Raw genomic sequence first — 202,830 nt, forward strand, 5'->3', positions numbered from 1 at the left:
TATTTTTAATAAAAACGGTGGCTTTTGCTGCCGTTTTTTGTTTTTAGCATAAATCTTATTTTGTTGTTCGATAAAAAAAGATTAAATTTGCCCATTCAAAAAGATATCAGAATTAATGGATACTATATTTACACTATTGATGGTTCTAATTATGATTGCCAGCGTTTTATTGGTAATCGTTGTAATGGCTCAAAACCCGAAAGGCGGAGGTCTTTCCAGCACATTCGGCGGTGCATCTTCTGCACAGTTCGGCGTACAGAGAACCAATGATTTTATGGAAAAATCTACATGGACGTTAGGAACAGTAATCATCGTTTTGATTTTAATTAGCGTTGTGGTAACAGGTAAGCCTAAACAAACAGCAGCTCCTATTCCTGCACCAGCTAAAACAGAAGCTCCGGCTTCTTCAACAACTTCTGCTCCGGTAAGTGTTCCGGCTTCTAAATAAGAACTTATTATTTAAAGATAAAATGAAAGCAACTCGATGGAGTTGCTTTTTTTTATTTCAGTTTGATTTTTTCTATCTGATGTCTTAATTTTAAACCTGCTTTCAGAAGAGAATATTGTAAAGGTTTAGTTTCTTTATAATATTTATCAATAAAAATCTGCATGGCTCCGTAAAATCTTTCCAGATAGACATTATCTTTTATGGTGCTTTCTCCTTTGTGATGAAGAATAGATGCTTTACCGTAATAATAATTTTGGTAACCATGATTCAGTAAAGTGTAACAGATGTCAATATCTTCACCGTACATAAAGTATTTTTCATCCAGTCCTCCGATTTCATTGTAAACATCAGTTTTAACAAGGAAAAAAGCTCCGGTAATCACTTCCACTTCAGACACTTCAAATTCTCCGATATCATTTCTGTAATAAGACTTAGAATTATTTTTTTTAAACTTGGTAAAAAGCTTTTCGAAAGAATTAAACATATCTGGAACGGATCTTTTGCTTTCAGGAAGAAATACGCCGTTCGTATCATGCATTCTTACACCAAGACAGCCAAAATTTGTTTTTGAATCGGCAAAATCCAAAATTTCATTCATATAAAAGCCTTCGATTTCGGTGTCGGGATTTAAAATCAAAAGATATTCACCTTTTGCAGTCTGAATGGCTTTATTATTTGCTTTAGCAAAACCATCGTTTGTTTCAGAAGTGATAAAATGAAATTCAGGAAATTCAGAGACAAGATCTTTCCATGAAGTATCAGTTGAATTATTATCAATCACAATTACTTCATAACTAATATTTCCCAAATATTTTTTAATGGAAAACAAACAGTTTTTCAGAAGATGTGTAACATTATAATTAACTATAATAATAGAAAGCTTTATCATCATTTAATCCTTTTCGTTGTAAGGTAATCTGTTGATAATCGATCTTCCCAAAGAAATTTCATCCGCATACTCAAGTTCATCCCCTACAGAAATCCCTCTTGCAATACTGGAAAATTTAATATCAAAATTCTTGAACTTTTTATAGATATAATAAGCCGTTGTATCACCCTCCATGGTTGCGCTCAATGCAAAAATCAGCTCTTTTGCGTTACCTTCATTCAGTTTTCTCTCAATACTCGGAATATTCAATTGATTAGGTCCTACTCCCTCCATCGGAGAAATTTTTCCGCCCAAAATAAGATATTTCCCTGTGTATTTCCCTGTATTTTCAATGGCAATCACATCACGAACATCCTCTACAATACAAACCACCTCATCATTACGTTTATGGTTGCTGCAAATTTCACAAACATCAAAATCCGAAAAATTATGACATTCTTTGCAATACTTTATTTCGTTAACCAGATTTATGATCGATGTTCCCAGATTCGTTGCTCTCGAATTGGGCTGTTTCAGTAAATGAAGTGCTAAACGTAAAGCGGTTTTCTTCCCAATCCCCGGAAGCCCGGAAATTTCTTCTACTGCTTTTGCCAATACTTTACTTGGATAATCCATAAACACAAAAATAAGCATTCTAACCGAAAAATTAATCTAAAAACAATCTTTGAGGTATGGTTTTTGATAACTATTGATTTTTTGAAAAACTCACCTCTAAATGATTTTAAAGATTTGAAAAAGCCTAAAAAAATTAATTACATTTACTCCACAAAATATAAACTTGAAATAAAATAAACGAATGGTACTTAACAACCTAAACTATCCGCTGGATTTTAAATTTAAAATCACAACGCTTGCCAGCGATTTCAACATTACAGACAGAAACGGGAACTATGTAGCGTACGTACGTCAAAAAATGTTTAAACTGAAAGAAGACGTAGTTGTTTTTAATGACGAAAGCAAAACAAAGGAATTGTTCAGAATTCAGGCAAACCAGTGGATCGACTTTAATGCGTCTTACTCTATTAAAGATGCGATCAATACAAAGAACTTTGGAAGATTGGCAAGAAAAGGAATGCGTTCTATCTGGAAATCATCTTACAATGTTTTGGATGAAGCAGATCAGCAGAAATTTACGATTACCGAAGATAATGCATGGGTGAAGTTTTTTGACGGAATGGTAGGTGAAATTCCAATTATCGGGATGTTTACAGGATATTTTCTGAATCCTTCTTACACTGTAAAAGGAATTGACGGAAAAGACTATTTCAGACTAAAAAAAATGCCTTCATTCTTTGGAAGAAGATTTCAATTGGATCGACTGATTGATATTGATGACGAAGACGAAAGTTTGGTTGTTTTATCTTTATTGATGATGGTTCTTTTGGAAAGAGCAAGAGGGTAATTGCTTTTTGGCAATTGGCTTTAAGCTTTTGGCTTAAAATTCGAAGCAATAATTTAAATTACTGACAAATGAAATATTTAATCATTTTCTTTTCAGCATTCATGCTGATTGCATGTAAAAAAGAGAAAGAAACCGTTTCCGATTCTACAAAAACTGATTCTACAAACATTGTTCAGGACTCAGCAAAGACTGATGTTCAGAATGCAAATATCACAGTTGATACGTTTGATTTTCCGAAAGAAATTAAAGAATGTTCTTGTTATTTTGCTAAAAGCAAAGCAGACTTCGTGAACGAAAAGTATATTTACGCCGATGATGCAGGAAAAACAGCTTACATGATGTTAGACGGAAAGAGATTGGCAATGAATCTGATCTCATCAAGCGACATGGAAGTTGATGAAGAGCTCACAAAGGAAATAGAAAATGATAATTATAAAATTTCAGTAAAAGGTAAGAAAATAAAGCATGAAGAAGCGCTGCTTTTTGAAGGCACTTTAACCATTGAAAAACCAGACGGAAGCAAAACTACAATGCCAATATATGGCGAGTGCGGATGCTAAAGAAATAAGCAATAAGCAATAAGCAATAAGCAATAAGCAATAAGCAATAAGCAATAAGCAATAAGCAAAAATACTGCTCCTGAATTTCGGGAGCATTTTTTATTTCGTAATTTTGAGAAAAATAAATTTTATGGAACTATCCAACATAGAACCGCAAATTATCTGGAAAAATTTTTCCAAATTAAATGCAGTTCCAAGACCTTCTAAAAAAGAAGAAAAAGTAATCGCTTTCATCAAAGAATTCGGAGAAAATTTAGGACTGGAAACGACAGTTGATGAAGTAGGAAACGTGATCATTAAAAAACCGGCAACTCCAGGAATGGAAAACCGTAAATCGATTGTGATGCAGTCGCATCTGGATATGGTTTGTCAGAAAAATAACGATGTCAATTTTGATTTTGAAACTCAGGGAATCCAGATGGAAATCGATGGTGACTGGGTAAAGGCAAAAGGAACGACTTTAGGGGCAGACAACGGTTTGGGTGTAGCGACAATCATGTCTGTTTTAGAAAGTACAGATATTCCGCATCCTGATCTGGAAGCTTTATTCACGATTGATGAAGAGACGGGAATGACAGGAGCTTTAGGCCTAAAACCAGGACAATTAACAGGACAAATTTTATTAAATCTTGACACCGAAGAAGACGATGAAATCGACATCGGTTGTGCAGGTGGAATTGATGTGACCATCACTCAAAACTATGAAACTGTAACTGCAAACGGACAATTTGTAAGAATTGAAGTAAAAGGTTTACAGGGAGGACATTCGGGAATGGATATTCACAAAGGTTTTGGGAATTCCAACATTATTTTAGGCCGATTTTTATATAAGGGTTTAGAAAGTCAACATCTTCAATTGGTTTCTATCGATGGCGGAAGTTTGAGGAATGCAATCCCGAGAGAAGCATTTGCCATTATTTCGGTAAGAAATGCTCAGGAATATATTGAGAATGTAACCAACGGACTGAAAAAACAGATTTTAGAAGAATTTGCTTCTATTGAACCGGCTCTTCAAATCAATATCGAAAATGCTACAAGTTCTGAAAAAGCGCTTTCAGAATCAGATTCAAAGAAAGTTATTTTGGTTTTAAAATCTCTTCACAATGGCGTTTACAGAATGAGCCCGGATGTACAGGATTTGGTAGAATCATCAAACAACGTTGCGAGAGTTGAATTAAAAGAAGGAGGTTTAAAAATATTAAATCTTTCAAGGTCATCGGTAGAATCATCAAAAGATTCTGTTGCTGAACAATTGAAATCTGTAGCCGAATTAGCAGGGATGAACACTGTTTTCAGTGGTTCTTATCCGGGCTGGAAACCAAAACCGGGTTCTGAAATCGTTCAGCTGATGGAGAAAATCTATGTTGAAAAATTCAACGAAAAACCTCACGTTGTAGCTTGTCACGCCGGTTTGGAGTGCGGAATTATCGGAGCAAATTATCCAGAAATGGAAATGGTAAGTTTCGGACCAACCATCAGAGGGGCACATTCTCCGGATGAAAAGGCGAATATTTCCTCCACACAGAAATTCTGGGCGTTTACAAAAGATATTTTAGCGAACATCCCTTTGAAATAATATTTTAACATTATTGAAAATATCCAAAGTCTTTTGATTTTGGATATTATTTTGTCTAATTTAATCATGAAAAAATAATTTAAGAATAGTAACGATTGATTTAAAAATCTTAAATTTGAATAAGAAATAAGGATTATGAACTCACAGATTCTACATGAAAAACTTGAATTAATTCAATGGTTATCAACATTGGAAGATACTTCTATCATTAAAAAACTAATTCAGTTCAGAAAGGAAGAAACAAAAGACTGGTGGGATTCAATCTCTGATGAAGAAAAAAATTCAATTGAAAAAGGAATTTCTGAAGCCGATAAAAATGATATAAAACCACATTCCGAAGCAAGAAAACTTTATGAAAAGTGGTTATAATATTTTATGGTCTCCAAATGCACTAAGTGAATTGGAAGAAACCATTGAGTATCTTCAAAAAAACTTTTCAGATAAAGAATTAGCAAAACTTGCCCGTAAAATCGAAAGTTTTTCAGAAATCATTTCTAAAAATCCCTACATATTTCCAAAATCGGAGCATACAAATATTCACAAAGCTGTTATTCTAACTTTCAACACTGCCTATTATCGTGTTAAAAATAATGATGTAGAAATCTTATCATTTTTCTCCAATAGACAATCTCCTACTAAAAGTAGAATTTAAATTTCAATAATAAATAATGAAAAGTATCACCGTATTCTGTGGCTCGAGTTTCGGCACAGAAGAAATTTATAAAGAACAGGCATATTTAGTCGGAAAAACATTCGCTAAAGAAAATATTCGCTTAATTTATGGAGGAGCAAATGTAGGTTTGATGGGCGCTGTCGCAGATGGAGTCATTGAAAACGAAGGTAAGGCAATCGGAGTTCTTCCTCATTTTTTACAATCTAAAGAAATTGCGCATACCAATCTTACTGAACTTATTTTGGTGGAAACGATGCACGAAAGAAAAACAAAAATGAATGAACTTTCTGATGGAGTAATCGTTCTGCCTGGAGGTTATGGAACTTTGGAAGAATTTTTCGAAATGATTACGTGGGCACAACTCGGGCTTCACAAAAAACCAATTGCCATTCTGAATATCAATGGTTTTTATGATGATTTAATAAAATTGGTTCAGACTATGGTTGATAAAGGATTTTTAAAACAAATCAATCAGGAAATGCTTTTGGTGAGTGATGCTATTGATGAGCTTTTAGAAAAAATGAGAAATTACAAAGCTCCGACGGTAGGAAAATGGATTTCTAAGGAGGAAGTTTAATTATTGTGAAATTTAAGAGTTTTTTTAAGACCAATTAATAATTAGGTCACGATTATTAAAAAGTTTGTAAATTTAAATAATGACTAATTATTATGACAAAGGACGATTTAAATAAAATATTAACTCAATATGAGGAAAAATCTCCTTTATATACTTCTTTTAGTTTTAAAGTTGAAAAAATATTAAGGAAATTATGTAAAAATTTTTCAATACATCAGATCGTAAGCAGGATAAAAACCAAAGAAAGTCTTGCTCAGAAAGTCATCAAGAAGAATAAATATGAAAAGCTTGATGATATTACGGATATTTTGGCATTAAGAATCATTACTTATTTCGAAGACGATATTTCAAAAATAGAAGAACTCCTTAATAAAGAATTTAAAATTGACAGGGAAAACTCTACCGATAAAAGAAATATTGAAATTGATAAATTCGGGTACAGAAGCGTTCATTATATCCTTCAGCTCAATGATTATAAAAAAGAATTATCTGAATATGCAGAATATAAAGACATTAAGTTTGAAATTCAGATCAGGAGTATCCTTCAGCATTCATGGGCAGAAATAGAGCATGATTTGGGCTATAAATCTTTTACCGAAATTCCTCAAAAAGCAAAACGTACATTTTACAGAGTTGCAGCTTTGCTTGAGCAGGCAGATATTGAATTTACAAAACTGAAAAAGGAAATTCAAGATTTTGAAAACTCCATCAGCAAGAATTTAAAAAGTAAAGAGAAATTTATAGAAATCAACGAATCAACAATTATTGCATTTGTGAAAAGAAATCAGCTTCTAAGAGAGATTGAAAATGACATTAAAAAAGCATTAAAACTTACTGAAAATCCCAAGTTTGATTCTGCCTACTTGTCTGCGAATAATTTTTCATCACAATTAAAAAATTTAAAAATATTTGATTTAACACAGCTTGAAGAAAACCTTATCAATTACAAACAGGAAATTACAACCAGACAAATAGATTATTTACAATCTTTAAATGAAAATTTCAATAACAGTAAAATAAAAATTTCCCTGATACAAGGCGCTCCAATACTCTGGTTAATTAATTATCTGGAAAGTAAATGATAATGCGTTCAGAATATGTAATATTTATTTAATCTGAAAACTTTAAACAACTCAAAATTTAGCATTAAAGACATATTTGCATATTAAAACACCCCTCAAATTAGATTTGAGGGGTGTTTTAAGTCATTCATTTAAATTTCCCTAGGGATATGGAGCAATTGCTACAGCAAGACCTTCCATTGCAGGAACCATGTGCAACTGACAACCCAATCTGCTATTGCTTTCCACATGATAAGCTTCCGCCAACATCGCATCTTCCTCATCGCCCATTGGTTCAAGTCCCGGATCATTGATCACATAAACCTGACAAGAAGCACACATTGCCATTCCTCCACAAACTCCGATGGTTCCTTCTTCCGCCAATTCATAAGAACGGATAATCTCCATTAAGTTCATCGACATATCTGTCGGTGCAACTACATCATGAGTAACTCCTTCTCTATCGGTTATTTTTATATTTATATCGCTCATCTTTCGTTGATGGTTAATGGTTGATGGTTGATGGCATTTGTTTCACTAATAACCAACGACCAACAACAAGATTAATCTATTTTCTTTACAACTGCTTTTTCAGCTTCCTTACGGCTTCCGTCGAAACCATCTACTCCACTTACGGTTGTATATTTTAAAACGAATTTCTTACCGGGATTCAGTCTGTTGTAAACGCTCTGACACATTAAGGTCGCTTCGTGGAAACCACAAAGAATCAACTTTAATTTTCCAGGATATGTATTGATATCACCGATTGCATAAATACCGTCGATGTTGGTTTGATAATCCAATGCATTGTTTACTACGATTGCATTTTTTTCGATATTCAGTCCCCAGTTTCCGATTTCTCCCAATTTTGGAGTCAAACCGAATAATGGAATAAAATAATCTGTTTCAATATCATAAGGATCTTGTCCGTCAACGGCTACTGTGATCGCTTCTACTTTTCCGTCACCTTTAATGGCAGTAACTTCTGCAGGAGTAATCAATTTAATTTTACCCTGGTTTTTTAAATCCTGAACTTTTTCTACAGAATCCAAAGCTCCACGGAACTCGTTTCTTCTGTGAATCAAAGTTACTTCGCTCGCAACATTTGATAAGAAAACACTCCAATCTAAAGCAGAATCTCCTCCACCTGCGATAACCACTTTTTTATTTCTGAAATGTTCAGGTTCTTTCACAAAATATTCAAGACCTTTTTCTTCATAATCAGCGATATTATCCATGGTAGGTTTTCTAGGCTCAAAAGTACCTAAACCACCTGCAATAGCAATTGCTTTACATCTGTGAACCGTTCCTTTATTGGTAATCACTTCAAACCATTCGTCATCAACTTTCGTATATGATATTGCAGTCTCTCCCAAAGTAAATCCTGGTTGGAATTGTTTGATTTGTTCCATTAAATTATCTACCAATTCACCTGCATTTACAGAAGGATACCCCGGAATATCAAAAATCGGTTTTTTAGGATACAACTCCGCCAACTGACCTCCTGGTTGTGGAAGTGCATCGATGATATGGCATTTCATTTTTAGCAAACCTGCTTCAAATACGGCAAAAAGCCCTGTTGGTCCCGCTCCGATAATTAATATATCTGTAGTAATCATAATATGACGATAATTTAATAATTTGTAGCTGCAAATTTACTAATTTTAATGCGAAGCATATTTAATTATGCCCAAATAAAAAACTGAGATTTATCAAAGACACGCAAAAAACTGACAATGAAAAAGTTGGCAACGTTTTTGTAAAAATGTACTGTATGAAGAAGATAATTAATATCATTGCAATATTTGCTTTCTTTCTTGGATATTCGCAATTGACCAATGTTGCAGATGGCGAATCGCTTACTTTAAGAATCCACTATGGATTCTTAAATGCAGGAACTGCCAATCTTACCACAAAAAAGGTAAATTATAAAGGTGAGCCCCATTTATACGTAAAAGGAACCGGACAAACAACCGGAGCTGTACGTGCATTTTTCAAAGTGGAAGACTTGTACGAGAGCTATATCAATATGCAAACTGAGTTACCCAGCTTCTATGTGAGAAATGTAAAAGAAGGGAGTTACAGACAGCATTTGCAAACCGTTTTCAACCACGATAATCATACTTTGGTTTTAACAGATAAAAAGACTCCTGCAAATGGCTCCAAAACAATCAAGTCCGTAAAAGGAGTTCAGGATATGCTTTCCTGCTTTTATTTTTTAAGAAGTAAAAGCCCCGCCGAACTAAAAACAGGGACAATTATCAATATGAATGTCTGGATTGATGATGAGATGTTTCCTTTTCAGCTAAAAGTGGTTGGAACTGAAAATTTAAAGACCAAGTTCGGAACAATCAATGCCTTGAAAATCATTCCTTCTGTGAAAAGCGGAAGAGTTTTTAAAGAAAAAGAAGGTGTTACGATGTGGGTTTCTAATGATGCGAATCATATTCCTCTACTGTTAAAAGCTGAATTAGCCGTTGGATCATTAAAGGCCAGTATCGATGATTATAAAAATGTAAAATATCCTTTAAAATTCAGCAAATAAAAAATAAAACCTCCGAGAAAAATCTCGGAGGCTTCCTGTAAACCTAAATTAACATAAATTCTGGAATCATTCCCAGGATAATTATGAATCTTTTTTTCCTGTATCTGTTACAGAGCCGTCAAGCTCTGTAAGTATACTAAGGATTTCAATCATTTGTGTTTAAGTCAAAAATTTCTTTTTAAGCATCTATTACAGAGCTTTTTACAGCTCTGTAATGATGACACTTAGGTTAATCAATTGTGTTTTTATTATGCTTTTTCTAAACGGTCTTAAATTTTGTATCTTATACAGAGCCTAAAAAGGCTCTGCTTCAGATACGTTTATATTTCCGTCATTTGTGTTTTCATCCTCCTTCAAAATCCCATTGGTCTAGTTCACACACCACCACTGAACTTAGAGCAAATTTTACTAAATTTCTTTAGTTGAAAGAAGCAATTTTTTCGCTTAACTTTCTTGATGTAAAATTACTAAGTCCCGACTTATCATAATAATTTTTTCTGTAGATATATTTCGACCTGTTTGTAGATATTTATCTACAAAAATGAATACTTCCAAAAAAGGTTTTGTTTAATAATTAATGACCAGCTTTCATTAATTCAATGAGTTCCACAAGGTTTTCGATATTAAGTTTATCAAAAATTCTTTTCTTAATCGTGCTTACCGTATTTTGTTTGATATCGAGATAGGCTGCAATTTCCAGATTTCCCAAACCTTTCGCATACATCCCGGCAATCTGAATTTCTCTTTCGGTAAGACTTTGAAGTGGATTTATCAGGCTTTTATTGGTAACAGAATTGAGTAATGCGTTCTGTGTGATTTCTGAAATATATTTTCCCTGATGATGAATTTTCAGAATGGCATTCTTAATTTCGTCTTCTTCGCTAAGTTTACTCAGAAAACCATTGGCACCCGCCTGAATGTATTTTACAGATTGAGTATTTTCGTCTACTCCTGAGAAAACAAGAATTTTAATTTCAGGTTTCAGCTGTTTTATTTGCGATAAAATAGTAAGACTGTTTCCATCCGGAAAAATAGCATCGATGACTAGAATATCAATGGATTGAGCTTCGGTAATCTCCAAAACTTTATTCAAAGTTGATGCATGAAAAATTTCACCATCAAACTCCAATTCTTCAATCAGAAATTCTACTCCCTGTCTTATAAGGCTATGATCGTCTGCAAGCAGAAAATTGATGCTTTTAGAATCTAAACTATTCATTGGTTAAGATTAAGATTAATGGTAAAACTTACTGTTGTACCCACATTCTTTTCACTGTCTACACTGATATTTCCCGAGTAAAGTTCCACGATTTCCTTGCAAAGACTTAAACCAAGACCTGCACCAAGATTTTCGACATCTTCAGATAAAACACCCTGATAATAAGGTTCAAATATTTTCTCAAGATCAGATTTAGAAATTCCAGCACCAGTATCACTGATTTTTGTTGACAATGAAACTGTATTATCATCTATTTTATCTGCTTTTGTTGTCACCGAAATCTGACCGTTCTCTGTAAATTTATTAGCATTACCAAGAATATTCATAAAAACCTGATTAATCTTGGTGTTATCGGAATACACTTCAATGGAAGGATCGATATTTTCGTTAACTACAAATTTATTGTTTCTTGTTTCTATATAAGGTTCAATGGAATTAAATATTGAAGTGAGCTCATTTTTAAGATTAAAAACTACTGGGACAAGCTTATTTTCCACATGCTGGTTTTTGGTATATTCCAGAATTTGATTGGCCTGCATTAAGAGTGTATTGTTTGTAAAGCTGATTGATTTCAAATATTCTTTAATACTTTCATCAGACGTTTTTTTATTGATTTTTCTGATAAAAATTCCTATAATCTTCAAAGGTGATCTTAATTCATGACTCAGCATTCCAAGAATTCTGTTTTTAAAATTCAGGTTTTCCTTTATCTGTTTGTTGGCATCATTCAGTCTCCATTCATAGATAAATGCCATTCTTGTAAAATACATAATAAGCACAGAAACAATGAACATCAAAATCATCGCTCCGAAAACAAGATACGTTCTGATCTTATTACTTTCTGAATTGAGCTTGGCATATTCTTTTTCAAGATCTTTTTTAGAATCTTTTATGGCAAATTCATAAATATTCATTACCCCATTGCTATAAGCCAGAAGATTATTAAATATGGTATAAAATTTCCCGCTGTTGTTTTCCCTTTCAACTACATTTACCTGTATTTTTTTTACCTGTCCGGAATAATGATTCTGCACGAGATTCATAATACTGTCCATATCCGCTTTTATTGCCGATGCTTCAGGAACTTTGCCTTGTTTCACAGTAATAACCGTACTTTCTTTACGCACAGTTTCTTTGCCAGAAATCGCATCTCCTAAACGACCAAATAAACCTTTTTTCTTCACGGTATCTGAATACGTTTTGGTTTCTATATTAAAATCGTATTTGTCTAAATTATAATCTACATCGAGTTTTTTAATCTGAGGAAAAGCAGTCGGAGCTTTAAAACCGGAATTTGTCGAATAATTGTATGTTGAATCGATAAGCAGCTTGAGATTTTTACTGTCTAAAGAATCTTTTTTTTGTGATGATAAAATATTTTTAAGCTTAGGATATTTAGATTCATATTGATTAATACTTTCTAAATTTTCGCCAAGCTTATCCAAAGACTGAAAATAAGATTGCAAATTTCTTTCATCAGAGCCGGTAAGATATTTCTGAAGGAAATTCTGTGCATTTAAAAGCTCTTTTCTGGAATTATCAGTGAGATTTTCCAGAGAATGAATTTCTTTCAGCTGGTTTTCTATAAAAACTATATTTTTTCTATTGATAAACTCATTATAAAAAAAACCGGCTAAAATAAGCTGTATCAATAAAATGCAAAAGATAAGTGAATAATGAACAATTTTTCTTGACTTAAAATTCAATGATTTTATGCGATCATCCTTTGGTTTCGTATTCATGTATTAAAAGCTTTTCTTTATAATCTGCCGAGATCAAAAACTCCCAAAAACAGGCTACAAAATTAAACATTCTTCTAAAAACATCACTACCTTTAGATAAACAAACAGGTTTCAGCATGAAAAGAGACCGCATATCTCAATCTCTACGTAAGCATATTATTTACTCAAACATTTTGAGGCAAAACCCGCTCTAAAACTTTCAGGGTGTGTGTGATTTTATAAAGTTAATAAAAAAATCCTGTGAAATACTCACAGGATCTGAATTTATTTTAAACTTAATCTATAAAGTTTTAAACTGCTCTAAAGTTCTGATATCATTCTCGAAAAACATCCTGATGTCGCTCATTTGGTAAAGAAGCATGACGATTCTTTCTATCCCCATTCCGAATGCATAACCTGAATATTTTTCAGAATCAATATTTACATTTTTCAGAACTGCAGGATCTACCATTCCGCAACCCATAATTTCCAGCCAGCCGGTTCCTTTTGTAATTCTGTAATCTGTTTCAGAATTCAGTCCCCAATACACATCAATTTCTGCGCTTGGTTCTGTAAAAGGGAAATAAGAAGGTCTCAATCTGATTTTCGACTTTCCGAAAAGCTCTGTGGTAAAAAACTGAATGGTCTGCTTCAGATCTGCAAAACTTACGTTTTCATCAATATATAAACCTTCAATCTGATGGAAAATACAGTGCGAACGAGAAGAAACAGCTTCATTTCTGAAAACTCTTCCCGGAGACAAAATTCTGATCGGCGGCTCATTTTCTTCCATATAACGTATCTGTACTGAAGAAGTATGCGTTCTCAACAAAATATCAGGATTCTGCTCAATAAAGAAAGTATCCTGCATATCTCTTGCCGGATGATATTCAGGAAGATTTAATGCTGTAAAATTATGCCAGTCATCTTCAATTTCAGGCCCGTCTGCAACAGCAAAACCAATTGATTTGAAAATCTCAATAATTCTGTTTTTCACTAAATTGATCGGATGTCTCGAACCCAAATCCAATGGAAATGCAGGTCTTGTAAGATCTTCTTTTTCTAAGATAATAGAAGAAGCGGAAGCATTTTTTAAATCCTCCAGCTTTGTATTTACTGCCTGTTTAAGAGTATTGATCTTTTGCCCAAAATCTTTCTTCTGGTCATTCGGAACTTCTTTAAACTTTTCAAAAAAATCGTTCAGAATTCCTTTTTTACCATTATACCTGATTCGGAAGTTTTCTATTTCCTCTTTACTTGATGTACTGAAGTTATTAACCTCAACAAGCAATTCTTCTATCTTTTCTATCATTGTTTTACCCTTTCAAAAAAATGTATTTGCAAAAATACGGTTTTCAGATTAAAAATCTGTTCCAAATTATCATAAAAAAATCTGCTTCGGCTGAAACAGATTCTGTATTTAATATTTAAAATTGTTTTAATTATAATCTAAAATTGTTGCCACAACACAGATGGTAACGGTAAAAGTGTTTATACCAAGAATCAGAAGATATTCATTCTTTCTTCTGACCACATTAATCAGACTGTAAAAAAATGCAAAAATGACAAAAAGCATTGATGGAATAGTAAGCAATTCTCCCAAAATCTGAATCGCCTGATTGCTATAAGAAAAATAGTAAACAACCTGAAGACTTAGCAAAAATATCATGCAGGCAAGACTGATAATTAATAGAGCTTTACTCATCAGATTTTTTGAAACTATTTCTTCTCTAAAGCTTTCACTCTAATCTGAAGCGTCACTTCATTTTTTATAACTCCATTAGCAGCTGGAGACTGAAATTTCACCCCGAATTCTTCTCTCATAATGTCTTTTGGCTCTGTAGAAATGCTTACCACCCCTTCATTTATTGCAACATTTGCTTTAAACTGGGTTGGTTTTGTAATCCCTTTTACCGTCAGATTTCCGTCTAAAACAGTATTATAATCACCTTCAGCAGCCGGACTTACCTTTGTAATTTCATAAGAAGCCGTTGGAAATTTTTCCACTTCAAAAAAATCGACACTTTTAAGGTGACCATTCAATTTTTCAAGATCTTCTTTTTTATCTTTTAAATCTTCAGAAGTCAGAGAAGCCATATCTGCTACAAATTTTCCGCTTTCAAGCTTTCCGTCTTTCACCGTAACATCACCGCTTTCAAACTTTATCGTTCCGAAATGACTTGTATTTTCAGATTTGAAAATTTTATATCCTTTCCATTCTACATTACTGTTTAAAGTATCCAGTACAAACTTAGCACCGTCTTTTGTAGTCGTTACTTCATTACCTTCACTGATTACAGGTTTTTCTTTAGAACACGAAACAATTACCAATGAAGTAAAAAAAGCAGGTATTGCGAGAGAGAATAATATTCTTTTCATTTTTATTCGAATTTTACAAGGCTAAATTACTAAAAATATGCCAGTCTTCTTTTAAAACCCTTATTTTTGCACTATGCTATTAGAGATAAACAACTTATACTTTTCTCATTCTCAGGAAAAACCACTTTTTCAAAACCTCAATCTGAAACTGGATGAAGGTAAAATCATTGCTTTGGCTGGTGAAAGTGGATGTGGGAAATCAACGTTATTGAGTCTCATCTACGGATTGCTCGATTGGGATCAAGGTGAAATTATTTTCGACAGCAGAAAACTGATGGGGCCAAAAGGGAATCTCGTTCCCGGCGAACCCGACATGAAATTTGTTGCCCAGAATTTCGATCTGATGCCTTATGCCACTGTTGCAGACAACGTAGGGAAATTTATTTCTAATATCAATTTAGCCAAGAAAAAAGAAAAGGTTTTAGAACTTCTGGATGTAGTAGGTTTGGTTGAATTTGCCAATGTCTTACCAAAATATCTAAGCGGCGGACAACAGCAGAGAGTGGCCATAGCAAGAGCACTTTCTGTTCTTCCGAAATTACTTTTACTGGATGAACCTTTCAGCAATCTTGATTTTGCAAGAAAAATTGAACTTCGTGAGAAACTTTTCCGATATGTAAAAGAAAATAATATATCCTTGGTGATTTCGACTCACGAATTGCAGGACATTATCCCGTGGACTGACCAGATTATTGTTCTTCAAAGCGGAAGACTCATTCAGAATGACACGGCCGAAGAGACATACAAGAACCCTTACAATCCTTACGTGGCAAAACTTTTCGGAGAAGTAAATATTTTTACGGAATTGGAAATTTCAGAATTGGAAATTTCAAGGTTTTATTATTATCCGCATCAGATCAGAGTTTCTGAAAATGGTTTTGAGGCTGAAGTTTTAGAAAGCAGGTTTGCAGGAAATCATTACTGGAACAAGATCAGATTTAAAAATAAAGAAATTGTGATGTTTTCCAGTTATCAGCTTCAGAATTCTATTCAAATAAATTTCGAATAAGACTTTTACAATTTAAAGTCCAATTAAATAAATAACCCACACACTTAATGTTAGTATGTGGATAATTTTCAATGAATTAGCAAAATCTAATCAGAATATTTTTCTATTTTTGTAAGACAACAGCATAAGGAAATTTTTGGTTAATTCTCTTTCTGCCTTCCGGACCGAAATTAGCAATCAGCAATCAGGTCTTCGAAAGATTACTCTGTCCAACTCTTTCCTTTTTTTATGCCTTCTTCACAAATTCAGACTTTAGAGCCATGGATCCAAAACCATCAATTTTACAATCAATATTATGATCGCTGTCTGGTCTTAAACGGATATTTTTAACTTTTGTTCCTGCCTTTACCGGTTTTGGAGCTCCTTTTACAGGAAGATCTTTGATAACCACTACAGAATCACCATCTTTTAGTTCATTCCCATTTGAATCCAAAATCTTTTCAGAGTCATCACTTTCTGCAGGATTCCACTCATTGAAACACTGAGAACAAACCATCAAACCGTCTTGCTCATACGTAAATTCGGAACTACATTTCGGACAAATTACTACGTCGCTCATTTTTTATTAATTTTTGCAAAGGTAGTATTTTGGGCGGGAAGATGGAAGTTTCGCTCCTCCGGAGCTCTGCTTTTCCATTTGCTGCAATTCTCTACAAAGGTTTCGCTCCTACGGAGCTGCACTTCGCAATCATTTACTTTACCAATCTTTACTCCTTCGAAACAGGGATTTCAAATTTTGAATTTTAAATTTTGAATTTTGAATTTCAAAACCTCAAACTTAAAACTTTGAACCTTAAACTAATTTCGTATTTTTGCAGATTCAAACAGCTTACAGCAATTTATGGAATTAATTCACAGAAACCTGGCAATCGGTATTCACGATGCTCTTCAGGAAACATTTTTCGAAAAAAATAAATACGCAGACAAAGTAATCGAAAGACTTTTGAAAGCCAACAGAAAATGGGGAAGCCAGGACAGAGCCGTAGTTTCTGAGATTTTCTATAACATTATCCGTTGGAAAAAACGTCTTGAATACTATATGGGTGAAGGCGTAAAACCCAATAATATCTACAAACTGATTCTTGCCTATTTACTTTGGAGCAAAACCAATTATAAAAAATTTGAAGAATTTGACGGAATTAAAATCGCCGATATTCTTACAAAACTTAAAAAAGGAACCGTTCCCACAAAAGCAATCGAGCATTCTATCCCTGAATGGCTTGCCGAAACTTTAGAAAAAGAATTGGGGGCAAAATGGGAAAAAGAGATGATTTCGTTGAACGAGCAAGCTCCAACTATACTGAGAGCCAACTCCCTAAGAACTACAACAAAAGAATTGATTTCTGATCTTGCCGATGAAAATGTGGTTTCTTACCCCATCAGAAATTACCCTGATGCGGTACAGCTTGAGGAAAAGAAAAATGTATTTCTTACAACTGCTTTCAAAGAAGGTTTGTTTGAAGTTCAGGATGCGTCGTCCCAAAAAATCGGTTATTTCCTTGATGTAAAAGAAGGGCAAAGAGTTGTTGATGCTTGCGCAGGAGCGGGTGGAAAAACACTTCATTTAGCTGCTTTAATGCAAAATAAAGGTCAGATTATCGCTTTGGATATTTTTGAATGGAAATTGGCAGAACTAAAACGCCGCGCAAAAAGAGCCGGAGCTCATAATATTGAAACAAGAGTAATTTCTGATACGAAAGTAATCAAGCGTCTTCACGATAAGGTAGACAGACTTCTGATTGATGCGCCATGTTCAGGTTTAGGAGTTTTAAAGAGAAATCCGGACAGCAAGTGGAAAATCGATCAGGATTTCATCGACCGAATTAAAAAAGAGCAGCAGCAAATCATTCAGGATTATTCTAAAATGCTTAAAGTTGGTGGTAAAATGGTCTATGCAACGTGTTCTATTCTACCTTCTGAAAATAATAAGCAGGTTGAAGAATTCATCACAAACAATCCTAATTATAAAATGATCAAAGACGAAAAAGTAATGCCGAGTGAAGGCTATGACGGTTTCTACATGGCTTTGATTGAAAGGGTTTCTTAAATTTTATTTAAAATAAATTATAAAACTACTCTATTTTTTGGAGTAGTTTTTTGTTGATTCTATAAATATAAATCACATCACTTCGGAATGGAATTATTACAATTTTATTTGATATTTTATCTTTATTCAGTCTAAAAGGATAAAAATCACTAATGTTTTCATCCAGTTTCTGTGAAGAAGTATTTTCTTCTCTTCCATCAAAATAGGTAAAACAATCAGAATCATGAAAAACAATAAAGAAATCATTCCAAGTATTTTCAATGTAATATTTAAAATCTTTTATCGTAAATTTTTCAGTTTCAAGCTTAAAATAGTTTCCATTATTTGGCGGAACATCATTAAATCCAAACACAAACTCTCCATTCTTCCATGAGATTTTTGTTTTTAAAAAACCATTATTCAATAATTCTACTTCAGTCTTAATTATTTCATTAACTAAATCTGATTGCTTTCGGATAATTTTCCGGATAAAATCATCCGAATTAGCAAGAACAGGAATTTGGTTATCATCATTATAAAAGTAATTTACAGGAATTAATGACTTATTTAGCTTTTTCTTATTAATAATCGAATATTCTACTAATTTCAAAAAATCGATTACCTCAATATTATCATCAATAATTCTTACCGCTAATCCATTTTCATTACTTTTCATAACACCTCCATCTCTTAGACCTAAAACTTTATAATTAGAATTATTGTTTTCTAAAATTTTTATTTTTTGTAAAAAATAATCCTTTTCATACTCAATCATTAAAGTGTCTTTAAAATTTAATCTATCTGCAATAATTTCAGAAAGCTTTCCAATAATATGAATTTTCATTTCCTGAGATTCTATCGTTTTATCTCCAAAATTAAATTGTGATCGGAAAAAAGTTTTTACATTTCCGAATTTCTCAACTCTAAATTTCGCTTTATGAGCACTATAATAATTTGAAAAAATTAAAAATATTATTAAAGAGAAAAAAGGTTTCATGTTTTTAGTTTAAACGGTAAACGTAATTCTAAAAGTAATATTTTACATCTAAACTGTTGTAAGGAGATTTGACAAATCATCAACTATCAATTATCTTTGTAAAAACCATCGATTCATTATGTTTAAATCTATTTTAGCCAGCTTTTTTATTTGTTTATCTATTTTCGGTTTTTCTCAGACTTATGAGATTCAGTATGAAAGTTCGTACAACGGGAAAGTTCAGCCCAACCAAAATCCTGTGATTGTTTGGGTAAATGAGAATGAAAACTTTATTCTAAATACAAAAATCAAAGAACAGAAAAGCGATTATCCTTTTGAAATCAGCAAAATAGAAAAACCTTCGAACACCATTGTTTCTTACGCATTTTTAAAACCGAATGAAGCTATTTCTACTTCCGATAAAGAATCGATTGCAAAACAGGAATTTGAGTTAACTACTGAGACCAAAAAGATTTTAGGCTACAATTGTAAAAAAGCGGTCACAAAAATCAATTCAAATACGATTGAAGTCTGGTATACCAATGATTTGAAACTAAAAGGCGGACCATCAAGTTTAGGGCAAAACTTAGGTTTGGTTTTACAGATTGAAAGAAACGGAAATTCAGCCACAACAGCGATTTCCATAAAGAAAATTAAGAAAACGGGAATCGATAAAATCATCAATCAAACCATTCCTGCAACGGATTTACTAAGTTACAGAGATTTACTTTGGAAAAGCAGATTTACAACATTAAAAGTTTTCGAAAATGAAATCATCAATTTTTCAGACCAGTCTAAATCTGATGAAAACATAAAAAGATTTGCCAACGGAACGATTATTCTAAAAAAGATTAAATTTCCAAAGATTTCCCAAGGTGAAAATCTCTTCGTGGAATTAAAACAACAATCAAACGGCGATGCTTACGACAGAACGGGAACTGTATTTTTTATTCCTGAAGAAAAATCCCAGACATTTTTTGATGGTCTTGAAAAAGGAGCAAAAACACTTCCCCTTTACGAAAACGGAAACGGAAAACAATATTATGGCGTTGTTTCTACCCAAAATTATCAGCCGACTGTCGAACTGATGAGATTTTTTACCGCTTTCGGAATCAATAAGTTTAATCATATCGAACTGAAAGACAAAACATGGCAAACAGTAAGCCCATTTCGTCAGGATATTACGGAATTGAAACCTTCGCTTTCCGAAAAAGAAATCTGGATCGGAACTTTCATTGGAAATTATGACAAAGGTGGCCACAAAGTAAGTTTAGACATTACCATTCACAACAGCGAGCAAATCGTTAATAAAAACAATAAAGTCATTCCGCTTTTCAACACCACCAATATCATGGAAATGGCGGGACAGGATTATGCGACAATGTTTAATAATGACAGAGGACTTTTTGTGGAATTTAATTTAGATAAAGATCTAAGAAATGCTCAGTTGAGATACATCACAACCGGACACGGTGGTTGGGAAAACGGAGATGAATTTATCCCGAAAGCGAATTCAATTTTTGTAGACGGAAAGTTATTATTCTCGTTTACACCTTGGAGAACAGAATGCGGTTCTTACCGATTATTTAATCCTGCTTCAGGAAATTTTGCAGACGGACTTTCTTCTTCAGATCTGAGCCGTTCAAACTGGTGTCCGGGAACGGTTACAAACCCTAACTTTATTTCACTGGGTGATTTAAAAGCCGGAAAACATACCGTTCAGGTTAAAATTCCGCAAGGAGAACCGGAAGGAACAAGCTTTAGCGCATGGAATATTTCAGGAACTTTATTGGGTATAGAATAAACAAAACCTCCTTACAATATTATTGCAAGGAGGTAAAAACACAAATGATGAAAAAAAATTATTTCGAGCCACAAAGTAAGGGAAAATATTTGAAAAATTTATTAACATAGAATAAGATTTATTTAATTTTTTTTTCATAAAGAAGCATTAAGTTTTCAAAAAAAGGAAAAATTTTCCGAATCTGAGATACAAAAATGAATTAATATTTATATTTTTAATTAAAACAAATTATTTAACGAAAAATATAAACAATTTGTAAATTTTAATTGTAAAAAATAAACATGATATTTAGTTTTGCTATCAAATAATATAACATGTGCGGAATCGTATGCTTATTTGACGCAAAGCAGTCAACCGAAATACTAAGACCTCAGGTTTTAGAAATGTCTAAAAAAATCCGTCATCGCGGACCAGACTGGAGCGGAGTTTTCCAGAATGAGAAAGTGCTTTTTTCTCATGAAAGATTAGCCATTGTAGATCCGACTTCGGGAAAACAACCTTTATTTTCTAAAGACGGGAAAATTGTTCTTGCCGTGAACGGAGAAATTTACAATCACAGAGAACTCAAAACAGAATTTCCGGATTACGAGTTTCAGACAAAATCTGATTGTGAAGTCATTCTTGCTCTTTACGAAAAATACGGAAAGAATTTTATTGAAAAACTAAACGGAATCTTCGCTTTTGCACTATATGATATTGAAAAAAATATTTATCTTATTGCCAGAGATCACATGGGAATCTGTCCTCTTTATCAGGGTTGGGACAGAGAAGGAAATTATTATGTAGCTTCTGAACTGAAAGCTTTGGAAGGGATTTGTAAAAAAATCGAGACTTTTTTACCCGGACATTATTTATATAACATAGAAGGACACGAACTCCAGCAATGGTATAAAAGAGATTGGGAAGATTTTGACGCAGTAAAAGATAATATTACTGATATTCAAAAGATCAGGAAAAGCCTGGAAGATGCTGTTCACAGACAATTGATGAGTGATGTTCCTTACGGAGTTTTGCTTTCGGGAGGTCTGGATTCTTCGATTATTTCTGCAGTTACCGCAAAATTTGCAAGACAAAGAATTGAAAGCGGTGATACTCAGGAAGCTTGGTATCCGAGGTTGCACAGTTTCGCTGTCGGATTGGTAGGTTCACCAGATTTGGTTGCGGCTAAGAAAGCTGCAGAGCACATCGGCTCAGTTCATCACGAGGTAAACTTTACCGTTCAGGAAGGTTTAGATGCGATCCGTGATGTGATTTATCATCTGGAAACTTATGATGTGACCACGATTCGTGCTTCTACACCGATGTATCTTTTGGCAAGAGTCATAAAATCGATGGGAATTAAAATGGTACTTTCCGGAGAAGGCTCAGATGAATTGTTTGGTGGATATTTGTACTTCCACAAAGCTCCTAATGCCAAAGAGTTTCATGATGAAACGGTAAGAAAACTTGGGAAACTTCATTTATATGATTGTTTAAGAGCCAATAAAGCTTTAATGAGCTGGGGAATTGAAGGAAGAGTTCCGTTTCTGGATAAAGAATTTATGGATGTAGCGATGAATGTAAATCCTGAAGATAAAATGATCCGCAAAGAAGAAGGAAAAATTGAAAAATGGGTTTTAAGAAAAGCTTTTGAAGATCTTTTACCGGAATCAATCGCATGGAGACAAAAAGAGCAGTTTTCTGACGGAGTTGGTTATTCATGGATTGATACACTGAAAGATATTGCCGAAAAATATGTCAGTGATGAGATGATGGCGAATGCGAAATTCAGATTTCCAGTAAACACTCCGCAAAATAAAGAAGAATACCGTTACAGAACGATTTTCGAAGAGCATTTTCCAAGCGAAACAGCAGCTGCAACCGTTCCCTCGGTTCCGTCAGTTGCCTGTTCTACTCCGATTGCATTAGAATGGGATGAAGCATTCAAAAAGATGAACGATCCGAGCGGAAGAGCGGTGAAAGTACACGAAACATCATATTAAGTCAACAAATTTTATCAATCCTGTATCTCTACAGGATTTTTTGTTGAATAAAATCAATAAATTTTAGATATTTTAACTTACAATTAAACTTATTATCTAATAAATAATTATATTTGGAAAATAAAAAAAATCTCTGCTGTAAAATGAAAAGAACTGTCTCTATTTTTTTTGCTTTACTATGTACGACAAGCTTAGCTTTTGCACAAGGTAAATACGGAAAATATCTTAATTCAAAAAAACTTGCTTTAGCTTATAAAACTGTAAAACCTGCTGAAAAAGACGATTACTATCAACAATATTATTGGTTGGTAAAAGCAGAACAGCTAAAAACTTATCCTCACCTTGCTGATATTAAACCTGTTGTTTTATACAATTTCGTAAAAAAAGTAAATCCTCAGAATCCTACTAAAAAACTGGATGACAGAGGTAAGGAGCTTAGAAAAACAGCAGAACTATCCTTAGACCAATATTTCAAGAATAAAAACTTCCAGAATAATCAGGTTTTGTTATTAAATCTTGAAACGTATGTAGATCCTTCACAGGGAGAATATTTCACAAAAGTTGATGCTGAAAAAATCAAGCAGTTGGTTCCTAAAGAATTCTACGGTTTTACTTCTTTAAATAAAAAGACGCACGAAGAAATCAACTATTATCTTTGGGTTGATAAAAAGAACGATAAATTCAAAATTGTTGACGTGATCCCAAATGAAAAAGAGAATGCTAAATTCTATGCATCTGTGAAGCAATATCTTCCGAAGTATAAGTTTGAGAAAAAATTTATGCCGACTGTAAAAAAAGGAACGAAGGCTGATAAAACAGATAAAGATTTCTTCTACATCATGCCATTCGAACAGAACAAAGATAACATCGAATACAAAACAGATGATTTTGAAACATTCACATTGAGCCAGGTAAAAAGAGAAGGCGAAGCGTGGATTGGAGTAGAAAAACCAAGAAAATAAGTTAAAATCTTATAAAATAGAAGCCCTGAAAGTTGATTTCAGGGCTTTTTATTTATTTTAGCATTAAACAAAATTCACTGTACTATGAAATTAAGCTTTAGTTTATTATCTCTTTTTGTCATTTCGGCAATTTACGCACAATCTTACAAAGCAGTTTATGATTTCGGGTGGAAACCTCAGAAAAATTCTGCCGAATTTCTGCACGAAGATTTTGCTTTGATACTGAATGAAAATAAAACGTCTGAATTTTTGTCTTATATTAAATTTAAAAATGATTCCACAAAAACTGCAACCGTAAAAGACTTTAAAAAAATAGGGCAAGGCAGCATTTCTTTTAATTATAAATATGGCGAATCTAAATTCAACGAAATCATTACAAAAAACTATGGCAGTAATGAAATCTTATTTGAAAAACAGCTTCATGATAAGATTTTCATCATCAATAATTCATGCAAAATAAATTGGAAAATCAATTCGGAGAAAGATAAATTCTTAAGTTATCCTATACAAAAAGCAACGACAGAATTTGGCGGAAGAAAATGGATTGCATGGTTCACAACAGAAATTCCTGTACAAGATGGTCCTTATAAATTTTATGGTTTGCCCGGTTTAATTTTAAAAATAAATGATTCCGAAAATGAATTTATTTATGAATTGAAATCAATCACTAAAGAGCATAATGAGATTTCAGAAAGAAATTTTATGAGTCAGAACATCATTAAAACGACTCCTGAAAAATATCAAAAAATCTGGGAGGACTACAAAAAAGAGCCTTCGTCTATTTTCAACTATCAAGCTCCGGCAAGCAATGACGGCTGGAATGCAGCATACACTATCGGAGGAGGAGATCCAAACGACAAGAAATACAGGGAAAGTTATGATAAAAAGGTTAAAGAATTTTTAAAGAGCTTTGAAAATCCGATTGAGCTGAAAAATACATGCCTGTAATTTTTAATTCGGATGCAATTACGCAACGAATTTTTTTAACATATTTCCACCTTTCAATATTAAATATTAAACCATTAAGAAATTTAAATGATTAAGACGAATTAAGCACATATCAAAGATATTTTAAGCATTGCGTTTACTATTTGACAAGGTCAAATTCTTAACAATTCTTTTATTTCTTAACGGTTAAAGAAATCTTTACTGATTCGCCATCGTCACATAAATAATTCTTCCGCCTTCTTCATTGGAAAGCAGTATTTTTTTGCCTTCAATCAACTCCACCATTGAATTGGGCGGAACTTCTTTTTGCTCGGTTAAATCTTTCATGCTTGTCAATGTCTGATTCACCAGAACCCATTTATCCTGATAAAAAGTAAAATATCCGACCGGTTGTTTATCTTCTGCGGTCAGACTTTCATTCCGAATTACTTTTCTTGAAACATGCCATTTAAACAAATACTGATTGTGATAAACCATCAATCGGTGGTTTTCCGGCTTCCAAACTTCATCATCATATTTAAAATACAAATCGAGAACGGGTAAAGTTCCTTTGTGGGAAGTTCCACAGAACGGACATCTCGGCGTTTGGGTATTGTCGAAAACATACCATTTTTCGTTGCACTCAGGATTTTGGCAAGGCTGAATTAAATCTACCGTTTTCAACAAAGCAGTTTCCCATTCGGTCGCTAAAGGTCTTTTAATCGGATCATGAAGTCCGTCAATAAAAGCTTTTTTAAACAATTCGGATAAATAAGGACCTGTAACGGTGTAAGGAATTTTATTGGGATCACCCCAGAAAGAGTCCCATTTTTTCAGGTATTCCGTTCTTACCTTATTGCTTGAATCGTTCGGATGTTCTACAAACAGAGCTTTTTCGCCCATTGAAATGATTTCGTCTTTTTCAGAATCCAAATCCCAGATTTTACCGCCTCTCAAAGGATGGCGCCGTAGAAGATACATATAAATAAGAATCGCCAAAGCATGAAGATCGGTTTTCTGATTCGGAAGCTGTCTTCCCGGATCATGCAGATGCAAATGTTTTGTTTTTAAAACTTCCGGAGCAATGAAATCTGCAGTTCCAATCACTTCAGGCGGAAATAATTTCGGAACAACCAATCCGTCAATATCAATAATACAAGCCGATTTTGTCACCGGATCTACCAGAATATTATTATATGAAAGATCTGAATGCGCCAAACCCATCTGATGCAGTTTTTTGATTCCTCGTGTAATGTTAATAGCAATTTGAAAATAACTTAACCAATCACCTAATTCTGATTTGTCTAAACGAAGCGGATAATGCTGATTTCTGAACATCGGCGCTGTAAACCACTTCCCCACTTTATCTCCACCAGCAATATTATCTGATCCAAAATACCCTTTTGCAAAAAAGAATTTCTGATGATAAACAGGAACCACAATTCCCGTCAGATTATTTTTCTGAACAATATCATAAGGCCACCTGAAAACCTCATCCAGATAATATTCTGAAGCATTTCCGTTTTGAATATTCACCAAATAAGTAGAAACAATTCTTTGAATTCTTTCCTTTTGTTCATTTTCCAATGGTGTTCTATAAAAAGCCACCACATATTTTCTGTCCGGTGAAAAATAAACATCTTTTACGCCACCTTTTACAGGGTTTTCATCTACATATTCATACGATTTTGAAGTATCTAAAATCGAGGAAACGGTGGTTGTTTTTTTCATTTGAGAATTAATACTTATAAAAACTATTGAACAGCATGTGGTTGATATTTTAGATTTTTCAGTTTTTCAAGACCGATTAAATCACAATCAAATCTATGATCTATTAAATCAATAAAATTAAACCATACATCAAACTGATAACTATATTCTGACCTTAAAAATTTACTACCTTGAAAAGTACCAAAAATATTTATTTTATATATTCTTGATTCATTAGGTTTTAAAACTATTGTTTTATCTTGTTTAAAGAAATCAATATCTGCAGTCCCAACATCTTTAGGTAATAAATTACCATTAGAATCAACATAAAATATATTTTCTAACTGAGCTTTATAATCATGAAAACTTTTTAAAACTTTTACCTTTTTAGTACTTAAATTAGTAACAGAAAAAGAAATTTCACCTTTCTCTTGAACATCTGAAAGGTCATAATTTATTTTAAGTTTACATTTATCATTCTGAGCCGAAACAAAAAATGAAAAGATAAAAAAGTAAAAAAATATGAGTTTAAATCTCATGTGGAATTAACTTTAAAGTTAATAAATCACTGCCAAAGTTCTGTCATCATGATTTCCTTTGCTCCAGAAATCCATCCAGGAAAGAAGTTGTCCGTCGATTTGTTCGTCATCTTGAAAATCAACCTTCAACTCATCTTCATTATGACCATTTAAATCATCAAAAAAAGTTTTCCAGCTTTCGATATCTTCTAATTTGTTTTCGGTAATAAATTTCGGATCGTAAATTCCGTCGGTCATTAAAACCAGTTTAGAAAAATCTTTAGCATGAGTTATTCTGAAACGTGAAGAAATATTTTCGTCAAAAATTTCACTCATCGTAATGAAACGGGTTCCCCCGCCGAATTCACCAACATCCATTGTATTCAGCAACTGTACATCAGAGAAATCTTCATTGATCAGATTAATCGGACAATCACCAACACCAAAACTTAAAATTACATATCCAAAGTCAAACTTTTTAAGCAAAGCAAAAATTAAAGTGGAATGAAAATCTTTTAAGGTGACAAAATGATCATCTGCCTGTTCTTTTAAAAATTTAAAAGTGTTAGAAACACCTTCATATAAAAGTTTAATGATATTTTGTTTTGCCTCCGAATCTTCTTTTTCAGAATTGAAAATCTCGTTAATATGAACATCCAATTCGGCTAAAACTTCTACCTTTTTAAAATAATTATTGATTGATTGTGTTGCCAATTCGGAGCCGTACCTTGCCAATTGCGCCGAACCCGCGCCATCTGAAACCGAAATAATATTCCATGAATTCGGTAATTCTTTTACGGCAAAATCATCATCTCTGAATTTTCCTTCATGTGCATGAGAGCGACCTCGTTTTGAAGCCACCACAATCTTTTTATCTGAAAAATTTCCTTTGAATTTCACTTCATCCGCTTTATGAAAAGGCGCTTCTTCATCAGACGGAATATTCTTCCATAAATCTTTTGGATCGGCATTGACGAAAAGCTGTGCTTTTTTAAAGTCAACATTTTCCTGATCATGAACATGAAAAAATTCAATCTTCAGATCGTAGGTATCACTTTCGGAAGGAATTCCTTTAATCGTATTTTCTTCAAAACTTAAACCTGCCAAATCCAACCCTGAAACATCTTTGATTCTGATGTTCGGAAACTGTTCCATCGGAAAAACAAACTCATATTTTTTCTTGGAATTTGCATTAATAATCGGAAAAAATGCATCAGCAAATTCTTCTCTTTCTTTATAAATAATTGCTTCGTGCATAATTTTTTTCTGAGCTTCTATAATCTGCTGTAGACTGTTCTGAATTTCCGTCTGCGTCAACAGTTTTGAAACTACTCTATCCGTGATTTTACCATCATAGATATTATGATTTTTCAAAATCTGCCTGATTGTGTTTTCCATTTAGCCTAAAGTTCGGTTGATGTCAAAACCTTCATTGCTGAATCCGTAATAATCTGAAGTTCCGCACCAAGGGCATTCGTTGTAACCTTCACCTTTCAAGCAATGAATTCCACCGCATGAACAGGTTGCTAAAGCAATCGGATTGGCACAATGCGGACAAGACGGATTTCCGTGCAACTCTTCCACTGATATTTTCTGAAAACTTTTCTGAGCCGAAGAAAGTCGGTAATAGGAAGAATCATCAATTCTGTAAGTTCCTTCAAGTCGGTAATATCGGGTTTGCATTCCTGCAATTCCGGAGTCAGCGAAAGCTTTTTTATATTTAATTAAATACGATTTTTTTGATTCTGAACATTTTCCGTTCAACACCACAAAATTATTGTCAGGAAACCATTGCTGAGCTTCAGGATCAATTTTTTCTAAAATACTATGATCAATTTTAGATAAATTAATACCATCCTTATTGGCTTCCGTCACACTCTGACTCGTCGTTTTAATGGAATCGGTCACCCATTTGAAAAACTCTTTGTAAGAATTTTCCGAATGGTTATTAAACAACAAAACATTATCTGAAAGTGAACCCAACAGTTTGTGATTGGTATTATCACCAATCGATATTGCAATTGTGTTTGATTTTCCGTGGTATTGGGTCGTCCATTTTTCAATAGCTTTTTGGGCATCATCAGTCGGAACGCCGTCTGTAAAAAGAAAAACAAGAGGTTTCCAGTCGCCTTTTCTGTCGTAAGTTGTTTTTACAATATCTTTATCGATGCATTCCATTACTTTGAAAAGACCTTTTGCCAGAGAAGTTCCGCTTCCGACAGGAATTTTAGGCGGATAAAAAGAAATAATGTCCTGCAACGGCGTAATCACTTCTGCTTCTCCCGCAAAACCAATTACCGAAATCCACACTGTTTCTAAGGAGTACGGATCTTTTTTTAACTCACGAACGATGGTAGAAATACCTTCCTGAACCTGGTCAATCGGCTCACCGATCATCGATTCGGAAATATCTACCAGAAAATAAATGGGAAGTCTTCTCATAATTTAGACTTAAATTATTTCATTTGAATTTTTAACACAAAGAGCGCAAAGTTTTTAACTACTAACTGCTTTTAAGTTCGCAAAGGCGTTTCACTCAGCTAAGAAATACTATTTTTTTATTAAATAATAATATTCAGTTCTGAAGGTGGCGGCGGAAGACTGATGCTTTCACCTGTCCCTTGTGATTTTCCACCCATTGTAATGGATGAACTTACCCATTTAAAGAATGAAGAGAGTGTTGCAGCATCTGTTGTATCAAGCTTTACCACATTATCAGTCAATTCCTTCAGAAAACTTTCATCGGCTTTAGGACCTGCTGCACAACCAACAATCGCTCCGAAATCCATATTTTTAATTACGGGAATCATTTGTCTGTACTTCTGAATATCGGAAGGTTTTCCGTCTGTAAAAATAAATAGAAGAGGTTTCCAGTCGCCTTTCACTTCGGTTGAACCTTTAATTAAATCAATCTGAACCAATGCTGAAACCAGTTCGAGAGCAGCTCCTGTATGAGTTGGTCCACTATCCGGACAGGTAATTTCCATCGGATGAAAACTCGCCAGATCAACCATCGGAATAATATTTTTTACCTCACGATCGAAAGTCGTGACACTTAAATGCAGCGTATCCATCGCTTGCGGATCTGATCTCAACATACTAATTAGCCCGTTGAAAGCATTATTGAGTGCATGGATAGGTTCTCCATTCATCGAGCCGGAAGTATCCAGCAGAAAGTAGGCTAATAATCTTCTGTTCATCGTAGGACAGTATTAAATTGCTATTGGCAGTTGGCTTTTGACCAACTGCTTTTTAATCATGATTAAAATTCTGATAGAATTAGTAAGAATACCTCTGAAGAATATCTACAAAACTATCTGAATGATTTGGTTCTCCCAAGGCACGGAATTTCCAGTCACCGTTGTGTCTGTACGCTTCTGCAAAAACCATAGAACACATTCCGTTCATGCTTGCGTCTCCGGAAAGACTATATTTTGTGATTTCTTTTCCTCTTGCATCCACCGCACGGATAAATGCATTATCGATCATCCCAAAATGCTGATTATTTTTTCTTCCCATATAAATCGTTACTATGAAAATAATTTTCTGATAACGTTCATCCAACTGGTCTAATTTAACGATAATCTGTTCATCATCTCCGTCTCCTGCTCCGGTTCTGTTATCTCCGGTTAACCAGATATGTCCGCTTGGATGCTGCATTGAATTGAAGTAAATAACATCACCTTGATAAAGCCCCATTTGTCTGCCGTCATTGGTCTGAACAGTTCTTCCCAAGTTGGCAACTTTTCCGTTTCCATCTAAAAGAAATGCAACTGCATCCAGATCATATTCTGCTTCTTTATTGAAAATTTTCCCAAAAAAACCACCTTGCTTACGAACATCCCAACCTAAACCGATGGTTACCTGAGATAAATCATAAACACTTTCTCCACGATCGTTTTTCCTTAAATCTATTGTTTGACCTTTCTGTAAATTAATTGCCATTTTTAATATCTTTTTTTGTGTTATTAATTTTTTTTTAATTTTTTTTAAACGCAAAGAGCGCAAAGATTTTTTTTTATCTAATTGAGAATATTTTTCGTTCGCAAAGGCGTTTCACTCAGCAAAGTTAGAAGATGCTGCCATTGCAGTATGGTAGTAAATATTCTTATTTGATGATTTGACCTTTATAGTATTTCTCTAAAAAGAAAGCAAGATCTGCTCTGTAACCAATTCCTGAAGCTTCAAATTTCCAGCTTCCGTTTCTTTTGTACAGACGCCCGAATTCTACACCGGTTTCTATCGAAAAATCTTCATCGAGTTCGTATTTTGCAATTTCCTGATGGCTGTTATTATCCACAACTCTGATGTAAGAGTTTCTTACCATCCCGAAATTTTGTTTTCTTCTTTCGAAATCTTCAATCGTTACGACAAAAAGAATTTCCTCTACTCTGGGATCTACTTTTTCAAGATCGATAACAATTGCTTCATCATCATCTCCATCGCTGCTTTTTCCGTCCGGATCGTCTCCGGTATGCGTTAATGCTCCATCAGGAGAATTCAGATTATTATAAAAAACAAAATATTCGTCACCGATCAATTTTCTGTCTGAATCAATCATGATTGCTGAAGCATCCAAATCGAACGCATGACCTGTTCCTTCATTCGGATCCCATCCTAAACCAATTGTCATTTTTGTAAGTCCTAATTCGATTTTCTGCCCTTTCTGTAAATTAATTGCCATAATTTATAAATATAATTTTTCCCTTAAGATAGATTTGATTTTTGAATTAACCAAATTAATGATAAAAACTCATACAGTTTTAAACTTTTTTTAATATTCCTAAAAAAAATTTAAACAAAAAATCCTGCTTCAAACGAAACAGGATTTATATATAAATTTAAAAATAAATTAAACTTTATTCTTCGATCATATTATCTCTGGCTTTTGCCAACATTGGAATAGAAATAAGTCCCATTACCAACATGACAACAATCTGTAAAGGAAGCGAAATAAAAGAATAGGTCAAGCCCATCTCACCACCCAATTCTGCACTTTTACCCATAGCTAAGAACAGTGCCATAAAACCGAACTTCATTGCCAAATTAAAAGCTCCAATACCACCACTTGCAGGAATAATCATTCCCAAAGTCCCTACAACGATGATAAAAAAACCATCTGCAAAGGTAAAATCTGAAGTTTCAGGCAATGCAAAACACACAAGATATGCCGCAAAATAATAAGATACCCAAATTCCTATTGTATATATAGTGAACTTCCCTTTTTCCTTTAGTTTAAAAATAGATGTCAAGCCAAGAAGAATTCCGTCAATGATTCCAATGATTTTTCCTAAAACAGGAACATTGACAAACTTATTTTTAAAAACAAAAAATAAAACCCCTGCAACCGCCAAAATACCAAGAACGATTAAAATCTTATTCGGGTTTATATTGACACCTGAATTTTCATAAAATGACAGAATTGCTTCATATTTAAAGATCAAAGTAAGACCTAAAAACCCAAGCATACAAATCAAATCAACCACTCTTTCCAGAATAATTGTTCCAAAAGATTTATCTACCGGAACTTTTTCAACACCATACAACGCAGTTGCTCTTGCCAATTCACCACTTCTCGGGATGGTAAGATTCATCAGATAACCGAAAGACAAAGACCAAAGTGCATTTGAGCTTGAGATTTTATGTCCCATTGGCTCCAACAGCAAATTCCAGCGAATTGCCCTAAACCAATATGCCAAAAGCGCAAAAACAGCCGCAAAAGCTACCCAAAGATAATTCGCCTTCGCCAAAGACTTCTGAATCACCTTAAAGTCTAATCCTTTCAGCGCCAACCACAAAAAAAAGCCTGCAAAAGCAAGCGAAATTACTACAGTTAATACAGACTTTAAAGTTTTGTTTGATTTCTTCTCCATATTTTACGTAAGAAGATTTGTTTTTTCGTCCGGGAAAACAATTTTTGGCTGGAAATCTTTGGCTTCTTCCGGCGTCATCTGAGCATAAGCAATGATGATAATAATGTCATCACGCTGAACTTTTCTTGCGGCAGGACCATTTAAGCAAACTTCTCCCGATTTTCTTTTCCCTTTGATCACATACGTATCAAAACGTTCCCCGTTGTTTACATTCACGATATAAACTCTTTCTCCTACTACCAAACCTGCAGCCTCGATAAGATCTTCGTCAATGGTAATACTTCCTATATAATTAAGGTCTGAAGCCGTAACTCTTACCCTGTGAATTTTAGATTTGAATACTTCTATTAACATGATGCAAATTTATTAATAATATTTAAGAATATCATTCTAAAATGAAATTTACAACTATCATATTTTGAGGCAATTAATTTAACTCAATCTAAAATAACCTGAATTATTTTACAAACTTAACAAGCATATCAATAAAAAAATCAATAGTTCACATCAAATTAAGAATTTAATAAATTTAAAAACAAATAACTAAAAATCAGGAAAGTCAATATACATAAGTAGTTGGCACGATTTTAGTATCTCAGAACCTAGATTTTTCGCAAAAACATTAATTATGAAATTTTAACCGATTTCAAGAAATTTTAAAAAAAATCAATAAGTTTTCGCAAAAAATTTGCACAATTTGAAAATTGTTTTAAATTTGCTTTTATAACTAACTAACTTTTAATATTAAAAATTATGAACAAGTCTGAATTAATCGACGCAATCGCAAAAGACGCAGGAATCACTAAAGTAGCAGCAAAAGCAGCTTTAGAATCTTTCATCTCTAATGTAACAACAACACTAAAGTCTAAAGACGGAAAAGTATCTTTAGTAGGATTCGGTACATTCTCTGTATCTGAAAGAGCTGCAAGACAGGGTATCAACCCAGCTACAAAGAAACCAATTAAAATTGCTGCTAAGAAGGTGGCTAAATTCAAAGCTGGTGCAGATCTTTCAACTGCTGTTGCAGGAGCTCCCGCTGCAGGAAAAAAGAAATAATCTTTCGATTATAAAAAAACAAAACCTCATCATTGGATGGGGTTTTTTATTTTACTAAGGAGCCAACCGTGAAATTTTCCAGTCCAGATCATCGAGCTTGTAAAGAATTCTGTCGTGCAGCCTGTTTGGTCTTCCCTGCCAAAATTCTATTTCATAAGGCTTTGCAATATATCCGCCCCAGTTTTCCGGTCTGGGAACTTCTGTATTTTCATATTGCTTTTCCAGACTCTTTAATCTTTCTTCCAAAAACTCACGATCAGGAATTTCCTGGCTTTGCGGAGAAACTGCCGCTCCCAATTGGCTTCCTTTAGGTCTCGAGTGAAAATAACCATCACTAAGGTTTTCAGCAATTTTTTCCATATTTGCTTTAATAATGATTTGCCTTTCTAAACCAGGCCAAAAGAAATGCAGACAGGCTTTATGAGTTTTTTCGATTGAATTACCTTTTCTGCTGTTGTAGTTGGTATAAAAAATAAATCCTTCATAAGTATATTCCTTTAACAAAACCATTCTTGTACGCGGACAACCGTCTTCTTCCAGCGTAGAAACTGCCATTGCATTTGCCTCAGAAATCGATGGATTTTCGGAAGCATCCAAAAACCAATCCCTGAATTGTTCGATAGGATTCTCTTTAATCTCACTTTCAATAAGTTGTGATTTTTCGTAGACTTTTCTCTTATTATGAAGGTTTTCCATGAATATTTTTTATTAAATTTGAGTATGAATTACTCATACAAAGGTAAAATATTAATTTCCACGCCTGATATTTCCGGAGATATTTTTTCCAGATCGGTAGTGTTGGTTATTGATCATAATGAAAGTGGAGCATTTGGTTTAATTCTGAATAAGAAAAACAGTAAGATGAGTAATCGTTTCAAAAATTTCTTTGATTTTCAGATTGAAGTATATGACGGCGGCCCTGTAGAAAACGATAAAGTTTTCTTCATTATCAAAGGAAAAAAAGTAACCGAGCAATATACCGATATTACCGATGAATTCTATTTAACAGAAGATATTGAAAGAATTATCAACGCTGTTCTTCAAAACGAAATCAGCATTCAGGATGTGAAAATATTTTCAGGATATTCCGGCTGGTCTTCTTTACAACTAGACAATGAAATTCAGCAAAAAGTTTGGACGGTTGTAGATGTTTATAATCTGGATTACACCCTTCCAAATGATCAGACCTTATGGAAATCGATTATGCAAAATCTTGGCGGAGAATATCTTTTGTGGGCAAATGCACCGGAAGATATTTCATTAAACTAACCATTACTTCACATTGAAGCGATATACATTTAACAAATTTTAAGTTTTTGTTAAACAATTATTAAGATACTTTTTACGTTATTTGATAACCTAAAACAACGAACTATGAAAGCAATAAAATTACTGGCTTTATCATTAGCTTCTACCGCAATTCTTTCATTCACACCCGTTAGTAAAAAAATCATTGTAATCGACGCCGGACATGGCGGAAATGATTTAGGAGCCAATAAAAATGGCATCTTAGAAAAAGATCTTGTTTTAAAAATCGCTCAAGAGATCAAAAAAGCAAACAACAAAGACGGGAAATATGAAATTGTTTTAACCAGAGATAACGATACTTATGCAACTCTTTCGGAAAGAACAGCACAAATCAATAAGCTCAATCCGGAAATGGTTATTTCTCTTCACGTCAATTCAACACCTGAAGCAGACACTCCCAAAAACGGTCACGAAATTTTTATTCAAAATACCATTGAATCTAAATCTTTAGCCGAAAAATTATCAAAGAAACTAGGAGAATGTAATATCAGAGAACAAAATCTTCATATTCTTAAAAACTCAAAATCACCTGCACTTCTGGTGGAATTGGGCTATATCAATAATACAAAAGAAAGAGAATACCTGAACAGCAATGACGGACAAAGAGAAATTGCCCAAAAGTTTGCTGACTTCATCAACGAAAATTAATTTTAAAAATACAATTTCTGATCTTATTCAGAATAAAACCCGGTAAAGGACTTCACTGTTGTTTACCGGGTTTGTCAATTTTTAGAAACTTTGTTTCCAACTTTCAATCAGTTCTGTGAAGCGGATATTTTCAAAAGTTTTGTTTCTTATTTTTTTTACGGATGAAATTCCTTTTTCATCGGAAACCAATAATATTTCTTCTGCTTTCTGAGATTCAAAAGCAATAATCTCATGTTCCTGAATATCGGCAAGATCATTTTTGTGCAAGAACGTTACAAAATTTTCCAGCAAAGGCGAAATATAAGCTCCTTCAGACTGCTTCGGAACTTTGATTACATTACCTTCCAGAAATAAAAGATTTCCAGTGGTTGCTCTTGCAATTCGTTTATTAGGATTTAACAAAATTACGTCATCCAAATCATTTTCCTGGGCGTAAATTCCGCCATAAATATTTTCCGGACAGTGAACACGAATATTGCTCAAAAGGTTATTATTAACGTTAATTTCCTTTATTAAATCCAATTCCAATGGTCTTTGCTGAATAGACAGAACATCTTCCATCTGTTCTACTTCAAAATAATAGGAAACAGAAGACTTAGATAAAGTAATTCCGTCTGAATTTCTGAACACCAGAAAATTGATGATTCCGTTCTGAACACCGTTTCCTTCCATCACATTTTCAGTAAAAAGATTCTGAAAAAATTCGAGTGTATAGGTCAAAGGAATGTTCAGTCTCATTTTTCTCATCGACGCCATTAAAAAGAAATAGCATTCTTCATCCATAATCAGCTTTGAATTTCTGATAAAAAATGAAGCTTTCACGGCATCTCCTGATAGAAATGCACGGTTTCTCAACTGTAATTCTTCTGAAGTAAAATATGTATTTTCCAAAGTATGAGTATTTATAAAAAAATAATGAACGATAAATCGTTCATCAGTTTTGTCGTTTAAAAACAGTACAGCTTACCATTAAGCAGCACCTAATTTTATTCTAAGGTTTTCGATAAGGTTTTCCCAGTACATTGCGTTTTCCTCTTCATCTCCTTCCTCACAGAAATCTGTAATATTTAAAGCTAAATCTTCTGTAATATCATCAATTGTAATCGTCATTTCAAAGAAGTTTTTCGTTCCTTCATCCTCTTCCCATCTGTAACGAACGAAACTTTCCGGCTTATATCTGATTAAAGTTGCCTTTTCAGCAGGACCTCCTCCCCAACTGAAAAAGAAATCATCGCCTTTCTCTACTACCTCATCTGCAAACCATTCAGATAATCCCTCTGCAGTTGCAAGATATTCGTACAAAATCTCTGAAAGACAGTGCATTGGGAATTCGTAATGGACTTTATGTTTCGCCATATAAACTTATTTTTAACGTGACGCAATATATAAATTAATTTTTTTATTACACAAAATTATATTTAAATTTTCATGATTTTTATCAGAAACATTTTTATTGTTTCAAAATGAATCTTAATAAAGATTTCCAAAATTATTTTTCAGCAAAAAAGCCTCTTAAAAAGAGACTTTAGACTGAGTTATCTGTGATTATTCTTCATTTAAAACTTCTAGAATAATCTTGCAACCTTCCGTAATTTCTTCTTTTGAAATCGTCAGCGGCGGAGAAATTCTCAAATATTCGTTTCGGTAAAGTTGCCAGAAAACAATCAGGCCTTTTTCCATACATTTTTTTGCTACGTTTAGAGTAAATTCCGGAGTTCCAAGATTCACAGCAAGCATTAAGCCCTTACCGTTGATATTTTTTATCTTAGGATGAACTAAAAGCTCACGGTATAACTTTTCCTTTTCGTCAACTTCATTCATCAAGCCACTTTCTAAAACTTCTTTCAGCGTTGCATGGGATGCTGCAGCAATTAGAGGATTCCCGCCAAAAGTTGTAATATGACCTAATTTTGGAGAATGCGAAAGAGTTTCCATAATTTTTTTGGAACTCACAAATGCTCCCACAGGAACACCACCCCCCATTCCTTTCCCCATCACAAGAATATCCGGAACAATTCCGAAATGTTCAAAAGAAAACAGTTTTCCCGTTCTTCCGAATCCCGGTTGGATTTCATCGAGAATTAATAATGCTCCTACTTCCTCACATCTCTTTTTTAATCTAATTAAATAATCATCATTCGGAACTAAAAAACCTGCCGCTCCCTGAATGGTTTCAAGGATGACGCACGCTGTTTTTTCTGTGATTTTATCGAAATCTTTTTCATTATTAAACTCTATAAAAGAAACCATCGGCAACAAAGGACGGAATTCTCTTTTGTGGAATTCATTTCCTGAAACACTTAGTGCACCATGCGTATTTCCGTGATAGGAGTTCTTGAAAGAAACGATTTCTTCTCTTCCGGTATATCTTTTTGCCAGTTTTAAGCTTCCGTCGATCGCTTCTGCTCCACTGTTTACCAAATACGTAATTTCTAAAGGATCAGGTGTAGCTTCTGCTAATAATCTGCACAATTCGACAGGTTTTTCCTGAGCATATTCGCCATAAACCATTACATGAAGATATTTATCAGCCTGCTCTTTGATCGCGCTCACTACTTTCGGATGCGAATGCCCTAAAGTATTGGCGGAAACTCCCGCTACAAAATCAAGATATTTTCTGCCGTCTTTCCCAAAAACATAGCTTCCTTCTGCTTTTTCCACTTCAAAACCAGCTGCAAATTGGGTAGTCTGAGCCTGATATTTGAAAAAATCGTTTTGCATTTCCATTGTCTGAAAAATTTTAGGCAAAGCTAAAGAAGATTTGATGAATAGGGAAATTATAAGTATTAAAAAAGACCAGTTTAAAAACTGATCTCTTTTTTATTTTCTTACCCTTTTTGGTTTTTTGGCTTCTTCTTTTGCCTTTTCCTTATCTTCCGCTTCTTTTACTTTGTTGTAAAGAGCATCATTGGGCTCGTATTTAATTTCTTCATTATTTGGAGAATCGACAAGAATATCCTGCCATTTCCGTATTCGGTCTTTGGTATTCCAGTTAAAATCAGGAAACTTTTTCTTTTCAGGAGCAATCATACTCATCGGATAGGTTTCATCAGTGGCGCCAATGCTGCAAGAAATGATCTGAACTTTATTCTCTTCGAAAAGAGCCCCAATGATTCCGCAGCTTGAAAGCGTAATTCCTATTCTTTCGTTCACTTTTGTCTTTTCGTTATAATCATCTGCATACGTGATAGACTGTGCATTTCCTATAACTTTAATCTGTTTAATGTCTTTACCTTCATAGTAAACAGTCATCAAATTTCCTTTCACCTGATGAAATTCATCAATAAGATTAAGAGAATCTACTTTAGCAATAGCCAAACCGTTTCCTATAACTTTTAAAGAGTCTATATTTTCTGTTTCCGTATTAAAGTAAGCTTCAATTTTATCTCCTGTAACCTGCTTTTCACCACTCCATAAAATAGGATCGGTGTACATGTGCAAAATTCCGTCCGTTTCATTGAATGCTATTGAATCTGCTCTTCCCTGTGCATCAGATTTGTAGATCCTTGCTTTTTTGAAAGCTCTCAGATAACTTTTCTTTTTGGTAATATCTGCCGTATCAGGTTTCTGGTAAGACAGGATCTTCTCTGAAGCAAAATAAATAGAATCTTTCTCAAGAATCTTTACCGCATAAGGTGATTTTGTCATCATTGAAGAATCTTTCTTTTCGAAGATTTCACCATAACCTCCTTTAATATATCTTTTTTCTAAAGGATCATCAAGCGTCACGTTTCCTGTGGCTTTTCCAAAACCGGTCAGCTGGTTATAATACATCTCATCACCGGTAAGAATCTTATCATTATAGTAAATCCTTGAATTTTTCGTCAGAAAAGATTCTTTGGTATTCATATTATGCGTCCCCTTTTCGGTAATAATTCTGTTTTTGGGATTTTTATTGTTGGTAATCGTAGTATAACCATTGATGGTAACAATGTTGGTATTTTGATTCTGTACTACGTTATCTCCTTCCAAAGTATAATCTTTATCTACAATTTTTACTCTTCCCGTAAGATCAATGGTACGGGTTGTAAGGAAATAGGTTGCGGTCTTTGCATACGTTGTACTTTTTCCATCAAAAATGGTTCCTCCCGTATTGTAATAAGCCTGATTGGAAACCCTGTCGTAATACATGGTTTCGGTTTTAATGATAGTACCTTTAGGATCGGTAAGAACCACATTTTTTTTGGCAACCCCTTTTTGAGTATTTCCGTCGTACTCCATTTCTGAAGAGGTGATGACAGAACCATCAGAATTCTGAAGCTTTACATTACCAATTGCTCTGATGAAGTTTTCTTCTTCGTATCTGATGACTTCATCTGCTGAAAGTATAGAACCCTGATGTTCGATCTGAACATTTCCTTTCAAATATTGATTTCCATCATATTGTGCAGGATCTTTAATAATTTCATCGGCATGGATGATTCTTACTTTTTGTGCAGGTTTACTTTTCTGCGGCTGATTTTTTACAGGATTTTGTAAATAAGCATCACGCTGCGCAGGTTTAGGATTAACCTGAGCCAAAGCGAAAGAGGAAAAAAATAGGAAGAGAAAAAGAATCAGTCTCATTAATTAATCATTCTTAGTGCCATAAAAATACAGCGAATGCGAATCAATTTTTACGCCAAAAGCTCCTTCTATTGCTTCTTTAATTCCCTGAATTCTAGGATCACAGAACTCGATAATCTCTTCAATTTCCTTATCAGAATCTTTCTTGTAAATCACCAAATGATCGTGCTGCTTATCAAAATAAGACTTTTCATATGAAGATGAAGTCAGCGTTTTTTCTCCAAACTGGTGTTTACGGATCAATCCCGCATCAAGGAAAATCTCTATCGTGTTGTAGATTGTTGCTTTCGAGACATGATATTTTTTCTGCATCATCAAAAGATACAGATCGTCTACATTGAAGTGATGATCCATATTATAGATCTCCTCCAAAATAGTGTATCGTTCAGGCGTATTACGAAAGCCTTTTTCAAGCAGGTAATTTCGTAAAACGTCTTTAATTAAAGTTATATTTTTTTCTTTTTGTAAAGTATCCATCAAAAAATTTATCTTACAAATTTATTGATTTTTATTTAAATCAATATGATCCATTTCAGTCTCCCAAAATTTACCTTAAGAATTATGCCTTAAAAATTCCGACTGCTGTATTTTGCTGCTTGAGATCGTTTCTTCCGTTAGTGGAGCCGATTCTACGATAACATTATGCGATGTAACACCCCAAGATTTGAAATCATCGCTACCAATATATTTAACAAAATTGTAAATATTTAACGTAATTTTTTGTTTTACCGTCAAAAGAATATCATTGATATAGGTGTTATCTATGATCACATATTTCAGATCCGGCGGGATATTGTGTGCTCTTAAAGACGGATGACTGCTTCGTGAAGGAATAGTTCCGTCTGCCATAAGATCTTTCAGAACCATATTGAAATAATCGTTGATCCTACGATCTACTTTAAAACCTAAAAGGAAATTTATTTTATAGATCGTTCCCGGCAAAATTTCATCTACACTGTATTTGAAAGTATAAGGATCTTCCTGGTTTACAATACTCAAAATAAAATAATGATCGGCTCTTTTTGGCTGTTTTTTTATAATCGAATAAATAATTTTAGATTCGATTTCGTTATTACGTTTAGCACGGCTAAGGTAAGCAAGATTGGTACAGTATTTCGGAATTGTTTCATCCAGCTTCATGTCTTTGATAATGTTGACGTATTTATCGATTTTCACATAGCTTGTAAAATTAGCTTTCAGTAATCTACCATTATACCAAGCGTACATACAAACCGCAATAAAACCACCCAGAACCATCGTTAACCATCCTCCATCAAAGAATTTGATCACATTGGCATAGAAAAATCCTGATTCTAAAAACAAATAAACCGCAACAAAACCAAAAATGAAAACTTTATTCATTCTTGTACGGCTCAGCCAGAATGTAAGCAAAATGGTGGTCATCAACATCGTAATGGTAATCGTTAAACCATAAGCCGCCTCCATATGTTCGGATTTCTGGAAGAAAATAACCACAATAAAACAGAAAAACATCAATCCCCAGTTGATTCTCGGGATATACATTTGTCCCTTTACTCCTGAAGGATATTCAATATGCTGATTAGGCCAGAAAGATATGGACATGGCTTCAGAAAACATGGTAAAAGAACCCGTAATTACAGCCTGGCTTGCAATAATCGCAGCCGCAGTTGCCAAAATTACTCCCGGTAAAACTGCCCATTCAGGCATGATTCCGAAGAAAGGATTTACTCCGGTGAAAACTTTCTGGTAATTATCAAGCAACCAGGCACCCTGTCCCAAATAGTTCAGGATCAGCATAACTTTAACAAAAACCCAGCTTACACGAATATTTTTAGCACCACAATGCCCTAAATCTGAATACAATGCTTCAGCTCCTGTTGTACACAGGAAAACCGCTCCCATGATAACGATTGCGCTTGGCGAGTGCGTAATCAGATTATACGCATACATCGGGTTGAATGCTTTTAAAATTTCAATATGATCTACAATATGAATCGAACCAAAAATTCCTAATACTAAGAACCAGGTTACCATGATAGGACCGAAAAACTTCCCAATAGAAGCTGTTCCGAATTGTTGTACTACAAAAACAATAAAGAGGATAAAGAGCGTTATAATGACAACCGGTGTCTCTGGATTGTAGATTTTAAGCCCTTCAATGGCCGACATTACAGTAAGAGATGGTGTGATAACACTGTCTGCAACCAAGGTTGATGCTCCGATAATTGCGACGACATAGAGCCATTTCTTTTTTAGCTTTTTGACTAAAGAATACAATGCTAAAATACCACCTTCACCACGGTTATCTGCTCTTAGGGCAATAATAACATACTTTAAGGTGGTCTGGAGAGTCAGCGTCCAGATAATACAAGAAAGCGCTCCTTCTATATAAGTCTCGAAAGGCATTGTAGCACCCTGATTTCTTGCATTGACAATCGCTTTCATTACGTAAAGCGGTGAGGTTCCTATATCCCCGAAAACGATTCCGAGAGAAACAATGACTCCCACAAATGAAAGTTTCTTAAGGTCGAAGTGATGACCTCCTTCTGTAACTTCTGCCATGTCAGCGAATTATTTTTTTAAAAGCGCAAATTTATATTAAATTTATGATGCAGCGTCATATTAGTCATGCATTATATAAATGAAAAAACTTCCTTTCGGAAGTTTTTCTCTATAATCGCTTACAAATTATTTAACGTACATTGCTTTTTTGATTTCCTCTTTCACTTTTTCAAGTTTCGGGAACCACTCTGCAAATAAAGCTGATGAATATGGAGCAGGTGCATCAGGAGTTGTAATTCTCTTGATCGGTGCATCCAGATAATCAAACGCTTTTTGCTGTACCATATAGGTAATCTCTGAAGATACTGAACCAAACGGCCAAGCTTCTTCTAAAATAACCAATCTGTTTGTTTTCTTCACCGAAGCTAAAACAGTATCGAAATCTAAAGGACGAACCGTTCTTAAATCGATAACTTCTACAGAAATACCTTCTTTAGCCATATCTTCAGCTGCCTGAATAGCCAGTTTCATGATTTTACCAAAAGAAACCAAAGTAACATCAGTACCTTCTCTTTTAATATCCGCTTTACCGATTGGCAAATAATATTCTTCTTCAGGAATTTCCATTTTATCGCCATACATCTGCTCAGATTCCATGAAGATTACAGGATCATTATCCTGAATAGCTGTTTTTAATAATCCTTTCGCATCATAAGGGTTTGAAGGAACCACTACTTTAAGACCAGGAATGTTTGCATACCAGTTTTCAAAAGCTTGAGAGTGCGTTGCTCCCAACTGACCTGCAGAAGCCGTAGGACCACGGAAAACGATAGGACAGTTCCACTGACCACCACTCATCTGACGGATTTTTGCAGCATTGTTGATAATCTGATCGATCCCTACAAGCGCAAAGTTAAATGTCATATACTCTACAATCGGTCTGTTACCATTCATTGCTGCACCAACAGCGATACCTGAAAAACCAAGCTCTGCAATAGGTGTATCGATTACACGTTTAGCACCAAACTCATCCAACATTCCTTTAGAAGCTTTGTATGCACCATTGTATTCTGCTACTTCTTCTCCCATTAGAAAAATGGATTCGTCTTTACGCATTTCCTCGCTCATTGCCTGTGCAATTACCTCACGAAAAGTATATTCTGCCATATTTATTTGAAAAATTTAGAGTACAAAAATAGTAATTATTTATTATTTACATCACAAAAAAGACAACTCATTGAAGAAACCCTTTCATTAATCTTCGTGATATTAAGATTTGTTTAATTCTTGATAATTGTTTTTGAGATTAATCAAAATTTTACCATAGGTATTTTTATAAATCCAATACAAGAAAAACACAACCATAATCAATACAATTGCAAAAGCAGCATAATTAATTAATTCAGGAGTTAAAGAATCGGGATTAGTTACATTAAAAGTTCCGTTTCTTTTTCCATCTAGATAACCTGCCATAAAATCCTGTGTATTATGTTTAAAATTAACAATATTACCTACAACAATCGCTAAAAATGAAATTAACGCATATCCCAAGACCATTTTTCTTAAATTTAAAATATTCCTCATCAACGAAATAGAATTTTGACTAACCTTTATTTTTTTGAATGAATAAATAATTAAAATAAAAAACACAGTAAATAATCCAATCCTAAAATAAGGAAACTCACTGTCAATATAACCAATTATAAACCATAAAATCACTTCTATCAAGCCAATTATAAGTAAATTTTTGGTAACAGAAATAGATTTTTCTTTAATCATTGAATATATTTCTGTTGCAGAGTAATTTTTAAATTCATTTTTGTTTTTACTCCAATCTTCTTTTAAAAGTTCTAATTCATCCATCTTACTTTGCATTTATTTTTGATTTCAAATTATTCTTAGCTCTATTCATCTTTACTCTTGCATTTCCTTCTGTAATTCCCAAAATATCACCTATTTCTTTAAAAGGTTTATTATCAAGATACATCATGATTAATGCTTTTTCAATATTAGATAAGCTATAAATGTGCTGATACATTTCTTTGAGTTTATATCCATCATCTTCATAAGATTCTTCTTTTATTTTTAAAGACGAAACATTAATATCAACTTGTTGGAACTGATGTTTTTTAGTTTTTTTAGATAATGTCATTGCTGTATTTAAAGCCACCTGATACATCCAGGTAGAAAATTTAGATTCGCCTCTGAAACCTGCGTAAGATTTCCACAGTTGTATCGTGATTTCCTGAAAAAGATCTTCATGATCTTCAGAATTATTCGTATAAATTCTACATATTTTATGTACAATTCTTTGATTTTCTTTAAAAACATCAATAAATTTTTTCTCCAAATCTGAACTCATATTTTATATGTATACAATTTTATTTTTCGTTACAGATAATTACATAAAAAAAAGACAACTCATTGCTGAGTTGCCTATATTTAATGTTATTTTAAACTGATTAGTTCACTTTCTGCCAAACTTGCGTTCTTCCTAAAATAGAAACTCCCATATAACCTCTTACGTTCAGCTTATCTCCACTTTTTGTAATAGTACATTTATAAGTTTTACCCGTTTTAGGATCTGTAATCGTTCCTCCGGTAAACTCGTCACCGTCTTTTGCCAAACCTCGGATAATTTCCATTCCCAAAATTGGCTTACCTTTTCTGTCATCTTTACAGCTTGTACAGTTAGGATCTGCGGGTTTTATCAATAACTGAGATACTTTTCCGTAATATTTACCGTCAGATTTTTTGTAGATTTCTACGATAGATTTTGCCTGTTTTGTTTCATCATCTATGGTTTTCCATTTTCCTTCGATCTGTGCAAAAGACATCACACTGAATAATGAAAGTACAAATGTTGCTAATAATTTTTTCATATTATAGAGTTTAATTTTAATTATAAGATTCTTAAATTCTTAATTAGTTAAAAATAGACATAAATTTTAAACACACCAACATTTTTGTTATCCTTTGCATACATCACAGAAGATTTGATTGATTTTAAAATTAAACAGTCTTACCATTAATTCAGTTTTCTGTTGATCACACGATTCATATAATCCTGATACCAGGCTTTTGCCATCTGTTTTCCTTTTTCGGTTTCAGGAGATTTTATTTTATCATTAAGATTATTTTCAAAACCTAAATCATTTTTCTCATAAATTCCTGTAATATTTTTACCATCAAACCTGTAAATATAATTTCCGATAATGAACTGTTCTGAAGTTCCATCTGAATTAACGATGAGATACGGATATTTTTTTTCGCTCAATAAGCTTCTACCCCAACTTCTTATTTTTTTATTATAACCGATTAAATCTGCCAGAGTCGGATAAATATCAATCTGCTGTGCAAATTCAGGATTTACTCCTTTCAGGTTGTATTCAGGATTTGGAGAATAAAAAATCAGCGGAACAGCAAAACGGTTCATTGCCTTCTCGTATTCAGAATAATAAATCTGGTTTGGATGATCGCCCGTAAATACGAAAATCGTATTCTTAAACCACGGTTGTTTTTTTGCCGTTTCAAAATATTTTCTGATCGAATAATCGGTATATTCCATCGGCTCGTGCATTTCTACTTTACCTTTTTTGAATTTTCCGTTGTATTTTTCAGGTATTTTAAACGGATGATGTGATGAAGCCGTAAAAACAGTTGCCATAAAAGGCTGTGTTTTGCCTACGTTTTTTGCAAAATATTGTAAGAAAGGTTCGTCCCAGATTGCCCACATTCCATCAAAATCTTTGTCATTATTATACTCGTTTTTGCCATAATAATGTTTATAACCTAAAATATTTCCGAAACCTAAAAATCCCATAGAACCATTGGGTGCCCCGTGATAAAATGAGGTATCATACCCCATATCATTACAAACCGAAACAATCGACTGAATTTTCTGATTCGAATAAGGCGAACTTGTAAAAGCATCAGTTAAACTCGGAATTCCTGCTAAAATGCTGCTCATTCCATGGATAGACTGTCTTCCGTTGGCAAAAGTATTCGGAAAAATGAGACTTTCATTCGCTAAACTATCAATAAATGGAGTATAAGAAACATAATCTTTAATGTTTTTATCTTTATTAAAAGCTCCTGAATATTCTCTTCCGAAAGACTCTACAATGAAAATTACCACATTCGGTTTACCGTCAACCTGTCTTTCATACGTTTTATATGGATTGATATTTTCATCGATAAATTTCTGATCAACAAATTGAACTTCCCTGAAATTATTCGTTCCTAGCGTTCTGAAGAAAGAAAAAGTAGAATTCAGCACAATATTTCCCTGAAGCGGAGTTTTTACAAATTTATTGGCATCTACTAAATTAATAGGTCTTGTACTGTGTTTAAAATCCCCTCTGATTCCGCCAACAATTAAAACTGCGGAAACACATAAAGTAAGAATCGACAATATAAAGTAAGGAACAAGCTTTACCGGTTTTTTATATTCAATTTTAAATCTTTTATAAAGAAAAACCCATAAAGCAATTAAAGCGATAAACCACAAGATCACAAAAGGATGCTCTTTGGTAGAAGCTGTAAAAACCTTCATAATATTGGTCTCATGTTTTGCCACCTGAAAAGCTGCCGAAGTGAGTCTCGTCTGAGAAAATTTATAATAAATAAAATCCCCGAAATTCATGGCATAAGCAATTCCGTTGGTGATAAAATACAGCCAGAATAGAAATTTCTGATACCCTTTTTTGGTATTGATGACAATCGGAATTAAACTTAAAAAAATAAACAGAACGTTAACGTAAAGAATTGCCGTAAGATCAAATGCAACACCGTGAAAAGCCAGACTCAGATAATCCGAAATACTGTCTACTTTTATTAAATCTTTATTGAAAAACCAAAACAAAAGTCTTGCGATCTGATAAAATACAAAAGTCAAGAAAATTCTGTAGCATAAAACCAGAACTTCTTCTTTTCTGAATTCTTTAAAAAATTTCATTTGTCTGTATAATTGCTTTTAAAGATGTAACGTTATCAGGCGTCACTTTACTTTAAAATTTTGACTGATAACAAATTTGCTGCGCAAATTTAAGCTAAATTCATATGTAGATATTTATTTTTTTTAATGGCCATATGCAATCGCCAATTTATATTGCCTTCATATTTCACTGTTAGTTACAGCGATTTCACAGGATTATAATTTTTAGTTCATATTAATTAAGGTTAAAATTTTTAAAAAATGTAATTTTGCTGCTATGAATTTCATAAAAAACAATCTGGCAAATGCCATTACTTTGGGAAATCTTTTTTCGGGTTGCGTTGGTGCTGTACATTTGATTTTAGGCGATTATCAGACGACTGCGATCTGTATTATTTTATCCTTGATTTTAGATTTTTTCGACGGATTTGTAGCGAGAGCCTTAAAAGCCAATTCCAATTTGGGAACTCAGCTCGATTCTTTGGCAGATATGGTAAGTTTCGGATTGATTCCCGGATTAACAATTTTTGTTTCTCTTCTCGAAGTTGAGAATAGCAATTCTTTAAATTTTATAGATTACGGATATTTACTTCTCAAAGAACAGCGTTGGATTTCTTATTTTGGGTTTATTATTACACTTTTTTCTTGTTTAAGACTGGCAATTTTTAATCTGGATGAGGATCAGAAATATTATTTTAAGGGTTTGAACACCCCTTCAAATACCATCTTGATTTTTGGCTTATATTTAGCACATAAAGAATCTTCTGCTTTCAGTTTTTTATTTGAAAATGAAAGTTACTTATTGATTTTAACCGCAATTTCATCTTGGCTTTTAGTCAGTCCCATCAAAATGATTGCCATGAAATTTAAATCAATGAAGTTGCAGGATAATTATCCAAAAGTAGCCTTACTAATTGGTGCAATTCTTATTTTGATTATATTTAAAACTGTCGGAATTCCATTAGTAATTATTTATTATATCTTAATTTCAATTATCTTTCAGAAACAATTAAAGTAAGAAGATGGAAACCTGAAGTTTTCATTCACAAATTGACACATTCTCAAATTTTCAAATTATAAAAAATGAACTTAAAACTCTATAAACCTCTTTGCATATTCGATCTTGAAACAACCGGAACTAACGTTGGAAAAGACAGAATTGTTGAAATCTGTATTCTAAAAGTAAATCCTGATTCCTCAAGAGAAAGCAAAACCTGGAAAGTGAATCCGGGAATTCCAATCCCGAAAGAATGTAGCGAGATTCACGGAATTTATGATGGAGATGTAAAAGACGCGCCGACGTTTAAGGAAATTGCGCCGAAAATTGTTGAAATGATTTCCGGAGCAGATTTGGGTGGATTCAACTCCAATCGGTTTGATGTTCCTTTGTTGGCTGAAGAATTGCTGCGCGCAGATTTTGATTTTGATTTAAATAAATTCAAATTGGTCGATGCACAAACAATTTTCCACAAAAAAGAGCCAAGAAACCTGAGTGCGGCTTATCAATTTTATTGCGGAAAAACTTTAGAAAATGCGCATTCTGCAGAAGCCGATGTTTTGGCGACTTTTGAGGTTCTGGATGCACAAGTTGGAAAATACGATGACATTTCTAATGAAGTTGCTGAATTGAGCGAATTTTCAACCCAAAATAAATTTGCCGATTTAGCAGGAATGATTCATTACAACGCAAAAAACCAGGAAATTTTTGCTTTCGGAAAATATAAAGGTCAGGTTGTAAAAGAAGTTTTCCAGAAAGATCTGGGATATTTCGGGTGGCTGCAAAATGCAGATTTCCCTTTATATACGAAGAAAGTCTTCACAAAAATTCAGCTTTCGAGTAAGTTTTAATCTTTTTAACCGCAAAAGAGGCAAAAGATTTTTATCCGCTAAAAAGTATTTCAAAGCACACAAAACAATAAGTACATTTTTTTGTCAACTTTTGTAATTTTATTTTCAGCACATTCTTTGTTTCTTTTGCGGTAAAATAATTTCAGTATGAACAATTTAGTTAAATTCAAATTCTACGAAACAGCTCTTGAAGCCAATCGTGACAAGCAGATTCTTGCCGAAAATGGTATCAACAGTTTTATCGCCAACGAACAACTGATTCAGTCAGATTGGCTGCTTTCACAAGCTGTGGGAGGAATTCAGCTTCAGGTTTTTGAAAATGATTTTGAAAACGCTGAGAAAGTTTTAACTGAATATCAGGAAAATGAAAAATTCGCTCTTGAAGTGGAGCACACAATCGAAAATCCTGGTTTTGATTTTGTCTGTCCGAAATGCGGTTCCAACCATTTGTATAAAGATGACAGCTCGACAAGCTTCTTTGGAATTTCGATTTTATCGAACGAAAACTACGTTTGCTATTATTGCGGGAATAAATTTAAGCATGGATAGGTTGGAAGCGGAATGATGGATGGAAGATTACATGATTGAGAATATTTTTAAGATTGCTTCGATGCACTCCTCGCAATAAGATTCTTTAAATAGTGCGCAGAATTACCCTCTAAAGTAGGGGTGGCGAAAATTTCAAAGAAATTTTTGACGGGGTGGTATCAGAATAATTACAATAAGTTTTCTCATTCGTCGAAATGACAAACTTTTGGAGAGAACACTCTATATTAGCCCTGATTGCACGAAAGATACAGTGGAAAGCGGGAAATAGCTTCTAAAAATATTAATAATGAGTAATAAGTAATGAATAATTATTCAACAAAATAAATTATGAAAATAATCTGCATAGGAAGAAATTATAGCGAACACGCGAAGGAATTGGGAAATGCAATTCCGGACAAACCCGTAATTTTCATGAAACCCGACACGGCTGTTTTGAAAGGAAACGATTTTTACATTCCTGAATTCTCAAATGATATACATTACGAACTGGAAGTGGTGGTAAAAATCTCAAAAGGCGGAAAATACATTCAGAAAGAAACGGCTCATAAGCATTATGAGGAAATCGGTTTGGGAATCGATTTCACAGCGAGAGATTTGCAGAGTGACTTAAAATCTAAGGGTCTTCCGTGGGAACTGGCAAAAGGTTTTGACGGTTCTGCAGTGGTAGGAAATTTCTTCAAAAAAGAAAATTACAACCTTGAATCTTTGAATTTTTCATTATTAAAAAATAAGGATAAAGTACAGGACGGAAACTCGAAAGATATGATTTTCAGTATCGATGATATTATCGCTTTTGTTTCGCAGTATTTCACATTGAGAGTTGGGGATTTGATTTTCACCGGAACTCCGGAAGGTGTCGGAAAAGTTTCTGAAAACGATATTCTGGAAGCTTATCTTGAAGACGAAAAAGTCTTAGACATCAGAGTCCTATAGAAAATCATTTGACATTGGTCTGTTTTTTTCATACCTTTAAGAAGACTTAAATTACAAATTATGATAAACATTATCCTACCCGTCGATTTTGGAGAAAAAACAGATCAGCTGATAGACGGAGCCGTAAAATTTGCCAAAGAAGTAAACGGTAAAATTTGCCTTATTCACGTTGCACCAACAGACATCGGTTTTGCTATCGGAGATATGGGATACCAGTATTTTCCGGAAGTTGAAGAAAATGAAATCAGAGAGGAACTGGTACTTTTAAACAAGATCAACCAAAGAGTTCTCGCTCAGGATGTAGAATGTGAGCATATTTTAAAGCAAGGGATCGCCAAAGATATTATTTTGGAATATGCCGACCTTAAAAATGCAAGTTATATTGTAATGGGTTCACATGGAAGAAGCGGAATTTATGATGTTTTTGTAGGAAGCTTAACGAAAGGATTGACTAAAAGCTCTAAAATCCCCGTTTTGGTTCTTCCAATTCACGAATAAATATTTCTTTAGAATAAATAAAAAAGACCGATCAAATAATTTGACCGGTCTTTTTCTATATAACCAATTAATTAACCTTCTTTTTTATAGATCGTAGGATCGTAGTAAGGATGCTTTCCTTCTGTCGGAGAAAAATAGTCTTTGTCTTTATCACCACCCAATGTTGCTACCAATACATAGCACCAATATGTGAACAATGCACAACATACGATGAACAAGATCCAGTTTAATACGTTTCCAAAAGTATCGAAAAAACCGAAAGACCATTTGAAAACACCGCTTAAGAATAGAAAGAAAGACGTCATTATTTCCTTTTTTAAATTAACTTTGCACAAATTTATAAAAAATGTTTAGATTACTTTCAAAAGAAAGCAATATTTTTTCAATTCCTGTTTATATTGGTTTTCTTCTTTTTATAGTAATATTATTTAACATACTGAATTTCAATACTTATGAAGCAATTATCGCAGGAATTACTTTTCTGGGAATTGCTTTGGGATATTTTTGTTTTAATGCCATTGCACTGAATTACAATACCCATTTGTCTTTGTTTCTCTACACATTTTTTATTTTTGGGCTCTATGACGGAAATCTCGACCTCGGAATTGCCGTTGCTTTGCTTACCAATTCGTTTCTCCTTCTTCTTTTAACAAGCACCGATGAAGATCTGAGAAAAAAATCCTACGTTCTTGTTGGTTCTATTGTAGCATTAAATTTCATATTTCTTCCGACAACCTGGCCAATGATGTGTTTTGTTCTGATTCATTTAATTGTAACTTCTGAAAGAGTTGGTTTAAATATTTTCAGATTTCTTTTAGGCATAATCATGATCACGTTGAGTTATTTCTCGGTGATGTTTTTTATGCAATACAACACCTGGAATACTGCTTATATTCCTTTCGGAAAAATGAAAGTAATGACCGATTATACAGAATTATTTCCGTTAATTCCGATTGCATTAATGCTGATTTATGCAATATATGACCATTTTCAACATTATAATAAGAAAAGCCCTGTAAGCAGATATAAATATACTTTTTTACTGGTATTTTCACTTGCACAGTTGGTAAGCATCATCCTTTACATGAATAAAAGCTATGAATACCTTTTACTTTTAGCTTTTCCTTCAACGATTATCCTGAGCCGAATGTTTAAGTTTTTACCAAAATACTGGATGCAGGAAGCCTGTGTATGGCTTACCATCATCAGTTTGATTGCATTTAAGGCAGGAACTCATTTCAATTTATTTTAAGATTAAAGATTATGATTCAAATAGACGATAAATTAATTTCTGAAGATATTTTTTCTGAAGAATTTGTTTGTAACCTTACAAAATGTAAAGGTGCATGTTGTGTGGAAGGTGATGTCGGAGCTCCTCTCGACAAAGATGAGCTTGTGATTTTAGAAAATATTTACGATAAAATAAAACCTTACCTTACTGAAGCCGGAATTAAAGCTTTAGACGAACAGGGAACCTGGACAACCGATCCATTGGACGGAATGTACGTAACTCCAATGGTTGAAAATGCAGAATGTGCTTATGTAACTTTCGATGAAAAAGGCATCACAAAATGTGGAATCGAAAAAGCATATGAAGACGGCGCAATTGATTGGCAAAAGCCTATTTCCTGTCACCTATACCCGATCAGAATTACAGAATATTCTACTTTTTCTGCTTTAAATTATCATGAATGGAGCGTTTGCAGTGATGCCTGTACTTTAGGAAAAGAATTACAGGTTCCTGTATATAAATTCCTGAAAACTCCGCTTACAAGAAAATACGGTGAAGATTTTTATGCTACTTTGAGTGATGTTGCGGAGGAATGGAAGAAGGAATATGGAAAATAGTGTTTATTTGAGATTCGAGATTTGAGATTCTAAATTCAAGGTTCGAGATTTGAGAATCGGGATTCAGTGTCCAGGATTAGCGATTTTAAATTTCGATTTTAAATTTCGATTTTGAATTCAAGATTCGGAGGTCACGCTTCGTAATAGGAATATGTATGAATTTAAATTTTTCATGTTCAGTCCCGAAGGGACGACTTTCTGAAGGATAGGATGATAATCCTATCAAATTTGGAATCTTATCATTCAAAAAACAGAACAAAAACAAACCACCGCAGGAAAATTCCTGCGGTGGTTTTCATTATATGTAATCGACTAAGATTATTTTACTGCCGTAGCTTTTACGGTTGCAGCAGTTTCTTTTTTAGGAGCAGCTTCCCATCCGTCTTCAGGCATTAAAGTAGCAATAACTCTGTTTTTCGTAAGATATTTTTTAGCAACATCCTGCAGATCTTTTACAGTAAGTGCTTTTACTTTTTCCTGATAATTCAGGATCTCATACTTGTCGCTTCCGTCTAATTGGTTTTTAGACAAAGCATTCATCCAGTAGTTATTATCTTTGATGTCTGTTTTATAATCATTCATCTCCCCTTCTTTGTACTTATCAAGATCTTTTTGCTCAGGACCTTTATCGATAAGTTTATGAAGTTCAGCGATAGCACTTTTCGTTAATTTATCAGCATTTTCAGGTCCGCAAGGGAAACTTAAGCTGAAAGAGTAATTACCATAAGGAACTTTAGACATTCCGCCTCTTGCTCCACCACCGTAGATTCCGCTTTCGTCTTCTCTCAGTTTCTCGATAACTTTGATCGTAGCCACTTCACCTAAAGCTGAAAGAGCCAACGCTTCCTTTTCATTGTATGGAGTTTCTCCGGAGAAAACGATCTGAACCATACTCTTAGGATCCTTTCCTTTTTTATATACTTTCGTATGATCTCCTGTGATTGCTCTATAACCTGTATCTTTGAAATTTGTAGCCTTTCCTGTCGTCGGTAAACTTGCGATATACTGTAAAACCTCGTTTTTAAATTTCGCCTCATCAATATTTCCTACGAAATAGAAATGGAAGTTTCCTGCATTGGCAAATTTTTCTTTGTAAACATCATACGCTTTTTTGTAATCAGTTGCCGCCCAGTCTTTTTCCAATGGAAGAATACCGATGAATCGTGGGTTCTTCTGATTCGTAAATTTAGCATGCTCACTTGCAAAATAAGTCTGTGGATTAGACAATAAATTATCCAACATTGCAGACTGCTTCATTTTATAAGCATTAAATGCTTCCGGGCTGTAATTTAAACCTGTAAAATAAGCGTAAGTCAATTCCATTGCGGTGCTCAGATCTTTTTGGTTTGTTCTACCAAAAATTCCTTCCAAAGTACTGCTGATGTATGGATTTACCATCACCTGTTTTCCAGCTAAATAATTGGTAAGATCAGCTTTGGAAGCCCCGTTTACTCCAGCTTCAGTAAGAGCCTGATAAGCGAACTGTGTTTTGTTGTAATCTGCATCATTCAATAATGAATTACCACCTAAGCTTCTTGCTGAGAAAACAATCTCATCATCTTTAAAGTCAGTTTTTTTGAAAGTAACTTTTGCACCGTTGCTTAAAGTCCAGGTTGTTGTGCCTAATTTTGCATCGGTTTCAGTTTTAGCAATTTTTCCTTCAGATTTAAATGGTTTTACTAAATTTTTGATGGTCGCTTTTTCTTCGTAAGGTTTAAGATCAGCTAATTTTACATCATCAAAAGTCTTTAAAACTAAAGCTTCAGTAGGCATGGTTACATTGTCTTTTTTAGGACCTGTAATCACTATTACTCTGCTGTCTTCTTTCACCATTTTCTTGATCACATCGTTTGTCTGAGCCAAAGTTACGGTTGGTAAGAAAGATTTTGTATCTTCATATTCCCATGTAATTCCTGGCATTGGTTCCTGCTCAAGGAAATTTCTAACGTATTCGTCTACCAACATATCGCTTTCTGTTTTGTCGCGGTTGTTGTAAGACCTTTCCATATTAGACATGATCTGAGATTTTGCTCTGTCTAATTCTCCCTGCGTAAAGCCAAATCTTTTTGCTCTTTCTGTTTCTTCAAGAAGAACTTTCAAAGCATTTACCTGATTTCCTTCTTTTACCATTGCAAATCCCTGGAAAGCTTCCTTCGTTCTTGCATACGTTCCGCCGTGATAAACCGAACCGAATGTAAACGGTGGATTGTTTGAATTTACCAACTCTCTCAATCTGTTGTTCAACATGGTTGTCGCAAGATTTTCAACCAAACTCTGATTATACTGCTCAACAGTAACATCCGGTGCATAAGCTTCTTTATCTTTCATAATAAACTGAACCATCGAATTGGTTGCATCCGGATCAGTTTCAATAGCGACTAAAGTTTCATTATGGTTTGGCAAGTCAAAAACCTTTCTATCTCTTGGTTTAGAAGGATTTTTGTATTTACCGAAATTGGTTTTGATTTTTTTCTCAACCTCATCTACATTAATGTCTCCTACAACAACAATCGCCATAAGATCCGGTCTGTACCAATCTTTATGGAATTGTCTGATCACATCTGGCTTAAAGTTTTCTAAAACCTCTTTTGTACCAATTGGTAATCTATTAGCGTATTGAGATTTGTAAAGCATTTTAGGAAGGTATTTATCAGACATTCTTTTGTCTGCACCCAAACCTAATCTTAGCTCTTCCAATACGACTCCTCTTTCTTTGTTGATCTGCTCATCGGTAAGAGTAGCGTTGAAAGCCCAGTCTTCCATTACTTTTAATCCGGAATCAAGATTTCCCGGCTTATCTAATGGAACAGGAAGCATGTAAACCGTTTCGTCAAAACTTGTATACGCATTAAGGTGCTGCCCGAATTTCACACCGATAGACTGTAGAAAATCTACAAGTTTATTATCCGGAAAATTTTTGGTACCATTGAAGTTCATGTGCTCCATAAAGTGAGCAAGCCCTCTCTGGTTTTCGTCTTCAAGAATAGATCCTGCATTGATAGCCAATCTGAAGTCTACTTTTTTTTCAGGTAATGTGTTTTTCTTAATGTAATATTTCATTCCGTTTGGAAGGACACCTGTTTTTACAGAAGGATCCATCGGGATATTCTGTGCAAAAGCCATTGACGACATTAAAACAACTGCCGCAACTGACGATAGAATTTTTTTCATATAATTTGATTTAAATCTTTTCTCGGAGATAAAATTAAATATTTATCACAACCCCAAGAAATTTAATCACTAATATTTTAGTTAAACTTGCGTTAAAGTTTAAAAAATAAAAAAACCGGTAAAAAAACCGGTTTTAAATACGTTTTTATTAATAATTATTGAAAATCAGCATCAGTTACACCCGAATTAACGGTAACTTTTGTGGTTTTGATAATCACTTTTTGCCCACCTCCTTCTGCTTCAATCTGTTCAGGAAACTTAATACCATCAACGGTTATATAACTTTTTATAACAGCTCCGCTCATTGCATTACCTGTTTTATAAAGCAATCCTGTAGAAGTATCGAAATATAATTTCACAGCATCCGACACCAAAACATTGTAGCTTTTTCCGTCTAATGTTTCAACGGCTGAAGTAAATTTAGAAGCATCAAGACCTAATGCATCAATGGTTTTGCCTTTTTTTAATTCTACAATTCTGTCGGGCGTAAACTCTACTTTCGTACCAGTCTGATTTGAATGACCTTTCACACCGTCAAAAACACTCACAATCTCCTGTCCCATGATAGACTGTACAGATTTGAACTTATTGCCCATCTTTTTGGTTACCGACTTGATTTCCATACCCTGTGCGGAAATAACATCTTCGCTGACAGAAGATTTTACTGATTCCAACTTCGCCTTTCCTCCCAAAGCTTCAATATATTTATCAATGATCTGTTGCGGAGAAAGTTGCGATTTTACATTTGATTCAATAGTGGTTACTCTCTGTACATTTGCATTTACTGATGTACTAAGCAAAACAGCGCAGAAAAACGGGATGATGATCTTTTTCATATTAAATATTTATTTGTTTAAAGCTTTGTGAAACCGTGTTTAGTTTTTTAAAAGTATTTCAGTTTCGTCGTTAAATTAAAGTGATAAAGATAATCATATTGAATGACATGAATCGTTCTGCACATAAAAACCTTCGGCATTCCAAAGGTTTTCATTTTTTTTTAACCCAATATTTACAAGAACTATTCTTTCACAAACTTTGTAGAAGTACAATTACCTTCTTTATCAATCATCTGCAGAATATAAACTCCTTTCGACAATGAGGATGTACCCAGCTTAAGACTATTTACAGTATTTTTTTGTGATAATATTTTCTGACCTGCCGCATTAAATACATTGATCTCTGTAATTTCTTTGTCCCCTTTTACATACAGATGGTCTTTCACAGGATTCGGATAGACAGAAAAGCCGTCATCAATCGTTACGGACTTTACACCCAGGCTTTCCAAATTGTTCACAGCATTCAATCTTATAAAAGGAAAATTAAACTTTGTAATCCCATTATTCTGCTGCCAACATCCTGAGAAATATGTCGTATTCACCGTAGTATTTGTATCTAATGTTCTTACAGGCACATCAATAGGATTATTATGTCCTGTATGGCGTATTTCTATAACTAAATTTCCGCCCGTATAAAGATAAGGCGTATCGAATACGAGCGTATAAGCGTAAGGATTACTGCTGTTTCCGGCAGGAACTGAGCCTGCAGAAATCATAAGGTTTCCGGATTTTACCATCGTCTGAGTCCCGACAATATTAGCTGCAAAGTTCATTTGCATATTAGGAGGAGTCACTCCTTTGCTGAGGTAAATCTCATAGCTGCCGAATGCCGTATCAGTGAGTGGCCATGCATTTGTATAAGAACCCTGGAGACTGAAAGAGATCGAGGTAATGTATTTGTTGACCATTAAAGAAATCGGTGCATGAGCTATAAGAATCTGAAATCTTCTTGGAGCATTTGCATAAGGCCCCAGGAAAGCTCCGTCTTCATTAGTGATGCCCGGCAAAATTTGGAAGCTCCCCTGTGCTTTCAAGTTTGAAGATAAAATCAATGTGAGTACCAATGCGAACAAACTCAGTTGTCTGCTTCTTTTTCCGTTAAGAATGATAGATGAAGCTGAGAATATATAACCAAAAGAGAATAGACTTTTTTTCATATTCATAAATTTAGTGATCATAAAGATACGGTTTCTTAATAATATCAAAATTAAGATCTTACATCATGCGTAATTCAAAACCCACAATTGCAATCAAACTTGAACATAAAAGCATATCTCCAATTTCTTGGAAGTTTTCACATACTTATTAAAGTCAATAAATTTATCTGTTAAACGATCAAATATTATTCTTTAACAAATTTCGTCGAGGTAGAATTACCTTCTTTATCAATCATCTGTAAAATATAAGCTCCTTTTGATAATGAAGAAGTGTTCAGTTGTGGAATTTTCGTATTGTTCTTTTGGTATAATACTTTCTGACCTGCAAAATTGAATACATTAAATTCTACAATTTCTTTTGTTGATTTTATAAATAAATTATCTTTTACAGGATTCGGATAGACAGAAAAACCATCATCAATGGTTACTGATTTCACACCGAGTGTATCAAGAGAATTAATCTTTATGTAAGCAAAGTTACCATTTAATACCCCTCCTGTTCCCTGCCAACATGCAGAAAAAAGAGTACCATATCCTGCTGACGTATTGGTGCTCGTAACTGAGTGCGTGGAAAGAGAGCTCGAGTTACTTCCTGTATGACGTATTTCTAAGATAAGATTCCCTCCGCTATAAAGATAGGGAGTATCAAACAAAATATTATAACTGAAAGCATTGGGATCGCCACCCGAAGTGAGTGAGCCCGCAGGAATAATCAAAGCGCCGGTTCTTACCATTGTCTGTGCTCCCGTAATATTTGCTGCAAAATCTAATTGTCTGTTGGCAGGATCTACTCCGTTACTTAAATAAATCTGATAACTGCTGAAAGTAGCATCTGCAGCAGGCCAGGCTGAAGAGGCTGAAGCCAAAAGCCTGAAAGAAATAGAATTGAGATATTTACCAACCAAAGGTGTAAGCTGGGTATCATCAATCAGCATCTGATAAGTTCTTGCAGAATTTGCCAAAGGTCCCAAAAAACTTCCGGAAACATTGCTATCCGGAATTATTTTAGAAGTCTGCGCTTTTAAATTTGCAAATAATGTCACCATTACTACGAATAGAAATGTCAATGAAAATTTTATTTTTCTTTTAGATAAAATAACAGAATCTGAAGTTTCAGATTGTTTAAAGAATAAAGTTGTTTTCATATTGTAAAATTTTTAATAATTCTAAATTTACAATATTTTTTTCACAATAAAACCAAAACAACATTACCATATTATCAAACAAAAGCAAAAAACCTCCAATTTCTTGGAGGTTTTCAATATTTATCAGAGAATAATTATTTTTTCAATTCTTCTAAAAACTCGTCGTGAGAGATCTCAGTTTCTTTTTTAGTAGCTTTCTCAAGGATAACGTCTTTCAACTTAGCCATTGCTACTTCAGAAGAAATTTGTCTTACCTGCTCTTGGTCTTTCAACATTTCAACAGCGTATTTCTGAACTTCTTCATCACCTAAATGGTGAATTCCGTAGATTGCCAATTGATTTTTCACCAACTGTTCAGCTTGTGCCAAAACATCAGCATAGTCTAACTGAATTTCGTTTTCGCTCATCAATTTACCTTCGATGATCTGATATTTTAACTGATTTTTTTCAGCTTCAAGAATTTCTTTTGCCTGATCTTCAGACTGGATGTTCTGATTTGAGAACATTAACCATTTTACCAAGAAAGATTCAGGAAGTTTTACTTCTTCTTTTTCAGAAACCTGCTCCAACACTTTGTTTACGAAGTGTACGTCTGCATTCTGCTGGAAGTATTCATCCAATTCAGATTTTACTTTTTCTTTCAACTCTTCTTCAGACTTGATGTTTCCTTCACCGTAAACTTTATCGAAAAGTTCCTGGTTTAGTTCAGCAAGATTCAAAGAATAGAAATCTTTTACTTTCACCTCCACTTCAGCGTGGTGTAAATGCTCAACTTCTTCTTTAGAGAATCCTAATTCTTTAGCCAAATCTTCGTCAGAAGCAAGAGTTTCTTTAGAAACCTTTACAGACTCATCCATTTTCAAAGATTTTACCAATTTGAAAGCTGCTTTATTTTCAGCGGTAATGGTAGCATTCTTTGGGTGGTGGTGGTGCTCTCCTTCTGCATCTTCTTCAACTACCTGAGTAATTTCTAAAGCTACGTAAGAATCTTTCGTGATTTTGTCTTGCGGCACCTGCTCTGCAAAACGTCTCTGCATATTTTCGATGCTCTTGTTGATTTCTTTATCAGAAGCAGCTACTTTGTAGTGTGCAGCTTCATATTTAGAAAGATCGATAGAGAATTCAGGCTCGAAACCTACTTCAAAAGCAACCTCCAATTTCTCTGCATTATGATTAAAATCATTTACAGGCTGTGGAACCGGCTGACCTACCAATCTCAGTTTGTTTTCGTTGATATAGTTATTCAAAGCATCAGAAACCTGCTTGTTGATTTCCTCAAATGCAATACCTGCTTCATACTGCTTTCTTACCATACTCAAAGGCACTTTCCCTTTTCTGAAACCAGGAACCTGTGCGTTTTTCGCATAGTTAATCAATTGCTTCTCTACTTTATCTTTGTAGTCAGACTTTTCTAATGTCACTGTAAGCAATGCACTTACATCATCATGATTTTGAGCTGTAACGTTCATTATCGATTAAAATTTTAGGTTGCAAAAATATGAATTTTTTATTAAAAAAATCAATTAAAATCAACTTAAAAAGACAAATGTTGTTAAAGTAAAAACCGTCGAATGATTTTTCAACGGTTTTTACAATATAATGTGCTATATACATTTACAATACTCTTTGTAATGTTGTAAATAAAACTTTTTCTCCATTAAATTGTACTATTTGATATAAAAATCTGTAAAAACGGTATCCGTCAGGTATTGTTGTTCCATTTCCAACAGTAGTTCTTACTGATAAAAATAATTCTGTAACCTCTGCATTATAATTGGTTCCGTTAATTGGTGCTGTTGCTGTAGTACCAGTTGGTGGTCCTTGCCAAAATACGATATCATTATCATCAATCGGCTGTTCTACTCCCGGAGCAATACTAAGACCTATCAATTGGCGTCCTTCATCTACAGAGTGAGCTGCTGTATTAATATGTACAACTATCGTACTTCCTGAAGTATTTTTTAAAATCGGTCTATAGTAAGTAGAACTTGATGAAATAACATCAAAAGTAAGACCATCAATTACCGGCATTGAAGCGCCGTACTTTACATTTGCCGAAAAATATATTCCAGCAGTACCATTCATTGTTGAAGCGTTAGCAAAATAGGTATTTGCAGAAATACCTCCAATAGGGAGCGCATTTCCCTGTCCCACTGTTGCATTACAGGTTTGCCCTCCAACATTTAAAGGAAAGGTTGTAGTGATTGGGCTTGATACAGTGGGAGTTCCTGAAATAGTATAAATTAAATTTCCTGAACCTATATTAAAATTTCCTGAAGCAATTGTTGCAGTAAGACCATTTATTGGACCTATAGTTTGAGCGGGATAAGCTCCCCCATCTCCATTTGTATATGGCACTGTCATTGACCCAATATAAGCTGTACCCGAAGTATACGATGATGGGGATAAACTTACACTTGTACATGAGATTGTACCAATAGTTCCAGCATTAGTTGATGAATTGTTGAAAGTTCTCCATTCAGTGCCATTCCAGAAAACATACCCAACGTATCCAAGACCTGAAGTTCCGGTATTATATACTAAAAGTCCTGTAGCAGGTGAAGGAATTGTAATTTGATCTGTTGCACTACTAAGCGAAACTCTTGGTAAAAGTACTCCTTTGTTTATGGAATTTATATCCAGCTTTGCACTATTATCCGGAACCGTTATTCCTATTCCTACACTACCTGTAGAAGTTACAGTGAAATCATTATGCTGTTGAGCTGCAGTTGGTATTCCGGTTGCAGGATTATCTTTTGCTCCATCTATATTAAAAACTCCCTGAGGATTTGTCGTGTTAATCCCTACCTGAGCAAAATACGATGAGTAGCTAAACATTAAAATAAATGGGATAAATAAATTTTTTTTCATAAGTGATAATTTTTAGAGCTGATAAAATTATTATCAAAAAAATGAGGAATACAAAAAACGATTACTTATATATACTCATACACATACTTAAAGCTACTCACTCCTGCAAAACATTGATAATAAATACATTAAAAATATCTAAAAATTATTAATGATATATACATTAATATCTGTTTCCGTTGAAATATTTAATTTTTTCCGAATTCTATATTTTTTATTTTCAATAGCACGGACAGTAGAATTGGTGGCTCTTGCTATTTCCTTGGTGGTAAAATTTAATTTCATCAATGCACATATTTTCAATTCAGATGAAATAATATTAGAATGGGATTTTAACATATTATCAAAAAAATCTGGAAATTGAGATTTAAAATAGGGAATAAATAATGTATTTCCATTAATAGCTATTTGATATAAATCTTCTGTAAAAACCAATTTATCTGTTTTCTTAATCATTTCGTTTAACCGTTCTTTTTCCATAAAATATTTTACTAATATTCTCTCCCTCCTGTTGGTAAAATAGATTCCTAAAAAAGCAAATACGGAAACTTCTAGAACTTTATATATGTTTATATACATTTCTTTTTCCTGAGTTAAATTCTGATGCAAGAAAGGAAACAAAGTATAACCTGTAAGAATATTGATTAAAAAAAGAATAATATATAAACTGATAAGTGAAAATATGATAGGCTTATCCGTTTGATAATTAAAAAAATATCCAACGGCAGTCGTTAAAGAAATATAAGATAAATAACTCATAGCTCCTTTACCACTTGCTATATCACACAAAAAAACTATTATCCCTAAAAAAAAGAAAATTGACATTAAATTCAATCGGTTAAACCTTATTCTATTAGGTATTAGCAATGTAATAAATAGAAATATTGTCAAACCAAAAAATATTATTGCATATAGTAATTGATCAATAAAGAGATTAAGAATAATATTACATATCAAAATAAATACAAGAACTAATGTATATGTATTGAATAAATGATCTTTCTCATACTCTATCTCATCTTCTTCCCTTTCCTTCCTGCTCTTTATAGTATTTATTACAGTAGAAATTTTTAACATTGGAAAAATTGTATTATAATTAAAAGTCTATTTAAAGACAAAAATATCATAAAAAACTCGTAACTATATTAATACAGTTACGAGTTTTATTATTTAACCGACTATTATTTTAAATATAATATTAAAAATTGTCTAATTAGATTTTAATGTGCGTCAACCGTAATATCTACATCGCTTTCTCCACCTTGAGTTTGACCTAATTGATTGGTTGCGGAAGGATAATTCTGATTAACAGAAGTAGGACCGTGAATCAATTTGATATTCATTTTTCCTGTTGCCTGAGTAGAATTGATTGTCCATTCTGTTCTTAGTCCTAATTTATTCCCGTCTGTTCTTACAATATCATTGGCAGATCTTAGCACAACAATATCCGCATTTGCTGGGTTAAAGGTAATAAAGTGGTGGTCTTTTTCTTCTTCGATTTCATCTGAAGAATGATAGTGATCATCATGCTTGATCTGGAAATCTAATTCTGCCAAATAAGTATCACCTGCGTGTAAATGTAAATGACCATCTGCAACTCCTGAAATTACATTTACAGTCTGAATATCTGTTGCGTCGTTTTTATTAGTCAATTTTAAAACCACTTTCCCGATTTCATCATGCTCGTGAACATCTTCAGGAATTGCATCATCATCTGATCTACAAGAAAACACAAAAAGTGCAGCAAAAAGAACTAATGTAATATTGATAAATTTTTTCATTTTAATTTTAAATTTTAAGTTATAAATAATTAGAAATTGTATTTAAGAGTCACGACGAAATTCCTTCCGGGTTCGTACATATAATACCTGAGTCTGTTCAGATATTCTTTATACTCTACATTAAAAATGTTGTTGATTCTGAAGTTTAAATTCAGATTTTTGATTAAATCTGCTCCAACAGAAGCATTAAATATGGTGAACGCTGCAGGTGTAGAACTAAAATCAACGATTTCATTTCTTTCCACCCCGTCTTTAATAAAAGTCACCGGTAAATCTCTGATCGGAAAACGGTTTTGCTTAAATGAATTTTCATTCTCCAAAGCGATATATAAATTTTTAGGTTTATTAAGAGTAAGCTCAACTGAGTTTCTCAGTCTTGCAGGCATCATCAAAATCAGCGGCTCATTATTCGAAAGATCGTCACCTTTCAGAATACTGAATCCTGATTTCCATTTTAAATTATCGAGAATTGACAATTCGGCATCGGCATCTATCCCATAAATTCTCGCTTTAATCTGCTGATACGTCCAAACAGGGAAAACGCCTCTGTTTGTATTCATCACACTGGTCGGAATCTGATTAACGAAATTATCCGATATCATCAAGTACGGATTAGCTTCAATATGCAAACCTTTCAACACATTAAACTGACCTGCTAAGGAAAGGTTGACATTATAAACCGTTTCTTTTTTGATGTTTAAATTTCCCTCTTCCATTACCGCTGCAGAGTGATGAAGCCCATCTGAAAATAATTCAGCAGCATTCGGACTTCTGTCTGCTCTTGAAAGATTCAGTTTAAACTCAAAATTCTGAGTTGGTTTATAATCTAAGCCTACATTTGCAGAGAAATTATGATAATCTAAAATAGGTCTTGTGAGCGTTCTGCTTCCTGATTCATTTACAAAAAATTCCGGGAAAATATCTGCATAGTAGTCTTCCCATTTTTCAGAATCATAATACTTGTACGCATCATATCTGCTGAAATCATAACGTACTGCTGCTTCTGCATTGAGTTTTGAATTAAATTTATATTTAAAAACAGAAAATACTCCACTATCATATCTGTAATAATCAGGAATTAATCGTCTTGCTTTTGTTGCAGGATTTGGGAAATTATCCTGAAAAGCAGCAGAAATACCACTTTCCAGACTCCAATTACTACGTTCGATTAAATGAATAAGACTTGCGGAATGGGTAATTAGCCTCAAATCCATAGAAGGCAAATCGCTCAATTCTCCTCTTCTGATATCGAATTCCTTTCTTCGGTTGAGCTGAAAACTATATTGAAAAGTTAGTTTTCCAAAATCAGCAAAACGTCTATATGCGGAGAGCTTTGCAATATGATGCTCAACCTGTTGTTTGGGATTATCTATATCGTAAGTAAAATCATCAAGATAAAAAGGCTGTCCGAAATTCACCGCATTGTAAAAATCTTCCGGACTCGACAAGTGTGCACCTTTGTAAATCCCAAATTCCTGGTTGATCCCACTATAAGACACATCAAACCCTTGTAAAAAACTGTGCTTTCCGAAAGAGAAATTAAACGAGTTAAATTCCTGACCTGTATTCTGCAATGTATGATGCGGAACATATTGGTCTCCCGTCTTTCTGTAGCTCCCTCCTGTTTTTACAAACCATTGGTTTTCCCAGGTTTTTGCAACATTGGCAGCAATCTCTCCTCCTCTTCCATTAGAAATCCCTGAAAGTTTCAGGCTTCCCATAATGGTATCCCTCTTTGGTAAAACTGCAGGTTCCAAAACTACAACTCCGCCTACTCCTTCATTTCCGTACTTCAAGGCGGCTGCACCTTTAATAACATCGATGTGCTCAAAATCGTTCACATCAATATTTGGAGCGTGCTCAACTCCCCATTCCTGCTCTGCCATTTTCACTCCATTGTTTAGAATAGAAATCCGGCTTCCATACAAACCACGAATCACTGGTTTTGAAATATTATTTCCTGTTTTCAGTGCTGTAACCCCTGAAATTCTTGTCAATAAATTCCCAAGATTTTCCGTGGAATTTCTTTCGATTTCAGTTTTATCCAGCGTTCTCATAATCACTGAGCCTTTAGTTTTGTGACTTCCGTGAATGGTAACGGTTTCGATATCACCAATGTGATGTTCTAAAGTAATGGCTAAATGCAAATCTCTGTCGACTCCCACATTTTCAGTATAATCATCGCACAGAGGATGCTTTGCAATGAGCTGATATTTTCCTGCAGGAATATTATTGAATGAAAACTTACCTTTTTTATCTGTTTTTGTAGTATAATCGCCGATTTTTACCGTCGAATTTTCGAGCATGGTTTTATCGTGAAAATCCTGAACAGTTCCTTCAACCGTATACGTTTTCTGTGCGTTTGTAAATGCAAATCCTGAAAGGATAAGCAGTAAACTATATATCAATTTCATTGTAAATAGATAGATTGCGTATGTATCAGATCATTTCATTATTAAATGAACGACATGAAAATACTTTCGTTAAAATTTTGAATTGGATTTTGCTTTGCACTTTTGCCTTGAAGCAAAAAGTACCAAAAATTCAAGACCAGAATCTTCCGCTAAAAATTTAAATTAAATCCTAAAATCCCCAAAACTCGTTCGCAATTAAAATTACGGTTTCGAAACAAAAAATGATGCTCACTCAAACAGTGGGAATTTTTTAACGGATTGAATTTCAATTTTCCTAACGCTTCAGCTTCTTAGGTCAGAGAAATATTAGTAATCAATATAAAATTACTACACTCAACGACTTTTAAATCTTGAAAAATTTAAAGCAAAAAAATCCGGAAAAGAATCTATTGATTATGAAATTGCGGGAGGTCCCCGAAGTTGAAAGGTAAATTTAGTTTGTGACCAGATTTTTTCCTGTACAGCAAAAACCTGCTCTGCCTCATGAGTATGTTTGATCAAAGTGAAACTAAATTCGTCCGGTAAAAGAGTATTTCCTGTTGCTAAAAAGTGACAGGCCAAACAGTCGCCCGCTTTTTCTTTAGCTTCAGATTTTGAAATAGAATTTTCGGTTTTTTTAAGATTAAAATGCTTAAAATCTCCTGAATCATGATTGTGAAAGCTTGACGAAAACAACGCAAAGAAGTAAATCCCAAACATCAGTTTTGAGATAAAGCTTTTTAGTTGTCGGCTTTCCTTGAAAATCATTTGGTAAAATTATAAAAAATAAATGAAAGCCTTTTACATAAAGATTAAATTTTAATAATTTAAAGAGGATTATGCCATTTATAGTTAAAAAGTTTCGCTCCTACGGAGCTCAAATATTGATAAAATGATCATGCTACAAAGGTTTTGCTCCTACGGAGCAAAAAAATTTTAAAGCTTTTTTTCAGGTCGCCCCTAAGGAACTCTCTGAACATTTTAATTGTACATTCTATTAACAGATTGCTCCTACGGAGTAATATTCATCACGAGATTTTCTGATGGAGAAAACTTCTTTTAGGTACATCACATATCTCACAAAAAAAGATGAACCAAAGTCCATCTTTCAATATTTTAAATTTAAAAATTAATCTAACTGCGTTCCCAAATGTTCCCATTCCTGTAATGCAAGATCAAGGTCTTCTTTGGTTTTATTGTATTTTTCTAAAGTTTCTTCAGAAGGATTTTCTTTAGTAAAAGAAGCTTCGAATTCTTCAATTTTTAGTTCAATCTCAGAAATTGTTTCTTCAACTTTCTTCAGTTTATTCTGAATACTTTTTTGTTCTTTGCTGACAATGGTTGGCTGTTGGTTGCTAGTTGCTGGTTCTTCAACTTTTTTAGCCTTTACCTCAACCTTGGGCTCTTCACCATGAAGTTTTGCTTTTTCGGCAGAAATCTCTCTGATTGATTCTTTCTGTCTGAATTCAAGATATTCATTGATATCTCCTAAGAATTCTTTCATTTTACCATCCCGGAATTCATAGATTTTATCACAAAGTCCCTGTAAAAACTCTCTGTCGTGCGAAATGACAATTAAAGTACCTTCGAACTTCTGTAAAGCTAATTTGATAATTTCTTTAGACTGAATATCCAGGTGATTGGTAGGCTCATCCATAATCAACGTATTGAACGGACGCAGCAACAATTTACAAAGTGCCAAACGGTTTCTTTCACCTCCGGAAAGTACTTTTGTTTTTTTATTTACCGCTTCACCCTGGAACAAGAAAGATCCTAATAAATCACGAACTCTTGGTCTCGTTTCTTCGGTAGCAGAGTCTTCTGCTTCTTCCTGAACGGTTTTATTAGGCGTTAACACTTCTTCCTGGTTTTGGGCGAAGTAACCAATATTTACGTTGTGACCCAAGTTCCAGTTTCCTGAATAATCTTTGATGTCTCCGGCAAGAATTTTTGCTAAAGTGGTTTTCCCCTGTCCGTTTTGCCCAAGAAGGGCAATCCTGTCGCCACGTTGTACGATGAAATCAACATCATCAAAGATCTGCTTTTCACCATAAGCTTTCCCAAGATTTTCAGCTTCGAAAATAACTTTTCCGGGAATCTGCGACTGTACGAAACGGATATTGAATTTAGAAACGTCTTCGTTATCCACTTCAATACGTTCTATTTTATCTAATTTTTTAATCAAAGACTGGGCAAAAGATGCTTTGGTAGCACTTGCACGGAATTTATTGATGTTATCTTCCATCTGCTTGATTTCCGCATCCTGATTCTTTTTAGCCTGAATCAGTTTTTCACGGCGGTCTTCACGCATGATTAAATATTTGGAATAATTGGCTTTGTAATCGTCAACTTTTCTGTTGTTCACATCAAAAGTACGGTTACAAACCGCTGTCATAAACTGCTTATCGTGACTTACCAAAACAATTCCTCCGGGATAATCTTTCAAAAAGTTCTCCAACCAAATGATGGATTCCATATCGAGGTGATTGGTAGGCTCATCGAGAAGCATGAGATCATTTTTTTGAAGAAGCAATTTTGCCAGTTCGATTCTCATTCTCCATCCCCCTGAAAATTCGTCGGTGATTTTTTGAAAATCATCTGCTTTAAAACCAAGACCAAAAAGAACTTTTTCGATGTCACCTTCCAGATTATAAGCATCATGATGCATCAAAAGATCATTCAGATCAGTCATTCTGTTAATCAAATCGGTATAAGAATCACTTTCATAATCAGTTCTTACGGTCAATTGATGATTGATTTCTTCCAATTCATCTTTCCATGCATTGATTTGCTCAAAAGCCTGCATTGTTTCATTCCAAACCGTTCTGCCTTTCACAAAATCAAGATCCTGCTTTAGAAAACCAATCGTAATATTTCCTTCGGGAACAACATTTCCTTCGTAGAAATTGATTTCCCCGGAAAGCATTTTTAAAAGCGTAGATTTCCCCGCTCCATTTTTACCGACCAACCCAATTTTATCATCTTTTTTAATGGTAAAATTGACGTTTTGAAACAAATAGTTACCCGAATGATGTAATCCTAAACCCTGAACCGAAAGCATTTGAAATGAATATTAAATGTGAATAATGAATATGAATCTTTTTCGGGTGCAAAAATACAGAAAAGAAATGAAAGACAGGAAAATAAAAAGAGCCGTCCTAAACGACAGCTCACTGCTAAATTTTAAAAAAAACGTTTGCCTAGAATATAATTTCTGAAATTCAGCAGAACTTTTATTTTTCATCAGTCTTTTTCATGTAGAACATCAAAAGAACAACGCAAAATAAGAGAAAATATTTTGATTGCCGATACGTATAATCTACCAAATAGAAAAATCCGTATTTATACTGAGTTACGCTTTACGCAAGAGAATAAATATTGTTCACGATTGCATAGATCACTATTCCGACGGTGTTTTTAGCACCAATTTTTTCAATTGCACGTTGTCTGTGACTTTCGACGGTTCGCGGACTGATGAAGAGTTTCTCGGCAATCTCATGATTGGTCATTTCCTGACAGATCAGCTTTACGACTTCACGCTCTCTATCAGAAAGATCATCATTCATCTCAAAAAGCGATTTCTTTTTTGAAGAATTGTTCATATAGGAAAGAAGCATTGCATGATCTTCATTGGTGAAAAAGATCCCGTTTTTATAGACTTTTGCAATCGCCTCTATGAATAATTTTTTGTTGGAATTTTTCGGCAGAAATGCAGAAACTCCCAACTTGACCATATACCCTAAAACGGATGTCTTGTAGTGTGACGAAAGAATAATAACTTTGAGATCAGGATATTTGTTTTTTAAAATCTCCACAAGCTCAAAACCGTTCATCGGCTCCATCTGTACATCAACGAGAGCGATATCCGGAAAGTCTTCTGCTGAAAGATTTTCGAGATTTTCGAGGAAGACATTTCCATCATTCGCCATCATCGTTACCGAGAAGTTTTTTTCTTTTGAAAGTAACATTTTTACCCCTTCAAGAATCAACTGTTCATCGTCTACCAAAGCAATTTTTATCTGCTCACTCATTGTTTTTATTAATTTTAAAAATTAGTCGGCTTCCTTTATTGGGAACACTTTTCCATTTAAATTCTGCATCCATCGATTTGATTCTGGATTCTATGTTTTTGATTCCCATTCCTTTTTTTACTTTTTCATAGTCAAAACCTTTTCCGTTATCGGAAATAACGATTGCAGTAAAATTATCAAATTCTTTTATTGCAATTTCAATTTTTTCTGCTCCCGAATGTTTAATAACATTGGTCGTAAATTCCTGAATAATTCGATAAATCTGAACTTCAACAAACATATCCTTTTTAATATAACGAGAGAGATGCATTGAAATATTGATCCTTGCCGATAAATTCGTAATCAGTTCTTCAATATATAAAATTAAGCCTAATTTCTCAAGATTTACAGGATAAAGCGAATGCGAAATGCTTCTTGTATTGTCTATTAATTCAGAAATCTGATTTGAGATAACTTCTGAAGCAGAATCATCTTCAATGTCAAGATTATTGAGCCATAATGAAAGAATGTTGAGCCTGTTGCCAATATCATCGTGAACTGCAATGGCAATTCTTTTCCTTTCTTCTTCCTGTGCTTTCGTATTTTCTAAAGCCAATTCTTTCTGATGCTGAATTTCAGCTCTGTTCTGCAAATCTTTTTCTCTGACAATACGATCAATAAAAGTTTTATATAATATCAATATAAAAAATACAATAATCGCCAATGTGACAATTATCAAAACCAGCAGATTGATATTGAGTGTTACTTCTTTAATTTTAAAAATATATAAATAAATGAACTATATAAAATACTCGACAAAACTGTGTTGATTCCCAAAATCATATAAAAATTATCTTCTGAAAGATTCTGTAATTGTTGTTGAATAATAAATATGAATACAGAAACCGAATAATAAAAGAAAATGCTTGCATCCACTAAGATAAATCTGTTTGAACTGTTATCATCTTTAATCTGTTTCAGTAAAGTAAATCCCGCTAAACAAATAATAACAATATTGGATGCAACTTTGGCTTCATCAAGATTGAAATTAATTTCAGGAATATTAGCGATAATTAAAAATATTACCCCAATAGTTGATGAGATTACCAATGTATATTTTGGTAAATCTAATTTTTTTATGAATATATTGGTTATCAGTAAAAATTCTCCTGCTATATAATACTGATAGATAAATGATGTATCCTGCAATTCAAATATATACGCTAAGATCAAACCGACCAACTCAACAAGAAAAAGAAAAACAATATAATATGTATATTGTCTTTCTTTTTGACTTAATATGGTAAATTTCCAAAAAATAAGGAAAACTATTAATGCAAGCAATCCGTAATTTAAAAGCAAAAATGTTTTATAAAAATCTACCATTTGAATTCATTATTCAATTCCCAAATCAGGAATTTTGCAAACTGGTGGACAAGGTTTTGCATAATCAAAAGTATTCGAAATTGTTTCTACACTCCCACCTAAATTCTTAATAAAGGAAATAAAAATTAGTGCAGGAAGCTGTTTTTGATAAATATCAGAATATTTAAGCCCGAAAGAACAAACAAAACTTACTTCAGTTTCTGTTTTAGAAATTTTATCAAACGGAACATAGAATTTATTGAAGATACTTTTGCCTCCGTTTTGCTTGTACTCAGCATAAAACCAGTCTTGTCCGTTTTCCTTCCAGGATTCGATACAGTCAATCGCTATATCCTGATCCATAATCGGTTTACCTGCAACCGGAAAAAACATGTCTGAATCGTTATCGACCTTACGCATTTCTTTTGACAGAACTGCATTCTTCACCACCGTATAGGTTTGAATTTCCGTCAGTTTCAAATCTTCCTCCAAAGGTTCAAAAACAGAGAAAGGAACTTCACCTACTTCCATTTTGTTGCCTTTTTCGTCAAGCGGGCAAAGCATTACAGTCAGTTTGCCTTCCATCACTCCGATTTCAGCGCAAAACTCTTTATTAGCGTTAGCTTTTCTAAGCCAGTCTACCTGCTCGGTTGTAAAATTGAAAATGTAGTTTTCGGGAAAAAGTTCGTTTAGTCTTCTTGGATCAGTTTTAGCATAGATCCATCCTTCCACTGCAGCAGTGTACTGTTCCCTGTTCAAATTTTGCATTAAAAGTTTTTTTAAAGGTTTACGCGATAAATTTATTGAATCCCTTTAAACTGCGCAAACATCCGATTAATAAATAAGAATAAATTAATATTTTCTCACAATTACATGAAAATAGGTTCATTTTTTTCTTAAAAAATTTTTCAACGAGTTTTTAGAAAACAATTTTAATTTAGGATTTATTCATTAAAAAAAGCTCACTGTACAAATATTTTACAATTAAAAGTAATTTAATAATTTCTCACCGTCACATGAAAACAGCTTTGCTGTCTTTCTTTGATGTAATGAATGCGTCCTGCATCGTAATAATATTTCAGAACCTTTTCCAGGGCAGATTCCAACTTAGAATTCGGTCTATGAACACCATTAAATCTTACATAAGAAATATCAAAAGAATTTCCGTAATTATGAGAGCTGATTCCCAAACTTGCATTCGAATTAACTTTTCGTAGTTTACACTGATCTTCAAGCGTTCTCGTGATAGAAGTTACTGTAAAATAAGCTCCACCTGTATTTTTACTGAATCTATTGCCAATCCTTTCCAAATTCAGATACGCTTTTGAAACCAGCCAGGCTCTGCTGTAATCCAGTTTTTGAACTCGGTAACCCTTTCCTTTTTTATTAACGGAATGAAATTTCCCGCTGTTGATGTATTTCTGTACTGTACCTGTAGTTTTGAGAATTTTTACATTAAAACTTTTTGAGGCATCCAGATGTGGCTTATAGAGAGGAGTCGGCTCTACTTTCAAAACTTCATTCAAATCATAACAAGGTGAAGATTTTGCCGATTTCTGACCGTGAAAAGTATGTGAAAAAATAACAGGAATTATTAACAGAAACTTTTTCATTCAAGAGACTTTAAAAATTTATAAACTAAAAATAATCATTTATGTTATAAAAATCAACTACAATTTAAAATTATGTGAAATATATCACTACCAAACAAATAAATATATTATTAAATTCACAAATAAAAACCCCACAAGCCATAAATATATTTAAAAATTATCATCTTAAATTAAGATATTAATTTTAAATTTGAAATACATTTAAAATAAACATTATGATAAAAAAACTTTTTGCTGAATTTTTCGGCACATTCTGGCTTGTTTTCGGCGGTTGTGGAAGCGCAATCTTTGCTTCACAAATTGCTCCCTCTTCAAACGGACAATTGGGAATTCTTTTAATAGGAGTCGCCCTGGCTTTCGGTCTTACAGTTCTCACCATGGCTTATGCAGTCGGACATATTTCAGGAGGACATTTTAATCCTGCGGTGTCCTTCGGTTTAGTTGCCGGAGGAAGGTTTTCTGCAAAAGAACTTGTTCCTTATATTGTAGCACAATGCGTAGGAGCAATTGCTGCTGCGGGAGCTTTATATTTTATCCTTTCCGGCTCCGGAACACCCGATTTTTCAGGACCGGGAGCTTTTGCCACCAATTTTTACGGTGATGCTGTTTATTTTGGCAAAGGATATTCTATGGGTGCAGCATTTTTAACAGAGTTTTTATTGACTGCTTTCTTTTTGATCATCATCATGGGAGCAACTGACAAATTTGCTAACGGAAAATTTGCAGGAATTGCCATCGGTTTAGGGTTAACATTGATTCATTTAATTTCTATTCCGATTACCAATACTTCTGTAAACCCTGCAAGATCACTTTCTCAGGCAGTTTTCGTTGGCGGAAATGCTATTTCCCAGCTTTGGCTGTTTTGGGCAGCTCCGATTTTAGGTGGAATTGTTGGCGGATTGATCTACAAGTTTTTACTGCAAAAAAATTCTGAGGCTATTGCCGAATAAATATTAATTAATATTACAAAATCCCGTCATTTGGCGGGATTTTTATTTTGTCTTCTTGATATCAAACGGATTTTTAAAGATGAGTTCTTCGTGTTTTCCTTTGATTTCCAATTTGCGTTGTAATAGATTCAGGGCCATTTTTCGGATGAAAAGGTCTTTATCTGTCAATTTCCAGTAAGAATCTTCGTGAACTGTTTTAGGCTTTCGAATCAGATAAAACTCAGTTTCCCAAGAGTCTACATTGTGGTAAAATTCAATAATTCCGCAATGTTCAGGAATGGCTGAATATTCGATCATTCCCATTGGCAACAAAAAACTGAAAGAATTGCAGATATAATCGCCACAGCAAATTTTATCGTGCTTCAGAAATTTTTCTCCTGTTGAGGTATTAACGTACGATTTTTTAAAATCATTTTTAAAATCACTTTTTGAAAGCTTGATTTCAATTTCGTGACTAAATCCTTCCGCATTAATGATCAGAATATCTGCTTCCCAATCTGCCTGAAAATGATTGGTCAAGACAATTTCTTTCTCAAAATCACATTGAGAATGAATGTATGCATGAACAAGTTCTTCTATTTTTAACACTATTAATTTTTTTTAACACAAGGTTCGCTAAGATTTTTTTAATTAGAATGAGTATTTTTCGGTCGCAAAGGCGCTTTGCTCAGCAAATGATAGCAGAATTTAAGTATCAATATCAACCACACTAAAACACTAGAGCACTCAAACTCATTAACCAATCAACTAACCAACAAACTACAGCCCCGAATATCAGAATGATCAATCCTACCCAGAACCTGAAATTTATCGCCCATTATTTTACCCAAATCCTGCGTTGCAATGAATGAACAGGAATGAATATTTGCTAAGTCAATAATATTGATCGCTCCTGTTCTGCCTTCTTTTTCATAATTAAACGGGTCTTCTGCGTTTCTTACCAGGATTCTCATCCAGTTCGGGCATTGGTAGATATTTTCACCTAAAGAATATGCCTGAGAAAGCAATTCTGTCATCGAATATTCTGAATAAATTTTATCGGTTTTAAAACCTTCCTGTAGAATTTTCAATAATTCATCTTTGGTCATCTCTTCTTTTCGCCCTTTCATTCCGCCGGTTTCAATGACAGTTAAAGTGTCGGAGAGTTTGAGGGTTTGAGAGTTTGAGGTGCAGTAATCTAAGAAATCTAAAAGCGCAAACGAAACTCCGAATAAAATGACCTTTTTGTATTTTAGATCATTCAAAAGCTTGAACAGATCTTCGTGATTGTACAGGAAATATCCGTTTTCGGTTTTGCCGGATTTTTTCATAAGGTAATCAACCATATAAATCAGCGACGAATTCTGCTTTTCAAGATAACTTGGCAACAGACCCAGGAAAATAAAATCTTCAGGCTTTCCGATAAACTGATCGAAACTTTTATAAATGCTTTCCTGATAGATATTTTGGTCCGCTATAAAATGTTTAGACAGATTCATCTGCGTTGTTCCCGAGCTCTGAAAATATAATTCTGTTGAAATATTTTTATTTAAAATCTGATGATTTTTAAACATTTCAATTGGCAGAAAAGGAATTTTCGCCAGTTCATCTACATTTTGAGGATCAATCTTCAGGTAATCAACAAACTTTCTGTAAATCTCAACATTTTCATATTGAAATCGGAAAGTTTCGAGACAGGCTGTCAAAAAATCTTCTTCGGTCTTTATGTCAAAAATATTTTTCAATTTATTTTTCAGATTAAATTTTAAGCTTATTGATTCAAAATGAATCTTTTACATTTTGCAAACCTAAATATTTGTAATTTATTTATTTGGAGAGCATACTTTTGGTCAAGTTTTTGCAACAACAAAATCGGAATATGGATTAGTAATAAAGAGTGTAGAACCTTTATTCAAGAATTGCCTCAAATTTTTTTGAGGTAATTTTTTTATTTAATTCTCAAATTTTTTCAATTCAAAATCATGTTCAAAAACTCCATAGGTAAAATAAGATATCCAATCTCCCAAATTGATGTATTTCGAATTTTTTTCTAAATCTAAAACCATCGGCAAATGTCGGTGACCATAAATAAAATAGTCGATATTCTCTGTTTCCAGCTTTTTTTTAGAATAAATAATCAGGAACTCTTTATCTTCTCCCAAAAACGCCTTGTCTTCATCACCGGAAATCAGTTTGTTTTTCTGCGACATATACAATGCTATTCTCATTGCAATATCTGGATGAAGCCATTTGAAAAACCACTGCGCAACAGGATTGGTAAAGACTTTTTTCATTCTTTTGTACCCTTTATCTCCGGGTCCTAATCCATCTCCGTGAGCCAGTAAAAATTGTTTTCCGGAAATTTCAAAGTATTGTTTTTTATAAAAAACAGTGCAGCCGATTTCTTCTTCCAGATAATCTTTCATCCACAAATCGTGATTTCCAACAAAGAAATACACCTGAATTCCGCGATCTTTCAGTTCTGCAATTTTACCAAGAACACGTACATAACCTTTTGGAATGACGTGATTCCATTCGTGCCAGAAATCGAACAGGTCGCCCATCAAAAACAAAACCTGCGCATCTTCTTTGATCTCATTCATCCAACGGATAAATTTGGCTTCACGCAGTTTGCTTTCTTTCGGATCCGGAGAACCAAAATGCTGATCTGAAGCAAAATATACTTTTTTACCGGGTTCTAAATTGATGGTTGTTTTTAACACCGCTTTTGAGCTTTTTGAATAAATTACTGATTATCTTCTGCAAACCATTCCCCATAAGAGTTTTCGGTTTCGTGAAGTTTTAGATAAGCCAAAGAAATTCCTTCCGGAAGTTTAGATTTTATTTTTGCTGCAATAGCGTACAACATATTTTCGCAAGTTGGCTGAAAGGTACAGTAAATTACTTTATGTCCCTGATCTTCCAGGCTTTCTCCTAAATTTTTGTGCGGTGAAAGTCCGTTGATTAAAACGGCATGATCCCAAACATCAACAATCTCGGATTTCACAATACTTTTTATATCGCCGAAATCTACCACCATTCCGTTTTTGGGATTTTCAAGATCATTTACAGGCTTTCCTTTTACCGTAACGAAAAGTTTGTAAGAATGTCCATGCATATTTTTACATTTTCCGTCATAATTGTACAAAACATGAGCGGTTTCGAATGTAAAAATTTTTGTAATACGTATCATGGTGCAAAGATAGGGAAATTCAATATTTAATGAACGACCTTTGTACCGAGTTTACAATCGATTAAATCATTAAAACTTTAAAAAATCCTAGAAATCGAAAACACTAATACAATAGGAAGGATAATTATCAAAATAGGCAAAATAAGATTAAGAATAGCTTTCCCTACTGAGAATTTTTGTACAACAGACAAACCAATAACCATGAAAACCAATGTTGCAAGAGAAAGTATGATCTGAAAAACAGAAAGTATACTGCGAACAATATTACCAAAAGAGCCGGGAGCTATATATTCAATATCACTGAAAACATCACGACCGTATATTGCTATTTGAGGAAACAAAAAGAATAAAATCAAAACAGACGGAATCATCGCATAAGCCATCATTCTGAATATTGAAGAAGTATCACCTATTCCACCTAACCATTTTCCTGTCCAGCTCAATAAAGCAGAATAAATATAATAAGATATCCAGCCAAAAGCACCACCAAAAACAATCGCTGAAAACAGAATCATAAGAAGTGAAGAATCGTCACCCATACTTTTTGAGGATGCGCGATCAAAAGCTCTTACCACACCTGCCAGAAACAATAGTATGTAATAATATTTTTCGTACTTGGTATCATTAATAAATTTAAAGATCCTTCTGGGTTCCGTCCATATTTTTGTGAAAACATCCCGATCAGACACAACATCGTATTTTTCGAACTCTTCAAATTGATTTTCCGTATAATTTGATTCCATGTTTAGTTTTTATAAAAAACGAAAGTAATCATATTTATTAAAAATCACAATTTATTTAACCAATCGCTATCAAGTCGTTTAATTTTCTGAGTTTCTTTATCGATGAAGACCCAAAGCGTCAGAGAATCCACTACCAACTGATCATTACAGTAAAACTCAACTTTTCTGGGTTGGCGGATTCCTTCGGGAGCTTTCGGATACGTTTTAATCGTGATCGTATCATTTAAATAAACCTGCTTTTTGTATTGAATATGATGATCGAGAAGCATCCAGATGTCGTTTGGGAAATCGATTTTATACTTTACAAAATCCCAGTGTTCACCGGCAATTTCTTCTACCCATTTTACATACTGCACATTATTCACATGATTATTGGCGTCAATATGCTCTTCTGTTACCTGTATTTCCTTTTCGTAGACTAAACTCATCTTCTTCAAATATTTACTCAAAAATAAATATTTTTGGATGGAAGTTGGGTGATGGAAGCTGGAAGTTTATGATATATTTTAATAGTTTTTTTCATAAATTATCGTTTCCGGCTTTCAGCTAAAATAACTATCTTCGTTTTACACAATTCACAAATGATTTTAGATTTATTCTTCCCGAACCGATGTCTTGGCTGCAACCGAATTATTGAAGGAAATCTTCTGGTTTGTACGCTTTGCTTTGAACAGATTCATTTTACCCATCATCGCTACTTCGAAAACAGTTACCTCAAAGAAAAGTGCAAATTACTTTTCCCCATTGAACATTGTTTTTCGCTCATGCAGTTCGAAAAAGAGAGTTTAAGCCGTAAAATCATTCACGAATTAAAATACAAAAGCAGAGAAAAAACAGGGAAAATTCTTGCAGAATGGACGACCGAGAAATTAGATTTTAAAGATGAAAAACCAGATTTATTTGTAACAGTTCCCCTTCATTCTAAAAAATTAAAAGAAAGAGGATACAACCAACTGCATGTATTCACAGAAACTTTATCTGAATTTTACAAAATACCTTTTGATCATCATTTGATTAAAAGAAATCATTACTCAAAAGCTCAGGCTTTAAAGGATAAAAAACACCGTCTGGAAACAGAAAACACCTTTTCAATGACTACGAATATTTCGGGGAAACATATTTTGCTGATTGATGATGTTTTTACCACAGGGAATACTTTAGCAACGATTGCCTGGGAAATTTTGAAATCAGGGAATAATAAAGTCAGTGTTCTGGTAATGGCCATTGATATTTAGCTTTAAGGTTTTTAAGTTTTAAATTTAAAAATGAGAACCAACAACAGACAACGATCAACAAACAAAAACTCTCAACTTTTTTTCTTAATTTTCCGTCAAACGAATAACGATGCTACATTTAATTTTATTGCATGGCGCTTTGGGACACAGCGAAGTATTTGAACCATTCAAAAAAGAGTTTTCAAAATATTTTACAGTTCACACGCCCTTATTTTCAGGCCACGGAGACCGTGAGATTCCGGAAACCAGAATTACTATTGAAAAATACACTGAAGAGTTACAAGAATATATTAATCAAGAAAAATTGAACAATGTTTATATTTTCGGTCACAGCATGGGCGGTTATGCCGCACTTTGCTATGCTTTGGAGCACTCCGAAAACATCAATTCTATTATGACTTTGGGAACAAAATTCGACTGGACAGAAGAACAGGCTACCAAGGAAAGTAAGATGCTTAATCCCGATGTTATTGCCGAGAAAGTTCCAAAATATGCTGAATTATTGGAAAAACAACATGGTGCAAAGTGGAAACAGCTGCTTCCTGAAATTGCTGAAATGATGATTGATCTGGGTAAAAACCCACCATTGAAAGGTAATTTGGCAACCATTCAGATTCCTGTTCAGATTATGGTTGGTGATAAAGACAATATGGTGACCCTCGAAGAAAGTGTAGAGGTTTACAGAAGTCTTCCGAATGCAAAACTTTCCGTACTTCCCGATACAAAACATCCTATAGATAAAGTACGACCACATTTATTATTGAATATGATGAAAGATTTTTGGAATCTTTTATAATCTAAATTTTTAATGTAAAGAATATTTTGATATTAATTCAAAAATTATCTCTGAAGTTTCTCTCCGTAACTTAAATCTCCTGCATCACCTAATCCTGGAGTAATGTAGCCTTTTGAAGTTAAATTTTCATCGATAGCTCCAACCCAGATTTTTGCTTTGGGATATGCTTTTTCGATCGTTTCAACACCCTGTCTTGATGCAATGGCAGCAACGATGTGAAGCTGAGAAGGATTTCCGTTGGTTAATAAATCTTTGATGGCTTCAATTAAAGAAGCTCCGGTTGCCAACATCGGATCGCCTACGATCAATGGTCTTCCTTCGATATTCGGACAAGTAAGATAATCCTGCTTGATTGAAAAATAATCGTTGGCATCGTGTTTTCTGTATGCAGCAACGAAACCACAGTCTGCTTTATCAAAATAATTCAAAATCCCTTCAAACAAAGGAACACCCGCTCTGAGAATGGTTGTAATAACCGGCTGAACAGCGATTTCTTTTACCCTGATTGTATCTAATGGCGTCTGAATTTCAATTTCTTTTTGCTCTAAACCTTTACTGATCTCGAAAGCTGCAATTTCACCGATTCTTTCCATATTTCTTCGGAATCTCATTCGGTCATGCTGAATATCGATATTCCTCAATTCGTTGATCCAAGAATTAACCAAAGAAAACTGTTCTGAAAGGATTACTGTCATGATTATTAAAAATTTGAGCCTAAATTAACTAATATTTCTAAGTTTTGGCTAAAGCCAAATTGATTTTGTTTTAATGTAGGCGGGCTAAAGCCCACCCTCCTGATAAATTAATTGTAAAATTATACAATAAAAAGAAAACCCTCTCAGAATCTAAAAGGGTTTTTGTAATTTATTTTTGTCTGAAATATACTTCGATTGGAACTCCGGTAAACCCGAATTGTTTTCTCAATTGGTTTTCAGTAAATCTTTTATAAGGTTCTTTTACATATTGCGGCAAGTTGCAGAAGAATACAAATTGTGGAGACGGCGTCGGAAGCTGTACACAATATTTGATTTTAATATATTTCCCTTTGTTTGCGGGTGGCGGAGTTGCTTCAAAAATCGGAAGCATTACTTCGTTTAGTTTTGAAGTTTTGATTTTCTTTTTACGGTCTTCGTAGACCTCCATTGCTAATTCTACAGCCTTTAAAATTCTCTGCTTCGTCAAAGCTGAAACAAAAAGAATCGGAATATCGCTAAACTGACCAATTTTATCTCTGATCGATTTCTCGAAATCTCTGATGGTATTGGTGTGCTTATCTTCGATCAAATCCCATTTGTTTACAAGAATCACGATTCCTTTTCTGTTTTTCTGAGCAAGACCAAAAATATTCATATCCTGAGATTCCCATCCCAAAGTTGCATCGACCATAATAATCACAACATCAGAATATTCGATAGAACGGATAGAACGCATTACAGAATAGAATTCCAAATCTTCATTAACCTTAGATTTTCTTCTCATTCCTGCTGTATCTACCAATACAAACTCGTGCCCGAATTTATTATATAAAGTCTGAATACTGTCTCTGGTAGTTCCTGCAACATCTGTCACGATATTTCTTTCGGTATCAAGCAATGCATTAGTTAGGGTAGATTTACCAACATTCGGTCGTCCTGCAATGGTAATTTTCGGCAAGCCTTCAAAAGGATCTTTATAATCTGTGGTCGGGAAATCTTTTACAATATCATCCAGTAAATCTCCTGTTCCTGAACCTGTTGCAGAGGATAGCGTGTAGTATTTTTCAATTCCGAGCTGATAAAATTCTGTTGCATCAAGTTCTTCTTTAGACGAATCTACTTTATTTACAACAATATAGGTTGGTTTATTTGATCTTCTGAGCATTTCATGGATCTCATAATCGGTATCGGTAAGACCGTCTTCCACATTCAGCATAAAAATAATCGATGTAGCTTCATCAATAGCCAACTGAACCTGTTTTGAAATTTCACCCTGAAAAACGTCATCATTATTTACATCATAACCTCCGGTATCAATTACGGTAAAATCTACTCCGTTCCAGTCAGATTTGCCGTAATGACGGTCTCTGGTTACCCCTGCAGTAGAGTCTACGATAGCCTCTCTTCTTTCTAGCAAACGATTAAATAATGTGGATTTTCCTACGTTGGGACGCCCAACGATTGCGACAATATTCGACATAAAAATGTTTAATAATTTAATTATTAATGGGTTTCTCCAACTTTTGGAGCCCAATTTTTTGCAAAGATAAGCCTTTATTATTTAGCAAGGAAAAATGAGATTATAAATCTCTCTTTTACAATCAAATAGTTGATAAAATTTATTATATTTAATCTTTAGGCATTTGATTTGTTTTAAACATTGAATCTTTGTAAATCTCACATTTATGAAAAAAATACTCATTATTATTCTGGTTGCTTTTGTGATCATTCAGTTTTTTCCGATTGATAAGACTAATGTACCCGTAAATCCCGGAATGGATTTTTTAAAAATAAAAAACACAACACCAGAGGTTGCAAAGCTTATCAATGGTTCATGCTATGATTGTCACTCAGACGAAACAAAATACCCGTGGTACTCAAATATTGCTCCGGCTTCATGGTGGCTGAAAAATCACATCAATGAAGGAAGAAAACATCTGAATTTTTCGATATTTGCAACTTACGAACCACAGAGACAGATTCATAAGATGGAAGAATGTGTAGAAATGCTTGAAAAACACGAAATGCCTTTAGAATCTTACTATTTAGGACATCAGGATGCAAAACTTACCGATGCACAAAGAAAGGATTTGATTAAGTATTTCAAAAAAGAGATTGAGGAAACAAAGTTTAAAATGAATTAAAAAACTAAAGATTATGCAGGCGAACTGGGAACAAAAGCACATTGTATTTTTTGACGGTGAATGCGGCGTCTGTAATTTCTGGGTGCAATGGATTCTTGAGAGAGACCGGAAAGACCAGTTTATGTTTGCCTCACTACAATCGGATTTTGGCCAGAAGTTTTTATCAGAAAGAGGCTTGGAAACAAGAGTTTTCAATACGATGTATTTATGGAAACCGAATCAGTATTATTTAATAAAATCAAAGGCAGTATTACAGATTGCCAGTTTACTTGGCGGCATTTACAAGCTTTCTGCTTTGGGGAAAATAATCCCGGGAATTCTGAGCGATAAAGTGTACGATATTATTTCCAAAAACAGAATGAAACTTGCCAATCAGAAATGTTATTTGCCGACACCTCATCAGAGGAAAAAGTTTATAGAAGTCTGATCTTATTCGATATAAAAAGCTTTTTAATAATTAAATTTTAAAATTTTTTATTAATTTTTTATAAAGAATTAAGTTTTTCAAAACATATTTTTTATTAATCCATATATTTGCAGACTATGGAATACAACACCCAAAAAACTCAGCTCAATATGCCGGAATATGGTAGAATCATACAACAGTTGGTTGAACGTTGCAAAGAAGTTTCAGATAAAGAAGAAAGAAACGAGATGGCAATGGCTATTATTGATTTTATGGGGCAGCGAAACCCGCAATTACGCGACGAAGAAAATTATAAACATAAACTTTGGGATCATCTATTTATTCTTGCCAATTATGACTTAGATGTAGATTCTCCCTACCCTTTTCCTACCCAAGAACAACTTCAGGAAAAACCCAAAAGAATGGAATACCCAAAACTTCAGGGTGACTTCAAATTCTACGGGAAAAGTATTCTTCAGCTCATCGAAAAAGCAATCGAACTTGAAGCAGGTGACGAAAAAGAAGCCCTGATCGAAGTGATTGCCAATAATATGAAGAAGTCTTATAATGTTTATAATAAAGAGCATGTAACAGATGATGTGATTTTCCGTCATTTGAAAGAACTTTCAGAAAACAGATTAGATCTAACCAGTATCGAAAGCTTAGAGAAAAGCAAAATCTACTACGCTAACAATACCAACAGGAATAACAACAATAAGAACACAAATAACAAAAACCAACCCGCAAAAAGAAGATTTAACAACAACAATCATAAGAATAACAGAAGGTAATGAGTGGAACATTTCAAATAAGAGGAGGAAAAAGACTGCAAGGTGAAATCACTCCACAAGGGGCAAAAAATGAGGCGCTTCAGATTTTGTGTGCCGTTTTGCTTACGGATGAAGAAGTAAGAATTAAAAATATTCCCGACATCCACGATGTCAACAGACTAATTGAAATCTTGGGTGATTTTGGGGTAAAAGTAACCAAAAATGGTCACGGAGATTTCACTTTTAAAGCAGACAATGTCAATTTCGATTATATTAAATCTAACGAGTTTAAAAAAGACGGTGCCAAACTAAGAGGTTCAATTATGTTGATGGGACCAATGTTGGCTCGTTATGGTGAAGCTTATATGCCGACTCCGGGAGGCGATAAAATCGGAAGAAGAAGATTAGATACCCATTTCCAAGGTTTGGTGGAACTCGGAGCAGAATTTAATTATGATGAAGAAGAATATTTCTATTCATTAAAAGCTAAAGAACTCAACGGAAAATTCATCCTTTTGGAAGAAGCTTCGGTAACCGGAACGGCAAATATCGTAATGGCAGCAGCTTTAGCTAAAGGAAAAACAAGAATTTACAACGCAGCTTGCGAACCTTATCTACAACAGCTTTGCAAAATGCTGAACAGAATGGGAGCAAATATTTCGGGAATCGGTTCAAATTTATTGACAATTGAGGGAGTAGCTCATTTGAACGGAACAGAACACACGATGCTTCCGGATATGGTGGAAATCGGTTCGTGGATTGGTCTTGCTGCGATGACAAAATCTGAAATCACCATCAAAAATGTAAACTGGAATCAGCTGGGTGTAATCCCAAATACTTTCAGAAAACTGGGAATTCAGCTTGAGCAAAGTGGTGATGATATTTACATTCCTTCTCAGGAACATTATAAAATCCAGAAATTTATCGACGGATCTATTCTTACTGTTTCAGATGCGCCGTGGCCGGGATTTACACCGGATTTGCTTTCTATCATTTTAGTAGTCGCCACTCAGGCAAAAGGAAGTCTTCTCGTACATCAGAAAATGTTCGAATCGAGATTGTTCTTTGTTGATAAATTAATCGATATGGGTGCTCAGATTATTCTTTGTGATCCGCACAGAGCAACGGTTATCGGTTTAAATCAGGAATCACCGCTTCGCGGGACAACCATGGTTTCTCCGGACATCAGAGCAGGAAATGCACTTTTGATTGCAGCACTTTCGGCAGAAGGAAAATCGATCATTCACAATATTGAACAGATTGATCGTGGTTATGAAAATATCGACGGAAGATTGAAAGCGATCGGAGCAGATATTGAGAGAATTTAATTCGGTTGGAAGCTGGGAGCTTGAAGATGGATGTTTTTTGAAGTCTTTAATTCCAAATCTATTTCCTTCAAAATATATAAAAAGCGTTCAGAATTGATTTTCTGAACGCTTTTGTTTTATTTAAAATTAATTTTTGACCATTAAGGATTTTAAATTTTAATAACAAAAATGAATTTGATTTTTTAAGATTTTAATAATTAACTGCAGTATTTTAATACAAAGATTAAAAATTAATTTAGAAGAAGGTTACCAACCACCTCCGCCTCCGCCGCCTCCACCGCCGCCGGAAGAACCACCTCCTGAAGAGCCGCTTGAGCTTGATCCGCCGGAATATGATGAACTGCTTGAAGACCCTGACGAAGAGGAAGAAGATGATGAAAAACTGCTGACTGGCATTACTGAAGTTTCTTTTAATGAATTTGTAAAAGAATTTGCAAACCCATATCCGAAATGATTCTGAACATTCGCAAACGATTCTTCACCCGCATCGACCGTTTCCTGTAATTTATCTCTGAATCTTTTGCCCCAGATTCCTTCAACTCCGAAAACAATGGCATACGGAAGAAACTTTTCATACACATCGGTCGTCATTTCCGGTGGATTATGAAACTTCAGCTGGTTTTCTTCGGCAACACTCAGATACATTTTGAATCCTTCAATTTCGGTCTCCATTTTTACTTTTTCTTCGGTGGGCTTTTTGATCAGATACCTGAAAATAAGAAGTGAAATACCACCAAATATCAGAAATTTAAAACAATTGGATTCAAAAGAAGAAACATCATCATTCTCAACAAAAGCCATTACCAAAAGTGGAGCAAAAAGCGCCATCGAAAAGAAAAATATGACAGCGAAAATTAATTTCTTGCCATCTTCCCAAACAATGATTAGTAAGGCAACAAAAAGACTTGCAAAAATCAGCATTATTGATCCCATCAGCAGAATTTTGAAGTCCCATGTGATGAGGGAATTGATGAGTAATGCAACAAAAAATGTAGCCAGTATAATCTTCAATGCATTGGTTACGATCTTTTTATTGCTGATTTTTTCAAAATACTTCTTCGTTAATTTCGTAACCGATTTTTCAAAATCTTCAATGGCATTTTTAATGGTAGAATTAAAAGACCCGTTTACCGAAATCTGATTATTATTACCAAATAGCTTTTGAATCAGCTGTTTTTGGTCATTTTGAAGTGAAGAATCGTGTGATTTCAGTTTTTTAATATTAAAAATCTTCGTCACATAAGATTCTTTCGTTCCTTTTATTTCGTCAATGTCCACAAAGCCTTTTATGGAGAGATCGACCAGATTTGCTGTTACCAAGCTGGTTTCAAAGCTTCCTTTATCAATGTAACCCAATGATGCCGGTGAGAGATTTCCCGGAGCATTAAATTGCGGAATTAAAACCGGCTTTTCGGGATCTTTACCGTATTTCTTCCAGTTGGTGTAATAATAAAATAAAAGATAAAGACTCACAAAAACTAAGGCGAGACTTGGCCAGTTTCTGCTGATCCATTTTGAAAAACCTGAAGGCTCTTTTAAAACATTGGCTTTAAAACCTACCGCTACCGTTAAATTTTCGTGTTCCTGTAAATTTTTAGCATTAAAAACAATTTCAGTAGCAGATAAATTTTGAGCAGTACAGTTTCGTTCGGTACTTCCCTGAACTCCTGTATAACAGGAATTCTGAAGAATATCTGCTCCATTCGGTAAATGAACTTTTGCCTGAATATTTTCGACGGGGAAAGACCAGTCGGTTCCGTTCACATTCCAGTAATATTCATCATAACCTTTGAATTTACCGATCTGATCCTGTGTTTTATAAACTATTTTGTAAGTATAATATCCCGACTGAAGATAAGAATCTTCATCTCCCATGTAAATGGTGAAAATTCCGTTTTTGGTTTCTTTGTGATATGATTCCGCAACGCCATCTTTCTCGATCGAAACAATTTTGTAAACAACCTTTTCTTTTCTTCCGTTAATATTCCTAATTGTTGGCAATGCACGAAAAATCCCTCTTTTAATTTCATTTCCTGTCGCGTAAACTTTTATATTTTCTGTTACAGTGACATCGGCATTTTCGGCAATAAGAATATCCGTATTAAAAGAAACAATTCTTTCAAGCTGAACATTATCCTGAATATTTTCGGTATGCTCTTCGGCCTCGACAGGTAATGCAACCACTTCCTTTTGTGCAAAAACAAGAAAGCAGAACAAAAGAGCTATGATCTGTATAGAATTTTTCATAATTCAAAATTTTACCAGCCGCCACCGCCACCGCCACCACCGCCGCCGCCGGAAAATCCACCACCACCAGATCCGGAGCCAGAACTGCTTCCGGAACTTGATGGTTGCGTAGCCGAAGACTGTATCGATTGTGTTAAACTAGAATTAAGAACACTTGCCATTGCAAAATGATTCATTGTAGAACCTACATACCAGTTGGACTGATAATCGGTTGCAGACATTTTTTTGAGCAAATCATCGAATTTTTTTCCCCAGATTTCATCAACTCCTAAAACCATTGCAAAAGGCAAAAGTTTCTCGAAAGATTGTGGCGTCATTTCCGGTGGATTGTGAAATTTCAACTGTTGATTTTCGGCTGCTCCCATATACATTTTAAAACCGGCAATCAAAGATTTTTTCCTCAGTTTTTCTTCCGAAGGTCTTCTGATGAGAAACTGATAAATAATCAGCGAGGTAAATCCTAAAATAATGAATATATAACAGATATTAAAATTATCATTAATGGTAAAATCATTGTGCGCAAACATCAATCCGCCCAAAGAAACCAAAAGCACTGCCGGAATAACCAGAAAAATTTTGAATAAAACCGGATATAGTTTAAACAAAAATCCTGTGATCAGGAAAGCAATCAAAAGAATTACATATAAAACTCCACCAACAAAAACTTTTTCGCCTTCCGGAAATATTTTGAAACTGAAAAATAATCCTAAACCATACATAATAGTTATTAAAATTAATGGCAAAAAGATCTTGCGGGTATTATTGCCTTCATTCAATAATTTATCATGCTGGAATTTAAGTGCATACTCAAAACTACGAACTGCCTGCTCGATTTTCGGATCATATTTCCCATCAAATTCTACGTGATCCAAACCGCCTGTAAATAGGCTGTTCATTAAACTAACTTCTTCTTTCGGAAGGTTCTGATCCTGATTTTTAAGCTTTTTAACGGTAAATTTTTTCGATTTAAACAAACCAAAAACTCCCGAGTCTTCACTTTCGATAATCTGAACATATCCTTTGACCGCTAAACTAACCAAAGCCGCTGTAAGATATTTATTTTTGAAGGTTTCGTTGTTGATAAATCCCAAAGAAGCCGGTGAAAGATCATCCGGAGAATTGAATTGCGGATAAACAGTCGGCATTTCGGGATCGACACCATATTTCCTCCATGTTGTATAATAATATATCAACAATGCTAGAAAAATGACAATTCCTACGATCAGAATCCCGAATTTTTCGATAAAAGTTGGCGGAGGTGGCGGAATCATGATTCCTTTTTTAAAACCAACTGCAATGGTTAAGCCTTCACCCGAACTCAAATCTTTAGCACCCCACTCAATAGAATGATCAGAAATAATTTTAGCCAAACAATCCTGAGAGTTACTGCCATAAGCTCCTTTGTAACAAGAATTCTGGATAATTGAAGCACCTTGCGGAAGATTCACTGTTGCCGAAATGCTGTCTACGGGAAAATTCCATTCATTTCCATTAACGTTCCAGTATAGTTCGTCATACTTTTCGAAAAAACCGATCTGCTTTTCTGTGGTGTATTTTATTTCATAATCATAATCTCCGGGACTTAAAATAATATCTTTATTCCCAATATATATTTTAAGAAAACCATCTTCAATCTCCTCATGATAATCTTCTTCCACTCCATTTTTCTTTACGGAAACAACATTATATTTTACCTTTTGAGTGCGGTCATTAAGATTTCTCACCAAAGGAAGTGTCCGGAAAATTCCTCGTTTAATTTCCTGCCCGAGACTGTGAACTTTTATGTTTTCGGTAATGCTTAATCCTGAATTTTTATCTACGTCAATGTTCGAATGAAAGTTTATAATTCTTTCGGTTCCCAGAGAATATTCTACATCTGCAGGCGGAGTAATCTCAAGATCTTCGGCATGTTGGGAAAACCCCAGAGAAAAAAAAAGGAGAAAAAGAAATGCTATAAGCTTTTTCATCTCTAAAATTTTACATTAGGAACTTCTCTTTCGGCAATATTATCAAGTTCGAAGAATTTAGATTTTTCAAATTTGTACATATTGGCGATGATATTGCTTGGGAAAGACTCTACCAAAGTATTGTTTTCTCTCACTGTTCCGTTGTAATATCTTCTTGATTTTTCGATGTCGTTTTCGATTGAGCTCAGCTCTGCCTGTAATTGCTGGAAATTTGAATTCGCCTTAAGATCGGGATATTGTTCTGCAACTGCAAATAGATTTATCATTGCCTGATTCAGGTTTTTCTCTGCTGCTTCTTTTGCCTCTACAGAATCTGCACCCACCGCAAGGTTTCTTGCTCTTGTCACGTTTTCTAAGGTTTCACGTTCGTGAGTGGCATAGCCTTTTACGGTTTCAACCAAATTCGGAATGAGATCATGACGTTTTTTAAGCATTACATCAATACTGCTCCATGCTTCCTGAACAAGATTTCTTAGTTTCACAAGGCGATTGTAAATAGAAACTCCGTAAAGCAACACAATAGCCAAAACACCACCAATAATAAGTGCGATCATAATTTTGTAATTTAATTTAGATTAAAAATAATCTTTTTCTCGGATAATTGAATAAAAAAAGCGCTCAATAAATTGAACGCTCCTCAAACTATATATGGACTTACAGTTATGAATACTTTCTGCAGGTATATTCAACAGTGGTATTCAAGAGTTTATTTTTATTCAGGAAAAACTCAAGTTGCTGAGATTCTTCCGGTGTTGCATTGATGTATAGCTGAAATGATCCAAAATTGCTTCCGTTCATGTATTCCACATTTGCACTGAGAACTTTGTAGCATATTCCCATCTGCTGGTAAATAGCATTTAAAAGATGATCGAATTTCATTTTTCCGTTGAGTTCAACTTCTAAAATCAGTTCTTTTTTACTCAGGTTTACGTTTTTAGGCAATGTCAGCAAATTGGATGTTATCATAACTAAAAGATTTTGGTTTGTACTGTACTTTCTGAATTACATTTTGAAATATTTAATCATTAATTCCTGACAAAAGTATAAAAAAATATTAGTCCACCAAATTAGTAGACTATTATTTTTGAATTTTAACATAAAAAAAGACCATTCCAATCTTTAAATGATCAAATGATAGTAAAAAAATGCCACGATGCACGAATTTTATTCCTTAATTTTTAAGATAAATAAATTCGTGCATCGTGGCTTATATAAAATAAGCTTGCAAAAGCAACCGTTATAATTCTTTTATGCGCTCGATTTTGTCTGAAGCAGCTAAACCATTCGGATTACATCCAGGCTCACTTTCCGGAACCTTGAGATTTTTTTTAGCGTAAAACTCTTCCCAGAAAGCATTGGTTTTTCCTGTTTTCGGATCTATAAAAGTCATGGGCTCCAACTTAAAGATATGATTCTTTCTAAAGGCTCTTTCGATATAATCTGAACAGTAATAAGAATTCTCATCCAAAATATAATTGAAATTGTAAGGCTTACCCAACATTGAGTTTGCTGTATCTATAGCTTCAGGAATATTATTCTGAAATTCAGGTTTTAAACGATACACCACAACTTTTTGTCCGTCATCGGATTGGTCTTTTAAAAAATCTTTTAGATTCTGCTTTTGAGAGCCTCCTTTTGGAGCAGCATGAAGAACAAAAGTTCCATTTTTATCTTTCTGCAAAATCCCGATGTGATCAAATGAAGCTTTTTTTTGCTTTTGAGTGACATTATTAATCGCTCCCGACAACCCTGATTCTTTAGCGGTGACAAAAAGTAAATCTCCGTTTTTTAAACCCGATGAAACCGAACTTCTGCATCCTGAAAGTAAAATCAGAAAACCAAGAATTAAAAATGAACTGAAAAAATTATTTCTTCTTAAAATTGCTTTCATAAATAGAGATCCATTCATCGACAGTCATTTTCTTACTTAATTCAGCAATCAGTTCAAAGGGAATATCATCCATTTTTTTGAAGCGGACACACGATTTACCCATATCCAGTTTTCTTTTTGAATGCTTTGGAAATTCAGCCACAAACCAGTCTAAAAGCTCCGGTTTTGCATACATTCCCATGTGATACAGCGCAATAAAGTTTTTCTGAGAAGCCAGGCTCATAAAAGGGAGTGCAGAGCCCGGAGAACAATGATAACCTTCCGGGTACGATTCTAAAGGAACTTGCCACCCAACCATTCCGTAACTTATACCTTGCTCAAAGCCTTCCGGTAAATTTTCCGTAATCGCACTAAACATTTTTTTAAAAACTTCCTGTCTTTCTTCAGGAATTTGCGAGATATAATCTTCTGCTGATGTTGCCGGAATCTGCATTGTTTTAATTTTTTAACAAATTTAAAAAAAACAGCCTTACAAAAAGATGTAAGGCTGCTTAAAAAAAATAATTCAAAAATAGTTTACTTTTTGATGGCTTTCACGGTATTTTGAGAACCGTCTTTGAAATACAATGTAATCAAATACAGTCCAGAATTCAATGAGCTTAAATTGATTTCCTTGGTAGGATTTTCAATAACTTTGAGTGTTCTTCCTGCCACATCATTTACTTTAACAGTTTTCACATTTTCTGTTTCAGAAATGAATAGTACATTGTTGAACGGGTTAGGATAGATTGAAAGTTTCTTTTTAGCAGGAGCTTCAGAAGTACTTAATGAGTTTTTAGGTTCCCAAGTCACATCGTCCCAGTAATAAGATTTTGAGTCTGACGTATTTTTTACTGCCAATCTAGCATTTGCCGGAACTGTAGTTGGTATGTCCACAGTATATTCAGCCCCTGAAGCATAGCTTGTATTAGCGATACTTAAAGTCTCAATATTTACAAATGTTGCAGCGTCTGTTGAGCTAGTTACATATCCTACATTTAAACTTCCTGTAGCAGAAGAAACTCTTGCTTTTATTTTTAATCTGTGCGTTCCAGCATTAATATTGGTAAATTCAGGAAGCACAACAATGGTAGGATTTTGTGACGAAGTGCTATACTGATAAAGATTTCTGATCCCTGAAGCTGGCGTTGTAGAACTGATTTGCTGAGTTCCATTTGTTGTTATAATTCTTGCCCAACAATCCGGAACAATACTTACTGAAGAACCATAAGATTCCAAATCTTCAAATAAAGAAGGTGTTGGTGCACAAGTTGTCTTGAAAGCAACCTGATACGTCCACTCACTCTTATTTGTTGTACTACATACAGAACGTAGCCATAAATTATAAGTATGGTTAGGATTTAATCCTGAAATTGTACCTGAAACAGCGCTTGCTGCAAAAGTACCACTAGCTGGTGTTGTAGAAGTAGGAGCTACTGTACTTACAGGTGAATAATAATACTCATATCCGCTTGCTGCACCGGTTGAAGGAGCTGTCCACGCTATATCCACTGTATTGGCAGTTGCATTTGATATCGAAACATTTGAAGGATGTACACAAGATGGGATTGCTTCCCATTTTACATCATCATAATAATAGCTCTTCCCGTCTGCAGTATTTCTAATCGCTAATCGTGCAGTTGCAGGTATTGAAGTTGGTACTGCTACAAAATATTCAGAGCCATAATTTACATTCGTGACATTCAAAGCTTGAATAAGAGTGAATGTAGATGCATCTGCAGGATTTGTAACATATCCAACATTAAGAGTTCCAGGAGCAGTACTTACTCTAGCTTTAAGTCTAAGCCAATGAGTTCCTGCATTAATGTTATTGAATTCAGGTAAAACAGCAACAGAAGTACTTTGTGATGTCGTACTGTACTGGTATATATTTCTTGTCCCTGAAGCAGGTGTTGTTGCAGAAATTGTTAACGAACCTGTACTTCCTACAAGTCTTACCCAACAATCAGGTAAAGTTGTTCCTGTAGCATAAGAATCAAAATTCTCAGTCATAGATGTCACTGCACCACAAGCTGTTTTAAAAGTTCCCGAGAAAGACCATGTACTTTGAGATGTTGCACCTCCACAGTTTGCTCTAACCCAATAATAATAGGTTGTATTTGCATTTAAGCTCGGAATTGTTGTCGAAGTCCCAGTAATTGAAGTTAAAATAGGAGCCGTTGTACTTGTCGGAGCTGTGTTTGTTGTACTATAATAAATATCATAATTTGTTGCTGTTGTTCCGGTAACAGGTGTCCAAGAAACCGCTGCCGAATTATTCGTAACTGTGCCAACAGCATTTAAAGTAGGAGCGGCGCAAGTAGAATATGCATCAACAGAGAAAGCAAAAACATTCGTATGACCTTGAGCTGTTGATGTTTTTGTAACAGTAACACTTTGAATTAGTTTAGCCTGATTCGCAGGATCAAGAGTTATTAAACTCTGATAAAGTCGTGGATTTGTTCCATTTCCGGATTCTAAGGCATTGGTATCTCTATTGATTCTTCCAAACCCCTGAATTGCAAATCCAGTCGCATCATACCAATCCGAAACTGCCACTCCTGTAAAAGTTTGCGAAGTATTGTCTGTAAAATTTACAACAACAGAAACTGTTGAAGCACCACTACCACTCGTAGCAAGCATATATAGCCTGAAAGCTGCTTTTGGCGTTGTGAAGACAATTGTTCCGGTAGCATTTTGAGTAGAAAGTTTAAGTGAATTATTAGAACTATAATTCGCCAAAACGTAGCTTAAACCAGGTGTTGATGCTACTACGCTATTTACAATCCCATTGGCTGGAAGACCATAAGTAAGAGCAGGGCTGGTTGTTGTTGCTGAAAAATCCTGAGAAACAAAAGCATAAGAAACTCCATCAACGTCTGTGGTTGTAGAAGTTGTAGCAGAACCTACTCCATTAGCAATCACATCTGAGTTAAGACCTGATTGAATTGGCATGGTTTGAAAATTTTGTGCAATTGCAAGCGAACTGGTAAGAATGCCCAGTACACCCAGCAACAGAGCTGGTTGATTTCTTTTCATATTTTTTTTTATTAGTTCGTCGTAAAACTAAGAATTAATTCCAAATCAGCAATATTATTTTTTAATTATTTTTAATAATATTTAGATATTAACAAAATATACCCAAAGCAAAAACGATTACACAAATAAAAATAAACATATTTCACAAATATTAACACGAATATAACAATTAAAATGCTTTACATAATAAGTTAACATCTTATGCCGTGTTTATATTCAGAGCCGAAATATTTTGTTATTTTTGTGCATACAAATTTTTAGACAATGCCAAACATTTCAAACAGAGCGCAGCAGATGCCGCCTTCACCGGTAAGAAAACTGGTTCCTTTTGCCCTTCAGGCTAAACAAAGAGGTACAAAAGTGTATCACTTAAATATCGGCCAGCCGGACATAGAAACTCCTGAAACAGCTCTTAATGCTTTAAAAAACATTGATTTAAAAGTTTTGGAATATGCTCTTTCTGAAGGTAACATCGAATACAGAAAAGCATTAACAGAATATTATCACTCATTAGATTTTACAGATCTTACTCCGGATCATTTCATTGTAACAAATGGTGGATCAGAAGCATTAAATTTTGCGATTTCGACACTTTGTGATGACGAAGATGAGGTCATTATTCCTGAACCGTATTATGCCAATTATAACGGATTCACAAGTACGTTTAATGTAAAAGTAGTTGCCATTCCGTCATCAATCGACACTGGTTTTGCACTTCCTCCGATTGAAGAATTTGAGAAAAAAATCACTGCAAAAACAAGAGCAATCGTTATCTGTAATCCTGGAAATCCTACAGGGTATCTTTACACCCGTGAAGAACTTCAGAAATTAGCAGAAATTGCTTTAAAATATGACATTGTTGTCATTTCGGACGAAGTTTACAGAGAATATGTATACGATGGAAAACAACAGGTTTCTATGCTTGCTTTCCCTGAATTGGCTGAAAACTGCATCATCATCGATTCTGAATCTAAACGCTACTCGATGTGTGGGGTAAGAATCGGATGCTTGATTACCAGATCTAAAAAAATTCGTGACGCAGCCATGCTGTTCGCTCAGGCTAGATTAAGCCCTGTTTTGTTGGGACAAATCGCTGCAACTGCTGCTCATCAGAATGACGGAGCGTACATCAGAGCCGTAAGAGAAGAATATACGCACCGAAGAAATGTTTTGGTTGACTTACTGAATTCTATTCCGGGAGTAATTTGCCCTAAACCAAAAGGTGCTTTTTATTGTGTTGCTGAACTTCCGGTAGACGACACCGAAAAATTTGCTCAATGGCTTCTTGAAAAATATACTTTAAACAACGAAACCATTATGGTTGCACCTGCAGGAGGATTTTACAGCGATCCTGAATTAGGAAAGAAGCAGGTAAGAATTGCTTATGTTTTGAAAGAAGAAGATTTGAGAAAAAGTGCAGAAATCTTAAGGAATGCACTTGAAAAATACAGATTAGAGTTTAATCTTTAATAGAGAATAATGTCAGCAGTAAAAATAAATTATTTGAAAATATTGTTTTCAACATTTTTACTGCTGATCTTTTTTTCGTGCAGTAAAGAATCCACAGATAAAACCTCGGATTCTAAAAAAGAAGAAATCACTTTTATAGGATCATCTAATGTAGGTGGACAACTCGGATACTACAGGATCATTAAAGTCACTAAAGATTCCATTCATTTCGAAAGCGGACAAACCGTTAATAATAAGCACAAGGAATGGCATTCAGCCATAAAACCCGAAACGTGGAAAAAACTGGTTTCTTCTTTTAAAATTAAAAACTTAGACCATATCGAAAGTTCGCCAAGCATTCAGGCGATTGACGGAATTGATGAGAGTTTTCAGATCAAAACAACCAAAAAATCTCATGTTTATGTCAATTCTCATAACGATATTCACTACAATCAGTTCAGCCGTTTCAAACAGGAACTTTTAAAAATCATTCCTCAGGAATATCAATAGAAAGTTCATTTTCAATTAATTCTAAAACATTACAAGATCAAATGCAGGAAAATTTCTCCTTAAAACCTTTTAATACTTTTGGTGTAGAAGCCAAAGCAAAATATTTCATTGAGGTAAATTCTGTTGACGAATTAATTGAAACACTCAAACACGCCCACTCTCAAACTCTCCCACTTCTATTCTTAGGAGGCGGAAGCAATATTTTACTGACCAAAGATTTTGACGGTTTAGCAATTAAACTGAATTTAAAAGGAATTTCTGAAAAAGCCCTCAATGAAAATGAAGTTTTAGTTACTGCAAAAGCGGGCGAAAACTGGCACGAATTCGTCATGTCCTGCTTAAACAAAAACTACGGCGGATTAGAAAATCTTTCCCTGATTCCGGGAAATGTGGGGACTTCACCGATGCAGAATGTCGGAGCATACGGAACAGAAATCAAAGATATTTTTGTGGATTGTAAAGTTTTGAATCTTGAAACGCTTGAAATTGAAACTTTTAATCTTGAAAAATGCAGATTTGGGTACAGAGATTCTATTTTTAAGCAGAAAGGAAAAGGAAAATATGTGATTCTGGAAGTTAGTTTTAAATTAACATCTAAAATTCATTCCATTAAAACGGAATATGGCGCTATAAAATCCGAGCTAGAAAATTTAGGAATTACCAATCCTACCATTCAGGACATTTCGAAAGCGGTTATTAACATCAGACAAAGCAAACTTCCTGATCCTAAAGAAATCGGCAATGCAGGAAGCTTTTTTAAAAATCCTACAATTCCTTTAGCTCATTTTGAAAATCTAAAAGAACAGTTTCCCAATATACAAGGATATCCGAATGAAAATTTTGTAAAAGTTCCTGCAGGATGGCTGATCGAACAGTGCGGCTGGAAAGGCAAACAGATCGGAAATGTTGCCTCTCACAAACTTCAGTCTTTAGTGATCATCAACGCTACAGGAAATGCAACCGGTAAAGAAATTTTTGATTTCTCAACTTTAATTATTGATTCTGTAAAAGAAAAATTCGGGATTGAACTGGACAGAGAAGTGAATATTCTTTAACAAAAAAAACTTCAATACCCATCTTCTGACATTTGTCATTTATTTTAATTCATTCTAAATAAACTTTGTTTCTGTAAATATAATTGTTATTTTTGCGGTCGCTTTGCTTTTAGAACAACTAAAATAATGATGATCAGGCTATTAACTTTCGTAATACTATTTTTCTTCGGCTCCCAACTCTTATTTGCTCAAAATGAGAGATTACAATTAAGCTTAACTATTTCCGGAGACAATCAGCAAAAATTAAAAAATGTATCCGTAAAAAGTTCTGAAAAAACTACAGTTACAGACGAAAACGGAAATGCTACCCTTTTATTAAACAAAGGAAAACATCATCTTAAAATATATCATTCTAATTATCAGGAAAAAGAAGTTGATATTACACTCAGCAGTTCCACAAGCTTAAATTTTCAGCTACAACCCATTAATCAGCTTGAAGAATTGGTCATGTTTTCGAAAGAAGACAAAGGTTTAACGACAAAATCGGTTATCGACAGAAAAGCAATGGAGCATTTGCAGCCATCCAGCTTAACCGATCTGATGGAACTTTTACCCGGTGGATTGGCAAAAACTCCCGATCTAACCGTCAACAACAGACCAATGCTTCGTGAAAACAGAGGAGGACTTTCTTACAAAACCGATGATTATAATACTTCTGCTTTAGGAACTCAGTTTATGATTGACGGAAATGTGATCAACTCTAATGCAGATATGCAGGTTTCATTGGACAACAGACAGTTTGGTGAAGGACCAATGGCTAGAGAAACTGCAACCACGGGTGTTGATATGAGAACAATTTCTACAAACGACATCGAAAAAGTAGAAATTATCCGAGGTATCCCGTCTGCATCTTACGGTGATCTTACCTCCGGAGTGATAAAAATCGAAAGAAAAATTGGCGAATCTCCTTTACAGGCGAGATTTAAAGCAGATGGCTTCAGCAAGCAATATTATGTTGGAAAAGGTTTTAAAATTAATGATAACTGGCAAATCAGTGCAGGTGCAGATTTTTTAGATTCAAAAGCAGATCCGACTGACGATTTTGAGAACTATCAGAGAATGACCGCATCCATCCGTTCAAAAAAGGAAGGAAATCTGTGGTCTAATCCTTTGGAATGGCGCTCCAATATTGATTTTTCGAGCAATATAGATTCACAGAAAAACGATCCAGATAACGGAGCTCCCGAAATCGACAAATACAAGCAGACGAGAAACAGAATCAGTTTTACAAATAACTTCTTATACAGCTTAAACGAATCTTCGGTTTTCAACAAAATTATTTTAAACACAGCGATCAGACAGGGATTTGAAAAAATCGATCAGACCAAACTCGTACAGTTATCCGGACCAAGATCTTTTTCATTGGCTACTGAACAGGGCGAAAATGTTGGTGTTTTTCCGGTTCTTCGTTACATCAGTGATTATTCAACGGAAGGAAAACCTTTAGATATTACAGCAATGCTTCAGGCGACGGGTACAAGAAATACTTTCGGAGTTTCGCATCAATATGAAGCAGGTTTAGACTGGAGATATTCTAAAAACAACGGCAGAGGTTTAATTTACGATATGAATTCGCCTTACACAGCAGATTTAAGCAATTCAAGACCAAGACCTTTCAACGACATTCCGGCTTCCAATTTACTGGCTGCGTTTTTGGGAGACCAGATGAGCTACGAGATTAATCAGCATAAATTTACATTATACACTGGTTTGAGATTTTCAAAGCAATTGGGAATTGATAATTCTTATGCCATCAGCAAAAAAGTTTTTGTGGAACCAAGATTAAATTTGCAATATAATCTTCCCCACCTGATCATCAACAATTCTCCTTTAAAAACTGATATTACTTTAGGATACGGACAGTTTTATAAACAACCAACACTTTTAATGCTTTATCCGAACAGAGAATATTGGGATTACACACAGCTGAATTATTATCATAATGATGCACAATATCGTTATGTAAATTTCATGACGTATGTACAGAATGTTGAAAATAAAAACCTTGAAGCGGCTAAAAGCATCAAAAAGGAATTAAGACTAGATCTGTCATATAAGAATCATAACCTTTTCATTACTGTTTTCCAGGAAGATATGACAAATGGTTTCCGTCCTATGAAACACACTGTTCTTCATACTTTCAAACAATACGATGCTTCTCAGGTAGACCTTTCACAATGGAATAACGGACCAAATCTGGCGAATACTCCCTACATCGACAGAAAAACAAATGCTGAATATCTAATGACCGAAAACGGAAGTAGCACCATTAAAAACGGTATCGAATTCGGGTATACTTCCCCACGTTTTAAGGCAATCAATACAAGATTTACTTTGAGTGGAGCTTATTTTAAAACACAACTGAGAAATTCAGTTCCTGTGGTAGAAAAACCGAATGCATCAATCGGTCCCGATGGATTTCCTTATTATGGAATTTATCAAAATGATTTAGGCTATGTAAATTCTAATATGAATTACAACCTTTTCATCGATACTTATATTCCTAAAATGGATCTGACGATTTCTGCATCATTCCAGGGCAGCTTTTTCGACTATAACAGAAATGACAAAAGAATTGCAGAACCTATCTCTTATTACGGAATCGACGGAATTGTACATCCTTTTACCGAAGCAGATAAAACAGATACATACAAACAGTGGCTCGTAAGAAACGTTTCAGTAACAGATAACCTACCTACAGAATATACTTTCACTTTTGCAGCCAACCTGAAAGTTACAAAGAGTATCTACAAAGACATCAAAACATCCATGTTTGTGACAAGGATCTTTAATTATAGTGCGCCTTACTATTTCAACAATTTACTGATTGAAAGAAAAGCAGCCAACAGACCTTATTTCGGGATGGAATTAACCTACAATTTTTAATAAAAAAAAATAATTAAATAAAATCAACATGAAGAAAAGTGTATTATTATTAGGCTTAGTAGCGGCAATGGCAACCGGATTTACGGTAACCTCATGCTCGAGTGATGATGATTTCGGAAACTCGGTTTCGCAAACAGGCGTTTTAACAATGAATTTTACCGGGGAAGGAATCGCTACGTACAAAACTTTAGACATTTCAATCAAAGAAATCAATACGGGAGCAATCACAGAATTTACCATTCAGAATACCAATGCACATTCTATTGAATTACCATTCGGATCTTACAATATTACCGTAAACGGAATCGTTGTGAGTACCGATTCAGAACAAATCAATGTAGGAGCAACAGCCGTTACAGATATTAAAGTAAATGCAACGAACACAACAATTCCACTTTTGGCAAAAAGATTTGGCAATGATTTCATCATTGAAGAAGTATTTTTTACGGGAGTAAGAACCCCGGACAATAAAAACTATAATTCGAGCAGATATTTTAAAATCACCAATAATACAGATAAGGTTTTAGACGCAGCAAACCTGATCATTGGGCAGTCTAATTTCCTTACAACTTCCAATGACAACCCTACTCCTTACAATGTAAATGATTATTTCCCTGTAAAAGGGGTGATGGTTTTGGAAAGCAGTTCTCCAAAACTTGTTCAGCCCGGAGATTTCATCGTAGTTGCAGATAATGCGATAAACCATTCTCAAAACACTTCAACAGCTTATAATCTACAGAATGCAGATTGGGAATTCCCTTCTACAAATCCTGCTTTAGGTCAGGTTGACAATCCAAGTGTACCGAATGTAGATGTTATTTTTACAACAATGGGTTTTCCAGATATGTTTTTCCTTCACAACAGAGGTTTTGAAAGCTATGTAATTGCACGTTTTCCGGCAGGAGAAAATACAGGTACTTTTCTTCAGAACCAAAAATACGATTACACTTATGTAAACAGTGCAGGAAATGTTACCGCAAGAAGTGCTTATAAAATTCCGAATTCTTGGATCGTGGACGGCGTGAACAACAGTATCCCGACAGATTTTGTTCAAACCCTTACTTCGGCAAGTATCGATGCAGGCTGGACCTCAGTAGGTTCTATGAACAACGATGCAACACGTTACGGAAAATCGGTAAGACGTAAAGTGATCGGAAAAACTTCTGAAGGCAGAAACGTTTATAAAGACACCAACAATTCTACATTGGATTTTGTAAAAGATTCTCAGCCAAGCTTAAAAAACGGGATTTCTCACTAATCCCGGTTTACAATTTATTAAAACATAGGTATGTTCAATATTAAAACTTCTTTCGCCGCACTTTTTGTCGTTTGCTTTTCTTTAGTAAAAGCTCAGGACAGTCTTGATTTTTTTAATAACTACCGCAATCAGTACAGTGCAGAAAGAAATTTAAAATCACAGTTTTACTATAATCCGGCTTCAATGTCGGGTTATAGTTCTACTTCATTCTCAGAATTCGGAATAGGTTATCATTCAGAAAAAAAAGACATTTACAGAGAACAGCTTGGTGCAGGAGATCAAGGATTGAAAATCTATGTAAATTCTTTTCAAAAGCTCAACGAAAAAAGATCAGTCTGGGGAAAAGCCAGCTATGAAAGTCTGAAGCAATTAAAGCTAAAATGGAACGAAAATCTTGATTTTGACCGTGTTGCACCTTATCTTTTGGCAGATTCTGTAGGCGGAGACATGAAACTGGAAAGATATTCTTTTGCAGGAGGTTATTCTGAAAAGTTCAACCGTTTTACATTAGGAATTGAAGCCAACTACACCGCACAATTGGGCTATCGTTCAAGAGATCCGAGAATCAACAATACAACTTCCGATCTTTGGGTAAATGCAGGCTTGAATTACAAAGCATTCAGAGAGTACGAAATTGGAGTTTTCACAAGATTAAATAAGTACACCCAAAACAGCAGCATCTCATTTGTAAGTCTTTTAGGAAATCCATACGTTTATCAGATGGTTGGTTTAGGCTACTCCAACAACTTTTTCAATGGCGGAAAATATGGGATTGCATTCGAAGAACTGGGTTATCAGGTCGGTGCACAGATCAACAATAAAGCAGGAAAAGATTTCTATATTCAGGCAATCGTAGGAAATTCTAAAAACACAAAAAACATCCAGATCAACAATCCGTATTTTGAAGCATCAGATTTACAGAACGAACAGTTTGTTTTCGAAGGCGCCAAATTTTTCAATCTGAATGACCATCACAGATTCGGCGTCTTTGCCAACTATTCTGCTTCTGTAAAAACAGGAACCGAATATGGTTACTCTATCAATACACAACGTACAGAACAGATTTTTGAAAGAAAAGCTTACCGTAAAGAAGATTATGCATCGATGTTTAAGTTGATGTATCAATATTCAAAAAATAATTTTACATTGAATGCGACTCCGTTTTTCGGTCATCAGGAAATCAAAGAGAGAAGGTTATATCCGGGTTCCGGACAAAAATTTCTTTACAATTATTTTGGAATCAATGCAGATTTCCAACAAAAATTAAACGAAAAACAGGTCTTGACTTTTCAGCCTTATTTCACAAAACGAATCGTAAACAAATCGATCTGGGCGATTACATCAACTTCAAATGCAGCCATCAACGAATGGGTTCTTCAGGATTATCTTTTCCAGACAAGTGATATAAGCACTTTCGGAGCTTCATTAAGATATGATATTAAACTTGAAAAACTCCCTGCATTTTTCGTAAGCGCAGAATATCAGTCGCAGAAAATTCAGAAAAAAAACAATAATTTTGTCGGCGCAAGTTTAGGAATTACTTTTTAATACAATTCGCTTAAAAATCTTTAATTAAAATCAATGTATTGATTCTTAAAAAAATCAATGAGATATTTCTAAAATTCTTAATGGTTTAAAAATAATTTGCATAAAATTTATTCATCAAAAAAAAGGAATATTTAATTTAAAATGAAAAAAGGAATTTATTGGAGTTTAGGATTGATTTTATTTATTCTTTGGAGTTTTACCTCAAAAGTCGGAAACGAATTATCAAACATTCAGGATCCAACCATTGAAGACATAGTAAAAAGCTACAAAAAAGCCATCACAGAATGGCCAAAACCCAATATCGACAAAGGTGTAAAATGGCAGGAATTTGCTGCAATCAAAACCGATTCAGCTTATTTCACAGAACAGGACAAACCGAATGTTATTCTAGGAAAAATGCTTTTTTTTGATCCTAAATTATCTCAATCCAACCAGATTTCCTGCAGCTCTTGTCACGATCCTGAAATGGGATGGCAAGATAGAAGACGTGTCGCTTTAGGAAACAGCCATCTTCTAGGAAACAGAAACACCATGTCGCTTTACAATATTGCCGAAAGAACTTCTTTCTTTTGGGACGGAAGAGCGAAAACTTTGGAAGAACAGGCTTCGGGTCCGCTTGGAGCCCATCATGAAATGGCTATGGATGTAAAGACACTTCCCGCAAAAATTCATAACATCAAAGGTTATCAGGACCTTTTCAAAAATGCTTACGGAACAGAAAAAGTGACTTATGAAAAGATCGTAAAAGCAATCGCAGACTTTCAGAAAACCATTAAAAGCCAGCCAAGCCGTTTTGATAAATTTCTCGAAGGAAAATATAACTCGCTAACAGACGAAGAAATCTACGGAATGCATATTTTCCGTACCAAAGCACGTTGTATGAACTGCCACAACGGACAATATCTTACCGATGAATCTTTCCACAATATCGGTCTGACCTATTACAAAAGAAAATACGAAGATTTAGGTTTATACAATGTCACCAAAAAAGCTGAAGACGTGGGGAAATTCAAGACCCCTCAGTTACGAGATTTGACACTCACTCAGCCATGGATGCACAACGGGCTTTTTGATAATCTTGAAGGTGTTGTTAACATGTACAACAGCGGAATGCACCAAATCGACCCGACTCCCGAGAAAAAATCGGCAGACCCGCTCTATCCTTCCACAGATCCATTACTGCAGAAATTAAATTTAACAAAAGACGAAACAAAAGCTTTGGTTTCTTTCCTGGAAGCCCTTTCCGGGACAAAATATAAAATGAGAAGACCAGAATTTCCGGTGGAGTAAAATTTAATTTCTTTTTAAAATCCATTCTGCATTCATTTTGTCAGAATAGCTTATTTTAGTTTAATATTTCTAAAATAATGGCGGCTGATAAAACATATTCAGATAAAGAATTCAAAAAAATAATCCAAAAGCATATCGACAGAATTGATTTTGTAAAGGTTAATCTTGAAGACGATTCTTCAATTTTAGGCTTCATCGTAAAAGCATCTGATGATTTTCTAATGATAGAAGAAACCAATGATTTTTCTTTAGCTGGAACTAAAATTGTACCTTATGAAAGAGTTTCGGGGATTCGCCATGGCTTGTCAGACAAAGTTTCAAAGATGATTTATTCTAAAGAAGGATTAATCAAATTGAATCAAAAAATCATCAAAAACACATCTCTAAAAGATTTTGAAGAACTTTTCAATTCGATCAGAAAACAAAATTTCCATTGCATTGTTGAAAGCAAAAAGAAAGAGGAGGAATTATTTTCAATCGGTGAAATTTTAGAGGTTAATGAAAAATCTGTTATCATCAAAAATTATAGTCCTGTCGGTAAAATTGATAAAAAACCGAGAAAAATTAATTTTAAGCATATAGAAATCATTAACTTTAATGATAATTATTTCTGTAGTTTTCAGAAAATACATATTCGAATAAAAATTAAAAACACAAATATGAAAATCGCCATCATCGGAGCCGGAAACATGGGTTTATCTTTTTCAAAATCATTTTTGAAATATGAACTGATAAAACCGGAAAACCTTCATCTCATTACAAGAAATCAAGCTAAAATTCAGAAAATTTCAGAAGAATTTCCAAAATCGAAAATTTCTTTATTTGAAAATCTGAATGCAATAGATGCAGATTTAATTATTATCGCTGTAAAACCACAGGATTTTCAGAAAACCGCCGAAAATATCAAATTTTCATTTAAAGAAAACCAGATGATTCTGTCGATTATGGCGGGAATTAAAATCGAAAAAATCCAACATTTATTAAATCATAAACTGGTTGTACGAGCAATGCCCAACTCACCTACTCTTTTGGGAATGGGAATTACAGGTTATACTTCTGCACAAGGAATTTCTTTTAATCAACTAATGAATATCGAAAGACTTCTGAACAGCACAGGAAGATCTGTTTATCTGGAAAACGAAGAACTTTTAGATGGTGTAACTGCTCTTTCAGGAAGCGGACCGGCTTATTTTTATTACATTGTCGATGCCATGATCAAAGCCGGAACAGAAATGGGAATTGATGAAAATCTCTCAAAACTTTTTGTGAAACAGACAATGTTGGGAGCGTATCATCTTATTAATAATTCGGATAAAAGCTTAGAAGACCTGATCAAAGACGTCGCCTCAAAAGGCGGAACTACCGAAGCTGCACTGAAAACTTTTGAAGAAAATAATTTTAAAGAAATTTTGCAGCAGGGAATTTTGAATGCAGAGAAAAGAGCGAAGGAATTAAACGGATAATTTGTTTTAATTTAAAAGTAAGTCTCTCGCTGATTAGACAGATTATGCAGATTCAATATTGAAAGAATCTGCGTAATCAGCAAAATCTGCGAGAAAATAAAAACGATCTTTAGATTCCTCCCGAATGACAAATTAGATCTTTACTTTTTGACTATTCACCTATAAATTTAGTGAAATTCATTTCAAGCATTCTCTTGATTTGCCATCCCAGAAAAACACCGAAAGTATTCAGAATAACATCGTCCACCTCAAAAATTCCCAATCGTGTAAAATACTGAAACGCCTCTACAATAACAATTGCAGAAATAAAAAACAGAATATTTTCTCTCAAATTTTCAAGACGCGGAAAAACCCACCCCAAGAAACCAAAAGGCATAAACATAACGACGTTTCCGACAACAATTCGGATAATATCCCACCACCGAATTGTGTTTTCAATAAAACCCAACGTTGCAAAAAGAGGTTCTACCCGGATGACATGGTCTTCATACTGCGTTCTTCCCATTCCGAAAAACATCAGATAGAGAAGAAAGACCGTGAAAGGGAGAATGGTAATTTTGTAAAATTTCTTTAACATCAATTGCAAATTTATTCATTTCAAAAACATTAAATTTGTATGTTAAACTAATTTAATGAAATACGTTTTACTTACGCTCATTTCAGCAATGCTGCTTTCGGTTTCCTGGCCGACTTACGGAGTTCCGTTTTTTATATTCTTTGCCCTCGTTCCGCTTTTAATGATGGAACATGATGTTTCTAAATTTTCAAAATACAACAGAAAAAGCTGGGTAGTTTTTGGACTTTCCTATTTATGCTTTGTGATTTGGAATATTGTTACCACAGGCTGGCTGTACGGATCAAAAAATCCGGACGGAAGCCACTCAATGATGGCAGTTTTATTTCCTGTTCTGGTAAATTCTTTTTTATATTCCTTGGTTTTCCAGTGTTATCACTGGTATAAAAATGCACAGGGAACGTATTGGGGAATGGTTTTTTTAGTAGCAATCTGGATGAGTTTTGAAAAGTTCCACCTAAATTGGGAACTGACCTGGCCTTGGCTGAATCTGGGAAATGCTTTTTCAGATTATCCTAAACTGATTCAATGGTACGATACTTTGGGCTCAACCGGCGGAAGTTTCTGGATCTTACTTATTAATTTACTGATATTCTATACCATAAGAATCTGGCAAGCCGGAAGAAAAAGAAAAGATTTAATCATCAATATTTCAGCAACGGTACTTTTAATCGGTGTTCCGATGATTATTTCCTTGGTGAAATTTAATAATTTTAATGAAAAACCGATTGGGGAAGTCAGTGTTTTAATGCTGCAGCCTGATCTTGATCCTTATAATGAAAAGTATCAAAAAGACAGTATTACGATTCAAAATGAGCTGTTAACATTAGCTGAAAACAATACCAAAGGAAAAATCGATTATTATATTGCTCCTGAAACAGCAATTCCTGGAAGAGGTTCTATTTCTGAAACCGCTTTCGAGAAAAGTTATTTATTAAATAATGTAAAAGGATTTCTTGCGAAACATCCGGGTTCTGTTTTTGCAACAGGAATTTCTTCGCACCGATATTTTTTCGATAAAAATAATTTACCAAGAGATGCTTATCAAATTAACGACAGAGCCTGGGTAGAAAGTTACAATTCGGCAGTTCAGATTATTCCTAATCAGAAGGTTGAGGTTTATCACAAAGGAAAGCTGGTTCCCGGCGTTGAAATTTTCCCTTACATGAACGTTTTGAAGCCACTTTTAGGCGATGCAATGATTAATTTGGGAGGAACAGTTGCTTCTTTGGGAACAGATAAAGAAAGAGTGGCATTTTCAAATCCTTTTAACAAGGGAAAAATTGCCCCGATTATCTGCTATGAAAGTATTTATGGTGAATTTGTAACCGATTATGTAAAAAAAGGAGCCAATTTCCTCGGAATTATGACCAACGATTCTTGGTGGGGCGTTACAGAAGGGCACAAACAGCTTTTGTCTTATGCAAAGATGAGAGCGATTGAAACCCGAAGAGAAATCGTACGTTCTGCAAACAGCGGAATTTCTGCTCACATCAACGCAAAAGGTGAAATTTTAGAGGATACTTTTTACGGTGACAAAACAACTTTATTTGCCAAGGTAAACCTATATGAAGGTGAAACATTTTATGTGAGAACCGGAGATTTTCTTTCAAGACTTTCTCTTTTTGCATTAGGATTTTTATTGTTTTATTTTTTGATTAAAAGATTTCAGAAAAAGCTGTCTGAGAAAAAGCCTTAGCTTTCATTTTCAAAATAATGCGAATAAAAATTTAATAATAATTTTGCAAAGCACTTGTCTATTAAAAAAATTATCCGTTATTTTGCAACCTCAAATATTATACAAATAAGAACATCGAGATATGTCAAGAATTTGCCAGATAACAGGAAAGCGTGCAATGGTTGGTAACAACGTTTCTCACGCTAATAACAAAACGAAGCGTCGTTTTGAAATTAACTTATTGGAGAAGAAATTTTACCTTCCAGAGCAAGATAAGCACGTTACTTTAAAAGTTTCAGCTCATGGATTGAGAGTAATTAACAAGATTGGAATCGAGGAAGCTATCGAAAGAGCTACTAGAAACGGATTGATTAAAAAGAACTAAATCATGGCAAAAAAAGGAAACAGAGTTCAAGTAATCCTTGAATGTACAGAGCATAAAGAAAGTGGTATGCCGGGAATGTCTAGATACATTTCTACTAAAAACAAAAAGAACACTACAGAAAGATTGGAATTGAAAAAATACAATCCTGTTCTTAAGAGATCTACCCTTCACAAAGAAATCAAGTAATTTATAAATATAATTTACCATGGCAAAGAAAGTAGTAGCAACCCTACAAACCGGGTCTAAAAAAATGACCAAAGTGGTGAAAATGGTGAAGTCATCTAAATCAGGTGCTTACGTTTTCGAAGAAAAAGTAATGAATGCAGACGAAGTTGACGGTTATTTGAAAAAATAATCAGTTACTTTATTTACAATATAAAAACTACTCATTTTTTGGGTAGTTTTTTTGTTATCTTTGCTTTTAATCTCGCTGGATGTCTGATGCCAGATGTTAATAAAACTATACATTATGATTGTTAACATCTAACTTCCAACATCCAGCATCCGACAATAACTAAATTCCGAAAATTCATACATGAGTTGGTTTAAAAATATTTTTAAAAAAGAAGAAAAAGAAACTTTAGATAAAGGATTGGAAAAATCGAATCAGGGTTTCTTTGAAAAAATGACAAAAGCCGTAGTTGGCAAAAGCAAAGTAGATGATGAAGTTCTGGATGATCTGGAAGAAATACTTATCGCTTCCGATGTAGGTGCTTCTACGACCATCAAAATCATTGAGAGAATTGAAGAACGTGTCGCAAGAGACAAATATGTCGGTGTAAACGAACTCGATAAAATTCTGCGTGAAGAAATTTCAGGACTTTTATTGGAAAATCCTCACCGAGGAACCGGGAACATCGATTCTTCGAAAAAACCATACGTCATTATGGTTGTCGGGGTAAATGGTGTAGGAAAAACCACTACTATCGGAAAACTTGCACATCAGTTTAAATCTGAAGGGAAGAATGTTGTTTTGGGAGCTGCAGATACTTTCAGAGCTGCTGCGGTAGACCAGCTGGTAATATGGAGCGAAAGAGTCGGTGTTCCGATTGTAAAACAGGAAATGGGTTCAGATCCTGCTTCTGTGGCATTCGACACTGTACAAAGTGCAGTTGCTCAAAATGCGGATGTTGTTATTATTGACACTGCGGGAAGACTTCACAATAAAATTAACCTGATGAATGAGCTTTCAAAAATCAAGAGAGTGATGCAAAAGGTGATTCCTGATGCTCCGCACGAAATTTTATTGGTTCTTGATGGTTCTACAGGACAAAATGCTTTTGAACAGGCAAAACAATTTACAGCAGCAACAGAAGTAAATGCTTTAGCGGTAACAAAACTTGACGGAACTGCGAAAGGCGGTGTCGTTATCGGAATTTCAGACCAGTTCCAGATTCCGGTGAAATATATTGGTGTGGGTGAAAAAATGCAGGACCTTCAGCTTTTTAATGGTACAGAGTTTGTAGATTCATTTTTCAAGAAGAGGTAAAAATTACCTTTCTAAAATATAAACACAATACTAACATTAAAAAAATTAAACTATGGGAATTTTAACATGGATTATTTTTGGTCTTTTAGCAGGAGCTATTGCTAAAATGATTATGCCCGGAAAACAAGGTGGCGGATGGCTGATTACGATTATTTTAGGTATCGTAGGAGCATTTATTGGCGGACTGGTCGGAGTTTATGTTCTTCACTGGGGCGACGTAGATTCTTTCTGGAATTTCAGAAGCTGGGCTCTCGCTATCGGAGGCGCACTAATTGTTCTTTGGCTGTACGGAATGGCAATAAGGAAATAAAATTTAAATAAAAAAATAAAATCCCGATTTGAATTTTTCAGATCGGGATTTTTTATGAAACAATATAATTTAGTTGATTTTGATTCTGTAAGGCATTTCCATTTTCACCTCAGATTTTAGTTTCTTATCGGTAAGTTGCTCAAGAATTTCATAGTTTGCTTTACCAATTTTGTTTTTAATAACTCTTGCAGAAATATCGTCTTCATTCATATCACTGAAGATTTGTTCAAAAGCTGTCATTTTCTTAGGATAAGAAGCAACATTATAAGATTTAAGATTCGCCTTCTGAGCTGCAAATTTCACAGCATCATTTAAAGTTCCCAGTTCGTCTACCAAACCTATTTCTTTTGCACGAACACCACTCCAAACTCTTCCGCCTCCTACACTATCGATCTGCTCAAAAGTTTTCTTTCTGTTTTGCGTTACAAAATGTACAAATCTTTTGTAAGTTCCTTCAACACTTCTGGTCATCAAATTCACTCCATACGGTGTAAGACCGTGCAATGAAGAATAATAAGCCGAATTCGCATTGGTAGCAACAATATCGGAACGAACTCCGTTTTTATTAGCTATTTCCTTGAAGTAAGGCAGAACTCCGAAAACACCGATTGATCCTGTCAAAGTATTCGGCTCCGAATAAATTTTATCTGCACCCATCGCAATATAATAACCACCTGAAGCAGCATAATCACCGAAAGACACAACAAGAGGTTTTGTTTTTTTCAACTGCTGAAGCTCAAACAAAATCTCATCCGATGCATTTGCGCTTCCACCAGGAGAATTAATTCTTAGAACCACAGCTTTCACCTTCTTATCTTCCTGAAGATCTCTGATATATTTAATGTATTTTTCAGAATAAATTTCGTTGTATTCATCACCGCTGTTGATAGAACCTGAAGCATATAAAACCGCTACTTTATCACCAGAACTGTCTTTATCAGTAAAAGAATCTATGTATTTCTGAAGCGAGATCTTATTAAGCTTATCCTTATCACCAAGCTTAAGTTTTGTCTTGATCATTTGATCATACTCGGTCTTCTGAATAAGTTTATCCGCAAGTTTATATTGTAAACTCAGATCAGGAATCATTCCGTATAAACTGTCGACAACCGTTTTAAAATCATCAGCGCTCATTTTTCTCGAGGCAGCCATTTTAGCTGAAGTGCTTCCCCAAATATCATTGAGTAAAGTACTAAGCTGCTCTTTATTTTCAGGAGAAATATCGTTTCTAAGGAAAGGCTCTACTGCCGACTTGAATTTGCCATGACGGATCACTTCAATTCCGATACCGTATTTTTCAGCAAAATCTTTAAAGAAAGTAACTTCAGTCGCCAAACCTTTCAATTCAATTCCACCTGATGGATTTAAATAATACTGATCCGCAACAGATCCTAAATAATAAGAAGCCTGAGAAACTGCATTACCATAAGCATAAACAAATTTTCCGCTCTTCTTGAAATCTTCAATGGCATTTCTCAGATCATCGATCTGTGTAGTTCCTGCATTAAGATTATCGGCTTCAATACTGATTCCTTTGATATTATCATCATCTTTTGCTTTATGAATAGCTTCCACAGCATCGTAGATCAGAATATCGGTATTTTTATCTTTAATATTAAAAATATTCTGCTGCTCTTCTGTAGGACTATCTATAATAGACGTTTTCAGATTAATCGTTAAAACAGAATTCTTTTTTACAGATACCGATTTCTCACCACCCATTGATCCCAAAGCAATCATTACAATAAAAAAGAAAAAAAACACGAAGCATAATATGACTATAGCCACTATATTTGCCAAAACATTTTTAAAGAAACTCTTCATAAACAATCATTTTCCGATATGTCGCAACATAAGGTGGTTTTGTTACTCGGAAGTAACATTGGTGACCAAAAAAAAAATATTGATACCGCTCTGGATAGAATAAGTAAGGACTGTTTAATATTAAAAAAAAGTAAATATTTAACTTCTGATCCTGTAGAGTTTGCCAGTTCTAATATTTTTTGTAATATTGCATCAATAATATCTACTCACCTATCACCTATTCAATTGCTTGATTATGTGAAAAAAATAGAGATCGATATGGGGCGTACAACAGACTCTACAATCTCGAAAGTTTATACAGACAGAATCATTGATATTGATATAGTGAAGTATGATGAGCTAGAATTCACATCAGAAAGGTTAAAAATCCCTCATAAGAAACATCTTTTTGAAAGGGAATTTTCGAGGATATTATTAAAAGATTTTAATTAAAAACAACAAATAAAACATATTGTATGAAATTAGGTTTATTATTATTGGCCGCTTTGCCTATTGCTACTTATGCTCAGGACAGTATTTCTGTAAATTCTACCAACGAATATCCCAATACTTTTTCTTCAGGGTCTTCAAATGTTCAAAAATTTGACAACAAAGCAAGAAGATTCAGAGACTGGTCTATTTCCGTAGGTGGTGGTGCTGCATTTATGGCCAACTCGGATCTTTCATCTTTTTATGATAAGAAGGTCAACTGGGGATATAACACTTATGTCAGCATAGACAAGCAGATTTCACATACTTTCGGATTGAGTATTATTTACCAGAGAGGTGAAACCAATCAGAAAGGAATGATGGATGGCGCACGTGGGCAACTTGCCGGCGTAGGAGTTGCAAAGACAAAGTACAACCAAATTGCCGTACTAGGAGACATTAATTTTTCGAATCTTTTAAGAAGAGTTGACAATTATTCTACTTACAGATGGGCATTCCATGGTTATGGAGGTTTAGGCTTAATGAATTACAACACATCATTACATGATAATGATGAATTCAGATGGAGCACATCACCTAAACGCGCACCATTATTCATTGATCAGAAATTAGACATCAATTCTCTTTATTATCAGTTTGGAGCAGGTCTTAAATTTAATGTTTCAAAGCTTATTGACATTGAAGCCAGAGCAATGTACATCATCAGTGGTGATGATGAATTTGACGGCGGTGGATGGGCAAGTCCTGCAGATTACGATCCTGCAAGCACCAATTCTAAATATAATATGATCAACGATAAAAGATCAGATAACATGTTTACTGTAAATTTGGGGGTATCATTTAAATTAGGAAAACAAATGTCTCATCTTGCTTGGCATGATCCTTTACAGGAAGCTTATTACAGAATGAATGTACTGGATAACAGTACAAACGAACTTGTTGTATGCGAAAAAGGAGATAATGACAACGACGGTGTTTGCGATGATTGGGACAGAGAGCTTAATACTCCTGCAGGAGCAAGAGTTGATGGTGCCGGTGTAGCTTTAGATATGGATCTTGATGGCGTAATCGACTTGTACGACAAGTGTGTTACGGTTCCTGGTTCACCTGATAACAATGGCTGCCCTACCAACTAATTTGCAATCACAACATATTCATTTAATTAACAAATAAAAAAATACACTATGAAATTAAGTTTAGCAATTGTTGCCTTAGCATTGGCTGTACCTACAGTGAGCTATGCACAAGATTCAATAGCCGTAGCTTCTACAGACGAATATCCAAATACATTTTCTTCAGGCTCTGCAAACGTTTCACCTTTTACACAAAAGTCTAAAAGATTTAACGATTGGGCAATATCTGCCGGAGTTGGTGTTCCACTTTTACAGTCTGGAGATTTAACATCTATAAAAAACGGTAACGGTAAAAACCTATTTGGTTATTCTGCTTATGTAAGTATTGACAAAGCGATTACTCATGCTTTTGGTATTAATCTACAATACGACAGAGGAGAAACAAGACAAGGTTGGTTCAATACAAAAGATGCTGCTCCTGCTGATTTAAGCCAGGTAGGTGCAAGAACTCAATATGATGCAATCTCTTTATTGGGAGACATCAACTTCTCAAACCTTTTAAGAAGAGTTGATAACAAATCTACATACAGATGGGCATTACACGGATATGGAGGTATTGGTACAATAGCATACAGAGCTTATCAGAAAGATGCTACTGGACAAAGACTTATGACGGAAATTAAACCGTTTAAACTTGGTTCATTCTTTGGACAAGCTGGTGCCGGAGTTAAATTTAAAGTAAACAGAAGAATAGATCTTGAAACTAGATTGATGTATGTCTTCACAGGTGATGATGAATTCGATGGTGGAGGTTCACAATATAGCGCTATCAACCAACGTGAAGAGCAGGTTTCTGATAACTTCTTCAACGCTACAGTTGGTGTTTCTTTAAAATTAGGAAAACACGAATCTCACTTAATGTGGCATGATCCATTGCAGGAAATCTATTACAAATTGGATGTTTTGGCTAACAAAAACCAGGATATTGAAGTTTGTAAAAAAGGAGATGCTGATAACGATGGTGTTTGCGACGATTGGGACAGACAGCTTGATACTCCTGCAGGTGCAAGAGTTGACGGTGCTGGTGTAGCTTTAGATACAGATCTTGATGGTGTAATCGATCTTTACGATAAGTGTGTAACTGTTCCTGGTCCGGTAGAAAACCAAGGATGTCCATTGACACCTACGACTACTGAGCCAACAGGACCTGTTCAAGAATCTGTAAGCAATATGGAAGGAATTGAGTTTGATTTAAATTCTGACAGAATTTTACCATCAAACACACCAATCCTTAACAATGCTGTAAACTATATCAATTCTTCAAATGGTACTTATACTGTAATTGGAGCAACTGATACAAGAGCTTCTGATGAGTACAACCAAAAACTATCTGAAAGAAGAGCAAACAGCGTTAAAAATTATTTAATTAAAAACGGTGTAGAAGCTTCTAAACTGAACGCTGTAGGTAGAGGTGAAAAAGACCTTAAATATCCTGAGTGTGATCCTGCTACTAAATGTCCTGAATGGAAAAACAGAGCAAACAGAAGAGTTTACTTCGAAGCTAAATAATAAAATTTTCTTATTATAAAATTAAAGTCACGCAATGCGTGACTTTTTTTGTCCCGATACTTTTATTACATTTACCTTATGATTTCTCCACAAGATTTTAATGAATTAAAAAACAAAACCCTGAAGCATTTTTGGGGATACGATCATTTCAGAGATTCGCAGGAACAAATTATTAACTCTGTGATCAACAGAAAAGACACATTAGTTCTGCTTCCGACAGGAGCCGGAAAATCTTTGTGCTATCAGCTTCCTTCATTATTGCAGGAAGGAACCTGTCTGGTTATTTCTCCTTTGTTGGCATTGATGAAAGACCAGGTCAATCAGTTAAAATTCAGAGGAATTGAAGCAGAATATCTAAGCTCGGAATTGGATGAATTTGATGCGGAAGTTATTTACAACCGTTGTAAAGATGGCTTAACGAAATTATTGTATGTTTCTCCAGAAAGGCTTACCAATAAATTGTTTATTCAGCAAATGGAAGAAATTCAGCTGTCATTTATTGCGGTAGATGAAGCGCACTGTATTTCAGAATGGGGGCAGGATTTCAGACCAAGCTATCAAAACATTAAAGATTTCAGAAAAAACAATCCAGAGATTCCATGTTTAGCTTTAACGGCAACGGCAACCCCGAAAGTTCTGGATGAAATTAAGAATAAACTAGAGCTTAAAAATCCACAGATATTTCAGAAGAGTTTTAGAAGAGACAATATTAAAATATTCTCAGAGGAAGTTTCAGATAAATATCAAAAGGTTTTCAACATTCTTAAATATGCAAAGGAGTCGGGAATTATCTATGTAAGAACCCGAAAAGAGGCAGAATTACTTACCGAATTTCTTCACCGAAATAAAATTCAGAATGTTGATTATTTTCATGCAGGATTATCAACCAAAGAAAAAAATGAAAGACAGAATTTCTGGAACAATAGCGACCAAAATGTTTTGATTTCTACCAATGCGTTCGGAATGGGTATTGACAAAGACAATGTACGTTTTGTGATTCATTTTTCGCCTTCACAATCGATTGAAAATTATTATCAGGAAATTGGTCGCGCCGGAAGAGACGGCAAAAAAAGTTATGCATTCATGTTGTGGAATCAGCAGGAGATTTCAAATATTGATCAGATCTTAAAAAATCAGATTCCTAACAAAGCTGAATTTTTAAAAATAATAACTTATCTATATTCTAAATTTCAGATTGCAGAGTTTGAACTGCCCGAAAAAGTTTTTCAATTAAATACTTCAGGGATACAGAGTTTCACCAAACTTTCAACAGCAAAAATTAAAAATGTTTTAAATTTTCTTCACACTCAGGAAATCATTTTTTATAACAGTAATAAAAGCTTGTCATCGCTTGAGCTTTTAATTAAACCGGATGAAATCGATCAGCTTCCCGCCAAAGATGCTTATTTTGTTGAACTTTTACTACGCTCAGTTTCTGGAATTACAACACATAAAGTGATGTTCAGCGAACAAAAAGTGAGTGATAAAATCGGAGTAAGCATTCATCTGATCAAAGAACGCTTAAAAGAGCTTCAGCAAAAAAATTATCTTGAATATATCGACGGCGCTTTGGCTTCTGTAAAGTTTCTAAAACCTCGTGATGAAAGGTCAAACGGTGGAATTTACTGGAAGCTTTTTGAACATATTCAGAAGAATAAAATTCAGAAATGGGAAGAAATGAAGTTTTATATTGAGGATCATCAATACTGTAAAATGAAACTTATTCTCTCCTATTTTGGTGAAAAGAATTCTAAAAACTGCGGTCAATGTGCCGTTTGTGAAAAAAACAAACAATCTATTTTCGGGAAGAATGTTTCTGATGAGATCGTAAAAGTATTAGGTAAAAAGCCTGCAACAATCGAAGAAATATCGGTTCAGCTACAGTTTCAAACTAAAGAAAATATTTTAGAAAATTTAATATTCTTACTGGATTCGGGAAAAGTGAAAATGCTGAATTTTAGAACATACGCTTTAACATGAGTAATTGATAATAAGTAATGGAAATTCATAACGCTTAATTTCTAACTTATAACTCAAGAGTTTTATCTTTGTACCATGAAATCATTGAAAGTCATTTTTTTAGGTACTCCGGAGTTTGCAAAGACCTCTTTGGAAGCTATTCATCAATCCCATCACAAAGTTGTAGGCGTTGTAACGGTTGCCGATAAAGCAAGCGGACGTGGACAAAAAATTAATCAATCGCCCGTAAAAGTTTTTGCAGTAGAAAATAATCTCCCGGTTTTTCAGCCTGAAAAATTAAGAAATCCTGAGTTTTTAGAAGAACTAAGAAAATTAGATGCCGATGTTTTCGTAGTGGTTGCTTTCAGAATGATGCCTAAAGTTTTGTTTGAAATGCCTAAAATGGGAACTTTCAATCTTCATGCTTCATTACTTCCTGATTACAGAGGCGCTGCTCCGATTAATTATGCCGTAATCAACGGTGAAGAAAAAACAGGCGCAACCACATTTTTTATCAATGAAAAAATTGATGAAGGAAATATTTTGCTACAGGAAGAAATTCCGGTTTTGGAAAACGAGAATGCGGGACATCTTCACGACAGATTAATGGAAATGGGCTCAAAATTAGTCGTAAAAACTTTAGACGGCTTAGCTGAAAACTCAATTACAGAAAGACCTCAACCTCAGGTTGAACATCCTAAAAATGCCTATAAAATTTTCAAGGAAGACACAAGAATCGACTGGTCGAGAACATCAAAAGAAGCTCATCAGTTTATTTTGGGAATGTCGCCTTATCCTTCAGCTTTTACCACTTTAATAATTGGCGAAGAACAAAAAGGATTAAAAATATACGGCGGAAAATTCGAACTTTTAAATCATGGAAAACCTGTCGGAAGTTTAGAAATCTCCAAAAACGATTTTAAAATCTACACAAAAGATGGAGTTTATTATCCTTTAGAATTACAGCTTGAAGGTAAAAAAAGAATGAATATCAAAGATTTCCTGAATGGGTTCAGAAATTTTGACGAAATAAAAATGGCTTGAGAAATCAAGCCATTTTTTATTGTGAATGGTAAAAAGTCAATTTTGCTTTGCAAGTGAATTTAAATCTAATCAAAAATTGACAACGAAGTGAATTCACCATTGACAATTCACTATTAAAGCTGAACCATCTCTGTCACCTCAACGTCATATCCTCCAACCTGAGGTTTTACATTAGGATTCTGAGTGATTACTTTAAATTTATTGATTCCTAGGTTTTTAAGAATCTGTGTTCCGATCCCATAATCTCTGTAATTGAACGCCAAAGTAGGATGCTGCTGCTGTCCGTCCTGATAATTCAGGAACTGCTGTAATTTTCTTAATGTATTTTCAGAATTTGAAACGTTGTTGATGAAAATTATCGCACCTTTTCCAGCCTCATTAACCATGTTGGTTACTTTTTCCAATAAAGGTTTTTCGCCATTATTCAGTCTTGTCAGTACATCAAAATAAGAATCTGAAGACTGTACTCTCACCAAAACAGGCTCATCAACCGTCCATGAACCCTTCGTTAATGCAAAATGGATCTGATCATTAGAAGTTTCTCTGAAAGCAAAAAAATCATACTCACCATAAGCGGTATTTACTTTTCTTTCTTCAAGTCTTTCGATCAGGTTACCTTTTTTAAGCTGATAATGAATCAGATCTTCGATGGAAACAATCTTCATATCATGCTTCTGAGCAAATGCATAAAGTTCAGGTAAACGAGACATTGAACCATCTTCATTCATGATTTCACAAATAACACCACCTTCTTTCAAACCTGCAAGACACGTAAGATCGATCGCAGCTTCAGTATGCCCTGCTCTTTTTAGAACACCACCTTTTCTAGCACGAAGCGGGAAAATATGACCAGGACGCATAAAATCTGTAGGTTTAGATTTTTCATCCATCAAAGCTAAAATTGTTTTCGCTCTGTCACTCGCAGAAATTCCGGTAGAAGTTCCGTTTCCTAAAAGATCGACAGATACTGTGAAAGCAGTTTCTTTTGGATCGCTGCTTCGGCTCACCATCACATCAAGACCCAACTCATCACATCTTTTCTCAGGAAGCGGCATACAGATCAAACCTCTCCCATGGAATGCCATAAAATTGATGATTTCAGGTGTTGTCAATTCAGCTGCACAAAGAAAATCTCCTTCATTTTCTCTGTCTTCATCATCTACAACTATGATTATTTTACCATTTTTAAGGTCTTCAATCGCCTCAGGAATAGTATTTAATTTAATATCAGACATTTTTACTTTAAATTTTCGCAAAGATAATCAATAAAATAAGCATCGACAATTAATATCAGTGGTTTGTTTTAAGCCATAAATTTTAACCACAAGAAGTTTTTAACACATGAGTCACATTAGTTTTAGTTTAAAATATTGAAAACACTTTAGAACATATAAGATTTGAAAATCAAAGATTTTCATTAAATGCTTAGTGCAATAGGCATGCTCTCATGTTTAAATTAGAAATTATTTCCTTTATAATTCTAACAAACCGGCTGTAACTCTCCCTCTCAAAAATCTTTATGACTTATGTGTTATCCAACTAAAGAATTTTTCGCTTTCCTAATGATTTTATATGACTCCAATCTTTTCTGATGGTCGTAAATGTGAGAATTAATCATCAGTTCATCAACCTGATATTTTTCCTGAAAGTTTTTAAGTTGCTCTGCAATTTCTTCTTGGTTTCCAATAAAACTGAACTTTAATTTCTGTAAAACCATCGATTTTTCCATGGCTGACCAAATTTCGTCCATATCTTCAACCGGAGCAGGAAAAGGTTTTCTGTCGTTTCTGATGATGTTGATAAATGCCTGAAATAAAGTAGTCGAAAGAAAATGTGCTTCTTCGGAAGTTTCTGCAGCAACTCCGTTCACACAAGCCAAAACAAAAGGTCGATCTAAATATTTCGAAGGTTCAAAATGTTCTCTGTAAATTTTAAAAGCCATATCCATCTGTTCGGGAGCAAAATGTCCTGCAAAAGCATAAGGAAGTCCCAGCTCGGCAGCCAACCAGGCGCTGTCTGTGCTCGAACCGAGAATATACATCGGAATATCTAAACCTTCACCAGGAATCGCCCGAACCAAAGCGTTTGAATTTTCTTTCGAAAAATATTTCTGCAATTCTAAAATTTGTCTTGGAAATTGTTCATTAATGATTGCAGGATTTCTACCCAAAGCTTGAGCCGTCAAACCATCAGTTCCGGGAGCTCTTCCCAAACCCAGATCGATTCTTCCGGGAAAAAGCGATTCCAAAGTTCCGAATTGTTCAGCAATCACGAGCGAACTGTGATTCGGAAGCATAATTCCACCTGAACCGACTCTTATTTTCTTTGTTCCGTTGGCAATAAAACCAATCAGAACGGATGTTGCAGAACTTGCAATGCTTTCCATATTGTGATGTTCGGCAAGCCAGAATCTTTTATAATCTAAATTTTCAGCGTGATTTGCCAAAGACAAACTATCCTGAAAAGTATCGTGAATGGTCTTTCCTTGTTTTACGGGAGCAAGATCAAGCACGGATATATCAAAATTTTTCATTATAACTAATTTGAATTAGCAAATTTAAAACTAATAAATTGCATTAGTTACTTTTTGTAATTGATGGAATTGATTGGGTGTTGTGGGAAAAACTATTGGAAAAAATATTTAAGTAAAGATTAGTTCTATTATTCTTAAATTAAAAAAACACTTAAATAATTTATATCTAAATTAATTTACGGTTGTTTGTCATTCCGTAGGAATCTACACATTTTAAGTTTATTGAGATTCCTACGGAATGACAAAGTGACTGCTGATTAATTACAAAAAATTAACCGTTATTCTTCTCCTTCTGATACGTAAAATGATTAATCAAAATCCTGATTTCATTAAATTCAAAATTACTTGGTAGAGCATTTTTCCATTCTGTAAGATTTTCTTTTGGATTTTTGTAAAACATTTCTTCAAACGCTTTTATTTTATCGGAAGTGATGACTCTCGAAATATCCAGTAAGCCCTGTTCTGCAAATTTGGCAAGGTGACCGATGATGGTTTCTTTTACCAAACCTCTTTCCAAAGCAATTTCTGAGATGGTTTTCCCTTCCTCGAACAATTGAAAAGTAAGAACCTGAGACGGAACTTTTGCAATTTTCATGCTGACTTCCTTATCATTTTTTTCGTCGAGAAGTTTGGTTTCGAGCAAATGAATTTCTTTTAAACTGTTCAGATATTCTTCAATATCTTCCAACCAATTTTTAAGCTCTTCATTGTATTGCTTTAAGCCTTTTGCACCTTTTATTTCAGCATAAAAATCTTTTAGTGGATTAAAAACTTTGTCTCTGATTTCGGTAAAAAAGAAATTCACAGCACCCTTAGATTTGCTTTCAATTTCTGCCCATTGCTCTTTATTCTCAATAAACAGATTTACTTTTTGGAAAATTACCCTCTCTAATTTTTCGAAAATCTTTCCTAAATTTAAAACATCTCGTTTCAACTGAAGATACAATTGATTAGATTTTGTACGATCGATGCTTTTAGTCACAATTGAAAGATTATTCCATTGTTCTACTTCTTTTAAAAACCATTGACAATCTAGTGTACGAAGCAGTTTTCTGATGCTGTAATCGTACTTTTCCTGATTTAAAATACTTTCAACGTTATCATTTGCCTGAGTTTCACCCTGGAATTTAAGAATCCGGTTATCTTTAAAGATAACATCGGGAGTAATTTTTGATTTTAAAACAATTCCTTCCAAAGTACGACAACGGGACAATGCCACATAAACCTGACCTGCCGTAAAACTTTTTCCGGCATCAATGATCACTTTATCAAATGTCAAACCCTGACTTTTGTGAATCGTCACCGCCCATGCTAATTTTATCGGAAACTGCTCAAAGCTTCCCAAAACTTCTTCCTTGATATTTTTATCGGTATCGAGCGAGTATTTTTTCTGTTCCCAGACTTCTCTTTTTACAACGATTTCTCTTTCACTTCCTTCAAGAATGACCTTGATTTCATTTTCATCTAATGATGAAATTTCACCTAATTTACCATTGAAATATTTCTTTTCACCTGAAATATCATTCCGAATAAACATCACTTGAGCACCAATTTTTAATTCTAAAAACTGATCATTAGGAAACTGATTTTCTTTAAACTCACCAAAAAGTTTAGCTTCATACGTACTTGGACTGACTTTTATATCTTTCAGTTTTTCCTGATTGATGTCGTCTGCCATTTTGTTGTGCGAGCAAAGATAGACGTAAGGTTCATCGCCTGCTTCAAAACCAGGATCGTATCTTTCATTCAGATGATCAAAATCGATATTGGCAACATCTCCGTCACGGATTGCATTTAATATTTCTAAAAATTCCTGATCGGTTTGGCGGTAAACTTTCGTTAATTCAATCGTGATTAATGGAATATCTTTAATTGCCAAACTATCGAAAAAGAAAGGCGAATTGTAAAACATTTTCAAGACATGCTCATCTCTCACCACTGGCGGAAGCTGATACAAATCTCCGATGAACAACATCTGAACTCCACCAAAACGCTGATTATTTCTACGGATAAATCTCAGAGAAAAATCCATCATATCCAAAACATCTGCACGAAGCATCGAAACCTCATCAATGATCAAAACTTCAACTTCTCTTAAAAGTTTAAGCTTATCTTTTCTGTATTTAAAATGTTGCTGAAGATCAATAATATTGTTGGCGATATTGCTATCAATACGATCTGTTGTTGGCAAAAAAGTACGCAAAGGCAAACCAAACATCGAGTGAATGGTAACTCCGCCTGCATTGATAGCAGCAATTCCGGTGGGCGCAACAACAATGTGCTTTTTTTTCGTTTTCTTTACAAATTCGTTAAGGAATGTTGTCTTACCCGTACCCGCTTTTCCCGTAAGAAAAACGCTTCGGTTGGTATATTCTATTAAGTCAAAAAAATGATTATTCATCGCCGGCAAAATTACGGAAAAACTGCGTAAGGAATAAATTTTGATTACCTTTAAAAATTAAATTAACCAACTTTACAATAATCAAACCCAATATGAAAAACATTATTATAAGCTCCACGATAATATTATCGATAACAACAATCTCACTAAGCTCGTGCAAATCAGCAAACAGCGACACCTCTACTTTACCAAAAGATATTTCGGAACGACCTGCCGATGAAAACAGCCAAAAATATGACGAAGCCGCTCTGGAAAAAATAAAAAGTGCCATAGAATCTGAAATCGCAAAAGAAAAATGCACAAGAAATGCAGACTGGGCTTTTGCACCCATCGGTTCTAAAGCTTGCGGCGGACCTTCAGGTTATATTGCTTATCCGAAGAAAATAGAAACTTCCATTCTTCCTAAAATAGAAAACTATACTCAAAAAATGTCAGAATTCAATAAAAAACACAATATTACTTCCGATTGTATGATGGCTCCGGAACCCACTTCTGTAAGATGTGAGAACGGAAAAGCAGTTTTAGTGTTTTAATAAGAGCCAAGGGAAAAGTTAAAAGTAAAAATTTCTGACTAAACCAATCAGAACTTTTTTTATTTAAATCTCTCGCTGATTTTGCAGATTACGCAAATAATCGTTTTAAAATAATCTGCGAAATTTGCTACTGCGAGAAAAGCAATAAGTTTAGGCTAAAGCCGTTGAAATTATTTCATAAAAAACGGGCTAAAGCCCGTTCCTATTGATAAAATTCATTTGAAATGCTTTGTGATTTCAAAACTAAATATATTTTTAATCTTTATACCAAGAAGAATATTTTACATAATTATCTGCAATTCGGTTCACTTCGCCTTCCAAAAGTGCCGCTGAAATATCTTTTATTTTTCTTGCAGGTACTCCACCCCAAACTTCTCCGGATTTGATATGCGTCCCCTGGGTTACCACAGAACCTGCTCCCACAATAGAATTTTCTTCAATTGTACAATCATCCATCACAATAGAACCCATCCCGATTAAAACATTGTTGTGAATTCTGCAACCATGAACAATCGCATTGTGACCGATGGAAACATTATTTCCGATTTCTAAAGGAAATTTTTCGTAAGTACAGTGTAACATTGCATTATCTTGCACATTTACTTTATCTCCCATTGTAATGTAGTGTACATCTCCCCTGATTACGGCATTATACCAAATGCTGCAGTCTTTTCCCATCGTTACATTCCCGATAACCGTTGCCGTTTCTGCCAAAAATGTATTTTCACCAATTTGCGGTGTTTTTCCTAAAAGTTCTTTTATAAGTGCCATTTAAATTAATTTGAAAATTTGATAATGAGTTAATTTGAAAATTAAAATATGAAATCACAAATTGCAAATTACAGTGATAGCAAAAATCTAACTTCCAACACCCAGCTTCTAAGTTCTTATCCGTATTTTTGTACTCTCAAATTTAACGAAAAAATGCGTACGATACTTATAGAGCCAACAGAAAACCCGAAAGTGATGAAATTTGTAGCTGATTACAATCTGATTCCGGGGTCATTGGAGTTGGACAGAGATTCGGATATATCAGAAATTCCTTTAGCACAGGAACTTTTCAATTATCCTTTTGTGGAAAGAATTTTCATTACCGCAAATTTTGTGGCGATTGCAAAACAGGACACTGTAGAATGGGAACACGTTGCAGAAAGCCTTAAAAATGTAATAGAAGATGAGCTTTTAGCCAACCCAAGAATTTATTTACAGAAGAAAAAAGAGATGTATGAGATTTATGCTGAAATGACTCCCAATCCGAATGCAATGAAATTTGTTTCGAGCAAAATGCTGATGGATGGTTTTGTAGAAGTAAAGTCGAGAAACGAAGCTCAGGGAGTTCCTTTAGCTCAGGCTATTTTTACTGAATTCGATTTTGCACATGAAGTTTTTATTTCTGATAATTTTGTTGCTGTTACAAGAGACAATTCTGTAGAATGGCACCAGGTAATGATGGCGGTTCGTGGTTATATTGCAGAATACCTTCAAAGCGGTGGCGAAATTTCAAATATTGAAGCTCAGAAACACGAAAATCCTGTAGAAAAAATCATTAACAGAGATTATACAGATGACGAACAGAAAATTTCGGATATTCTAAACGAATATGTTGCTCCTGCTGTAGAAAACGATGGCGGGAAAATTTCTTTAATGGAATATGATGCTGCCAACAAAACGGCAAAGATGTTGCTACAAGGTGCTTGTTCGGGCTGCCCAAGTTCAACTGCTACATTAAAAGGCGGAATCGAAAATATTTTAAAGCAATTCGTTCCGGATTTAGTAGAAAGAGTGGAAGCCGTAAACGGATAAAATATAAGCAATAAATGATGAGTAATAAGTAATTTGCATGCGGATTATTTATTACTCATTATTCATTACCCATTACATATATATATGAAAGGAATATTATTAGTCAATCTTGGATCGCCAAAATCTACTTCAGTACCTGATGTACGAGAATATCTTGATGAATTTTTGATGGACGAAAAAGTGATTGATTACCGATGGTTTTTTCGTGCACTTTTGGTTCAGGGAATTATTTTAAATACAAGACCTGCAAAATCTGCCGAAGCGTATAAAACGGTTTGGACAGATGAGGGCTCACCTTTAATTGTCATTACTCAGAAAATTCAGAAAAAACTTCAGAAGCTGGTTGATGTTCCGGTAGAAATCGGGATGAGATATGCTCAACCAAGTATTGAAGCGGGAATTCAGAAATTGGTAGACCAAGGTGTAAGCGATATCGTTCTTTTCCCGCTGTATCCGCAATATGCGATGAGTACAACTGAAACGGTAATTGAAAAAGCGGAAGAAGTAAGAAAAAAGAAATTTCCGGGTATTAAAATTAATTATGTACAACCTTTTTACAATCGGGAAATTTACATTGACTGTTTAGCAGAAAGCATTAAGGAAAAACTTCCTGAGAATTTCGATGCTTTACAATTTTCTTATCATGGCGTTCCTGAAAGACATATTTTCAAGACAGACCCTACCAATACCTGTAATCTAAATGATTGCTGTACTCGAGAAAACAACCCGAGTCATCAGTTTTGTTACCGCCATCAATGTTTTGATGTGACTAATTCTGTGATAAAAAAATTAGGATTGCCAAAAGAAAAAGTAATGGTAACCTTCCAGTCGAGATTGGGAAAAGATAAATGGATGGAACCTTACACCGATGAAACGTTGGAAACAATTGGTAAAAAGGGAGTTAAAAACCTCGCTATCGTCTGTCCGGCTTTCGTATCTGATTGTCTGGAAACTTTAGAAGAAATTTCTGTGGAAGGAAAACATCAGTTTGAGCACGGTGGTGGAGAAAACTTCCATTACATTCCTTGTTTAAATGATGAAGACCGCTGGATTGATGTCGTAAAAATTCTTTGTGAAGAAAAGCTGAATGAATTTTATTTCGTTTAAAATAAATTTCTTTTAAAAATACATTAAGACACTTAATTTCGGTTTAAGTGTCTTTTTTTATGAATACACCCCATAAAAAATGGGGCAATCTATGATAAAATACATTTATTTAAAAAATATACTAAATTTTATAGGGGTATGTTTTGTTATTTGATATTTTTTATTACCTTTACCCTATCAAAAGACAGGGGTTAGTTTTAAAATTGCAAATAATGGATACAAACGTAGAAATTTTAAAAAGAAAGATAGAGAGTTTCACTCCGGAGCTTATCGATGCGTTTACAAAGATTGTAGATAATCTGGAAACTGTTCAGCAATCTGCAATTCCGCAGTTTCATCTTGATGAAGTTTTGTACAGATTGGAGTTTCATTCTGAAAATCCAAAAACAAAGCTTGATTTTTTTGAAAATATGAATGATCTTGAGAAAAACTGTGCGTAATGAAAGTTTTACTGTCATCTATCGCAAAAAATGACATCAAATTGCTGATGAGGGTTTTCAATGCAGAAGAACAACACAAAGACAAATATTTTCTGAATGATTTAAAAGAATCTATTTACAAAATCCTTAATGATTCTGAAAACACAGATATAAAAAGCAAAGAAATGCAGGTTTATGAAACTGAAAACTTTCCTGTTCAGATTCATTATCTTTTTGAAGACAACGATTGTCTTTTTATCACGGCAATATTCAAGAGCAATAATTGATAAAGCCTTTAGTAAAGAACTTTTTTGACGTTATTATATAGTTTAATTTTTCTGTTGTGTCTTTCTGAAAGACATATGCACTTTTTGACAGAACCTTACAGGCATGCAAGCTGTAAGGTTTTGTATTTTATCTCACTGGTGTTCTGAATTCTCCGTATCCTGCTAAACCGTCGTAATTTCTTCCAAATGGTCTGTAATACAAAAATGCCTGGTATAAATTTTCGGTTTGCCAGAAATTACCGTTGATCTCGCCTAAGTTTAAAGTTCCGTTTGCTTCTTTTGTCGCCAGAATATAATTATAGAAACCTTGTTTCAGATAAATCTTAGCAATGTATTTTTTAGACGCTTCATCATAAAGCATCTGATATTCTTTCGTTGCTTTGAAATCATTAAAACCACCGACTATGTATAATTCTTTATCCATCGGATCAGAATCTAATGAAAAATGCACCCATGAATAATCACCTTCACGATTGGCGTCTCTCTCCAATCCCAGATCGTTTCTTCTGTAATACCAAGCTCCATTTACATCAGGTTGATACTGATAATTTAAAGGATATGCCCAAACCGGATGAAGAAACGTCTGATTCACTCCGTCAACAACTCCCGTTTCGCGAACCATATCTGCAGCCATTCTCATATTTTTGTTATCGAAATAATAAAATTCATTATTCCCAGGAAACGCAAGATTCAACTGTTGGAAAAGCAATTTATTCCCCATTGTTGAGCTTGGTTTCTGGTTGGTAATCTTCATATTCGGATTGTTGTTCTGTATCACGTTCAGCGTCATAGAATTGACATTCGAAGCCAAGTCTCCCGCTTTTGAAACAGCCTGTACTTCTACCCTTTGGTTGATATTCGGCATTTTTGCATCAGCAATTCTAGAAATATTTAAAGCTAAATTTACATTATCTTCATAGATAGAAAACCTCTTTTTAATCAGCGGTTGATCTGCAGAACTTTTATAAACAATTAATTCGAAATTCCCTGATATTTTCGGCTGAATTTTCTCGTTTGGAAAAGTTAATTTATAATGCGTGTAAGGCTGTAATGTATTAAATGAATACTGAAACTGATCTAGCATTGCATTCATCTGTCCGTTTGCAATTTCACTAAAAAACAGATTGTCATCTTCCCAGTTTCTGTCGAAATGTTTAATGGTGTAACGATAAACCTCACTTGAATTGGTTAAGTCATCAAAACTCAGGATCAATTGCTGATTCATACCGATAACCGGCGTCTCATCGTTGGTTTGAGGATTAAACAATTGTACACTCTGAATATTCTGCCCGAAAGCAAATGCACCTAAACTTAGTAAAAATATCTGCAACGTTTTCATTCTTACGAAGATAACGAAAAATGCCCATTTTCCTATTATTATTGTATTTTTGATAAAAATTTAATCTCAATATGTTTCGTATACAGCCTTTCGTATTCAATTTTGCAAGTGAAAATACTTACCTGCTTTTTAATGAAAATAAAAATGCATGGCTCATTGATCCGGGAAATATGAATGAGAATGAGACTCAGGTAATTTCAAGTTTTATTACAGAAAATGATTTAAAAATTCAGAAAATACTGCTTACTCATGCACATATCGACCACGTTTTGGGTTTACAATGGGCTTTTGACACTTTTAAAGTTCCGGTTACAATGCACCAAGACGATAAAGAAGTTTTAGACATGTTCCAAATGAGCGGAATGAGATTTGGTTTCCAACTGGATCATATTAACGTTGATATAGAATATGTAAACGAAGGCGATGAACTTGATTTTGACGGAGAAAAATTTAGAATCTATCACGTTCCGGGACATTCTCCGGGAAGCATCGTTTTTCACAATGAAAATCAAAAATTCATGATTTCAGGAGATGTTTTATTTGAAGGAAGCATCGGAAGAACAGATCTGTACAAAGGAAATTACGAACAATTAATTGAAGGAATTAAAACCAAACTTTTTGTTCTGGACGACGAAACTCAGGTTTTCTCAGGACATGGAAATCCTACGACGATCGGGTTTGAGAAGACATATAATCCGTTTTTGAAGTAGAATGATTTGAGAGTTAGAGAATATTAAGTTCTTTATACCTACCTAAAGCCCGTTCCTATTAAAAACAAAAAACCGTCAGAAAAATTTCTGACGGTTTATCAATTTTATGAAGAAAGTAATTTTAGAAATCCAAAGTAATTGAACCCCTTACTGCAGCACCCATAATCGGCCTTGCCATAATAATTCCGTCTCCGGTTGGAGATCCCGCTCTTGGATCGCCCTCTGTAATTCCTATCGTATTGAAAATATTGGTTCCATCCACTGCAAAACGTATTTTTCCTAACTGATAAGACATTCCTGCACCAACTTCTGAGAACGAAGGCAAAGTTTGTGTATTTTTCTCATCCTGAAAACGTTTACCATAATAATTCATGCTTACATATGTTCTCCATTCTTTCGTAATATTCACTGCAGGAGAAATATTGAAGTAGAATTTTGGCATTCTTCGTACTGTATTCTCATCATAATTAAAGGTTGATCCGTCTGCATTTCTACCGGTGAAATCTTTATACTTCGGACTTTGGATGGTTCCGTTGAAAGCCACTTCCAATAAATTATTAAATAATCTTGCATATCCTTCCAATTCAACCCCCATATTCGTAGTATTAGCAAACTTATTTTCTGAAGTTCCATCAGAGAAAACATCGGTAAACGAAAGATTTTTCAAGGTAGAATAGAACGGAATCACCGCAACATCAAACGTTCTTGAATAATATTTATACCCCACTTCCACCTGATTGGTTGTTACAGGTTTTATTGCCGATAAATCATTCATATTGTTGTAATACGCTTCTTCATTCGGAGATCTGAAACCATTGGAAAAACGCGCATATACTGCATTTTCTCTATTGATTTTGTAATTCAGCGCCGTTGTGAAAGACACTCTGTTTACATCAAAATTCCAATACGTATATTTATTTCCTAAAACAGACATATTATCATCGGCTGTCGTAGTATCAAAACCGTGAGTTCCATCCGTTGTCAAGCCAGAATTATTCAAGTTTCCTGTTGTCGTATTTACACCATAACCTTTGTAGAAGTCACGGCTGTAACGGATTCCTCCATTGAAACTTAAATCATCTGTGATATTGTAATCCAAATTCAAGTAAAGATCATTTAGACTTCCCTGAATCTGGGAATCCCTCAATAGGAAAGACATATCTGTAACTCCGTTATATGTTTTAGAATAACCTGTACTTGTCGGAGACAAAGAAGTATCAACCAAATTCAGAAGCTCTGGCCTGTCTGAGGCTGTGGTCAAAATATTGCTCCAGTTCCAATACTGATGAGATTTCCAATTTGATTTGTAGAAGCCTGCCGTTACATTTCCCTTATCAAATTTATAGTTGAACTGTAAATCGTTCACAAAATTATTCATCTGCTTATCAATTGCCCAAAATCCTAATTCCTGAACATACGCAGGATTCATAACTGCACCTGAACTTACCGAAGAGTATTGAAAAGTATTTCCTGCAATTCCGTTAGCCAAAGCAAATTCTGCCGTCGTTTTTGGTCCGCCTGCCGGGAAAATCCCGGTATAGTTCATATCGATATTGGTATACCTTGTTTTGTTTAAAACAGAGAAATTGTTACCCAAATCATATTTGAATTCAGCTCCCAACACATCAACTTTAGGATGAATTCCGTCTTCTAAATTTCTGCTGAAAAATCCTCCTCCAGCTTGCGGAATATTCAACTGACTGATATTTCTGTAGCTATACGTTCCGTAATTTGCATCAAAACCAGAAAATTCTTTCAGGTCATTTCCATTTTGCACTAAAGGAATCGGCAAAAAGAATGTATTTCTGTCATCTAATTTTTTATAATATACTTTTGCATATCCTTTATCGAACACATATTTCAGGTTCATTCTGATCTGTCCGCCCTGATTGGCTTTAAAACCGGTTTTTCTGATTCCGTCATCCGTTCTGTAAAAACCTCCGACATTGAAGAATAATTTATCCTGAATCAAAGCACCTCCAACATTCACGTCAGTTCGCATTAATCCGTATGTACTTGTTTCCAGTTTTGCAGTTCCTTTGAAATCGTTTCCACCCTCTTTTGTAATGAAGTTGATCAAACCTCCGGGAGAATTCGTTGCAAAAATAGACCCTGAACCTCCTCTCAAAGCTTCCAATCGGCTGATAGAATTATCAACTCTGAAAAAGTTATCCGCATTCGCAAACTGTAAAGCTCCGTCTTCAAAAACTGGCAAACCATCTTCCTGAACCTGCACAAATTCATAAGCTCCGGCAGAAGGAATACCTCGTGCGAAAAGGTTATTTCCGACTTCACCACCTGAAGTTTCTACCGCAAAACCAGGAACTCTTTGGAGTAAAGCCGCCGCACTGATCGGGTTTTGTTTTTGAATTTCTTTTGCTGTAAATGTAGAAATTGCCGTACTCGATTCTATCTTTTTTTTCGGACCGGAGTTACCCGTAATTACAATTTGCTCAATGGATGCCGTTCTTGTAGAATCCTGTGGAGCTTCCTGAGCGTAAGTGTTGTTGAAATAAAATGTTGCAATTCCCGTGAGCAACAAAATAGATTTTTTCGTCATAGCTTTTTTGAATTTTATAGTTTGTTTAATTTTGTTTTAATTTGAGATAGACCCCATTAGTCCACCCGAAACCATCCTGGTTAGGATATTCTCCTCCACCTGCTACCGTCTCTAAGTCCAAAGCATTGTATTTTTCCATCAATTTCCCGGTATTATTATAGACTCTTTCTACATTCGAACACCAATTTTTCTTAATTTTTTCTGCTAATTCATCAAAGCCATAATTTTTCATTGATTGAAAACCTAGCCATTGATAAGGCGCCCAAGCGTTCGGAAAATCCCATTGCTGACCAGAGTTTTTCGTTGTAGTAATCAATCCGCCCTGATAAAGAAATTTCTCTTCAATATTTTTAGCGACAGATTCAGCTTGTTTCTTACTCACTATTTTTAGAAATAATGGATAAAGAGCTGCAACATGTTCAGATGGTGTTGTTGTATTCTTTTTAATGTGATAATCTTTGTAAGTTCCAGAAACTTCATCCCAAAAATATTTATTGATCATCTGTTTACGATCGGCTGCTCTTTTTTTAAAATAGTTTTCTTTTTCAGACAAATTTTGGAGTGATGAAGATTTAGATAGTGTTTTTTCTAAATGCCACAAAAGACAATTCAGATCGACTTCTGCCAAATTCAACGTTTCAATGGTCTTTATACTTTCGCCATCTGCAAACCATCTGCTGGAAAAATCCCAACCCGACTCGCAAGCGCTTCTTATGTTTCTGAAAAATTCTTCTCCTGCATTTTCGCTGTCTTCAATATCAATTAGATAACTTTCAGGACGCGGATCGTTTTCTGAATCAAAATATCTGTTGAGAATATCTCCGTTCGCCGTTTTCACCACTCTTTTAAAAGCTTGGTTATTGTCTACATCCTTTTCACCATTCATCCAAAAAGCATATTCTTTTTCTAATGTGTCGTGATATTTTACGTATATATTCTGGCTTTTAGTAGTCTCAAAAAGTAAATCGAGCATTAGCGAAAAATACGGAGGCTGAGAACGACTTAAGAAATGAGTTCTGCTCGCATTCGGCACAAATCCAACAGTTTGAATTAAATAAGAACAGTTTTCAATAATATTTTCCATCATTTCCACTCTTCCGGAAACTTGTAAACCCAGCATAATGTAGTAACTGTCCCAATAGAAAAACTCATTAAAGCGTCCTCCCGGAACGATATATGGTTTCGGAAGTTTCAGTAGAGTTCCTCTCTCTTCATAAGCGGTTCTGGTCAGCTCATCCCAAAGCTTTTCTATATGCTCATCAATCGGCAGATGTTTTTCCCGTACAACTGAAGTTTTGGTGTCTAAAAAATCAAAATTTGACAAGACAAATTGCTTCAAATCAAAACCTTTCACATTTTTTTCCTTTTCATACTTGGAATTGATTTCATCAACAGGAAATAACGAAACCGCATCGCTCATTGTTTTTTGATCTTCAAAAATCTGAGACCTCTGAACCTCATCAAAAAGAGCCTGAATTTCGTTAATATATAGCTGTTTGTTCATTTTTATTTTTTAGGATTTATTTTTAATTTATTCATAATTATTGCGGACACAATTAACAAAGAAAGCGGAATCAACGAAAGGTAAAATGCCTGTTGCCCACTGAATTCCTGAAACACAAAACCTGTGATAATCGATCCGATCGTACCTCCGATTGCAGAAAAAACTACAATTAAACCCGACATTGCACTGTGTAAATATTTCGGGATTGATGCTAAAATCACAGAATTGATACTTGGATAAATCGGCGCCAATAAACCGCCCATTAATGGAAATAAATACACGACAAGCGGAGCATTTAGCCACGTTGTGTTTATATCAATAAGCGTATTGTGAGTTAATGGTAAAACCAATAAAATACTTATCGCAAAACCAATCACACAAAAGGAAACGACATAAATCCAACTGAATTTCTTTGAGAAAAACCCCGATAAAAATCTTCCCAATGCAAAAGCTCCCGCCAAAACCGCTCCCGCCTGAATACTCATTGAGGTCGGAACTTTTAAAATTTCTTTATAAAAAGTCGGTGTCCAGGTCTGGAAACTCTGCTCAACCAAAACAAAAAGGAAAGCACACAGCAAAAAGAACAATACTTTTTTGTAACTGAATAAGCTAATGCTGTTTTTTAAGTCTCCTAATAAATCTGTTTTCTCACTTTTCGCTTCATTTTCATTCAATTTTGTAAAGAATAAGAACAGAAAAGACAAGGCTGAAAGTCCGCCTAATACCCAATAAACATTCAGCCAATGGGTTGATTTTGGATTGTGGTCATCAATAAATAAGCTGAATAAAACATTTCCCATTAATACGCCAATCATGAAAAACCCTTCCAGATACCCCATAAAACTAGAATGCTCCTTATCTGTATTTGTTACCAATCCGATGGAAGTGAAGACTGAAATTTTGATTAACGCGAAAGAAATTCCGACAATCGTAAATAGAAGTTTGAAAAACCAGAAATTGTTGGCAAAAGGCATCATAAAACACATGCAACTCACCAAAAATAATGCAATCAACATTGAATTTTTAATCCCTATTTTTGGTAAAAATGAAGCCAAAATGAATGAGCAAATTGCAATCGGAAGATCTTTAAAACCCTCCAAAACACTTGCAGAAGATTTTGATATTCCGAAATTTTGCTGCATTTGTAGAATCACTGTCCCTACGGAATTCAACAGGATTGCGAAGACAAAATAATTTAAGAATAAAACTGCTTTTATGTTTAAATTTTTCATTATTAATTTCTTGTCGGTGAAGATAGAAGCTATTCAGTTAACAATAATTTAACTTAGTAAATGAATATTTGAACTATATTAATATAATTTGTATTTTCACATAATTATTATAATTAATTAAATGAAAGTTACATTTGAGCACGTAATATCAGACGAAAAAAGTTCGTTTTGTGTAATTCACAATAATTTACCTGTATCATTGTTAAAATGGGAGTACCACTACCATCCGGAAATTGAGTTGGTCTGTGTGCTTTCAGGAAGTGGAACCCGCCACGTGGGATACCACAAAAGCAATTATACAAACGGAGATCTTGTGTTAATAGGATCAAATATTCCTCATTCAGGATTTGGATTAAATTCAATAGATCCTCATGAAGAAATCGTACTGCAATTTAGCGAAGAAATTTTGCAGTTTCCACAACAGGAAGTGGAAGCGAGATCAATTAAAAACCTTTTAGAATTGTCAAAATACGGGATTCATTTTCATGATGAGGTTCATAAAATGATGCTTCCAAAATTGAAATTGATGTTGGAATCGGAAGGTTATAAAAGGTATTTATTATTGCTTGAAATTTTATTTGAATTATCGAAATGCACAGATTATGAGCTTTTGAATAAAGAAATCATGCCTTACACGATTATTTCTAAAAATAAAACGCGTCTGGAAAATATTTTCACTTACGTTGAACATAATTATGATAAGGAAATTAATATTGAAGATGTTGCAAAACTGGCGAATCTTACGTTGCCTGCTTTCTGTAATTTTTTCAAAAAAGCGACACAGATTACGTTTACAGAATTTGTAAATAGATATCGAATTAATAAGGCCTGTTTGTTGATGGCACAGGACAAAAGTATCTCGGAATGCAGCTATAGTTGTGGTTTTAATAATGTGACTTATTTTAATAGAATGTTTAAAAAATATACCGAGAAAACGCCTTCTGAATTCATGAAGAATTTTGCACAGAATAAGGTGAATGTGGATTTGAAGGTTGAGAGTGAGGTGAAGATTAAAGCTAGTTTTTAAAGTATTTTTGAGATGTTTCGACACTAAATATAATGATTCTTTTAATACTTTATATTTTAAACCTCTCGCGGATTTGGCAGATTGCGCAGATCTTTTTTTAACGCAAAGATTTATGTTTTAGACAATAAAAGATTGAATCAACAAGTTGATTTGATGAAGCTAAACGTTCGCTTCGTGTAGCAAATTTATTTGCCTTTGCTCTACTTAAAATCAAACATAAAGTTATATAAATCTTTGCGTTTAAAATTTCCCAAAGATCAACGAATTTTACAGATGATTGCATATAAAAAATCTGCGCAATCTGCCAAATCCGCGAGAGAAAACAAAAAAGCCATTCCAAAGAACAGCTTAATATATTATATGAGATTGTGTTTCAAAAGCCATCAACCGACCACCCGCAACAATCAACCAAAAATTATTTCCACTTAATATTGCAACCCATACTCGGTCTTTGAATTTCCTCTTGTGGCTCACCCAACAAAAGATTTTCAAAAGCAATAATTAAATCCTCACCCGTTACATCTTTGTTATTTCCAGGTCTTGAATCGTCCATTTGCCCTCTGTAGACAAGATCCAGTTTTTCATCAAAGAAAAAGAAATCCGGTGTACAAGCAGCATCATACGCTTTAGCAATCGCTTGGCTTTCATCATATAAATAAGGAAAATCAAAATTTCTTTCGATCTGGAATTCAATCATTTTTTCAGGAGAATCTGCCGGATACTTTTCTACGTTATTCGAGTTTATTGCAATAAATTCAATCCCTCTTTCATTATAATCTTCATATAATTCGTTTAACTTATCAATCACATGAAGAACGAACGGACAATGGTTGCACATAAAGATCACCAATGTACCTTTTTCTCCTTTCAGATCGTCCAATGACTGAACTTCATTAGTTTTTGAAGGGTTCGGAAGTTCAAAAAAAGGAGCTTTTGTACCTAAATCGATCATATTAGAAGGAGTATTCATAACTTTTTTATTTGTGCACAAAGATAGAGATTTTCTTCATTATATAGGTTAGAAGCTTGAAGGTGAATGTTTGAAGTTTTGTTATTTTCGTAAGAAAAATAATATCCAATTGAATTAGACTATGTGAAATATTAATTTTTACAATAATTTTAAAATAACTTTCGAAACAGCTATTATTACAGCATTTTCAACGATTCAAAAACAAGCCTAAATTAATTCTTAAAGTAAAATACAAAAAATTTTTTGGAAGATATATTCAAAAGTTTGTAGTTTTGCTAACACTGTTAGTAATAAAAAATCATGGGTCTACATGAACGTCGACAAAGAGAAAAAGAAAATATACGCACCAGTATTTTGGATGCGGCTTTCTCTTTGGCAAAAACCGAAGGGTGGGCTTCACTTTCCATGAGAAAAATTGCCGATGCTATTGAGTACAGCGCACCGGTAGTTTACGATCATTTTGAAAACAAAGAGGCTATTTTATACGAGATCTCGTTGAATGGTTTCCATTGTTTACACATAGAATTGTTGAAAGCTCAGAGAGAACACGACAATCCGGAAGATCAATTAAAGGCTATTGTGGATGCTTATTGGAAATTTGCATTCAAAAACAAAGAGTATTACCAATTGATGTTTGGCTTGGGAATGCAATGTAGCGGAAAAGGAATGATGAAAGAAGAATTTTCTTCGTTTCAGGATATGCTTTACGATTGCACGTATGAAATTATAATGAAAAAAGGATCAAATCCCGACAATGCCTGTCACTCGTCACATGCTTTATTTTCGGCGGTACACGGATTGATCTCGATCATGATGATGCGTAACGATGATATTCCTTCTACGATGAATAAAACGACTTTGGATGAAACAGTTTCTGCTTTCATTAAGTCTTTGTAAATTTTTTTTGAATTAAAAATTAACACCGTTAGGAATATTAACGCTTAATAATATGAAACTATTAACAAATTTAGAAATCATGTAGAATTACGAGAAAATTAATGGTCATTTTTTTTATCGCACCAATTAACACTGTTAGTAAAAATAACGCCACATTATACTTAAATCAAGAGCAAAAACTTCAATTATGAAAACAACGATTTAACATCTAAGATTACGAATTCTGTAATTTTTTTTAAACTTAAAATTAACACTGTTAGTAAAAATAACAGAATTCAAATTAAAAAACATTATTATTTTATTTAACACTTCATTAAAAAACTTAAACTAAAATGAAAATATTTGGAAAAATAAGGTTCATTGTACTTATATCAAGTATTATCCTCCTACAAAACTGTACAAAAGCAGCCGAAGGATCTAACGCAGCACCACCTGCTCCTGAACTTCCTGTGTATACTGTAATTTCATCTCCCGCGACCACATACCAGGAATTTCCGACTGCTTTGGAAGGAAAAAATAATGTGGAAATCCGTTCGCAGGTTGACGGTTATTTAGATAGAATTTATGTGGAAGAAGGCGCTTATGTAAGAGCCGGACAGCCTCTATTTAAGATAGATTCAAGAGCTTACGGAGAGCAGATGAATATGGCAAATGCCAATTTACAGGTTGCCAATGCCAATATTCAGAAAGCAAAGGTAGAGGTTGACAGACTTGAACCTCTTGTAGCTGCAAAAGTAGTTTCTGATGTACAATTAAGAACAGCAAAAGCAAATTATGCAGCAGCTGTTGCAGCCGCTTCACAGGCAAAAGCGTCTGTTGGCGGAGCAAGAATTAACGTCGGGTTTACAACGATTACAGCTCCGGTAAGTGGATATATCGGAAGAATTCCTTACAAAAAAGGAAGCCTGATTTCAAGAACAGACCCGAATCCATTGACATTATTGTCAGACATCAGTGAAATTTACGCCTATTTCTCTTTAAGTGAACTGGATTTTATTGGTTTTCAAAATAAATATCCCGGAGCAACTTTAGAAGAAAAACTTAAAAATATGCCGATGGTTGAATTGGTCATTGCAGACAACAGTGTTTATTCTGAAAAAGGAAAAATGAGTATTGTTGACGGACAATTTGATAAAACTACCGGAGCAATCAGCGTTCGAGCAGTTTTCCCAAATACCAATGGAACATTGAGAACCGGAAATACAGGACGTGTTCGTATGCCACAGTTAATGTCTAATGCCTTGATCATTCCACAGGAATCTACATTTGAAATTCAGGACAAAACTTATGTTTATGTCGTCGGAAAAGACCAAAAAGTAACCAGCAAACCCATTACAATTTCTGGTAAAACTGATAACTATTACTTTATTTCCGAAGGTGTAAAACCCGGAGAAAAAATAGTATATGTAGGATTGGGAAGCTTAAAAGACGGTGTTTCTATCAAAGCAAAACCAATTTCTTCTGATAGCTTACTGAAAGCAAAACCGTTGTAAATCCGCTTTTTGCTTCTCGCTTCTCGCTTTTTGCATTCAAATGCAATATTGAAAAATTAATAATTCAGATGCATTATTTCTTGCCAGTGGCCAAAAGCTAATTGCTATAAGCAACTTAAAATTAAACTTCTTATGTTAAAACAATTTATAGAAAGACCGGTACTTTCAACGGTCATTTCCATCATACTTTTATTATTGGGAGCACTGTCTCTCTTTAATTTACCGATTGCCCTCTTTCCCGATATTGCGCCACCGAGTGTTCAGGTAACGGCATTCTATCCGGGAGCGAATGCGGAAGTTGTCGCTCGTTCAGTAGCGACACCTATTGAAGAAGCCGTGAATGGAGTTGAAAACATGACGTATATGACTTCGAATTCCAGTAACGACGGAACGATGACCTTAAGTGTATTTTTCAAACAGGGATCCGATGCAGATAATGCAGCGGTAAATGTTCAGAACAGAGTTTCCAAAGCGATGAGCCAGCTTCCTCAGGAGGTTGTTCAGGCGGGAATTTCCACGCAGAAAGTTCAGAACAGTATGATTATGTTTATGGGATTGTCGAGTAACGACCCGAAACAATACGATGAACTTTTCCTTCAAAATTATTTGAAAATCAACGTCATTCCTCAAATTCAACGTATTCCGGGAGTTGCTCAGGCACAGGTTTTCGGAACGAGAGATTATTCGATGAGACTTTGGCTGAAACCAGACAGACTAGCTGCGAACGGACTTTCGCCTCAGGAAGTCTTGAATGCGGTGAAAGACCACAATTTAGAAGCTGCTCCAGGACGTCTTGGACAAGGTAGCAAGGAAACTTATGAATATATTTTAAAATATAAAGGTAAATTAAACAAAAACGAAGACTATGAAAACATTGCCATCAAAGCCAATAGCGACGGTTCGTTCCTGAGACTGAAAGATGTGGCAAGAGTAGAATTCGGTTCTTATACCTATACCGCAGCTAACAGAATGGATGGTAAACCTGTTGCCGGATTTGCCATCCTTCAAACAGCAGGCTCCAATGCCAACGAAATTTTAACAGATATTGAAAAACAGATTGAACAGATGAAAACTACGCTTCCAAAAGGAGTTGAGCCCATCATCATGTACAATTCTAAAGATTTCTTAGATGCATCCATTCATCAGGTTGTTGAAACATTAGTTATTGCATTTATTCTGGTATTTATTGTAGTGTATATTTTCCTTCAGGATTTCAGGTCTACATTAATTCCTGCGATTGCCGTACCGGTTGCAATTGTTGGTACCTTCTTCTTCCTTCAATTGTTTGGATTCAGTATTAATATGTTGACTTTGTTCGCATTGGTTCTTGCCATCGGTATTGTAGTGGATGATGCCATTGTGGTTGTAGAAGCTGTCCACTCAAAAATGGAACGAACAGGAATGCCGGTTGAACAAGCTACGATGAGCTCGATGAGTGAAATTTCGGGTGCGATTATTTCGATTACTTTGGTGATGTGTGCTGTATTTATTCCGGTTGGTTTCATGCAGGGTCCTGCAGGAGTTTTCTACAGACAGTTTGCGTTTACATTGGCGATTGCGATTTTAATTTCGGCGGTTAACGCATTGACTTTAAGTCCAGCCTTATGTGCTATGTTTTTAAATGATCCTCAAGGAGAACACGGTGAACATGGAAAGAAAAAAGGTTTTGGAGCAAGATTTTTCAACGCTTTCAATGCGAGCTTTGATAATATGACCAAAAAATACATCTACAGCCTTAAATTTTTAATTAAAAATAAATGGGTTGCAGTTGGAGGTTTAGCCATTTTGATTGCCGGAAGTGTTTTCTTGATTAATAAAGCACCTTCAGGATTTATTCCGACCGAAGATCAGGGATTTGTTTTGTATGCTGTGAACACGCCTCCGGGAAGTTCATTAGACAGAACCAATAAAGCTACTGAGCAAATTGATAAAATTATCAACGGGGAAAAAGCTAAAAACCACCTTTGGGTAGCCGACGGTATGAACTTTATCAGCAACTCAAACGCGTCTCCTTATGCTGCTGGTTTCCTTAAACTAAAAGATTACGATCAGCGTGGCGATGTGAAAGACCCAGACCAGATTGCAGCGGCATTAACAGGAAAAGTAGCGCAGGTAAAAGATGCGAATGCATTCTTCTTCAATTTCCCTACCGTTCAGGGATTTGGTAACGTTTCCGGTTTTGAATTTATGCTTCAGGATAAAACCAACGGTACTTTTGAGCAATTGGGAACAACCACTCAGGCATTCATCGGAGAATTGATGAAACGTCCGGAAATTGCTTTTGCTTTTACAACCTATGCAGCCGGAAACCCACAATTTACGATTGATGTCGATTCAGATAAAGCCAATCAGCTAGGAGTTTCAATTACTGAATTGATGCAGACGATGCAGATTTATTACGGAAGTAGCTTCGTTTCAGATTTCAACAGATTCGGAAAATACTATAGAGTAATGGCTCAGGCGGATATTCCTTACCGTAGTGATGCCAATTCACTGGAAGGGATTTATGTTAAAAATAAATCGGGCGAAATGGTTCCTGTAAAAACTTTGGTGACTTTAAAAAGAACCTTCGGACCTGAAACGGTTACAAGAAATAACTTATTCAACGCCGTAACGATTAACGGGACTCCAAAACCTGGCTACAGTACAGGAGATGCCATTAAAGCCGTTGAAGAAGTTGCCGAAAAATCACTTCCAAGAGGTTTCGGATATGAATGGACCGGAATTACCCGTGAAGAAATCAAAACAAGCGGACAAACCACTTTCATCTTTGCCTTAAGTATTCTGTTTGTGTATTTCTTATTGGCAGCTCAATATGAAAGTTATATTCTTCCGTTTGCGGTTATTCTAACGATTCCAACCGGGATTTTCGGAGTATTTGCTTTTACAGGTTTAGCAGGAATTGATAACAACATTTATGTTCAGGTCGGATTAATCATGCTCGTCGGATTGCTCGCCAAAAATGCCATTCTGATTGTGGAATTTGCCGTTCAGCGGAGAAATGCGGGAAGATCATTGTTAGAATCAGCGCTTCAGGCTTCAAGATTACGTTTAAGACCAATTTTGATGACTTCATTTGCATTTATCGTAGGTATGTTGCCATTGGTCTGGACGCAGGGTGCAGCTGCAAAAGGTAATCACTCCATCGGAATCAGTACCGTTGGTGGAATGTTTACCGGTGTTGTCTTCGGGATTTTCATTATTCCGGTAATGTTTGTGATCTTCCAGTATCTACATGAAAAAATGCCAAGCAGAAAAAAGAAAAGACTTCAAAGACAAAAATTGGAGGAAGATCTTTTAGCAACAGCTCATTAATAAAAAATGATTGACAAAACTTTGAGAAATTTAATTTAACCACAAAAGTCACAAAAGATTTTACACTTAAATTATTTGAAGTTTAAAGGTTTGAAAATAAAAGGACACATAAGTCTTTTTCAAATCAAGATTTAAAATAATCATCTGTGAAAATCCGTGAAATCTGTGGGAAATAAAAAATAGAGAAGAAACTATTCAAACTAATATCATAAAAAGCAAAGCCTATCTCCTACTAAAGACTTTTTTGCTTATTATTTTCTCAAAGTTTTGCAATCAATTGAAAACAATAAACATCATCATATGAAAAGAGTAAAAAATATAATCATCGCTTTCGGAATTGCATTAGGAGCGGTTTCCTGCGTGCCAAAATTGGCATATGAGGAGACAAAACCCGAGCTTCCCGAAACATTTAAATATACCGCAACTGCGGACACAGCAAGTGTTGCCAATCTTGAATGGAAACAATTTTTCAGTGACCCGATGCTGCAAAATTTAATCGAAAAGGGAATTAAAAACAATTACGATTTACAAATTGCTTTAAAACAGGTTGCCTCATCGCAGGAGAAACTAAAACAGGCAAAATATCTTCAATATCCTGATGTTGGTTTCGGCGTTTCTGCACAGATTTCAAAACCTTCAAAAAACAGCATGAACGGACAGAGTTTAAATTTATTTTTAGGACAGAGTCATGTTGAAGATTATAATGCAGCCTTCAACCTTTCTTGGGAAGCTGATATTTGGGGTAAGATTAAAAATCAGCAGGAAGTTTCAAAAATGCAGTATCTTCAGACTTACGAAGCGACAAAAGCCATTCAGACACAGGTTGTTGCAGCGATTGCACAAGGATATTATAATTTATTGATGCTTGACAAACAGTTGCAAATTGCAAAATCGAATTTAGATTTGAGCACCAATACCCTTTCTTTAACTGAAAAGTTATGGAAAAGTGGTGACACAACTTCTTTGGGAGTTCAGCAGGCAACCGCTCAAAAGCAGTCTACAGAATTGTTGATTACCCAGTTGGAACAGAATATTGCCATTCAGGAAAATGCATTGAGTATTTTAATCGGTGAAAACCCAAACAAAGTTGACAGAACGATTGAAATGTCTGATACTTCTTTGCCACAGGATATTTCAGCGGGACTTCCTGCTGCGATGGTAAGCCGTCGTCCGGATGTTCGTCAGCAGGAACTGGTATTGTTGGAATCTAATTCAATCGTGGGAATTGCTCAGGCAAATATGTATCCTTCATTAAAAATTACAGCAAACGGTGGTGTGAATTCATTTAAAGTTGATAATTGGTTTTCAATTCCGGCATCATTGTTCGGATCTGTTTTAGGTGGAATTACGCAGCCAATTTTTCAGAAAAGACAGTTGAAAACGGATTTAAATGTTGCTAAAATCCAGAGAGAGAAAAATGTATTGGCGTTCCGTCAATCTGTTTTAAATGCTGTGGGTGAAGTCTCTGATGCTTTGGTTTCAAATGAGAGCTTAAAAGTTCAGGAACAAAAAGCAACCGAACAGGTAGCAACCTTAAAAGACGGAATTAAAAGTGCCGAAATGCTTTACAAAGGCGGAATGGCAAATTATTTAGAAGTGATTACAGCTCAGGGAAATTCTCTGCAGGCAGAACTGAATCTTGCGTCCGTAAAAAGACAGAGATTAAGCAGCATTGTAGATTTGTACCGAGCTTTAGGTGGCGGTTGGAAGTAGTAAATTTAATTATATTGTTAATGGAATGCGGTCTCTCGGGGCTGCATTTTTTCTATGTTGGAAAATCGCAAAGGCGCAAAGATTTTAGAATAAAATACTGTTTTTAAGGCGCAAGAAAATCAAAGATTTTCAGCAAAGTCAACGTATTACAATTTTATTGAAGATAAAATCCTTGCGTCTTAAAGCATTAAGAAAAAATTATTTCTTTGCGCCTTTGCGTTTTCCAACAATTAAACTATTCCAAAGTATGCTCATTAATATACTCAATCAACCCATCAAAATCCTCTTGAGAATATCCCAGCTGCAAATAATGAATATCATCCGCTTTTCGATACCAGGTCAATTGACGTTTTGCATATCTTCGGCTGTTTTTCTTGATTTCAGAAACTGCGAAATCCAAGTCCCATTCACCATCAAAATATTTGAATAATTCTGAATAACCAACCGTATTCAAAGCCGTTAAATGTTTAAATTTTTCTAAACCTTTTGCCTCTTCCAGCAAACCTTTCTCCATCATCATATCCACTCTCCTGTTGATTCTGTCGTATAGTTCTTCTCTTGCAGCTTCAATTCCGATTCGGATAGTATTAAAATTCCTGGAATCTTGTGAAACCGCAATTTGTTCAGAATATTTTTTATTCGTCTGCCAAATTACGTCGATGGCACGCAAAAGCCTTCTGTGATTATGAAAATCAACTAATGCAAAATATTCAGGGTCTAATTCTTTTAAAATCTCCTGAAGTTTTTCAATTCCTTCTTTTTCGAAAATTTCATGTAATTTTTTCTGATTGTTTTCATCAGCTTCTGGCAAATCATTCAACCCTTCAATCACTGCTTTTTCATACATCATGCTTCCACCCACCAAAATGACGGTATCGTATTTTTCAAACAGTTCATCGAGTTTTTTTAAAGCATCTTCCTCGTATTGCCCGATTGAATAATAATCTTCAACAGAAAGATTTCCGATAAAATGATGAGTTGCTTCTGCCAATTCTTCTGCAGAAGGTGCTGCTGTACCAATTTCCATTCCTCTAAAAAACTGTCGGGAATCACAGGAAATAATTTCCGTATTAAAATACTTAGCCAAATCAATTGCTAATCTCGTTTTACCGATTCCGGTAGGCCCTACAACAGAAATTAAATTTTTCTTTTTCACGACGCAAATTTACAAAAAGGAGTTTATTTAATTGGCTGGAAGATGGAAGCCTGAAGATGAAAGTTAAAATTGGAGGTTCATTTATATCCAAGATAGTCTTCCCGCTTCCAGCCTTACTACTTTAGCCAAACTATAGACTTAAATGTTTATCTTTGTACGACAATAAAAAACTATGATTTTATCAATGACCGGCTTCGGTAGAGCCGAAGGTGTTTTTGAGGGTAAAAAAGTTACAATCGACATCAAATCTCTGAACTCAAAGAGCTTTGATCTAAACATTAAAGTACCTTTACGATATAAAGAAAAAGAATTCGAAATTAGAAAAATTCTGAATGACAGAATTATCCGTGGAAAAGTAGATTGTTACATCAACCTGGAAAATCTTGAAGAAACCAACGATGTAAAAATCAACAGAAGTTTAATCGATTCTTACATGTCTGAGCTTAAAAATATTGCTTCAGACGGCCCAGATTTCGAATATCTGAAAATGGCGGTAAGACTTCCGGATGCCATCACTTCAAGACCTGATGAATTGGGAGAAGGAGAATGGGAAGCTTTAGCAAAAATCGTTAACGAAGCAACAGATAAGTTCCTAGAATTCAGAAAAACAGAAGGAAAAATCCTTCATGAAGAGTTAGAACGAAACATCAAAAATATTGACCAATACCTGTCTGAGGTTTTACCTTTCGAAGAAGTGAGAATCAATGCTGTAAAAGAACGTTATCAGAAAACTTTGAAAGAATTTGAGAATGTGGATGAAACAAGATTCTATCAGGAAATGGCGTATTTTACAGAAAAATTAGATATTTCAGAGGAAAAAGTAAGGCTTGCCCAACATTTGAAATATTATTCTGAAGTAATGGATAATGAAGATTTCAACGGAAAAAAACTAGGTTTTATCTCTCAGGAAATCGGAAGAGAAATCAATACTTTAGGTTCAAAAGCCAATCATGCAGAAATTCAGAAATTGGTCGTGATGATGAAGGATGATTTGGAGAAAATTAAAGAGCAAACGTTAAACGTTTTGTAAGAATCAAGTAAAAAGAGCCAAGTGAAAAGTAAACGCTTAGTCAATCAATCATCATTTATCTCTTATCATTTATGAATAAGGTTATCATATTTTCAGCGCCTTCAGGAAGCGGAAAAACTACATTAGTAAAGCATTCTTTGGAGGTTTTTAATGAATTGCAGTTCTCGATTTCTTGCACAACGAGACAACCGAGAGGTACTGAAATTCATGCTGTAGATTATCATTTTATTTCGCCTGATGAATTCAGACAGAAAATTGCTGAAGATGCTTTTGTGGAATTTGAGGAAGTTTACACCGACAAATATTACGGAACCTTAAAATCTGAGGTCGAAAAGATCTGGAATCAGGGAAAAGTTGTTATTTTTGATGTAGACGTAAAAGGCGGAATTTCATTAAAAAAATATTTTGGGGAAAAAGCACTGTCGATTTTCATCGAACCACCTTCGATTGCCGAGTTGGAACGAAGATTGATTTCAAGAAATACCGATGATGCCGAAACCATAAAAACCCGTGTAGCAAAAGCCGAAGAAGAGCTTACCTACGCTATTGAATTTGATAAAATCGTGATTAATTCCGATTTGAACGAAGCAAAATTAGAAATAGAAAGTTTAATAAAGAATTTTATCAAAAGTTAGATGACGGAAGATGGAAGATGGATGTTTTAATACAACCATTTAAAGTTGTTTTCATTAAATTTAGTTTCTGATAGAACAAAAAACCTTGAGGCTGAAATGAGCACCGAAACATTAGAAAAAGCCAAATCTACACTTCCTGTGAAAGGATTTTTAGATATAAAAGACATCGATATTCCGCAAGGAGAAGAATTGGTAAAAGCTATTCTTCAACTTAAAGAAGAAAAAAATGCCGTTATTCTTGCACATTATTATCAACCCGGAGAAATTCAGGATATTGCCGATTTTCTTGGAGATTCTTTACAATTAGCAAGACAGGCAAAAGAAACCAACGCCGATATGATTGTATTCTGCGGAGTACATTTCATGGCGGAAGCTGCAAAAATTTTAAATCCGACCAAAAAAGTAGTCCTACCCGATACCATGGCGGGATGCTCTTTAGCAGACGGATGCAGCGGTGAGGGTCTTAGAAAAATGCGTGAACAGCATCCAAATGCTTTAATCGCAACCTATATTAACTGTAATGCAGAAACAAAAGCAGAAAGCGATATTATCGTGACCAGCTCCAATGCTGAAACAGTAATCGAAGCACTCCCGACAGACCGACCAATCATTTTTGCACCGGATAAAAACCTGGGAAGATATTTATCACAGAAAACAGGTCGTGATATGATTCTTTGGGACGGAAGCTGCATTGTGCACGAAGCTTTCTCCATGGAAAGAATCGCAAAACAATTGGCAGACAATCCGGATGCTAAATTAATTGCACACCCAGAAAGTGAAGAAGCAGTTTTAAAGCTTGCTCATTTTATAGGATCTACTTCTGCCCTTCTTAATTTTGTAGAAAAAGATGATTGCCAGAAGTTCATTATCGCTACAGAAGAAGGAATTCTTCACGAAATGAGAAAACGTGCCCCGCATAAAGAATTGATTCCAGCTTTGGTTTTTGATGAAAGCTGCAACTGCTCGGAATGTTTTTATATGAAACGAAATACAATGGAAAAACTGTATTTATGTATGAAATATGAACTTCCTGAGATTATCATCGAAGAAGAACTTCGACTGAGAGCATTAAAGCCCATTGAAGCAATGCTTGACCTTTCGAAAAGTATTAAATAAATTGAAAAGCGGGTTTTTACTCGCTTTTTAGCTTTCCATATAATAAATTAAGAAAATTTAATCTTGTTTTTCCAAAAAAATTTGTACTTTTGATAAGTAACAATGACTTTTCTAAGAAACATATCTGAAATTTCTACTCCGATTTTCTCTATTTCGGAAGTATATTTTGTTTCTGTTACAACTACAACAACTACGACTACCCCATAACGGGGTAAATTTTCACATATCATTATACGCTTATGTACTCTTTTTTTAAAGAGTAAAAATTTCAATTTTCTATAACTTAAAAAATTAATAATGAAAGTTTTAAAATTTGGCGGAACTTCAGTCGCAAATTCACAAAATATATTGCTGGTCGAAAATATTATAAAAAAAGATGCATCTCAAAACAAAATCATAGCCGTAGTTTCAGCACTTCATGGTGTTACAGATCAGCTAATCAAAGCATCTGAATTAGCATCTGAAAATGATCAAAATTATCTTCATATTATTAAAGACCTTGAAGAGCAACATTTACTTCTCGTTAAAGAATTAATCCCTGTTTTAGAGCAAAGCCCGTGGTTGAGCTTTATAAAAAAGCATTTCAATGACATTGAAGATATCTGCAACGGAATTTTTGTCTTGGGAGAATTTACAAATAGAATTAAAGATAAAATTACATCTTATGGTGAATTTCTTTCTTCAAATATTATCAGTGCAAGATTAAAATCTGCAGGATTGGATGCCATTTGGATGAATTCGGCTGATATTATTGTTACAAACAGCAATTTCACCAATGCCAAAGTTGACTTCGAAAAAACAGAAAAAAATCTCAATCAATTTTTTGATGAAAATAAACATCAGATTATTATTGCACCCGGTTTTATTGCAAAAGATAAAAAAGGCAATCCGACAACATTAGGTAGAGGCGGCTCAGATTTTACGGCTTCTATTATTGCATCCGTTTTGAATGCTGAAGAACTACAAATCTGGACAGATGTAAGCGGAATGATGACTTCCGATCCGCGGCTGGTTTCAAATGCAAAACCTATTACAGAAATTTCTTATTCTGAAGCGATGGAACTTTCCCATTTCGGAGCAAAAGTTTTATATCCTCCTACAATTCAACCTGTAATGATTAAAAATATTAACCTTAGGATTAAAAACACTTTTGATGCCGAAGCTGAAGGAACATTAATTTTTCATAACCTGAAAAATGCAGATTCAGAAAATAAACAAATTGCTGTCGGGATTTCCAACATGAATAATATTGCGTTATTGACTTTAGAAGGTAGTGGAATGATAGGAGTTCCAGGAGTTTCTGCGAAATTATTTCAATGTTTAAGCAATGAAAAAATTAATGTTATTCTGATCACTCAAAGCTCATCCGAGCATTCTATCTCCGTTGCGATCAGTGAAAAAGATATTCATAATGCAGAAAGTACTATTAATCTCGCTTTCGAAGATGATTTAAAATTAAAAAGGATTGAGCCTGTACAAATTGAAAAAAACCTTTCAATTGTTGCTTTAGTAGGCGAAAATATGAAAAGCCGAAGCGGTGTAAGTGCTAAAATGTTTGGCTGTCTCGGAAACAATGGAATCAATATTCGGGCAATTGCGCAAGGTTCTTCAGAAAAAAACATCAGTATTGTCATTTCAGAAAAAGACATCAAAAAAGCAGTGAACGTTTTGCATGAAGAATTTTTTGAATCTGAAATCAAGCAAATCCATCTTTACATCTGTGGAATAGGAAACGTAGGGTTGAAACTGATTCAGCAAATCTATGATCAAAACGAATATCTTAAAGAGAATCTTTTAATTAACTTAAGAATTGCAGGAGTTTCTAATAGTCGTAAAATGATTTTCTCAGAAAAAGGAATATCACAAGATCAATTAATTAATTTTAATCAAAATGGAGAAGAATCTTCGGCTAAGAAATTTGCGGAAGAAATCATTTCAAGCAATTTGAGAAATTCGGTTTTTGTAGATGTAACAGCTAGTGCAGAAATCCCGAATATTTATGAAAAACTATTAAAAAAGAGCGTGAATATTGTTGCTTGTAATAAAATTGCTGCCTCTTCCGATTTTGAACGTTATACGTCATTAAAATCTATTGCCAGAAATCACAATTGTAAGTTTTTCTTTGAAACCAATGTAGGCGCAGGACTTCCGATTATCGGAACAATTAATGATTTAATAAGAAGTGGTGATAAAATAATTTCCATTCAGGCAGTTTTAAGCGGAACATTAAATTTCGTTTTCAACAACTATGATGGAAGCAAACTGTTTTCTGAGATCGTAGCTCAAGCTCAAAAAGAAGGTTTTACTGAACCAGACCCAAGATTAGATTTAGCGGGAACAGATGTTGCCCGAAAAATACTGATCCTGGCAAGAGAATCGGGATATTCTATTGAATTTAATGAAATTGAAAACGAAAGTTTTCTTCCTGAAGAATGTATGAAAGGAAATGTTGAAGATTTTTACAGGTCACTTACAAAATATGAAAGTCATTTTAAAAATATACTTGAAAAAGCAAAAAATAATGGTAAAATTTTAAAATATGTTGCCGAATTTAAAGGCGGAAAAGCAAAAGTAGGATTACAGCATATTGCTCCTGAAAGTGATCTCTTTCATTTGTATGGAAAAGATAATATTGTCATTTTCAAAACTTTAAGATATTCTGAACAACCATTGGTCGTAAAAGGCGCAGGAGCCGGTGCTGAAGTTACTGCAAGTGGAGTTTTTGCTGATATTATTCGTTCTGTTTAAAATTTAAAATTATGAAAAAAGTTAAATTAAAAGTTCCGGCAACTGTTGCCAATCTCGTTTGTGGATTTGATATTCTTGGAATGGCAATTCATGAACCTTACGATGAGATGGAATTGAAAATATTAGAGAGCCCGGAAATCATTATAAAGCACAAAGATCATTTTGATTTACCCGAAGAGCCATCAAAAAATGTTGCAGGTGTTGTATTGTTAAAAATTCAGGAGCGTTTAAACTTGAAAAAAGGTTTTGAAGTTATCATCCATAAGAATATAAAACCGGGAAGCGGATTAGGTTCAAGTGCTGCAAGTGCAGCAGGAGCAGTAATGGGAGCAAATATTTTATTAGGAAATATTTTCACTAAAGAAGAACTTGTTCATTTTGCAATGTTTGGTGAAGAATTGGCTTCAGGGGTAAAACACGCCGATAATATTGCACCTTGCATTTTTGGCGGAATAACTTTAGTAAAATCATCAAATCCCGTTGATATTGTTCCGTTGAATTCGCCGGATTTATTCGTAACAGCTGTTCATCCGCAAGTTGAAGTAAAAACTTCTGACGCAAGACAGATTTTGAAGAAAAATATTCTTTTGAAAGATGCAATTGAACAATGGGGAAATATTGCCGGATTGGTCGCAGGGATTCAAAAAAATGACTTTGCGCTTATTGGAAGAAGTCTAAATGATGTAATTGTTGAGCCTATACGCAGTATTTTAATTCCAAAATTTGATGAAATCAAAGAAAAAAGCTTGAATATCGGAGCTTTAGGTGGAGGAATTTCAGGTTCGGGACCATCAATCTTTATGTTATCCGAAAAAGAAGAAACAGCAAAAAACATTGCTCAATTGATGAAATCAATTTATGATGAAATGGAGATCGAAAGTTTCGTGTATGTTTCAAAGATAAATCCATCAGGAATTAAAATCATTGAAGATTAAAAATTAAAGCGAATGAAATATTACAATTTAAAAGATAAAAACGAAGTTGTAGATTTTAAAACAGCTACAATAAAAGGACAAGGAAAAGAAAAAGGTCTGTTTTACCCACAATTTCTTCCTCAATTTGATAATGATTTTATTGAAAATTTAAATCAATATTCTAATGAAGAAATTGCTTTTCTATGTATGAAAGATTTTGTGGGTGAAGAAATTCCGTCTGAAATTTTAAAAGATATTGTTTCGGAAACCATCAACTTTGAAATTCCTTTGAAAAAAATTAATGAAAATATTTATTCTTTAGAACTTTTTCATGGTCCTACTTTAGCCTTTAAAGATATCGGCGCAAAATTCATGAGTCAATGCCTATCCTATTTTTTGAAAGATAAAAATAAAAAAGTTACGGTTTTGGTTGCAACTTCAGGAGATACTGGAGGTGCAGTTGCCAATGGTTTTTATGATGTCGAAAATATTAATGTTGTTATACTTTATCCAAAAAATCGTGTGAGTAGCATTCAGGAAAAGCAATTAACAGCTCTTGGTAAAAATATTTCTGCACTTGAAGTGGATGGAAGTTTTGATGATTGTCAACAACTTGTAAAACAAGCCTTTTCGGATAAAGAAATTAATTCAAAAATATTTTTAACTTCTGCAAATTCTATTAATGTTGCAAGATGGCTTCCTCAACAAATTTACTATTTGCTAGCTTTAAAACAATGGCAAAAATTGGAAAGTCAGAAACCTATAATTTGTGTTCCGAGTGGAAATTTCGGTAATATCTGTGCAGGACTTCTTGCTCATTTCAGAGGACTTTCTGCAGAGCATTTTATAGCTGCCTGTAACGAAAATGATGTCATTCCGAATTATTTAAAGAATGAAAAATTTGAAGTGAAAGATACTGTAGCAACACTTTCCAATGCAATGGATGTAGGTAGTCCGAGTAATTTTGTAAGAATTTTAGAACTTTTCGAAAATCAATTTAATGAATTAAAAAATAAAATTTCGGGTTATTCTATTAATGATAAAGAAACTTTACAAACTATTACCAAAGTCTATGAAAAATATGGCTATGTTCTTGAGCCTCACAGCGCAGTTGCTTATTTCGCCCTGGAAAAATATTTGAAAGACAATCCTGAAAAAAAAGGATTTATTCTGAGTACCGCTCATCCTGTAAAATTTCCTGATGCTGTGGAAAAAGCCATCAATTTAAAAATTAAACTTCCTGAAACATTAGACGAATTAATGAAAAAAGATAAAAAAAGCACGGAAATAAAACCCTATTTAAAAGAATTAAAACGATTTTTGCTTAATCAAAATAAATAAACATGAGCAAAATATATCTTGAAGACGTAAAAATCTATGCTTATCACGGTGTTTTACCCGAAGAAAATATCATTGGAACTTATTATATCTTAAATGTAGAAATCCACACTGATCTTTGGAATGCCGCTGAATCTGACGATTTGAACGACACCATCAGTTATGCAGAAATTAACAATATTATTCACAACGAAATGAAAATCAACTCTAAACTTCTGGAGCACGTTGCAGGAAGAATTATTGCTAAAATTCATGACAGTTTTGAACAGATTTCTTATATCAAATTGAAGATCACCAAAACCAGTCCGCCCATGAAAGGCGAAATGAAAGGCGCCAGTATCGAACTTGAAAAAAGTTTTTTGTTGGGTGGTTCAGCAGAAAATAACTAATTTCACTTTTCAAAATAAAACATTCAGGTGAGAATTTTAAGTTTTCTTTTCGTACTTCTTTCGTTTAATATTTTTGCTCAAACCGAAAATAATCAGGCAGTTTACAGTTTTCCGAAAATAAAATCGAGCATCACGATGCCGGTAACGATTCCGTTGTCGGAAATCAGCAATATGGTAAATTCATCGGTGAAAGATCTTATTTTTCAGGATGATTCTTATACCGATAACGATAATGATCAGTTTAAGGTAAAAGTCTGGAAAACCCGTCCGATACGATTGGTAGGAGATGCCAATCAAAATATTTTCATTGAAGTTCCCTTAAAAATCTGGGCAGAAAAAGGAATCGGCACGCTTGGCATTTATACTTATCAGGAAACGACTTTTGAAACGGTTATGTATTTTAAAACCGCTTTAAGCTTTAAAAATAACTGGTCTGTAAGTACTTTTACGCAGCCAATGGGTTTTAAGTGGGTGACAAAACCTGTACTGGATTACGGCAAAATAAAAATTCCGATTACTTCGCTTGTAGAATCAAGCTTGAAAGACCAGCAATATAAATTCTGCAAAACCATTGACGAACAAATGGCTGCACAACTGAATTTTCAGCAATACGCCGTTTTAGCCTGGAATGCATTCTCACAACCATGCAATATTTCGGAAGAGTACAATACTTGGTTGAAAGTAACTCCCATTAATGTTAATATTACTCCTTTAAAGTTCTATGGAAATCAAATCGATACCAATATAGGAATTGATATTTTTTCGGAAACTTTTACAGGAACGAAACCCGAAGCTTCACAACCTGTAAAAACGGTTATGAACTTCAATTTCATTCCGCTTCTTGCTGATAAATTTCTTTTACAAACTACAGCAAATATTCCTTTTTCGGAAGCGACAAATATTGCAAAAAAGACATTTTTAAATAAAGAATTTGACATCAGAGATTCTAAAGTGAGAATTACCGACATTAAAGTTTATGGGGAAGCAGACCGCATCATGATAGAAGCCGACACGGAAGGTTATGTGAACGGAACTGCTTTTATTTCGGGAATTCCTGTGTATGATGAAACAAAGAAAAAAATTGTTCTTTCGGATACAAAGTTTAAGCTAAAAACATCCAACCTCCTTCAAAAATTGGCAACTTCCCTTTTCAAAGGCAAAATTGTAAAGATGATTGAAGATGAATACGGAATTCCGACAAACGAACTGGAAACCTCTTCTAAAAAAAGCATCGAAGAAGCTTTTAATAAAGAATATTACAAAGGCTTAAAAATTAGTGGAAAAGTATTTAATTTAAAACCATCAAGAATACTTTTAAATGATTTAGGAATTACCGCAGTCATTGACATCAATGCCAATCTAAAACTAACCCTGAAAGGATTGTAATAAAAACTAAACATAACCATGAGAAAATATTTACAAATTGTCGACAGACACAAAGCGTCTTTAGGCACAAGATTCGTCAATAACTTAATAGACACCATAATTTTGATGATTATTCATATTATTTTAGGGATTCTGTCTACTATAATTTACAACCTTACTTTTAATAACTTTTTTTTCTTCTTTAATAATGGTGGCTTCATCTGGGATGTATTTGTAGGTGCAGTGGTTGCTGTTATCTATTTTTTCCTTTGGGAATATTACACCGACGGAAAAACGCCCGGTAAGTATGTTACGGGTACAAAAGTAATCAGCATAGACGGAATGAGACCAACAAGTAAACAATATCTTTCACGAAGTCTTTATAGAGTCATTCCGTTTGAAGCATTTACATTTTTCGGCTCTGAAGGATGGCATGATGGGATGACAGACACCAGAGTGATTAATTATAAAAATTATGAGACTGAAAGACAGACCAAAAGCGAGATCGACAACATCGGAGTTAAAGAAATTGCCTGAAAAATTTGGAGAAAATATAAATTTGAGTATATTTGCACCACTCTAAACGGTGCTTTGGCCGAGCGGCTAGGCAGTGGTCTGCAACACCATCTACAGCGGTTCGAATCCGCTAGGCACCTCGAAAATCCCTATTCTGAAAGTTTAGGGATTTTTTATTTTATACAATATAAGATCTTTTTAGAAAGATTTCAATCTAAAATATTCAAATTATAAATATCATCTGTTAAATACAAGTATTCCCTTATCATAAGATGTAAAATTCATTTAGTATAATATTTATTTAACATAATTTTAAATTTTAACAATCCTTTAACTAAAACTTGGCTTCATAATTGGAATGGGTTAAATATAAAAAGCCTCGCAGCTTAATAATTAATAAATAGAAAAATTTGAGTTATGAAAAATATAGTTTTAGCAGGTTTAATTTCAGTTTTTACACTGAGTGCCTGTAAGAAGGATGACAATAAAGTTGCCGAGAAAACTTTAGAACAACAAAAAATGGAATTTCAAGTGAGACAGCTTGAAATAGAGAAACAAAAACTGGCTATTGAAAGAGAAAGATTTGCATACGAAACACAGAAAAAAGCCGATAGCATTGCAGAAGTTGAAAAAGCAAAAACCGCAGCTGCTGCAAAACCGCAGGTAATTAAAGAAACGAAAACAATTTATAGAGATGCCCCTTCTTCAGGTAGCGGTGGTTCTTCTTCAGGAGGAAGCTCTTCACAAGGTACGACCGCTCAGAAAAAAGGAATCAGTGAAGCAGCTAAAGGTACTGCGATCGGTGTAGTGAGTGGTGCTGCTTTAGGCGCAATTGTAAATAAGAAAAACCGTGGCGGTGGTGCCGTTGTAGGTGGTATTATCGGTGGTGCGACAGGATATACTTTAGGTAGAGCACAAGACAGAAAAAGCGGTCGAGTACAGCCTAAATAATTAAATATTTTCAAAAACATGAAAGATTGCTTATTTTTAGGCAATCTTTTTTTATGCTGTTAATATTATTTTCTTCGTTTTTAATCATTTCAACCTTTATGGGTTGGGGAAAATTGTTTGAAAAATTTATAGGAGAAAACTTAAATGGTATTTCGGGGAAAATTCTATCCGGAATCTTTTTATTGGGACTGATTTTTACAATTGTTTCGTTCTTTATTCCACTCAATTTATATATTGAAATACCTGCAATTTTGATCGGGTTATTCTTCTTTTTTAAAGAAAACCTTTACTTAGGATTTTATAAAATTTCAAGAAAATATTTTGTTGTTTTGGGAGTTTTAACTGCGGTTATTTTGTTTTGCGGATCTTTTTACCCTTTTATTTTAGATCATTTCGGATATTATGTTCCGTCGATCAAATGGCTTACAGAATATGGTTTGGTGAAAGGAATTTCTAATCTCGATCTGATTTTAGGACAAATGTCGGCTTGGCATATTTTACAGGCCGGATTCAGTAATTTTTCGGATCCGATTCTCAAACTTAATGCTGTACTGCTGATTATTTATGTATTATACATCATTGAAAACAAAAGCTGGCTTCAGTTGATTTTTGTTCCGGTTTTATTAATTTTTGCACAATCTCCAAGTCCGGATTTACCGGTCATTACTTTTTCTCTCATTATTTTAAATGAAATTTTATCCGGGAACAAAAACCTTTCATTCTTATTTGCATTTTCAGTTTTTACATTTGCTATAAAACCTACCATTATCTGGCTGCCAATTTTCATTCTCCTCTACTCTGTTTTCATCTCTAAATTTGATTATAAAAAATTTATTTTCGGTTCGTTCGTATTTCTACTCTTTACGTTAAAAAACATCTGGATATTCGGGTATCCATTTTTTCCTATTGCTGTTTTCGACTTGGGAATTTCATGGAAAGCCAATCCCGAAATGTTAAGAGCATCCTCAGAATTCGCCAAGGTAAAAATGTATGATGAACAATACACGTATGAAGAAATTTTAAAATTCTCATGGTTTGAGCATATCAAAAACTGGTTATTTTTAAAAGGAATCAAATCCATAATCAATATTTTATTTGTTGTAAGTTTAATGGGATTTATCATATTTTCTCTCATTAAAAGAAATAAAATCGTCAGTTTAATTTGTATTTCTATTTTAATTAAAAGTGTTCTAATCCTACTTTTTTCTGCGCAATACCGATTTTTCATCGATGTTTTTTTTGTGATGTTTTTTGTTATCTTTTTTAAACATTTAAATACAAAAAAATCGTTTCAGATTTCCTCATTTTTAATTTGTGCTGTAGTTGGATTGTTCTCTTTTCCAAATCTTATTCAGAAATTTGTACCAAGCTTTAATGTAGGAAGATTTATGACTCAGTTTGAAAAAAAACAGCTTTTAAAACCATCAAATTACGAATACAATCAATACAAATCTTATCAAGTCGGAGATCTGAACTTCAACGTTTCAAAACACTATCCTTTTAACTTTGATACACCAACGCCTGCCATTTCAGAAAGCTATGTTTTAGATTATCAAAAATTAGGAATATTTCCACAGCCAATTGATAAAAATGATTTAAAAAAAGGTTTCATCTGGAAAAAGCTTAATGCTAAAGAGAAAAAAGAATTGCATAAAACCATTGAAATCATCAAAAAGAACTATCAATAAAGCCATTACCTAAGACTTTATTATCTGAATAAAAAACGGTAATTTTGTACTATGTTCAATACTTTAGGTAATCTTCTCAGCCTTACAACTTTTGGCGAGAGTCATGGCGCAGCGTACGGCGGAATCATTAATAATTTTCCGGCAGGTCTGGAAGTAGATTTTGAAAAAATTCAATACGAATTAGACCGCAGAAAACCGGGGCAATCTGCAATCGTTACACAGAGAAAAGAAAGTGATACGGTAAAATTTCTTTCCGGAATTTTCGAAGGTAAAACGACGGGAACACCGATTGGTTTTATGATTGAAAATGAAAACCAAAAATCGAAAGACTACGATCATATTGCCAATTCTTATCGTCCGAGTCATGCCGATTTTACCTATGACCAGAAATTTGGCATCAGAGATTATCGTGGCGGCGGAAAATCTTCGGCAAGAGAAACCATCAACTGGGTCGTTGCAGGAGCTTTAGCCAAACAATTTTTAAAAGATATTGAAATCAATGCTTACGTTTCTTCCGTTGGCGAAATTTTCTGTGTAAAGCCTTATCAGGATTTAGATTTTTCTAAAACAGAAAGCAATGAAGTCCGTTGTCCCGATGCTGAAACTGCCGAAAAAATGATTTCAAAAATTAAAGAAATCAAAAAAGAGGGAAACACAATCGGCGGAACAATTACCTGTGTTATTAAAAACGTTCCTGTAGGAATTGGTGAACCCGTTTTCTCTAAGCTTCAGGCTGAACTGGCAAAAGCAATGCTCAACATTAATGCCTGCAAAGGCTTTGAATACGGAAGCGGATTTTGCGGTGCAAAAATGACCGGAAGCGAACACAACGACCAGTTTAACACCGATTTTTCTACAAAATCGAACCTTTCTGGTGGAATTCAGGGCGGAATTTCTAATGGAATGGATATTTATTTCCGTGTGGCTTTCAAACCTGTCGCAACGATTTTACGACCTCAGGAAAGTGTTGATAAAGATGGAAATGCAGTAACAGTAGAAGGAAAAGGAAGACACGATCCTTGTGTGGTTCCGAGAGCTGTTCCTGTGGTGGAAAGTTTGGCGGCATTTGTTTTGGCAGACTTATTTCTGATCAATAAAACGAGAAACATTAATAATTTTTAATAAAAATATTGGTAATGAAAAATTACTGGGACAAAGCAATTTCTTTTGAAGATTATCTTCAGATTGCGCATGAAAGACTCGAAAATCCTGCGACTCCGCAAGATGCAGAATATAAAATGTATTATGAACTGGGAATCCAGAGAATGGACAGAACCCTGAAAAAATTCGTAATCGATGAAGAACAACTCAACGAACTAAAATCTAAGAGTTTCAACGGAAAAATTCTGATTATTTCTGAAGCTTGGTGTGGTGATGCAAGTGCCACAGTTCCAGCTTTGGTAAAGTTTTTTGAAGGTCATAATGAAGTGAAAATCTTTTTACGAGACAGCGATAAAAGCCTGATCAATGAGTTTTTAACCAACGGAACCGAATCTATCCCGAAAGTGATTATCCTGGATGAAAACTATAATGTGAAAAATTCCTGGGGACCGCGTCCGAAATTTGGTCGTGAATTGTTATTAAAATTTAAAGCAAATCCTGAAGAATACCCAAAAGAAAGTTTTTACAACGATTTGCAGGTTTATTACTCGAGAAACCGAGGAAAAGATGCCATTCAGGAGATTTTAGAATTATTGTAAAATAGTGAATATGAAAAAACTGATTACACCGATTGTCATCCTCATCATTTTGGGCATTATATTTTTAGTTCCCGGAGTAAGAAATTTTCTTAAGGATCAATTTTTTCCGGTGGCAACGATAGAAAATGCCGTTCACATCAGTCAGGATGACTACGATGTCGATCTACAGGGGATCAACGTACCGAGTACCAATCTGAAAAACTTTAAGAACAAGCCTGTTTTTCTGAATTTTTGGGGAACATGGTGTCCTCCTTGCCGAAAAGAATGGCCATCCATTCAAAGATTGTATGACCGGAGAAAAGGCCATATCGATTTTGTGCTGATTGCAATGAAGGATGAAGAAGAGAAAGTTCGAGCTTTTTTAAAGGAAAATAATTATACGGTTCCTGTGTACATTGCACAAAGCCCAATCTCTGAAAAAATACTTCCTAAAGCTTTCCCTACAACGTTTCTTTTAGACCAAAACGGAAGAATTTTAATCAAGGAAGATGCTGCAACTGATTGGGACGCAGAATCTATCCATCAGTTCATCGATAATATTGTTAAGTAAACTTTAACTAAAATTTAGATTTACTTGGTATAAATTTTGCGAAATTTACAGAGTTGAAATTATTTTAAAAGCAAACACAAAAATGAAATATTCAAAACTCAATCTTGCCAAAGAGGCAATTGCCCACAAAGGCTTCGTAAAAAAAATACCTGATATTTTCCGAATGGTGAATATGTGGAGAAAAGGAGCGTATCCTGTAAAGTCGATGGATCTTATTCTTCCTTTGGTAGGACTTCTCTATGTCATTTCGCCAATCGATATTATTCCGGACTTCATTGTTGTTGCAGGAGTATTAGATGACTTGGCAGTTTTGTCATTAGCAATTCCGAAGCTGATAAGGGAAGTTGATAAATTCTTACTTTGGGAAGCCGAGCAGAAATACAGCTCTGAAACTACAAAAATCATCGACGCAGATATCGTTAAATAATATAAGCATCCTTTCGGGGATGTTTTTTTGTGAAAGATTTAAATTTAAACCATTAAAGGAAAATTTTTAAGATTAATTAAAGTAAAAATCATTAAGCTGTTTCTTAAATCAATTGGTTGATTCTTATATAATGCTAAAACTTTTAATAAACTTAATGGTAATTTAAAATCTCTTTTTCAGGCAATTCACAATTGACATTAAACATCAAATCCTTAAATTTGCACCATCTAATAAAAAATTAATGGAAAGTAAGAAAGAATTCTTTTTGGAGTGTTACAAACTGGGCATCATCAAATTCGGAAGATTTACATTAAAAAGCGGTATTGAAAGTCCGTTTTATGTAGATTTAAGACCTTTGGCATCAGATCCCAAAATCTTAAAAAACCTTGCCAATTATTTACTGGAAATGCTTCCTCTGGATAATTTTGACCTGATCTGCGGAGTTCCTTACGCTGCACTTCCGATGGCAACAGCAATGTCTCTGGAAAGCTACATCCCATTAATCATCAAAAGAAAAGAAGCGAAAGAATACGGAACTAAAAAAATGATCGAAGGAATTTACCAGAAAGGACAAAACTGTCTTTTGGTAGAAGATGTGATCACTTCCGGAAAATCGTTGATCGAAACCATTGCCGAAGTTGAGCAGGAAGATCTGAAAGTTGCCGATATTGTCGTTGTTCTTGATAGAGAACAGGGCGGAAAACAACTTTTAGAAAGTAGAGGTTTCAGAGTTCATACTTTGTTTAATATTTCCGAAGTTTGTACAATTCTGCAGGAAGAAGGAGAACTAAGCAATGAAGAAGTAAAGAGAATTCAGGATTTTTTACAGGGAAATCATATTCAGTTTGAAGAGAAAAAAAGGCTTTCTTATCAGGAAAAATTTGAAAATGCACAGCATTCTGTTTCAAAAAAATTATTAGAAATTGCTTTGGCAAAAGAATCCAACCTGATTGCTTCGGCTGATGTAACAACCACTCAGGAATTGCTTGAACTGGCAGAAAAAGTAGGTCCGCATATTATTGCTTTAAAAACGCACATCGATATTATTTCAGATTTCGATTATCAAAATACCATTGTTCCTTTGAAAGAACTGGCTTCAAAGTATAAATTTTTATTAATGGAAGACCGAAAATTTGCTGACATCGGGAACACTCAGGAATTACAATTCACCAGCGGCGTTTTCAAAATTACAGACTGGGCAGATTTTGTGACTTCTCAGGTCATCGGTGGTTTCGAATCTTTAGACTGCTTTACAAATGTAGGTGTTGTAGCGATTATCGGAATGTCTTCAAAAGGAACTTTAACGACAAATTCTTACAGAGAAGAAGCTTTAAAAATAGCTCTATCTCATCCGAATGTGATCGGCGGTGTTTCTCAAAATGCCCTTCCTGAAGAAGTATTGCTATTCACTCCGGGCGTAAATTTAGCCGATTCCGGGGACGGAAAAGGTCAGCAGTATAATACTCCTGAACATGTGTTTAAAACACTTCACACCGATTTCATCATTGTCGGAAGAGGAATTTACAAATCTGAAAACCCTGGAGAAGCAGCAAGTAATTATAAGAATAAAGGCTGGAATGCTTATCTGGCTTCACTTTAGAAATAAAATCAACATTTTTATCATCAAATTGCTCTCTTTTTCGGGAGCAATTTTATTTAAACAATCTGCAATATAATACTGATTTTTGATAAATCTTAACTAAAAAATCATAAGAATTAAATCTAAAATAAGCTATATTTGAAGCTTTATAGGTATTTTGAAAAAGTTTTGCATTGGTATTTTTTTGATATTTGGAATTGTACAGGTTTCTGCACAAAAGGACAGCATTTATATTAAGGCTAAATTATCGCAGGATAATAAAACCCTTGAAGTGAATCAGGAAATTATCTATCACAATCATTCTGAAAAAAGTCTCGACAGCATTAAACTTTTAAACTGGATCTCTGCTTACAAAAAAAGAGGCACATTACTCGTTTACAGAAAACTTGAGGACAGAAACAACAGTCTTCATTTTGCACAAAAGCATGAGCTGGGAAAAGTTTTAGAGCTAAATATAAAAAACACTGAAAACCAATCGATTCCTATTAACAATATTTCTGACGAAAACTTATACGTCAATTTAAATGAAAGCCTACAACCCGGAAAAAGCATCAAGCTCCAACTACAGTATAAAATGCAGCTTCCGGACAAAAAGTTTACCGGTTACGGTGTTTCTGCACAAGATACAGCCTTGAAATATTTCTTTATTGTTCCTGATCATTTCGATCCCGAAAACAATGATGAAAGAGATTTTCTCGACACCGAAGAATCTGTCAATTTCAATACGTATTGGACGGTAGATTTCGAAACTTCAGGTAATAATTTTATTGAAAGTAATCTTGAGCAGACTCTACCCAACTCGTTTAAAGGATATTTAGATTCTGATCCGGAATTTATTATTTCAAAAAACAACTTTCCTGAGATAAAAATTAATGCGGAAGATATTAAGACAGAAATCAAATTTGGTTATCATATCACGCCACAGGAAATTCAGAATCTTGAGTTTTACCTTCCTCTACAGCTTAGATTTATCAAAGACAGAATTGGCTTTATTCCTGAAAGAATTTTTATTTCTGAGAAATTCAGAGCTAAAGAAGATTTTTTCGGCAATAATGATATTCGCTTTTGGACATTCAGATTTAAACTTTTTTCCGATGCAGAAAATACCGATCTTGATTATTTCGGAATTATTTCAAAAAAGATCTTAGATGAAGGCATTATCACTGATAAAGAAGAAAATCACTGGTTTAAAAATGGTTTAAAATCATATCTCGAAATTCAATACCTGAAAAAATTCTACAGCGATAAAAAACTGTTGGGGAATCTTCCGGAAACGAATATTTTAGGGCTAAAACCTTTGAAATGGTTTCACGCATCGAGGGTGAAATTATTGGATCGATATGGTTTGGCGTATCAGTACATCATGTCGCAAAATCTTGATCAGAAAATTGATGAGCCGTATTCATACCTCAGCAATTTCAATGATATGGCAATCAGTAGTTTCGAAACTGGAACACTTTTCAACTATTCTGCAGATAAAATGGGTGAAGAGAAATTCAACAATTTATTGAAAAACTATATTGCTGAAAATACTGATAAGCAGATTACTCCTGAAGATTTCCTGGATCAGCTTGCCAAAGAAGATGCTTCAACTTCCTATTTAAAAGGTTTTTTACGAGAGAAAAACAGAATTAATTTTAAGCTTAAAAATTTCAGAGCCAAAGATGATTCATTGAATATTAAAATTGTAAAAAATACTGACGAGGCAATTCCTGTAAAGCTGGAAACAGAAACAAAAGAAGGCACAAAAACTTCCTACTGGATAGAAACGGAAAAAAACGAACGATTAAAAACCGTAAATCTTCCTTCTGAAGAGGTGTATAAAATTACCTTAAACAACGATTATATATTTCCTGAAGCCAATTACAGAGATAATTTCCTTTATACAAAAGGTTTGTTTTCAAATGCCAAAAAAATCAAGTTTAAATTAATTAAAGACATTCCGAATCCTGAATTCAATGAAATATATCTGAACCCGAGAATACGTTTCTCCAATACTTACGATAAATTCCTTATCGGGATGAATTTTAAGAATCAATCGCTTTTTGACCAGAAATTTTTGTATTCATTAACTCCTTATTACAGTACAGGAACTCAAAAATTGACAGGTTCGGGAGCAGTCTCCTATTCTTTTTTGCCCGCTGAAAGCATTATTCAGCGTTTGACGTTTGGAGTTTCAGGATCTTATTTTCATTATGATTATGATCTGTCATATCAAAAAACATCTTTTTCCACAAATATCAATTTCCGCAAAAATCCGAGAAGTACGGTAAGCAGAGGATTGAGTTTCAGTTACAGTTATTTTGAAAGAGATCTTAGTCAGAAAATGATTCTCGCTAATGATTACGGAAAATACAATATCTGGACAGCCGGTTACGGATATTCTGACAACCAGATGATTCACGAAAAAAGTTTCAGCCTGAGCACACAGGGAATGGAGGATTATAACAAAATCACAGCCGAAGGTTTTTACCGATGGGAATTTGCGCCAAGACAAAAGCTGAGCTTAAGACTTTTTGCAGGGTATTTCGCCAAAAATGAAACCCGAAACAACACTTTCGACTATGGAATTTCAAGAGTTTCTGATTATTCATTTGCCTATAATCTCTTAGGACAAAGCGCAACGAGCGGGGTTTTGTCTCAGCAATATGTTTTGGCAGATGGTGGTTTTAAATCATTTATTCCGGGAACAGCCAATCAATGGATTACTTCATTCAATGTCGATTCAAGCGTCTGGAAAATCTTCCATGTATATGCTGATGCAGGTTTATATAAAAATAAAAACAATCCAACACAATTTATCTGGGATAGCGGCGTAAAAGTTCGTGTGATTCCTGATTTTCTTGAAATATTTCTTCCCGTTCAGTCATCGTTAGGTTTTGAACCTGGCTTTAAAGATTACGGAAAAAGAATTCGTTATACTTTAGTTCTGAATCTGAGCACGATTATTAATGCTGCGAGAAGGGGGTGGTATTAAATAAAAAGAGCTGTCTGAAGACAACCCTTTAAAGTAAATTTTACTTGAATTTTAATCTTTTAAAATTGTCTGAGAAACCGGCTTATTATCTACAAATCCCGTTACTATATAATTACCTTTTTGTAATTCAGAAACATTTAAAGAAAAACCATTCTTCAAAGAAGCTGATTTTACAAGCTGACCTGATAATGTATAAACTTTAATATCTCTCACCTCCGTAGCGAAAATAATTTCCTCATTTTTAACCAATGAATTTTTAATAAATATTGATTTTTGAAAAAGATCTCTCACATCATTTACTGCCAAAACACCTGATGTTGATTGTGGCGTAGGTAAACTTATTGTAAAATCAACATTGTTATTATTGGTATCGCCAATAGTTCTGGTAATTGAGTTTAAAATAGTCGGTGACGGAGCAGAACCTGCACCTTCATACTGATTCGCCAATCCATACCCTACAAAATCTAATACATTTGACGAAGTTGGTCCGGTAATTTGAGTAGAGTTACTTGCCAAAGCAACCTTTCCTGAAGTAAGCGCAAGACCAATACCTACACCAACACTTGGTGAACCATCGAAATTCAGAAAAACAGCTACTATAAGATTTGGATTAAGTAAATTAATCAGCCCTCCCAATCCCTCAGATCCTTGTTGAATTAAGTACGTCTGTCCCGGAGCTAAGGTAATATTGGGCAATGTATTGTACTGAGTAAAAGATCCTGAAGAAGATGCATATTGAATAGTTGCACCATTAAGTGTGGAAGTAGATGAACCTATATTTTTCAATTCTATGAAATCATTTGTAATGGCAGCTCCTAAAATCCCGCCACCGGTATAGATTTCATTAATTACAATCTGAGCATTAAAAAATGCAACTATCGAAACGAGTCCGATAAAAGTAAAGACTTTTTTCATGGCGTAACATTTTGATTGTTTGATATTAAATTATGCAAAATTAATACCATATCAATAAAATTACGATTTAAAAAATCAAAATTTCACAAAAAAAAAAAAAAAAAAACATTGACTGAAAAAACCGCCTCAAAAGAAGCGGTTTATATTATTTGTCTGATTAGTTTGAGTCAAATTAGTTCTTCAAAATTTTCTGAGAAACTGCCTGATTGTTTACAGTTCCTGTAACGATGTAGTTACCTTCAGCTAAATCAGCAACGTTTAATGTTCCGTTAGCTTTTACAGAAGCAGTTTTCACCAACTGACCTGATAAAGTATAAACTTTTACATCCTTAGCATCAGCCCCGAAAGTGATTTCGTCATTTTTAACGAAAGTGTTTCTCACGAAGTTTGATTTAGTTTTGTTTAAGTCTGATACAGCTAAAGTTGCTGATGTAGAATTTTGAGGTGTTGGAGCTCCAACAGCAAAATCTGCAGAGTTATTATTCGTATCGCCTGAAATTCGTGAAACAGAAGTTGTTGCTGAAGGAGAAGCTGTTGGCGCCCCGCCTTCGGATTGACTTGCCGTTGAACCATAACCCACAAAATCAACAACATTAGAACCCGTTGGACCACTAACTTGAGTAGCATTATTTGCAAGAGCTACTTTCCCTGCTCCAGCAGCCATATTAAAACCTCCATTATAGGTATTTCCATTAGAAAAGCTAATATTAGATGTAACCTGATAATCAGCAGTAGGAAGGCTTGCGCCAGTAGTATTTGCTGTTGAAGGAACCATCTCTATTAAGTATTTTTGACCTGGAGTCAAAGTAATATTAGGCAACGTTGTATAACTATTAAAAGTTCCTGATGCAGAAGCATATTGTAAAGTTGCACCATTAAGAGTAGCCGTTGTAGTTCCTAAATTTGTTAACTCAACAAAATCATTAATGTAAACTGATGTTCCAGCGCCACCACCTCCATATACTTCATTAATCACAATCTGTGCATTTGCAAAAGCCGCAACCGCAACAACTCCTAAAACTGTAAAGATTTTTTTCATAACTTAATTTTTTAATTATTAATAATTTACATAGCAAAAATAAGGCTATTTTTCCATTTGAGACAATATTCAGGTTAATTTTCTGTTAATAATGCTAAAACTCCTACCGTTCACATTTTTTAGTTATTTTTACCAATTATTTTTTAAAGACTTGCGGAATTCTATTTTGATATTCTTCCTTTTTTTTCTGGGCTTATCTTTGAATAACGCTCAAATTTTTACGTGGAAGAACCCCAACATTCCGAAAGATTCTGCATCAACAAAGAATGACAGTATTTTAGCGATAAAAAAAGACAGTATTCTTGCTTTCAGATTCGGGCAGGATATTTTTGCAAAAGACACCATGGATTTTGTGAAAACACAGAACCGTATTATTGTAGACGAAGCTGTTCTGGCAAAAAATGATTCCAAGAGATTTTTAGGGGAACTCAATTCAAAAGGTTCCATTATTCGAGGGATCACATTTGGTAATAATCAGGGACAATCGGTTCAGAGCTCGATGGATCTTCAGATTTCGGGAAGACTTTCGAAAGATGTAACCGTTTTAGCAAGTATTTCCGATCACAACTTACCGATTCAGGCAGATGGTTATACGCAGACCTTAGAAGAATTCGACAAGATTTACATGCAGCTTAATATTAAGGATAAATCTATTCTCAGAGCAGGGCATCTCGATTTGGTAGATTCTAAGAACTATTTTGCAAAATATCAGCGTCGAAGCATGGGACTTCAGTTTCAGACACAGTTTGGAACAGATAATAAAACCTTCGTTGATATTTCAGCCGGTGTGGCACGAAGTGAATTCCATAGAATCCGTTTTCAGGGAATTGAAGGAAACCAGGGGCCTTACCGCTTAACAGGTAAAAACGGCGAACAGTTTATTACGTTGATTTCAGGTTCTGAGCAGGTTTTCATCGATGGTATTTTGATGAAGCGTGGAGAAAACCAGGACTATATTATTAATTATAATACAGGTGAAGTTACTTTTACCAGTTTCCGTCCGATTTTCCAGCAGAATTTCATTACGATTTCATTTAATTATGCTAACCGAAATTATTCCAGATATTTATTCACCGGAAAATTAGAACATCAGAGAGAAAAGTTCAGAGTCGGACTAAACTGGTTTATGGAGAACGATAATAAAAATGCTCCGTTAGCTTTAAATTTATCCAAAGAAGATGAGCAGATTTTGGCTGATGCAGGAAATGATGCAAATCTGATGTATGCTCCTTCGGGCGTTGTCGCAGAATATGATGTGAACAAAATTCTGTACAGCCTTGTTCCCGGTCCGAACGGAAATTATTATCAGTTTTCTACGGATGCCACTCAGACTTTATATCAGGTTTCGTTTACGTATTTCGGAGCAAATCTTGGTGATTACAAGCTGAGCCAGACTACCAATAATGGTCGTGTTTTTGAATATGTTGGTCCTAATCTTGGTGATTATCGTGCAGTACGAAAATTACCTTCACCACAAAAATCTCAGGTTTATACTGTAAATTCTGAATACTTGCTAAAAGACGGAAAAATCGGGGCAGATGTTTCATTGAGCAATTATGACATCAATTTATTTTCGTCGAAAGATTCAGATCAGAATCTGGGATATGCAGCAAGGATTTTCGGGAATAAAACATTTACTAAAAACAGCTGGAAAGGAACACCAAGTTTTGAATATCAATACATCGACAGACAATTTCATATTTTAGACCGAATTAATGATGTAGAATTTTCCCGTGATTTCAACTTAACTCAGGAATTTAATGGTCTCACTCAAAACCGTTTTATTTTTAGCTTTCAGAATAAATGGAACAATAAATCCACTCTAAATTATCGTGTCAATTATCTCGACGAAAGAGATTCTTACAAGGGGATAAAAAATGACCTTGATTTCGGATGGATCAAAGGAAAATTTAATACAAAAGGAAACTTTTCTTACCTGAACACCAATGCGCTTCTTCAGGATACCAAATTTATTCGTGGTGGAGCAGGAACCGAATATACCGGCAAAAAAGGAAGCTGGGCAGTCGGCGGAAGCATGGAGAACAACGAAAAAAAGTATAACGATACCGATCTGATGGATGTCACCAGTTTCAGCTGGAAAGAATTGTTTGTTCAGAAAAAAATCGGTGACAGTGCAAGAACAAAACTTTTATCTAAAATCTATGTAAGAGACAACGACTCCGTGCGTGATAACCGTCTTCAGAACATGAACAGAATCTTAGGTTTCATGGCGGAAAGTCAGATCATTAAAACTGAAAAAACAACATTAAACGCTTTACTTCATTACAGAAAATTCTTTTATAAAAATGATGATGTAGACGTCAATCAGAATAAAGATTTTGTGGTTGGAAATATTTTGTACAACCAACAGCTTTTCAAAAACGGAATGCGTCTTCAGGCTTTCTATGAATTAGGAAACGGGCAGGAAGCACAAAGAGAATTTCAGTATATCAAAGTTACAGACGGACAGGGAGTTTACAAATGGACCGATTATAACGGAGACGGAGTGCAACAGCTCGATGAATTTGAGATTGCAGAATACTCCGATCTGGCTCAATATATCAGGATTTACACCAATTCGGTGCGGTATATTCCGTCCAACAAAAATAAATTACAGTTGGCATTATTCGTGAACCCGTCAGTAATTTTCAGCTCGGAAAATAAGTTTTTAAAACGCTGGAATTTCAACATTTCATTAAACTCACAGAATTCCTTTTACAAAAAAGACAAAGTTTTGGTCTTAAATCCATTTGAAAAAGGCGAAAACCAGATTTTGAAAAATCAGAACATTCTGATGTCTGCTCAGTTCAACCCTACCGAAAAATCGGGCTGGAACGGAAATTACCGTTTTATACAGAATGACAACCTCATCAATGCCAATTTCAGCAACGAAGAACGTAACCAGACCTCACATTTCGTAAACATCGGGTATTGGTTCAATAAAGAATTTAGGATCGACTGGGAAAATTCTGTTCATGATCTGCAAAATTCATCACAATTATTTGCTACAAGAGATTACAGACTGAATAATTTTGAAACCAAGCCAAAAGCAACCTATAAATTCACAGATGCGATTCAGGCAGAATTCTCATCAGCTTACCGTGAAAAACAAAGAAAAGACGGCGAAGAATTGCTGAAAGCATTTGATATTACAGGAACGATCCAGTGGGAGCGTAAAAAAACGTCCATCAGAGGAAATTTCTCGTTTATCAATAATGATTTTACAGGAAACAGTTTCAGCATTGTCGGGAACCAGATGCTCGATGGTTTAAAGCCTGGTAAAAATCAGGTTTGGAGTGTTTTCATTCAACAGGCAATCAACTCTTTCCTGCAGTTGAACTTAAATTACGAAGGAAGAAATTCCGGTGAGAGAACCATTCACATCGGAAGCATGCAGGTGAAAGCCAGTTTTTAGGAGCTGTTTGACTACATCCAGAAGATGAGTCATATTTTCTTATTTGAAGCTTTTTCCAGCTCTCCACTATATCTTTTTTGCCCCTGCTTTTCCTTTAAACAAAAAAGGATGCCGTTGCGATCTGGGCTAGTTTTAGATTTTAAGACGATTGTGTTTTCAAACCAAAACTTTAGTATTATAAAAAACAAAAACCACCCTTAAAAAGAGTGGTTTGTAGACCCACAGGGATTCGAACCCCGACTGACGGTACCAAAAACCGGAGTGCTACCGTTACACTATAGGTCTGTATTTTTTGGTGAGGCAAATTTACATAAATTTTCTTTACGTACAAATGAATTTTACATTTTTTTGATTTTTTCCTTAAAATATTTTTAGCGAATAAGGTTTAAATATAACAAACAAAAACCACTCTTAAAAAAGAGTGGTTTGTAGACCCACAGGGATTCGAACCCCGAATGACGGTACCAAAAACCGGAGTGTTACCGTTACACTATAGGTCTGTTTTATTTTGGTGATGCAAATTTAAAGCTTTTTTCTTTATTTGCAAATCCTTTTTTAATTTTTCTTTAAATTTACATTACAATTTAACTGCCAGAAACATGCTGCTAGACTTCAATAATCTCGGAATTAATAATTTACAACCTCAAACTGAATTCGAAAAAAAAGTGATTTTTTTTGTTGAAGAATGGCAGTCGGATTCTAAAACGGTGAAAGTACAGACTTCAGGTTCTACAGGAGTTCCCAAGGTTTTTGATATTGAAAAAGAGAAAATGCTAAACTCCGCTCAAATGACCTGTGATTTTTTAAAGCTTAAAAAAGGAAATACTGCTTTGCTTTGTCTTCCGATAGAATATATATCAGGAAAAATGATGGTGGTGCGTTCTTTCGAAAGAAAATTAAATCTATTTGTTGCTGATCCATCTTTAAAACCCTTAGAAAATCTTCATCAGGAAATTGATTTCTGTGCAATGACGCCTTTACAGGTAGAAAATTCTTTAGACAAAATTCATTTCATAAAAAATCTGATCATTGGCGGAGCAGCCGTTTCAGAATCTTTAAAAAAGAAAATCACTCAAACACTAAAACTCTCCACCTCTGAAACAAAAATTTATGAGACTTACGGGATGTCTGAAACACTTTCACATATCGCATTAAAAAACATTTACCCAAATCCGGATGAATATTTTACTGTTTTTGAAAATATTGATATTTCTAAGGATGAAAGAGGTTGCCTGAAAATTATTGCTTCAAAACTGAATTCTGAAATTTTGCAGACCAATGATCTTGTTGATATAAAAAATACAGATCAATTCAAATTTTTAGGAAGAATTGATAATGTCATCAATTCGGGAGGTGCAAAAATTTTTCCCGAACAGCTTGAAACTTTGATAAAAAAAGAGATTACTAATGAAGCTGTATTTTTAGCAATAGAAGATGAAAGTCTGGGACAAAAATTGATTTTGGTTATTGAAGGATCTGAAAACGAGAATCTCAAATCTCAAATCTCAAATCTCACATTTGAAAAATCTTTCCATAAGCCGAAAAAAATTATCTTTATTGAAAAAATTCCGAGAACGCCAAATGGAAAAGTGAATCGATTAGAATTAAAAAAAAAATTGTCAGTCTAAACCACTCCGTCAAAAATTCTTGCGAATTTTCGCCATCCCTCCAAGGGAGGGGAATTTTTGTCATCAAAATATAATATATGAAAAACTTTACCTCAGAACTGGCTTATAAAACTTCACGAAGCAGCGGTGCAGGCGGACAAAACGTAAACAAAGTGGAAACTTCTGTTACAATAATGTGGGATATTGAGGAAAGCAATTTCTTTTCAGACGAAGAAAAAAAATTAATCTATACTAAGCTTAAAAACCGCATCAATTCTGAAGGCATTTTGCAACTGACCGTTTCGGAATCCAGAACTCAGCTACAGAATAAGAAGATTGCCACCGAAAAAATTTTGGAATTGGTAGATCAAGCCTTAATTATTCCAAAGAAAAGATTCAAAACAAAACCTTCTAAATCATCAGTTGAAAAAAGAATTCAGCAGAAAAAACAGCATTCGGATAAAAAAGAAAACAGACGTTTCAAATATTAAGTCTCCGTATTTTGAAAAATAGTATTTTTGCGGAAATTTCAATACAATGTTCAGAAAACTAATGTTATTAGGAGTATGCGTTGCTCCGTTTCTTTTTTCAGCACAAGAAGCTGGTTTAGCACCACAACCAAAAGTTGCCGTAATGCCTTCTGTAGGATATGCTTGGCGTTTAGCAAAGACACCTTCAGGAATTACCAATGAAACAAAAAATTACATCAAAGGCCTGAAAAGTGGTGTTGATGTAAGTATTGGCACTTATTATCTGCTTAATGGAAACGGAGCAATCGGATTAAAATATTCGGGTTATTTTGCATCAAGCGACGGAAGACTTACTGTTGCAGGACCGAATGGTCAGAATGTTTCGGGCTTCGTAAGTACAAAAGATAATATCAGCTTTATTGGTGCTTCTTATATGTTTTCAAATTTTAAAGAAGATACCAGACATAAATTGTTTTATGATATTTCGTTAGGTGTAATTACCTACACAACCAAAACAGGAACTGTAAAAGGAACAGGCTCAAATGTAGGTGCAGAAATTAATTTTGGATATCAATATGCATTGACTAACCAGATTTTCATTGGTCCAAAGATTGGAATGACCGGTGGAACATTAAGCAAAATGAAATACAATGGTACTACAGTAAACTTCGGTGAAGAAGAAAGAGAAGGTTTAACCAGACTTTCTTTGAGTGCTGCTGCGACTTTCCGTTTTTAAATTTTATCTTTGTAAAAAATTTAAATAATGAGCAAACCGATAACTGAGTTCATAGAAAAATATTATCTGCACTTTAATGCAGCAGCTTTGGTAGACGCATCAAAAGGATATGTTGCACACCTTAAAGACGGAGGAAAAATGATGATTACGCTTGCAGGAGCGATGTCAACAGCCGAACTTGGGAAAATCTTAGCGGAAATGATCCGTCAGGGAAAAGTAGATTTCATTTCTTGTACAGGTGCGAACCTTGAAGAAGATTTAATGAACCTTGTTGCGCATTCTCACTATGAAAGAGTTCCTCACTACAGAGATTTGACGGCTCAGGATGAGTGGGATCTGTTGGAAAGAGGTCTGAACAGAGTGACAGATACTTGTATTCCTGAAGAAGAAGCTTTCAGAAGATTGCAGAAACACATCGTTGAAATTTGGAAAGATGCTGAAGCAAAAGGAGAAAGATATTTCCCGCACGAATTCATGTACAAAATGATTCTTTCAGGCGTTTTGGAGCAGTATTATGAAATTCCAAGAGAAAATTCATGGATGATTGCAGCAGCTGAAGCTAACTTACCAATTGTTGTTCCGGGATGGGAAGATTCTACAATGGGTAATATTTTTGCTTCTTATTGTATTAAAGGAGAACTTAAAGCTACTACAATGAAATCAGGGATCGAATACATGACGTATCTGGCGGATTGGTACACTAAAAATTCAGGTGGAAAAGGAGTTGGTTTCTTCCAGATTGGAGGAGGTATCGCAGGAGATTTCCCGATTTGTGTAGTTCCGATGTTGTATCAGGATATGGAAATGCATGATATTCCGTTCTGGTCTTATTTCTGTCAGATCTCAGATTCTACGACGTCTTACGGTTCTTATTCGGGAGCTGTACCGAACGAGAAAATTACTTGGGGGAAATTAGATATTACGACTCCGAAATTTATCGTTGAAAGTGATGCTACGATTTGTGCGCCTTTGATGTTCTCTTACATCTTGGAAAACTAATTTTGGATTCAAATTAATTATATTAAAAGGCTTATTTATTAAGCCTTTTTGTTTTTATTTAGAACACAGAGTTCACAATTTTTTTTAGAAATACATTTTTAAACGGTCACAGAGACGCTCTGCTTCTATAAGACCACAAAATCTTATTTTAAAAGAATACTCCACTTTTATAAGCGAAGCGGCTTTGTGATACAAAAATAGCTTTAGTTAAAATAAAACTCTGTGAACTTCGTGTTCAAAAATTAATAGATTAAATAATATATTTGACCTAATTGGAAACTCTTCAGAAAAATAAATTCGATGCTTTAACCGGAATGCGCGCCATTGCAGCCATCATGGTTTTTGTATATCACAATAGAAAATACTGGCGAAATGATTTGCCATTTGAAATGATGCGATTCATTAGCGAATGGCACATTGGTGTGACTGTATTTTTTGTTTTGAGCGGATTTTTATTGGCTTATCGTTATGAAGAAAAACCTTTAGAATCGAAAAAATCATATCTAAAATATATTCTTCTGCGTATTGCAAGAATTTTTCCGTTGTACTGGATTTTGCTGAGCTGTTTTTTTCTCGATACAGCTTATTCAAAAGAGGTAAAAACTTACTTTTTACAATATTCACTTTTCTATTCTTTATTTGAAAAATATTCTGTTTCAGGAATTGTGCAGGCCTGGTCATTAACAGTGGAATTTTTCTTTTACCTACTCTCACCACTTTTATTCTTATTATTAAAAAAAAACTGGAAATACTGCCTCCTGTTTTTAGTCGGGTTTTTCTTTTTAGGTTGGGGAATCGGATCTGGTTTGAAGGAATTTAATGGAAATCCTAAAGGCTTTTTATATCCTTTACAATTCATGATCGGAAGCACATTTTTCGGTCGAAGTCTTGAGTTTTTCTTCGGAATGTTGCTTGCTTATTTAATGAAAAAAGAAAATGGAATTCAGTTTTTAAGTAAGATTAAAAACCCGACACTTTGGGGTGGAATTGGCATTTTAATTTTAATTATCTGCATTAGAATTTTTGCACAAAATAATTTCGTTCATGGTGTTGAAAGATGGGAAGGGAGACTGATTCACGAATTGCTTCTACCGATTGCCATTATCGTTTTCTTTTGGGGATTGATGAGTGAAAACACCTGGGTTTCAAAAGTTCTTTCGACGAAGTTTTTTATTTTGCTGGGAAATGCTTCTTTCGTTTTTTATCTGATTCATCTGAGTTATTTCAACATGAAACTGAAATCATACGTTTATCTTCCTGACAAGAATTTTATCCTGCTTTGGATTTGTTCAATTATTATTTATCTTTTTATTGAAAAACCTTTGTATGAGGTTTGCAGGAAGCTGATAGGAAAAATTAAATAATTCTTTTCTCTCGCTGATTTGGCTGATTTTTTAGACATTAAGTTTTTTAAGAATTTAAACAAGATTCGACATCATTTTAAGAATCAATAAATTGATTTAGATTAAGTTTATTAAGCTGATTATATTAAAATCTGTAGGAATCCGTGTAATCTGTGGGAATAATTCAATCCAAAGAATTAATCAACACAAAGTATCTGTAAGCCAAAATTACTTTCTGAAATTTGGTTAATTTTAATGGGTCTTTATCACTCAATTTCGGTAAAATTTTCTTATTGATTTTATTTAAAAATCTAAATATCGATTTTTTCATTGTAGTTTTTTTTATTTCAGATGTGAGTTCAAAAATTGTGCATTTTTATTTTAGGCTGGATGATGGGTGTTGGAAGCTGGAGCTTGAGCAGTCAAAAAACAAAAAATTGTCCTCAAAAGATGAGATGAAGACAATTTTTTAAAAATATAGAGCCAAAAGCAAGTAGCTAATTGCTAAAAGCTATTTATGGGTTTCCGTACATATTCGACTCTCCCCCATCAATGGCAATCACTTGTCCGGAAACATAACCATTTTCATCGCTTAATAAATAAGCTACCAAATTCCCGACATCTTTCGGATCACCCAATTTTCTTGTAGGATTTCTTGATGCATATTCTTTTTCTGCCGCTTTCGGGTCTGTAGGATTTACCTGGTTGAAAGCTTCAGCAACCATTGGCGTCAAAATCGCACCCGGAGCAATCGCGTTCGTCAAAATATTGTCTTTACCATATTCCAAAGCTGCATTTTTAGTCATTCCGGCTACAGCGTGCTTTGTAGCAACATAAGCGGTTTGATTAAGAACTCCTCTGATTCCTCCAACTGAAGCTACATTGACAATTCTTCCTCCACCGTTTTTCTGCAATTCAGGGATAACGTATTTCATTCCAAAATAGACACCCATCAGATTAATATCAACCACTTTTTTAAATACATTAATATCATAATCAATCAGAGGAGCCTGCTTCCCTTCAATTCCGGCATTGTTGTATAATCCGTCAACTTTCCCGAACTCTTTTACGGTTTGATCAACATAATTTTTCACATTTTCTTCCACTGAAACATCGGCTGTTACTGTAAGATATTTACTTTCAGGATATTTTGAGGATAATTCTGCTTTTGCTTTTTCCAAAGCTTCACCATTATAATCTACAAGAGTCAAATCCGCTCCTTTTGAAGCTAATGCATCTGCTGCAGCCAAACCCAATCCCATTGCTGCTCCTGTTACGATAATTACTTTTCCTTTAAAATTTGCCATACTATTTGTTTTATTTCATTGCTTCAATTTACAACAATGGAATAATTTTTACAATTATTTGATGATAATAATTTGTTAAATTTTTCGAATTTCTGTGTTCTAGGTTAATATTTACAATATCTAATAACATTGACAAAGTTGGTTAGTGAAACAATCTTATTGGAAAGATTTACATGATTTATTTCTTACATTTGAATTTTATTTAAATCAAAAAAATGAACGAAATCTTCAAACAACAGGTCTGGGAAATCACCAAATTAGTTCCAAAAGGAAGAGTGACTAGTTATGGTGCGATTGCCAAGGCAGTTGGTTTTCCGAATCACTCGCGTCACGTAGGAAAGGCAATGGGTGGCTGTCCGAAAGACGTTCCAGCGCATCGTGTAATTTCAAGCTCAGGAACATTATCTGTACCGGAATTTCAATCAAGATTGGAAGCGGAAGGAATTACTGTTGAAAATTTCAGAGTAAAAAACTTTAAGAATCTGTTTTGGAATCCTTTGGAAGAACTTTAAAATAAAATAGAAAATATTTCCTGACCGTAAAAATTACCGTTCAGCATAAAAAAGTAACCGTTCGGTGATTTATATTTTTAAAAAAGCTTTGCAGAAACTATATTTGCATCATAATTAATAACAACATTATGAAAGCTAAAACAACAATTACATTTCTATTTGTAATTCTTACTCAATTTTTTCAGGCTCAAATCGACGACAAATTTTATCAGCCAAAAAAAGAGCTACAACCTATTGAGTTAAAACATGAAAACATTTCAATTCCTGTAGATAAAGATACGATTACAGCAATTTTCTTAAAACCTAATATTGCAAAACCTAAAGCAACAATTTTATTTTTTCATGGTGCAGGCGGGAATGTTTCAACGTATGTTTTTATGGTTAAACCTTTAGTTGAGGCTGGGTTTCAGGTTGCCATGGTTGACTTCAGAGGATACGGAAAATCTACCGGAACTCCTACTCACATTAATGTTGCAGCCGATGGACAAAAGTTTTTTGACCAAATGTTTCAAAGAGAAGATGTGAAAAATACAAAACTGATTGTTTATGGTGCTTCTTTAGGTTCTCAGATCTCAGCTCATGTAGCCAAAAACAATAAAGCTAAAATTTCAGGATTGGTGATCGACGGCGGAATGTCATCATTTGCGGATATTGCAGCCGTTTTTGCTCCTCAGTTTAAAGATCCACTTGCCAAAATGCTGGCTTCCGTTTACTCTGCAAAAGAAGATATTAAATCTACAGAAGGAGTTCGTAAGCTTTTTATTTACAGTAAAAACGATAAAACAGTTCCTTTTTCTCAGGGAGAAGAGCTTTTCAAAAATGCTCCTGAACCGAAACAATTTTTTGAATTTTCACAAGATCATTTATTAGCTATGAAAGAGAAACCGGAAGATGTGGTGAAAGCTGTAGAATCTCTGATTAAGTAAATTATAGGATATTTTCGGCGGCGGCTAAGCCGCCGCCGAAAATAACAAAAACCCCGCCGCGACTTCGTCGCGGCGGGGTTTTCAATATAAATCAGTTAAATTATTTTTCCAATTGCTTGTAGCTTCTTTGGATAAAGTCTGTAAGCTCTTTTCCTTTCAGCAAATTCTGAGATAATTTAGCCAAATCTAAAGCGTGTTTGATTTGAGCATTTTTCTCTTCAGAATTTTCATTAGCCAGAATTTTCGAAGCAAATTCACTGTTTGAGTTAACTACCAAATTATACATTTCCGGGAAGCCACCCATTCCGAACATCCCGCCACCCCCGGTTGCCTGCATATCTTTCATTCTACGCATAAACTCAGGCTGAGTGATTGTGAAAGGAGCATCATTGCTGTCTAAATCTTCAAGCTGAACCGTGAATTTTGTATCATTAATCGACTCTTCAACGTTTTTCTTTAATGATTCTTTCTCCGTTTCATTTAATTTGGAAATTGCAGGTTCGTCTTTTTTAATTAAATTATTGATGTGATCTGCATCTACTCTTGCGAAAGAAATTTTCTCTTTTGAAGTTTCAAGTTTTTGAATTAAATGCGGAACAATTGGAGAATCAAGAATTAAAACTTCGTATCCTTTATCTTTCGCTGACTGAATATAAGAATGCTGTTCATCGGCATTTGTAGCGTAAAGAATTACTAAATTTCCGTCTTTATCTGTTTGATTAGGCTTAATTTTCTCTTCTAATTCATTCCAAAGGAAATATTTACCGTCAGTTGTTGGATATAATGCAAATTTGTCAGATTTTTCAAAGAATTTCTCTTCAGAAATCATTCCGTATTCGATAACGATTTTAATGTCATCCCATTTTTTATCGTAATCTTCACGGTTCTCATTAATCAGAGAAACCATTTTATCGGCAACTTTCTTTGTGATATACGATGAAATTTTCTTCACTGCACCATCTGCTTGCAAATAAGAACGGGAAACGTTCAACGGAATATCCGGAGAATCGATTACTCCACGAAGCAACATCAAAAAGTCCGGAACGATACCTTTCACTTCATCTGTTACAAAAACCTGATTTTGATATAACTGAATTTTATCTTTTTCGATATTTAAATTATTGCTCAGTTTCGGGAAGTATAAAATCCCGGTCAGATTGAACGGATAATCTACATTTAAGTGAATATTAAACAAAGGTTCCTCAAACTGCATCGGATACAATTCGTGGTAAAATGCTTTGTAATCTTCGTCTTTTAATTCACTTGGAGCTTTTGTCCAAGCCGGAGTTGGATTGTTAACGATGTTATCAACTTCAATCGTTTCTGCAACCGCATCTTCTGCAGCGCCTTCAGGTAAAGGAAGCGTTTCAGTTTTAGTTCCGAATTTGATAGGAACAGGCATGAACTTGTTGTATTTCGTCAACAATTCACGGATCTTATTTTCTTCTAAAAACTCTAAAGAATCTTCAGCAATGTGAAGGATAATTTCAGTTCCTCTTTCCGATTTTTCTGTAGTTTCTTCTAAAGTAAATTCCGGACTTCCGTCGCAGATCCAGTGAACGGCAGGTTCATCTTTGTAAGATTTGGAAATAATTTCAACTTTTTCAGCCACCATAAACGCAGAATAAAAACCAAGCCCAAAATGACCGATAATTCCTGAGTCTTTCGCAGAATCTTTATATTTTTCCAAAAACTCTTCAGCTCCCGAAAAAGCCACCTGGTTGATGTATTTTTCAACTTCTTCAGCCGTCATTCCCAATCCTTGGTCGATGATGTGAAGTTTTTTGTTTTCTTTATCGATTTTAACTTCAATTTTCGGATTGCCATATTCTACTTTGGCTTCTCCTATTGATGTTAAATGTTTTAATTTTAAAGTGGCATCTGTTGCATTTGAGATTAATTCTCTCAAAAATATTTCGTGATCGCTGTATAAAAACTTCTTGATTAGCGGAAAAATATTTTCCACCGATACATTAATACTTCCTTTCATATGTATATATTTATTTGTTTTTCTGAATCTGTTTTCTCAAAAAAAATACCGTTCCTCTAAAAGTGACAATATGGCATTTTTTTATTAAAACAATCCCCTCTCCAAATGTTTACCAGCCACTTCAAGTCCGGGCTATCCTCTGTAATTCCTGCGATCACCAACATCCATTTGTAAAGGTTACTCTTAAGATCTGCTTGAGGAAATTTCAAAACAAAAAAGACAGCTAAAAGCTGTCTTCAGTATATCTTTTAAAAGGAAATTACTTTTTATTTGCAATCTCTTCTTTCACTTTGTTTTCAAGTTCTTCTGCAAGTTCCGGGTTGTCTCTTAACACATCTTTTACAGAATCTCTACCCTGTCCTAATTTAGAATCTTCATAGCTGAACCAAGAACCGCTTTTCTTCACGATTCCCATATCTACAGCTGTATCAAGAATTTCACCTACTTTAGAAACTCCTTCACCATACATAATGTCGAATTCTGCCATTTTGAAAGGTGGAGCCACTTTGTTTTTCACAATTTTCACTTTCACACGGCTTCCAACTGCTTCATCACCATTTTTGATAGGAGCTGAAGCTTTTCTGATATCAACTCTTACGGAAGCGTAAAATTTCAGTGCGTTCCCCCCCGTTGTTGTTTCAGGGTTTCCGAACATTACACCAATTTTTTCTCTCAGCTGGTTGATGAAAATTACCGTACATTTTGTTCTTGAAATCGTAGCCGTCAGTTTTCTTAAAGCCTGAGACATCAATCTTGCGTGAAGACCCATTTTAGAATCTCCCATTTCGCCTTCAATTTCCGCTTTTGGAGTCAAGGCTGCAACAGAGTCGATTACTACAATGTCGATTGCTCCTGAACGAATCAGATTGTCTGCAATTTCCAAAGCCTGTTCTCCGTTATCCGGCTGAGAAATAATTAAGTTTTCTAAGTCGATTCCTAATTTTGCAGCGTAACCTCTGTCGAAAGCGTGCTCTGCATCAATAAATGCTGCAATTCCGCCTGCTTTCTGAGCTTCTGCGATGGCATGAAGCGTTAAAGTTGTTTTACCTGAAGATTCCGGTCCGTAAATTTCAATAATTCTTCCTCTTGGGTAACCGCCAACTCCTAAAGCGATGTCTAATCCTAAAGATCCTGAAGGAATTACTTCAATGGTATTGTCTACAGAATCGTCTCCCAAAGTCATTACCGTTCCTTTTCCGTAGGTTTTATCTAGCTTATCAAGCACTAAAGCAAGTGCTTTTTTCTTATCATCTATGTTGCTCATTTCGATTGTATATAATTTATCAAAAGTACAGAAATTTAATATCAAAAACCAATATTTTGATCATAAACGGATAGTAAAATACTGTTAAAGTTTAAAAGATGATTTTATTATTTTTAATTATAAAAAGTAATTTCTAATCTTCATATTATTTGTAAATACGGAGACTTTTTAGCTCCGATTAAACGGCATGTTTGAGCTCTTTTCATTGGTTTTATCGCGGCGGCTTCGCCGCCGCGATAAAACCAATGAAAAAGCGAGTAGTGAAAGCGGGAAATAGCTCCCGAAAAAAAAATTAAATAATGAATAATATCTAATTAGTAATAAATTAGTGAAAATTGGAATTCTGAGTGATATTCAAATAATCCTTCAAAACTTTCATCTGATCTTTGTTTCCTTTCTTTATTCTTGTTTTACGACTTACTAAAGTATCATATACTTTATTGATGATTCTTTTGGTAATCGGGAAACCGTTTTTCAGCGGAACATCCGGAATCTGAAGCCTTTTGCAAACCTCATCACCCAACAAAAACCAGGTACAGCAAATGTGTAAATAGCGAAGATTTTTTCTTTGAAATTTAAATTTGAGGATTGGATTTTCCAACGATTCGTTGAGTAATGAATGAGCCAGCAAGACAGAATCTTTGTCTGAAGAAGGCTGAATGGATGTCCACAAATAAAAATATTCTGTTGCCTGTTTTTTATTGTTCGGAAGCAGCTTTTCGGGAATTCCTAATAAATAGCCTACGTATTTCCAAAGATGAAAATGCCCTTTTTCTTCCTCTTCGGAAATGGTATTTCCCAATTTGTACAAGCTGTGTAAAAACACAAGACTGAAACCAATATAAGTCGCCATCATATCCCAAGAATTAATGGGTTCGCCCCAGTTTTTTGTATCCCAGTTTTTGTAATGTTTTTTGATGGAAAGTCGGGCGTAAGAATGAATCAGTCTTGTTTTTATGGCAAATTCGTACCCTTTTTTATGAACTTCCAAAGCATCATATCTTGTGACATTTACCCAGAAATCCAATGTTTCTGAAAGTCTTTTGACAGCTCCTTTTTTCAAGGCTTCGGTGGCAATTAAAGGTTTATTGAGATAAGCATAATCATACCCTCCGATCAGACAATAATCTCTGAGTGAAATTAGAGAATCTAAATTACTTCGCATACACAATTCTGCCCCACTTTTTATTAAATTATAATCAAGCCAGTCTGGAATTTTTTGAGTCTGCGTAAAAAGATTTTTTACACTTTTGGGAACTTCACCGTTTTCCGGAATTCCGTTCCGGATATAACCCTCGATTTCTCTTGAGGCTTCACTGTATTTCTTTTTGAAGTAAATATCTTTTACAACCTCATCGCCGATCTCATCTACATGATAAAAGTAACGGGAAAATTTTTCAAAATCCTCAAAGCTCAATTCAGCCCCGGAAAAATCAACTAATTGTTTTCCGTTTCCATTGGTCCAAAAATCTTTAAAATGTGGAGAATCTTTAAATCTCGGTTGTACATCGTATGCTTCCATCAATGATAAAGGTACAAGTTTTGCGCCGAAGTGAGATCGTGAGATTTGTCAGTTTCAGTTTAAATTGAATTAAATCAAGCCTAAATCAAACGCTTTTTTTACGAGTTCTTTGCTGTTTCTGCATTGGGTTTTATGTAAAATATTCCGGCGGTGGGTTCGTACGGTATGTTCCGATAGAATAAGCATCACAGAGATTTCTTTTCCAGAATATCCTTTGGCAATCAGTGACAGAACTTCGGTTTCTCTTCTTGTAAGATCATTTTCTGTTGAAAAATAGCTAGATGAAGAAGGATCTGCTTTGATCTGGATAAAATCTGTTCTCGGAGAAATACCTGTAAGAAGTACCGTATAAGGGTTTTCTTTGGTAATATGCTGAATGTTTGTATGAATATTAATCGATTGTATAAGATTGCCTTCATGATCTTCCATGGTATGGATCGCCTGATGATGAAAGAGCTCATAATTTCCTTTTGTGGTTTTCATCCGGAAACAATAACTCGGTTTGAGATAAAGCTGAAATTCTTTTCCTATTTCAATAATCTTTTCAATGACGATTCTTTCGGCATTCAGAACAAATGAAATGTCATCAGGATGTATGAGATCTATAATTTGTTTAAGATGTTCCGGAAATTTTTTGAATCCGTGAAGGTTAAGGATATTTTTGTTGTGACCGGTGAGCGTACTGTCTGATAAATTCAGCACATAATAATAGTAATTTCCTATTCCAAACATTTCGCCAACAATCTGTTCGACAGGAGGTTTTTTAAGAATTGTATTGCCATTTTTCTGTAATGCTCTATAAGAATTCCATACATCAATAAGCGGATGTTTTTCCTCAGATTTTTCCATAGGCGAAGCTTTGATTATAAAAATAGTTAAAATTTTCTTAAAAAATACGCCTTAAGTGTTATTTTTTTGTAACGAAAAAAATCTAAACTTTACAAAAACTAATAACCATAGAAACTCACAGTTGAAATCCTTACTAAAAATATTTTATTTTAAAATTATTCTATAATTGATTTTAAAATCTCTTGATGAAAAAGTTATCTCTGAACCATTTAAGCTTATTCAAATGGTTTTTAATTAAAAAAATCCGCTTTCTTTCGAAAACGGATTTTATATTGATAAGTAAACTTAAAAATTAAGCTAAAACTTCTTTTACTTTATTTGCTGCTTCTTCTAAAGTAATTGCAGAATGTACCGGAAGACCAGACTCGTCAATTAATTTTTTAGCTTCAACAGCGTTAGTTCCCTGTAATCTTACGATCAATGGAACAGGAAGGCTACCCATTGCTTTGTAAGCGTCTACAACACCCTGAGCAACTCTGTCACATCTTACGATACCTCCGAAGATATTGATCAAAATAGCTTTTACGTTTGGATCTCTCAAGATAATCCCGAAAGCAGTCTGTACTCTTGCAGCATCAGCAGTTCCACCTACGTCAAGGAAGTTAGCAGGGTTACCACCAGATAATTTGATAATATCCATAGTTGCCATTGCAAGACCAGCTCCGTTTACCATACAAGCAACATTACCGTCTAGTTTTACGAAGTTAAGACCAGCTTCACCTGCTTCTACATCGATAGGATCTTCTTCTCTTGTATCTCTAAGCGCTTCAAGATCTTTGTGACGGAACAATGAGTTACCATCCAAAGTTACTTTAGCATCTACAGCAATAATTTTATTATCAGAAGTTTTCAAAACCGGGTTGATTTCGAAAAGTGATGCATCGATTCCTGTGTAAGCGTTATATAAAGAAGTGATGAATTTTGTAAATTCTTTGAAAGCATTCCCTTCAAGACCTAGGTTGAAAGCAATTTTTCTAGCCTGGAAACCTTGAAGACCGATAGCAGGATCGATCAATTCGTTGTGAATCAAATGAGGAGTTACTTCTGCAACGTGCTCAATATCCATACCACCTTCAGTAGAATATACGATTGTATTTTTACCTTGAGCTCTGTCTAAAAGAATAGAAACGTAAAATTCTTTAGTTTCAGACTCTCCAGGATAATAAACGTCTTCTGCAACCAAAACAGAGTGTACTTTTTTACCTTCAGCAGAAGTTTGTGGAGTTACCAACTGCATTCCGATGATGTTTTGAGCGTTTTCTTTAAGCTTATCCATGTTTGGAGAAAACTTTACACCACCACCTTTACCACGACCACCTGCGTGAATCTGTGCTTTTACAACCCAAGCCTGAGCTCCGGTTTCAGCAGTCAATTTTTCAGCAGCTGCTACAGCTTCTTCTACGTTGTTTGCAACGAAACCACGTTGGATAGCTACTCCATACTTTGATAAAATCTCTTTTGATTGATACTCGTGAAGATTCATATTATTTTTATTATTTTATTTTAAAATTTAAAGGTTGACAAATTTAATAAAAAGACACGGAAGTTCAAGTTTATTAGAATAAAAATTAAGATGATATTTCTTTTTTAATAACTTTTTATTTAAATTGTTTTTATTCTGCAGCCAATCTTTCGGATTGCGAACCGATAAACGGAATTCTCGGAGCCAGAAAATAGCCTGTAAGACTCGCAAAAAGTATCGGCACGAAATAGGTAAACCCCGTTAAAGTTCCCAAAATAATATGGTTGTGTCATCGGTATTCTCTTTACACAAGCATTAATTGCAGCCATGCAGCTTACAATTGCTAATATGTTCTTAAATCACACTTTAGTAAATCTTGAAAAATATGATTTATTTTAATTCTTAAAAACTAAAATGTCTTAATGTTTAAAATATCAAATTCTATTTTTCACAAAATAAAAAATAAGCATCAACCAGCTTAAAATCATAAATAAACCTCCAAGCGGTGTAATCGGTCCTAAAAATTTAAGATTCATGCCCCAATAGTCCTGCATGCTTAGCAAATAGATACTGAAAGAAAAAAGTACCGTTCCTACAATCATCAGAATAGAAATCCATTTCTGAGAAGAGGTGTCGAATTTCAAAATATAGCCTGCAATCAGCAAAAAGAAGGCAGCGTACATTTGATATCTCACCCCTGTTTCAAAACTTTCAAGTCTTTCCACCGACAATATTTTCTTTAAAGCATGAGCTCCGAAAGCTCCTAAAATAACAGACAGCATTCCGTATGCGGCTCCGAATACTAAAGTAATTGTTTTCATTTTATAATTCTTCTAATTCTAGTTTTAAATATTTTTTCGTTTTATAATCCTGCCACGTTCCGGAAATTTTTCTTCCATTCACATCAGCTTCAATGTAAGCTCTGGGAATCCACTTTTTCAGTTCTTCGCTGTGATAATCGTTTTCGATAATTGAAATATGATTATTCTTTAAATTTCCGCTCCACTCTATCAGCTTTTTGTTCTTGTTGTACCAGTAAAATGCGGAAAAAGAACCGTCATCATACAGTTGTTTTATAAAAAGAGTTACAGGATATTTCCCGTCAATCGTTCCTTTGTACAATTTATTCTCAATCGTATTTTGCCTTGTAACTTTTTTGTTTTTCGACAAAAGACTTTTAGCATAATCGCTCCAGTATTTTTCGATCCGACTGAAAGGTAATTCTACAAAATAATCATCCAAATCATCCAAAGCTCTCATCGCATGATTTGAACAACGACCTCTTACAACCGTAATTTTATCCTGCCCAAAAAAGAATTCAACATATTCTAAAGAACCGTCTTTTACATATTCCAGACATTCCTGATACATTCTGATTACTTCTTTATCTTCTTTATCTTCTTCAGAATTTCCGTTTGCTTTTAAATCATCTGTATAATCTGTAATTTCTTTTGCTATTTGTTTATTCACCAGCATCTGGATTTCAGAAATAGCTTCAGGCTCAAAAAGATCTTTAAGATTAATTAAATTTCCGGTACGAAGATCGAAGTTTTTATAATTTACAAAATGTTCCGAATAAGCTCCCGAAGCTTCCCCTTCCATTTCTAAACTTAAAATATTCTTTGGCGTTTCAAGTTTTTTCCAGACATAGAAATATACAAAATTGCGGTAAGTGTTTGTTGCTGTTGAAGCAAGATAAAAAGGATCTTTACCCGAATCAGGAATAAATTCCAGCTCATTTACCTGAAGAAAAGTATTGATTTTCTTTTCTACATTAGGTTTGGAAGCAAGGGAAATTAATGGGAAAATAAAATTTTCCGATTTAGGTCTTAAGTTACTTACCAATACATTTTTCTGTTGCGAAAAACAAAGGATGGATATCAGACTAAAAAACAGTACACTTTTTTTCATTGTTTTTGATTTAAAATAAATTCATATATCCGTAACGAATACCGGAATTACAAGAACGATGAAAAAGATAAAAAATATCCGGGACCGATGAAATCCCGGATTGTTGGTATTTTTTCAGAAAGAAACCAAAATAAAATGTATAAGATAAACTTACCTTACCCATTACTGAGCTCTTAATCTGTTGAATTCATTAATAACCTCATGGTGACTTACCGTTTTATCCTTAAAATAAGTCACAAAATGCTGTTTTTCTTCTTCTGTTGCTCCCATTTGGTTTAAAATATTCAGAAGGTGCATTTTCATATGTCCTTTCTGGATTCCTGTGGTCACCAACGAACGAAGCGCACCAAAATTCTGCGCCAATCCGGAAACCGCCAGAATACTCATCAGTTCCTGAGCGGAAGGCTTTCCGAGAAGAGCCAAAGAGAATTTTACCAAAGGATGAAGATTCGTCAAACCGCCGACAACTCCCACAGAAATCGGTAAGTCAATCCAGAATCTGAAAATTCCGTTATCAATTGTACAATGCGTTAAGGAAGAATATTTCCCGTCTTTTGAAGCATACGCATGTGCACAGGCTTCAGTAGCTCTGAAATCATTTCCCGTTGCGATAACAACTGCATCTACTCCGTTCATAATTCCTTTATTATGTGTCGTTGCACGGAAAGGCTCAATTTCAGCAATCGTTACTGCCTGTTTGAATTTTCTTGCGAACTCTTCATTAGAAATTCCGCTATCGTCTTTTAAATCTTCAATTTTACATGAAACTTCTGCTCTTACAATACAATCCGGAGTAAAATTGGAAAGAATATTCATCACGATCTGTAAAGAATTTTTCTCTTCCTGTGTAAAATCTTCGCTCACCGCAACTTCCTGTTTCAATGTTTTTCCGAATTGTTCCAGACAAGAATTAATGAAATTTGCCCCCATCGAATCTACGGTATCGAAACTTGCTTTAAGCTGATAATAATTCGGCATTTCGGCAGTTTTATCGACTAATTTTATGTCTAAAATTCCGCCGCCACGATTTCTCATGTTTGCTGTAATCGCTTCTGTTGCTTCAAATAGTTTTTTCTTTAAATTAAAATTAAAAAAATGCTGCAGCTTGTGAGATTCTACATCAATGATGAAATGAGTGTGACCCAGTTTTTCGGTATTGATGATTGTTGTTTTAAAACCACCTTTATCAATCCAGAATTTTGCTGCTTTTGAAGCTGCCGCAACAACAGAACTTTCTTCAACTGCCATTGGTAAAGCAAATAATTTTCCGTTGATCAGAAAATTGGGTGCAATTCCGTAAGGCATATAAAAATTGGAAATTGTATTTTCAGAAAACTCATCATGAAGCTTCTGTAAATCTGCGTTTTCGTTCCAATATTGGTTGAGTATATTTTGATATTCCTGGTTTCCTTCGAGATATTCACTGACAAGCCAGTCAATCTTTCCCTGCTTGGTTAGTTTGGAGAAACCTTCTACCGGTTTATGATTCATAGCATACATTTATTGACCGTAAATATACTAATTTTGCTTTGTAAATATGTGGATAAGTTTGTTTTAAAAACCCTGACTTTTCTCAATTTTGGACTTAATTTTGCTTGAAACTTCATCGGATTTTTAATCTTTTAATACAATAGAACAATGAATTTTGACCGCGTTAAAGAAAAGCTCGAAATACTTGCAGATGCTGCGAAGTACGATGTTTCGTGCTCATCAAGCGGTGGAAAAAGAAAAAATAACGGCGGTTTAGGTGACAGTTCGGCAAGCGGAATTTGCCATACTTATACTGAAGATGGCCGTTGCGTTTCTCTTCTTAAAATCCTTTTGACCAATCATTGTATTTACGATTGTATTTATTGCGTTTCCAGAAAATCGAATGATATAAAACGGGCAGCTTTCACCGTTGAAGAAGTTGTGGATTTAACGATTAGTTTTTATCGAAGAAATTATATTGAAGGTCTGTTTTTGAGTTCTGGAATTTTCAAAGATGCCGATACAACGATGGAACGTTTGGTTCGGGTAGCTAAAAAATTGAGAACTGAACATCAATTTAATGGTTATATTCATTTAAAATCAATTCCCGGAGCAAGTGATGATCTGATGAATGAAGCTGCACTGTACGCTGATCGATTATCCGTAAATCTTGAAATTCCGACTGAATCTGGTTTAAAATTATTAGCACCCGATAAAAATCGTGAAGATATGCTTCAGCCGATGAGAATCGTTCAAAAAGGAATTCAGCAATATAAAGATGAAAAGAAAATCATCCGAAGTGCTCCGAAATTTGCTCCAGCCGGGCAATCAACCCAAATGATTGTAGGCGCAACCAATGAAAACGATTTGCAGATCATTAAAGTTGCCGATCATTTTTACAAAAATTATGGAATGAAGCGTGTGTATTATTCCGGCTATATTCCCGTAACTGTTGATAACCGTTTGCCGGCGATTACCGCGGAAGTTCCTGTTCTACGTGAAAACCGTTTATATCAGTCTGATTGGTTGATGCGTTTTTATGGTTTTAAAGCGGATGAAATTTTAGATTTTAATATGCCATTTCTGGATCTGGAAGTTGATCCGAAACTAAGCTGGGCTTTGCGACATCTTGATCAGTTTCCTGTTAATTTGCAGACTGCAGATTATAAAATGATTCTTCGTATTCCGGGAATTGGAGTAAAGACTGCTCAAAAAATTCTGAGTGCAAGAAAATTTCAGGTTTTAAATATTGATCATCTCAAAAAACTAGGAGCGGCAGTAAATCGTGCGAAATATTTTATTGATTTTACTTACGGAAATCCTTTCTTAAAACATTTAACCGATTTGAATTTAAGAAGATTGATTATTGGCGGAAGTCAGTCGAAATTCCAGAATCAGTTTTCGCAGCAATTGACTCTTTTCTAAAATATTTTTAAATAAAATCACATTAATATTCTCAACCTCTCCAATTCTCCAACTCAAAATGACCACCCTTCTCTACGACGGAACTTTCGACGGACTTTTCACAGCAATATTTGAAGTTTTTGAATATCGTTACCAAGATGTGGAGATTTGCAGCAGAGAAAGTTTCCAACAGGAAAATATGTTTGCTAAAATTCATGAGGTCATTACCCAACAGGAAAAATCGGAGAGAGTTTTAAATAAATTAGAACAAAATATAGGAAAATCAGGAATTAATCAATTATTGAAAGTTTTCTTATCAGAAGATTCAGAAATGGAAAAATTGATTTTGTCTGCTGTACAACAATCCGTTAAACATCCTGATAAAAACATCCTGCAGAATTTTGCAGATGATGACATGATGAAAATCTCAAAAATCTGCAAATTTGTTAGTCGTGAAAGACATCGAATGACGGCTTTTGTGAGGTTTGAGAAATTACAGGATGAAATTTATTTCGCAAAAATTGATCCTGATTTTAATGTTTTACCTTTAATCCGGAAACATTTTAAAGATCGTTACGCCGACCAAAAATGGATGATCTATGATTTGCGGAGAGATTATGGATTATTTTATGATTTGAAAGATTGTGATTTCTTTTATCCTGACGAGAAATTAGATCTAAACCAATACCAGCAAAAATTTCACGAGGAAGAAAAAAAATATCAGACTTTGTGGCAAAGTTATTTTACCAAAACCAACATCAAAGAAAGGAAAAATACAAAGCTTCACATTCAGCACGTTCCAAAAAGATATTGGAAATATCTGACAGAAAAGTGGTAGTTTTTTAAGTTTTGACTAAAGCCTAATTTCTCTTTATAAAAGAAAGTCGGGCTAAAGCCCGACACTATTGATATCTTACAGAGATTTTTCAAAACAAATGCTGTTTTCAACTCCTATATATTGTCCGTAATTCGGAATGATTTCGTAGCCACACTTTTTGTAGAGTGCAACAGCTTCAAGCTGGAGTTTTCCTGTTTCCAGAACTGTTTTTTCGTATTCTGATTCTTTTGCCCATTTTTCAAGTTCTTCTAAAATGACAACAGCAAAACCATTTCCACGATATTCAGGAAGCGTAAACATCCGTTTTACTTCCATCGAATTTTCATTAAGAGGTTTAATTGCTCCACAAGCAACCGCTTTATCGTCTTTAAAAACTACAATGCAGTTTTTCAGAGCATCAATTTTGTTGAACTGATCATAAAACGCATGATCTTCGCCATCCATTAATGCTAAATAGGCATCTAATTTTCTTACCAGATTTTGAAAATCGAGATTGTCGGAAGTTGTTCTAAGAATTTGCATTTAGTTAGATCTCATTGGAGCAGGTGGATTTGCCGGTGGAGGAGGTGATGTTAAATAGCCTTTCGCTTCTAAATCATTATTGATTAAATTATTAACATTCATTCCCCAATTACTTGTTGCTGTTTGAATTTCCGTCATTATCGCTGGTGAATTTTGGATTAATTTCTTTCCTAAATCAGATTTATAAAAAACCAAAAGTTCTTCAATTTCTTTCTCCGTGAACTTACTTTCATAAATATTTATAACATCATTAATTAAATTATCAATATTAATTCTTGGTTCTAAAGATGTCCAAACATGATCGGGAACATTTGTATATTTATGTTTATATCTGGAAATTACATCCTTTTCAACATCTTTTGAAAGCTTAAAAGCGCCGCTAAGAGAAATTAGGGTTCTTACTTTCTCTTGTTTTGATTGAGAATGAAATACAACTCCAACTAACATACAGCATAAAAAGATTATTTTTTTCATTTTTATCATTAAAAATTCACCACAAACTTTCTCTCATTAATCAATTCAGCAATCGCCAACATATCTTTTCCAATCAATCGATCATCTTCCAGTTTTGCAACTTTAGAACGGAGAATAGCAAAATTTTCCTCGGTGATTTTGGAACATTTTGCAGGTCTTCTGAATTCTAATCCTTGCGCAGCAAACATTAGTTCCACCGCCAAAATATTAACCAAATTTCCTAAAACCTGATTGAATTTTCTACCAGAAATACTTCCCATCGAAACGTGATCTTCCTGTCCTAAACTTGTAGGGATAGAATCTGCTGAAGCAGGGAAACAAAGTGTTTTATTCTCTGTAACCAAAGCAGCAGAAGTATATTGAGGAATCATAAATCCTGAATTCAAACCTGAGCTTTCAGTCAATAATCTTGGTAAACCGTATTTTCCTTCTAATAATAAATAAGATCTTCTGTCTGAAATATTTCCCAGTTCTGCAACCGCTAAAGTTGCATAATCTAAAGGCAATGCCATCAACTGTCCGTGGAAATTTCCTCCTGAAATTGATTCTTCAGCACTTAGAACAATAGGATTGTCGGTTACAGAATTCAATTCGGTTTCAGCCATTATTTTCAAATGTTCGAAAGCATTTCTGCTCGCTCCGTGAACCTGCGGAACGCATCTCATAGAATACGGATCCTGAACTCTGTCACAATATTCATGGGCTTTAAGATTGTCAGAATTCTTTAAAAATTTAAGCATTCTTGCAGCCACTTTTTTGCTTCCTTCGAATGGTCTGATGTCGTGAAGTTCTTTTTTGAACGGACTTGCAGAACCTCTGTATGCTTCAAGACTCATTGCAGCAGTCATATCTGCCAAATCCAAAAGATATTCGAATTTTTCTAAACCCTTGATTGCATGAGCCAGAATAAACTGAGTTCCGTTAATCAATCCCAAACCTTCTTTTGGTCCTAAAACCAATGGTTGAAGATTATTTTCCTTAAGAATTTCTGCAGTTTCGAAGATTTCGTTTCCAACCCAAACCTGGCCAAGTCCTAAAAGTGGTAAAACAAGGTGTGAAAGTGGAGCTAAATCTCCTGAAGCACCTACAGAACCCTGCTCCGGAACAACGGGAATAATATCCTTTTCAAGCATTAAAATAAAACGCTCAATCACTTCCAGAGAAACTCCTGAAAAACCTTTTGACAAAGCATGAACTTTCGCAATCATCATGATTTTTGAAAATTCTTTATCGATTGGTTTTCCCACTCCTACAGCGTGAGAAATAATTAAATTATATTGTAACTGGGCAGTTTCATCCGCTGAGATTTTAGTATCACAAAGAGGTCCGAATCCCGTATTGATCCCATAAACACATCGGTCTGACTCTACAATCTGCTTTACATTGTTCTGAGATTTTATGATCTGCTCTCTCGCAGCTTCATTAAGCTTTGCTTTATTTGGGGTCTTGCAGATTTCCAAAACATCATGGAAACTGAAAGTATCTATACCGTAAATCATTTCAAAAAATTTGCCTAAAAATACACATTTTGAAGCATACCGAAAAGGTGATATTTCAGGGATAAAATTTTTTAATAACAAGTCTGTTTTTTTACTACTTTTAGCACATTATTTTAAACTAATATCTATGAAATTTAAAGCTTTAATACTTGCTTTATCACTTGTAAGCGCAACGAGTTTTGCACAAGAGAAAGTAAAATACACAAAAGAGGAAAAAAAGGAGATGAATCAGTATCTTTTTAATGAAGGATTCAATACCGCATCGCAAAAAAAAGTATCCACAATTATTTTAAAGGATAATAACGAACACCAAGGTTATGCTAAGTCTTGGGTAAAACAGAAAGGGCAAATTCTTTCTATCACTATCGATGATGCCGAAACAGGGAAAACCATGAAGTTTGATGCCAAAGATATTGCCGAAATGTATTTGTATGCAACTGAAACTGAGAAATCTATGAAGGCCGGTAAATTCATTTCAAATATGAGAAATTACAGCACCAAAAAATACAGCAAATCTGTTACTGACGATGCAATTCCATTTGAAAATCAAACCGTTTCACTAAAGAACAAAAAAGAAAGCAAAACATTTCTGATGCAGGTTATTAATCCTGAATTTAATGAAAAAATTACGGTTTACCATGATCCTTTTGCCAAAGAAACTGCTGGTTTTGGTTTTGCTGGCGCACCGTCTTTTGGAGGTGGGGTTATTAAATCGTATTATGTAAGAAAAGGCGATAAAGTAATTTGGCTTCACAAAGATGATTTTGAAGACAACTACGATTTTCTTTTCGGAGATAATGCTGCATTTATGAAAGCTTATCCCAAAAATTCTGTTGAATGGGATAATTTCAGCTTTTTGGTCTACAAATATACCGATATCAACGAGGCTTAAAATTAATTTAAACTCATATTTTTGAGCTGCAGAAATTTCTGCAGCTTTTTTTGTGCACTGAAATTGCTTAAATTTGTTCTATGAATCCTTCTTTAGAGCTACAGCTTAAAACTTTACCTTCCGAACCCGGCGTTTATCGTTATTACGACAAAAACGAAAATCTTCTCTATGTGGGTAAAGCAAAAAATCTAAAGAAAAGAGTACTCTCTTATTTCAACAAAACACTTTCCGGATACCGAACCAGAATTATGGTCGGAAAGATCAACCGTTTAGAAACAACCATTGTTAACAGTGAATACGATGCACTTTTGCTGGAAAACAACCTGATTAAAGAACATCAGCCATTTTACAATGTGATGTTGAAGGATGATAAAACCTATCCCTGGATTTGCATTAAAAACGAAGATTTCCCAAGAATTTTCCTGACAAGGAATAAGATTAAAGACGGTTCGGAATATTACGGTCCTTACGCAAAAGTACGTCCTGCAAAGATTTTATTGGATACTATTAAACATATTTATAAACTCCGTACCTGCAATTTAAATTTAGCCCCGAAAAAAATCGAGGAAGGTAAATATAAAGTCTGTCTGGAATTTCACATTAAAAATTGTGAAGGCCCATGTGAAGATTTAGAAAGTAAGGAAGATTATGACGAGAAAATTGATGCAATCCGCGGAATAATTAAAGGAGATTTTCGTCATGCGAAAGAATATCTGATCAATCAGATGACAAAATACGCGATGAATCTTCAATTTGAAAATGCGCAACTCATCAAAGAAAGACTGAATATTCTGGAAGATTATCAGGCAAAACATACCGTTGTAAATCCAAATATCGATGATGTGGATGTTTTCGGAATGACGAGCGACGAAACTGCAGCTTACGTTAATTATTTTAAAATAAGAAACGGAAATATCATCCAGAGTTTCACCACCGAAATAAAGAAGATGCTTGAAGAAACCGATGAAGAAATTATGGAAGAAGCTTTGATTGAAATCCGCCAGAAATTTAATTCAGATTCTAAAGAAGTCTTGCTTCCTTTTCACTTAACTGTTGAAATTCCGAATGTAAAACTGATTGTACCAAAAGTTGGCGACAAAAAGAGAATTGTAGAACTCTCTGAAAAAAATGCGAAAGAGTATCGTTTAGAAAAATTAAAGCAGGTTCAGATTGTAGATCCCGAAAGACATTCCAACAGAATTATGGCAGAAATGCAAAAACTGCTGAGAATGCCCGTTGAACCAAGACATATTGAAGGTTTTGATAACTCGAATATTCAGGGAACAAACCCTGTTTCTGCGTGTGTTGTTTTCAAAGACGGCAAACCAAGCAAAGCCGATTACAGAATTTTCCATCCAAAAACCGTTGTGGGCCCCGATGATTTTAAAACAATGGAAGAAGTTATTTACCGCCGGTATAAAAGAATGCTGGATGAAGGGGAACAACTTCCACAACTTATCCTTATTGATGGTGGAAAAGGTCAGTTGTCTTCTGCGGTGAAAAGCCTAAGGATTTTAGGACTTTACGGAAAAATTACAATTGTCGGAATCGCCAAAAGGCTGGAAGAGATTTTCTTTCCTGAAGATCCGATCCCTTTATATCTTGATAAAAAATCTGAAACCCTTAAAATTTTGCAGCGTGTAAGAGACGAAGCGCACCGTTTTGGCGTAAAACATCACAGAACCAGAAGAAAAAATTCAACCATAAAATCTGAACTGGAAGAAATTCCCGGAATTGGAGAAAAAACAATAGAACTTCTATTATCAAAACTAAAATCTGTCAAAAGAATAAAAGAATCAAGCCTTGAAACTTTGGAGGAAATCTTAGGAAAATCTAAAGCCAAAGTAGTTTGGGAGTTTTTTAACAGCTAATTCCGGAATTAACAACCAAATAAAATCCGTTTCAATGATGAAACGGATTTTTATTTGTTGAAATATATTTTTAAACTATTTTACCGGAGCAAAAACTTCTTTCGAATACTCGTCGTTATTCTTCGGAATTTCAATCACCAAATTTCCGTTTTCAAAATAACCTGTGGTAGACTCACCCGAAGCTAATTTCACTCTGAAAACATCTTTCTTGGTCGTTTCTTTAAATGTTGCAAAAGGAACAGAGCTATTTCCGTCTGCTAAAATAAACTGAGAAGCATCAATCTGAATTCTCTGAAGATTAATTTTCCCGTTGCTGTATCTTTCTGCTTTAGAAGCTTGAGATTTTGGTTCACTAATTTGAGGAGTCGGTTTTACTGTTTCTTCCATTACATAAGCTTCCTGCTTATTATAATTCATGTTCTCAATCGGCTTAGACACTGGAATAGTTACCAAAGCTTTAGAAAGCGCATCCTGAAAACCTTCTTGAAATTCTTTTATGGATGAACTTCCTTTCTGGCTGGAAATTACTTTACTGTTGCAGTCTTTAAATTCCAGAACAATTTTATTTCTCAGAAAGCCACTGTCATTGATAACATCGGCATTAAGAACACTGCAAGGATTTGCATTGGCTTCTTCTGGCCACTGACCTCTGTTTTCGGTAATTACCGTATATTGTTTTGACTTCAGATTTTTGGTTAAAAAGGCGCTAATTCCGTAATTATCTTTTTTAAAACTTTCAAAAGCGCTCGGAACAACAACATATTTATAATCTGAAACCTTCTGTGCATACGATAACATCACACAAAAAGAAGATATTATAACGGATAACTTTTTCATAAAATAATTTAAATTTAATCATTAATCATTTCTGAATTCTCCCATATCAAGTTTTAATGAGAAGAAATTAGAATAAAAATTAGAACCTCCGATTCCGGAATTGCTGATGGCATAATCAAGCGTTAAACCTCTGTAACGAATTCCGATACCCGCACTTGGCTGAAAAGAAACTTTTCTCTGTAAATCTTCAATATCAGTAATCGACTGGAATCTGTTTACCCCCAATCTTACAAAAATCATTTTCTGATAACCCAATTCAGCTCCTGCATAAGGTGTGATACTTGCAAAATCAGTCGAAAGTAAAGCGGCAGTTTTAGCAAAATCCACATTGATTCCTGCTTCCGGTAAAACGTACAAACTACTGTTGATATTGAACAATTTACTTGCTCCTGCATTTAGCTTCGGCATCGTTAATTCCATTTTATCAGTTGGAGCGGGGTTAAATTCTTCTCCGTTTACAATGGTAGATAATTCGCTTTGATTAACGCTCCAAAAGTTAACGGTAGTAGTTGCATCACGAAGAACACCTCCGAATTTCCAGCCGTTATCAGCTTTATAGATTGCTCCTACATCAAAACCAAAACCGTAACCGCTTGCAAATTTTCCTACATTTCTGTACACAATTTTTGCATTGACACCGACATCCAGTTTCGGATTTCCTCCCGGATTAAAAGCGTAAGAAATAATTCCTGCATAATCCGACTGTGAGAATTTTGTGATTTTATCGTAATCAATGTTTCCTTCTGTATCGATTAATTGGGTTGTATTTAAAATGTTATCAACTCCCAAACGCACAACGGAAACTCCAAAAACGCCGTTTTCTAAAACTTTTGCATACGCCAGATAATCATATTTTGCAATCGATTCGAAATATTCTGCGTGCATTGCAGCACCTTGCCAATCTCTCGTGATACCGTTCAAACCTGCGGGATTCCACATCGGTGAGTAGACATCATCCTGATTCGTGATTACAGCGCCTCCCATTCCTATTCCTCTGGCTCCGGCTCCGATATTTAAAAATTCGTTGGAATATTTTCTGATAATCTGAGATTGAGACAATCCAAATAGAAGTGAAAATACTAAAAATAGATATTTTTTCATCATGTACAATTGATGCTTAGTTAAGTTTTTTTTGTTTTCTAGTTTTTATAAGTGCATTTACAACAATTGCCAAAATCATAACCAACGATGCCACATAAAATATCGGGCTCATGTGCTCCGATTCTCCAAAGATAAAAAAAGCTAGTATAATTCCGTAAACTGGTTCTAAATTAACTGTTAAAATTAGTGTAAAAGGCGAAATATATTTCATCAGCTTCACCGATTCAAACATCGGATACGCTGTAAACACACTTGCCAATAAGCCTATTAACGCCAAATCGCGGTAGTTTATTTCATTCATCTGCATGATTTGTCCTGTTACCAAATAAAATAACATTAAAACAAACCAGCCCGAGAAAATTTCATAGAAAATAATATTTCCGGAACTTGTTTTACCAAAAAGCTTTCCGTTGAAGACAGAGAAAACTGTTCCGAAAACAGCACATAAAATCCCGTAAAGAATTCCTTCCTTATATTGAAATTCTGTTTTAAAAATTAAAAGAATACAGGCAACAATCACACCCCCCATAATAACTTCCGACAGATCAATCTTTCTTTTGAATACAATCGGCTCCAGAACGGAAGCAAATAAAGTTGATAATGAAAGACAGCTTAATGCAATGGAAACATTTGAAACTTTAATAGAATAAAAGAAACAGTACCAATGCAAAGCCATAAAAAACCCTACTCCTGCAAGCTGAAAAAAAAGCTTTTTTGATACACGGATACTTTCTTTTTTATAAATTCTGATGAATGCATACAGAAAAATTGCAGCAAACAGCATTCTGTAAAAAACAAGAATCTGAGCATTTGCCTTAATCAGTTTACCTAAAATTGCTGTGAAGCCCCATAAAAAGACAATTAAATGTAATCTGAAAAGCGCTAATTTCTGCATGATGATCCCGTAAATTTTAAACGAACAAATTTACAAATCGCTTTTCATTAATCTTAAAAAAATAATGCTGCGGGATAAATTTTTTCAAAAATAAATCTAAAAAGGTGATAAACCATTAAAACTAAAAACCCTGAAAGTCTGTTAAACTTTCAGGGCCTTCAAATAATAAACTATTAAAAAAATAAACTAGGAACTTAGAGTATTTATATAGAAACTTTCATCTCTATTACTCTATTGTAAAGTTAGCAAAATATGAACCAAAAAAAACACATATTTCGTTAAAAATTTCATAAAATTCTGATAACCAAAACCTTAAATCTATTTATTGAAATTATACTACTTTGCTTAAAAATAGTATCTTTAGGCGGATTAAAATACGTATTTCATGGATATTGAATTTAACAAAAGAGAAGATCAAAATAAATTACGATTGTCTGAAATCAATCGTTTACTTACAGAAATAAAAAAAGGCGGTGGAGAAAAAAGGCTTCAAAAGCTTCGTGATGAAGGGAAAATGACAGCCAGAGAAAGAATAGAATATCTTCTTGATAAAAATTCAGATTCCATAGAAATTGGTGCTTTTGCCGGTTATGAAATGTATGAAGAACATGGAGGCTGCCCAAGTGGTGGTGTAGTGGTTGTAATGGGATACGTTTCGGGAAGACAATGTTTAGTAGTTGCTAATGACGCCTCTGTAAAAGCAGGAGCATGGTTTCCTATCACAGGAAAGAAAAACCTTAGAGCTCAGGAAATTGCCATGGAAAACAGACTTCCAATCATCTACCTTGTAGATTCTGCGGGAGTTTATCTTCCGATGCAGGACGAAATTTTCCCCGACAAGGAAATGTTCGGAAGAATTTTCAGAAATAATGCTAAAATGAGTGCTTCAGGAATTATTCAGATCTCTGCAGTAATGGGAAGTTGTGTTGCGGGAGGAGCTTATCTTCCGATTATGAGTGATGAGGCCATGATCGTTGATAAAACAGGTTCAATTTTCCTTGCAGGAAGTTATTTGGTAAAAGCTGCCATTGGTGAATCGATTGACAATGAAACTTTAGGAGGAGCAACAACACACTGTTCTATTTCAGGAGTTACCGATTATAAAGCTAAAGACGATAAAGATGCATTAGACCGCATTAAAAATATCATGAAATCTGTAGGAAGCTACGAGAAAGCCGGTTTCGACAGAATTGAAAGTTTTCCACCAAAAGAAAAGCCGGAGAATATTTTTGGTATTATGCCTGTTTCCAGAGCAGAACAATACGACACTTTAGAAATTATAAAATGTATTGTAGATAATTCGGAGTTTGAAGAATATAAACCAGATTACGGGAAAAGTATCATCTGTGCAACGGCAAGAGTTGACGGCTGGTCTGTAGGAATTGTAGCCAACCAAAGAAAACTTGTGAAAAACGGCAAAGGAGAAATGCAGTTCGGTGGAGTAATTTATTCTGATTCTGCTGATAAAGCAACAAGATTTATAGCAAACTGCAATCAGAGAAAAATACCGTTGATCTTTTTACAGGATGTTACCGGATTTATGGTAGGTTCAAAATCAGAACACGGTGGAATCATCAAAGACGGTGCAAAAATGGTCAATGCAGTTTCTAATTCTGTTGTTCCTAAATTTACGATCATTACTGGAAATTCTTACGGTGCAGGAAACTATGCGATGTGCGGAAAAGCTTATGACCCAAGATTAATAGTAGCTTGGCCATGGGCAGATTTGGCGGTTATGGGCGGAGCTCAGGCTGCAAAAGTTTTGGCACAGATTCAGGAATCAACCTTAAAAAAACAAGGAAAAGAAATTTCTGAGCAGGAACATAATGAAATCTTAGATACAATCTCTAAAAAATATCAGAAGCAAACAGAATCAACCTATGCGGCTGCAAGATTGTGGACAGATGCCATCATCAATCCTGTAGATACCAGAAAATGGATTTCGATGGGAATAGAAGCGGCTAATCATTCGCCGATTACTGAGAAATTTAATTTGGGAGTTATTCAGGTATAAGTTCCAAACACTTATAAAAATATTAAGCCTTACTTTTAAGTAGGGCTTTTTATATTATGTTAAATAGTATTAAAGAATAATAAAGTCTTTTAAAAGAAATACTAAAGGTAGGATTTTTGTTGTTGTAAGATCTTAAAACTATACCTACAAAACTCTTTTTTATTACTAATCCTTAAAGGAAACCTATGAAAAGATATTTTGCAGTTTTTATTACAGCTTACACGATTTTTTTACTTTATATGATGTTTTTTGGTTCAGGAAGAGAAGCTTCTGAGGTTTCCTACATACAAACACAGCCATTTATTACAATTCAAAAGTTTTTCACAGATACCAAAATAGGAAATGAAGATTTTATTATCAACATTATAGGAAATATCTTTGTCTTCAGCCCGTTTGGTTGGCTTGGATTATGCATCAAAAAATTTGATAAATTTATTCCTGCAACTTTCTCATTTCTCATCATAATAAGTATAATAGAAACTTTACAATATTTCAGCGGTCGTGGTGTTGCGGATATTGATGATATTTTTCTAAATACTTTAGGAATGCTAATTGGTTTTGTTATTTTTAAATACGCTACCTGGAAAAATATTGCCAACATTAGACTTCATTTTGAACTTGATAGTGAAAAATCTTTGCAACCAAGTGCTTCTTAAGCTTAAACTTCATTTGATGCAATAGCTTAAATTTTAGAAGCTATTTCCAGCTGCAACATACAACAGCAGAATAGTTTTTACCATCAGTGAAATATAAACAATTTTAATTTAGATTTAGGAGTTCTTACAGGCTATGCGC

185 protein-coding genes, 3 tRNA genes and 2 pseudogenes are annotated in these 202,830 nt (G+C 34.5%); 94 read left to right on the forward strand and 96 right to left on the reverse strand.

Annotated features, from left to right (window positions below; genetic code table 11):
• Positions 1-115: 115 nt before the first annotated feature.
• Positions 116-448 (forward strand): preprotein translocase subunit SecG, encoded by a 333-nt coding sequence (secG, locus tag BM371_RS16015; protein WP_034673323.1) that lies wholly within the window; start codon positions 116-118, stop codon positions 446-448.
• 52 nt (positions 449-500) lie between these two features.
• On the opposite strand, the gene BM371_RS16020 is transcribed toward secG, so the two are convergent.
• Positions 501-1,340 carry a glycosyltransferase family 2 protein gene (locus BM371_RS16020; RefSeq protein WP_034673321.1) on the reverse strand — a complete coding sequence of 280 codons (840 nt, stop codon included), beginning with the start codon at positions 1,338-1,340 and terminating at the stop codon, positions 501-503.
• Positions 1,341-1,952, reverse strand: a complete 612-nt coding sequence (recR, locus tag BM371_RS16025) for a recombination mediator RecR (protein WP_034673318.1) — start codon at positions 1,950-1,952, stop codon at positions 1,341-1,343.
• 181 nt (positions 1,953-2,133) lie between these two features.
• Here recR and BM371_RS16030 point away from each other — a divergent pair, with 181 nt between their 5' ends.
• The 7 genes from BM371_RS16030 (at position 2,134) to BM371_RS16060 (ending at position 7,207) form a co-directional block, all read left to right on the forward strand.
• Positions 2,134-2,739, forward strand: coding sequence for an LURP-one-related/scramblase family protein (locus BM371_RS16030; protein WP_034673316.1), 606 nt, complete (start codon positions 2,134-2,136; stop codon positions 2,737-2,739).
• Between the two features lie 68 nt (positions 2,740-2,807).
• Positions 2,808-3,299: a hypothetical protein gene (locus BM371_RS16035; RefSeq protein WP_034673314.1), complete on the forward strand. Its 492-nt coding sequence runs from the start codon at positions 2,808-2,810 to the stop codon at positions 3,297-3,299.
• Positions 3,300-3,429: 130 nt separating this feature from the next.
• On the forward strand, positions 3,430-4,875 hold the full coding sequence (locus tag BM371_RS16040) for an aminoacyl-histidine dipeptidase (protein ID WP_034673312.1): 1,446 nt from the start codon (positions 3,430-3,432) through the stop codon (positions 4,873-4,875).
• A 135-nt stretch (positions 4,876-5,010) separates the two neighbouring features.
• The gene (locus tag BM371_RS16045; RefSeq protein ID WP_034673309.1) at positions 5,011-5,244 is read left to right on the forward strand and encodes a hypothetical protein; all 234 of its coding nucleotides are present in this window, start codon (positions 5,011-5,013) and stop codon (positions 5,242-5,244) included.
• Positions 5,228-5,527, forward strand: a complete 300-nt coding sequence (locus BM371_RS16050; RefSeq protein ID WP_034673306.1) for a type II toxin-antitoxin system RelE/ParE family toxin — start codon at positions 5,228-5,230, stop codon at positions 5,525-5,527. Before BM371_RS16045 ends, BM371_RS16050 begins: the two co-directional genes overlap by 17 nt.
• Before the next feature lie 16 nt (positions 5,528-5,543).
• Positions 5,544-6,125 (forward strand): LOG family protein, encoded by a 582-nt coding sequence (locus BM371_RS16055; RefSeq protein ID WP_034673305.1) that lies wholly within the window; start codon positions 5,544-5,546, stop codon positions 6,123-6,125.
• A gap of 92 nt (positions 6,126-6,217) precedes the next feature.
• On the forward strand, positions 6,218-7,207 hold the full coding sequence (locus BM371_RS16060) for a GTP pyrophosphokinase (protein WP_034673303.1): 990 nt from the start codon (positions 6,218-6,220) through the stop codon (positions 7,205-7,207).
• Between the two features lie 141 nt (positions 7,208-7,348).
• Here BM371_RS16060 and BM371_RS16065 read toward each other — a convergent pair whose 3' ends face one another.
• The gene (locus BM371_RS16065; protein ID WP_034673302.1) at positions 7,349-7,678 is read right to left on the reverse strand and encodes a 2Fe-2S iron-sulfur cluster-binding family protein; all 330 of its coding nucleotides are present in this window, start codon (positions 7,676-7,678) and stop codon (positions 7,349-7,351) included.
• Between the two features lie 71 nt (positions 7,679-7,749).
• Complete coding sequence (locus BM371_RS16070) at positions 7,750-8,805, reverse strand: NAD(P)/FAD-dependent oxidoreductase (RefSeq protein WP_034673300.1); 1,056 nt, start codon at positions 8,803-8,805, stop codon at positions 7,750-7,752.
• 155 nt (positions 8,806-8,960) lie between these two features.
• Here BM371_RS16070 and BM371_RS16075 point away from each other — a divergent pair, with 155 nt between their 5' ends.
• Positions 8,961-9,731, forward strand: coding sequence for a DUF3108 domain-containing protein (locus BM371_RS16075; protein ID WP_034673297.1), 771 nt, complete (start codon positions 8,961-8,963; stop codon positions 9,729-9,731).
• 574 nt (positions 9,732-10,305) lie between these two features.
• On the opposite strand, the gene BM371_RS16080 is transcribed toward BM371_RS16075, so the two are convergent.
• The 5 genes from BM371_RS16080 to BM371_RS16100 all read right to left on the reverse strand — a co-directional run bounded on the left by BM371_RS16080 (position 10,306) and on the right by BM371_RS16100 (position 15,050).
• Positions 10,306-10,950, reverse strand: a complete 645-nt coding sequence (locus tag BM371_RS16080; protein WP_034673294.1) for a response regulator — start codon at positions 10,948-10,950, stop codon at positions 10,306-10,308.
• A complete protein-coding gene (locus BM371_RS16085; protein WP_034673292.1) occupies positions 10,947-12,692 on the reverse strand; it encodes a sensor histidine kinase in 1,746 nt (581 codons plus the stop codon). Before BM371_RS16085 ends, BM371_RS16080 begins: the two co-directional genes overlap by 4 nt.
• Before the next feature lie 280 nt (positions 12,693-12,972).
• Entirely contained in the window at positions 12,973-13,983 is a 1,011-nt protein-coding gene (gene pheS, locus BM371_RS16090; protein WP_034673291.1) for a phenylalanine--tRNA ligase subunit alpha, read from the reverse strand.
• Between the two features lie 126 nt (positions 13,984-14,109).
• Positions 14,110-14,376, reverse strand: coding sequence for a hypothetical protein (locus BM371_RS16095; protein ID WP_123947145.1), 267 nt, complete (start codon positions 14,374-14,376; stop codon positions 14,110-14,112).
• Positions 14,377-14,390: 14 nt separating this feature from the next.
• Positions 14,391-15,050: a YceI family protein gene (locus tag BM371_RS16100; RefSeq protein WP_034673285.1), complete on the reverse strand. Its 660-nt coding sequence runs from the start codon at positions 15,048-15,050 to the stop codon at positions 14,391-14,393.
• 73 nt (positions 15,051-15,123) lie between these two features.
• On the opposite strand from BM371_RS16100, the gene BM371_RS16105 reads away from it, so the two are divergent.
• Positions 15,124-16,059 (forward strand): sulfate/molybdate ABC transporter ATP-binding protein, encoded by a 936-nt coding sequence (locus BM371_RS16105; protein ID WP_034673283.1) that lies wholly within the window; start codon positions 15,124-15,126, stop codon positions 16,057-16,059.
• A 226-nt stretch (positions 16,060-16,285) separates the two neighbouring features.
• Here BM371_RS16105 and BM371_RS16110 read toward each other — a convergent pair whose 3' ends face one another.
• Entirely contained in the window at positions 16,286-16,618 is a 333-nt protein-coding gene (locus BM371_RS16110; protein WP_034673281.1) for a zinc ribbon domain-containing protein YjdM, read from the reverse strand.
• Positions 16,619-16,900: 282 nt separating this feature from the next.
• Between BM371_RS16110 and BM371_RS16115 the strand changes: the two genes are divergently transcribed.
• Positions 16,901-18,106, forward strand: coding sequence for an RsmB/NOP family class I SAM-dependent RNA methyltransferase (locus BM371_RS16115; RefSeq protein WP_034673278.1), 1,206 nt, complete (start codon positions 16,901-16,903; stop codon positions 18,104-18,106).
• A gap of 25 nt (positions 18,107-18,131) precedes the next feature.
• Here the strand turns inward: BM371_RS16115 and BM371_RS16120 are convergent, their stop codons facing one another.
• Positions 18,132-18,929 carry a hypothetical protein gene (locus BM371_RS16120; protein WP_131430858.1) on the reverse strand — a complete coding sequence of 266 codons (798 nt, stop codon included), beginning with the start codon at positions 18,927-18,929 and terminating at the stop codon, positions 18,132-18,134.
• Positions 18,930-19,200: 271 nt separating this feature from the next.
• Between BM371_RS16120 and BM371_RS16125 the strand changes: the two genes are divergently transcribed.
• The 4 genes from BM371_RS16125 to BM371_RS16140 all read left to right on the forward strand — a co-directional run bounded on the left by BM371_RS16125 (position 19,201) and on the right by BM371_RS16140 (position 24,757).
• A complete protein-coding gene (locus BM371_RS16125) occupies positions 19,201-20,865 on the forward strand; it encodes a GLPGLI family protein (protein ID WP_051882541.1) in 1,665 nt (554 codons plus the stop codon).
• A 314-nt stretch (positions 20,866-21,179) separates the two neighbouring features.
• Entirely contained in the window at positions 21,180-22,847 is a 1,668-nt protein-coding gene (gene asnB / locus BM371_RS16130; protein ID WP_034673274.1) for an asparagine synthase B, read from the forward strand.
• Between the two features lie 143 nt (positions 22,848-22,990).
• Positions 22,991-23,809, forward strand: coding sequence for a hypothetical protein (locus BM371_RS16135; protein ID WP_034673271.1), 819 nt, complete (start codon positions 22,991-22,993; stop codon positions 23,807-23,809).
• 84 nt (positions 23,810-23,893) lie between these two features.
• Positions 23,894-24,757: a GLPGLI family protein gene (locus tag BM371_RS16140; protein WP_034673269.1), complete on the forward strand. Its 864-nt coding sequence runs from the start codon at positions 23,894-23,896 to the stop codon at positions 24,755-24,757.
• Between the two features lie 198 nt (positions 24,758-24,955).
• Here the strand turns inward: BM371_RS16140 and BM371_RS16145 are convergent, their stop codons facing one another.
• The 9 genes from BM371_RS16145 to panD form a co-directional block, all read right to left on the reverse strand.
• Complete coding sequence (locus tag BM371_RS16145) at positions 24,956-26,467, reverse strand: helix-hairpin-helix domain-containing protein (RefSeq protein WP_034673266.1); 1,512 nt, start codon at positions 26,465-26,467, stop codon at positions 24,956-24,958.
• Between the two features lie 23 nt (positions 26,468-26,490).
• Entirely contained in the window at positions 26,491-26,985 is a 495-nt protein-coding gene (locus BM371_RS16150; RefSeq protein WP_034673263.1) for a hypothetical protein, read from the reverse strand.
• A gap of 18 nt (positions 26,986-27,003) precedes the next feature.
• Complete coding sequence (locus tag BM371_RS16155) at positions 27,004-28,362, reverse strand: PP2C family serine/threonine-protein phosphatase (RefSeq protein ID WP_034673261.1); 1,359 nt, start codon at positions 28,360-28,362, stop codon at positions 27,004-27,006.
• A complete protein-coding gene (locus tag BM371_RS16160; protein ID WP_034673258.1) occupies positions 28,363-29,406 on the reverse strand; it encodes a TerY-C metal binding domain-containing protein in 1,044 nt (347 codons plus the stop codon).
• 119 nt (positions 29,407-29,525) lie between these two features.
• Positions 29,526-30,164, reverse strand: coding sequence for a vWA domain-containing protein (locus BM371_RS16165; RefSeq protein WP_034673256.1), 639 nt, complete (start codon positions 30,162-30,164; stop codon positions 29,526-29,528).
• 79 nt (positions 30,165-30,243) lie between these two features.
• Positions 30,244-30,909: a TerD family protein gene (locus tag BM371_RS16170; protein ID WP_034676942.1), complete on the reverse strand. Its 666-nt coding sequence runs from the start codon at positions 30,907-30,909 to the stop codon at positions 30,244-30,246.
• Positions 30,910-31,072: 163 nt separating this feature from the next.
• Positions 31,073-31,648 carry a TerD family protein gene (locus BM371_RS16175; protein WP_034673254.1) on the reverse strand — a complete coding sequence of 192 codons (576 nt, stop codon included), beginning with the start codon at positions 31,646-31,648 and terminating at the stop codon, positions 31,073-31,075.
• Positions 31,649-31,823: 175 nt separating this feature from the next.
• Positions 31,824-32,837, reverse strand: coding sequence for a lysylphosphatidylglycerol synthase transmembrane domain-containing protein (locus BM371_RS16180; protein WP_034673253.1), 1,014 nt, complete (start codon positions 32,835-32,837; stop codon positions 31,824-31,826).
• Between the two features lie 3 nt (positions 32,838-32,840).
• Positions 32,841-33,191, reverse strand: a complete 351-nt coding sequence (panD, locus tag BM371_RS16185; RefSeq protein WP_029294648.1) for an aspartate 1-decarboxylase — start codon at positions 33,189-33,191, stop codon at positions 32,841-32,843.
• Between the two features lie 399 nt (positions 33,192-33,590).
• Between panD and BM371_RS16190 the strand changes: the two genes are divergently transcribed.
• Positions 33,591-33,893 (forward strand): HU family DNA-binding protein, encoded by a 303-nt coding sequence (locus BM371_RS16190; protein WP_034673251.1) that lies wholly within the window; start codon positions 33,591-33,593, stop codon positions 33,891-33,893.
• 54 nt (positions 33,894-33,947) lie between these two features.
• Here BM371_RS16190 and pdxH read toward each other — a convergent pair whose 3' ends face one another.
• Positions 33,948-34,589: a pyridoxamine 5'-phosphate oxidase gene (gene pdxH, locus BM371_RS16195; RefSeq protein WP_034673249.1), complete on the reverse strand. Its 642-nt coding sequence runs from the start codon at positions 34,587-34,589 to the stop codon at positions 33,948-33,950.
• 24 nt (positions 34,590-34,613) lie between these two features.
• Here pdxH and BM371_RS16200 point away from each other — a divergent pair, with 24 nt between their 5' ends.
• Entirely contained in the window at positions 34,614-35,162 is a 549-nt protein-coding gene (locus BM371_RS16200; RefSeq protein ID WP_034676940.1) for a YqgE/AlgH family protein, read from the forward strand.
• Positions 35,163-35,267: 105 nt separating this feature from the next.
• Positions 35,268-35,849 (forward strand): N-acetylmuramoyl-L-alanine amidase family protein, encoded by a 582-nt coding sequence (locus tag BM371_RS16205; RefSeq protein ID WP_034673246.1) that lies wholly within the window; start codon positions 35,268-35,270, stop codon positions 35,847-35,849.
• Positions 35,850-35,930: 81 nt separating this feature from the next.
• Here BM371_RS16205 and BM371_RS16210 read toward each other — a convergent pair whose 3' ends face one another.
• The 11 genes from BM371_RS16210 to BM371_RS16260 all read right to left on the reverse strand — a co-directional run bounded on the left by BM371_RS16210 (position 35,931) and on the right by BM371_RS16260 (position 47,856).
• Positions 35,931-36,740, reverse strand: a complete 810-nt coding sequence (locus BM371_RS16210; protein ID WP_034673243.1) for an aminotransferase class IV — start codon at positions 36,738-36,740, stop codon at positions 35,931-35,933.
• Between the two features lie 78 nt (positions 36,741-36,818).
• Positions 36,819-37,205 (reverse strand): START-like domain-containing protein, encoded by a 387-nt coding sequence (locus BM371_RS16215; protein WP_034673241.1) that lies wholly within the window; start codon positions 37,203-37,205, stop codon positions 36,819-36,821.
• Positions 37,206-37,394: 189 nt separating this feature from the next.
• The gene (locus tag BM371_RS16220) at positions 37,395-38,570 is read right to left on the reverse strand and encodes an aspartate aminotransferase family protein (protein ID WP_034676939.1); all 1,176 of its coding nucleotides are present in this window, start codon (positions 38,568-38,570) and stop codon (positions 37,395-37,397) included.
• 99 nt (positions 38,571-38,669) lie between these two features.
• Positions 38,670-40,415 (reverse strand): OstA-like protein, encoded by a 1,746-nt coding sequence (locus BM371_RS16225; RefSeq protein WP_034673238.1) that lies wholly within the window; start codon positions 40,413-40,415, stop codon positions 38,670-38,672.
• A 3-nt stretch (positions 40,416-40,418) separates the two neighbouring features.
• Complete coding sequence (locus BM371_RS16230; protein ID WP_034673237.1) at positions 40,419-40,892, reverse strand: Fur family transcriptional regulator; 474 nt, start codon at positions 40,890-40,892, stop codon at positions 40,419-40,421.
• Between the two features lie 75 nt (positions 40,893-40,967).
• Complete coding sequence (locus tag BM371_RS16235) at positions 40,968-42,959, reverse strand: KUP/HAK/KT family potassium transporter (RefSeq protein ID WP_034673235.1); 1,992 nt, start codon at positions 42,957-42,959, stop codon at positions 40,968-40,970.
• A gap of 126 nt (positions 42,960-43,085) precedes the next feature.
• The gene (locus BM371_RS16240; protein WP_034673234.1) at positions 43,086-44,066 is read right to left on the reverse strand and encodes a pyruvate dehydrogenase complex E1 component subunit beta; all 981 of its coding nucleotides are present in this window, start codon (positions 44,064-44,066) and stop codon (positions 43,086-43,088) included.
• A 102-nt stretch (positions 44,067-44,168) separates the two neighbouring features.
• Positions 44,169-44,762, reverse strand: a complete 594-nt coding sequence (locus BM371_RS16245) for a hypothetical protein (RefSeq protein WP_034673231.1) — start codon at positions 44,760-44,762, stop codon at positions 44,169-44,171.
• Between the two features lies 1 nt (position 44,763).
• Positions 44,764-45,261 carry an RNA polymerase sigma factor gene (locus BM371_RS16250; protein WP_034673229.1) on the reverse strand — a complete coding sequence of 166 codons (498 nt, stop codon included), beginning with the start codon at positions 45,259-45,261 and terminating at the stop codon, positions 44,764-44,766.
• Between the two features lie 100 nt (positions 45,262-45,361).
• Positions 45,362-45,781, reverse strand: coding sequence for a DUF2147 domain-containing protein (locus BM371_RS16255; RefSeq protein ID WP_034673226.1), 420 nt, complete (start codon positions 45,779-45,781; stop codon positions 45,362-45,364).
• Positions 45,782-45,927: 146 nt separating this feature from the next.
• Positions 45,928-47,856, reverse strand: coding sequence for an LTA synthase family protein (locus BM371_RS16260; RefSeq protein ID WP_051882538.1), 1,929 nt, complete (start codon positions 47,854-47,856; stop codon positions 45,928-45,930).
• A gap of 256 nt (positions 47,857-48,112) precedes the next feature.
• On the opposite strand from BM371_RS16260, the gene BM371_RS16265 reads away from it, so the two are divergent.
• The 5 genes from BM371_RS16265 (at position 48,113) to BM371_RS16285 (ending at position 51,663) form a co-directional block, all read left to right on the forward strand.
• Positions 48,113-48,853, forward strand: coding sequence for a CDP-alcohol phosphatidyltransferase family protein (locus BM371_RS16265; protein WP_034673223.1), 741 nt, complete (start codon positions 48,113-48,115; stop codon positions 48,851-48,853).
• A 65-nt stretch (positions 48,854-48,918) separates the two neighbouring features.
• Positions 48,919-49,683, forward strand: coding sequence for a 3'-5' exonuclease (locus tag BM371_RS16270; RefSeq protein ID WP_034673221.1), 765 nt, complete (start codon positions 48,919-48,921; stop codon positions 49,681-49,683).
• A gap of 147 nt (positions 49,684-49,830) precedes the next feature.
• On the forward strand, positions 49,831-50,232 hold the full coding sequence (locus BM371_RS16275; RefSeq protein ID WP_034673218.1) for a putative signal transducing protein: 402 nt from the start codon (positions 49,831-49,833) through the stop codon (positions 50,230-50,232).
• A gap of 327 nt (positions 50,233-50,559) precedes the next feature.
• Positions 50,560-51,165 (forward strand): fumarylacetoacetate hydrolase family protein, encoded by a 606-nt coding sequence (locus BM371_RS16280; RefSeq protein WP_034673216.1) that lies wholly within the window; start codon positions 50,560-50,562, stop codon positions 51,163-51,165.
• A 60-nt stretch (positions 51,166-51,225) separates the two neighbouring features.
• Complete coding sequence (locus tag BM371_RS16285) at positions 51,226-51,663, forward strand: universal stress protein (protein WP_034673214.1); 438 nt, start codon at positions 51,226-51,228, stop codon at positions 51,661-51,663.
• 71 nt (positions 51,664-51,734) lie between these two features.
• Here the strand turns inward: BM371_RS16285 and BM371_RS16290 are convergent, their stop codons facing one another.
• A complete protein-coding gene (locus BM371_RS16290; RefSeq protein ID WP_034673211.1) occupies positions 51,735-51,968 on the reverse strand; it encodes a hypothetical protein in 234 nt (77 codons plus the stop codon).
• A gap of 41 nt (positions 51,969-52,009) precedes the next feature.
• On the opposite strand from BM371_RS16290, the gene BM371_RS16295 reads away from it, so the two are divergent.
• Both BM371_RS16295 and BM371_RS16300 read left to right on the forward strand, forming a co-directional pair.
• Positions 52,010-52,915 (forward strand): DUF6427 family protein, encoded by a 906-nt coding sequence (locus tag BM371_RS16295; protein WP_034673209.1) that lies wholly within the window; start codon positions 52,010-52,012, stop codon positions 52,913-52,915.
• 11 nt (positions 52,916-52,926) lie between these two features.
• Positions 52,927-53,511 carry a DUF3109 family protein gene (locus tag BM371_RS16300; RefSeq protein WP_034673206.1) on the forward strand — a complete coding sequence of 195 codons (585 nt, stop codon included), beginning with the start codon at positions 52,927-52,929 and terminating at the stop codon, positions 53,509-53,511.
• A 318-nt stretch (positions 53,512-53,829) separates the two neighbouring features.
• On the opposite strand, the gene BM371_RS16305 is transcribed toward BM371_RS16300, so the two are convergent.
• The 16 genes from BM371_RS16305 to BM371_RS16380 form a co-directional block, all read right to left on the reverse strand.
• Entirely contained in the window at positions 53,830-56,682 is a 2,853-nt protein-coding gene (locus tag BM371_RS16305) for a M16 family metallopeptidase (protein ID WP_034673204.1), read from the reverse strand.
• 155 nt (positions 56,683-56,837) lie between these two features.
• Positions 56,838-57,518: a hypothetical protein gene (locus tag BM371_RS16310; protein WP_034673201.1), complete on the reverse strand. Its 681-nt coding sequence runs from the start codon at positions 57,516-57,518 to the stop codon at positions 56,838-56,840.
• Positions 57,519-57,700: 182 nt separating this feature from the next.
• Positions 57,701-58,675, reverse strand: coding sequence for a T9SS type A sorting domain-containing protein (locus BM371_RS16315; protein WP_165571761.1), 975 nt, complete (start codon positions 58,673-58,675; stop codon positions 57,701-57,703).
• Between the two features lie 185 nt (positions 58,676-58,860).
• Positions 58,861-59,820, reverse strand: a complete 960-nt coding sequence (locus BM371_RS16320) for a T9SS type A sorting domain-containing protein (RefSeq protein WP_034673197.1) — start codon at positions 59,818-59,820, stop codon at positions 58,861-58,863.
• Positions 59,821-59,954: 134 nt separating this feature from the next.
• Positions 59,955-61,289 (reverse strand): trigger factor, encoded by a 1,335-nt coding sequence (locus BM371_RS16325; RefSeq protein WP_034673195.1) that lies wholly within the window; start codon positions 61,287-61,289, stop codon positions 59,955-59,957.
• A gap of 145 nt (positions 61,290-61,434) precedes the next feature.
• Positions 61,435-62,691, reverse strand: coding sequence for a hypothetical protein (locus tag BM371_RS16330; protein WP_051882535.1), 1,257 nt, complete (start codon positions 62,689-62,691; stop codon positions 61,435-61,437).
• A gap of 138 nt (positions 62,692-62,829) precedes the next feature.
• Positions 62,830-63,768, reverse strand: coding sequence for a helix-turn-helix transcriptional regulator (locus BM371_RS16335; protein ID WP_131430856.1), 939 nt, complete (start codon positions 63,766-63,768; stop codon positions 62,830-62,832).
• A 143-nt stretch (positions 63,769-63,911) separates the two neighbouring features.
• A complete protein-coding gene (locus tag BM371_RS16340) occupies positions 63,912-64,472 on the reverse strand; it encodes a hypothetical protein (RefSeq protein WP_034673193.1) in 561 nt (186 codons plus the stop codon).
• A gap of 29 nt (positions 64,473-64,501) precedes the next feature.
• Positions 64,502-66,886 (reverse strand): TonB-dependent receptor, encoded by a 2,385-nt coding sequence (locus BM371_RS16345; RefSeq protein WP_034673191.1) that lies wholly within the window; start codon positions 66,884-66,886, stop codon positions 64,502-64,504.
• A 393-nt stretch (positions 66,887-67,279) separates the two neighbouring features.
• Positions 67,280-67,633 carry a hypothetical protein gene (locus tag BM371_RS16350; RefSeq protein ID WP_034673189.1) on the reverse strand — a complete coding sequence of 118 codons (354 nt, stop codon included), beginning with the start codon at positions 67,631-67,633 and terminating at the stop codon, positions 67,280-67,282.
• 361 nt (positions 67,634-67,994) lie between these two features.
• Positions 67,995-69,926 carry an ABC-F family ATP-binding cassette domain-containing protein gene (locus BM371_RS16355; protein ID WP_034673186.1) on the reverse strand — a complete coding sequence of 644 codons (1,932 nt, stop codon included), beginning with the start codon at positions 69,924-69,926 and terminating at the stop codon, positions 67,995-67,997.
• Positions 69,927-70,224: 298 nt separating this feature from the next.
• Entirely contained in the window at positions 70,225-70,896 is a 672-nt protein-coding gene (locus tag BM371_RS16360) for a response regulator transcription factor (protein ID WP_034673184.1), read from the reverse strand.
• The gene (locus BM371_RS16365; RefSeq protein WP_228423588.1) at positions 70,889-71,527 is read right to left on the reverse strand and encodes a sensor histidine kinase; all 639 of its coding nucleotides are present in this window, start codon (positions 71,525-71,527) and stop codon (positions 70,889-70,891) included. The genes BM371_RS16360 and BM371_RS16365 overlap by 8 nt, the downstream gene beginning before the upstream one ends.
• Positions 71,528-71,637: 110 nt before the next feature.
• The gene (locus tag BM371_RS16370; protein WP_034673180.1) at positions 71,638-72,261 is read right to left on the reverse strand and encodes a hypothetical protein; all 624 of its coding nucleotides are present in this window, start codon (positions 72,259-72,261) and stop codon (positions 71,638-71,640) included.
• A gap of 9 nt (positions 72,262-72,270) precedes the next feature.
• Complete coding sequence (locus tag BM371_RS16375; protein ID WP_034673178.1) at positions 72,271-73,008, reverse strand: hypothetical protein; 738 nt, start codon at positions 73,006-73,008, stop codon at positions 72,271-72,273.
• 227 nt (positions 73,009-73,235) lie between these two features.
• Positions 73,236-73,853, reverse strand: coding sequence for a DUF5715 family protein (locus BM371_RS16380; protein ID WP_034673177.1), 618 nt, complete (start codon positions 73,851-73,853; stop codon positions 73,236-73,238).
• Positions 73,854-74,071: 218 nt separating this feature from the next.
• Between BM371_RS16380 and aqpZ the strand changes: the two genes are divergently transcribed.
• Positions 74,072-74,803 carry an aquaporin Z gene (aqpZ, locus tag BM371_RS16385; protein WP_034676932.1) on the forward strand — a complete coding sequence of 244 codons (732 nt, stop codon included), beginning with the start codon at positions 74,072-74,074 and terminating at the stop codon, positions 74,801-74,803.
• Positions 74,804-74,845: 42 nt separating this feature from the next.
• On the opposite strand, the gene BM371_RS16390 is transcribed toward aqpZ, so the two are convergent.
• The 6 genes from BM371_RS16390 to BM371_RS16415 all read right to left on the reverse strand — a co-directional run bounded on the left by BM371_RS16390 (position 74,846) and on the right by BM371_RS16415 (position 79,146).
• Positions 74,846-75,391, reverse strand: a complete 546-nt coding sequence (locus tag BM371_RS16390) for a hypothetical protein (RefSeq protein ID WP_034673173.1) — start codon at positions 75,389-75,391, stop codon at positions 74,846-74,848.
• Positions 75,392-75,546: 155 nt separating this feature from the next.
• The gene (locus BM371_RS16395) at positions 75,547-76,527 is read right to left on the reverse strand and encodes a LuxE/PaaK family acyltransferase (RefSeq protein ID WP_034673170.1); all 981 of its coding nucleotides are present in this window, start codon (positions 76,525-76,527) and stop codon (positions 75,547-75,549) included.
• A gap of 207 nt (positions 76,528-76,734) precedes the next feature.
• Entirely contained in the window at positions 76,735-77,505 is a 771-nt protein-coding gene (locus BM371_RS16400) for a UDP-2,3-diacylglucosamine diphosphatase (protein ID WP_034673167.1), read from the reverse strand.
• 23 nt (positions 77,506-77,528) lie between these two features.
• Positions 77,529-77,975: a 6-pyruvoyl trahydropterin synthase family protein gene (locus BM371_RS16405; protein WP_034673165.1), complete on the reverse strand. Its 447-nt coding sequence runs from the start codon at positions 77,973-77,975 to the stop codon at positions 77,529-77,531.
• A gap of 77 nt (positions 77,976-78,052) precedes the next feature.
• A complete protein-coding gene (locus BM371_RS16410) occupies positions 78,053-78,718 on the reverse strand; it encodes a Yip1 family protein (RefSeq protein WP_034673163.1) in 666 nt (221 codons plus the stop codon).
• 44 nt (positions 78,719-78,762) lie between these two features.
• On the reverse strand, positions 78,763-79,146 hold the full coding sequence (locus tag BM371_RS16415) for an acyl-CoA thioesterase (RefSeq protein WP_034673161.1): 384 nt from the start codon (positions 79,144-79,146) through the stop codon (positions 78,763-78,765).
• A gap of 153 nt (positions 79,147-79,299) precedes the next feature.
• Here BM371_RS16415 and BM371_RS16420 point away from each other — a divergent pair, with 153 nt between their 5' ends.
• Complete coding sequence (locus BM371_RS16420) at positions 79,300-79,953, forward strand: ComF family protein (protein ID WP_034673159.1); 654 nt, start codon at positions 79,300-79,302, stop codon at positions 79,951-79,953.
• Between the two features lie 109 nt (positions 79,954-80,062).
• A complete protein-coding gene (locus BM371_RS16425) occupies positions 80,063-80,749 on the forward strand; it encodes an alpha/beta fold hydrolase (RefSeq protein WP_034673157.1) in 687 nt (228 codons plus the stop codon).
• Between the two features lie 44 nt (positions 80,750-80,793).
• Here BM371_RS16425 and upp read toward each other — a convergent pair whose 3' ends face one another.
• Both upp and der read right to left on the reverse strand, forming a co-directional pair.
• Positions 80,794-81,444, reverse strand: a complete 651-nt coding sequence (gene upp, locus BM371_RS16430; RefSeq protein ID WP_034673155.1) for a uracil phosphoribosyltransferase — start codon at positions 81,442-81,444, stop codon at positions 80,794-80,796.
• A gap of 169 nt (positions 81,445-81,613) precedes the next feature.
• Positions 81,614-82,924 carry a ribosome biogenesis GTPase Der gene (der, locus tag BM371_RS16435; RefSeq protein ID WP_034673153.1) on the reverse strand — a complete coding sequence of 437 codons (1,311 nt, stop codon included), beginning with the start codon at positions 82,922-82,924 and terminating at the stop codon, positions 81,614-81,616.
• A gap of 205 nt (positions 82,925-83,129) precedes the next feature.
• Between der and BM371_RS16440 the strand changes: the two genes are divergently transcribed.
• From BM371_RS16440 to murA, 4 genes are all read left to right on the forward strand, one after another.
• Positions 83,130-83,588, forward strand: a complete 459-nt coding sequence (locus BM371_RS16440; RefSeq protein ID WP_034673151.1) for a heme-binding domain-containing protein — start codon at positions 83,130-83,132, stop codon at positions 83,586-83,588.
• 13 nt (positions 83,589-83,601) lie between these two features.
• Positions 83,602-84,015 (forward strand): thiol-disulfide oxidoreductase DCC family protein, encoded by a 414-nt coding sequence (locus tag BM371_RS16445; protein WP_034673148.1) that lies wholly within the window; start codon positions 83,602-83,604, stop codon positions 84,013-84,015.
• A gap of 116 nt (positions 84,016-84,131) precedes the next feature.
• Positions 84,132-84,785, forward strand: a complete 654-nt coding sequence (locus tag BM371_RS16450) for a DUF4290 domain-containing protein (protein ID WP_034673146.1) — start codon at positions 84,132-84,134, stop codon at positions 84,783-84,785.
• On the forward strand, positions 84,785-86,092 hold the full coding sequence (gene murA / locus BM371_RS16455) for a UDP-N-acetylglucosamine 1-carboxyvinyltransferase (protein WP_034673145.1): 1,308 nt from the start codon (positions 84,785-84,787) through the stop codon (positions 86,090-86,092). The genes BM371_RS16450 and murA overlap by 1 nt, the downstream gene beginning before the upstream one ends.
• Before the next feature lie 246 nt (positions 86,093-86,338).
• Here murA and BM371_RS16460 read toward each other — a convergent pair whose 3' ends face one another.
• From BM371_RS16460 to BM371_RS16490, 7 genes are all read right to left on the reverse strand, one after another.
• Positions 86,339-88,339, reverse strand: coding sequence for a DUF2207 domain-containing protein (locus tag BM371_RS16460; protein ID WP_051882524.1), 2,001 nt, complete (start codon positions 88,337-88,339; stop codon positions 86,339-86,341).
• 11 nt (positions 88,340-88,350) lie between these two features.
• On the reverse strand, positions 88,351-90,306 hold the full coding sequence (locus tag BM371_RS16465; protein WP_034673142.1) for a DUF2207 domain-containing protein: 1,956 nt from the start codon (positions 90,304-90,306) through the stop codon (positions 88,351-88,353).
• 2 nt (positions 90,307-90,308) lie between these two features.
• Positions 90,309-90,860 (reverse strand): LemA family protein, encoded by a 552-nt coding sequence (locus tag BM371_RS16470; RefSeq protein WP_034673138.1) that lies wholly within the window; start codon positions 90,858-90,860, stop codon positions 90,309-90,311.
• A 106-nt stretch (positions 90,861-90,966) separates the two neighbouring features.
• Positions 90,967-91,272, reverse strand: coding sequence for an NIL domain-containing protein (locus BM371_RS16475; protein ID WP_034673136.1), 306 nt, complete (start codon positions 91,270-91,272; stop codon positions 90,967-90,969).
• Positions 91,273-91,543: 271 nt separating this feature from the next.
• Entirely contained in the window at positions 91,544-92,197 is a 654-nt protein-coding gene (locus BM371_RS16480) for a YiiX/YebB-like N1pC/P60 family cysteine hydrolase (protein ID WP_074958860.1), read from the reverse strand.
• Positions 92,172-92,630 (reverse strand): DUF1801 domain-containing protein, encoded by a 459-nt coding sequence (locus BM371_RS16485; RefSeq protein ID WP_034673134.1) that lies wholly within the window; start codon positions 92,628-92,630, stop codon positions 92,172-92,174. Before BM371_RS16485 ends, BM371_RS16480 begins: the two co-directional genes overlap by 26 nt.
• 83 nt (positions 92,631-92,713) lie before the next feature.
• Positions 92,714-95,215 (reverse strand): fibronectin type III domain-containing protein, encoded by a 2,502-nt coding sequence (locus BM371_RS16490; RefSeq protein ID WP_034673132.1) that lies wholly within the window; start codon positions 95,213-95,215, stop codon positions 92,714-92,716.
• Between the two features lie 264 nt (positions 95,216-95,479).
• Between BM371_RS16490 and BM371_RS16495 the strand changes: the two genes are divergently transcribed.
• The 8 genes from BM371_RS16495 to proC all read left to right on the forward strand — a co-directional run bounded on the left by BM371_RS16495 (position 95,480) and on the right by proC (position 106,674).
• Entirely contained in the window at positions 95,480-96,685 is a 1,206-nt protein-coding gene (locus BM371_RS16495; protein WP_034673130.1) for a pyridoxal phosphate-dependent aminotransferase, read from the forward strand.
• 33 nt (positions 96,686-96,718) lie between these two features.
• On the forward strand, positions 96,719-97,174 hold the full coding sequence (locus tag BM371_RS16500) for a hypothetical protein (protein ID WP_228423589.1): 456 nt from the start codon (positions 96,719-96,721) through the stop codon (positions 97,172-97,174).
• A gap of 41 nt (positions 97,175-97,215) precedes the next feature.
• The gene (gene murB / locus BM371_RS16505; protein ID WP_034673126.1) at positions 97,216-98,229 is read left to right on the forward strand and encodes a UDP-N-acetylmuramate dehydrogenase; all 1,014 of its coding nucleotides are present in this window, start codon (positions 97,216-97,218) and stop codon (positions 98,227-98,229) included.
• A gap of 129 nt (positions 98,230-98,358) precedes the next feature.
• Positions 98,359-101,115 (forward strand): TonB-dependent receptor, encoded by a 2,757-nt coding sequence (locus tag BM371_RS16510; protein ID WP_081874556.1) that lies wholly within the window; start codon positions 98,359-98,361, stop codon positions 101,113-101,115.
• A 28-nt stretch (positions 101,116-101,143) separates the two neighbouring features.
• Positions 101,144-102,373, forward strand: coding sequence for a DUF4876 domain-containing protein (locus BM371_RS16515; protein WP_034673123.1), 1,230 nt, complete (start codon positions 101,144-101,146; stop codon positions 102,371-102,373).
• Between the two features lie 30 nt (positions 102,374-102,403).
• Complete coding sequence (locus tag BM371_RS16520; protein WP_051882522.1) at positions 102,404-103,921, forward strand: DUF6850 family outer membrane beta-barrel protein; 1,518 nt, start codon at positions 102,404-102,406, stop codon at positions 103,919-103,921.
• Positions 103,922-104,062: 141 nt separating this feature from the next.
• On the forward strand, positions 104,063-105,211 hold the full coding sequence (locus BM371_RS16525) for a cytochrome-c peroxidase (RefSeq protein WP_034673122.1): 1,149 nt from the start codon (positions 104,063-104,065) through the stop codon (positions 105,209-105,211).
• 77 nt (positions 105,212-105,288) lie between these two features.
• Positions 105,289-106,674: a pyrroline-5-carboxylate reductase gene (proC, locus tag BM371_RS20835; protein WP_228376696.1), complete on the forward strand. Its 1,386-nt coding sequence runs from the start codon at positions 105,289-105,291 to the stop codon at positions 106,672-106,674.
• 151 nt (positions 106,675-106,825) lie between these two features.
• Here proC and BM371_RS16535 read toward each other — a convergent pair whose 3' ends face one another.
• Positions 106,826-107,251: a VanZ family protein gene (locus BM371_RS16535; RefSeq protein ID WP_034673120.1), complete on the reverse strand. Its 426-nt coding sequence runs from the start codon at positions 107,249-107,251 to the stop codon at positions 106,826-106,828.
• Between the two features lie 55 nt (positions 107,252-107,306).
• Between BM371_RS16535 and lnt the strand changes: the two genes are divergently transcribed.
• The 6 genes from lnt to BM371_RS16565 all read left to right on the forward strand — a co-directional run bounded on the left by lnt (position 107,307) and on the right by BM371_RS16565 (position 111,110).
• Positions 107,307-108,947 (forward strand): apolipoprotein N-acyltransferase, encoded by a 1,641-nt coding sequence (gene lnt, locus BM371_RS16540; RefSeq protein ID WP_034673118.1) that lies wholly within the window; start codon positions 107,307-107,309, stop codon positions 108,945-108,947.
• Between the two features lie 121 nt (positions 108,948-109,068).
• A complete protein-coding gene (gene rpmB / locus BM371_RS16545) occupies positions 109,069-109,311 on the forward strand; it encodes a 50S ribosomal protein L28 (RefSeq protein WP_002976757.1) in 243 nt (80 codons plus the stop codon).
• Positions 109,312-109,314: 3 nt separating this feature from the next.
• A complete protein-coding gene (gene rpmG / locus BM371_RS16550; protein WP_027373683.1) occupies positions 109,315-109,497 on the forward strand; it encodes a 50S ribosomal protein L33 in 183 nt (60 codons plus the stop codon).
• Positions 109,498-109,516: 19 nt separating this feature from the next.
• Positions 109,517-109,666, forward strand: a complete 150-nt coding sequence (locus tag BM371_RS16555) for a DUF4295 family protein (RefSeq protein WP_065722020.1) — start codon at positions 109,517-109,519, stop codon at positions 109,664-109,666.
• A gap of 180 nt (positions 109,667-109,846) precedes the next feature.
• Entirely contained in the window at positions 109,847-110,800 is a 954-nt protein-coding gene (gene ftsY / locus BM371_RS16560; RefSeq protein WP_034673112.1) for a signal recognition particle-docking protein FtsY, read from the forward strand.
• 52 nt (positions 110,801-110,852) lie between these two features.
• Positions 110,853-111,110: a GlsB/YeaQ/YmgE family stress response membrane protein gene (locus BM371_RS16565; RefSeq protein ID WP_034673110.1), complete on the forward strand. Its 258-nt coding sequence runs from the start codon at positions 110,853-110,855 to the stop codon at positions 111,108-111,110.
• Between the two features lie 69 nt (positions 111,111-111,179).
• On the opposite strand, the gene sppA is transcribed toward BM371_RS16565, so the two are convergent.
• On the reverse strand, positions 111,180-112,934 hold the full coding sequence (gene sppA / locus BM371_RS16570; RefSeq protein WP_034673108.1) for a signal peptide peptidase SppA: 1,755 nt from the start codon (positions 112,932-112,934) through the stop codon (positions 111,180-111,182).
• A gap of 18 nt (positions 112,935-112,952) precedes the next feature.
• On the opposite strand from sppA, the gene folK reads away from it, so the two are divergent.
• The 5 genes and pseudogenes from folK (at position 112,953) to fmt (ending at position 119,008) form a co-directional block, all read left to right on the forward strand.
• Entirely contained in the window at positions 112,953-113,366 is a 414-nt protein-coding gene (gene folK, locus BM371_RS16575) for a 2-amino-4-hydroxy-6-hydroxymethyldihydropteridine diphosphokinase (protein ID WP_034673105.1), read from the forward strand.
• A 23-nt stretch (positions 113,367-113,389) separates the two neighbouring features.
• Positions 113,390-114,496, forward strand: a pseudogene (locus tag BM371_RS16580) (OmpA family protein); the annotation flags it as partial.
• A 51-nt stretch (positions 114,497-114,547) separates the two neighbouring features.
• Complete coding sequence (locus BM371_RS16585; protein ID WP_034673102.1) at positions 114,548-116,005, forward strand: OmpA family protein; 1,458 nt, start codon at positions 114,548-114,550, stop codon at positions 116,003-116,005.
• 78 nt (positions 116,006-116,083) lie between these two features.
• Positions 116,084-117,985, forward strand: coding sequence for a RecQ family ATP-dependent DNA helicase (locus tag BM371_RS16590; RefSeq protein ID WP_034673100.1), 1,902 nt, complete (start codon positions 116,084-116,086; stop codon positions 117,983-117,985).
• Between the two features lie 75 nt (positions 117,986-118,060).
• Positions 118,061-119,008 (forward strand): methionyl-tRNA formyltransferase, encoded by a 948-nt coding sequence (fmt, locus tag BM371_RS16595; protein ID WP_034673098.1) that lies wholly within the window; start codon positions 118,061-118,063, stop codon positions 119,006-119,008.
• 113 nt (positions 119,009-119,121) lie between these two features.
• Here the strand turns inward: fmt and ribB are convergent, their stop codons facing one another.
• The 3 genes from ribB to BM371_RS16610 all read right to left on the reverse strand — a co-directional run bounded on the left by ribB (position 119,122) and on the right by BM371_RS16610 (position 123,942).
• Positions 119,122-120,243: a 3,4-dihydroxy-2-butanone-4-phosphate synthase gene (gene ribB / locus BM371_RS16600; RefSeq protein ID WP_034673097.1), complete on the reverse strand. Its 1,122-nt coding sequence runs from the start codon at positions 120,241-120,243 to the stop codon at positions 119,122-119,124.
• Positions 120,244-120,539: 296 nt separating this feature from the next.
• On the reverse strand, positions 120,540-121,541 hold the full coding sequence (locus BM371_RS16605; protein WP_081874517.1) for an LLM class flavin-dependent oxidoreductase: 1,002 nt from the start codon (positions 121,539-121,541) through the stop codon (positions 120,540-120,542).
• Between the two features lie 271 nt (positions 121,542-121,812).
• Positions 121,813-123,942 carry a helix-turn-helix domain-containing protein gene (locus BM371_RS16610; RefSeq protein WP_034673095.1) on the reverse strand — a complete coding sequence of 710 codons (2,130 nt, stop codon included), beginning with the start codon at positions 123,940-123,942 and terminating at the stop codon, positions 121,813-121,815.
• A 92-nt stretch (positions 123,943-124,034) separates the two neighbouring features.
• On the opposite strand from BM371_RS16610, the gene BM371_RS16615 reads away from it, so the two are divergent.
• Complete coding sequence (locus tag BM371_RS16615) at positions 124,035-124,475, forward strand: hypothetical protein (RefSeq protein WP_034673093.1); 441 nt, start codon at positions 124,035-124,037, stop codon at positions 124,473-124,475.
• A gap of 255 nt (positions 124,476-124,730) precedes the next feature.
• Here the strand turns inward: BM371_RS16615 and BM371_RS16620 are convergent, their stop codons facing one another.
• Positions 124,731-125,246, reverse strand: coding sequence for a gamma carbonic anhydrase family protein (locus BM371_RS16620; RefSeq protein ID WP_034673092.1), 516 nt, complete (start codon positions 125,244-125,246; stop codon positions 124,731-124,733).
• Positions 125,247-125,399: 153 nt separating this feature from the next.
• Between BM371_RS16620 and BM371_RS16625 the strand changes: the two genes are divergently transcribed.
• The 4 genes from BM371_RS16625 (at position 125,400) to BM371_RS16640 (ending at position 128,091) form a co-directional block, all read left to right on the forward strand.
• A complete protein-coding gene (locus BM371_RS16625; RefSeq protein WP_034676919.1) occupies positions 125,400-126,278 on the forward strand; it encodes a NifU family protein in 879 nt (292 codons plus the stop codon).
• Between the two features lie 84 nt (positions 126,279-126,362).
• On the forward strand, positions 126,363-127,385 hold the full coding sequence (hemH, locus tag BM371_RS16630; RefSeq protein WP_034673089.1) for a ferrochelatase: 1,023 nt from the start codon (positions 126,363-126,365) through the stop codon (positions 127,383-127,385).
• 212 nt (positions 127,386-127,597) lie between these two features.
• Positions 127,598-127,825: a hypothetical protein gene (locus tag BM371_RS16635; RefSeq protein WP_034673087.1), complete on the forward strand. Its 228-nt coding sequence runs from the start codon at positions 127,598-127,600 to the stop codon at positions 127,823-127,825.
• Complete coding sequence (locus BM371_RS16640; RefSeq protein ID WP_034673084.1) at positions 127,825-128,091, forward strand: hypothetical protein; 267 nt, start codon at positions 127,825-127,827, stop codon at positions 128,089-128,091. Before BM371_RS16635 ends, BM371_RS16640 begins: the two co-directional genes overlap by 1 nt.
• Positions 128,092-128,218: 127 nt before the next feature.
• Here the strand turns inward: BM371_RS16640 and BM371_RS16645 are convergent, their stop codons facing one another.
• Positions 128,219-129,430 (reverse strand): type IX secretion system plug protein, encoded by a 1,212-nt coding sequence (locus BM371_RS16645; protein ID WP_034673082.1) that lies wholly within the window; start codon positions 129,428-129,430, stop codon positions 128,219-128,221.
• Positions 129,431-129,501: 71 nt separating this feature from the next.
• Here BM371_RS16645 and BM371_RS16650 point away from each other — a divergent pair, with 71 nt between their 5' ends.
• Positions 129,502-130,140, forward strand: a complete 639-nt coding sequence (locus BM371_RS16650; RefSeq protein WP_034673081.1) for an MBL fold metallo-hydrolase — start codon at positions 129,502-129,504, stop codon at positions 130,138-130,140.
• Between the two features lie 121 nt (positions 130,141-130,261).
• On the opposite strand, the gene BM371_RS16655 is transcribed toward BM371_RS16650, so the two are convergent.
• The 3 genes from BM371_RS16655 to BM371_RS16665 are packed head-to-tail and all read right to left on the reverse strand — an operon-like array spanning position 130,262 to position 135,436.
• Positions 130,262-132,700 carry a TonB-dependent receptor gene (locus BM371_RS16655; protein WP_034673078.1) on the reverse strand — a complete coding sequence of 813 codons (2,439 nt, stop codon included), beginning with the start codon at positions 132,698-132,700 and terminating at the stop codon, positions 130,262-130,264.
• 25 nt (positions 132,701-132,725) lie between these two features.
• Positions 132,726-134,204 carry a trehalase family glycosidase gene (locus BM371_RS16660; protein WP_034673076.1) on the reverse strand — a complete coding sequence of 493 codons (1,479 nt, stop codon included), beginning with the start codon at positions 134,202-134,204 and terminating at the stop codon, positions 132,726-132,728.
• 2 nt (positions 134,205-134,206) lie between these two features.
• Positions 134,207-135,436: an MFS transporter gene (locus BM371_RS16665; RefSeq protein WP_034673075.1), complete on the reverse strand. Its 1,230-nt coding sequence runs from the start codon at positions 135,434-135,436 to the stop codon at positions 134,207-134,209.
• A 121-nt stretch (positions 135,437-135,557) separates the two neighbouring features.
• Between BM371_RS16665 and BM371_RS16670 the strand changes: the two genes are divergently transcribed.
• The gene (locus BM371_RS16670) at positions 135,558-136,463 is read left to right on the forward strand and encodes an AraC family transcriptional regulator (RefSeq protein WP_034673073.1); all 906 of its coding nucleotides are present in this window, start codon (positions 135,558-135,560) and stop codon (positions 136,461-136,463) included.
• 415 nt (positions 136,464-136,878) lie between these two features.
• Here the strand turns inward: BM371_RS16670 and BM371_RS16675 are convergent, their stop codons facing one another.
• Positions 136,879-137,433: a thioredoxin family protein gene (locus BM371_RS16675; RefSeq protein ID WP_034673072.1), complete on the reverse strand. Its 555-nt coding sequence runs from the start codon at positions 137,431-137,433 to the stop codon at positions 136,879-136,881.
• Positions 137,434-137,733: 300 nt separating this feature from the next.
• On the opposite strand from BM371_RS16675, the gene BM371_RS16680 reads away from it, so the two are divergent.
• The 4 genes from BM371_RS16680 (at position 137,734) to BM371_RS16695 (ending at position 144,851) form a co-directional block, all read left to right on the forward strand.
• Positions 137,734-138,330 (forward strand): TetR/AcrR family transcriptional regulator, encoded by a 597-nt coding sequence (locus BM371_RS16680; RefSeq protein WP_034673071.1) that lies wholly within the window; start codon positions 137,734-137,736, stop codon positions 138,328-138,330.
• Positions 138,331-138,662: 332 nt separating this feature from the next.
• A complete protein-coding gene (locus tag BM371_RS16685; RefSeq protein ID WP_034673070.1) occupies positions 138,663-139,823 on the forward strand; it encodes an efflux RND transporter periplasmic adaptor subunit in 1,161 nt (386 codons plus the stop codon).
• Positions 139,824-139,955: 132 nt separating this feature from the next.
• Positions 139,956-143,138 carry an efflux RND transporter permease subunit gene (locus tag BM371_RS16690; RefSeq protein WP_034673069.1) on the forward strand — a complete coding sequence of 1,061 codons (3,183 nt, stop codon included), beginning with the start codon at positions 139,956-139,958 and terminating at the stop codon, positions 143,136-143,138.
• Between the two features lie 300 nt (positions 143,139-143,438).
• A complete protein-coding gene (locus BM371_RS16695) occupies positions 143,439-144,851 on the forward strand; it encodes an efflux transporter outer membrane subunit (RefSeq protein ID WP_034673067.1) in 1,413 nt (470 codons plus the stop codon).
• Between the two features lie 235 nt (positions 144,852-145,086).
• Here BM371_RS16695 and miaA read toward each other — a convergent pair whose 3' ends face one another.
• Positions 145,087-146,007, reverse strand: a complete 921-nt coding sequence (gene miaA / locus BM371_RS16700; RefSeq protein ID WP_034673064.1) for a tRNA (adenosine(37)-N6)-dimethylallyltransferase MiaA — start codon at positions 146,005-146,007, stop codon at positions 145,087-145,089.
• A gap of 172 nt (positions 146,008-146,179) precedes the next feature.
• Between miaA and BM371_RS16705 the strand changes: the two genes are divergently transcribed.
• From BM371_RS16705 to BM371_RS16795, 18 genes are all read left to right on the forward strand, one after another.
• Positions 146,180-147,037: a YicC family protein gene (locus BM371_RS16705; protein ID WP_034673062.1), complete on the forward strand. Its 858-nt coding sequence runs from the start codon at positions 146,180-146,182 to the stop codon at positions 147,035-147,037.
• Positions 147,038-147,108: 71 nt separating this feature from the next.
• Positions 147,109-147,672, forward strand: coding sequence for a guanylate kinase (gene gmk / locus BM371_RS16710; RefSeq protein WP_034673061.1), 564 nt, complete (start codon positions 147,109-147,111; stop codon positions 147,670-147,672).
• A 96-nt stretch (positions 147,673-147,768) separates the two neighbouring features.
• Positions 147,769-148,788: a quinolinate synthase NadA gene (gene nadA / locus BM371_RS16715; protein ID WP_034676917.1), complete on the forward strand. Its 1,020-nt coding sequence runs from the start codon at positions 147,769-147,771 to the stop codon at positions 148,786-148,788.
• 297 nt (positions 148,789-149,085) lie between these two features.
• On the forward strand, positions 149,086-151,536 hold the full coding sequence (gene thrA, locus BM371_RS16725; protein WP_034673058.1) for a bifunctional aspartate kinase/homoserine dehydrogenase I: 2,451 nt from the start codon (positions 149,086-149,088) through the stop codon (positions 151,534-151,536).
• Between the two features lie 11 nt (positions 151,537-151,547).
• Positions 151,548-152,471 (forward strand): homoserine kinase, encoded by a 924-nt coding sequence (locus BM371_RS16730; RefSeq protein WP_034673057.1) that lies wholly within the window; start codon positions 151,548-151,550, stop codon positions 152,469-152,471.
• Between the two features lie 12 nt (positions 152,472-152,483).
• Positions 152,484-153,791, forward strand: coding sequence for a threonine synthase (gene thrC / locus BM371_RS16735; protein ID WP_034673055.1), 1,308 nt, complete (start codon positions 152,484-152,486; stop codon positions 153,789-153,791).
• Positions 153,792-153,793: 2 nt separating this feature from the next.
• On the forward strand, positions 153,794-154,177 hold the full coding sequence (gene folB, locus BM371_RS16740; RefSeq protein ID WP_034673053.1) for a dihydroneopterin aldolase: 384 nt from the start codon (positions 153,794-153,796) through the stop codon (positions 154,175-154,177).
• 27 nt (positions 154,178-154,204) lie between these two features.
• On the forward strand, positions 154,205-155,563 hold the full coding sequence (locus tag BM371_RS16745; protein WP_034673050.1) for a DUF4403 family protein: 1,359 nt from the start codon (positions 154,205-154,207) through the stop codon (positions 155,561-155,563).
• An 18-nt stretch (positions 155,564-155,581) separates the two neighbouring features.
• Positions 155,582-156,079 carry an RDD family protein gene (locus BM371_RS16750; protein ID WP_034673048.1) on the forward strand — a complete coding sequence of 166 codons (498 nt, stop codon included), beginning with the start codon at positions 155,582-155,584 and terminating at the stop codon, positions 156,077-156,079.
• A gap of 48 nt (positions 156,080-156,127) precedes the next feature.
• Positions 156,128-156,198: transfer RNA gene (locus BM371_RS16755), tRNA-Cys, on the forward strand.
• Positions 156,199-156,475: 277 nt separating this feature from the next.
• A complete protein-coding gene (locus BM371_RS16760; protein ID WP_034673046.1) occupies positions 156,476-157,009 on the forward strand; it encodes a glycine zipper domain-containing protein in 534 nt (177 codons plus the stop codon).
• Positions 157,010-157,062: 53 nt separating this feature from the next.
• Complete coding sequence (locus tag BM371_RS16765; protein ID WP_034673043.1) at positions 157,063-158,697, forward strand: LIC_10190 family membrane protein; 1,635 nt, start codon at positions 157,063-157,065, stop codon at positions 158,695-158,697.
• A gap of 51 nt (positions 158,698-158,748) precedes the next feature.
• Positions 158,749-159,819 carry a chorismate synthase gene (gene aroC / locus BM371_RS16770; protein WP_034673041.1) on the forward strand — a complete coding sequence of 357 codons (1,071 nt, stop codon included), beginning with the start codon at positions 158,749-158,751 and terminating at the stop codon, positions 159,817-159,819.
• A gap of 14 nt (positions 159,820-159,833) precedes the next feature.
• On the forward strand, positions 159,834-160,397 hold the full coding sequence (locus BM371_RS16775) for a thioredoxin family protein (RefSeq protein WP_034673038.1): 564 nt from the start codon (positions 159,834-159,836) through the stop codon (positions 160,395-160,397).
• A 10-nt stretch (positions 160,398-160,407) separates the two neighbouring features.
• Entirely contained in the window at positions 160,408-160,947 is a 540-nt protein-coding gene (locus tag BM371_RS16780; RefSeq protein WP_034673035.1) for a TlpA family protein disulfide reductase, read from the forward strand.
• A gap of 82 nt (positions 160,948-161,029) precedes the next feature.
• Complete coding sequence (locus BM371_RS16785) at positions 161,030-161,374, forward strand: YkvA family protein (protein WP_034673033.1); 345 nt, start codon at positions 161,030-161,032, stop codon at positions 161,372-161,374.
• A 241-nt stretch (positions 161,375-161,615) separates the two neighbouring features.
• A complete protein-coding gene (pyrF, locus tag BM371_RS16790) occupies positions 161,616-162,974 on the forward strand; it encodes an orotidine-5'-phosphate decarboxylase (protein ID WP_034673031.1) in 1,359 nt (452 codons plus the stop codon).
• A 157-nt stretch (positions 162,975-163,131) separates the two neighbouring features.
• On the forward strand, positions 163,132-165,951 hold the full coding sequence (locus BM371_RS16795; RefSeq protein ID WP_034673029.1) for a gluzincin family metallopeptidase: 2,820 nt from the start codon (positions 163,132-163,134) through the stop codon (positions 165,949-165,951).
• Positions 165,952-166,002: 51 nt separating this feature from the next.
• On the opposite strand, the gene BM371_RS16800 is transcribed toward BM371_RS16795, so the two are convergent.
• Positions 166,003-166,866, reverse strand: coding sequence for a lamin tail domain-containing protein (locus tag BM371_RS16800; protein ID WP_034673026.1), 864 nt, complete (start codon positions 166,864-166,866; stop codon positions 166,003-166,005).
• Positions 166,867-167,038: 172 nt separating this feature from the next.
• Positions 167,039-167,905: a lamin tail domain-containing protein gene (locus BM371_RS16805; RefSeq protein ID WP_034673024.1), complete on the reverse strand. Its 867-nt coding sequence runs from the start codon at positions 167,903-167,905 to the stop codon at positions 167,039-167,041.
• A gap of 343 nt (positions 167,906-168,248) precedes the next feature.
• On the opposite strand from BM371_RS16805, the gene BM371_RS16810 reads away from it, so the two are divergent.
• Positions 168,249-171,320, forward strand: a complete 3,072-nt coding sequence (locus BM371_RS16810; RefSeq protein ID WP_394334191.1) for a hypothetical protein — start codon at positions 168,249-168,251, stop codon at positions 171,318-171,320.
• A 214-nt stretch (positions 171,321-171,534) separates the two neighbouring features.
• Here the strand turns inward: BM371_RS16810 and BM371_RS16815 are convergent.
• Both BM371_RS16815 and BM371_RS16820 read right to left on the reverse strand, forming a co-directional pair.
• Positions 171,535-171,605, reverse strand: a tRNA-Gln gene (locus BM371_RS16815).
• Between the two features lie 144 nt (positions 171,606-171,749).
• Positions 171,750-171,820, reverse strand: a tRNA-Gln gene (locus BM371_RS16820).
• 99 nt (positions 171,821-171,919) lie between these two features.
• Between BM371_RS16820 and BM371_RS16825 the strand changes: the two genes are divergently transcribed.
• From BM371_RS16825 to BM371_RS16845, 5 genes are all read left to right on the forward strand, one after another.
• Positions 171,920-172,948, forward strand: a complete 1,029-nt coding sequence (locus tag BM371_RS16825) for an AMP-binding protein (RefSeq protein ID WP_034673019.1) — start codon at positions 171,920-171,922, stop codon at positions 172,946-172,948.
• Positions 172,949-173,025: 77 nt separating this feature from the next.
• Positions 173,026-173,418 (forward strand): alternative ribosome rescue aminoacyl-tRNA hydrolase ArfB, encoded by a 393-nt coding sequence (arfB, locus tag BM371_RS16830; RefSeq protein ID WP_034673016.1) that lies wholly within the window; start codon positions 173,026-173,028, stop codon positions 173,416-173,418.
• 46 nt (positions 173,419-173,464) lie between these two features.
• Positions 173,465-174,133 (forward strand): hypothetical protein, encoded by a 669-nt coding sequence (locus BM371_RS16835; RefSeq protein WP_074958857.1) that lies wholly within the window; start codon positions 173,465-173,467, stop codon positions 174,131-174,133.
• Positions 174,134-174,160: 27 nt separating this feature from the next.
• Positions 174,161-175,132 carry a deoxyhypusine synthase family protein gene (locus BM371_RS16840; RefSeq protein ID WP_034673009.1) on the forward strand — a complete coding sequence of 324 codons (972 nt, stop codon included), beginning with the start codon at positions 174,161-174,163 and terminating at the stop codon, positions 175,130-175,132.
• Positions 175,133-175,404: 272 nt separating this feature from the next.
• The gene (locus tag BM371_RS16845) at positions 175,405-176,496 is read left to right on the forward strand and encodes an acyltransferase family protein (RefSeq protein ID WP_034673008.1); all 1,092 of its coding nucleotides are present in this window, start codon (positions 175,405-175,407) and stop codon (positions 176,494-176,496) included.
• A gap of 494 nt (positions 176,497-176,990) precedes the next feature.
• On the opposite strand, the gene BM371_RS16850 is transcribed toward BM371_RS16845, so the two are convergent.
• Entirely contained in the window at positions 176,991-177,782 is a 792-nt protein-coding gene (locus BM371_RS16850; RefSeq protein ID WP_034673005.1) for a glucose 1-dehydrogenase, read from the reverse strand.
• Positions 177,783-177,997: 215 nt separating this feature from the next.
• Here BM371_RS16850 and BM371_RS16855 point away from each other — a divergent pair, with 215 nt between their 5' ends.
• Both BM371_RS16855 and BM371_RS16860 read left to right on the forward strand, forming a co-directional pair.
• A complete protein-coding gene (locus BM371_RS16855; protein ID WP_034673003.1) occupies positions 177,998-178,294 on the forward strand; it encodes an MGMT family protein in 297 nt (98 codons plus the stop codon).
• 128 nt (positions 178,295-178,422) lie between these two features.
• Entirely contained in the window at positions 178,423-179,220 is a 798-nt protein-coding gene (locus BM371_RS16860) for an alpha/beta hydrolase (RefSeq protein ID WP_034673002.1), read from the forward strand.
• Positions 179,221-179,320: 100 nt separating this feature from the next.
• On the opposite strand, the gene htpG is transcribed toward BM371_RS16860, so the two are convergent.
• The 9 genes and pseudogenes from htpG to BM371_RS16905 form a co-directional block, all read right to left on the reverse strand.
• Positions 179,321-181,210, reverse strand: coding sequence for a molecular chaperone HtpG (gene htpG / locus BM371_RS16865; RefSeq protein ID WP_034673001.1), 1,890 nt, complete (start codon positions 181,208-181,210; stop codon positions 179,321-179,323).
• 259 nt (positions 181,211-181,469) lie between these two features.
• Positions 181,470-182,474, reverse strand: a complete 1,005-nt coding sequence (recA, locus tag BM371_RS16870) for a recombinase RecA (protein WP_034672999.1) — start codon at positions 182,472-182,474, stop codon at positions 181,470-181,472.
• Positions 182,475-182,799: 325 nt separating this feature from the next.
• Positions 182,800-183,996, reverse strand: coding sequence for an oxygenase MpaB family protein (locus BM371_RS16875; protein ID WP_034672997.1), 1,197 nt, complete (start codon positions 183,994-183,996; stop codon positions 182,800-182,802).
• Between the two features lie 69 nt (positions 183,997-184,065).
• Positions 184,066-184,845 (reverse strand): response regulator transcription factor, encoded by a 780-nt coding sequence (locus BM371_RS16880; RefSeq protein ID WP_034672995.1) that lies wholly within the window; start codon positions 184,843-184,845, stop codon positions 184,066-184,068.
• A gap of 292 nt (positions 184,846-185,137) precedes the next feature.
• A complete protein-coding gene (sucC, locus tag BM371_RS16885; protein ID WP_034672993.1) occupies positions 185,138-186,328 on the reverse strand; it encodes an ADP-forming succinate--CoA ligase subunit beta in 1,191 nt (396 codons plus the stop codon).
• Positions 186,329-186,458: 130 nt separating this feature from the next.
• Positions 186,459-186,654: pseudogene (locus BM371_RS16890) on the reverse strand (chloride channel protein); the annotation flags it as partial.
• Positions 186,655-186,741: 87 nt separating this feature from the next.
• The gene (locus tag BM371_RS16895) at positions 186,742-187,128 is read right to left on the reverse strand and encodes a DUF423 domain-containing protein (protein ID WP_034672991.1); all 387 of its coding nucleotides are present in this window, start codon (positions 187,126-187,128) and stop codon (positions 186,742-186,744) included.
• A 1-nt stretch (position 187,129) separates the two neighbouring features.
• Positions 187,130-188,218: a hypothetical protein gene (locus BM371_RS16900; RefSeq protein ID WP_034672988.1), complete on the reverse strand. Its 1,089-nt coding sequence runs from the start codon at positions 188,216-188,218 to the stop codon at positions 187,130-187,132.
• Between the two features lie 162 nt (positions 188,219-188,380).
• Positions 188,381-189,709, reverse strand: a complete 1,329-nt coding sequence (locus tag BM371_RS16905; RefSeq protein WP_034676915.1) for a hydroxymethylglutaryl-CoA reductase, degradative — start codon at positions 189,707-189,709, stop codon at positions 188,381-188,383.
• Positions 189,710-189,856: 147 nt separating this feature from the next.
• On the opposite strand from BM371_RS16905, the gene BM371_RS16910 reads away from it, so the two are divergent.
• Together BM371_RS16910 and BM371_RS16915 are read left to right on the forward strand one after the other, a co-directional pair.
• Complete coding sequence (locus BM371_RS16910) at positions 189,857-191,113, forward strand: putative DNA modification/repair radical SAM protein (RefSeq protein ID WP_034672986.1); 1,257 nt, start codon at positions 189,857-189,859, stop codon at positions 191,111-191,113.
• A gap of 58 nt (positions 191,114-191,171) precedes the next feature.
• Positions 191,172-191,930, forward strand: coding sequence for a TIGR03915 family putative DNA repair protein (locus BM371_RS16915; protein WP_034672985.1), 759 nt, complete (start codon positions 191,172-191,174; stop codon positions 191,928-191,930).
• A 75-nt stretch (positions 191,931-192,005) separates the two neighbouring features.
• Here BM371_RS16915 and BM371_RS16920 read toward each other — a convergent pair whose 3' ends face one another.
• The 3 genes from BM371_RS16920 to hutH are packed head-to-tail and all read right to left on the reverse strand — an operon-like array spanning position 192,006 to position 194,425.
• Entirely contained in the window at positions 192,006-192,452 is a 447-nt protein-coding gene (locus tag BM371_RS16920; RefSeq protein WP_034672984.1) for a GNAT family N-acetyltransferase, read from the reverse strand.
• Positions 192,453-192,926 (reverse strand): DUF2059 domain-containing protein, encoded by a 474-nt coding sequence (locus tag BM371_RS16925; protein WP_165571760.1) that lies wholly within the window; start codon positions 192,924-192,926, stop codon positions 192,453-192,455.
• Positions 192,927-192,934: 8 nt separating this feature from the next.
• Entirely contained in the window at positions 192,935-194,425 is a 1,491-nt protein-coding gene (gene hutH, locus BM371_RS16930) for a histidine ammonia-lyase (protein WP_034672980.1), read from the reverse strand.
• A 127-nt stretch (positions 194,426-194,552) separates the two neighbouring features.
• Between hutH and BM371_RS16935 the strand changes: the two genes are divergently transcribed.
• Positions 194,553-195,317 carry a hypothetical protein gene (locus BM371_RS16935; protein WP_034672977.1) on the forward strand — a complete coding sequence of 255 codons (765 nt, stop codon included), beginning with the start codon at positions 194,553-194,555 and terminating at the stop codon, positions 195,315-195,317.
• 80 nt (positions 195,318-195,397) lie between these two features.
• Entirely contained in the window at positions 195,398-197,188 is a 1,791-nt protein-coding gene (gene uvrC, locus BM371_RS16940; RefSeq protein ID WP_034672975.1) for an excinuclease ABC subunit UvrC, read from the forward strand.
• A gap of 75 nt (positions 197,189-197,263) precedes the next feature.
• Here the strand turns inward: uvrC and BM371_RS16945 are convergent, their stop codons facing one another.
• From BM371_RS16945 to BM371_RS16955, 3 genes are read right to left on the reverse strand one after another with little or no spacing between them, the layout of a single operon-like run.
• Positions 197,264-198,025, reverse strand: a complete 762-nt coding sequence (locus BM371_RS16945) for a hypothetical protein (protein WP_034672972.1) — start codon at positions 198,023-198,025, stop codon at positions 197,264-197,266.
• A 21-nt stretch (positions 198,026-198,046) separates the two neighbouring features.
• Positions 198,047-199,126 carry a putative type IX sorting system protein PorV2 gene (locus BM371_RS16950; protein WP_449384787.1) on the reverse strand — a complete coding sequence of 360 codons (1,080 nt, stop codon included), beginning with the start codon at positions 199,124-199,126 and terminating at the stop codon, positions 198,047-198,049.
• Between the two features lie 16 nt (positions 199,127-199,142).
• Positions 199,143-200,021, reverse strand: a complete 879-nt coding sequence (locus BM371_RS16955; protein ID WP_034672967.1) for a DMT family transporter — start codon at positions 200,019-200,021, stop codon at positions 199,143-199,145.
• A 385-nt stretch (positions 200,022-200,406) separates the two neighbouring features.
• Here BM371_RS16955 and BM371_RS16960 point away from each other — a divergent pair, with 385 nt between their 5' ends.
• Positions 200,407-202,035, forward strand: a complete 1,629-nt coding sequence (locus BM371_RS16960) for an acyl-CoA carboxylase subunit beta (RefSeq protein ID WP_034672966.1) — start codon at positions 200,407-200,409, stop codon at positions 202,033-202,035.
• A 185-nt stretch (positions 202,036-202,220) separates the two neighbouring features.
• Positions 202,221-202,691 (forward strand): VanZ family protein, encoded by a 471-nt coding sequence (locus BM371_RS16965; RefSeq protein WP_051882519.1) that lies wholly within the window; start codon positions 202,221-202,223, stop codon positions 202,689-202,691.
• The last annotated feature ends 139 nt before the right edge of the window (positions 202,692-202,830 follow it).

It is taken from the genome of Chryseobacterium formosense (assembly GCF_900116415.1).
GTDB lineage: Bacteria > Bacteroidota > Bacteroidia > Flavobacteriales > Weeksellaceae > Chryseobacterium > Chryseobacterium formosense.

Excerpts from the sequence above, each read along its gene's own strand:
- rpmB (WP_002976757.1), top strand. The coding sequence starts at position 109,069 with ATGTCAAGAATTTGCCAGATAACAGGAAAGCGTGCAATGGTTGGTAAC.
- BM371_RS16360 (WP_034673184.1), bottom strand. The coding sequence starts at position 70,896 with ATGAGTGAGCAGATAAAAATTGCTTTGGTAGACGATGAACAGTTGATT.
- BM371_RS16810 (WP_394334191.1), top strand. The coding sequence starts at position 168,249 with ATGGATTTTGTGAAAACACAGAACCGTATTATTGTAGACGAAGCTGTT.
- BM371_RS16330 (WP_051882535.1), bottom strand. The coding sequence starts at position 62,691 with ATGAAAAAAAATTTATTTATCCCATTTATTTTAATGTTTAGCTACTCA.
- BM371_RS16230 (WP_034673237.1), bottom strand. The coding sequence starts at position 40,892 with ATGGATACTTTACAAAAAGAAAAAAATATAACTTTAATTAAAGACGTT.
- BM371_RS16960 (WP_034672966.1), top strand. The coding sequence starts at position 200,407 with ATGGATATTGAATTTAACAAAAGAGAAGATCAAAATAAATTACGATTG.
- BM371_RS16215 (WP_034673241.1), bottom strand. The coding sequence starts at position 37,205 with ATGGCGAAACATAAAGTCCATTACGAATTCCCAATGCACTGTCTTTCA.
- BM371_RS16335 (WP_131430856.1), bottom strand. The coding sequence starts at position 63,768 with ATGTTAAAAATTTCTACTGTAATAAATACTATAAAGAGCAGGAAGGAA.
- BM371_RS16235 (WP_034673235.1), bottom strand. The coding sequence starts at position 42,959 with ATGGCAGAAGTTACAGAAGGAGGTCATCACTTCGACCTTAAGAAACTT.
- BM371_RS16445 (WP_034673148.1), top strand. The coding sequence starts at position 83,602 with ATGCAGGCGAACTGGGAACAAAAGCACATTGTATTTTTTGACGGTGAA.
- BM371_RS16880 (WP_034672995.1), bottom strand. The coding sequence starts at position 184,845 with ATGGAAAAATCTGAGGAAAAACATCCGCTTATTGATGTATGGAATTCT.
- recR (WP_034673318.1), bottom strand. The coding sequence starts at position 1,952 with ATGGATTATCCAAGTAAAGTATTGGCAAAAGCAGTAGAAGAAATTTCC.
- BM371_RS16370 (WP_034673180.1), bottom strand. The coding sequence starts at position 72,261 with ATGGTAGATTTTTATAAAACATTTTTGCTTTTAAATTACGGATTGCTT.
- BM371_RS16460 (WP_051882524.1), bottom strand. The coding sequence starts at position 88,339 with ATGAAAAATTCTATACAGATCATAGCTCTTTTGTTCTGCTTTCTTGTT.
- BM371_RS16895 (WP_034672991.1), bottom strand. The coding sequence starts at position 187,128 with ATGAAAACAATTACTTTAGTATTCGGAGCCGCATACGGAATGCTGTCT.
- murA (WP_034673145.1), top strand. The coding sequence starts at position 84,785 with ATGAGTGGAACATTTCAAATAAGAGGAGGAAAAAGACTGCAAGGTGAA.
- BM371_RS16145 (WP_034673266.1), bottom strand. The coding sequence starts at position 26,467 with ATGAAAAAAACAACCACCGTTTCCTCGATTTTAGATACTTCAAAATCG.
- BM371_RS16915 (WP_034672985.1), top strand. The coding sequence starts at position 191,172 with ATGACCACCCTTCTCTACGACGGAACTTTCGACGGACTTTTCACAGCA.
- BM371_RS16950 (WP_449384787.1), bottom strand. The coding sequence starts at position 199,126 with ATGAAAAAATATCTATTTTTAGTATTTTCACTTCTATTTGGATTGTCT.
- BM371_RS16875 (WP_034672997.1), bottom strand. The coding sequence starts at position 183,996 with ATGGAAGCATACGATGTACAACCGAGATTTAAAGATTCTCCACATTTT.
- BM371_RS16320 (WP_034673197.1), bottom strand. The coding sequence starts at position 59,820 with ATGAAAACAACTTTATTCTTTAAACAATCTGAAACTTCAGATTCTGTT.
- BM371_RS16785 (WP_034673033.1), top strand. The coding sequence starts at position 161,030 with ATGAAATATTCAAAACTCAATCTTGCCAAAGAGGCAATTGCCCACAAA.
- BM371_RS16155 (WP_034673261.1), bottom strand. The coding sequence starts at position 28,362 with ATGGAAAACACAATCAGGCAGATTTTGAAAAATCATAATATCTATGAT.
- BM371_RS16100 (WP_034673285.1), bottom strand. The coding sequence starts at position 15,050 with ATGAAAAGAATATTATTCTCTCTCGCAATACCTGCTTTTTTTACTTCA.
- BM371_RS16270 (WP_034673221.1), top strand. The coding sequence starts at position 48,919 with ATGAACTTAAAACTCTATAAACCTCTTTGCATATTCGATCTTGAAACA.
- BM371_RS16765 (WP_034673043.1), top strand. The coding sequence starts at position 157,063 with ATGCTGTTAATATTATTTTCTTCGTTTTTAATCATTTCAACCTTTATG.
- BM371_RS16110 (WP_034673281.1), bottom strand. The coding sequence starts at position 16,618 with ATGAGCGACGTAGTAATTTGTCCGAAATGTAGTTCCGAATTTACGTAT.
- BM371_RS16955 (WP_034672967.1), bottom strand. The coding sequence starts at position 200,021 with ATGCAGAAATTAGCGCTTTTCAGATTACATTTAATTGTCTTTTTATGG.
- BM371_RS16920 (WP_034672984.1), bottom strand. The coding sequence starts at position 192,452 with ATGCAAATTCTTAGAACAACTTCCGACAATCTCGATTTTCAAAATCTG.
- BM371_RS16165 (WP_034673256.1), bottom strand. The coding sequence starts at position 30,164 with ATGAACAGAAGATTATTAGCCTACTTTCTGCTGGATACTTCCGGCTCG.
- BM371_RS16065 (WP_034673302.1), bottom strand. The coding sequence starts at position 7,678 with ATGAGCGATATAAATATAAAAATAACCGATAGAGAAGGAGTTACTCAT.
- BM371_RS16585 (WP_034673102.1), top strand. The coding sequence starts at position 114,548 with ATGAAATTAAGTTTAGCAATTGTTGCCTTAGCATTGGCTGTACCTACA.
- BM371_RS16840 (WP_034673009.1), top strand. The coding sequence starts at position 174,161 with ATGAGCAAACCGATAACTGAGTTCATAGAAAAATATTATCTGCACTTT.
- thrA (WP_034673058.1), top strand. The coding sequence starts at position 149,086 with ATGAAAGTTTTAAAATTTGGCGGAACTTCAGTCGCAAATTCACAAAAT.
- BM371_RS16150 (WP_034673263.1), bottom strand. The coding sequence starts at position 26,985 with ATGAGATTTAAACTCATATTTTTTTACTTTTTTATCTTTTCATTTTTT.
- BM371_RS16640 (WP_034673084.1), top strand. The coding sequence starts at position 127,825 with ATGAAAGTTTTACTGTCATCTATCGCAAAAAATGACATCAAATTGCTG.
- BM371_RS16200 (WP_034676940.1), top strand. The coding sequence starts at position 34,614 with ATGAATTACTCATACAAAGGTAAAATATTAATTTCCACGCCTGATATT.
- BM371_RS16635 (WP_034673087.1), top strand. The coding sequence starts at position 127,598 with ATGGATACAAACGTAGAAATTTTAAAAAGAAAGATAGAGAGTTTCACT.
- BM371_RS16405 (WP_034673165.1), bottom strand. The coding sequence starts at position 77,975 with ATGATACGTATTACAAAAATTTTTACATTCGAAACCGCTCATGTTTTG.
- ribB (WP_034673097.1), bottom strand. The coding sequence starts at position 120,243 with ATGTCTGATATTAAATTAAATACTATTCCTGAGGCGATTGAAGACCTT.
- BM371_RS16450 (WP_034673146.1), top strand. The coding sequence starts at position 84,132 with ATGGAATACAACACCCAAAAAACTCAGCTCAATATGCCGGAATATGGT.
- BM371_RS16050 (WP_034673306.1), top strand. The coding sequence starts at position 5,228 with ATGAAAAGTGGTTATAATATTTTATGGTCTCCAAATGCACTAAGTGAA.
- BM371_RS16475 (WP_034673136.1), bottom strand. The coding sequence starts at position 91,272 with ATGATAACATCCAATTTGCTGACATTGCCTAAAAACGTAAACCTGAGT.
- BM371_RS16245 (WP_034673231.1), bottom strand. The coding sequence starts at position 44,762 with ATGGATGAATTAGAACTTTTAAAAGAAGATTGGAGTAAAAACAAAAAT.
- BM371_RS16665 (WP_034673075.1), bottom strand. The coding sequence starts at position 135,436 with ATGAAAAATTTAAACATAAAAGCAGTTTTATTCTTAAATTATTTTGTC.
- BM371_RS16440 (WP_034673151.1), top strand. The coding sequence starts at position 83,130 with ATGAAAAAAATACTCATTATTATTCTGGTTGCTTTTGTGATCATTCAG.
- ftsY (WP_034673112.1), top strand. The coding sequence starts at position 109,847 with ATGAGTTGGTTTAAAAATATTTTTAAAAAAGAAGAAAAAGAAACTTTA.
- BM371_RS16650 (WP_034673081.1), top strand. The coding sequence starts at position 129,502 with ATGTTTCGTATACAGCCTTTCGTATTCAATTTTGCAAGTGAAAATACT.
- BM371_RS16350 (WP_034673189.1), bottom strand. The coding sequence starts at position 67,633 with ATGATTTTCAAGGAAAGCCGACAACTAAAAAGCTTTATCTCAAAACTG.
- BM371_RS16120 (WP_131430858.1), bottom strand. The coding sequence starts at position 18,929 with ATGAAAATTCATATTATTGGAAAGCTTTCTGAAATTATTGCAGATAGA.
- BM371_RS16345 (WP_034673191.1), bottom strand. The coding sequence starts at position 66,886 with ATGAAATTGATATATAGTTTACTGCTTATCCTTTCAGGATTTGCATTT.
- BM371_RS16590 (WP_034673100.1), top strand. The coding sequence starts at position 116,084 with ATGATTTCTCCACAAGATTTTAATGAATTAAAAAACAAAACCCTGAAG.
- upp (WP_034673155.1), bottom strand. The coding sequence starts at position 81,444 with ATGACAGTAATCCTTTCAGAACAGTTTTCTTTGGTTAATTCTTGGATC.
- BM371_RS16190 (WP_034673251.1), top strand. The coding sequence starts at position 33,591 with ATGAACAAGTCTGAATTAATCGACGCAATCGCAAAAGACGCAGGAATC.
- BM371_RS16605 (WP_081874517.1), bottom strand. The coding sequence starts at position 121,541 with ATGAAAAATTTTGATATATCCGTGCTTGATCTTGCTCCCGTAAAACAA.
- BM371_RS16220 (WP_034676939.1), bottom strand. The coding sequence starts at position 38,570 with ATGCAAAACGATTTTTTCAAATATCAGGCTCAGACTACCCAATTTGCA.
- BM371_RS16525 (WP_034673122.1), top strand. The coding sequence starts at position 104,063 with ATGAAAAAAGGAATTTATTGGAGTTTAGGATTGATTTTATTTATTCTT.
- folB (WP_034673053.1), top strand. The coding sequence starts at position 153,794 with ATGAGCAAAATATATCTTGAAGACGTAAAAATCTATGCTTATCACGGT.
- BM371_RS16080 (WP_034673294.1), bottom strand. The coding sequence starts at position 10,950 with ATGAATAGTTTAGATTCTAAAAGCATCAATTTTCTGCTTGCAGACGAT.
- BM371_RS16520 (WP_051882522.1), top strand. The coding sequence starts at position 102,404 with ATGTTCAATATTAAAACTTCTTTCGCCGCACTTTTTGTCGTTTGCTTT.
- BM371_RS16760 (WP_034673046.1), top strand. The coding sequence starts at position 156,476 with ATGAAAAATATAGTTTTAGCAGGTTTAATTTCAGTTTTTACACTGAGT.
- BM371_RS16615 (WP_034673093.1), top strand. The coding sequence starts at position 124,035 with ATGAAAAACATTATTATAAGCTCCACGATAATATTATCGATAACAACA.
- BM371_RS16690 (WP_034673069.1), top strand. The coding sequence starts at position 139,956 with ATGTTAAAACAATTTATAGAAAGACCGGTACTTTCAACGGTCATTTCC.
- BM371_RS16620 (WP_034673092.1), bottom strand. The coding sequence starts at position 125,246 with ATGGCACTTATAAAAGAACTTTTAGGAAAAACACCGCAAATTGGTGAA.
- BM371_RS16685 (WP_034673070.1), top strand. The coding sequence starts at position 138,663 with ATGAAAATATTTGGAAAAATAAGGTTCATTGTACTTATATCAAGTATT.
- recA (WP_034672999.1), bottom strand. The coding sequence starts at position 182,474 with ATGAGCAACATAGATGATAAGAAAAAAGCACTTGCTTTAGTGCTTGAT.
- BM371_RS16105 (WP_034673283.1), top strand. The coding sequence starts at position 15,124 with ATGCTATTAGAGATAAACAACTTATACTTTTCTCATTCTCAGGAAAAA.
- BM371_RS16850 (WP_034673005.1), bottom strand. The coding sequence starts at position 177,782 with ATGGCAAATTTTAAAGGAAAAGTAATTATCGTAACAGGAGCAGCAATG.
- BM371_RS16275 (WP_034673218.1), top strand. The coding sequence starts at position 49,831 with ATGAACAATTTAGTTAAATTCAAATTCTACGAAACAGCTCTTGAAGCC.
- BM371_RS16295 (WP_034673209.1), top strand. The coding sequence starts at position 52,010 with ATGTTTAGATTACTTTCAAAAGAAAGCAATATTTTTTCAATTCCTGTT.
- aroC (WP_034673041.1), top strand. The coding sequence starts at position 158,749 with ATGTTCAATACTTTAGGTAATCTTCTCAGCCTTACAACTTTTGGCGAG.
- BM371_RS16670 (WP_034673073.1), top strand. The coding sequence starts at position 135,558 with ATGAAAGTTACATTTGAGCACGTAATATCAGACGAAAAAAGTTCGTTT.
- BM371_RS16660 (WP_034673076.1), bottom strand. The coding sequence starts at position 134,204 with ATGAACAAACAGCTATATATTAACGAAATTCAGGCTCTTTTTGATGAG.
- BM371_RS16910 (WP_034672986.1), top strand. The coding sequence starts at position 189,857 with ATGAATTTTGACCGCGTTAAAGAAAAGCTCGAAATACTTGCAGATGCT.
- BM371_RS16510 (WP_081874556.1), top strand. The coding sequence starts at position 98,359 with ATGATCAGGCTATTAACTTTCGTAATACTATTTTTCTTCGGCTCCCAA.
- BM371_RS16905 (WP_034676915.1), bottom strand. The coding sequence starts at position 189,709 with ATGAATCATAAACCGGTAGAAGGTTTCTCCAAACTAACCAAGCAGGGA.
- gmk (WP_034673061.1), top strand. The coding sequence starts at position 147,109 with ATGAATAAGGTTATCATATTTTCAGCGCCTTCAGGAAGCGGAAAAACT.
- BM371_RS16425 (WP_034673157.1), top strand. The coding sequence starts at position 80,063 with ATGCTACATTTAATTTTATTGCATGGCGCTTTGGGACACAGCGAAGTA.
- BM371_RS16225 (WP_034673238.1), bottom strand. The coding sequence starts at position 40,415 with ATGAGACTGATTCTTTTTCTCTTCCTATTTTTTTCCTCTTTCGCTTTG.
- BM371_RS16020 (WP_034673321.1), bottom strand. The coding sequence starts at position 1,340 with ATGATGATAAAGCTTTCTATTATTATAGTTAATTATAATGTTACACAT.
- BM371_RS16800 (WP_034673026.1), bottom strand. The coding sequence starts at position 166,866 with ATGAAAAAAGTCTTTACTTTTATCGGACTCGTTTCGATAGTTGCATTT.
- BM371_RS16170 (WP_034676942.1), bottom strand. The coding sequence starts at position 30,909 with ATGGCAATTAATTTACAGAAAGGTCAAACAATAGATTTAAGGAAAAAC.
- lnt (WP_034673118.1), top strand. The coding sequence starts at position 107,307 with ATGAAATACGTTTTACTTACGCTCATTTCAGCAATGCTGCTTTCGGTT.
- proC (WP_228376696.1), top strand. The coding sequence starts at position 105,289 with ATGGCGGCTGATAAAACATATTCAGATAAAGAATTCAAAAAAATAATC.
- BM371_RS16305 (WP_034673204.1), bottom strand. The coding sequence starts at position 56,682 with ATGAAAAAAATTCTATCGTCAGTTGCGGCAGTTGTTTTAATGTCGTCA.
- BM371_RS16625 (WP_034676919.1), top strand. The coding sequence starts at position 125,400 with ATGCGTACGATACTTATAGAGCCAACAGAAAACCCGAAAGTGATGAAA.
- BM371_RS16675 (WP_034673072.1), bottom strand. The coding sequence starts at position 137,433 with ATGAATACTCCTTCTAATATGATCGATTTAGGTACAAAAGCTCCTTTT.
- BM371_RS16325 (WP_034673195.1), bottom strand. The coding sequence starts at position 61,289 with ATGAACGTTACAGCTCAAAATCATGATGATGTAAGTGCATTGCTTACA.
- BM371_RS16480 (WP_074958860.1), bottom strand. The coding sequence starts at position 92,197 with ATGAAAGCAATTTTAAGAAGAAATAATTTTTTCAGTTCATTTTTAATT.
- BM371_RS16180 (WP_034673253.1), bottom strand. The coding sequence starts at position 32,837 with ATGGAGAAGAAATCAAACAAAACTTTAAAGTCTGTATTAACTGTAGTA.
- rpmG (WP_027373683.1), top strand. The coding sequence starts at position 109,315 with ATGGCAAAAAAAGGAAACAGAGTTCAAGTAATCCTTGAATGTACAGAG.
- BM371_RS16490 (WP_034673132.1), bottom strand. The coding sequence starts at position 95,215 with ATGAAAAGAAATCAACCAGCTCTGTTGCTGGGTGTACTGGGCATTCTT.
- nadA (WP_034676917.1), top strand. The coding sequence starts at position 147,769 with ATGAGCACCGAAACATTAGAAAAAGCCAAATCTACACTTCCTGTGAAA.
- folK (WP_034673105.1), top strand. The coding sequence starts at position 112,953 with ATGTCGCAACATAAGGTGGTTTTGTTACTCGGAAGTAACATTGGTGAC.
- BM371_RS16055 (WP_034673305.1), top strand. The coding sequence starts at position 5,544 with ATGAAAAGTATCACCGTATTCTGTGGCTCGAGTTTCGGCACAGAAGAA.
- murB (WP_034673126.1), top strand. The coding sequence starts at position 97,216 with ATGCAGGAAAATTTCTCCTTAAAACCTTTTAATACTTTTGGTGTAGAA.
- asnB (WP_034673274.1), top strand. The coding sequence starts at position 21,180 with ATGTGCGGAATCGTATGCTTATTTGACGCAAAGCAGTCAACCGAAATA.
- thrC (WP_034673055.1), top strand. The coding sequence starts at position 152,484 with ATGAAATATTACAATTTAAAAGATAAAAACGAAGTTGTAGATTTTAAA.
- BM371_RS16380 (WP_034673177.1), bottom strand. The coding sequence starts at position 73,853 with ATGAAAAAGTTTCTGTTAATAATTCCTGTTATTTTTTCACATACTTTT.
- pdxH (WP_034673249.1), bottom strand. The coding sequence starts at position 34,589 with ATGGAAAACCTTCATAATAAGAGAAAAGTCTACGAAAAATCACAACTT.
- BM371_RS16420 (WP_034673159.1), top strand. The coding sequence starts at position 79,300 with ATGATTTTAGATTTATTCTTCCCGAACCGATGTCTTGGCTGCAACCGA.
- BM371_RS16825 (WP_034673019.1), top strand. The coding sequence starts at position 171,920 with ATGCTGCTAGACTTCAATAATCTCGGAATTAATAATTTACAACCTCAA.
- BM371_RS16135 (WP_034673271.1), top strand. The coding sequence starts at position 22,991 with ATGAAAAGAACTGTCTCTATTTTTTTTGCTTTACTATGTACGACAAGC.
- uvrC (WP_034672975.1), top strand. The coding sequence starts at position 195,398 with ATGAATCCTTCTTTAGAGCTACAGCTTAAAACTTTACCTTCCGAACCC.
- BM371_RS16095 (WP_123947145.1), bottom strand. The coding sequence starts at position 14,376 with ATGAGTAAAGCTCTATTAATTATCAGTCTTGCCTGCATGATATTTTTG.
- BM371_RS16310 (WP_034673201.1), bottom strand. The coding sequence starts at position 57,518 with ATGAAAAAGATCATCATCCCGTTTTTCTGCGCTGTTTTGCTTAGTACA.
- BM371_RS16655 (WP_034673078.1), bottom strand. The coding sequence starts at position 132,700 with ATGACGAAAAAATCTATTTTGTTGCTCACGGGAATTGCAACATTTTAT.
- BM371_RS16280 (WP_034673216.1), top strand. The coding sequence starts at position 50,560 with ATGAAAATAATCTGCATAGGAAGAAATTATAGCGAACACGCGAAGGAA.
- BM371_RS16555 (WP_065722020.1), top strand. The coding sequence starts at position 109,517 with ATGGCAAAGAAAGTAGTAGCAACCCTACAAACCGGGTCTAAAAAAATG.
- BM371_RS16035 (WP_034673314.1), top strand. The coding sequence starts at position 2,808 with ATGAAATATTTAATCATTTTCTTTTCAGCATTCATGCTGATTGCATGT.
- BM371_RS16255 (WP_034673226.1), bottom strand. The coding sequence starts at position 45,781 with ATGAAAAAATTATTAGCAACATTTGTACTTTCATTATTCAGTGTGATG.
- hutH (WP_034672980.1), bottom strand. The coding sequence starts at position 194,425 with ATGATTTACGGTATAGATACTTTCAGTTTCCATGATGTTTTGGAAATC.
- BM371_RS16240 (WP_034673234.1), bottom strand. The coding sequence starts at position 44,066 with ATGGCAGAATATACTTTTCGTGAGGTAATTGCACAGGCAATGAGCGAG.
- BM371_RS16410 (WP_034673163.1), bottom strand. The coding sequence starts at position 78,718 with ATGGAATCAAATTATACGGAAAATCAATTTGAAGAGTTCGAAAAATAC.
- BM371_RS16945 (WP_034672972.1), bottom strand. The coding sequence starts at position 198,025 with ATGAAAAAGTTATCCGTTATAATATCTTCTTTTTGTGTGATGTTATCG.
- fmt (WP_034673098.1), top strand. The coding sequence starts at position 118,061 with ATGAAATCATTGAAAGTCATTTTTTTAGGTACTCCGGAGTTTGCAAAG.
- BM371_RS16375 (WP_034673178.1), bottom strand. The coding sequence starts at position 73,008 with ATGCAAAATTTGAACAGGGAACAGTACACTGCTGCAGTGGAAGGATGG.
- BM371_RS16935 (WP_034672977.1), top strand. The coding sequence starts at position 194,553 with ATGAAATTTAAAGCTTTAATACTTGCTTTATCACTTGTAAGCGCAACG.
- BM371_RS16070 (WP_034673300.1), bottom strand. The coding sequence starts at position 8,805 with ATGATTACTACAGATATATTAATTATCGGAGCGGGACCAACAGGGCTT.
- BM371_RS16175 (WP_034673254.1), bottom strand. The coding sequence starts at position 31,648 with ATGGCAATTAATTTACAGAAAGGGCAGAAAATCGAATTAGGACTTACA.
- BM371_RS16060 (WP_034673303.1), top strand. The coding sequence starts at position 6,218 with ATGACAAAGGACGATTTAAATAAAATATTAACTCAATATGAGGAAAAA.
- panD (WP_029294648.1), bottom strand. The coding sequence starts at position 33,191 with ATGTTAATAGAAGTATTCAAATCTAAAATTCACAGGGTAAGAGTTACG.
- BM371_RS16855 (WP_034673003.1), top strand. The coding sequence starts at position 177,998 with ATGAACGAAATCTTCAAACAACAGGTCTGGGAAATCACCAAATTAGTT.
- BM371_RS16900 (WP_034672988.1), bottom strand. The coding sequence starts at position 188,218 with ATGAAAAAAAGTGTACTGTTTTTTAGTCTGATATCCATCCTTTGTTTT.
- BM371_RS16260 (WP_051882538.1), bottom strand. The coding sequence starts at position 47,856 with ATGAAATTTTTTAAAGAATTCAGAAAAGAAGAAGTTCTGGTTTTATGC.
- BM371_RS16780 (WP_034673035.1), top strand. The coding sequence starts at position 160,408 with ATGAAAAAACTGATTACACCGATTGTCATCCTCATCATTTTGGGCATT.
- BM371_RS16775 (WP_034673038.1), top strand. The coding sequence starts at position 159,834 with ATGAAAAATTACTGGGACAAAGCAATTTCTTTTGAAGATTATCTTCAG.
- BM371_RS16415 (WP_034673161.1), bottom strand. The coding sequence starts at position 79,146 with ATGAGTTTAGTCTACGAAAAGGAAATACAGGTAACAGAAGAGCATATT.
- BM371_RS16965 (WP_051882519.1), top strand. The coding sequence starts at position 202,221 with ATGAAAAGATATTTTGCAGTTTTTATTACAGCTTACACGATTTTTTTA.
- BM371_RS16250 (WP_034673229.1), bottom strand. The coding sequence starts at position 45,261 with ATGAGTTCAGATTTGGAGAAAAAATTTATTGATGTTTTTAAAGAAAAT.
- BM371_RS16290 (WP_034673211.1), bottom strand. The coding sequence starts at position 51,968 with ATGACGTCTTTCTTTCTATTCTTAAGCGGTGTTTTCAAATGGTCTTTC.
- BM371_RS16140 (WP_034673269.1), top strand. The coding sequence starts at position 23,894 with ATGAAATTAAGCTTTAGTTTATTATCTCTTTTTGTCATTTCGGCAATT.
- pyrF (WP_034673031.1), top strand. The coding sequence starts at position 161,616 with ATGGAAAGTAAGAAAGAATTCTTTTTGGAGTGTTACAAACTGGGCATC.
- BM371_RS16265 (WP_034673223.1), top strand. The coding sequence starts at position 48,113 with ATGAATTTCATAAAAAACAATCTGGCAAATGCCATTACTTTGGGAAAT.
- BM371_RS16485 (WP_034673134.1), bottom strand. The coding sequence starts at position 92,630 with ATGCAGATTCCGGCAACATCAGCAGAAGATTATATCTCGCAAATTCCT.
- BM371_RS16705 (WP_034673062.1), top strand. The coding sequence starts at position 146,180 with ATGATTTTATCAATGACCGGCTTCGGTAGAGCCGAAGGTGTTTTTGAG.
- BM371_RS16680 (WP_034673071.1), top strand. The coding sequence starts at position 137,734 with ATGGGTCTACATGAACGTCGACAAAGAGAAAAAGAAAATATACGCACC.
- BM371_RS16835 (WP_074958857.1), top strand. The coding sequence starts at position 173,465 with ATGTTCAGAAAACTAATGTTATTAGGAGTATGCGTTGCTCCGTTTCTT.
- BM371_RS16315 (WP_165571761.1), bottom strand. The coding sequence starts at position 58,675 with ATGAAAAAAAGTCTATTCTCTTTTGGTTATATATTCTCAGCTTCATCT.
- BM371_RS16125 (WP_051882541.1), top strand. The coding sequence starts at position 19,201 with ATGTTTAAATCTATTTTAGCCAGCTTTTTTATTTGTTTATCTATTTTC.
- der (WP_034673153.1), bottom strand. The coding sequence starts at position 82,924 with ATGTCGAATATTGTCGCAATCGTTGGGCGTCCCAACGTAGGAAAATCC.
- BM371_RS16040 (WP_034673312.1), top strand. The coding sequence starts at position 3,430 with ATGGAACTATCCAACATAGAACCGCAAATTATCTGGAAAAATTTTTCC.
- htpG (WP_034673001.1), bottom strand. The coding sequence starts at position 181,210 with ATGAAAGGAAGTATTAATGTATCGGTGGAAAATATTTTTCCGCTAATC.
- BM371_RS16355 (WP_034673186.1), bottom strand. The coding sequence starts at position 69,926 with ATGCTTTCGGTTCAGGGTTTAGGATTACATCATTCGGGTAACTATTTG.
- BM371_RS16860 (WP_034673002.1), top strand. The coding sequence starts at position 178,423 with ATGAAAGCTAAAACAACAATTACATTTCTATTTGTAATTCTTACTCAA.
- BM371_RS16045 (WP_034673309.1), top strand. The coding sequence starts at position 5,011 with ATGAACTCACAGATTCTACATGAAAAACTTGAATTAATTCAATGGTTA.
- BM371_RS16160 (WP_034673258.1), bottom strand. The coding sequence starts at position 29,406 with ATGAGAAGACTTCCCATTTATTTTCTGGTAGATATTTCCGAATCGATG.
- BM371_RS16750 (WP_034673048.1), top strand. The coding sequence starts at position 155,582 with ATGAGAAAATATTTACAAATTGTCGACAGACACAAAGCGTCTTTAGGC.
- BM371_RS16115 (WP_034673278.1), top strand. The coding sequence starts at position 16,901 with ATGGAATTAATTCACAGAAACCTGGCAATCGGTATTCACGATGCTCTT.
- arfB (WP_034673016.1), top strand. The coding sequence starts at position 173,026 with ATGAAAAACTTTACCTCAGAACTGGCTTATAAAACTTCACGAAGCAGC.
- sucC (WP_034672993.1), bottom strand. The coding sequence starts at position 186,328 with ATGAATCTTCACGAGTATCAATCAAAAGAGATTTTATCAAAGTATGGA.
- BM371_RS16085 (WP_034673292.1), bottom strand. The coding sequence starts at position 12,692 with ATGAATACGAAACCAAAGGATGATCGCATAAAATCATTGAATTTTAAG.
- BM371_RS16285 (WP_034673214.1), top strand. The coding sequence starts at position 51,226 with ATGATAAACATTATCCTACCCGTCGATTTTGGAGAAAAAACAGATCAG.
- BM371_RS16340 (WP_034673193.1), bottom strand. The coding sequence starts at position 64,472 with ATGAAAAAATTTATCAATATTACATTAGTTCTTTTTGCTGCACTTTTT.
- BM371_RS16075 (WP_034673297.1), top strand. The coding sequence starts at position 8,961 with ATGAAGAAGATAATTAATATCATTGCAATATTTGCTTTCTTTCTTGGA.
- BM371_RS16495 (WP_034673130.1), top strand. The coding sequence starts at position 95,480 with ATGCCAAACATTTCAAACAGAGCGCAGCAGATGCCGCCTTCACCGGTA.
- sppA (WP_034673108.1), bottom strand. The coding sequence starts at position 112,934 with ATGAAGAGTTTCTTTAAAAATGTTTTGGCAAATATAGTGGCTATAGTC.
- pheS (WP_034673291.1), bottom strand. The coding sequence starts at position 13,983 with ATGATAGAAAAGATAGAAGAATTGCTTGTTGAGGTTAATAACTTCAGT.
- BM371_RS16535 (WP_034673120.1), bottom strand. The coding sequence starts at position 107,251 with ATGTTAAAGAAATTTTACAAAATTACCATTCTCCCTTTCACGGTCTTT.
- BM371_RS16695 (WP_034673067.1), top strand. The coding sequence starts at position 143,439 with ATGAAAAGAGTAAAAAATATAATCATCGCTTTCGGAATTGCATTAGGA.
- BM371_RS16465 (WP_034673142.1), bottom strand. The coding sequence starts at position 90,306 with ATGAAAAAGCTTATAGCATTTCTTTTTCTCCTTTTTTTTTCTCTGGGG.
- BM371_RS16565 (WP_034673110.1), top strand. The coding sequence starts at position 110,853 with ATGGGAATTTTAACATGGATTATTTTTGGTCTTTTAGCAGGAGCTATT.
- BM371_RS16515 (WP_034673123.1), top strand. The coding sequence starts at position 101,144 with ATGAAGAAAAGTGTATTATTATTAGGCTTAGTAGCGGCAATGGCAACC.
- BM371_RS16730 (WP_034673057.1), top strand. The coding sequence starts at position 151,548 with ATGAAAAAAGTTAAATTAAAAGTTCCGGCAACTGTTGCCAATCTCGTT.
- hemH (WP_034673089.1), top strand. The coding sequence starts at position 126,363 with ATGAAAGGAATATTATTAGTCAATCTTGGATCGCCAAAATCTACTTCA.
- BM371_RS16205 (WP_034673246.1), top strand. The coding sequence starts at position 35,268 with ATGAAAGCAATAAAATTACTGGCTTTATCATTAGCTTCTACCGCAATT.
- BM371_RS16030 (WP_034673316.1), top strand. The coding sequence starts at position 2,134 with ATGGTACTTAACAACCTAAACTATCCGCTGGATTTTAAATTTAAAATC.
- BM371_RS16925 (WP_165571760.1), bottom strand. The coding sequence starts at position 192,926 with ATGAAAAAAATAATCTTTTTATGCTGTATGTTAGTTGGAGTTGTATTT.
- BM371_RS16300 (WP_034673206.1), top strand. The coding sequence starts at position 52,927 with ATGATTCAAATAGACGATAAATTAATTTCTGAAGATATTTTTTCTGAA.
- BM371_RS16805 (WP_034673024.1), bottom strand. The coding sequence starts at position 167,905 with ATGAAAAAAATCTTTACAGTTTTAGGAGTTGTTGCGGTTGCGGCTTTT.
- BM371_RS16610 (WP_034673095.1), bottom strand. The coding sequence starts at position 123,942 with ATGAATAATCATTTTTTTGACTTAATAGAATATACCAACCGAAGCGTT.
- BM371_RS16470 (WP_034673138.1), bottom strand. The coding sequence starts at position 90,860 with ATGATCGCACTTATTATTGGTGGTGTTTTGGCTATTGTGTTGCTTTAC.
- secG (WP_034673323.1), top strand. The coding sequence starts at position 116 with ATGGATACTATATTTACACTATTGATGGTTCTAATTATGATTGCCAGC.
- BM371_RS16645 (WP_034673082.1), bottom strand. The coding sequence starts at position 129,430 with ATGAAAACGTTGCAGATATTTTTACTAAGTTTAGGTGCATTTGCTTTC.